Consider the following 230,686-nt stretch of genomic DNA (forward strand, 5'->3'; position numbering starts at 1 on the left):
CTCGACCGGCTTCCGGCCGCGCGGTTCGCCCACTTCGCCACCCACGCGCTCGCCGGTGAGGACGTCCTGCGCATACCGGGAGCGCTGTGTCTGGCTCCGGACACCTCACGGCGTCCGGCCGCGGACCGCGACGGCGCCGTTGCGACCGGCGGAGGTGCGGGCAGTTCCTATCTGAGAGCGGACGACATCCAGCCGCTCGACCTGTCAGGCTGCCGCCTCGTCGTGCTCAGCGCCTGCCAGACCGGCTGGGGGCGGCTCTCGCCGGAAGGGAACCTCGGTCTGGCCCGCACCTTCCTGGCCGCGGGTGTCGACTGCGTGGTGGTGTCGCTGTGGCCGGTCGACGACGAGGCGACGGCCACCCTCATGGTCGCCTTCCACCACGGGCTCGCCGCCGGAGCCACCACCGGGGAGGCACTGCGCCGAGCCGTGCGGGAGACCAGGCTCCGCTGTCCAAGTCCCGGGGACTGGTCGGGATTCACCCTGCTGGGTTCCCCCGATCTGCGATTCGCCCCCGTGACCGGGAGCTGAACTCCGCACCGGAGCACGCCCACGGGGCCGGTGACGGGGATCCGGCCGACCGCCGACGGCCGGCCGGATCCCCGTGCTCACCCCCGTTCCCACAGCCTGCCGGGCGGCGGCCGCACCGTCCCCGCAGCAGTGCGGAATCAGACCGACCGCACCATGCCTGACGGCTCAACTTACCTGTGAGAAAAGGGGTGTTCGTCCATGCTCAGCGGCTATGCTGCCGTACGCCACAAGCGCCGGAGAAGTCCGAGAGCCCGGGGGTGCGGCGATGCCGGAGATACACGGGGAGGGTGCGGTCGGCCGATGGCCGCACGGGACACTGCTCGCGGAGCTGTCCGACTCGTCCGAGGCCGCCAAGAACCTGCTCTCGCTGGGCACCGCACGCGCGTACACGGCCGGCGAGATCCTGCTCGCCGAGGGGCTGCACGAGACGTTCGTCCTGTTGTTGCTGAGCGGGGTCACCAAGGTCACCGCGGTCACGGAGAACGGCGACACGGCACTGCTGGCCGTCCGTCTCGGCGGCGATGTGGTGGGGGAGTTCGCGGCCCTCGACAACCGGCCACGGTCGGCCACGGTCACGGCCGCGGGCGCGGTCGCCGCGCGACGCATCGGGCAACGGGACTTCCTCGGCTGCCTCGATCAGTACCCTGCCGCGGCGCTGGCGGTGAGCCGGATGCTCGTACGGAAGAACCGCTGGTCGGTGCGGCGCAGGGGCGATTTCGGGGGCAGCCCGGTGGCGACCCGGGTCGCGCGGGTGCTCGTCGATCTGCTCGAGGACTACGGACAGCCGCAGGGCGGCGGCGTCCTGATCGGCCCCCGGCTCACCCAGGCGGAGATCGCCGGACTGGTCGGCGCGAAGGAGCGCCGGGTGCACCATGTGCTCGGCGAGCTGGCCGAACAGGGGGTCATCCGGGTCGGCTACAGCCGGGTGACCGTGCTCTCCACGACCGGCCTGCGGCGCGCCGCCCGGCTCCTGGACCCGGCCGACGGGCCGACCGGCCGCACACGCCCCGGGTGACCTTCCCGGCCGGGCGCATACGCACCGGGCGAACACACCCGGACGACCGACAACCACCGCTCATGGCTGACGCACGCCATGTGGGGGGAACCAGGGGGACCAGCGCATGCACCCGACAGGACCGACCCACGGAGACGACACCGGTGCGCCGGCGGGCGGCGAGGCTCCGTACCGCGTCGACGACGCCCACCAGAACGAGGGTGCCGACGGTGACCACGGCGAACGCCATCAGGACGACGAACACCATCAGGAACGAGACCGGGGCCAAGGCGAGCACGACCACGACGATGTGCTCGCCAACCCGGATCTGCTCGCGGTCGACGGCGTGGTCGCCAAAGGCGGACACCTCACCCACGACCGCCTGGGCGGCGCACTTCTGGGCCGCCCCCTCGGCTATGCCCTGCCCGGAGCCGACCTTGACGACCTCCCTCCGGGGCTGCGGCGACTCTGCCTCGCCGTCGACATCGAGAAGTACAGCGCCCGCGACAACGCGGACATGGTCCGGCTGCAGCGCGTACTGCTGCGCACACTGCGGACCGCCTGCACACGGGCCGGCATCGTATGGCCGAACTGCGGCCGGCAGGCCCAGGGCGACGGCTACCTCCTGGTGATGGAGCCCGGCGTCGACGAGGCCAGAGTCGTGCCGCGCCTGCTGGACGGCCTGGCCACGGGGCTCGCGGCAGCCAACGGCCCGGCCGGAGACATCCGGATGCGCGCCAGCCTGCACCAGGGCATCGTCCACGAGGCCGACAGCGGCTACGCCGGATCCGCGGTGGTCGCCCTGTTCCGTGTCCTGGACTCGGCCCCGGTGCGGCGCACCCTCGCCCACACGCCTTCGGCCCATCTGGTGGTGGCGTTCTCCGACCCCCTCTACCGGGATCTGGTCGGGGTCGGCTACGACGGCCTGCAGACGAACGGATTCGAGCGTGTGGAGGTCCGGATCGAGGCGAAGGACTTCACCGAGGTGGCCTGGGTGCGGGCGCTGCCCCGTCCGCAGGCCGGAACGCCGGGCAGCTGAGCGCCGCACACCCATCCGCCCGGCACCGGAAAAATACGGTGGTGCGGTCAAGATCACCGGGCTACGGTGGGGGCATTCGTCCGGCGGCGTCAGGCCGCCGTGTCCGGCTGGGTGCAACAGGAGGTGTGACCGATGGCTGTCATCGCGATGGGCGCTGCCCAGACCCAGAAGTTCATCAATCCCACCTCCGTGGTCACCGGCTGACGGCTCTTCGCTCTGCCCGTCTCCTACTCCCACGCCTGAGTGCGTGTGCCGGGGCCACCCTTGTGAAGGGTCCCCCTTGACTTTCTCCTCTGCACCGTCTTTTCCGTCCACCCCGCACTCTCTCGCGCCCTACGGCTGGGACGAGGGGTGGCAAGCGGAGTTCGCTCCGTACATCGAACAGGGCCTCGTGCCGGGCCGCGTCATCAGGGTCGACCGGGGCCAGTGCGACATCGTCACCCCGGACGGGGTGGTCCGGGCCGACACCGCGTTCGTCACCCCGCACGACCCGCTGCGGGTGATCTGCACCGGGGACTGGGCCGCCGTGGACGCGGACGGCACCCCGCGCTATGTGCGCGCCTATCTGCCTCGGCGTACGGCGTTTGTGCGCTCCACGTCCTCCGAGCGTTCCGAGGGCCAGATCCTGGCCGCCAACGTCGACCACGCGATCATCGCGGTGTCGCTCGCCGCCGAGCTCGACCTCGGCCGGATCGAGCGGTTCCTCGCCCTGGCCTGGGAGAGCGGCGCCCAGCCGCTCGTCGTGCTGACCAAGGCCGATCTCGTGCCGGACGAGACGGTCCGGTCGTATCTCGTCGACGACGTCGAGACGGCCGCACCCGGCGTCCAGGTACTGGCCGTCAGCTCGCTGACCCGCGAGGGCACCGATGTCCTTGCGGCGGTCGCCTGCAGTGGTACGAGTGTGCTGCTCGGGGTCTCCGGCGCGGGCAAGTCCACCCTGGCGAACACGCTGCTCGGCGAAGACGTCATGGCGGTCCAGGCAGCCCGCGATGTCGACGGCAAGGGCCGTCACACCACGACCACCCGCAACCTGCTCGCCCTCCCCGGCGGCGGGGTGCTCATCGACACGCCCGGGCTGCGCGGCGTGGGGCTCTGGGACGCCGGAGTGGGTGTCGGCCAGACGTTCTCGGAGATCGAGGAACTGGCCGGGGACTGCCGCTTCCACGACTGTGCCCATGAGTCGGAGCCGGGATGCGCCGTACTCGCGGCGATCGAGGACGGCGCTGTGCCGCAGCGCCGTTTGGACAGCTACCGCAAGCTGCTGCGGGAGAACCAGCGCATCGTCGCCAAGACCGACGCCCGGCTGCGGGCGGAGATCCGGCGCGACTGGAAGATGAAGGGCGCGCAGGGCCGCGCGGCGATGGAGGCCAAGCGGGGCCGTATCCGCTGAGCCGCCCCGGACCGGGCGGGGCCACGCCGGCCCGCCCGGTCCGAGCTCCACCGGGCCAACTCGGCACGGTCGGCCGCCGAGCCCGCATAGGCCCCTCAGCCGGCGATGACAACGCACACCCACGCCGCCACGACCAGCAGACAGGCGAGAAGCTCCACGAGCACGCTCGTCCCCGCCGCGCGCATCACCGTACGCGTCGAGGTCATCGCCTCGCCGTGCCCGCCGAGCCGCAGCCGCTCGGATCCGTAGAGGCCGCCGACGAAGCCCAGCACCGCGCCCACGACCGGAATCACGACGAAGCCGACCAGGGCCCCCGCGCCCGCGAACACCGCCATCCGGGGCGTGATCCCCACCCCGCGGATCTGCCGCGGCCCCAGCTGCCAGACGACCACCTGGGTGACGAGCAGCAGTGCGGTGGAACCGACCAGCACCCACCAGGCCGACGCCGTACGCTCCTGCGCCGACCACCACAGCAGCCCGGACCAGACGAGCCAACTGCCCGGCACCCCCGGGACCAGCACCCCGAACAGGCCGAGCAGCATCACCATGCCGACCAGGACGAGCTGCCATGCCTCCATCAGCCAAGGGTGCAGGACCGGCAACGCCGCCGCAGATCGTGCGTGCACGGCAGGCGCGGGCCGGTCGCCGCCCCGCGGCTGATCAGGATCCCGCGCCCCGTTCCGTGCCCGGCTCCGGATCACGGGCGACCCAGCCCCGCTCGTACGCGTGCCACCCCAGTTGCAGACGGGTCGTCACGCCCGTGAGCTCCATCAGTCCCTTCACCCGTCGCTGCACCGTGCGCAGCCCCAGATCCAGCTGCTTCGCCACGCTCGCGTCCGTCATTCCGGCCAGCAGCAGCGACAGGATCTCCAGGTCCAGGGCGTCGGGGCCGGGCGGCAGCCCCTCGGCCACCCGTTCGCTCTCACCGAGCCGCAGCGGCAGCGCCTCGCGCCATACCGTCTCGAACAGACCCGTCAGCGATTCCAGCAGCCCGCTCGCGTGCACCACGAGGGCGGCGGGCTCGGCAGTCGGGCCCGTGAGCGGCAGCATCGCCAGCGAGCGGTCCGCGACGACGAGTTCGGTCGGTAACCGCTCCACGACCCGCACCTGTTCCTCGCGGCCGAGTGCCGCGGTCAGTTCGACGAGCCCTGTCGGCCGGGCCAGCACCTCGCGCTCGACCACGACCCGGAAGACGACGCCGCGCCGCGCGGCGTGCTCCTCCGCCTCGCCGGCCAACCCCGCGACCGCGACCGGCCTTCCGGTGACCAGTGCGCACACCTCCTCCGTGGCGCCCAGTTGAAGCTGCAGAAAGCGCTGTGCGACCGCACCCGCGCCCGTCACCACCTCGATCAGGTCGTGCACCGCGGGCTCCGCGGCCTTCGTCCGGTACTCCCGGGCGAGCAGGGTCGCCGCGAGCTCCGCCTGGTCGAGTTCATGGCGCTGCCGGGTGAGCAGTGCCCCCAGCGCGGCAGCGGGCGGCGCCGCCACCCAGCGGTCGGTGCCGGCCGACGACTGCGCCGCCAGACCCTGCCGTTCCAGACGGCGCAGGGTGCCCTCCGTGTCCGCCTCGGGCAGCGCAAGACGGTGCGCCAGATCGGTCACCTCCGCGGCGCCGAGCGCCACGAGTGCGCGGTACGCCTCCTCCTGCCGTGTATCGAGACCTATTGCTCCCAGCACCCAGACCCCTCCCCGGACCTGTTCGTTCCCCTTGCCGGCGGGCACGTCGCTTGGCGGATAGCAGCCACGGCGTAAACCCGCCGCGTACATCATCCCCGGATACGGCCCCCCTCCGCCAAGTTGCGCCGTGGCGGCGGCTACCCGCCGAAAGGGGATCCAACGGGGTTGGCCCCGGAGCGGGTTGTGCGAGGCCCGCGGCGTCGGGCCGTTGCCGATGACCGGACGACGGATGACGGATGACGGACGACGGATGACGGACGACGGACGGGCGAACGCCGAGCGCGGAACCATGTGATCTCCAACGAACGGCCTTCCCAGGACGGTTCGGGCCGCCGAAGGACGCGTGCGTACGCCTATCCGCGGACGAATTCTCCTGTTCTCCCGCCCCCGGCGAGCCCCGGCGGTGGACAATAGGGGCATGAGCCAGCAGGGGGAGAGGCCCGCCACTGCCGACGACTGGTGGCACCGGCTGTACGACGATTCCGTCCCGGACACCGGCCCCGCTCCCTCGGCGGGTGACACGGTCGACGACCGATTCGAGTCGGCGGTGGACACGGTCGGCACAGAGACCGGATCCGCACCGGCGGCGGCCACGCCATCGGGGCCCACCGCCGCTTCCGCGTCCGTTCCCAGGCCCGCGGCCGCTCCGGAGCCTGCCGCTGATCCCGTCCCGCCCTCCCGCGGGCGCCCGCACGCCTGGTGGGACTCCCTACTTCCCGGCGCCCGTTCCCCCTGGGAGTCACCCACCGAGGGTGCTTCCGGCACTCCGGGGCCTGCCCGGGAGGCAGCCGCGCCGGCCGCCGCGGGCGACGGACCGGATGTCTCCCCGCCTACCGCCCCCTCGCGTACCGCTCCCGCGGAGACCTCCCCGGGGCGGTCCGCTGCCACCTCAGCCGGGGCCGCCGGAGCCGGGACCGTGCCCGACCCCCGTCTCGACCCCGCCCCGGCCTCGCCCCCGCGGCCCAAGCTGAGCCATGTGGGGGACCGTCCGCCCACCTACGACGCCGAGCCCACCGCGCTGCCGCCCGCTGACCACCAGAACCTGGGCGAACTCGTCGCGGACACCGTCCTCGACGGCGCTCGGTACGGGACGTACGCCCTGCGCGCCGCATCCGTGCGCGGGGACTCCGCGCGCTTCCGCGGCGAACCCCGGCGCGACGCCCTGCTCACCGCACGCTTCGGCACCGGCGAGGGCGCGCTGGTGCTGGTCGCCGTGGCCACCGGAGCCCGCGCCGGGCGGTGGGCCCATCTCGCCGCCGCGGACCTCACGCGCTGGATCGGCGCCGCCGTCGGCCGCAGCCACGCACGGCTCGCCGACGACATCAGGACCGGCCGCCGGGGCGACCTCAAGTCCGGGCTGCACCGTCTCACCGACCGCTCCTTCGGCAAGCTCCGCGCCCGCGCCGCCGAACTCGACTCGGACCCCGAGGGCTTCACCGCGAGTCTGCGCTGCCTGCTGCTGCCGGCCGATCCCGCCTGCCGCACACGGGTGTTCTTCGGAGTCGGCTCCGGCGGACTCTTCCGGCTCAGGGACGGAGCCTGGCAGGACATCGAGCCGGCCGTACCGAAGGACGCCGGAGGCGAACCCGTCGTCGGCTACGGTTCACCGCCGTCCGAAACCCCCGAGGGCGACCGGCTCACCATGGACCTCGGTGTCACCACGCCCCCCTCGCCGCACATCGACGACCCCGCCCCGCCACCCGCCGAGCCGTTCCGCTTCCGTGCCTCCGTCGCCCGGCCGGGCGACACCCTGCTGCTGTGCAGCGCGGGCCTCGCCGATCCGCTGCGCGGCGAGCCCGCCCTGGCCGACCGGCTCGCCGAGCGCTGGGCCGTCCCCGAGCCCCCGGGCCTCGCCGCCTACCTGGCGGACACCCAGCTCAGGGTGAAGGGTTACGCCGACGACCGTACGGCCTGCGCGGTCTGGGAGGCGTGACGGACCCGGCCGTGGATAGATGGATCCATGGCCAAGCAAAACGTCGCAGAACAGTTCGTCGACATCCTCGTCCGCGCCGGTGTCGAACGGCTGTACGGAGTCGTGGGCGACAGCCTCAATCCCGTCGTCGACGCCATTCGGCGCAATCCCGGCATCGACTGGATCCAGGTCCGCCACGAGGAGACCGCCGCCTTCGCCGCGGGCGCCGAGGCGCAGATCACCGGCCGGCTCGCCGCCTGCGCCGGCTCCTGCGGTCCGGGGAACCTCCATCTCATCAACGGTCTCTACGACGCCCACCGTTCCAGCGCCCCGGTCCTCGCGCTCGCCTCCCACATCCCGTCCTCCGAGATCGGCCTCGGCTATTTCCAGGAGACCCATCCCGACCAGCTGTTCCGCGAGTGCAGCCACTACAGCGAGCTGATCTCCACCCCCAAGCAGATGCCGCGGCTGCTGCAGACGGCGATCCAGCACGCCATCGGCCGCAGCGGAGTGAGCGTCGTCGCACTGCCCGGCGACATCGCCTCCCAGCCGGCTCCGGACAAGCCCGTCGCACAGGCCCTGGTCACGGCCCGCCCGACGGTGCGCCCCGGTGACGCGGAGATCGACGCCCTCGCCCGCATGATCGACGAAGCGGACCGGGTCACCCTCTTCTGCGGTAGGGGAACGGCCGGTGCGCACGCCGAGGTCATGCAGTTCGCGGAGCGCATCAAGTCACCCGTCGGACATGCGCTTCGCGGCAAGGAGTGGATTCAGTACGAGAATCCCTACGACGTCGGTATGAGTGGGCTCCTCGGCTACGGCGCCGCCTACGAGGCCACCCACGAGTGCGATCTGCTCATCCTGCTCGGCACGGACTTCCCCTACAACGCCTTCCTCCCGGACGACGTCAGGATCGCGCAGATCGACGTCCAGCCCGAGCGCCTCGGCCGCCGCTCCCGCCTCGACCTCGCCGTCTGGGGAGATGTGCGGGAGACGCTGCGCTGTCTCACCCCGCGGGTGCGCGCCAAGACGGACCGCCGCTTCCTCGACAAGATGCTGAAGAAACATGCCGACGCGCTGGAAGGCGTCATCAAGGCGTACACCCGCAAGGTCGAAAAGCACGTGCCGATCCATCCCGAGTACGTGGCGTCCGTCCTCGACGAACTCGCATCGGACGACGCCGTGTTCACCGTGGACACCGGCATGTGCAATGTGTGGGCGGCCCGTTACCTCACCCCCAACGGCCGCCGCCGCATCATCGGTTCCTTCAGTCACGGTTCGATGGCCAACGCGTTGCCCCAGGCCATCGGCGCACAGTTCGTCGACCGTCACCGGCAGGTCGTGTCGATGTCCGGGGACGGCGGATTCTCCATGCTGATGGGCGACTTCCTCACCCTCGTCCAGTACGACCTGCCGGTGAAGGTCGTACTGTTCAACAACTCCTCGCTGAGCATGGTCGAGCTGGAGATGCTGGTCGCGGGTCTGCCGTCGTACGGGACGACGAACCGCAACCCCGACTTCGCGGCGATCGCGCGTGCCGCAGGCGTCCACGGTGTGCGGGTCGAGAAGCCCAAGCAGCTCGCCGACGCGCTGAGGGACGCCTTCGCACACAAGGGTCCGGCGCTGGTGGACATCGTCACGGACCCCAACGCCCTGTCCATCCCGCCGAAGATCAGGGCCGAGATGGTCACCGGGTTCGCTCTCTCCGCCAGCAAGATCGTGCTGGAGGGGGGCGTCGGAAAGATGGTCCAGATGGCCCGCTCGAATCTGAGGAACGTCCCCCGGCCCTGAGGGATCTTCCGCGGCCCTGAGGAACCTCCCCCGAACGTGACGAGCGGAGGGTGCCGACTTCATCACGCGGTGTGAAATCCGCATGCGTCGGGCGCTCGGGGGCGGGGCATGCATTCCGGAGTGCCTGTTCGGGCTTCGAGCAGGGTGAGAGCGAAGGGACCGTTCCGACGTGCGGTGGGGGATGATGACGAGACGTCAGGGAAGGTCCGAACCTGCGCAGTTGCGCCGCAGAGTGGGACGTGCCGATCTGCGGGCCGTTCACGAAGTGAGGCGGGCACTGCGGGACTTATTGGGTCACGGTGACTGGGGCGGACCTGGATCGGCCGAGGTGGCGGAGCTGCTGATCAGCGAGCTGGTGACCAACGCGCTGGTGCACACCGACGACGGTGCGGTCGTGACCGCGACCGTGGCACCCGCCCGACTCCGGGTGGAGGTGCGGGACTTCACCTCGGGACCCGAGGAACCGCATCTGCCGGTCCCGGCCGCAACCGACGACAGTACGCACGGCAGAGGACTCCTGCTGGTGCAGAACCTCGCGGATGCCTGGGGAGTGCGGGCGCACGCCCTGGGCAAGGTGGTCTGGTTCGAGCTGGACGGCGAGCGGAAGTGACCAGGCAGCAGGCCGTCCGGCGGTGGGTCTCCGGACTGATGCGGAGGCAGAGGGACGTGGCGTCGGCACGACGGCGGGCCGCCGGGCGGATATCACACCCGGCCCGGTCGGCAGCGTACCGCTGCCGACCGGGCCGGGGAAGAGTCACTCGGCCGAACCTGCTGAGCCGGACGGACCGACCGGTTCAGCCGAACTGCCGTTCCAGATCCTTGAGTTTGCGCTCCAGTGAGTCCAGACGGGGCAGGGCCTGGGTGTCGTCCTCCGCGGTAAGGTCGACGGTGACCGCCGAGGGGGTCTCAGCGCCCCTCACGGCCTGAAGGGAGAGCCGGGAGTGCGATGGCAGCTGTCCTGGCTCGGATAGGGCAGGCTCCGCGGAGGAACCCACGGCGGCCGGAGGGGAGCTCGCCGATCCGCCCAGAGCCGGGAGGTCGACCTGCCGCCCGCCGCGTGCCCGGCCCCAGGCACGGTGCTGCCGGTTGAGCGCCCGCAGCCGAGCCCGGTCCAGCTTGTCCTGCTCACGCCGGCGCAACCGGTTCTGCTCCTTCTCCCGGCGGTCCTCCCGCACCTCGTCGACCGCCTCGTCGAGGGTGCGTACACCCTCGAGGAGCATCAGCGACCAGGCGCCGAAGGTCTCCCGGGGCGCCCGCAGCCACCGTACGACCCGGATCTGCGGCAGCGGACGCGGTACGAGACCCTGCTCGCGGAGCGCCGCCCGGCGTGTCTGCTTCAGGGCGCGGTCGAAGAGGACCGCGGCCGACAGCGACATGCCCGCGAAGAACTGCGGGGCACCGGCATGGTCAAGGCCGCGCGGTGCGTGGACCCAGTTGAACCAGGCGGCGGCGCCCGCGAACATCCACACCAGCAGCCGGGATCCGAGGGCGGCGTCGCCGTGGCTGGCCTCGCGCACCGCGAGTACCGAGCAGAACATGGCGGCGCCGTCGAGCCCGAACGGAACCAGGTACTCCCAGCCGCCGGTGAGGTTGAGGTTCTGCCGGCCGAAGCCGACGAGGCCGTGGAACGAGAGCGCCGCGGCGACCGCGGCACAGCAGAAGAGAAGCACGTAGGAGGCGGTCCCGTAGATGGCTTCCTTGCGCCTGCGGCGCTCCTCGCTGCGCTCCCAGGAGTCTTCTGCCGCCGCACGGCCGCCGGCGAGCCTGCCGCGGACGAACACCGCCACCGCCGCCGCGGCAGCCGCGAGCAGCACGCCGCCCGGAAGCAACCACATCAGCGATATGTCGGTCAGTCTCATGGGGGTCCCTTGCATCCTTGCTACGGCACCGCGGTAGGGCCTTTCGGGCGACATATTGGCCGAAGTCCCGTGGTGGGCAGGGGGTTTCGTGGCAAGAGAACGCCAAGGGGGCCCCAGGGGCGGCGGATAACAGACAAATGGGTGCGATCTTTTCGAACGCATCTCTGGTGGCCAGGGCGTGAGTTCGAGTGCCGCCCGGGCGGCACAGCCCTTGGTCAGCCGCCCGGGCCGTCGCGGAAGTGGGTGGTTCCGTTCCGCGCACGCATCTCCGTCGGCAGCATCCCCCATTGCCTCCGGAACGTCGCGCTGAAGTGCCGGGCATCGGGATAGCCGCAAGAGCGTGCGATCGCTGCGATCGAGGCCGAGTGACGCGTCGGATCGGCCAACCGCTGGGCTGCGATGCCGAGCCGGTAGTCGGTGAGGTACGCCATGATGGTGAGGCCTGAGGTGCGCTGGAACAGGCGGGCCGCATGCCGCTCGCTCAGGTGCACCTGCGCGGCCACGTCGCGCACCCGTACCGGGCGGTCGAAGTTGTCCTCCAGGTAGCGGGCCATGACGGCTGTCTGCATGTCCTCGCGTCCGTCCTGCCGCACCGGGTGCTGTGTGCCGCTCGGCGGCTGGTCGGCAAGGGCGCGGGCGCAGCTGAGAACCAGGGCGGAGCAGAGCATCGTGAGCAGGTCGTCGGCGGCAGGCCCTGGGGACGCCGCTTCCTCGAGGAGCTCCTGCAGCAGCCGGGGCAGTGCCGTCCCGAGGACGGGGGCCACCCGTCGCGAGCCGGTCGCCAGTCCGTTGAGGAGGAGGTCTGTGGTGTTGCCGGAGCCGGACGGAGCCCCGGCCGCCCTGGCCACCGGTCGCTCTGTGCTGCGTTCGGGCACCATGGTCCACGACCAGAACACGATGCCGAGCGGGTCGTCCGGGTCGGCCACGATCTCGTGGACGTCTCCTGGGCGTGCCAGGAACAGATCCCCGGGGCCGATCGAGTGCTCGGACTCCCCTATCCGAAACACTCCGCTGCCCGCGTACGCGTAGCAGAGTTCGAAGAACGAGTGGCTGTGCCAGTAGTTGCGCCAGGGCTCGGGCGGGTAGAACCCCCAGCCGACGAACTCCACCCGTTTCCCGCCCAGGCCGATCTCCAGAGGCACGGAGGAAAGCAGATGGACGGCGGCACCCGCCCGAGCCGGATCGGTCACGCCGGATCAGCCTCCTCCCGACCTGTGGGGTCGATTCCCCGCAGCATCATGCCCTGCCCGAGCGAACCGGTGTGCTGGTCGTCAGCGGGTCGGTCCGCGGGATCGCGGAACTGCACCAGCAAGGTCGTGCGTGCCTCGTCGGAGGTGTTCAGGCCCGAGCCGTGGACGGTGAGATAGCTGAAGAACAACACGTCTCCGGCCTCGGCCGGGCACGGTACGGCTTCGTCCAGCCGCCACGGGTCCGGCGGCAGATGCCAGCTCCCGTCCTCGATGTGAGGCAGCGGCCCGCCGAGGTGACTACCGGGCACCACGCGCACACATCCCTTCTCTTCCGGGGCGTCGTCGAGGTGGAAGATCGCGGCGGCGACGGCATGTCCGTGATGCGGGAAGAAAGGGTGGTCCTGGTGCATCGGGAACGGTGAGCCGGCCTCCGGGGGCTTGATGAACATCTTCGTGTGGTGCAGCTGGACATTCGGACTGTCCAGCACAGCCGCCGCGACGTCGGTGAACCGGGGATCGGTCAGCAACCGTGTGAACGCCGCCGAGTGGAACTGCACGTCATGGCAGTGCCGGAGCTCGACGCGGCCGCCGGGCTCGCCCCCCAGCTCGCGGGCGCTCGCCCAGGTGGGATCGGCACCGCCGCAGACCCGGCCGGCGAGGGCGTGGCACTCCTCGCGCAGCACCTTCGCCTCCTCTTTGCCGAGCAGGCCCTTGACCAGGATGAAGCCGGCCTCGCGGTATGAATGGAGCGCACTCGCGCTGAGCTGTTCGTTCATGTCGTCGACCCTAGAAAGGTGCGACAGCCGGGCGGAGAGAGGAAGCGGACAGCCCGGTGGGCAATCCGGACGTCACCCGAACCAGCCGGCCAGGTCCGGTCCGCGAAGCCGGGCCGGCCTCGACCGCCGGCAACGCCATGGGCGGCGGTGGCATGCGGATTCCGTTTCCCGGCCGGCGGCGACAGCGGGCCCTGAGAGCCTCCCGTGCCTGTCGGTGCCTATAGGTGCCCGTCGGTGGAATCCCACTCCGGTCGGCGGTCCCTCCCGCTGACGGGCACCGGGACACCCATCTCCAACGAGCTCCGGAACCAGGACCGTTCGCTTCCTGAGCAGGGCACAGCCACAGCTCAGGGTTGACGTCAGGTACTCAGTCCCGTTGCTGTGCGCTCAGCCGCCGTACGCGCTCCTCGTCGCAGGTGCGGGGGCAGGTGGCGCAGGTGTCCTCGGGCCGCAGGGTGTAGAAGAAGCAGCAGCTCTCCCGGTCGCGGGTGGCCAGCGGTTCGCCGCGGGGGCCGGTGAGGTCACGGAAGCCCGCCCCGCCGACGTAGGGCTTCGTGGTGCCGGGCAGCAGGGCTTCGAGCTCCGCCATCGCCCGTCGCTCCTCGCCCAGCAGCTGGGCGATGTGCCAGAGGCCCTCGACGGTCTCGTCGGTGGCCATGCCCCACAGGGCCCGCCGGCCGCGCCGCATCCGCGGGCCGAAGCCCTCCAGCACGGGACCGAGGTGCGCGGCGACGGCATCGCGCACCTCGGCGCGCAGCGCGTCCTCGTCGGGGACGACGCGGACCCCGGGCAGGCCGGCGACCGGGTCGCCGGGCAGGCAGGCGACATCGCGCACCCGGACGGACATCCGTCCGAGGGTGCGCTGGAAGGCCACGTCCTCGACGGGCATCCGCGGTACCCGGCGGTGCAGGAACCAGGGGACGGTGATGAGCAGACAGGCCGGCCAGGCGTAGCGGTGCAGTCCGAGACCGGCGATGACGTCGCTGCGGGCTTGCCGGCCGTGGTCGCGGAGCACCTGGGCGTTGTCCCAGGCCAGGAATCCGTCCAGGGCGGCGCCTCCTGCCGCGAGGTCGGCCGCCGCGACCCAGCCGCCGTCCCGCGGGGCCGGCTCGCCGTCCGCCCGTTCCTGGATCCTCAGCCCCGCGTACACCGCGGTCAGTCGCGCATAGGCGGCCGTGACGGGTGAGGCGGGTGAGGAGGCAGGGGCCGGAGTGGGCGGCTGGGGGCCGGGAAGCACGGTGGGGACGGCCATGGGGGACCACCAAATCGCGATCGTGGAAAGGTTAGCCTAACCTTACCCGATTTGATCGCCGGGTGCCCCTCTACACTGGGGGGACCCCGGTCCCGGTGACGGCGTACGTGTGGGCGTGTCCGCCTATCGTGCACAGCGGCTTCCCGCCGCGCGAGCCGGGCTCGCACGATGCCGGAGGAGGACCGGAGTGGAGCAGGGCAGATCCCGTGGGCCGGCAGCGGCGTGGTCTCCGGCGTCCGCGCCCGCGCCCGGCGCACAGCCGGTGGTCCCTGAGCAGGCGCGCGGTGAGCACACCCACAGTGAGCCCCCCGCCCCCGGCCGGTCCCACCTCGCCGCGCCGGCCCGCGCCGCCGCGGCCCCTCCGGTGCGTCCGGTGGCACCCGTCCCCGCCACCGCCGTCCGCCGCCATTCCGTCCGCGGCCAGATCCTCCAGGCACTGCGCACCGCACTGGTCAGCGGCGAGATGATCCCGGGTGAGGTCTACTCCGCTCCGGCACTCGCCGAACGCTTCGGAGTCTCGGCGACACCGGTGCGCGAGGCGATGCAGCGGCTCGCCACCGAAGGCGCCGTCGAAGTCGTGCTCAATCGCGGCTTCCGGGTCGTCGAGCGCGGTGCACGCGAGCTCGCCGAACTCGCCGAGGTCCGCGCCCTCATCGAAGTGCCGGTGATGCTCCGGCTGGCCCGCACCGTGCCCGCGGCACGCTGGGGCGAGCTGCGTCCGCTCGCCGAGGCGACCGCGGCCGCCGCCGCGACCGGCGACCGCGCGGCCTACGCGGAGTCGGACCGCGCCTTCCACCGCGCGGTCCTCTCACTCACCGGAAACGAGCAGCTCGTCGCCGTCGCCGACGATCTGCACCGCCGCTCCCAGTGGCCCCTGACGACGGGACGGGCCACCGCCCCCGATCGCTCGGCGGAGGTGCCCACGCGGGCGCTGCTGATCGCCGACGCCGCCGAACACTCCGCGCTGCTCGACGCGTTGACCGCGCAGGACCTGCCCGTGGTGAACGCGCTGGTGCGCGAGCACTTCGCCGGTTAGGCGGGTCCTTGGCTGACGCGGTCATCCCACTCGCGGGCCGGAGCGTACGGGGCACGGTGTGGGCCCTGGGCAACCATCTCGGCGTGGTGGCACGCACCCCGGCCGAACTGGTCGGCGCCCTGACCGGCGGCGCCCGTCCCGCGCGGCTCGTGCTGCCCGGTCTGCAGGCCGCCCACGAGCCGGAGGGGATCGCCCAACTGGTCGGCGCGCTCAGGGAGCTGAGCAACGTCCGGATCGTCACCGGGGAGCACGCGGACGCCCTGCCCTGCCCGGATTTCCGGCAGCCGGACACCGCCCCGCTCGATCTCGACGATCCCGCCGCCGTGTGCGCCGCGGACCCGTCACGGGTCACGACCGCCTTCGAGCAGGCCTCCGGTGCTCCGGACGGCCACGGTGGACTGCGGGCCGCCTGGTTCAGGGCCGGGCCCTCGCTGATCCGCGACCAGACGGTGCACGAACGGGCCCTGGTGCTGGTCGCCGCGCTCGGCGACGACGCGGATCCGCGGCTGCGTCCCGCCCTCTCCTCGCTCGCCGCCGGTGCACCGTGGCGGATCGCCTGGAGCCGGGTGCGCGGGGACCTCACCCCGCCCTGGCCGGGGCCCGTGGCGGCGCTGGCCCACGGTACGGGCCGCTGGACGGGACATCTGCTGGTGGCGGACCAGCGCGGCACGATCCGCTCGCTGGACCCGGCGGACGCCGTGCACGCGGCCGGCTCCGTTCCCCTGCCCGTGCGGATCACGGTGCTGGTCCCCCTGCCGGACGGCACACTGCTGATGCTGGACGAGCGGGGGCGACTGCACACCTACGGCGGTACCGCCCTGACCGACGCCGTGGTCGCCACCCTGAAGAAGCACCCCGCCACGGCGCTGGCCGCCACCGGCACACACATACTGGTCGGCGACCGCCATGGCTCGCTGCACGCCTTCGGCCTGGACGGGATGCACCAGGCCGCCGCCCACCACGGCCGGGTCACGGCCCTGACGGTGGTGCACCACCCAGGGCCGCTGGTCTGCAGCGCGGGCGCCGACGGCACGGTCCGCGTCTGGTCGCCCGGCCGGGCCCCGAGGCGTACGCCGGTCGTAAGGCGCCGCTGTCCCGTGGTCGCCCTCTCGGGGCACGGGGCCGCGCTCTGTGTCGCCTGGGCGGACGGCCTCGTCGAACTCCATCACCTGGACACCGGCGAAGTACGGCGATTCCGACCCGGTCAGCAGGTCAGGGCGCTCGCGGTCGGCGCCGACCGCTCGGTCGTCATCGGTACGGACGAGGCGCTGGTCCGTCTGGAGCCCCGGTCTTCGGGGTCTTCGGCAGAACCGGACCCGGTCCTCCCCGGTCCGGGTCCTGCTTCTCCCTGAACCGTGTCCGGCAGATCGTTCAGACTGTGCCAGGCAAGTCGTTCCGGCCGTGTCCGGCAGGTCGTTCAGACCGGTTCCCCGGATCGTCCCTCCGCCGGACCCTTGCGCCTGCCGCGCCACGCGGCCAGGGCGGCGAGCCCTCCGGCGGCGACGAGGACGGCCACCTTGGCGCCCAGTTTGAGGGAGACCCAGCCGACGGCGAAGTGGAATCCCCAGCCCTGCCACCACCAGAACCCGAGCAGGGCCAGCGATGTTGCCAGTCCTGCCGCGACGCCCAGGACGGTGGTCGTCCGGGTGCTCTCGTGCTCCCGGTCCCCCGTGTGCTCAGTCATACGCCACAGATTAGGTACGCAGGGAACCCCCTCCCGTCCGACCGCAGGACGACTCCGCATCCACCGCAGGTAGGGGGCCCGGTACGGTGCCGACCGCCCAGGCCCGCAGTGGCCTTGCCGCCCCCGGTCGTGCCTCGGCGGGCACCCGCCTGCCTCAGGCCGCCGGAGCCGGCCGAGTCGGCGACAGCTGGTCGGCGAGCCAGGTCGGTACGCCCCCCAGCAGCCGGAACAGACGCCCGGCCTCGGCCCGCAGGCGCCCCGCCTCCGGCTCCGGCTCGGTGTCGGCGAGCGCGGCCAGGGCGGGGGCCATGCCGATGAGATAGCCCAGTTCCTCACGGATCCGGAGCGACTCCCTGAACCCGTGCCGGGCCTCGGCCAGTTCGCCGTCACGCAGGGCCAGCGCCGCGAGGTGCCGCCAGGTGAAGGACACCAGCAGAGCGTCGTCCTGGGCCACCGCGCTCGCGTGGGCGCGGCGGTATGCCGCTCGGGCCGACTGCGGAGAGTCCGCGAGGTGTTCGGCGACAAGGCCGCGCCGGAAGTCGAGGAGGGCCCGGCCCGGGGCGTCCGGGGCGAGGAGGGCGGCGGCCCGGCCGAGAGCGGCGCTGGCCTCGTCGGTCCGGTCGCGGACCTTCAGCACGGTCGAGGCGTACGCGAGTTGGCCCCGCTCACAAGCCGCCGCGCCGCGCTCGTCGTCGGTCGCAGCCGCGGCCTCCGCCGTACGCAGGGCGTCCTCGGCGTCCTCCCAGCCCGTCCCTGTGAACAGACAGCGCTCGACCAGCAGCGCGGTGCGCTGGAGCGTCAGCGCGGGGGAGGACGGATGCGGGGCGAGCAGGGCGGCAGCATCGGTCCAACAGCCGCGTGATCGCAGCCGCCATACCGCGGTCTGGAGCGGCTCGTCACCTGCGGTGGTTCCGGATCCAGACATGGCGGTATACGCCACATTGCCCTCCCGAGCGCGCCATTGTGCTGTTGGGGACAGACCGAATCTCAGCATGGATAGGCACGCCTGGCCAAGTGGTCTGGTGAATCAGTTCACAATCGCTCGGTTCCGCTCGATCAAGATCACGAAATCGCCGGAACGATCGCAGCACACGGAGCTGCGGTGATCCACGCGGCCTCACGGGCGCGAACGTCCGCGAGGAGTCGATCTACCCCATGCCGATCTGCGGGAGCGCAGAGCGGGCCTGAGCCTGCCTCCTACGACGGTACGGGCGCCCCTCCTTGAGAGGGGCGCCCGTACCTGTCGTTGCCGAATGAGACGTCTCCGTCTACGTCGTCTGAAGCGGGTGCGAGACCCTGTCCGGGAAGATCGCCGACAGACGCGCCATCAGTCCACCAGGTCCGGCCGGACGTTGAAATCGTGGTCGTCGACGACGTCCTCCCCGAGGTCGAGCCGGTCGCCGATGGCGAGGTAGCGCTCGTAGCGGGCCTCGCTGATCGGTACGAAGTACCCCTTCAGGGCCCGGAGCAAGAGCCGGAACCCAAGGTCCGCGTCGACATCCACCGCCTGTTCCAGGGCCGGGACGACACCGTCGAGCGGGCTGTAGGCGTGGTGTGCCGTGGCCTGCTCCAGATCAGGTCCGACCGACCTGATCTCGGCACCGACCGCCTCCTTCGTCACCTCGTCCACACCCGGTGCCGCAGCAGCAGGGGTGAACGAGGGGGCGTCGCGGCGGATCCTGACGGTGCAGATGTCCGCGATCCGGCGCAGCCACACCCGGCCGTCGATCCCGAGGCGTTCCAGGTCGAATTCCCGGAACGTCCCCGCCAGCCACAGGATCTCGATGTCCCGGCTGGACAGAGGTGAGTCCAGGAGCACGAGACAGTCCCGCAGAAGCTGGTGCGCGAACGCCCCGTCGAACCGGTCGGCAACGCTCCCGACGACTTCCAGGCCGGCGGTCTCACTGGTGACCAAGGGGTAGCGGATCCACTTGATCAACCCGGTGAGCCCGATATCGACACCGAGGTGCCGGTGTGGCTGCGCCATGCCCGCTTCTCCTACTTCGGGTAACTGGTGAAGATGACGAAGTTGTCCGGGACGCCCGCAGTCTCGTCCCCGGCGTGCGCCTTTCCTCGCACTGCCTTGATCCTGATGATCACCTTGTTGCCGGCGTCCACCGGTGTCTGGGATCCCGCACGCCAGATCTTGCCGAGCGAGCCCTCGCCGCGCAGCTCCCACTCGATGGGGAAGAGGTCGTAGCGGGGATCGAAGATCTCCGACTTCGGCTTCTTGCGCTGTGCGGTGATCCACTTCGCGAGCTTCTCACCGTTCTTCGGGCTGCGCTGCAACCACTGCTGGAACGCGTCGTTGGTGCAGCGCATCGCGGTGGCCTTATCGGCCCAGACCGACACGACGCCGTCCTTGGCGATCTTTTCTTCCAGCCTCTGCCCGCTGATGTCCACGTGCTGCGTGATGGTGTGTGCACCCTCCCTGCCCTCGTCGGCCACGAGGTTCAGGCAGTTGTGGACGAGCACGTCTTCGGGCCGCTGACCCGACGTGCGCACGAAGAACGTGTGCAGGTCGTCGACCGTGAGGTCGTAGACCGTGCGCGGAGCCAGGCCCGAGCGGTCGCGGAGGGCGGTCACCGGGCGGACGGAGCCGTCCGGGGTGCGGAGGCGGTCACCGGCGCGCAGTTCGGAGACCAGTGTCCACCCACGGCCCACCACATAGAACTTGTGGCCGGCGGTGCTGGACAGTTTCCCTCCACCGGCGACGGTGATGTCCACCAGCCGCTCGGTGCCATGCCGGAAGGTGTCGGTGACCTTACGGGCCCGCAGCTTGCCGGATACCGGGTCAGTGGCCCTGACCAGGTCGCCCACTCCCACCTGGCTGATGGGCCGGTGCGAACCGTCCGCCATCAGCACCTGGGTGGCGCCGGGGAAGCTGTTCGTCCTGCAGGCGGTGAACGCGTCCTCGTAGATGTTCACCTGCTGCGAGATCTTGGCGAGGGTCGCGGGATCCAGGTCCAGGACCTTGAGGGCCTTGAACGCGTCGGCGACGCCGATGCCGGTCTTCATCGCGGCGTCCAGGGCGCGGATCCCTTCGAAGACCTTGGTGAACGCCTTGCCGGGGATGAAGTTGCTCAGGGCCCAGGCGCAGCCGCTGGCGCTGCCGTGGTAGCAGTCGATGAAGTCCTGGACCAGGACCGCCCTGATGATTTTGTAGGTGAGGGTCTGCTCGATCAGGTCCAGCTTGGAGAAGTAGTTGGTGACGTCCTTCTTCAGACCTGGGAATCGCTTGCTTTCGACGAGGAGCGTGTCCTCGGACGGGCAGCCGCCGGCGGTGGCCGTCGCCTCGGGGTTGGCGCAGAGGAAGAAGTCGACCACCGCGCTGAAGGTGACCGTGAAGGTGACCGTGCAGCCTTCGAACCCGATCTTGATCTCGCAGGGGTTGTGCTGCTTGGTGTCGGTGATCTCGATGGTGTCTTCGTTGACGACGTACCAGGTGCCGCCGACTCCGGTACCGGCACCGGTGGAGACCTGCTTGTTCGCGGCGTTGCGGGCCGCTTCGTCCACCGCCTTCTGGGCCTGCTGGGCGTACTTGAGTGCGTCCTTGGCGGCCTGTTCGGCTTCGGTGGCTGCGGCGTCGGCGCGGGTGGCGGCGGCGCGGGCGTCCTTGGCTGCCTGTTCGGCCGCGGCTGCGGCCTCGCGTGCTGCCTGGGCGTCGAGCGCGGCCTGGTCGGCCGAGGCACGGGCGTCCTTGGCGTAGCCCTCGGCGCGTCCGGCTGCCTGGTCGGCGGCGGCTGCGTCGGCTGTGGCCTGGCGGTCGTACTCGACGGTGCGGGCCAGGGACTGAGCGGCCTTCGAGGCGGCTGCCGCGGCGTCGGCCGCGTAGCCCAGGGCCTCCTTGGAGTAGGTGCGTGCCGTTGCGGCGTGTGCGGCGGCGTTGGCCGCGTACTGGTAGGCGATCTTCGCGTCGCCGGTGGCCTGGTCGGCGAGGTTCTTGGCCGCAGCGGCCTCGGCCTGCGCGTTCTTGGCGTGGGCGTCGGCGACGGCCTGCTGCTGGTCGGCGATCGACTTGGACGCCTGGCCGGTCAGCACGACCAGGCTCGCGGCCGCATCGGTCGTCACGTACGGGGAGCCGAGCTGGATCGCGTCGTTGGCGGGCTTGGCGACCTGGGCTGCGGCGTTGCCCGCGTCGACCGCGGCTTGCGCGGTGACATGGGCGAAGCCCGCGGCCTTCGCCGAAGCCACCAGCGCCTTGCCGGCCTCCTTGCTCGCCTCGTCCGCCTCGGACTTGGCGGTCTTGGCCAGCTTCTCCGCCTCTTCCGCCAATTCGACGGCCGTCTTCGCCTCCGAAGAGGCGTGCTCGGAGGCCTTGATGGCATCGGCCACCGCGCTGGTCGCGGTCTTCACCGCCGCGTCGGCGCGCAGCTTGGCGGCCTGGGCGGCGTCCGCGTTCGCACGGGAGCGCTTGGCAGCCGCCTCCGCGCGAGTGGCCGCGGCGTCCGCCTCGGCCGCCGCCTGCGACGCGGCATCCGCCGCCGACCGAGCCCGGCCGGCGGCCGCCTCGGCATCAGTGGCGTACGTGTCGGCCGCGTTGGCTGCCGCCCTGGACTCCTGTGCGCTGTCGTCGGACTCGTGCGCCTGGGCGAATGCCTCCTTGGCGTCGGCCTTGGCCCGGGCCGAGTCGGCCTTCTGCGCGGCGTCCCACGCGTCGTTGTTCAGGTCGCGGGCGTTGTCACGGGCCTTGACCGCGTCGTTCTTCCGCGCGACCGCCGTGGCTTCGGCGGCTTCCGCCTTCTCCTTGGCGTCCTGCGCGTTCGCGGCCTCGGCCTGCGCGGTCTGCTTGTGCTGGTTGGCCTCGGCCTGCTTGGCCGCGGCGGTCTCCTTCTCCGCCTTGGCCGTCTTCTCCTCGGCCTCCGCCGCAAGCCGCTTGGCGTGCGCGTCAGCCGCGGCCGCCTTCGCGTTGGCTTCCGCCTTCAGCGCGACCGCGAGCTTGGCCTCCGCCGTCTCCTTGTCCTTCTTGGCGTTGTCCCGGTGCAGCTTGGCCGCGTCCGCCGCCGCCTTCGCCTGCAACTCCGCCTTGTGCGCGGCCTCCTTACGGAACTCCGCGTTGACCTGCGCGGCCTGCGCCAGGGCGCGCTGCGCGATCGTGTCGCTGTCCCCGGCCGAGGCGCGGGTCGCCGCCTCGGCGGTCTCACCGGCCTTCACCATCGCCGTCAGCGCAGCCACCGCACCCTTGGTGACCTGCGCCTTCTGCTGACCCACGATCAGGCCACGGCCTCGCGGGGCGCCGTTCTTGTCGGCGATCGCATAGGCGGCCTGCTCCGCGGTATCCGACGCGGCGGCTGCCTTCTTCGCGGCCTCCAGCTGGGCCTTGAGCGTGGCGAGGTGCTTCTTCGCCGCCGCCTGGGTGTCGGTGACGCCCTTCTTCGCCTTGTCGAACTGCGCCTTCTCCGGGTACAGGGGGCTGTCGGTGCCCTTGTGGCCGGACGGCTTGATCAGGAACTTCTGCGCACTGGCGTCCTTGCAGTCCCACAGCCGCGCGTCCGTGCTCTTGGTGAAGGCACTCAGATCCAGGCACTTGCCCGTGGAGACACTCTTCAGCGGCGAGGTGGCACGCACATCGCCCTTCCACGACTGCCCCTTGGACTTGTAGCAGTCCGAGATCTGGATCTTCGTGCCGTTCGCCGACGCGTTCCCCGCCACATCAAGGCACTTGAGCGAGTTGACGTTGCGGAGGTGGAGGTCGCCCTCGCTGCCTTCCAGCGTCCACTGCTGGGCGGCGCCGCCGTTGCAGGTATAGATCTGGACCGCGGTGCCATTGGTCTTGCCACCGCCCTGGACGTCCAGGCAGTTGCCCTTCGCGCCGGGCACCTCGATCGTCACATAGCTGTCGCCGATCCAGCCCAGCCCGCCCGCGGACCAGTAGTCCTGCCAGCGGGTGTAGTAGTCCGCGAGCCACGACTGGCCGACGATCTGCCCCAGCGTGAATGTGCCGTCCTGCAGCGTCTTCGTGGCGGTGAGGCCGGCGTCGAGGATCTGCTGACGCTGGGTGGCCTGCGAGGCGATCTCCTGCTGCCACTCGGCGGACGCCTGCGCCACCTCCTTGCCGAGCACCCGGTTCGGGTCGATCGGGTCGTGCCACGCGCATGACCCGAAGCGTGCCTTCAGGTCCTCGACCGCGATGCGGAACTCCGCGGTGTCCGGGGCCGGGGCCGTACGGGGAAATCCACCCGCGGCGAGGAAGATACGGGCGTCATCGGTGAACACGCGGGGAACGAAGAACTGGTTGGGTTCGATCTTCCCGGAGTTCTTCTTCCACAGCGTCCACGCCTCCCGCTCCTTCGGCGTCCCTCCCGTGGTGTACAGCGGGTCGCCGATCGCGAGCGCGGCGGCTTTCGTCTTGTCGTCGGCGGTGGGCGACGGGTCGAAGAACGGGGAGAACACCTCGACGGGATTGAAGTACGACTGGTAGAGCCAGGGGAGCAGCCCGGTCTGGTCGAAGATCTTGCCCGCGTCCCGCGGTGCGTCGGGGTAGGACTCCAGGCCGCTGACGGCGCCGGACCACGCGGACCCCTGCTTGCCGACCTTGTCGACCCACTGGTCGGTGCTGCCTCTGTCCGCGTCGTTGGCCTGGTGCAGCGGGGTCTTGTCGTTGAAGATGTCCCGTTCGAGCTTCTTGTGGAGCTGATCGGGCGGCAGGGTGATGGCCTCCTGCGCGAGGGCGTACATGCTGGGTCCGCCCATGCGCAGGGCTTGGGCGGCCACACACTGATCTTCGCGCAGCTGTTCGGCTGCTTTGGTGTCGTAGCCGTCGTACGAGTCGCTCGCCGGGGCCATGCGCTGTCCGGCGATCCGGCTCAGGGCGTCGGGCTGGACGGCCAGCCCGCCGAGAACGGCGAGGGCGGCGACGGACGTGACGGCTGTGGTGAATGTGGTGGAAGTTCGTGATCTGGGGTTGAACAACCCCGGTCTGAGGCGCAAAGCAGCATCCTTCGTAGCGAACGAGTGCAGGCAGGGGTGACCGCCCGAAGAGGCGGTGGAGATGCGCGGGTCAGCCCGCCGTCCCGATACGGGACCAGGGGCAGCAGACAGCAGCGACCAGGGCTGCGCTCACAACGTTCGCCGTGTTCACGGCAAGCCGGCATCGCGGCATGACGAACCGTCCTTCCCCCGTGGCGGCGCCGATCCCCCCGGCCGCCTTATGACATGCGCGCATCACGACGGGATGGTCAAGATCCCTCGCGTGCGGCGCGCGGCCTCACCTTAGTCACAGGTCAACGCGGCGCGGCAAGGGGCGATTTCGGCGTCGGAAGCCCATGACGGGGCATCACTTGCAGCGGTCCGCTCGGCGCGGCACGCGCGAATGCCGTGGTCGTACCGGGGGTTACTTGTGAGGGGGGTGTAAAGAAGGGGTGCGCGAGTGATTGTTTTCCGCCCGCAAGTTGGCCGGAAGTCATCTGCGAGTCGATGGGCATCGTGGCGCTGTGACGGACTATGGGGCGCCGTCTTCGCCAGTCGGCGGTCGAGTGCCCGCAGGGGTCGGCGACGAGAGCAGCTGCGGTCGGCACCGGACGCGGCCGCCCCGCCCCGTGCCTCAGCTCATCCGCAGCGCCAGGAAGAAGTCCAGCTTGTCCTCCAGCCGGGACAGATCACGCCCCGTCAGCTGCTCGATCCTGCCGACCCGGTACCGCAGCGTGTTCACGTGCAGATGCAGCCGCGTCGCGCAGCGGGTCCAGGAACCGTCGCAGTCCAGGAACGCCTCCAGCGTGGGGATGAGCTCCGCCCGGTGGCGCTGGTCGTAGTCGCGCAGCGGGTCCAGGAGACGGGCCGTGAAGGCGCGGCGTACGTCGTCGGGGACGAAGGGGAGCAGCAGCACGTGCGAGGCCAGCTCGTGGTGTCCGGCTGCGCAGACCCGGCCCGGGCGGGCGGCGGCGACGCGGCGGGCGTGGCGTGCCTCTTCCAGGGCGCCGCGCAGACCTTCGGCCGAATGGACGGCGGCGCTGACGCCCAGGGTGAGCCGGCCGTCGCCGTCGAGCCCGGCGGACAGGGGCTTGCGTACGGCGGCGAGCAGCGCGTCGGCATGCAGCCCCGCGCTGCTGGTGCCGACGTCGGCCGCCGGGCCTTCGACGAGATCGTCGGGTGTCCCGGAATCGGTGGACGGCGCTGTCGCGGCAACCGCCGGCAGTGGCACCAGCGCAATGGCCTCGTCCCCCGTGTGGGCGACAGCGATGCGGTCCGCGGACTCCGGGCCCGTCGTCGCCGGGTCGACCAGGATCTCCTCGAGCAGTGACTGGGCCACTGGACCCGCCTCGACGGGGGCACCCCCCTTCTCGTCCCAGTCCACCCGCGCGACCACGACCTGCCAGTGCGGGGCGGTGCCGAGGCCGGGCAGCAGCACGGGCGCGGCGACCCGCAGCCGGGCGGCGATCTCGGCGGGCGCGGCGCCGGCCTGGACCAGCTCCAGCACCTCCTGGGCGAGCCGGCGGCGCACCGTGCGTGCGGCCTCGCGCCGGTCCCGCTCCACCGCGATCAGCTGGGTGACGCCCTGCAGCAGGTCGAGCCGGGCGGCGGGCCAGTCCGACGCGTCGGCCTCGACGGCGAGCAGCCAGTCGGACAGCACGGTCTCGCGGACGTCGTGCGACGCGGGAGCCGCACCCCGTCCCGTGTTGCGGATCGGGAAGAGCGCGTACGCGGATCCGCCGACGGTCGCCCGGTGCGGGGCGCGGCGGCCGGTACGGGTCGCGGCCAGGTGCTCCCCGGCGAGAACGGTGCTCACGCCGGACGGCAGCGGATCACCGGCGCCGGCGATCTGCCGGCCGGTGGGGGACAGGACCCAGGCGCGAAGGTCCAGGTCGGAACCCAGCAGGTCGAGCACCACCTCGGGGCCGCCGCCCGCAGGGCCCGAGGTCATCATCCGGCGGTGCCGGTCCACGACGGCGGCCAGGTCCCCGGCCCGCTCGCCCGAGACCTGCCGCACCACATGCTCGGTGATCGTTGCGAAGGCAACGGATTCATGGACCGCGAAGAGGGGCATCTTGTGCTGCCGGCACGCCTCGACCAGATCCTCGGGGACGGCCCCGAGCTCCGCCTCCCCGGCAGCGAGACCCGAGACCCCGGCAGTTGCGAGAATGCGTACAAAAGGTTCGGAATCCTCGGGTGAGCGGCGCCATGCGAGCCCGGTGAGGACCAGCTCCCCGCCCGAGAGATAGCGGCTCGGGTCCCGGAGGTCGGTCGTCATCACTCCACGGACGCCGCGGTCCAGCTCGTCGTCGCCGCCGAGCAGCCGCAGTCCCAGCGCATCGGTTTCCAGCAGTGCGCGCAGCCGCATCTCGTCGCCGCCGATCTGTCTCGTTGTTGCCGTTGGAGTGAGCCGAGGAGGGTGCCCGGGATTTCCGGAGGAAAGCCGAGAGGTAAAGGGAACCCGCCTTTCGTTCGAATCTACAAGACGAGGGTGGCGACCAGCCAACTCCTTCATGGTTTCGGTGACTGCACCCGCCGGGCCGGTGCTTGTGTACTGGGGCCACACCGCGTTAACAGGACTTGAACACTCAGTCCAGGGCCGGCCGTCCCCAGCCCCTGTGAACGACCGAATCACGTAGAAGAGAGCCACTCATGGACTTCCTTCGCCCCGCCAGCTGGGAGGAGGCGCTCGCCGCCAAGGCCGAGCACCCCATGGCCGTGCCGATCGCGGGTGGTACGGACGTCATGGTCGAGATCAACTTCGACCACCGGCGCCCGGAGTACCTGATGGACCTGAACCGCATCGCCGAGCTCTCCGAGTGGGAAGTGGGCGAGGAGAGCGTCCGTCTCGGTGCCTCCGTCCCTTACGCACGGATCATGGACCACCTCCGGGCCGAGCTGCCGGGTCTGGCGCTCGCCTCGCACACCGTCGCATCCCCGCAGATTCGCAATCGCGGAGCTGTCGGGGGCAACCTCGGCACCGCCTCTCCGGCCGGCGACGCCCACCCTGCCCTGCTGGCCGCGGGCGCCGAGGTCGAGGTGGCGTCGGTGCGCGGCACCCGGCGGATCCCGATCGACGCGTTCTACACCGGAGTGAAGCGCAACGCGCTCGCCCCGGACGAGCTCATCAGGGCGATCCACATCAAGAAGGCCGACGGCCCCCAGCAGTACTCCAAGGTCGGCACCCGCAACGCGATGGTGATCGCCGTGTGCGCCTTCGGTATCGCCCTGCACCCCGGGACCCGCACCGTGCGCACCGGCATCGGCTCCGCCGCGCCCACCCCGGTGCGCGCCAAGGCCGCCGAGGAGTTCCTGAACGCCGCGCTGGAAGAGGGCGGCTTCTGGGACAACGGCAAGATCATCACCCCCTCGATCGCCAAGCAGTTCGCCGAGCTCGCCTCGGCCGCGTGCAACCCGATCGACGACGTCCGCGGCACCGCCACCTACCGCCGCCACGCGGTCGGCATCATGGCCCGCCGCACTCTCGGCTGGACCTGGGAGCAGTACCGCGGCACCGGCCGCACGCTGGAAGGAGCTGCCTGATCATGCGCGTCAATTTCACGGTCAATGGCCGCCCACAGGAAGCCGACGACGTCTGGGAGGGCGAGAGCCTCCTCTATGTGCTGCGGGAGCGCCTCGGTCTCCCCGGTTCCAAGAACGCCTGTGAGCAGGGCGAATGCGGCTCCTGTACGGTCCGTCTCGACGGCGTGCCGGTCTGTGCCTGCCTGGTGGCCGCCGGCCAGGTCGAGGGCCGCGACGTCGTCACCGTCGAGGGCCTCGCGGACTTCGCCCGGCAGCGTGCCACCTCCTGCGCCACGGGCACCTGCGGTGACGCGGATACGTCCGAAGGCACGGGCACGTCCCTCCAGGACGCCCGGCACTGGACCGCCTCGGGGACCGACTCGCAGACCGGCGAGGGCGTGGAACTCGCCCCGATCCAGCAGGCGTTCATCGACGCCGGCGCCGTGCAGTGCGGCTTCTGCACCCCGGGCCTGCTGGTCGCCGCCGACGAACTGCTGGAGCGCAACGACTCCCCGTCCGACGGGGACATCCGCGAGGCATTGTCCGGCAACCTCTGCCGCTGCACCGGTTACGAGAAGATCCTCGACGCGGTCCGTCTCGCGGCCGCGCGTCAGGGAGAGGCGGTCTGAGCCCCATGGCGCTGAATCCACGAGTCGCCGACGGCCCGGCCGGGGCTCCCGCCAAGGTCACCCAGGGTTCCCCGACCAAGGGCGGCATCGGCGAGTCCACGCTGCGCCCCGACGGCACCCTCAAGGTCACGGGCGAGTTCGCGTACTCCTCGGACATGTGGCACGAGGACATGCTGTGGGGCCAGATCCTGCGCTCCACCGTCGCCCACGCGGAAATCGTCTCCATCGACATCTCCGAGGCGCTCGCCCAGGCCGGCGTCTACGCCGTACTCACCTACGACGACCTGCCGACCGAGGTGAAGAACTACGGTCTGGAGATCCAGGACACCCCGGTCCTCGCCAACGGTGTGGTCCGCCACCACGGCGAGCCGGTCGCCCTGGTCGCCGCCGACCACCCGGAGACGGCCCGCCGCGCCGCCGCGAAGATCAAGGTCGAGTACCGGGAGCTGCCCGTCGTCACCGACGAGGCCTCCGCGACCGCGCCCGACGCGCCGGTGCTGCACCCGAACCGCACCGACCACCACGCGGGCCATGTCGCGCACCCCAACATCGTCCACCGGCAGCCGATCGTCCGCGGCGATGCCGCCGAGGCCGCCGGGCGGGCGGATGTGATCGTCCGGGGCGAGTACGTCTTCGGCATGCAGGACCAGGCATTCCTCGGCCCCGAGTCCGGTCTCGCCGTGCCCGCCGAGGACGGCGGCGTCGATCTGTACGTCGCCACCCAGTGGCTGCACTCGGACCTCCGCCAGATCGCGCCCGTACTCGGCCTGCCCGAGGACAAGGTCCGGATGACGCTCGCCGGCGTCGGCGGCGCCTTCGGCGGCCGTGAGGACCTGTCGATGCAGATCCACGCCTGTCTGCTGGCGCTGCGCACCGGCAAGCCGGTCAAGATCGTCTACAACCGGTTCGAGTCCTTCTTCGGCCATGTCCACCGCCACCCGGCGAAGCTGTACTACGAGCACGGCGCCACCAGGGACGGCAAGCTCACGCACATGAAGTGCCGGATCGTCCTGGACGGCGGCGCCTACGCCTCGGCTTCCCCGGCGGTCGTCGGCAACGCCTCGTCCCTCTCCGTCGGCCCGTACGTCGTCGACGACGTCGACATCGAGGCGATCGCGCTCTACACCAACAACCCGCCCTGCGGCGCCATGCGCGGTTTCGGCGCGGTCCAGGCGTGCTTCGCCTACGAGGCCCAGATGGACAAGGTCGCGGCCGAACTGGGCATGGACCCGGTGGAGTTCCGGCAGATCAACGCCATGAAGCAGGGCACGCTCCTGCCGACAGGGCAGCGGGTCGACTCCCCGGCACCGGTCGCCGAACTGCTGCGCCGCGTCAAGGCCATGCCGCTGCCGCCCGAGCAGCAGTGGGTGACCACCGAGGGCGCCGACGTCCGCGCGCTGCCCGGCGGGCTGTCCAACACCACGCACGGCGAGGGCGTCGTCCGCGGGATCGGCTACGCCGTCGGCATCAAGAACGTCGGTTTCTCCGAGGGCTTCGACGACTACTCCACCGCCAGGGTGCGCATGGAGGTCGTGGGTGGAGCGACCGTCGCGACCGTGCACACCGCGATGGCGGAGGTCGGTCAGGGCGGTGTCACCGTCCACGCCCAGATCGCCCGCACCGAACTGGGCGTCACCCAGGTGACCATCCACCCCGCCGACACCCGGGTCGGCTCCGCCGGATCCACCTCCGCCTCCCGCCAGACCTATGTCACCGGCGGCGCGGTGAAGAACTCCTGTGAGGCCGTACGCGAGAAGGTCCTGGAGATCGGGCGCCGCAAGTTCGGCTCGTACCACCCCGCTTGGGCCACCGCCGAGCTGCTGCTCGAAGGCGGCAAGGTCGTCACCGACGGCGGCGAGGTGCTCGCCGATCTGGTGGACGTGCTGGAGGACGAGGCCGTGGAGGCGGACCTCGAATGGCGGCACCGCCCCACCGAGGCCTTCGACCTGCGCACCGGACAGGGCAACGGCCATGTCCAGTACTCCTTCGCCGCCCATCGCGCGGTCGTCGAGGTGGACACCGAGCTCGGTCTGGTCAAGGTCGTCGAACTGGCCTGTGCCCAGGACGTCGGCAAGGCGCTGAACCCGCTGTCCGTCGTCGGCCAGATCCAGGGCGGCACCACCCAGGGCCTGGGCATGGCGGTGATGGAGGAGATCATCGTCGACCCGAAGACCGCGAAGGTGCGCAACCCCTCCTTCACGGACTATCTGATCCCGACCATCCTCGACACGCCGACCATCCCCGTCGATGTGCTCGAACTCGCCGATGAGCACGCCCCGTACGGGCTGCGCGGCATCGGCGAGGCTCCGACCCTGTCGTCCACCCCGGCCGTCCTCGCGGCGATCCGGAACGCGACCGGACTCGAGCTGAACAGGACACCGGTGCGTCCCGAGCATCTGACCGGTACCTGACCCCATCCGCTCTCCGGACGGTGCGTGCCCACCCGGGAACGTCGCACTCCCCTGTGCGCGCACCGTCCGGAGCGCCCCGCACCGCAACCGCCCGCGGTCGGGGAACCCGCGTCCCATCGCGGCAACCGGTAACACGCAACACCCCTCAGGTCCGGACAGGACCTCGTTCGTCTCGGGCCGTCCCCCGGGTCGTGCAGCCAACGGAATATCCCAAATCCCGCAGGCCGTCAGGCCGTCGAGACCTCCACACGGTCTGCGGGTGCCCCTGTGAACCTTGGGAGTAGGCAAACATGACCCAGTCGTCAGTGAAGTCCAGGACCACGGCGGAGGACGCGGGCCACGGCTCTCGTGTCCCGGCCGGGCGGTCCTGGCTCGACCGGTACTTTCACATCTCCGAACGAGGATCGACGGTCGCGCGCGAGGTGCGCGGCGGCATCACCACCTTCATGGCGATGGCGTACATCCTCCTGCTCAACCCGCTGATCCTGAACGGCGAGGACGCCGCCGGAAACGTCCTCGGCCAGCCGGGTCTCATCACCGCGACCGCGTTCGCCGCCGCCGCGACCACCCTGCTGATGGGCTTCATCGGCAAGGTCCCGCTCGCCCTCGCGGCCGGTCTGAGCGTCTCCGGCGTCATCGCCTCGCAGGTCGTGCCCCAAATGACCTGGCCGCAGGCCATGGCCATGTGCGTGGTGTACGGCGTGGTGATCTGCCTGCTGGTGGTCACCGGTCTGCGCGAGCTGGTCATGAACGCCATCCCGCTGCCCCTGAAGCACGGCATCACCATGGGCATCGGACTGTTCATCGCCCTGATCGGACTCGTCAAGGCCGGCTTCGTCGGCAAGGGCGCGGAGTTCGGCCCGCCCGTCACCCTCGGCACCGGCGGAGAGCTCGCGGGCTGGCCCGTCCTGATCTTCTGCGTCACCCTGCTGCTGATCTTCATGCTCCAGGCCCGTGGTGTACCCGGGGCGATCCTGATCGGCATCGTCGTCGGCACCGTGGTCGCCGTCGTCGTCCACAACACGGCCGGTCTGGACGCCAAGGCCTGGAACATGGCTCCGCCCGAGCTGCACGGCGGCGCGGTCTCCATGCCCGACTTCTCGCTCTTCGGGCAGGTCGACTTCGGCGGCTGGGGCGACGTCGGCGCGATGACCGTCGGTTTCATCGTCTTCACCCTGGTGCTGGCCGGGTTCTTCGACGCCATGGCCACGATCATCGGTGTCGGCACCGAGGCCGAGCTCGCCGACGAGCGGGGCCGGATGCCCGGTCTGTCCAAGGCGCTGTTCATCGACGGCGCCGGCGGCGCGATCGGCGGTGTCGCCGGCGGCTCGGGCCAGACGGTGTTCGTCGAGTCCGCGACGGGTGTCGGCGAGGGGGCCAGGACCGGTCTCGCCTCGGTCGTCACCGGCCTGTTCTTCGCCGCCTGTCTGTTCTTCACCCCGCTCACGGCGATCGTGCCGCCCCAGGTCGCCTCCGCGGCCCTGGTCGTCATCGGCGCCATGATGATGCAGAACGCCCGGCACGTGGACTGGAGCGACCGCTCGGTCGCCATCCCGGTCTTCCTCACGGTGGTGCTGATGCCGTTCACGTACAGCATCACGCCGGGCGTCGCCGCCGGTGTCATCTCCTACGCCGCCATCAAGGCCGCCCAGGGCAGGGCCCGTGAGGTGGGCGCCTTCATGTGGGGACTGGCCGCGATCTTCGTGGTGTTCTTCGCCCTCCATCCCATCGAGGGCTGGCTCGGGGTCCGCTGACCCCGCCGTGCCGTCAACGCCGTTCGCAGACCCGCAAGGAGACCGACATGCTGGACATCGCCGAAGAGCTGCACCGGTGGGTCGGGCGGGGACGTGACTTCGCCGTGGCCACGGTGGTCGCGGTCGGCGGCAGCGCACCCCGCCGGCCCGGTGCCGCGCTCGCCGTCGACAGCGAGGGCACGGCCATCGGTTCGGTCTCCGGCGGATGTGTGGAGGGCGCGGTCTACGAGCTGTGCCGGCAGGCGCTCGAGGACGGCGAGACCGTCCTCGAGCGCTTCGGCTACAGCGACGAGGACGCCTTCGCCGTGGGCCTGACCTGCGGCGGGATCATCGACATCCTGGTGACCCCGGTACGCGCGGGCGACGCTGCCCGCGAGGTCCTCGCGCATGCGCTGGCCGCGACCGCCCGGGGGGAGACGGCGGCCCTCGCCCGGATCACCTCGGGACCGGCCGATCTGCTGGGCCGCGCCCTGGTGGTCCGTGCGGACGGCTCGTACGAGGGCACCCTGGGCGGCCATCCGGAGCTGGACCGCACCGCGGCCGGCGAGGCCCGCGCCCTGCTGGAAGCGGGCCGTACCGGCACCGCCGTCATCGGCGCGGACGGCTCGCGCTGCGGGCACCCGCTGACCTTGCTCGTCGAGTCCAGCGTGCCGCCGCCCCGCATGATCGTCTTCGGTGCCATCGACTTCGCGTCCGCGCTGGTGAGGGCGGGGAAGTTCCTGGGCTACCACGTGACGGTGTGCGACGCCCGCCCCGTCTTCGCGACCCGGCAGCGCTTCCCCGAGGCGGACGAGATCGTCGTGGCATGGCCGCACCGCTATCTGGAATCGACGGACGTCGACGGCCGCACCGCGCTGTGCGTCCTCACCCATGACGCCAAGTTCGACGTGCCGCTGCTGGAACGGGCGCTGAGGCTGCCCGTCGCGTACGTCGGCGCGATGGGTTCGCGCCGCACCCACGAGGACCGCAACCGACGGCTGCGCGAAGCCGGGGTCGGCGAGGCGGCACTGGCCCGGCTGCGCTCGCCGATCGGCCTCGACCTCGGAGCCCGTACGCCCGAGGAGACCGCCCTGTCGATCGCGGCGGAGATCGTCGCCGACCGGCGTGGCGGCAGCGGGGTCTCGCTGACCGGCGCGCACACCCCGATCCACCACGACACACCGCGCACCCCCATCGGTGTCATCGGATCCGTCGCCTGAACGGCGGTACCCATAGCGGGGACTCCCTGGTAGGGCCTTGCGCCGCCGGGCGGACAAACAGGGCAAAAGCTAAAATCGAGGGCATGGCTGAGCGGCCCGCAGCGCCGACCGCGCCCGAGCTGGTCATCGAAACCGACGGGGGCTCCACGCTCATGAGCCCGGACCGGGTGTACCACGTCGGGAGGGATCCTCAGAGCGAGATCGTCATCGACGACGCCCGGGTGTCCTGGCACCACGCCGTCCTGCGGACCGAGTCCGACCACTGGACGCTGGAGGACGAGAACAGCACCAACGGCACCTACACCGAAGGCCGGCGCATCCAGGAATGGGGCGTGGGCCCCGGCAGCGTCATACGGTTCGGCAACCCGCAGGACGGCCCCCGGGCCGTCCTCGTGGACAGGGCGGCGCCCGAACCGCGGCCGCCTTCTCCTCCGTCCGCCGCGAACCGGCACTCCGCCGTCGCCATCACCGCCGCCACCGGCACCTTCCGGCAGCCGACGACCGTGCGCCCGCTGCCCACCCGCACCGTCAGGATCGGCCGCGCGCCCGACAGCGACCTCGTCATCGACGACCTCATCGTCTCGCGCCGGCACGCCGAACTGCGCGCCCTGCCCGGCGGCGGCTTCGAGATCGTCGACCTCGGCAGCCACAACGGCACCTACCTCAACGGCCAGCGCGTCACCCGCGCCCCCGTCTCCGCCCTGGACATCGTCGGGATCGGCCACTCCTCCTTCTGCCTCGTCGGCGACGAGCTGCAGGAGTTCGTCGACTCCGGCGAAGTCTCCCTGGACGTCCAGGACCTCGCCGTCTCCGTGGACGAGGGCAGGAAGGTCCTGCTCGACCACGTCTCCTTCCCCGTCGGCGAGAAGTGCCTGCTCGGCGTCGTGGGGCCGAGCGGCGCCGGAAAGTCCACGCTCCTCAACGCACTCACCGGGCTGCGGCCCGCCAATCACGGCACCGTGCTCTACGACGGCCGCGACCTCTACCGCGACTACGCCGAGTTGCGCCGGCGCATCGGGCTCGTTCCCCAGGACGACATCCTGCACCTCCAGCTCACCGTGCGCCGCGCCCTCTCCTACGCCGCCGAACTGCGTTTTCCCGAGGACACGGCCGAGACCGAACGCGAAGCCAGGGTCGACGAGGTCATCCATGAACTCGGCCTGGAACAGCGCGCGGACCAGCCCATCCACACCCTCTCGGGCGGACAGCGCAAGCGGGTCAGCGTCGCCCTCGAGCTGCTGACGAAGCCGTCGCTGCTGTTCCTCGACGAACCGACGTCCGGGCTCGACCCCGGCATGGACCGTTCGGTCATGCATATGCTGCGCGGCCTCGCCGACGACGGCCGTACGGTCATCGTCGTCACGCACAGCGTGCTCAGCCTGGATGTGTGCGACAAGCTGCTGGTGCTCGCGCCCGGCGGCAGGATCGCCTTCTTCGGGACCCCCGAGGACGCCCTGCCGTTCTTCGGCTTCGAGGACTGGCCGGTCGCCTTCGAGGCGTTCGAGAACGACCGCACCCGTGACTGGGCGGGTCAGTACCGCGCCTCCCCGTACTTCCACCAGTACATCGCCACCGGTGCCCAGCCGCGCTCCGACCAGGACCGGCAGTCCGTCGACGTGGCGCCACCGCCCAAGTCGCAGAGCTGGTTCGCCCAACTGAGCACCCTGATACGGCGCTACGCGTCCGTGCTCAGCGCCGACCGCACCTTCCTGATCATCATGATCGCGCTGCCGTTCGGCATGGGCGCGATGGCCCGGGGCCTGGCCGGCAGCAAGTTCACCCAGGAGACCGCGCTGGACGCCCTGCTCGTGCTGTGCGTCGGCGGAGTCCTCACCGGTGCGGCGAACGCGGTCCGCGAGCTCGTCAAGGAACGGACCATCTACCAGCGGGAGCGCGCGGTCGGGCTGTCGAGATCCGCGTACCTCATGTCCAAGGTGGTCGTCCTGGGCGTGATCACGGTCGCCCAGGCCGTGGTGCTCACCCTGGTCGGTCTCCTCGGCGTCGATCTCAGCACCCCCAAGGGCCTCGGCGTCATGCTGCCCCCGCTCATCGAGATCACCCTGGCCGTGGCGCTGCTGTCGTTCACCTCGATGATGATGGGCCTGGTGATCTCCGCGCTCGTGCCCAAGGAGGAGGTCACCATGCCGCTGCTGGTCCTCCTCACCATGGTCCAGATCGTCTTCTGCGGCGCGCTGCTGAAGCTGAGCGGTGTGCTGGGCATGGAGCAACTGGCCTGGCTGGTCCCGGCCCGGTGGGCCTTCGCCGCCATGGCGGACACCGTGGACATCGCCCGCATCGTGCCGGGACCCGACACCGCCGACCCCCTGTTCGAACACTCCACCGGCCTGTGGCTGCAGAACATGGCCGTGATGGTGGTGTACTGCGTCTTCCTCTGGTTCGTCGTCGCGCGGCTGCTGCGACGCCACGAGCCCGAGGTCATGCGGAAGTAGCCGGCGGTGCCGACGTGACCGAATTCGCCGCCGTCCCCGGCTTCCGGCCCACGCATGTCGTCCCCGGTGACGGACTGTCCACCTGGGAGAGCCCCGACGCCGCCCGGCCCAGCGCACCGCTCGATCCCTTCCTGCCGGTGGAGCTCCTCGACCGGCGCGGCGACTGGGGCCATGTGCTGTGCGCCAACGGCTGGTCCGCCTGGGTGGACGGACGGCTGCTCGTCCCGGTGCCGCAGGCCCCGCCGCCCGCCGGACAGCCGACCGCGCGCACGGCGGACCCCCGGCCGCTGATCACCCGTGCCGGGGAGATGCTGGCCCGCTACCGGCGCGCGGTGGAGGACCTGGCCGAGCACCGCGTCGACGGGGAGACCTTCCGCCGGGACACCCAGGGCATGCGGGTGGGCATGGTCGTGGACGGGGAGGCGATGTGGCTGTACGAGGCGGAGCACGAGCGCTGGGTGTACTGCGACGGCGACCAGCTGGCCGTCTTCGCGACGGGAGACTCCGCGTCCGGTGCCGGCGCCCCCGGCCGCTCCGAGGAGGGGACGGGCTCCGATTCCCGACCGGACACCGGCAACGGGGCGGCCGGCCCACCGGCGCCCCCGGCCGGTCCTTCCACCAGGATCGTCAGCCGGGACGGCACGCTCCCGGGCACGGCGGGCCCCGCCGGGAACTCGGGTGCCGCGGAAAGCCGCAGCGTCTCGGGTGGCTCGGGTGGCTCGGGTGGCTCGGGTGACTCGGGCGGCGGCGGCCGCGGCGGCGACGGCTGAACCCGATCAGGGCGCCGCGGCCCCGCCGTCCCCGCCCCGCCCCTGGTCCTCGGGTCCAGGGCCGTGCGGCCCGGCCTCGCGGCCGGCCGGCACCTCGCCGCGGCGGCGCACCGGAGCCGCGAGGGCCGAACCGATGAACCCGGCGGCCAGCCCCCAGACCAGCCCCAGCCCCACGGCACCCCACCAGTGAGGCTGCAGCGACACCTCCCCGCCCAGGCCGCCGATGTCGCCGATTCCGATGATCGAGAGCCCGTAACGAGCGGTGACACGGACGAGCAGACAGACCACCAGCACGGTCAGGGCCAGCGCGACACCCATATGGACGGCGTGCTCCCAGGGACGGAACCGCGCCGGCGACCGCGCGGCCGACAGAAAGGCGGCGGCGATCACCAGCACCACGGCGATCACCAGCAGCCACCATGCCCGGCCGTCGCGTTCGGACAGAGTGGACAGGTTCAGCGTCGATCCCTCCGGCGTACGCAGCACCTCGTCCAGCAGGCCGGGCACCGGCAGCCCGAACGGCCCCTTCACCGTGCCGTCCCACGACGCCCCCAGCCCGAGGGTGAGCGCCAGCCAGGCCAGGTTCGGCAGCGCGAGGAGGATCACGGCGAACGTGCGGCCGGCGTGTCCCTGTGTCGCGGCGACGACCAGCCCGGCGCAGAGACCGACGACGACATAGGTGAGCAGCAGCGCCACCATCGCGAACGCGGCCGGACGCACGGACTCCTGGAAGCGCACCAGCCGGGCGGGCAGCGGGGCACGCCGTGACACGATCAGTGCCACCGCGATCACCCCGATCAGCCACAGCAGACCGAACACCAGGGTGGGCCCGATGTGTGCGGTGAAGCCCACCTCGGGTGTCGCGTCGAGAACGTCCCCGATATCGCTGAGCAGCGAGTCCTCGCCGAGCCCGATCTCGAAGGTCTGCCGTGCCAGAGCGGTGAGGCCGGCGAGGCCCAGCAGCCAGAAGAGCGCGAGCCGGCCGAAGCGCAGGAGCAGCTCGCCCGTACCCGCGACGGCCCGGTGCCGCAGCGGCCGCAGGAACAGCCAGGCCGTCACCAGGGCGCCCGCGAGGCTGACGGAGAGCGGCAGGACGGTGAGTTCCGCCTGGGACTCGGCGATCACCCCGGCGTCCCCGGCGAGGCCCACGGAGCCGCCCGCCGCCATCACGGTGACGGCGGCGACGACACGCGGCATGGAGTTCTCGGGGAGACCGGTGCCGCCCGCCGCCCACAGCCCGAGAGCAGCGACGACGATCATGGAGACGAGGCCCCCCACGGCCGCGGCCAGCGCGTCGGCCCAGTCCCGGGCGCCGCGTGCGACACCGCCCCGGGAGGCCGATCCCCGCTGGTTCACGCTGCCGGGGTGCTCGCTCACGCTGCCACGTTAAGCAGCGCGGACCGGGTGCGCGCGCCGGGCGGGGCTGATCGCGCGCAGTGGCGGGAACGCCGTGTGTTCCCTGGTCCGGGACCGTCGGGACCGGTGCCGCGGGGCCCCGGATGCCGGTGATGTCGGCTTGCGGGCCATACCGCGCCCGAGCACACAATGAGGTCGAAGGAGAAAGCGCGACAAACAATGCCAAGGGGGAGGGAACGCCCATGGGTCGGAGGGTCGGGGAAGGCCCGGGGGCGGGGGAGGGGGAGGCAGGACCGAAGAGACGTAAGGGGCAGGGGGGGTCAGAAGGGCCTGTGACCGCCCGCGCCCGGAGGAAGAGCCTGTGAGCGACCAGCCGCCGTCATCCCAACCCCAAGGACCTCCCTCCGGCCCCCTCTCGGGTCGGGACACGACATCGCGGCCCTCGCCGTCCGGGCCGCCCGCCGGACCGCCGAGCGGAGGCGGCCCCCGCCCGTCCGGCGGAGGGCAGGGCGGACCGGGAGGGCCCGCGGACGGTGGCGGTGGCGGAGGTGCGCACGGCGGGGGCGGCCCGCGCGGGCACGGAGGCGCGGGAGGCGCTGCGGGTGCGGGCGACGGCGAGCCGTGGTACCGGTCCATACCGAAGATCGCCGCGGTCACGGCCCTGGTCGTCGTCGCCACCGCCCTCGCCATCGTCCTCACCCGCCCCAGCGGCACCCCGGTGGCATCGGGGGAGATCTTCATGCAGCCCGCGAACGCGACGGGCCCCGACCCCTTCACCCCCTCCACCGCCAACGGCACCGCGGACGCCCCGCCCGCCGCCCTGCCGGACACCAACGCCACCGCGACCGCGACGGCGTCCGGCACCTATGTCCGGGGTGTGGACGGAGCGACTCCGGGCCTGTACGGCGGTACGCGCAAGGCCGCCAGCTGTGACGTCGGGAAACAGATCACGTACCTCTCCTCCGAGCCCGAGAAGAACCGGGCCTTCGCCGCGGTCCTGGGCGTCGAGGCGTCCGCCGTCCCCGGCTTCCTCCGCTCGATGACCTCACTGCGGCTGAGGCTGGACACCCGGGTCACCAACCACGGCTACAAGGACGGAAAGGCGACCTCGTACCAGGCCGTCCTGCAGGCCGGCACGGCCGTCCTCGTCGACGCCCGGGGGGTGCCCCGGGTGCGGTGTGCCTGCGGCAACCCGCTCACACCCCCCGTGGAGGTCCAGCGCAGCCTCGAGCGGAAGGGCGAGACATGGGCCGGATTCGACCAGTCGCGTGTCGTGATCGTCGAGCCCGCTCCCCGTAGCCTTGATGCCTTCGTGGTGCTCGACCTCGGCGATCGTTCGTACTTCTCGCGCGACCGGGCCGACACCGGCGCGCGTGACAAGCCGGTATCGCCGCCCGAGAACCCCACCACCCCGACCGAGGTCCCGGCTTCGCCGAAGACCAACGGCTCCATCCGGCCCGGGGACACGCCGAAGTCCGGCCGCGTCACCAGCCCCGGGGACACCTCCCCGGCCGAGAGCTGCGCGCCGGGCGACCGGAACGACGACTGCCCGCCCTCCTCGCCCGCGTCCACGAGCCCGGAGCCCGAAAGCCCCGGGGGGGAAAGCCCCGGGCGGGAGAGCCCTTCCACGGAAGGCCCTTCGACGGAAGGCCCTTCGACCGGTCATCCGCCGGGGGACGTCACGGAGCCGGGCACTTCGCCCGAGATCACACCCCCGGTCGAGCTGCCGCCCGGACTGCCCGATATACCGGGCCGGCAGCCGGACAACCCGCAATCCCGGCCCGTGCCCGATTCCCCGTCCGCCCGTGCCCCCGGGTCAGAAGCCCCCTAGCCGTTCGTCCGGGCCGCCCGGGGAGGGCCCGGACCTATCCGCCTCGCACATCGCCACATCCCCGCCAGCGGAGGAGGTGAGCCGGACGTGACCGACCGGCCCCCGTCCGCTTCGCCGACCCCTGCCGCCCCCGGAGGCGGCGGCAGACAGCCGCTGCTGTCGCTCGCCCTGGCCGGGATGATGGACGAGATCGACGCCATCGCCGGTGCCGTGTACCTGCTGTCCGACGACGGACGGACCCTGGAGATGGCGTTGATGGCCGGGCTGCCGCGGGCGTTCGCGGCGCCCTGGCAGCGGGTCGGCATCACCATGCCGGTGCCGGTGGCCGACGCGGTGCGCGAGCGGCGGCTGGTCTGGGTCGGCAGCGAGGAGGAGATGGCTGCCCGCTATCCGCGTGTCTCCGTCGTGCTTCCGTATCCGTTCGCGCTGGCGGCGGCCCCGGTGGCCACGGCCGGGACGGTCTACGGGGCGGTGTTCGTGACCTGGCCGGGAACCCACCCCGCGGTGCTCTCCGACTGGGAACGGGACCACCTCACCGCGGCCTGCCGCAGGCTCGCCGTACGGCTGGAGCGCGCCGCCGAGCTGGGACGGCCCGTGCACCCCGAGCCCGATGTGCTCGAAGGCCCGGCCCTGGGCGGTGAGTCCAGCGCCGTGGAGGCGGTGCGGATGGTGAGCCGGGTGCCGGACGGGCTGTGCTCGCTCGACCTCAACGGCCGGATCACCTTCGTGAACGACGCCGCCGTCGAGCTCGTCGGGCTCGACCGCACACGTCTGCTCGGCAGCAAGCCGTGGGGCGCACTGCCCTGGCTGAACGACCCGCTGTACGAGGACCGTTACCGCGCTGCCCTGATCAGCCAGCAGCCCACCTCGTTCGTGGCGCAGCGCCCGCCCGGCGACTGGCTCTCCTTCCGGCTCCACCCCAGCACCAGCGGTATCACCATGCGCATCACACCCGCCGGCATGGAGAGCGGCTCCGGCCGGCGGGCCGGCGAGGGGGCGCAGGCCCGGCTCTCGGTCATGTCCCATGTGCTGAGCCTGGCGGGCGGGCTGACGGAGGCGGCCGGTGTCGACGATGTGATCGCCCTGGCCGGGGACGAGTTCCTGCCGGCCGTCGGTGGCCAGGCGCTGGTCGTCCTCGTGGCGGAGGGCGGTCGGCTGAATGTGCTCGGGCACCGTGGGTACGAGCACCAGACCGTGGAGCAGCTCCACGGAATGCCGCTGACCGCGCATGCCCCGGCGGCGCGGGTGCTGGTCACCGGGATACCCGCCTTCTTCGAGTCCCGCGACGAGGTCGAACAGGCGTACCCGGGCCGGGGCTCGACCCGCGACGGCATGTCAGCCTGGGCGTATCTCCCGCTGATCGCCTCCGGCCGCCCGGTCGGCACCGTCGTCCTCGGCTACGCGGAGCCGCACCACTTCTCCACCGACGACCGGGCCGTGCTCACCAGCCTGGGCAGCCTGCTCGCCCAGGCCGTCGAACGGGCCCGTCTGTACGACACCAAGCACCGGCTGGCCCGTGGGCTGCAGGCCGCGCTGATGCCCCACTCCCTGCCCCAACTGCCCGGCCTGGAGCGGGCCGCACGGTATCTGCCCGCCACACAGGGGATGGAGATCGGCGGTGACTTCTACGACCTCGTGGGCGGCGTCGGCCCGGTGACGGCCGCGGTCGTCGGAGACGTCCAGGGCCACAACGTGACCGCGGCCGGGCTGATGGGCCAGGTGCGTACCGCCGTCCGTGCCTTCACGGCGGTGGGTCAGTCGCCGGGCGAGATCATGGCCGGCACCAACCGGCTGCTGTTCGACCTCGACGCCGAGCTCTTCGTCAGCTGTGTGTACGTGCAGATCGATCCGACGGGCGACGTCGCCCGCATCGCCCGCGCCGGTCACCCGCATCCGCTGCTGCGCGAACCGGACGGTTCCGTCCACGTCCTCGACACACCCGGAGGCGCGCTGCTCGGCATCGACCCCGAATGCCCCTATCCGGCAACGGAGTTCCCGCTGTCCCGGGGATCGGTGCTGGCCCTCTACACCGACGGGCTCATCGAGGCGCCGGACGTCGACTTCGACGAGGCCCTGGCCGACCTCGGCGCCCACCTCGCCGCGGTCGGGGACGCCCCCCTGGAGATGCTCGCCGACAGCATGGTCCGGCACACGGCACAACGGCACGAGCGTGCCGACGACGTCGCGTTGCTGCTGTTGCGGAGGAACTGAGCGCGCGCGGCCGGGGCGTGGCGCGGATGCTGATCGAGAAGGTGGCCGATGTGTCGCGGGAGCGGGGGGCCTCGCGCCTTTACTGGACCACCCAGGAGGGCAACACCGCAGCCCGCGCTCTGTACGACAAGGTGGCGGGCTTCAGGGGGTTCATCCGCTACGACTACCCCCCGGAGGCCCGGGCGACCCGACGCGGCTCAGCTCGGGACGCCCTCCATCGTCTGCTCCTCCCCGGTGAGGACCGGACGGCGCGGGCGGATGCGCGCCGCGAGGAGGGCCACATCGTCCTCGGCGTCTTCGGCGCCCAACTCCCTGACCACCAGGTCGGCCAAGTCCTCCACGGGGGTCCGGCACGGCACCCGCACCCGGGTCAGCCGTGCCAGTGACTCGTCGATGTCCTCGCCGCGCCGCTCCACCAGCCCGTCCGTGTACAGCAGCAGCGTGTCGTCGGGTGTGAGCGAGCGGGTGACCGGCTCGTAGCCCCCGAGGCCGGTTCCGAGCGGCGGCCCCGGCGGTACGTCGATCACCTCCGCGGCCCCGTCACGGGTGAACACCACGGGCGGAAGATGACCCGCGCTGGAGAAGGTGGCGAGCTGCCTGGCCGGATCGACCCGGACCAGCAGACAGGTCGCGGGCCGTGCGCTGGTGTCGGCTATCGCGAGGTCGAGCTGCCGCAGTACCCGGTGCGGCGGCAGATCGGCGGCGGCGACGTCGCGCAGCATCGCGCGGTAGGTGTTCATCTCGACGGCCGCCTCGACCCCGTGGCCCATCACATCGCCCATGACGAGCAGGGTCCGTCCGTAGTGCAGGCGTACCGTCTCGAACCAGTCGCCGCCCACCAGACTGCGGCTGCCCACCGGGAGATAGCGGGTGGCGAGATCCAGGTTGGGGTGCGGTTTGCCCGGCTCGGTCAGCAGGGCGCGCTGCAGCTCGACCGTCGTCTCCTGCTCGGCCGCGAACTCCCTGGCGTGTGCGATGGCGACGGCGGCGCGCCGCGCCGCATGGCGGGCGATGAGGATGTCGTTCCGGCTGAACCCGGACTGCGCGCGGGCCAGCAGAACGACACCCGTGACCGTGCCGCCCGCCTCCGCGAGCGGTACGGCGAGCAACGCGGCGCCGGTGGCCACGGTGTGGTCGGTGGCCGGGAGGCCGGACGCGATGGCACGTGCCGCCACCGACTCGGCGGCATCTCCGGCCGCGCCGTCCGGCTTCCCGTCGCCGAACAGGTCGCCGCGCCCCGCGACCGCGGCCCTGCGTATCCGGGCCGGTACGGGCCTTCTGCGCAGGGCACGCTTCGGCGGTGGAGCGGGGACGACGTCGACCGCCGCCGCGTCCGCGATCCCCGGACTGAGGAAGTCCGCCAGCTCCTTGCAGGTGGCCGGTTCGTCGAGGGAAGTCCCGATCCGGTCGACGGATTCGTCCGCGGCCGCGAGCCGGGCACGTGTCAGCTTCAGTTCTTCGTACAGCTCGGGAACGGAGGTCTCGACGACGATGCACAGGACGCCGGCCGTCTCCCCGCGGTCCTCCAGCCGGATACAGGTCGTGTGGCAGTGGCCGCCGGGACCGGTCACCCGGGTGCGGGTGATCCCGTCGTCCCGTACCTGCGCGAGCACGTCCGCGGGACCGAGGTACTGCTCCGCGAGCGCGCTGGGCGAACGGCCCTCGAGCTTGTCGGGCGACTCCTCGGTGATCCGGCAGAAAGCGGAGTTGGCGAAGAGATAGCGCAGGTCCGCGTCGAGGACGGCGAATCCCGCGGTGGTTCCCCGCAGCACGTCCTCGAGAGCCCAGGTGCCGGGGCCTTCGGCCTCGGACGTGCGGAGCCCGCGGCGGTTCTGGAGCCAGTCCCCGCGATCGGCCGCCACACGATCACCTTCTCCCCTCACGGGGCGGTGACCCCAGCTTGCTGCACAGCCTCACCACTCGCCTCATCTGACGGGTACATCCTGCTCGGCCTCCGCCCACCGGGGCGCACCCCGGACGGGTACATGATCCCACTCGGCCCGCACGATGGTCCTATGAGCGCCGGAAGGCCCCGGCGCATGTGACCAGACCGTAATGCGCATCGCGGCACCGGTCCGCGTGCCCGTATCCGTACCGCTCCGCCGTCGGCACCCCCTTCGGCCTCGGGCGCTCCCTCCCAGGTCATGCCGGAGCCCGGTGCCTCTTCGGCGTACCGGCCGGCACACGACCTCAGCTTCCGGGAGATCCCGGGGCGAGGGTCAGGGCGAGGACCGCCTGGTCGTCGTTGTCGGTGTTCACAGCAGCCGACGACCAGCGCTCCGTGTCGGAGCGCAGGAACGCGACGACCGTCTCCGGGTCCGGGTTCCGTGCGCCGCGCACACCGCCGAACTGTTCCTCGAGCCGCTCCTGCACCGGATAGAACGCACTGCGTGCGTCACGCGCCTCACTCACCCCGTCCGTGTGGACGACGATGACCTCACCGGGCCCCAGCCGGTGCACCGTCGTTTCGACCGGCCCGCCCGGACCCAGTCCACCGAGCCCGAGCGGAAGGGCCGGCGCGGTCGCCAGGAGTCGTGCGCCCTGCGGGCCGACGACGACGGGCGCCGGATGGCCGCGGTCCACGATGCGCACCACCCCGTCGGCCCCGGCCGGGAACTCCAGCAGCAGGGCGGTCACGAACATCTCGGGATCCCCTTCGTCACCGGCCGGGCTGTTGCGCGCGATGCTGAGCTCGAGCCGGTCCGCGAGGCTGCTCAGACTCTTCCACTCGTGCGCGGACACCCGGAAGCTGCCCAGCACCGCGGCGACCGTCTGGACCGCGTCCAGTCCCTTCCCGCGCACATCGCCGATGAGTGCCCGCACTCCGTACGGCGTCGCACACACCTCGTACAGATCGCCGCCCACCAGCGTCCCGCCCTCGCCCGCCGAGTAGAAGGCCGCGGCGCGTACGGGGCCCAGCCGTGCCGACACCGGGCGCAGCAGGGTCTCCTGCATCGCCTCGGCCACCGAATGCGCGCGGATCAGATGCCGCCGGGTGCGCTCGCGCTGCCAGGAGAGAGCCGTGCTGGCGGTCCCGATGAGCAGAGTGCCGACGTAAAGGGCCACATGGTGCTGTTCGGCGAAGTGACCAGGCCGCAGGGCGGCCAGCACCATCTGCAGACCGAGGCAGACCGCGGTGGACACCATCGTGCCCCAGGGGCCGCGCGTCGCCGCGGTCAGCGGCGGTACGCCGATGAGCAGGAAACTCACGGGTTCCTGGCCGCGCACGGCGAGCTCGGCGGTCAGATCGAGCAGTACGGCGACGAACGGCAGCCACCAGGCCCACCCGTGGCCCACGACCGTCCGCCACCGCTCGCGGCGCGCATCGCCGGGGGACCTGACACCCATCTCAGGCACCGCCGGGACGGACGCCCCCGCCCGGTCCGGGCGTCCCGCTCCCGCCGGGTCCAGGGTCGCCGTCGCCGGACCCGGGCGCCGTATGGCCGGAGGACTCCTGCCCGTCCCGACCGGCACCGGGGCGCATCGACTCCCGGACCGACGGTTCGATCCTGCCGAGCTGTGCCATCAGGCTGTTCAGCCAGACCTCCAGATCGATCAGCATCGGCAGCGGACGTCCGTCCGCGGGCAGCGGGAGCGGGCCCTGGTCCGGAGCCCTCGGCCGGACGTCGCCGTCGTCGGTGGCCAGTGCGGCGATCCGGTCGCAGGTCGCCTCCAGCCGTGCCGCGGAGTCCCGCGCCCATCCGGCAGGGCCGGACGGGACGGCGACCACGGGCAGGTCGAACCGGGGCAGCCACAGCGCGCCGAGCAGGACGTGGTTCGCGGCCGCGAGCAGGCCGTGCCAGTCGGCGAGGGGCCCCGACGTGGGCATCGGCTCGCTTCGGGCCTGGGAGTACGCGGTCTCCGCGAGCCGCAGCCGGTGCAGCGCGGGCAGGGTGGACGGCGGGGTCTTCGCGCCCGGCGGGGTGGCGAGGAGCACCTCGACCGTGCCGGTGATCAGCGGGCCGAAGGACCGGAGCAGGGCCGCCATGGTCCGGCGCACTTCACGCCGGGCGCCCGCCGGCCAGGCGATGAGCCCGCACAGCAGTCCGATCGCGCTGCCGGTCACGACGGCCACGAGCCGCTGCTCGGCCAGCTGCCACGAGGCCGGCGCGATCTGGGCGAAAGCGCAGGCCACGACCAGGGTGAACAGCCCCTGTGCCCAGGCGATCCCCAGCATCGGCCCCAGTGCGAACCCGGCCAGCATGCCGGGGATGAGGAGGACCGCGTACACCTCGGAGTGCTGCCCGAACCCCGCGAGCAGCGCTCCGGCGGCGACCGCGCCTACGAGGTTCCCCGCGACCGCCTTGCGGATCGCCGACCAGGTCTCCCCGGCAGTGGTCCGCCCCAGCGTCAGTACGACCAGCAGCACCCAGAATCCGTGCGCCAGGTCGAGCGACCCGGCCACCAGCCGTGCCGCGCCCAGCCCCAGTGCCGTGCGCACCGCGTTCTGGAACAGCACCGATTGGAGGGTCATGTTTCCGAACAGCCGCCTGGCCCACAGCGCAGGAGTGCTCGACTCCGCGTACCAGAACAGCTCCCGCGGCGTGATCGGTCCCGTGCGCCGGCCGTCGAGCCCCACCCACACCGAGGTCTCCACGATCCGTGCGGACTCCGCGACGCCCAGTACCAGCGCCTGACGCCGCAGCACCGGGGCGGACGGCACGGCCTCCGCAGGCCCTATCGCCTGCCCGATGCGCAGCGACTGGAAGTCGTCGATCGCCCTCTCCAGGGCACCGGGCCGCACTGGAGGGCGGTCCTCGCGCAGGGCCTCGGCCGTCGTGGTGCACAGCGCGGCGACCCGGCCGAGGAGCGAATCACAGGCGATGTGCGCGAGCTCCGCCCCCCTGCACGCGGCCGCCGAAGCACCCGGCTGCGGCAGCGCGTGCGCCGACTCGGCGAAGCGGGCGAGCTGATCGAGAAGGCGTCGCGTCGCGTTGCCGGCCTGCGACATGCCGCGGTCCCTGCGGCCCGGTCCGGCGGGCAGCTCGGCCGGGGGAAGTTTGGAGAAACGCAGCTCCTGGCCCGTGGCGCGGAGCTGTTCGGGCGGGACGGACGCGGGGGCGCGGGCGGCGCCCGCCGCGAGATCGAGCGCGTCCGCCAGACGGGTCCGGTAGGTCGCGGGCGCCGGAGCGGGAAGCAGGAACACCTCACACGCGGCCAGCAGCAGCACTCCCACGGTGAGGCCGGCCAGCCGGAGGCCGAGCGTGTCGGGGGCGTACGGCGGGAAGCAGGCCAGGATGTAGAAGAGCTGGAGCCCCGGGCCCGCGCCCGCGGGGAGGGGCCCCGCCACCGCCGCGAAGGCCAGGATGAAGCCGACGACGAGCATCCCGAGCACAGCCGCCCAGGTGTGCACCGCAAGCAGTGTCCCCAGCGTCACCAGCAGCAGCGCAACGGGCAGGCACTTCAGCATCACGACCGCCCGCTGGCGCCCGGATCCGGGGATCGGGGACAGCACACCCAGCGCGATGGGTGCGAAGAGCGCGTACAGGGCCAGCTCGGACTGATGCAGGCCGTAGAGGAAGGTGTAGAACCCGATGCTCGTCGCGACCGTCACCCGGATCGCGCGGTGCAGGATCGCCGTCCGCTCCGCCCCGCCGGTCACCGCAGGCCCTCCGGTGCCGTGGCCCCCCGCCCCGCACCGGCACGGGGACCGGCCCCGGCCGCCGCACGGGCGGTGATCGCGCGCGGGTGACCTCGAACGGGCGTCCGGCACCGCCGCATGCACCACCGTGCGACCGTGAGCGCGATGAAATCCCCCGTCCGCGCGGCCGGCGACGACTCAGCGCGCATGGGCACGTTCCTCATCAGTTCGGGGAGTCGGCCATCCGGCAGACTCCTCTCAGCCGACGCCGCGTCCCGGCTCCGTGAGCCGGTCGCGCTTGGCGACCTGATCCCTTTGCGGGACGCCTCCCATTGTGGGACGAGGCCATCCGGTCCGCAGCCCGGCAAGGCCCCGAGCCAGGTGCCGCCCGCTGTACCGGACGGCCCGTCCGGATCGCGGGGACCGCCGGGCCAGGGCCACCATGGCAGCAGGCGTATGCCGAGGCGGGAGGTCGCACGCACATGATCGTCCCCGTGCTGTTCGCGCTCGCCGCCGCGCTCAGCAACGCCGTCGCCACCGTGCTGCAGCGCAAGGCCGCGACGAGCGTGCCGAGTTCCCAGGGCTTTCGCGCCGGGCTCATGCTCGATCTGCTGCGCCGTCCCGTGTGGCTCGCCGGGATCCTGGCCGTCATCACCGCGGGTCTCTGCCAGGCACTGGCCCTGAACACCGGCCCGCTGACGGTCGTTCAACCGCTCTTCGTCCTCGAACTGCCGCTCACACTGATCGTGGCGTCGCTGCTGATGCGCCGCCATCTCGCCCGCACCGGCTGGATCGCCGTGGCCGGTGTGGTGCTGGGCCTGGGCATCGCCCTCGCGGCGCTCGCCCCCACCGGCAATCGCACCCATGTCCCGCTGGACCGCTGGCTGCCCGCCCTCGTCGCCTGTGTCGGAGCGGTGGTCGTGCTCTCCGTCGTGGCGCTGCGACGACCCGAGGGGCGGGTGCGGGCGGCGTGTCTGGGGACGGCCACCGCGATCTGCTTCGCGCTGACGGCGGCGCTGATGAAGGAGGCGACCCACATCCTGGACGACCAGGGCGCCGTGGCCTTCTTCACCGCCTGGCAGACCTACAGCTTCGCCGCGGCGGGAGCGGGGGCGCTCTTCCTGCTGCAGAACGCGATGCAGGCAGGTCCGCTGGTGGCCTCACAGCCCGCGATCACACTGGGTGACGCGATGGTAAGCCTCGCCCTGGGCGTCGCCGTCTACGAGGAGCACATCCGTTCCGGCTGGTGGCTGCTGCCGCAGCTGCTCGGCTTCGCGCTCATCGCGGCGGGTGCCTTCGCCCTCGCCCGGATCCCGCTCACCCAGGACCTGGTCGCTCCCGATGACGCGGCGGAGGACGCACCTGCTCCAGCCGCGCAGCCGCCGCCGTGAGCAGCAGGTCGAGGGCCGTCGGATAGGCGCTGAGATTCATGTCGGCCATCAGGTGCCGTGCCGTGGCGGCGATATTCGGGTGGGTCGTGTCGGGCAGTTCGGCATAGGTCGACCGCCATACCGCATGGTCCGCCTCCTGCGCCGCCGGGGGCAGTGCCATGGCCGCGGAGTCCAGTGCCGCGAACGCCAGGGCCTGGTCGACGAAGGCGTGGTAGATCCGTACCGCCTCGGCGTCCGGGAAGCCGGCGCCCCGCAGCAGCCCGATGATCGTCTCCACCGACTGGATCTCGTGGAGACGGCCGGTCACCCGGCAGGCACTCAGCACCGCGGCCTGCGGATGCGCCAGGTAGTCGGCGTGCATCCGCAGCCCGAGGGTACGCAGGTCCGCCCGCCAGTCGCCGGTCGGCGTCCAGGTGTGCAGCGTACGGCCGATGAGCTCGTCGGCGATGGCGAGCAGCAGATCGTCGGTGTTGCGGAAGTAGCGGTACAGCGCACTGGGGTCGGCGCCGAGGGCGAGCCCGAGCCTGCGCACCGTCAGGGCGTCGGCGCCGTGTTCCCTGAGGAGACGCAGCGCCGTCTCGACGATCAGCTCCTCCGACAGCACGACGCCCTGTTTGGTGGGCCGCCGTCGCTGCCGCGCCTGTGGGGAAACGACACGTTCGCTCATCGGGTCCTCCTCTCCTCGGGCTCCGCACCTTATGACAACGGCATTGACCTGTGAAGTCCACCGACAGTTTCATGTGCGGTCACCGGGGCCCGCCACGGCCCCCCGGGTGAGCGGAGTCGGCCATGACAACGAAAACCTCCTACAGCGCGGACGCTCCCGCGCATGCCTCCCTGCGCAAGTCCCTCGGCGTCGTCGACGGCGTCGCCATCGCCGCCTCGAGCACGGCGGCGACCACCAGCATCGGTATCGGTCTGGGTGTGACCGCCGCCGTGGTCGGGCTCCATCTGCCCGCGATCATGCTGGTCGCCTTTCTGCCCGTACTCGGGATCGCGGGCGCCTTCTCCCGCCTCAACCGGGTCGAACCGAACGCCGGCAACGGCTATGTCTGGGTGGGCCGTTCGCTCAATCCCTGGCTCGGCTTCCTCGTGGGGTGGCTCGCCATCGTCGCCACGATCGTCTTCCTGGCGTACACCACCGCGGTCACCGGATCCGCGATCCTGCAACTGGCCGGGCAGGCCGGGCTGGGTACGGTCGCGGGAGTCGCGCTCGACCCCGACTCCACGGCCCAGTCGACCGCGGTGGGCATCCTGGTCCTCGCGGCCGTCACCTTCACCGCGGTCACCGGAGTGCGCACCGCCGCCAGGTTCCAGGGCTGGCTGCTGGTGTTCGAGTACCTGGTGCTGCTGGGCTTCTGCGGCTACGGCATCGTCACCGGACCGCACGCCTTCAGCCTCGACTGGTTCAACCCCTTCGCCATCCCCTCGCCGGCGGCGCTCGCCCAGGGACTGCTGCTGTCGGTGTTCTGCTACTGGGGTTTCGAGGCGGCCTTCACCGTGAACGAGGAGGTCCGGGACCCCCGTGACGCCTCGCGTGCCGGATTCACCACCCTGTTCACCATGCTGGCGCTGTTCCTGCTCGGCTCGGTGGCCTTCCAGCGGGTGCTGGGCGAAGAGGAGCTCGTGGGCCACGGCGCACAGGGGCTGGCCTTCTTCGGCGAACGGCTCGCCTCCCAGCCGCTGGCCGCGCTGCCGCTGGTGGCGCTGATGTTCTCGGCCGTCGCCTCACTCCAGGCCGGGGTGATCCCGGCCGCGCGGGGCATGTTCGCGATGAGCCGGGACCGCACGGTGGGACCCGTGTGGTCCAGGATCAGCCCGCGGTACGGGACGCCCGCGGCCGGCACGCTCGTCATCGGCGGCCTCGCGGTCTCCGTCGCCGTCCTGGCGCTGGTCATCCCCAAGCTCGCCGATCTGATCCTGGCCGCGGTCAACGCGATCGGCATCGTCGTCGCCCTCTCGTACGCCCTCATCGCCTTCGCCGCGGCCGTGCGCTTCCGGGCGCTGCTGCGCGACGAGCCGTGGCAGGGCGTCCGCGCGGTGGTCCTGCCCACGCTCAGCGCTGTCGCGCTGCTCGCCCTCGGCGCCTACCTCGCCTGGTCCTTCTACGACTCGGCCGACCATTTCGAGGCGAGCGCCGACAACGGCTGGTTCATGCTGCTGGTGCCGGGGCTCATGATCGCTTCCGGGTTCGTCGCCGCCGCCTGGGCCAAGTGGGGCCGCAAGTCCGCGTACTTCGGCACGGGCCGCGGTACCGATGCCGACGACGCCCGGCTGCTCGCCGGCACGTCGACCGCACAGTCCTGACCGGTGCCCGGCCGGCCGGGCACGGGGGGCCGACCGGGCGGACTCCGGGGGACGTCCTGCGACCGCCTGCCTCGGACCGGCACCACCGGCACCACCAGCACCTCCTGACCGATGACCAGTACCTCACTGACCAGAGAAACGGACAACTCTCCATGCACTCCCGTCATGCCGACCTCGTCTTCACCGGAGGCCCCGTCCTCACACCCGGATCGGATCCCGACGAGCGGACATCCGCGGTCGCCGTCACCGGCGACCGGATCACCGCCGTCGGCTCCCACGACGACGTACGGGATCTGATCGGTCCCAGGACCGAGGTCGTCGACCTCGCGGGGCGGCTGCTGATGCCCGGCTTCCAGGACGCCCATGTCCACCCGGTCCCGGCAGGTCTTGAGCTGACCCAGTGCGATCTGACCGAGGCCGGGACGGCGGAAAGCACCCTGGACGCCGTACGCGCCTACGCCGCGGCGCATCCCGACCACGAGTGGATCACCGGTGGCGGCTGGTCCATGGACGCCTTCGACGGCGGCCTGCCGACGAAGGAACTGCTCGACGCCATCGTCCCGGACCGGCCTGTCTACCTGCCCAACCGCGACCACCACGGAGCCTGGGCCAACAGCACCGCCCTGCGGCTCGCCGGAATCACCCGTGACACCCCCGACCCCGCCGACGGCCGGATCGAGCGTGACGCATCCGGGGAGCCCACCGGCATGCTCCAGGAAGGGGCCATGCAACTCGTGGGCCGCCTCACGCCGCCCGCCACCGCCGCCGACCGGCTCGCCGCGCTCCTCCACGCCCAGAGCCATCTGCACGCCCTGGGCATCACGGCCTGGCAGGACGCGCTCATCGGGGACTTCCTCGGCATGGACGATCCGTCGGACACCTATCTGACGGCAGCCCAGGAGGGACTGCTCACCGCCCGGGTCGTCGGTGCGCTGTGGTGGGACCGTGAGCGGGGAGCGGAGCAGATTCCCGAACTGGTCGAACGCAGGCGCGCGTTGACGCACGACCGGTTCCGTGCCACCAGCGTGAAGATCATGCTCGACGGTGTGGCCGAGACCGGTACCGCCGCCCTCCTCGAGCCGTATCTGGACCGCTGCGGCTGTGCCACCGCCAATCGCGGCACCAGTTTCATCGACCCTGCCCGACTGGGCGGCTATGTCACCGCGTTGGACGCGCTGGGCTTCCAGGCACACTTCCACGCGCTCGGCGACCGCGCCGTACGCGACGCCCTGGACGCGGTCGAAGCCACCAGGAAGGTCAACGGCCCCAGCGACACCCGTCCGCATCTGGCACATCTCCAGGTCGTGCACCCCGACGACATCACGCGCTTCCGCCAGCTCGGAGCCACCGCCAACATGCAGTCCCTGTGGGCCGCCCACGAACCGCAGATGGACGAACTGACCATCCCCTTCCTCGGCCCGGGACGCGCCGCGCAGCAGTATCCGTTCGGAGCGCTGCTGCGCGCGGGGGCGACGCTCGCCGCGGGCAGCGACTGGCCGGTCAGCAGCCCCGATCCGATGCAGGGCGTCCATGTCGCCGTCAACCGGGTGCTGCCCGGTGAGTCCGGCCCGGTGTTCCTGCCCGGTGAACGCATCGGCCTGACCGACGCGTTCACCGCGTACACCGCGGGCTCGGCGTATGTGAACCACCTCGACGACACCGGCGCCATACGGACCGGGGCGCTCGCCGACCTGATCGTCCTGGACGGCAATCCTTACGCGGGACCGCCCGAGGCCATCGCCGGGACGACGGTCGCACTGACCTACGTCGGAGGCGAACGGGTCCACGCCGCTCCCGGCGCCTGACACCCATCCGATGCCCCGAGCCCGTGGGTAACCACACAAGCGGGCTCACGGCTTGACGCTCCGTCGGTCCGGAGCAGGGCGTCACACCACGCAGAACTCGTTGCCCTCCGGGTCCTGGAGCACCACGGCGTAGTACTCCATCCCCGGCTCGTCCATGACGCGCAGCACGGTGGCGCCGGCCTTCGTCAGCCGCTCCACCGTGCTCGTCACACGCCGGGTACGGACCGCGAGCGGCACATCCCGGCCGCCGCCCACCTTCAGGTCGAGATGCACCCGGTTCTTGACCGACTTGGGCTCGGGGACGCACTGGAACCACACCCGCGGGCCCCGGCCCCCGGGGTCGACGATCGACTCCGGACTCTCCCCGGCCCCGTCGGTCAGCTCCTCCTCGGGCACCCCCATGCCGGCCCAGTAGTCCCGCCAGGTGGCATACCCGCCGGGCGGCGGCTCGGGCACATAGCCGAGCGCCTCGCACCAGAAGGCCACGAGCCTCGGCGGGTCGGCACAGTCGATCGTCAGCTGCAGCGTCGTCTCCATGCTCGGAGCTTCCCAGAAGGGTCTGACAGTCCCATGCGCACACCCGTTGACCGGGACGGCACAAAAAGCGTTTCATTGCAGGTGAAGGGCCATGCCAGGCTCCCAAAGGAGGCGGCCCACCATGACCACACACCCGAGCATCGAGCAACACCCCGACCTCGCCGAGATGCGCGCCCGCTTCGAACGGGCGACCGCCACGCCACGTGCCCAGGCGATAGAAACCCTGGCCCTGCTCACGGGTCTCTATCTGGCGGCCTCACCGTGGATAGCCGGCTTCAACGGCTTCACCACGCTGGCCGTATCCAATCTCATCACCGGTGTCGCCTACGTCCTGTGCATGAGCGGGCTCGGCTCGGCCTACGAGCGGACCCATGCCATGGCCTGGTGTGCCATCGCCATCGGAGCATGGACGATCATCAGCCCGTGGGTCGTCGCCGGAGACGTCTCCACCATGCGCACGATCGTCAACAACGTCATCGTCGGTGCCCTGGCGCTCTGCCTCGGGCTCGCCATGGCCGCAATGAGCGGCGCGTCGGGGACCGGCGCCCGCTCCCTCCGGTCGTCCGCACGCGGCGGCCGCTCCCGCCTCGGTCCGATGCGCTGAACCGCGCTGATCCGGGGGCGGTCCGGGCCCGTGCCCGCACAGGCCCTGGCCGCCCCCGGCCCCGCGCTTCGGCCCGCTGAGGCGTCAGAAGCCCCCTAGTCGTGGAAGCGGGCGATCAGCAGCGCCACATCGTCCTGGCCGGTCCCGGGGCGCAGCGCCTCGAGCAGCCGGTCACAGGTTTCCTCGAGGCCCGGATGCGGGTCGTCGAGCAGGCTCAGCAGCACGTCCAGGCGGACGTCGATGTCCTCGTCACGGGTTTCGACCAGCCCGTCGGTGTAGAGCACCAGCCGGTCACCCGGGTCGACATCGACGGTGACCGCGCGGAACGGGACCCCGCCCACGCCGAGCGGTGCGCCGGTGGGCAGTTCGAGCAGCCGCGGCGGGCTGCCGGGCCGTACCAGCACCGGCGGCAGATGCCCCGCGGTCGCGATGGTGCACTGCGCCCGGCGGGGGTCGTAGAGCGCGTAGAGACAGGTGGCGATGTACGACTCCAGCCCGATGGTGATGTCGTCGAGATGGCGGAGCACCTGCGCGGGGTCGAGGTCCAGCGAGGACAGGGTCCGGGTGGCCGTGCGCAACTGGCCCATCGCGGTCGCGGCGTTGATCCCGCTGCCCATGACGTCCCCGACCACCAGAGCGGTCCGGTCCCCGCTGAGCGGAAGGATGTCGAACCAGTCGCCGCCGACCTCGTTCGCCGCCCCTGCCGGCTGGTAGCGGGAGGCGACGTCCAGACCGACGACCGGGGGCGGCTGCTGCGGCAGCAGGCTGCGCTGCAGGGTCAGCGCGGTGTTGCGCTGCTGCTGGTACCAGCGTGCGTTGTCGATGCACACGGCCGCACGGGCGGCCAGCTCGGAGGCGAGCAGCACGTCGTCCGCGTCGAAGGGCACCTCGTTGCGGAACCGCTTGAGGTCGAGTGCCCCGAGCACCTCGCCCCGCGCGATCAGCGGCACGGCGAGATAGGAGTGCACCCCCGCCTCGGCGAGCAGTACGGCGGAGTCGGCGTCGCGGGCGATGCTCAGCAGGTCGTCCTCGCCCACCTGGGGGACCACGACCGGCTTTCCCGTCTGCACGCACTTGGTGACCAGTCGGGCGGCGTCGTAGCGGGCGAGTTCCCCGGGGGGATCGGCCGCCTGGAGTGCGGGCGTGGGCTCGGCCGCCGTGACGGCGAGAGCGCGTATGACCGCCCGGCCGCCCGCCGGGATCTCCGCACGGCGGCCCTGGACGGCGGAATCCAGCACGTCGACGGCCGCGATGTCGGCGAGCTCGGGCACGGTGATGTCGGCCAGCTCCCGTGCGGTCTCCCGCAGGTCCAGCGTGGTGCCGACACGTACCGCCGCATCGGCGACGACGGTCAGCCTGCGCCTGGCACGCTCGGCCGCCTTGGCGGCCTGGTGGCGGTCCGTGACGTCCACGACCGATGCGGCCAGTCCGAGGATGCGCCCTCCGGGGTCCTCGAGCCGGTACAGGGACACCGACCAGGCCCGTTCGGTGTCGGGGTCGGCCGGGGTGCGTCCGACGACCTGCCGGTCCAGCACCGGCGTGCCGGTCTCCAGGACCTTGCGCATCGAGACCTCGATGGCGCCGTCGTCCCGGAAGGGCAGGGTCTCGCCCGCCGGACGGCCGATCTGCTGGGCCGCCGGGACGCCGTTGACACGTTCCAGTGCCGGGTTCGCGGCGACGTAGCGGAGCTCGGAGTCGAGCACGGCGAGACCGATGGGGGACTGGTCCACCAGACGTACGGACAGGGCCAGGTCCCGTTCGACGCGCCGCAGCGTGGACTGCTCGGTGGCCAGGCCCAGGGCGTAGAAGCTGCCGTGGACGTCCTGCAGACGCATGTTGCGCATCTCCAGGAACCGGATACCGCCGTCCTTGTGGCGTATCGGGAAGACTCCGGCCCAGCTTTCGCCGCTGCCCATGACCTGGGCGAACAGTTGCAGGACGAGATCGATGTGCTCGTCGGCGACCAGCAGCCGGGCCGCGTACTCGCCCAGCGCCTCCTCGGCCGTGTACCCGAGCAGCTGTTCGGCCTCCGGGCTCCACAGGGAGATCCGGCCCTCGGAGTCGAGGACGATCGCCGCCATTCGCAGGACGTCGAGCAGGCCGCCCGGCGGGGCAGGCCCGAACTCCACCTGTCCGACCGGGGCCGGGCCAGCGGAGAACGCGTCCGTGCCACCCATGCCCAAGCAGCTCCTCCCGCCGTCACGGCGTGTTCCTACTCCCCAGCCCACCCCACCGGACCGCGCGCGTTCCATATTCCCCCCGCGACCTTGGACACGCACCCCCCACGCGCGGATCGGAGCACGGTCGTGATCCTTGGCGGGTTCCCCCGATCGGCGGACGCATGCCCGCCAGGGCGCGGCCGCCGCCCGGCCGGGGCTCCTCCGAGGCCGGTTCCACGAGCGGACGGGGGCGGGCTGCGCGGCTTCGCCCGTCACCCGGCCGTGGCGGTGAGGGGGTGCCGGGCGGTGTCCATATGTCGATCACCTGCTTCCGCTCGGCCCCGGGGCCGAGCCGGGGGCGCTATGTTGAGCACGAATGGGACAAGAAGGAGGCACAGGGTGCCATCAGGGCAGCAGGCGCGCGCACAGGCGTCTGCGATCACGCCGGGACGGCAGACCCCGGACGCGGAACCGTCCCCAGCGGACAAGGTCCGTGCTCTGTTCGGCGGTCACCGCCTGTCTCCGGGGCAGCGGCGCATCGCGCAGTACATCACCGACCACTTGACCGAGGCGGCGTTCCTGTCCATCACGGACTTGGCGGAGCGCGTGGGCGTGAGCCAGCCGTCGGTCACGCGTTTCGCGGCCTCGCTGGGCTTCAGCGGCTACCCGGCGCTGCGCGAGGCCCTGCAGCCGATCGCCCTCAGCGCCGTCGCGGGGGCCCAGGACACGCGGGAGGAAATCCGGCGCAACGAGCTCCAGGCGGCGGTGGACGCCGAGATCGGGAACCTGGAGAGCCTGCGCCGTGTCCTCGCCGACACCGACCAGGTGCTGGCCCTCGGCCGTGAGCTGGCCCAGTCGGTTCCGCTGACCATCCTGGGGCTGCGGATCTCCGCGTCCCTGGCGGAGTACTTCGCCTACGCGGCCCGGCGCATCCACCCGGATGTCCGGCTGGTGTCGCGCGGCGGGAGCGTGGCGTACGACGCCCTTCTCCAGTCGAGGGAGGCCGGCGGGACCTGGGTGCTGGCCTTCGCCATGCCACGGCATGCCAAGGAGACGCTGGCGGCGGTGCGGGCGGCCCGCAGAACGGGCCTGCGCACGGCTCTGATCACCGATCTGACGCTGGGGCCGCTCGTGGACGAGGCCGATGTCGCCCTCACCGCGGCGACCGGATCACGCCTGGTTTTCGACTCGTACGCGGCGCCGGGTGTTCTGTCCGCGGCCATCCTCCAGGCCATGGCCGACGCCGACCCCGAGCGCACCCAGATGCGGCTTGAGCAGTACGAGCAGGCCGCGGAGCAGCACGACTTCTTCCTCGACTACTGACCGTCCGGGCCGGATGGAGCATGGCCGTTTTCAGCCATCGGCTGGAATGAAATTTTTCATACCCTTGCTTACTTGGCAGTATATATATTTACTGGGGTCCTGGCACCCGGACGACACTCCTCCTCGTCGGACCCATGGTGTTCTGTTTGGGCACTCCGCTCCCCTCGGAGTGCCCGACCCGGCGGCCTCGGTCAACCCCTGGGCCGGGGCCGCCGGGCCGTACAGCTCACGCGGCGTACGGATCCGTCCGCCGCACTCCGCAGATCCCGCACCGGCCACCGTCGTGCGCGGCCGCGGTCCTGGGCCTCCTGGGCCCTTCGTACGGCCCCATCCTCGTGTGCCCGGCATCGGCCCCGCTCATGCACCCCGCCCCTTCCGTCCGACGGATGTCCGTAATGCGGGCAGACAAGGTCGCCCTCGCCCTCCGACGATGACACAAGGCGAACGGGGGGACCATGGACTGTCGTGTCGAGACGGGGCCTGCGTGGGAGCTGGCCGGGAGGCTGCCGGACCCACGCCTGCGCCCGGGCGTCATCGGCTACCGCGGATACCGGCTGGCCCTGGACCGGCCGAGAAAACGCCTGGAACTGCCGACCGGTGTGGTGACCCTGGTCCTCGGATTCCACGGCCGGCTGCTGCTCACGGACGTCGTCGAGCCTGTCGCGGGAGCGAGCGCGGCGGTCCGCATGCCGTCGACGCCGCACACCTCGCTGGTCTCCGCGGTGCGCTCCAGGGCCACCGTCGGCGAGCACAGCGGTCGCCTGCACGGCATGGAAGTGGTGTTCGCTCCCTGGGCCGCCTTCACCCTGCTCGGGGTGGCCATGCACGAGTGGGCCGAGAGCATCGTCGATCCGTCGGAGCTCACCGACCGCCGTGTCGAGCACCTGACCGGGGCCCTGGCCGCCCTGCCGACCTGGAGCAACCGCTTCGCTCTCCTCGACGAGACGCTGGGGCGCTGGGCCGCCACGGGCCCCGCCTGTTCGCCGCAGGTGATGTGGGCGTGGCAGGAACTGTGCCGTACGGCAGGCACCGTGCCCATCCGCCGTCTCGCCGAGGAGTCGGGCTGGAGCTGGCGCCAGTTCGAGAACCGTTTCCGGCAGCAGATCGGGACCACCCCGAAGACCACCGCGCGCATCATGCGGCTGCGCCGGACCCTGCGGCTGCTCTCACGGGGTCACGCGGCGGCGGAGACCGCGTGGCACTGCGGCTTCTCGGACCAGGCGCACCTGGCACGCGAGGTGCGCAGGATGACGGGGCGTACGACCTCGCAGCTGATGACCGCGCGTACGACGGCTCGGACCCGTACGCGCACGGGCCTGCCGGCCCAGGACCGAGTGGACGGGCAGATCACCAGCGTGCTGCTCCCCGACGGGCCGGTCGCTTCGAGGGGTGGCTGAAAGCGATTCCGTGGCTTTCGCACTGCGATTTTGTTCAAGACGGTGCACCGCCGTGGTGGCGAGGATGCCGCTGTCCGAGCAGCCCTCGAAGGGAGACCAGACCACCATGCGCATCGCTACGGCCGCCCGCGCCCTCGCCCTGTCCGGCGCACTCGCCGGACTCGGACTCGCCGGCACCGCCCAGGCCGCCGAGAACGGCGGCACCGGTGCACTCGCCTGTTCCACGAAGAAGATCAGTACAAGGACCGCCCAGGGGTGGTGCTCCGCGGGCTCCGCGTGGCGGGTCGGCGTGAAGTGCACCGACGGCAGGCACTACTACAGCGGCTGGGAGACCGACGCCCGCTACCAGTACGCCACCTGCGGCTCCGGAAAGATCACGCACTACTGGATCGACCGCTGACCACCGGGCGACACAGGGGGAGACGCGGCAGCGGGCCCGCACACGTACGGGCCCGCTGCCGCGCTCGTCGCTCCGGAGCCGTGTGGCTGGTGGGGGCCTCCTGGCGCCGTGCGCGCCTTGCGTAGGCTCGGCCCATGGACTTGAGCGGCAGGAACTGGGGCGCCACGCGCCTGGAACACCAGGCGCACTACCCGTGCGACCGTCTCGTGGACGGCCCGGTCGACGGCTGGACACGCGCGGTCGACGTGGCCGCGCCGCCCCGCCTGATGTTCCGCTGGCTGCGTCAGCTGACCATCGCGCCGTACAGCTACGACTGGATCGACTTCAGGGGACACAAGAGCCCTCGCGAACTCACGGCCGGTCTACCCGATCTGACCATCGGTCAGCCCTTTATCGTCTTCGAGATCGTGGAATTCGAGACCGACGCGCACATCACCGGCGTACTGCCCGCCGCGCTCGCCGAGCGGCACGGGCAGATGGCCGTCAGCTACAACGTGAGCCCGCGCGGGGACGGCTGCCGCCTGCTGGTCAAGGTCGCCGGCGAAGCCGGCGGGCCGCCGGCCCGCAGACTGCGCCGCCGGATGCTGGCGTGGGGCGATCTCGTCATGATGCGCAAGCAGCTGCTGACGCTCAAGGAACTGGCCGAGCGCGACGCCCGCGCGTAGGGGGCTTTTGGCGGGTCTCCGCGGCGTCGCGACACGGAGAAGCCCCTGGCTCAGCGCCGTAGCGCCCACTTCTGCACGGACTCCAGCGGACCGTGGGAGAACCGCCGCAGCCACAGCGTGGAACCTGCCATCAGGACGCAGCACACCGCTGCCCACAGCCCGATCACCCACCACGGCCGGGCCGTGTCGCCGAGCCGGTCGGCGAGACCGAGGCCGATGCCGTACGAGGCGAGCGCGCACAGCAGGTTCTGGAGCACGTATCCCGACAGGGCCGTCCGCCCGACGGAGGTGAGCCCGTTCGTCAACGGGCCCGGCCGCCGCAGCCGGTCGACGACGGTGCCGATCAGACCGATGTAGCCGAGCGCCACCAGCGGGGCGGCGCCGTACCGGCTCAGCAGGAAGAAGTCCGGCCCGGCGAGGGCTGTGACGGCGGTGAGCGGTACCCCGAGGCCCAGGCCCCAGCCCAGCATCCGGGCGCGGATCCGCCGGCCCGTCTCGTCGCAGCCGAAGGCCCCGGCCCGGAACAGCCGGACGCCGAGCAGGAAGAGGAAGACGAGGAGCCCGAACGAGATCAACGGTTCCATACGCAGGGCGAAGGCGTTCTCCAGCCGGAAGGCGATCTGGTCCGCGTAGCTGCCGTTCGCGTAGAGGTCGACGACCTCGGGCGCGACGCCACCGCCGCTGCCACCGCCGTCTCCGGCCTTCTCGCCGTTGACCGCGATCAGGGCTGCGGTCAGTCCGCCCATCACGAGGAGGTGGCAGCCGCCCGCCCACCACATCACGCGGCGTCGGGCCCGGTCCGAGCGCGTCAGCAGCCAGGCGACGAGCAGTGCGGTGACCGCGTACCCCATGAGGACGTCCCAGGCGAAGACGAGGACGAAGTGGAGCGTCCCTTCGGCGAAGAGGAAAAGAGCCCGCCATCGGTATCTGCCGGGCCACGGCTGTCCGCGCCGCGCCGCCGAATCGAACTGGATTGCGAGGCCCACGCCGAACAGGATCGTCAGCATCGACAGGAACTTGCCGTCCGCGAGCAGACGGAAGAGGCTTTCGGCGGCGTCCGGCAAGGATCCCCACCGGATCCCACCGCTGCCGCCCTCCAGGATGCCCCACTCCGCACCAGGGCCGGTGAAGACCCACACATTGGTCATCAGCGTGCCCAGGATGGCGGTCCCCCGCAGCACGTCCAGCAGGGGGAGCCGGCTGCCCGGGGCGCTCGTCGGTGCGGCGGGCGGGGCGGGCATGGTGTCGGTCATGTACTCATCGTCGGCGGCGTTGCTCCGCCATTCCTCGCCGCCGAAGACGAAAGCCCGCTGCATCGAAGGATGTAGACGGCCCCGGCCCGGTTCCTCCGCAGGCCTGACAGGCCTGCCCGGCAAGCTCCGAAGGACACCTTTACGGCTCTTCCTCCCGCCCGGGCAACGACGACCCGGCGAGGGCGTCGACGAGCCAGCAGTGCACGATCCCCAGATTGGGACGCAGGTCCGGCTTGAGCAGGGCGACATGCTGCCAGTAGCGGCTGAACAGGGGGATGGTGCTGCGTAACTGCGCGCCCATGAAGGCCCGGAAGCCGGGAGTGTCGTCTTCGCCCCGGGAACGTGCGCAGGCAGCCGAGAAGTGGTCGAGTGCCTCACCCGGCTGCGGCGGCAGACCGGCCTCGACGAGGGAGTCCGCCAGTTCCGATGCGTCGAGCAGCTCCGCGTAAAGCGAAGCCTTGTCCCGTACGTTCGGGCATGCCCAGTACAGGGGGAAATCCGGGCGGGCGGTCAGTGCGTGCAGTTCGGCGTAGGCGAGGACGGCATGCGCCGACGGGTCGTCGGGCGGGTCCGGAACGGCCTGTTCGGTGATGGCGTCGACGAGCCGCACGGGTATGGAAGCGGGGATCGTACGGCGCCAGGAGCGGGCCAGGTCCTCATGCGCCTCGGGCAGGTGCTGTACCCGCGACAGTACCTCCAGACGGCGCAGACGCTCCGGTCCCGAACAGTCGTCCAGAGCCCGCAGGGTCGCCTCGCGCCAGCGCAGCTCCGTCAACCGCTTCTGCACCAGGGCGAGTTCGTCGGTCACCAGATCGGCGAGGCTGCGCTCACCCGTGGCCACCCGGGCGACCGTGGCGATCGGGGTGCCCAGGGCGCGCAGCCGCTGTATCAGCCGCAGCTGCTCCAAAGCCTCCGGCCCGTATCGGCGATGGCCGCCGGTACTTCGCTCGGCCACGGACAGCAGGCCGATGTCCGAGTAGTACCTGATGGTCTTCACCGGCAGGCCACTGCGAGCCGCGAGATCCCCGATCGTCCATGTGACCTGCTTCATAATCCCTTGAACCTCCAGTGCACGGGAGCTTTTAGCGTACGAAGCGTCGGTTGCGGAGGTGCGGGGAGCCGGGAACGGTTCGGCTGCCCGGCACCTCACGGGAGCGACCGACCCACGACCGGGCCGCGATCTTCGCGGTCCTGTGGACGCCCGGCTGACCACGGGGGTACGACCCAGCCGGGTGCACGGGGGACGGGGTGGCTCGGGCCCGCCACGCAAGTGGCGCCCGAGCCACCCCCATGGCGGCTGCTCGGGCCACGGGCGCGAGGTACGTTGGCGCCAGGAGGTGACACCCATGGCACCTGGGATTCCCGCGACGATGAGGGCGTGGGTGGTCCCTGCTCCGGGCCGCCTCGAGCGCGTGGAGCTGCCCGTGCCGGCGCCCGCGCCCGACGAACTGCTCGTCCGCGTCCGCACCTGCGGGGTGTGCCGCACCGATCTGCATGTACGCGACGGCGATCTGCCGCCGCACCGGACACCCGTCGTCCCCGGACACGAGGTGGTCGGGGACGTCGTGGCGTCCGGCGCGCGATCAGACGGCTGGACCATCGGTACGCGTGTCGGCGTCCCGTGGCTGCGGCGTACATGCGGCCGGTGCCCGTACTGCGTCCGGGGACGGGAGAACCTCTGTCCCTTCTCGCAGTACACGGGCTGGGACGCCGACGGGGGATACGCCGACTACGTCACCGTCCCGGCCGCGTACGCCTATGAACTGCCGCCGGGATACGACGACGCGGAGCTCGCCCCCCTGCTGTGCGCGGGGATCATCGGCTACCGGGCGCTGCGCCGCGCCGAACTCCCGCCCGGGGGGCGGCTCGGCATCTACGGGTTCGGGGGCTCCGCCCATCTGACGGTCCAGGTCGCCATCGGCGAGGGTGCGGTGGTGCACGTCCTGACCCGGTCGGAGGCCGCCCGCTCCCTCGCGAGGGAACTCGGGGCGGCCTCGGCGGGCGACGCGTACGATCGCCCGCCGGAGCCCCTGGACGCGGCCGTCCTCTTCGCACCCGTGGGGGATCTGGTGCCGGTGGCGCTCGAGGCGCTCGACGCGGGTGGGACGTTGAGCATCGCGGGCATCTATCTCACCGACATCCCGTCACTCGGCTATGAGCGCCACCTCTTCCGGGAGCGGACCGTGCGCAGCGTGACCGCCAACACCAGGGAGGACGGACGCCGGTTCCTGGCGGCGGCGGGCGAGCACCGTCTGCACGCGACGGTGACCCGCTACCCCTTCGAGGAGGCGGACAGGGCGCTGGACGATCTGGCGGGGGACCGGGTCAACGGTGTCGCGGTCCTGGACATGGCCTTGTGACGCCGGTCAGCAGCCCATGGCCCAGACATGGGAGTCGCCGCGGTCGTTGGCGGTCGCGTTGAAGCCGACCTCGTCGCCGGGACGCAGACAGATCGTCATGTCGCCGCCGGTGGAGGGGAATTGGATGGCATCCTCGTAGACCTTGACGTGGTCCTTGACGCCCGGACCGGAGATGCCGTGGTTCGCCCAGGAGGAGTCCTGGTCGGCGATCCAGCTCTCCCACCATTCGTCGTCACCCGAGGCGTTCATGCGCTGCCCGCCGAAGTTGGCCTCGGTCCAGACACAGAAGTTGCCGCTCGGACAGTTCGCGGCCGACGCGGGGGTGGCGGTGACCAGACATGCTCCGGCGGTGAGCAGGGCGGCGGCCAGCAGGGTCAGGGGGTGCTTCATATCGGGTGCCTTTCGTCGGTGCGGAGGATGCACGGATCACGGATCACGGATTCGGGTGTGGCCGGTCGGCCGTGGTGCTGTTCGCCCCGGACTGCTCGGCGGTCAGTACCGCTCTCGCTTCGGTGAGCGCGTGGGCGCGCAGTTCGCGGTAGGTGGCGCGATCGGCGGGCGGAGCCTTGGCGCCGAGGTTGTTGACGTGGGTGACGGCCCGGAACCAGCGGCGCTGGTCTCCGTAGAGCCGGCGCTCGGCGGCTGCCAGGCAGCCGTCGGTGTGGTGGCCGATGACGTGCCCGCTGGGGAGTGCGAGGGTGAGCTCGGTCGGGCCGGTGCCGAACAGCGCGTGTTCGACACGGCGGGCGTCGGCCTTGTCCGCGGGCGGGTGTCCGGGGCGTGGCGGGGGGAGCCCCTGGCCGATGAGGCAGCGGTCGGTGAGTACGAGCTGGGCGGCCTTGACCGTGTCGTCCGGGCTGAGCGAGACAGCCGGCCCGTGTGGCGTGGCGCAGGCACTCAGGCCGGCCGCCAGCGCGGCCGGCAGCAGCAGCGCGATCAGCGCCGGCGCACGTCCGCGTTTCCTCGTGCTCACCCGGGCTCGCAGTCGGCGTGGGGCGAGGTGTCGACGGCGTCGAGCTTGTCCCACCACTCCCAGTTCTCGGAGTAGTCGCCGCCGTAGATCGTGCGTTGCAGACAGGGGCCCTTGCCGGGGAAGTGCAGGGCGTACACGGTCCTGTCGACCTGTGAGGCGAAGGATCTGGCATGCCGGTGCACATGGTCGGCGGGCACGGCGAAGCCGCCGGGCGACGGGTTGTAGCACCAGCCGCCTCCCGGGCCGGTTTCCCCCGGCTCGGGCCAGAAGCAGACGTGCCCGGGCAACGCGGAGGCGGAGGGGGTGAGTGGGGGCGCCGTGGTCAGGGCGAGGGCGGCGAGGACGCCGGCAAGGGCGAGGACGGAGCGTTTCAATTCGGCTTCCCGTAAGGAGGTCAACGGTCACGCGCTGACTTCCCATGCCCTGCCGCAGATACGCACGGTGACGGGCTTCGTCACCCGGAGTAGCGAGTAGTCATATCGCTGCTGTCCCGGCAGCCCCAGCGGCCACGTGGGGGGCGCGGTGTGCGAGTCCGCGCCCGACTCCCGTGTCTTCCGCGTCCGATTGTGGGACCGGCGCAGAGCCCCTTCAGGCGCTGCGGTGCGAAACGAACTGCTCAGTCATGAGCTGTGATCGGGTAGCCGGAGCCCATCGCTGAGCCCCGGCCCCTGCTGCGGCGCCGTTCGGCCCGATGGGCCGCCGGAGCGGAGCCGTCCGGGGGCGCCGCGATACGGGGTGCCTGCGCAGGTCGGCAGAACTGATACAGGGCACCCCAGACCCGCGTAGACGTAATCCGACTGTCAACTGTCCATTCCTTCTACTGCAGTTGGCCGTTGTAGTCCGGAAGCTTGAAGGTGCGCTCGGCGTGCCCGCCTTCCAGGTCGGTGCTCCGGTTGCCGATGTTCGCGACAATCGTGTGGCCGTCGTTCTCGATGGAGCGACGGCAGTCGGTCTTCACGGACTCCTTGGACGCGTCGTCGCCGGACTTCCGCATGCACAGGCCGTCGACCGGGAACCCGGCGTCCTCCAGCTGCGCGGCTGTCCTCTCGCGCCCCGACTCCTTCCGGTTGGTGACAAACATGACAAGGGCCCCCTTGTCCTTTGCGAACCTCGCCAGGTCGAGGGTGGCCTTGATCGGCTTCTGGTCGTCGAAATCGGTTGCCAGTGAGGTGTTGTCGATGTCCAGCACGATCGCGACATCCTCACCACCGCCCCGCAGGCGCTCGGCAAGGAAGTCCTGGGCGGGCGCGAGGGCTTCGGAGGCATCGCTCAGCCACTGTTCCTTGTTGGGCAGGGAGGTGTCGTCGTCCACCACCTCCTGCCGGTCGTCGGACCGTGCCCCGGGTGACTCACCGGCGAACGCCCCCGACACCACCGTGCCTGCGACGACCAGACCGCCGATGGCGGCGAACATCCCTATGCGGCCCAGTTCCTCTTCTTGACATGACTCATTCAAACCTCCGGAATCGCGTAACTCCGTTTGCTCCCAAGGCTGTTCCTGCGGGAGTGGCTGCCACGCAATACGCAGGGCCGGGTCCGGATGTTCAGCGGAGAACGGGCACGGAGGTGCGCCTCTCCGTCCGGTGCTTCCGTACGTACGGGACGATGGCAATGATCCTCATCCGACTCCCGCGCCCCCATGGGGCAGCTCCGCTATTCCCGCCCTTCCGGTGATCACCGGTTCAGTGGCGGCGTTCGCTCACGGAACGTCAGATCCCTGCGCAGAGAAAAGTGTTACGCGTACGACGTTTGCGGATGCCGCACCATTTCTGGTCCGTAGTTTCCGAATTCACGGTTACGTCCTCCCTTTCGCGCGCTTGACGCTGCCGTGCTCCGGCCCTTGAGTGGGGCCCGACCTGCTGTCAGCTGGGGGGATCGAGCATGTCCGCACCGCGATTTCGTGTGTCGATCAATGGTTTCTGGTGCCGTAATGAAACCTGGGACGACGCTTTCAACTGGGACGGAAAACACGACGAGGTGTTCATCGATGTCAATACGAAGGTGGTCGACGCACAGGGTGCGGTGATCCAGAACTTCGACAGTGAAAGCGAGTTGATGGGCGACACCTACCGTCTGCCCAATCGTGTTCAGGCGGGCTCCGCATCGGACCGCGGGGGGATCGTCACCGGCGACCGGTTCCCGCCGACGGCCACACCCTGGCTGCGCTCCGGCCCGCTCAACGCACAGCGGGTCCCCCCGTACAGCATCTGGGAAGGCGATCTGCGCCCCGGCCAGGACATGGTGCTGCTGACGCCGACGGTCTGGGAGTGGGATCCGGGCGCGGGTTTCTGGGACGGCTGGCTCGCCTGGCAGGTCCAGGTCGACGACCGGTACGGCAAGCGGGCCAAGGACATCTTCGGAAAGATCTGGCCCGTCTCGTCGCCCGTGTTCGACGCGGTGTCGCTCGGCATCCAGACGGTCGGCTCGATGGCCGGGATGTGGTCACCGTTCGGAAAGTCGATGCGCCGGCCGGTCGGTATGCACCGCAACCCGGACGACCCCGACGGAGTGCTGTTCAACCCGGTCACGATCGCGCTCGACAGCGAGACGGCCGAGTACCTCGTCAGCCACAACCTGCAGGGATACGGCGACGGGATCGTCGAGGTGAGGTATGTGGACGACCCGTACCTCCGGGGCGTCTACTCCCTCTTCGTCCAAGTGGAGAAGATCCGCGACGCGAGCGACGAGTGGGCGGACGTCGGCCACGCCAACGGCGTCGTCTCGATGGCCGCGGCCGACGGCCGTCTGTTCGCCGTCACCGCCGACAACGGGCTGTGGATCCGTGACGCGGTGCTCCACGACATCGACTGGACGCAGACGGGCAAGGCGCCAGGAGCGTCCGGTCTCGCCGCCACGGGCGGGCGCCTGTTCTGCGCGACCGCCGAGAACAAGCTCTGGACCCGTGAGGCGCTCCCGTCCGACATGCAGTGGACCCACGTGGGCCATGCCAACGGAGTCGTCGGCATGGCCGCCATCGACGGCTCGCTGTTCTGTGCGACGGGGAACGACCGGCTCTGGTCACGGCCGCCGCTGCTCACGGACACGCACTGGACGGACGTCGGCCACGCGAACGGCGTCAAGGCGATGGCCGCGGCGGCAGGCAGCCTCTACTGCGTCACCGGCGACGACCGGCTCTGGTGCCGGCCGCCGAGCCCGACCGATGTGCCCTGGACCCCCGTTGGTACGGCAGCGAAGGCCACCGCCCTCGCGGGAACCAGCCAGGGCCTGTTCATGGCCACATCGGGGAACCGGCTCCGGTACCGGTCCCTCGCCCTGGGGTAGCACGCGCGGACCGACCGGATCACCAGAGCCTGTCGGTCTCGCCCGGGTAGAGCTCGATGCGGCCGTGAGGGAACGAACTCACGCCTGTCCGGTGGGGGTGGAGGCCCTCACGTCTGTCCGGTGGGGGTGAAGGTGACGGGCAGACGCTCCGGGCCGCGCAGGCCCCCGGGCCTCCACCGCACCTCGCCGGGCGGCACCGCAAGGGCGAGGCCCGGAAGCCGGCGCAGCACCGTGCCGATGGCGACCTGGCCCTCGAGCCGGGCGAGCGGCGCCCCCAGGCAGTAGTGGATCCCGTGCCCGAAGGCCAGGTGGGCGTTGTCGCCCCGGGTGATGTCCAGGCGGTCGGGATCGGCGAAGCGCTCCGGGTCGCGATCGGCGATGGCCGAGGCGACCACGACCGTCGCACCACGCGGGACGGCCACGCCCCCGATGGTGACGTCCTCGCGCGCGAACCGGGCGACGCCGGGGCTGACCGGCCCGTCGTAGCGCAGGAACTCCTCGATCGCGCCCGGCAGCAGCTCGGGGTCCTTCCGCAGCAGCGCCAGCTGGTCGGGGTTGGCGAGCAGTGCCGCGACGCCGCTGCCGATCAGGTTCACCGTGGTGATGTATCCGGCCGCCAGCAGCAGGAACGCCATGGCGATCAGCTCGTCCTCGTCCAGGCGCTGTTCCTCGTCCCGGGCGGTGATCAGCGCGCTCAGCAGATCGTCCCCCGGCCGGGCCCGCTTGGTCTCCAGGAGCTTGGTCAGATAGGCGCGCATCTGCTGCCAGGCCGCGTCCACCACGGCCGGATCGGGCATCTCGGCCCTGCGCAGGATCATGTCGTCGGTCCAGCGCTGGAAGTCGTGCCGGTCCGTGACGGGCACCCCGAGAAGCTCGCTGATCACCGTGACCGGGAGGGGCAGGGCGAAGTCCGCCACCAGATCGGCCCGGCCGGCCGGTGCGAAGTCGTCGATCAGCCGGTCGGTGATCTCCTGGACACGCGGCCGCATCTCGGCCACCCGCCGTGCGGTGAAGGCCTTGGACACCAGCCGGCGGAGCCGGGTGTGGTCGGGCGGGTCGGTACGGAGCATGTTGCTCAGCATCGACTCGCGTTCGGTGGACGGCAGCTGCTGCATCAGCCGCGGGTCCGACGCATCGCGGACGTCGCTGCTCAGCCTCGGGTCCGAGAGGGCCGCCAGCCCGTCCTCGTACCGCGTGACCAGCCAGGCCTCCACACCGCCTGCGACGACGGCGCGGCGCACCGGGCCGTCCTCGCGCAGCTGCCGGTAGAGCGGGAAGGGGTCGGCGACGAAGGCCGGATCGGCGTAGGGCAGAAGGACGGGCTGCTGGCTCATCGGTGCCTCCCGGAGTGCCTTGCGGCGCGATCGCGGCCGACGGGAGCGGGGCCCGCTCGATCCTGAACGATGACGCCAACCACTACTGATGGTGACTGTTCGGGTCGATTCTGAGGGTATATGTGCCAGTGTGGCGGAACCCGGGATGGGCCGAAGGGAGCGGTGGCCATGGAACGTGCCAGGAAAAGCGCCACGGAAGCGGCCAGGGACAAGGCCACCGAGCGGACGACGTGCTGTGTCGTGGGCGGCGGCCCTGCCGGAATGGTGCTCGCCCTGCTGCTGGCCAGGGCGGGAGTGAAGGTCACGGTCCTGGAGAAGCACGGCGACTTCCTGCGTGACTTCCGCGGCGACACCGTGCACCCCTCCACGCTGGCTCTGCTGGAGGATCTGGGATTGGCCGAAAGGTTCGCCCGTCTGCCGCAACGCAGGGTGTCGTCGGTCCAGCTGCCGCTCGGACCGGACCGTTCGCTCGTCACCGTCGGCGACATCGGTGCACTGCCGGGCAAATACAACTACATCGCCATGGTGCCGCAGTGGGACCTGCTCGATCTGCTCGTCGACGAGGCACGCCGCGAGCCGTCCTTCTCCGTACGGATGAACACCGAGGCGACCGCCTTCCTGATGGAGCGGGGCCGGGTCACGGGGGTGCGCTACCGCACCTCTGACGGCGGCACCGGCGAACTGCGGGCCACCCTGACCGTCGCCTGCGACGGCCGGGGCTCACTGGCCCGCTCGCTGCCCGAGCTGGGACTGCGGCAGTTCACCTGTCCGATGGACGCCTGGTGGTTCCGGCTGCCCCGGCGCGAGGACGATCCGCACGGGCTCGTAGGGGGCGCGGGCGACCGGTTCCTCAGCGCCATGATCGACCGCGGGGACTACTGGCAGTGCGCCGCGCTCATCCCCAAGGGCACCGACTGCCCGCGGCGCGCCGTCGGCCTCGAGCGCTTCATGGCCGAGTTCACCACGGCCGTGCCCTGGCTCGCGGACCGGGTGGGCACACTGTCGTCCTGGGACGAGGTCAAGCTGCTCGACGTACGGCTCGACCGCCTCCGGCGCTGGCACCGGCCGGGACTGCTGTGTATCGGTGACGCGGCGCATGCGATGTCGCCGGTCTTCGGCATCGGCATCAACCTCGCCGTCGAGGACGCCGTGGCCGCCGCCCGCCATCTCGTCGGGCCGCTGCGCACCGGTACGGTCGGCCTCCGGGACGTGCGTGGGGTCCAGCGCCGCCGCTGGCCGACGACGGCCCTGACCCAGGCGCTCCAGCGGGTCGCTCACGGGTGGGTGATCGAGCCGGTGCTGGCGGGCCGCCCGCCCTTCAAGGACGCCGGACGCGCCCGGCGCATGACGGAGCTGATCACCACGTCGCGGTGGCTCAACCGGGTGCCGGCGTACTTCCTCGCCTACGGTGCGCTGCGTGAGCGCCCGCCGGCCGTATCGGTGCGCTGACCCGCTGCGGCTCGCCCGGTCACCGCCGTGCCTCGCTCAGTTCGAGCAGGTGGCCGTCCGGGTCGCGGAAGAAGCAGCGGATCTCCACGCCATGGTCCACCGGCGGTGTCAGGAACTGCGCTCCCCGAGCGCGCAGCGTCTCGTACGCGGACCGGCAGTCGGGCACCCGGAAGGTCATCTCGTGACTCACCCGGTCCGGGTCACCGGGCGCGGCGAACGTCACTCCGGGCTTGTCGGCGGTGGGACCGCCGCCGGTGACGAGCAGCAGCCAGGTCCCGCACAGCCGCATCACCGCGCTGGTGCCGCCGTACTCCCGTACGAGCTCGGCACCGACGACATCGCGGTAGAAGTCGCGGGCCCGGGCGGCGTCGGCGACCACCAGCAGATGGGTCAGCTCTGTTCCCTCGGGGAATCCGGCGGTCATCTCCCCTCCTTCGGTGGGTCGGGTTTGGGATCGTGGTCGGGTTCGGGTTCGGGTTCGGGTTCGGGTTCGGGTTCGGGTTCGTGGTCGGGTTCGGGTTCGGTATGGCGGTCCGGGGTCAGGCCTCGGCGCGCTGGGTGACCTCGGCGCTGCTGCGGTCGCCGAGGAACTCGTACCAGCGGTGCTGCAGGCACGGGTACTGGACGTCCGCCTCGACCAGGCCCAGGAACGAGTCCACGGTGGCCGCGAGACGCTCCTGCAGCCCGCCGTCGGTCAGATCGCCGCTCTCCGTGAAGGCCTGGTGGGCGGCGGCGAGACTGAACATGCTCGGGTAGACGCGGGCCCCGAGATGCTCCAGCGGTACGCGCAGGGCCCACAGACCCCGGTTGCCGCCGACCATGGACGGCGACGCCGAGACCAGCAGCGTCTGCTTGTCCTTGAACGGCTGCGGCCGGAAGCGGGAGACCCAGTCCACGGCGTTCTTCACTGTGCCCGGCACCGAGGCGTTGTACTCGGGGGAGGAGATGACGAGCGCGTGGGCCGCCTCGATGCGCTCGCGCAGGGCGGTGGATCCCGGGGGCGGTCCCTCCGCCTCCTCGGCGTCCCCGTCGTACGGAGGGACGCCGAAGTCCCGCAGACCCGCGAGGTCGACCGTGGCGCCGGTCTGTCCGACGAGCCGGGCGACGAGCGTGGCCAGACGCTCGTTGAGGGAGTCGGTCCGGGAAGACCCGGAGAGGACGAACACCCGCAGGGCCGTGCGGCCGACGGGTGGGGACGGCACTGCCGAGCCGTCCGGGGCAGGGTGGGAATCGGTCATGATCGCGCCTTTCTGATCACCGGATCGAGCTCATCACCGGTCGAGGGCGTGGGCTCCTTCCCTCCCCGTGTCGATCATGACGCCGACGTCCTCCTCGTGCACCCGTGCACGAGGGATACGGGGAGGGGAAGCCGTTGTCGTCGCGCCGGCGTCGGCGTCGGCCGGTCCCGGCGGTCACTTCGCCACCTGCCGGAACCGGCCGGACCTGGGCACTGCGCAGCGGTCAGGGGCGTACCGCGAACGGCCCGAGGACGCCGTAGTCGATCCTCAGCGACTCGAGCATCGCGAAGGCGTTGTCGACGGTGAAGACGTCCGCCGCGCCCAGACGGTCCACCCAGGCCGGCACCACAGCGTCACCAGCCCGCCCTGCGACCGTGTCGAGGTAGGTCTTGAACACCGCCCAGGGGTTGTCGGGGTACTGGGCGAACATCGGCGTCGGGTCCACCGAGGCGATCGCGTCCCGGGTGTGGCGCTCGAGATCGTGCATGTAGGCACGCTGGAGCCGCACGTCCTCCCGTGTGCCGAGCCTGGTGAGATGCCCGCCGACGTAGGTGTGGAACGGGAATTCCAGCGCCTGGTCGTGGGCCTCGATCCATGCCGGGATGTCCGTGGACATGGCGAGGTTCTTGAACGGCACCCAGCCCGGGAACACGACGTCGACGAGCATCAGCACCCGCTGCCTCGGCGCGTACACGAAGATGTTGTCCGGACTGTGGTTGGGGCCCTTGTACACCAGCTTCAGGACTTGGTTGCCGACCTCGAGCCGCAGCTTGTCGGAGAAGACACGCGTCGGCAGCGGACGGTTCGGGTCCCGTGCATCGGACAGCAGCCGGCGGGTCTGCTCGTGCGCGATCCGGACCGCCTTGGCCGGGTAGATCCCGGCCGCGCCGATGTGGTCGGCGTGATGGTGCGAATAGACCACGTGGGTGATCGGCTGGGTCGTCACCTCGGCGATCGCCCGGAGGATGTTGTGGCCGAGCGTCGGCGGTGCGTCCACCACCACGACGCCCGCGCCCGTCACCAGGAAGATCATCTGGTAGCTGCCGTCGGTGAGCCAGTACAGCCCGTCCTGGATCTCCTCGACGAGGTAGCCCTTCTTCGGGATCAGCGGACCTCGCGCGTTCGCCGGGATGGGGGCGTAGCCGGCCGCCGTCTGCCCGGCGGCGTGTGCGGTCCCGGCCGGCAGCAGCGGATCGAGCAGGGCTGCCGCGGCCGGTACCGAGGCGGCGAGGGCGGAGTACCGGAGAATCGACCGCCGGTCGGGCTGGGGTGTGGGTTCGGGCTGCTCGCTGAACGGCCCGTTCGTCGTCGGCATGGCTTCGTCTCCTTACGACGCCTGCGTCCTGAGGTTGACACGTCAACTTTTGGTTGATGTGTCAACCTGCCTGTCGCCATCAATGTAACTCCAGATGGTTGAAGTGTCAACCAAATGCTCTCGGGGGTGTGCGGGGGCGGCCGTCGTCGGCGTCCTACGGGGCTTCGGCGCCCCCGCGCAGCCGGCGCGTCACGGCCCCGGAGATCTCGGCGAGCTCCTTCAACTGCTCACGGGAGAGTGCCTCGACGAAGACTCGGCGCACATTGGCGGCATGCAGCGGAGCCGCCGTACGGATCGCCTCCAGCCCCTCGGGGGTGAGCACGGCGAAGGCGCCGCGTGCGTCGGTGGGGCACTCCTCGCGCCTGAGCAGCCCCCGCTGCTCCATCCGGCGGACCTGGTGCGACAGCCGGCTCTTCTCCCACCGCGCCTGTGCCGCGAGATCCTGCATACGCAGCCGGTGGCCTTCGGCCCCGGACAGCGGGGCCAGTACGCGGTAGTCCGCCATGGACAGCCCGCCGGCTTGGCGTAGCCCCCGGTTGACCTGCTCTTCCAGCAGCTGGCTCATGGCCACGAAGCCCTGCCAGGCCCGTTGCTCCACATCGTCAAGCCATCGGGGTTCGGTCACCGGCTGAGCCTAGCCCTGCGCTGGTTGACGCATCAACCCGGTGCTTTCCCCGGACGGCCCGATCCGGCCCTGGAATCCGGGCGGCCGTCCCGGTCGGGCTCACCAGGGGCCCTGTTCGGGCCTCGCCTCATCAGGGTCCTCCGGCCACGGCGGCACCGTCGCCGCCACCACCCGCAGGCCGTCGGGGCCGCCCCGGAACTGGAACGCGGTCCCGAGCGGAATGGTCAGACAGACACCCGGGACGAGTGGGGTGACCTCCTCGTGCCCGTCCTGCCGACGCCACATGTCTCCACCACCGGAGACGACGTACCAGATCTCCTCCACGGTGGCATGCGAGACCGCCTGCGTCACCTGCCCCGGCGCCAGCTCGAACTGCGCGAAACTCGAGGCACCCGGCAGCACGCAGAGCGGCCGCACGGCCGCACCGTCCGGAGCGGTGACCTCTGGTGCCTCGTCAACTCTCGTCGTCAGAAAACGCGTCATCGTGATCCTTCGTCCGTGGTCCGCGGTCCAGGGGGTGTCGCCCGCCACACCATGCTGCAGGACTTCTTCCCGGCCCGGGCGTCATCGCGCCATGCCGACGCGGACTGCACCGCGCATCATGGGCGTAGGCGCAGTGGCGACCGTGGAGGCTGACATGAGCGACTACCCGGGCTCGATCGTGCCGGTCGACCACGTGGAACCGGTGCCCCGGCGCATCCGCGCACAGCTCGCCGGCGAGACCGTCATGGACACCGTCCGCGCACGATATGTGTGGGAGTGGAGCCACTACCCCCAGTACCACATCCCCATCGACGACATCCGGCCCGATCTGCTCATCGGCGAAGGGCGTACGCAGCACAGCAGCCGGGGGACCGCGGAGGTGCACGGACTGCGCCTCGGCGGGCTTCACCGGCCGTCCGCGGCGAAGGTGTTCCGGGACTCTCCGGTGGCGGGGCTCGCCGGGACCGTCCGGTTCACCTGGGACGCGCTGGACGCCTGGTTCGAGGAAGACGAGCAGGTCTTCGTCCACCCGCGCAATCCGTATGTGCGGGTCGACGCGCTGCGCTCGACGCAGCCGGTGCGGGTCGAGCTCGAGGGTGTGGTCCTCGCCGAGTCCGCCTCCTCGGTGACGGTCTTCGAGACGGGGTTGCCGACCCGGTACTACCTGGACCGGAACCAGGTCGACTTCGCACACCTCATCGCCACCGACATCGTCACCTCCTGCCCCTACAAGGGCACCACCAGCGGGTACTGGTCCGCCCGGATCGGTGACCAGGTGCACAACGATCTCGCCTGGACGTACGACTTCCCGACCCGCCAGCTGCTGCCCATTGCGGGGCTCGTCGCCTTCTACAACGAGCGCGTCGACCTCTTCGTCGGCGGGAGGGCTCTGGAACGCCCGTCGACCCCCTTCTCCCGGTAGCAGCACCGATGGGGTCCTGTCCGGCCGATCTCGCCGGGCCCGCGTCACTCCGTGATCGTGCGCGTTCGGCAGCACCCCGCCTCGGCCCCTTCGTCTTGGGGTGCCCGGCCCGGTGCTGCCGGACACGCGGTGGGACGCTCGCCTCGCGGGCCGGGTGACGTGCCCGGATCAGATGGGGGCCGCGCCCGTCCCGAGCGCGGCCCCGAAACCCACCGCTACCTGACGGAGTTGTAGGGGCGTTGTCCGGCGACCTGCTTGCGCAGGTCGGGGAGCATCTCGAAGAGCTTGCCGCCCGGGCAGGCCGTCACATTGACATCCCTGTGGCTGGAGATGACGTTCACATCGAGCACCGCGTCCTTCGGGTGCGGGTTGGTGCCGCCGCCTCCGGCCGAGACAAGCTGTGTCGAGCCTTCGGGATCGAGCTGGTACTGACCGAGCTTCCATGCCAGCAGGTCCGCCAGGCCCTTGACCATGGCCTCGCTGGGCCTGGGGTCGGGGCCGGTGTCCTCGCCGCCTTCGCTGTTGTTGGGCTCGAAGTTGCCCAGCATCGCCACACCGAGGGTGTTGGTGTTGAAGCCTTGTGCGTGGCCGCCGAGGATGCCCGGGATCGCACTTCCCGGCTTCATTTCGGTGGAACCCTTGCGACCTTCCCAGATGCCGCCGAAACGGTCGACGATGAAGTTGTAGGGGAAGTCGCCGTAACCGAGGTTCTTGATGTGGTGGATATAGATGCCGTTGATGATCTGTGGCACCTGCTCCTGGGTGTAGGCGTTTCCTGACACGGTGTGGTGGACGAGGGCGGCCTTGACGGAAGGCTGCAGCTTGTACCCGGGGTCGGCCAGAGACTCGTCGGCGCCCCAGTCCGTGCGGGACTTGACGGTCGGGGCTTCTGCCGCGGCCTGCGGCCGGCGGCGCAAGGAAGACGCAGTCGTCGTCTTGGACGCATTGATGTAGGACAGCCGCAGATCCTGCGGCAGGGTGCCCTTCGGCGACACGAAGCGGACCTCGACGCCGTCCGCGCCGCCCACGTAGAAGGCCGGGGCTCCCGCCCTCCTGGCCTCTTCGGCGACGCCTTCCTCCAACTCCAGCGGAATCTGACGCCACGATTCCCACGCGCCGTTGCGGTGGACCCGCGCCCGCGCGGTCAGCCCGCCGTCGACCACGGCGTTCTTCTTCCAGCTCAGTCCGATCGACGAGAAGCGTTTCCCGGTGATCTTCCCCGTGGTGAAGACCTTCTCGCTCCGCGCTCCGGCCTGCGTAGCCATGGCGTCAGATATCTTGCCCTTTGAGTCGGTGAGGGTCGTGTTCACCACCTGCGGCGCAACCCCCTCCTGGGCTGCCTCGACCGCGGTCACCGTGGAACCGGTACCCGCCGCCGCGACGGCAGGAACCGTCAGCGACAGCACTCCGAGAGCGACGGCGAAGGCTGTCTTGCGATATTTCATCGATTTCCTTAGAAGTAGTTCCCTCGGCGATGACGAGGCAGGACCGCGGAGCAAGTTCCGCCGGCTGCCGTAGGCATGGGCAGCACCGGCTTGTCCGCCGCAGCACCGGTGGGCTCTCGGTGCGCTCGATGCGCCTGTCGGGACAGTCGCGCCGAAAGTGCGTGCCGACCCGCTGGCTGCTGCACAGCCGTCGTCGCACTCTGGTCAAACGTCGCCACTGGTCCCGGCTTTCGGTTCGACGGGTACAGCGGGACAGCCCTGATGCCTTGTCCGGGACGTCAGGTGTGGTATCGGTGCTCAGGCACGGGATGCCGGGCAGTGGCGGGGGACTCACGGCCCGCACCCGGTTCCTACGCATCGTCGGGGCAAGCGGTTCACCCGTTCCGGGGTGGCACCGGAGCCGGCCTGGATGGCCCCGTTCACTGGGCTGAGCCCGGGGCAGTTCGGCAAGCTGGTACCGACGGCTTGGAAAGAGGAGCACAACACGGCGTTCACGCCGACATGCTCGGCACCGTCCCGCTGCACAACCTCGCCCTTGCGGGGTAACTCCTGCCCCCTACAAGACCGGAGAGGCCCAGGGAAGGTGGCGCCCCACCCTCCCGGCCCGGGGAATGGTCAGTCGATACAGAACTCGTTGCCCTCGATGTCCAGCATCGGGATGCACGACTCGTTTTCCTCATCGGCATACAGCGTTCGCACGTGGGTGGCGCCGAGTGCGACCAGTCGTGCGCACTCGGCTTCGAGTGTGGCGAGGCGCTCGTCCCCCACGAGACCGGTGCCGACCCGGACATCGAGATGCACCCGATTCTTGACGACCTTTCCTTCGGGGACGCGCTGGAAGAGCAGGCGCGGACCCACGCCTGAGGGATCACTGCAGGCGAACCATGATCCCCGCTTCTCAGGAGGCAGGGTGCGGTTGAAATCGTCCCAGGTGGCGAACCCCTCCGGTGGCGGCGGCATCACGTACCCCAACACTTCACACCAGAAACGAGCTAGGCGCTCAGGTTCTGCGCAGTCGAAGGTGACTTGGAACTTCTTGATCGCTGACATCGGCGCACCGTACCGCGTACCAACGGGGTCCAGCCGCCCATTTCCCCAGACGGATCCGCCCGTCACCCGTCGCATCCTGGGCCGCCTTGGACGCCAAGTGATCAAACCGGATCCCTTGGGGCCTGGCCGGCGGATGCCTCGGGGGAACTGTCGGTGGCGGGTGGCAGGATCGTCGACATGGCTTTCGTACGCACGACTCCGCCGCGGCGGTTCGATGTCACCGCGGTGTTTCCTGAGCTGGCTCCGTTGGCGCGAGCCGCAATACGGCTGCACCCGCGTGCCGGGTCGCCTTCGGTGCGGGACAGCTCGGTCGGGGGGCCGTTGCTGTGGCCCGCGGAAGAGTCGTGGCCGCACTGCGAGAGCGCACAACACCAGGACAGCGGCTTCCGCGAGTACCCGGCGGCAGTTCGACTCGAAAGACACAGGCTGGCCCGGCTGCACCGTGATCCCGAAGGCCCTGAGTACACGCCTGAGGAGTTGGCGGTCAAGGAGCGCAACGACGCGGTGCTCAGGGAGCGACTCGACCCGGCCCTCCGTCTGCGGAGTGCCCGGTACCCATGCTGCCCGTGGCTCAGCTGTATGTGCGTGATGTACCCCTGTTGCGGCCGCCCGGACAGGCTGACGTGCTCCAGGTGTTGTGGTGCCCTCACGACCACGAACCGGATGCCAAGCCTTCGACCGCACTGTTCTGGCGGTGCGCCGCGGAGGTGGGCGATGTCCTCGCCGTGCCGCCGGAACCGTATGAGGCGGAATGGGGAGGCTGCTATGTGCCGGAGCCGTGCCTGCTGGCACCGGAACAGATCACCGAGTACCCCAACTCCTTCGATCTGAGCGCGGAGTTGGGGCAACTGGTCGGGGACTGGAGCAGATGGCAGGCAGCTGACGTCGGCGTGGACAGTTCGTACGCGGACTATCCGCAGGAGTTCTACGACGCAGAGCTGGCTGACGCTCCCGGCTGGAAGGTCGGCGGCTGGCCCCCATGGGGCCGCACCGACTCGTATCCCCGCTTCTGCGCGACCTGCGACACCCGGATGGTCCCACTACTGACCATCGCCTCCTTCGAATGGGACGGCGGTTCTGGCAGCTGGGTACCGTACGAGGACCAAGCCGCAGCGTCCGCCGGTCGCGTCGCCGGCCAGAGCCCCGACCAGCCGACCGCGGTCCAAGTCGGTAGCACCGACAACATGCAGCTCTATGTCTGCCCGGCATCTCCGGAGCATCCGCACACCGACCTGATCCAGTGAGCTGTCGCCGAGCCGGCCCTTAGGTCCTGTCCGGGCCAGGGGGTTTCTGATGGATCTCCGTGGAGGAAGGAGCGGCGACCGGTGCGGTGAGAGTGAGTGCCGGGCGTCGCGACGCCGCGGAGATCCGTCAGAAGCTCCCTAGTGCTGTGACCGGATAGGTTCACCGGCTCGCGGCGCCCTGCACGGCGTCTCGCTGCGTTGTCGAATCACCCGAGTACATCCAGTACAAGGCCGATCCTCCGCCTTGCGATACACCGCACCGGACGCCGCGAGCTTCCCGGCAAACCTATCCGGCCACAGCACTAGACCGCCACCACGCAGTTGTCATAGCTGTGTGTGCCGTGGACGGTGACGACGCCCGCGCTGCCGTCGCCGAAGAAACGGGCGAGGATGCCCGCCGGGCGTCCGCCGAACAGCAGCGGCCCGAGTACGGGGGCGACATCGGCGTCGTACGTCTCGGCCGAGCCGTCCGCGGCCATCGCCAGCCGGCAGGTACGGGGGGCCACGAACTCCTGGACGATGCCGGTGCCGCCGGCGGCGGCACCGGCCACCGCTGCCTCCCACCGTGCCTGGTCCGTCTCACGTCCGATGACAACCTGCTTGCCGCTCATCCCGATGCTTTCCTTGAGCACCAGCGACTCCCGGTTGTCCACGGCGTACCGGACGAGGTCGACCTTCCGGTTACCCCGGTGCGTCCAGCGGTCGGACACCACCCGCGTCCACGGCAGATAGGTCTCGACCAGTGCCTTCTCGGCCGAGCTCATCCACGGCCGGCCCTCCGACAGCATGCCCAGGGTGAGTTTGCTGGACAGGAACGTGGAAGTCTGGGTGCCCACGAGCAGACAGCCGTGGTCCAGGGCGTCCTGCACCGGGGCGGTGCCGATGCCGAGCTCGGCCCAGTCCGGAATGGTGAAGTCCCGCAGTCCGACCCGGTAGCGCAGCTGCGGCGGGCAGTCCCAGGCCTGGTGCAGATCCTCGGGTTCGAAGAAACGCGCCGTCAGGCCACGGCTGTTGAAGTAGTCGGTCTGCATGTCGAAGTACCGGGTCAGTCCGCCCTGGTCGCGGGCGCTGCCGAGGATCGCCACCCGGGGTGGCGCCCCCAGTTCCGCGCACAGGTCGCGGAACATCCCGGTGCGGACGACGAAGGGGTCCTCGCTGTGGAACGGGACGCTGCCCCGGTCATCGGCGTAGAGCTTGCGCCACACCTCCAGGCGGGAACGCACCTCCACCGGCCCGCCGAGGGCCCCGCTGACGTTGAACTCCAGGAACTGCGGGCCGTTCGGGCCGATCACCACGTCCGGCCGCGTCACACAGTCCGCGTACCGCTCCTCGGCGAACCGGTCCGCCATGAACAGCTGATGCTCGCTCTCCGGCATGCGGTACGCCGCCAGTCTGCCCTCCGTGGTGGATGCCGCCTCCAGGGCGGTACGGCGCACCAGATCGAGCAGAGCCACGGTGACCCGGAACAGCTCCGCGTACGACGTCCGGGGAAGTACGAAGGGCGCCGCGGGCAGCAGCCGCTGGTACGGCCATCCGGTGTCGCGTATCTCGTGGTCCAGCATCCGGCGGATCGTGTCGGCGGGCACCTCCGGCGGGGCGATGCGGTGCCCGCCGAACCACGGGTGGCCCGTCGCCCCCTGATGACCGATTTCCACCAGCGCGCTCATACATTCCCCCTGACCTCTCCGGCCCGTTTGGGACCCCCCAACACGGTGCGGTTCGGCCTTTGTCCCGGGTCGGACCGGCCCGCGAGGTGAATAGCGTACGGTCTGACCGCATACCAACTGCCGTTCCGGACAGGGGAGTACCACATATGACATTGCGTCATGTGCAGGGGAACGAGTACGCCGAGGAACACGGTGGGGACTACGAGGACTTCGAGCCGGGCATGGTGATCCGGCACTGGCCGGGCCGCACCATCACCGAGACCGACAACACCTGGCTGACGCTCCTGACGATGAACCAGCACCCCCTGCACTTCGACCGCGCCTACGGGGAGGGCGCCGAGTACGGACGGGTGCTGGTCAACAGCGGGATCACACTGTGTCTGGTCGGCGGCATGACCGTACAGGCGCTGTCGGCACGGGCGGTGGCCAATCTGGGCTGGGACAAAGTGCGTCTGAAGGACCCGGTGTACGTCGGCGACACGCTGTACGCGACGAGCCGGATCCTGCACAAGCGGCTGTCCGCGTCCCGCCCCGGGCAGGGGATCATCACCGTGGAGACGACCGGAGCCAAGTCGACCGGCGAGCCGGTCATCGTGTTCGAACGCTCCTTCATGGTCCGCTGCCGCGAGGCGGGGCATCAGACGCCGCAGGACCCCACCGCCTCGTAGAGCGCAGCGGCGGCGGCCGTGTCCTCGACGGCCATGCCGACGCCGCGGAACACCGACGTACGGCCGCCCCTGCGGACCGCACCGTCCACCAGGGCCCCCAGCTCGTGGAGGTGGTGCTCGCCGATCAGCCCGGCGGCGAGCGCGGCACGGACCTCGGCCGCCTCCGCGACCGCGGCGGCCCGCTGCTCCACCAGGACGAACGCGTCCGCCAGCAGGGCGGGTTCGACCTCGACCGCGTCCTCGTGGGTCCCGCCGATCACGTTGACATGTGCCCCGGGGGCTATCCAGTCGGCCGCAACCAGCGGTGCGCTGTCGCTGGTCGAGGTCGTCGTACAGACGATCTCGGCGCCCACCACGGCTTCCCGGGCCGTACCGCACACCGTGACCCTCACCCCGCCGCCCGTGGTCTCCCGCACCCACGCGGCGAAGGCGTCCGTACGGGCCCGGGTGCGGGAGAACACCCGCACCGAGCGGACCGGGCGAACCGCCGACACCGCCCTCACCAGCGCCCGTGCCTGCACTCCGGCCCCGACCACGGCGAGGTCCCCGGCGTCCTCCGGGGTGCACAGACGCGTCGCGAGGGCCGCGACCGCTCCGGTGCGGACGGCGGTCAGCTCGGCGCCGTCCAGCAGCGCCGTGACCCGGCCGGTCTCCAGATCGGTCAGCACGACCACACCGTGGATCAACGGGAGGCCGCGGTCCGGGTTGTCCGGGGTCAGCGTGGTGATTTTGACACTGCCCACCCCGCGCCGCTCCCAGACGGCCGTCCCGGCGAGCAGCTCCCGCTGCGGACCGTGCCGGACGACGGTCCGGGACGGCGAGGCCGTCCGGCCCGCGGAGAGATCGGCGAACACCTCGGCCAGCGCGTCGACCACACGCACCAGACGGTCCTCGCCCGCCATGTCCGCCGCGGTGATCGTCACCGGTACCGTCATCCGGGCCTGCCTTCCGCGCGGGCGCAGAGGTCCGCCACCACGTCCACGATCAGGTCCTCCTGGCCGGCGATCGCCTGGCGCCTGCCCAGCTCGAAGAACACGTCCCTCGGGTCGACCCCGGCGCGTTCCGCGCGGTCGAGGACCTGGTGCCTGAACCCCGAGAACACCCCGGCCAGACCGCTGACGATGCTCAGCGGGCCGGTCAGCGGTGGCGCGGGCATGAGCTCGCGCTCCGCGAACCCGGCGGCGTCCAGCAGCGCGTACAGGTCGATGCCCGTCCGGAACCCGCTGCGCTCCAGGACGGGGACGAGCACCTCCAGCCGGGTGTTGCCCGCCCCGGCACCGAAACCGCGTGCACAGCCGTCGATGATCGTGGCACCCGCCTCGGCGGCGGCCAGGGAGTTGGCGACCGCCAGGTCGAGGTTGTTGTGCCCGTGGAAGATCACGGGTACGTCGACGGCGCCCGCGATCGCACCGATCCGCTCGGTGACGTCCCGGGGCAGGAAGTGCCCGGCGGAGTCCATGATGCCGACCGCCCGCGCCCCGTACTCCACGGCGTTCGCGGCGTGTTCGGCCAGCTCGGCGGCCGTCGCCATATGACTCATCATCAGCACGCAGTGCACGTCGGCGCCTTCGTCCCGCAGGAACCCGAGGTGGCGCTCGGCCAGTGAGGTCTCGGTGCAGTGCACGCCGATACGGAAGACGTCGGCGCCGTGTGCCACCGCCTTGCGCAGATCGGCCGAGGTACCCCAGCCCGGCAGCATGAAGACGCCCATCCTGCTGGTGCGCAGGGCCTCCCGCACGGTCGACAGCATCTCGTCGTCGCTGACGGCCGCTTCACCGACCTGGATCGATGAGGCGCCAAGGCCGTTGCCGTGGCCCACCTCCACCACCGGGATCCCCGCCGCGTCGGCGGCTTCCGCGTAGCCGCGCAGCGCGGCGACGCCGAGCCGGTGCCGTACCGCGTGCTGCCCGTCGCGCAGGGTCGGGTCGTGGATCACCACCTCGCTCATCCGCCGACCCCCGCCCGGGTGAGCCGGGAGAGCCGTACCGCGTGCTGCTCGGCGACCATGACGGCGGCCGAGTTGATGATGTCCAGGTTCCCCGCGTACGGCGGCAGTACGTCGCTGTGCGCGATGACCTCGAGCGACACCACGATCCGGTCGCCGTGCACCGCGCAGGCCACGACCTCGTAGCCGGGCTGGAACGCGCGTACCCGTTCGGCCGCTTCGGCGACCACCGTACGTACCGCCCCGGCGTCGGCTCCCTTGACGACCGCGTGGACGGCAGTCCGGAACGTCGCAGGCGGTACGGCGGGGCTGATGTTCAGGATCGCCTTGGTGTCGCGCACGCCGGAGAACGCGGTCAGGGCGTGCTGGGTGGTCGCGACGTACTCGTCGAGGTTGAGCCGGGTCGCCCGCCCGGCGATGGTGGAGGCCACGGTGGAGACGACCTCGACGTACTCCACGTCGAACCGGCCGGCGAGCGCGTGCGCGACGGGAACCGACGCCTGCCCGCCGCAGCTGATCAGATTGACGTTGCGCACGGCCGGGGGCTGCATCCCCGTCACCGTCGGCACCACCATCTGCCCGACCTTGCTGGGGGTCAGGTCGACGAGCAGTGTGCCGAGCGGTTCGAGCAGCCGCCAGTGCTCCGCGTGCGACATGGCGTTGGTGGCGTCGAAGACCACGTCGAATGCCCGCGGGGCGGCGAGTACCGCGTCGATCCCGTCCGCCGTGGTCGGACAGCCGAGCCCGGCGGCGTGCCTGAGGCCCGCGGAGCCGGGGCTGCGACCGGCCACCAGGTGGCACTCCAGGACGTCGGAGCGGTGCACCTTGCTCACGAGGTCCTGCCCGATGACCCCGGTGCCGATGACGGCGACCGAGAGGGGACGCACGGTCCCCGGGCGCACGCCTGTGATGCCCCCGTCGGCCGCCGTGATGTCCTCAATGATGGTCATGGACTACCTCCTCGGCCGTGCGGTGCGGGTGGTCGGCGCCGAGTGAGGCGTCGGCGGGGCCGAACCGCCGCGTCCACGCGTCCCCGAGCGCCACCGTCGTACGCGCCAGACGGGCGAAGGGCGGGCCGATCATGTTCCCGTCCAGGACCGCGATTCCGCCGTGCGCCGCCTGGACGGCCTCGGTGACACGCCGGGCCTGGCGCAGCCCTTCCGGGGCGGGCCGCAGGGCACGGTTGATCACGTCGAGCTCGCCCGGGTGCACGGTCGCCTTGCCCTGGAATCCGAGTTCGCGGATACGGTCGATCTCCTCGCCCAGCACGGCGGGTTCGGCGAGCCGGTAGTTGGCGGTGTCGATACACGCCGTGCCGTAGCGGGCGCAGGCCATGGCCATCGCCTGCCGGGCCGCGAGCATGCCCGCCCAGGTGATCTCGACGCCCAGGGTGGCGGCCAGGTCGGCCGAGCCGAACACCAGGCCGTCGGCGGCTGCCGCGATCGCGTCGACGTCCGCGACGGCCCCGGGGGTCTCCAGGGTCACGTAGAACTGCGGACGCGCTCCCGCCGATGCGAGGATGCCGCGCATCAGCGTGACCTCGACCGCGGATTCCACCATGGTCATCACGATGAAGCCGGGTGTGACCGGGCACCCGGAGAGCATCGTGAGGTCGCGTACCGCCTCGATGCTGCCCAGCTGGTTGACGCGCACCGCGATGTTCGCCGGTGTGGGCGCCTTCTCCAGGGCAGCCCGGCATGTCTTCCGCGCCCCGGCCTTCTCCTGCGGCGGGACCGCGTCCTCGAGGTCGATGAGGTGCACGTCCGCGTCGTACGACCAGGCCTTGACGACCTGGTCGAGGGAGAGCGCGGGCGTGTACAGGATGCTGCGCGGGATCGCGCGGGCGGTGGCGTTCACCGGCCCGCCCCGTCCGCGGCCGGGCCCGCGGGCCGGGCACCCACCTCGGCCAGCACCTTGCACAGGTCGCGGATCTGCTGTTCGGTCTGCCCCGCGCGCATCATGACGCGCAGCCCCGCCGTGCCGCGCGCGACGATCGGGAAGAACACCGGCGAGACGTAGAACCCGGCTTCGATCACACGGCGGCCCGACTCGATGACAAGTGCGTCGCTCATCGGGACAAGCCGGATCGGGAAGGTGCTGCCGCCCTGCTCGGTGTGGATCAGTGAGTCGAAGAGCTCGATATGGGTGTAGAGACGTTTCTGCAGTGCGGTCAGTTCAGGGGTCCGGTGGATCTCCGCCGATGCGAGTCCGGCGCCGACGGACGCGGTGTTCAGCAACTGCGAGTAGTTCAGTGCGCCGCCGAAACGCTCGATGATGCGCAGTGCCTCCTTCGACTGCCCGTCGAGCACGATCGCCGCGCCGCTGGTTCCGAACGCCTTGTTGAGCGTGACCACCGTGATGGTGCGCGCGTCCCGGACCGGGTTGTGCGTGCGGACGTAGCCGATGCCGCGCTCGCCGTACGCCGAGAGCGAGTGCGAGTCGTCGTAGTAGACCAGCAGGCCGTATCTGTCCTGGAGTTCGGCGAGTTCCTTGACCGGTGCATAGCCGCCCAGGCTGTCGCTGCCGTCGCAGACGTAGGCGACCCGGGCGTACTTCCTGCACATGTCCTCGATGAAGTCGAGGTCGTGGTGGCGGGAGGTGACGACCTCGGTCTCGTCGGCACAGACCGGCTTGACGTTGGCCATTGACACGTGTGCGTTCTTGTCGAAGACCATCAACGGCCGGGTGCCGTCCCCCAGATGGCCGGAAGCGATCAGGGGGAGCAGACCGAAGGTCGCGGTGCTGGCGGCGATGGAGCAGACGACCTGGGAGTCGAACAGCTCGCCCAGCGACGTCTCCAGTTCCCGCATGGCGGGGATCTGCACCCGGCTGCGTGCGATGCAGTGGTCGAGCACGCCGTAGCGGCGCATCGCGTCGATGCCGCCCTCGATCACCCGGGGATGGGAGTCGAGATCCAGGTACGAGCAGCAGCTGAAGTTGACGAACTCGTGGCCCGCGGGGATGAACTCATGGCCTTCGGCGGTGCGCAGGACACCTGACTCGGTGTCGAAGTCGGCGACGATTCCGGCCAGGCCGCTCCGTTCCGACATGTCCCAGAACGCGTTGCCGACACCGATCAGCTTGTCGTTGTTGCGGTAGCGGTGGGCGGGGGTGATCGTCTCGCGCTCGGTCATGAGGCAGCCCCCACCGGTTCGTAGTTGTAGACGCCCCTGAGCTTCCGGTACACCGCGGTGTAGACCGCTACGCCGAGGACGTAGGGCCGACGGAAGATCTTGGCGTCCCGGAGCCAGAAGTTCATGTTGATGTTCAGGTCGTCCAGTGATTCGGCCTGATGCCACCAGCCGAGCGGGAGGTAGAGCATCTGGCCGGGCTCCAGGACCAGTTCGCGCCGCTGGGTGAGCTTCGCAGCGAGCTTCGGGTAGCGCGCCCGGTCCACCTCGTCGAAGTCGAAGACCCGGGACTTGTCGCCGAACCCGTGCCGCAGGGACCTCGGGTAGTACTCCCGGAACCCGGGAGGCGCCAGGACGAACCGCTTGCGGCCCTCCAGGCATATGTTGAAGTTCTCGAGCTCGTCGAAGTGGCTCTGGGTGAACACGCCCTTGTGGCTGATCCACAGGTTGGCGGCGTTCATCGGGCCCCGGTAGTCGAAGAGCCGCCCGGCGTCGAAGCCGAGGATCGCGTTGACGTCGGCAGGGCTGTTGCGGAAGTTCGAGACGATACGGTTCCAGGTACCGGGATCGGCCATGTACCGCTCGTCCTCGAAGAACTCACGAAGCCTGATCTCCCTCGTGGTCCACCGCCGGGAGTTCTGCTTGTTGCTCGGCTCGGTGAACAGGGTGACCATCATGTCGCCGAGGCGCTCGGCCACACCGTCGCGGCCCAGTCCCTCGGTGCCCTGGGGCAGTGTGATGATCACCGGGACGTCGGCCCTGATCAGGGCCTGGCGCCCGAACGCCATGAACTCGTCGAACGAGATCCGGGGAACCGGTAGGCCCCTGAGGCCGTCCCGTCCGGACACAGGATGTGCTGTACTCACAACTCTGTCCTCGTCGTTCACTTGTCTGCTGCTGCCATTTCCGATTCCGACGCCGGCTCCCGCGCCGGCTCACTCCTCCTGAACGCCGGCTGTCCGGCGAGACTCAGTGCCAGGGCGAGGCATCCGCCGACGGTTCCCGCCCAGGCCGCGTGTGCGGACGTGCCGGACTCGGCCAGATATCCACCGGCGGCCGTACCCGACGCGATGCCGAGTGCACCGCAGCTGTTGAGCCAGGAGAACGCCTCCGACAGGGCGCCCTTCGGTGCGACCGACTCGAGAAGGGTGCTGCCCGCGATCAGCGCCGGGGAGATCGCGACCCCGGCCACCACGGCGAGGAAGGCCATCGGCACGAACGAGTCCGCGAGGGCCAGCGGGACCGCGCTGAGCGTCAGCACACAGGTGGTGACCACGAGCAACCTGGCCTGGGAGAGACGCCAGTTGATGGCTCCGTAGACTCCGCCGGCGACGAGGCTGCCCACCGCGATCAGCGCCAGCAGCACACCACCGAGGCCCGACTCCGAACGTTCCTGGGCGAACGCGATCATCGTGACGTCGACGGCGCCGAACAGGAAGCCCATCCCCGCGTACGTGATCATCAGTACCCAGACGCCGGGTACGGTGATCGCCCGGCGGGGTGTGCCGCCACGTGCCGGCGCGTTCGCCGGCTCGGACTTGCGGTGCGTCGCCACCACGACCGAGCCGGTCACGGTCAGCGCGACACAGGCGATCAGACCCGCGGACGGGTGAACCGACGAGGCCAGCGCCGTGACAAGCAGCGGCCCGAGCAGGAAGATCGTGTCGTCCAGCATGGACTCCATGGCATAGGCCGTGCGCAGCACCCCCTGGTCCACGAACGCCGCCCAGCGCGCCCGCATGAACCCGGTGAACGAGACCGAGGTGCACCCGGTGACCACCGCCGCGGCGACCATCGCGCCCAGCGGGGCCTCGAGCCCGACCGACATCAGCAACAGGGTCATTCCCACGGCGTGCCCCAGGCACGTGGTGAGCAGCACTCTGCGCTGGCTGTGCCGGTCTGCCAGGCGTCCGAGGAAAGGGGCGGCGATTCCCTGGGAGATGAGCATCGCGGCGGCCACCGTGCCCGCGTCGCCCAGTGATCCGGTGACGGCCGAGACGAGCATGAGGCAGCCGATGGAGCGCATGGCGATCGGAAATCGGCCGATCATCCCCCAGAAGGCCAGGGCACCGGCACCGGGCGATCTCAGCAACCGTAAGTAGGACCCGAGTCCAGAATTCAACCCCGGCGCACTCTCGGACACATTTCCCCCGTCGGTGAAAAATGGGCAGCTCGAAAGGTCCCGAAGATCTCGGGCACAAAATCTGGTCGTGCTTCACGTTAATGGAGCCGGCCGACTTCTGTCGGCTGCACGATCCCCCCGTGCCCCTGCCCTATGTGGCGGCTCGTCATGCTAGGCGGGCGATCATCGGGTGTCAATACCTTGAATACACCTCAGAAAAGGGCTGACCAGGGACTTCGCAACGCGACACCCATCTTGGAATCAGCTTGGTGTGGCCTGCCCACAGGGGCCTCGACGGTCATCGAATTCGTTTCACCTGACGCGAGGTGAGTGTTTTGTATGTGGCCTCTTGTGCACTCCGAATGACCCTGATCGGCCATGGTGAGGGTGGCGCATGGTCATCGCGCCGTTCGAGTGATGCGCCGGTCGTACTCGATCTGTTTCCCTCATCCGGCAGCGCGGTGCGGAAGTACACGGTGGGGACGCGGCGCCGCCGAAGGTCTAATTTCAGCCAACCTGCCGACCCCTGACATCCCTTCGATGAGGGTCGATTTGCAGCCGTCGTGTCTCATCGGCTGAAACTCCCCCCTGCTGCGGGCGCCCCTACGATGGCGACCGACCGCATATGTTCCAGTGGTGGTCGTGGTCGATTTTCAGGAGGCAGTGATGACCGAGGGGACGTCCATGAGCCAGGGGAAGGACCAGGAACTCCAGGTGCCGGAGAACCCCGAGGGCGACGACGCCGAGGCCATAGAGCAGCGGAAGAACCGCCTCGAGAGAGGGGTGAGCGACGAACTCGCGGAGAACATGCGGCAGGGCTGGGCCGACACCGAGCGGCACGACCTCACCCCCATCCCCCAGGCAGCGCACACCGCACGCCGTCGCGCCGACCTCTCGGCCCGCTTCCCCGGCGAGCGCTTGGTGATCCCGGCGGGCGGCCTGAAGATCCGCGCCAATGACACGGACTACCGCTTCCGCCCCTCCTCCGACTACACGTATCTGACCGGCGATCAGACCGAGGACGCCGTACTGGTCCTGGAACCCGGCAAGTCCGGCGGACACGAGGCCACCGCCTATCTGCTGCCCCGGTCCGACCGGGAGAACGGCGAGTTCTGGCTCTCCGGCCGGGGCGAGCTGTGGGACGGCCGCCGCAACAGCCTCACCGAGAACGAGCGGCTCCTCGGCCTGCCCTGCAAGGACGTCCGTACCCTCGCCGACACCCTCAGGGAAGCCACCGGCCCGGTCCGCCTGCTGCGCGGCTACGACGCCGGCATCGAGGAGGCCCTGACCGACAAGGTCACCGCCGAGCGCGACGAGGAGTTCCGCGTCTTCCTCTCCGAAATGCGCCGGATCAAGGACGACTTCGAGATCGCCGACCTGCGCTTCGCCTGCGAGGCCACGGCGCGCGGCTTCGAGGACGTCGTCCGCTCCCTCGACAAGGCCAGGGCCACATCGGAGCGCTACATCGAGGGCACGTTCTTCCTGCGTGCCCGCGTCGAGGGCAACGACGTCGGCTACGGCACGATCGCCGCCGCCGGCCCGCACGCCACCACCATCCACTGGGTACGCAACGACGGCAAGGTGCGCGACGGCGAACTGCTTCTGCTCGACGCGGGCGTGGAGACCCGCAACCTCTACACCGCGGACGTCACCCGCACGCTGCCCGTCAACGGCCGCTTCACACCCGTGCAGCGCAGGATCTACGACGCCGTGTACGAAGCCCAGCAAGCCGGTATCGAGGCCGTGAAACCGGGCGCCGACTACCGCGACTTCCACAAGGCCGCGCAGCGCGTACTCGCCACCAGGCTGGTCGAATGGGGCCTGCTCGGCGACATGGACGTGGAGAAGGTCCTGGAACTGGGACTCCAGCGGCGCTGGACCATGCACGGCACCGGCCACATGCTGGGCATGGACGTCCACGACTGCGCCGCCGCCCGCACCGAGATGTACGTCGAGGGCACCCTGGAGCCGGGCATGTGCCTGACCGTGGAGCCCGGCCTCTACTTCCAGGAGGACGACCTCACGGTGCCCGAGGAGTACCGGGGCATCGGCGTGCGCATCGAGGACGACATCCTCGTCACCGAGGACGGCAACGAGAACCTGTCCGCGGCACTGCCCCGCCGGTCGGACGAGGTCGAGGCATGGATGGCCGGCCTCCTCGGCTAGGGGGTTTCTGATGGATCTCCGTGGAGGAAGGAGCGGCGTCCGGTGCGTGCTCTCGGGGTGCCGGCTGGAAGCCCTCGTACGGGACGTACTTGGGCTTTCGGCCGGTGCGGCGAGAGTGAGTGCCGGGCGTCGCGACGCCGCGGAGATCCATCAGAAGCCCCCTAGTGCTGTGGCCGGCAAACCCATCCGGCCACAGCACCAGGTTCTTTACAGAACACCCGGTCCTTCCGGGACGGAAACCCGTCGAGGGAGGACACACGGAACACGGCGTGTGCCCTCCCCGGGGTGTCAGACCGCCGTCCGGCGCCTCCTGACGAGTCCCACCGCGATGTCGACGAGCAGGAAGCCCAGCAGCGACACCCCCAGCACCGGCAGCGCCCAGCCGAGCGCGGCCACGGCGGGGACACCGACGACGAGCACCGGCAGGGGCAGTTGCCTCCAGACGCCGCGGGCGGGCGCCTTGCCGAACCGTGCCCTGCGGTCCGTACGCGTGGGGCGCCGCTGCCACCACATGCGGTAGCCCCAGAAGACCACCAGCATCAGCCCGATCGCCACCGCGGCGAGCAGGATCTGGTTGACGATCCCGAACAGGACGCCCATGTGCCCCTGGACGCCCAGCTTGCTGAGCTTCGCGAGCAGGGGGTAGTCGGCCCACCGGGAGTGCGCGGTGACCTCGCTCTTCCCGACATCGACCGCGACCTGGTCGTAGTGGACCGGCCAGGTGTCGTCGTCCTGCGCCACGACCCAGGCGCTGGACGCGTCCGCCGGCGGTGTGATCTCCACGGTCCCGCCGAGACCTGCGTCGCGGGCCACCTTGAGCGCGGCGTCGAAGGCGGCCGGATCGGCGTCGGCCTCCTTGCCGTCGGCCGCCGCGCCCTCGTGTCCTTCGTGGCCGGCGTGCTCGTCCTCCGCCGGCGGTGTGGCGCCCGGCAGCACGGTGTCGAGCTCGGGGGCATGGCCCTTGGCCGCGTCGAGAAGCTGTCCGAACCGCTCGCCCGCGTACGCGGACCAGGTCAGGCCCGTGGCACTGAGGAAGAACAGACCGAGGGCGAGCCACACCCCGGTCGCCGCGTGCCGGCTGCGGGTGCGACGCACGCCGCGCGCGGTCCGGTCGGGAAGGAGCACACCGCGGATCGACTTCGCCCGCAGGCCCCGGCTGCGGCCCAGCCACAGGACGAGCCCGCCGGCGACGACCACCCACAGCCAGCTGGCCGCGGCCTCCGAGTACAGCCGGCCGGTCTCCCCGAGATGGAGATTGCGGTGCAGATCGTCGAGCCACGTGGTGAGCGGGGTCGAGCCGAACCAGGTGGTCAGGTCACCCCGCACCTCGGCGGTGTAGGGGTCGACGAACACGGTCCGCTGGTTGTCGCCGAGCTCGGGCAGCGACAGCACCACCCGGGTGGTGTCCTGCGGTCCCGGCGGGGTGACCACCGAGGCGAGCGATCCCCCGGGGTACTTCGCCCGGGCGGCCACGATCTGCTCGGCGAGCGGTCGCGGCGCCTCGCCGACCTGAGCGACGGTCAGCTTGTCGCCGTAGACCAGCTGGTCGAGCTGCGGCGTGAAGGTGTACAGAAGCCCGGTCAGGGCGGCGACGAAGAGGAACGGGGCGACGAACACCCCGGCGTAGAAGTGCATCCGGACGAGCACGGCGCGCACGCCCTGCCAGGAACGCCCGGTGGCGGCCGGCTGCGGTGCGTCGACCGGTGGGTCGTCGTCCTGCGGCTGTCTGTCGATGGTCGAAGTCATGTGTGGGATCCCCAAGTGCTGGGCGCCGTAAGGCGGCGCGTCCGGCGGTGAGCGGAAAGGCCGGTAACCCGCCCGGGGGCGGGGGCCGTGACCGCCGGTGACGAAGGCGGTCAGGCCGGGACCAGCAGGGGAGGGCCGCGCCGGGGACGGCAGCGGGTGAGCAGCACCGCGATGAGGCTGTGCGTGTCCGTCGCCGGCACCGGTCGGCGGCGGCGGTGGGAAGGCAGCGGCAGGACCCCGGGGGAGAGACGGCACAGGCCCGATCGCAGCAGGGCCGAGAGCCGCCGCAGCAAACGCTCTCCGAACACCAGGCACACGGCGGTCCCGACGGTCGCCAGCGCATGTCCGGCGGTCATGGCGGTGGTCATGGAGTGCCCTGTGGCACCGGCGGCGGCCTCGCCGCCGGACACCGTGTGCGCGCCCATGCCCTGCATCGGTGTCCCGGAAGGGTGGCTGCTGTGCACCGACCCGTATCCCGCAGGGACGGGACCGCCGGTGTGCAGGTGCGGGGAGTGCCCGGCGGACAGCAGGCGGAAGGCCGTGTGCAGTGCCAGCTGGAGCCCGGCGAGCGCCAGCACCGTGAGGTCGAACCTGCGCCGCCGCGCCCCGAACAGTGCGGTCCCGAGGACCGTCAGAACACCGAGGACGAGCAGCAGAGCGCCCGCGCCCGGCAGTCGGCCGCCGGCGGCCGAGTGTCCCGCCGCACTCAGCAGAAGGGAGGCACAGGCGCAGAGCAGACCGCCCCCGGTCCGCCTCGGCCAGCTCCCCGGTTCGCGCACCGGCACAAGGTACCCGCGCCGTGCGGGGGTCCGGAATGGGGGCGTGCGGCCCTCCGGTGGTGCTGTCGGCCCAACTCCGGTCCAGTTGACGGTGGTTGGAGACCACCGCGGTCCAGGGTACGCGTACGGGAAACCGGAACCGGCGATGAGGGTGAGGGGGATCACAGGCCGGGCATGTCCGGACCGGCCCAGGCGGCCGGAGGACGGGCCGGAAGCCGGGGCGGGCGGTGCGCCCCGGCTCCCGGTGGGTGAAGGCCCTCGGCCGTCAGACAGGGGCGATCCCGTCGAGCTTCCCGCTCTTGGCGTCGTCGACGAGCGAGGAGAACTGGTCGGCGCTCATCTGTACGCGTTGTCCGAAGTCGTCGGTCAGGACGATCCGGCGTTCCGCGGGTGCGCCCGGGTCGACGAACAACTGCGGGCAGCCGCAGTCGCACTTCCCGCAGAACGTGGCCACGGGCTGCAGTCCGCTGATGTCGGTCATGCTTTCCACCTCCTGGGTGCGGGCAACCGCCGGATTCCCGGCCGGAAGCCGCAGGGACTGCCCCCGGAATACCCCCTGCGCTGCCCGGCGACGCGTACCGACACGAGTCACAGGGTCACGACATACGGCCGGTGTGCGCCCGTGCCCCTGCTGTCGATGCCATTGCTTCGGCTCCGCGCGGAAAGCCGGGAACTCGCAGCGGCCGAAGGCCGACTTGTAGGAGGGAGGCGCGGCGCCATGCCCTCACCCCAGAATGACCGTTGCCTGTGACGTGCGTCACAATCCCGGCTCGGAACCTTACCCCCCATGGGTACGACATCTGGAGCGTACGGCGAGCCCTGCCGACGCCGTACACAGGCGTTCAGGCCATCCGCACGCGATCAGAGAGACCCCCGGTGATGGACGATTCCCGACGAGCCGTGCCAGGCGCCGCACCGGTGCTCCGCAAGGCGGTGCCGCCATCCGCGCTGTGCGGCTTCCTCCTGCTGCTGGCCGTGGTCTTCACGGCCTCCTACGCCGTCGGGGCCGCCGTCGGTCCCGTGGCGCCCGGTATGCACGCCACACCCTCCGGCGGTGCGGCGGACGACGGAGGGGCGAACGACGGCACCGGCCACGGCCACGGAGGACGCGACTGATGACCACCGGAGCGGAGACCCTCGTCACCACCGATCTGACCGTGGGCGGTATGACCTGTGCGGCCTGTGTACGGCGGGTTGAGAAACGCCTCGGCAAGCTGGACGGTGTCACGGCGGCCGTCAATCTGGCCACCGGCACCGCCCGGGTGAGCCATCCGCCGCGCATCGCACCGGCCGAGCTCGTCGCGGCGGTGGAGGGCGCCGGCTACACGGCCGCACTCCCGGAGCCGCCCAGGAGACAGGAGCGGCAGGAACAACGGGAGCAGCGGGAGGGGCAGGGATCTCGGGGCGGCGACGAAGCCGAGGACATCCGCCGGGACCGCGACCGGCTGCTGGTCACCGCGCTGCTCGCGACGCCTGTGCTCGTGCTGTCGATGGTGCCGGCCTGGCAGTTCCGCAACTGGCAGTGGCTCTGCTTCGCGCTCACCGCGCCGGTGGCCGTGTGGGGGGCTTGGCCGTTTCACGTACGGGCGGTGCGTGGGCTGCGGCACTCTGCCGCCACCATGGACACCTTGGTGTCGCTCGGCGTGGCGGCGTCCTTCTCGTGGTCGGTGTACGCGCTCTTCCTGGGAGGCGCGGGCGAGCCGGGAATGACGATGCCGTTCAGTCTGCTGCCCGCAGCCTCGGACGGCGTCGCGCATGTGTACCTCGAAGCAGTCGTGGGGGTGCCGCTCTTCGTCATGGCGGGCCGGTTCCTCGAGGGGCGGGCCCGGCGCGGAACGGGGGAGGCGCTGCGCTCGCTGGCCCGGATCGCCGCCAAGGAGGTGTCGGTCCGTGACGGCGCCGGCGAACGGCTCGTCCCCATCGAGGAGTTGCGGGTCGGCCAGGTCTTCGTGGTGCGTCCCGGAGAGCGGGTCGCCGCGGACGGCGAGGTGGTCGAGGGCGGCTCCGCCGTGGACCTGTCCCTGATCACGGGGGAGAGTGAACCGACGGAGGTCGCACCGGGATCGCCTGTGGTCGACGGCGCGGTCAACGCCGGCGGCCTGCTGCTGGTGCGCGCCACCGCGGTCGGCACCGACACCCGGCTCGCCCGGATCACCCGACTGGTGACCGACGCCCAGGCCGGGAAGGCCAGGGCGCAGCGGCTGGCCGACTCGGTCTCCGGGGTGTTCGTGCCGGTCGTGCTCGCCCTGGCCGCCACGGCCCTCGGATTCTGGCTCGGCGCGGGCGCCGACCCGCAGGCGGCGATCACCGCGAGTGTGGCCGTCCTGGTCGTGGCCTGTCCCTGCGCACTGGGTCTGGCGACCCCGACCGCACTGATGGCGGCCACCGGCCGAGGGGCCCAGCTGGGCGTCCTCGTGAGCGGCCCTCAGGCGCTGGAGGGGCTGCGGCACGTCGACACCGTCGTGCTGGACAAGACCGGCACGCTCACCACCGGGCACATGACCGTCGCCCGGGTCACGGCCGTCCCGGACGGACTGGGGCGCGCCGCGGTACTGCGGCTGGCGGGCGCGGTCGAGCACGGCTCGGAGCACCCGCTGGGCCGGGCCGTCGTCTCGTACGCCCGCAGGGCGGTGCCCGGACAACCGCTGCCGGACATGACCGGCTTCACCGCCACCGCGGGACGGGGAGTACAGGGGCATGTCGAGGGTCGACTCGTCGAAGTGACCGCGCCCGACGGCGACTTGCCCGAGCCGCTCGCGGACGCGCTGCTGACGGCGGAGACCGCCGCACGGACCCCGGTGCTGGTCCGTGTGAACGGCGTGCCCGAAGCTCTGATCGAGGTCGGCGACGCCATGCGGCCCGGCAGCTACCGGGCGGTGCGGACGCTGCGACGCCTGGGCATCGAGCCGGTGCTGGCCACGGGCGACCGGGAGGCACCCGCGCGGAGCGTCGCCTCGGAACTGGGCATCACCCAGGTGCACGCCCGGTGCGCTCCCGAGGACAAGGCGGCGCTCGTACGGCGGCTGCAGGAGGACGGCCGGCGGGTCGCCGTCGTCGGCGACGGCATCAACGACGCCGCCGCACTGGCCGGCGCCGACCTCGGTATCGCCATGGGCAGCGGCAGCGACGTGGCCATCGGGGCGGCCGATGTGACCCTGGTACGCGGTGACATCGAAGCCCTGGCGGACGCGGTCCGGCTCGCGGGACGCACCCTGGCGACGATCCGGGTCAACCTCGTCTGGGCCTTCGGCTACAACGCCGTGACCGTGCCACTGGCACTGGTGGGGCTGCTCGATCCGATGCTCGCCGCGGTGGCGATGTCGGTGAGTTCCCTCCTGGTGGTGGGCAACAGCCTGCGGCTGCGCGCCTGGCAGCCCGCCCGCGGAGGGAGCGGCCGGCGATGAAATCACGACTGCCCCGCCGGTTCACCGACGCACTGCCGGCCGTACTCGCCCCCCTCGCCGCCTGCGGCATCGCCCTGGGCGGCCTGACCACCTGGGTGGGAACGGGAAACGCGGGCACACCGGCCCGGATCGACGTCGTCACGGGCACGGTGTACCTGCCGTTCGCGGACGACAGGGACACCGCCGCCTACTTCGAGATCGCCAACTCCGGTGGCTCGACGGACCGGTTGACCGGTGCCGTCTCACCGGCTGCCGACGGCGAGATCGCGGTGACCCGCCATCGCACCACCGAAGCGGGCGCCGCGTACCGGGACACGGTGGATGCGGCGACCGTCCCCGCCGGGGGCGCCCTGTCCATGTCGCCCCACGGCGTGAGCCTCACCTTCCGTCCGGGCACGCGGTGGCGGCCCGGTGACCACGTGCCGTTCATACTGCACTTCGAACACGGCGGATCGATCAGGACGGTCGCCGTCGTGGTCACAGCGGGCGCGCCGGGGCGGTGAGACTGGTGCTCCGGTAGTTCATGGCGAACTGCAATCGGAGCACAGACCCACGAGCTCCGGTCCGAGTGGGGTGTAGCGGCCGGAATTGCTGTGCCCGCGGCCAGCGCCCCAGGTCGTCCTGCTGGACGTTTGCTCTGGTGGCCAGTCGCATGTGGCGCCGTTTCCCTGGTTGTGGGCCCATGTCTGAGGTGACACGGCACTGCCATCTGCACACCTTGCTGCGTCCGTCGGCCGCGCTCGCGCGTCCCGTTGCCCTCCGGTAAACGCCGGCATGCAACGTCGTCGTACCGGCATCGGTGACAGACAGGCGCCGATCGGCTGGACCAATGGCCGTGCCCTGGTATCTGGTTGCTGTTGGTGATCGCGGGCACTCCGGTCAGGGCGGACTGGCGTAGCACACCGTGGAACACCCTCTGGAGGCTTCTTGGGTGGCGCCGGGCCACGAGTCTCAGTCAGCCGAGTGCGCCATACATGTCCACTGCAGAGCAAGCGAGTTGACAGGATGTCACCTCAAATCGTGATCATCCTCACATAGAGTGTGAAGAAGTTGCGTTTGATGTGAAGAAATTGTTTAGTTTGCCTCCTCTTGATCAATACTGTGGGGGGCTGGTTCGTGCGCGCCGCGCGTCCTGTTGTCGTAGCCATGGCCTTCGTTGTGGCCACAATCGCCGGAACGGAGTCGGCGGCCCAAGCCGCGGCGACCTGGTCGAGCCGTTCGAGCGTCTCCGAGGCGGGTGAACGGCCCGGTCAACGCCGGGGGTCGGCCGAAGGGCGCAGCCACTCGGCACTACCGGGGCGCACCGACGCTGCGACCTCCGGCGGTCGGGACAGAGCCCTCAGTGCCCCTGGACAGTTGCCAACAGAGCAGGGCACGGCCCGTAGTGTTGACCTCGGAAAGCCGAAGCCGCCCGTCATGGGCAACGCGGAGTCGGTGCCCGCTCCTACGACCCCGAAGCCCAGACCGGGCTTCGACGAGAAGACCAGCAAGGAAGTCCAGACTCAGCGCACAGAGAGCGCCCGCACCTTCCTCAACCAGGACGGTACGTTCACAACCAGGTTCTACAACGAACCTGTGAACTTCCGGCACCCCAAGGGTGACTGGGAGAAGATCGACACGACCCTCGTCAAGCCTGCTGGGCCACGCACCATGAGCCTGGCCGACGGCGGGTGGGAGCCCCGTTCGACCCAGTCGGACATCACGTTTGGTGAGTACGCCGACGCGGCCCCGGTGGCCAGCGTGCAGGTCGGAGAAGGGCTGAGCGTCGGCTATTCGGTTGGCGACGCCACCCACAGCCGGGGGCAGGTTCGGGACAGTGCCCTCACCTTTCCTGGTATTCGCCCCTTCGCAGACCTCGAACTGCGTGCGGGCAACAGCGCGGTGAAGGAAATCTTGGTCCTGAAGGACAAGACTGCACCCGCCGAGTGGCGCTTCCCCCTGATCCTCCAAGGCTTGACCGCGGCGCTGGACAGCGAGGGCGCGGTGGTGTTCACAGACGCCGCAGGCGTGGCACGGGCCCATATGCCGCGCGGTTGGATGGTCGACTCAAAGCTCATTCCGAACGCCAACGAGGCAGCGGTCTCCGACAAGATCACCTATGGCCTTGCCACGGAGAACGGGCGTCAGGTCCTGACCGTGTCCCTGGACAAGCAGTGGCTTGCCGACCCGGAACGGGTCTTCCCCGTGAGGGTCGATCCCTCGGTGACCAGAGTCGGTGCCACCGCCGCCACCTACGTCCAGTCTCCCTACAACACCAACTTCTCCACTGACACAGTGCTGAAGACCGGCACCTACGATGGCGGAAGCCACAAGGCTGCTTCCTTTCTCTACTTCGGTGGCGTCGAATCGTCACTGAAGAACGCATGGGTGCTCAGCGCCAATCTGGCGCTCTACAACACATGGTCCTACTCGTGCAAGGCGCGACCTGTGACAGTGCATCCGATCACGTCGAGCTGGTCGCAGAGTACCCACACCAAATACCCCGGTCCGGCCACCGGTTCTGCGCTTGCCTCCAAGAGCTTCGCGCACGGCTGGCGTCCGCCGAACACCACGGACTGGGCCTGCGGGGCAGCGTGGGAGACGATCGGCCTCGGGTCTCCCGGGCGCCAACTCGTCGATGACTGGACGCATGGCCGAAAGAAGAATTACGGCCTCGCCGTCAAGGCATCCGTCACCGACACGAACGCGTGGAAGCAGTTCGGCTCCGACGACTATCCGAACGGTAAGCCCAGCCTGGACATCACCTGGACCAAGTACGGCGCTACATACGGGCTCGGCACCTTCCTCAGCCCCGTGACGGCCACAACCGAAGGTGCAATGCGGGTCAACGTCACCAACCAAGGACAGCAGACCTGGCCGAAGGGCGGGAACTTCAAGCTTCGATACAACCTCTTCGGTGCGGACGGCAAGGAGATCACCGACTCGTCGAAGATCCGTTGGACGCCAATGCCGGTTGACATCCTCCCCGGACGCAGCGTCAGCCTTGACGCGAAGGTCGCCCCCATGGTGCCGGGGAGCTACACCCTGCAGTGGACCATGGACGACGTCGGGAAATCCCGCTTCACCAGCGAAGGCGTGCCCGGTCCCGCAGTGAGGTTCTCCGCAGTCAACATCCCACCGCAGTTGACCGGCGAATCCCCGGCCAGCGGCGTTGTGCAGAACACACTCACCCCGACCCTGTGGGCCAGCGGGGCAGACCAGGACCGCTATCCGGGCGCGCTGCAATACCAGTTCGAGGTTTGCGAGGTCGAGGGCAAGGACGCCCGTAAGAACTGTCGTACCAACACACGGAGTACAGGTCAGCAGTGGGCCATCCCCGAGGGTTGGCTGAGCTGGGGCAAGACGTACGCGTGGTACTCCTACGTTTACGACGGGGCGGCAACGTCGACCAGGCCAGGACCGGCGCTGTTCACGACCCAGGTGCCGCAGCCGGGGATCTCCAGCCACCTCGGCGGCTCGGATTCCGGTCGTGAATTCGGCGCTCGCGCAGGCAACTACAACACTGCCGCCACAGACGCCGCAATCAGCACGGTCGGCCCGGAACTCGCGGTGACGCGTACCTACAACTCACTTGACACGCGGACCGACGGTGCGTTCGGCGCCGGCTGGACCACCCGCTTGGACATGCGACTCATCCAGGAGCCGCAGACGCGGACCGTCCTGATCACCGGCGCGGATGGATCGCAGGCCCGTTACGGAGAAGATCAGGGCGGCACCTACACCGGTCCGCTCGGGTCCACCGGCCGTCTCGCCCGTGAGGGCAGTGGCTGGGCTCTCAAGGATCGCGCGGGAAACGCTTACCACTTCGGGGCGGGTGGCTACTTGTCCCACATCACTGACGGGGCCGGGCGGCGCCAGACGCTGCGCCGCGCGAATGAGGACGGCAGTGGCCCCCTGGTCAAGGTCGTCGACGACCTGTCGGGTCGCAGCATCTCCTTCACCTGGAAGGACGGCCACATCGCGTCCGCCGCGACGAGCGCGGTCGACGCGGACACATCCGGTCTCACCTGGAACTATCACTACAGTGGCGACCGGCTGGCCAAGGTCTGCCCGCCGTCCTCCACCACGCAGTGCACCAACTACAGCTACCAGGACGGTTCTCCGTACAGGGCGGCTGTGCTGGACTCCAACCCGCTGTCGTACTGGCGTCTGGGCGAGACCGAGGGAGCCGTCGCGCACAGCGAGGCTCCTTCACGCACAGGCTTGAACGAAGCGCTCTATCGCGACGTCACCTTGGGCTCCGATCCCGCCATGGCGGGTACGACCGACGGCTCGGCGACGTTCGAGCGTCCGGAGTCGCTGATCGAACTCCCGGACAGCACGTTGAAGACGTCGACGTTCGTGTCGGTCGAAATGTGGTTCAAGACCACCAAGCCCGGTGTACTCGCATCCCTGCAGGACGCCGAAGCGGGCCAGGAACCCGATCGTTACAGTCCCTACCTGAATGTCGACAGCGCGGGAAAACTGCGTGGCCAGTTCTTCACCACCGAGCACAAGGGCAGCAAGCCCATCGTCTCGACTAAGCCGGTCAACGATGACGCCTGGCACCACGTCGTGCTTACCAGCGCGGCCACCACGCAGACCCTCTACCTCGACGGCGAGAAGGTCGGCAGCCTCACCGGAACAGTCCAGGCTCGCGACAACCAGTCTGCCTACCTCGGTACCGGCTGGGGCAATGAGGGATGGATGGGCGTCTCCGGCGGCACCTACCCTTTCAAGGGCGCGATCGACGACGTAGCCGTCTACGGCCAGGCCCTGGACGCGCACACCGTGGCCGAGCACTACGCCGCACGCCGCGCCACCAGCCTGATGGCCAAGGTCGCCCTGCCCTCGGGCCGCATCCATGCCACGGTTGACTACGATTCGAGGTCGGCCCGCCTGACCCGCACCACCGACGAGAACGGCGGAGTGTGGAACGTCTCCGGTGAGACGTACAGCAGCGGATCGACCAGCTACGCCGACGCGGTACGCGCCTCCGGGCCCGCCGGCTACTGGCGGCTGGGTGAGCGTAGCGGCGGTGTCGCCCGCAGCCAGACCGGAGAGGACACCGACGGCTCGTATACCGGAGGAGTCGATCTGGGACTGCCGGGCGCCTTCGCCGACGGAGACGACACCTCCGCCGGATTCGGCCAGGGAAACTATGCCGAGATCCCCGCAGAGGTCATGCACCAGAGCACCAACCTGGCGGTCGAACTGTGGTTCCGCACCAGCAAACCGGGCGTGCTCATCGGCGATCAGGAAGCGGAGTTGGAAGGAACCACCGCGCCGTCCGGCAGTCGGACGCCCGTGCTGTACGTCGGTTCCGACAACAAATTGCACGGCAAGTTCTATGCGACATCCTCCGTGACGGCTACCTCCCTGGCTTCCACTGAGACGGTTACTGACAACGAGTGGCATCACGCAGTGGTGTCGGCCTCTGGAAGCACCCAGATCCTCTACCTGGATGGCGTCAAGCAGGGAACGCTGAACGGCGTGGTGAACCACCAGGCGAACAAGTACACCTATATCGGAGGCGGGTTCGCCGACGGCCCTTGGCCCGCCTCGCCGGGCGCCGTGAGCTACTTCCCTGGCCAGATCGACGAGGTGGCTGTCTACCCCAAGCCGCTCGACGCCGCCTCGGTGATGAGCCACTACCGCTCGCGCACCGGCCAGATCAGCGGTGACGGAGCACAGTACCGGGGCTCCGTCACCAGCGACAGGCCCGCGGCCTACTGGCGATTCGACGACGCAGCCGGCAGCGCCACTGCCCGCAGTGTGATCGCCGGTGGGGCGAACAACGGCACCTACAGCAAGGTATCGCTGGGCGGAACGGGGGTCTTCGGCACCGGGGACAACCCCGCCGCGACCTTCACATATCCCAGCAGCGTTCGCGTGCCTTATGGTGCCTTGGACGGCGACAGCAGCGTGGCAGTCGAACTGTGGTTCCGCACCACCTCGACCGGGGGCGCCCTGGCAAGCCTGCAGGACGCTGAAATCGGTCAGCAGCCCGCCCAGTTCAGCCCTTACCTGAGCATCGACGGCGCGGGAAAGCTGCGCGGCCAGTTCTTCACGACCGAGTACAAGGGCAGCAAGCCCATCGTGTCCTCCCAGGCCGTCAACGACAACGCCTGGCACCACGCGGCGCTCAGCACCGACGGAAAGACACAGACTCTCTACCTCGACGGGATACCCGTCGGCAGTCTCACCGGCACCGTCCAGATGCGCCCCAATCAGTACGCCTACCTCGGCGCGGGCTGGGGCAGCGATATCTGGATGGGCGTTACCGACCGCCACGCCTACTACCAGGGCGACATGGACGAAGCCGCCTTCTACGATCACCCCCTGACCGCCGAACAGGTCGCCGCGCACTACAGCGCCCGCGAACACAGCACCACTTCGGCACTTACCTCCACCGTCACCGTCACCGACCCGACCGGGGCGGCGTCCAGCACCACCTACGATGCCCTGCGCGGCAAGCGCCGCTTGCGCACCACTGACGCGGAAGGCGGCATCACCACCTACACCTACGACACCGGCGGATTCCCCCACACTGTCACTGACCCCAATGGTCACGCCGTCATCACCGGATACGACACCACGGGCAATCCCGTCTCGCGAACCACATGCCGTGACGCCGACTCGTGCTGGACGTCCTTCGCCACCTACTTCCAGAACGCAGCCGACCCCCTCGACCCGCGGAACGGCAAGGAGCTCACCCAGTCCGACGCCCGCTCCACCAGCAGCAGCGACGAGCGCTACCGCACTACCCACACGTACAACCAACTGGGCCTGCGCACCTCGACCAGGCTCGCGGACGGCCGCACTGCCAGCACCACCCATACGAGCGGCAGCGAACCCGCCATCGACGGCGGGACAGCACCTCCCGGACTCGTTGCCACCCAGACCTCACCCGGCGGTGCCAAAACGGTATACGCCTACTACAGGAACGGGGACCTGGCCCGAATCACGTCACCCTCAGGGCTGATCACTGCTTACGCCTACGACGGGCTGGGTCGCAAGGTGTCCGAGACCCAGGTCTCCGACACTTTCCCCGACGGAGTCACCAACACCTACGCGTACAACGCTCAGTCGAAGGTGACCACCGAGTCCGCCGCGGGCGTCAAGAACGAGATCACCGGCACCACCCACACCGCGCGGATCAGCCGTACCTACGGCGCCGACGGCGAGCTCCTCACCGAGACAGCGGAGGACACCACCGGCGGCGACACCGCGCGCACCACCGTCCACCACTACGACGAGCACGGCCGGCAGGACCGCGTCACCGACGCGGAGGGCCACAGCACTTCCTTCGGATTCGACGGTCACGGCCGGGTGGTCAGCGAGACGGACGCGGCCGGCACCACGAAGGTCCACCGCTACACCTCGCGCGGGCAGCTCGCCGAGACGGTGCTCAAGGACTGGGCCGGTGACCCGTCGGGCGAAAAGCGGGACCTCACCCTGCTCTCCCACGCGTACGACCCGGCCGGCCGCCTCGCCTCCACCACCGACGCGATGGGAGCCACCACTGCGTTCGCCTACTACGACGACGGACTGAAGGCCAACACGACCGCCAGACAGGTCACCCAGGCGGACGGTTCGCGCCGTGACATCGTCGTCGAGGCGGACACCTACGACGGGGCCGGAAACCTGATCCGACAGGTGACCGGCGGCGGCAAGACCGTCACCACGCTCACCGTCGACGCGACCGGACGCCCGACCAGCCGCGTACTCGACCCGGACGGCCTCGCACGCACCGTCGACGTCGTCTACGACGCCGACAACAGGGTCCTCGAGCAGAGGACCGCCGTCGACGGCAGCGGCCGCAAGCTGACCGCCACCGCCGAGTACGACGCCGCCGGAAACCAGGTGCGCGGCACCCTCACCGACGCCGCCGGGACCCCGCGGGTGACGACCAGCACCTACGACAGACGGGGGCTGATGCTCACATCCGTGAGCGCCCGCGGCACCACATCCGGAGCTGATGCGTCCGCTCACACCACCACCTACCGCTACGACGCCCTCGGCCGCCTGGTCGAGACGCAGGCCCCGCCGGTCCAGGCGGAGGAGAACGGCGATCCGGCGAAGTCCGTCCGGCCCACCACCCTCACCGGCTACAACGCCAACGGTGAGGCCAACGCCACCCGCGATCCACGCGGGCAGGTCGTCCGGACCGAGACGGACCGGCTCGGACGCGCCGTCGCGGTGACGCTCCCGGACTACACGCCTCCGGGAGCCGCGAAACCGGTCGAAGCAGTCACCCGCACCGCGTACGACGGTCTGGGCCGCACCACGGCCACGACCGATCCGCTCGGCCGGACCACCCGCTACGGCTACGACCAGTTCGGCAACCTGACGCAGCGCACCGACCCCGCCGCCGGCACCTCCCCGGGCCTTCAGCCCGAGAACCCGCTCAGCCCCCCGGCCACGGACCTGAGCGGAGCCGGTGTCACCCGGTACTCCTGGTCCCCCACCGGGCTGCGGCTGTCGGAGACGGATCCCACCGGTGCGCGCACCGAGTCGACTTATGACGAGCTGGGACGGAAGCTGACCGACACGACGGTCGAGCGGCATCCGCAGCTCCGGAACCTGACGACCCGCTACACCTGGGACGACGCGAACAACCAGACCGTGTCCACCACTCCGGCCGGACGTACCACCACCGCCGCCTACAACCCGGCCGGTGAGCCGCTGACGGTCACCGACCCGGCGGGCGCCGTCACCCGCTTCGGCTACGACGGCCTCGGCCGCCGGACCGAGTCGACCGACGCCACGGGACGCAAGACCACCGTCGCGTACGACGCGCTGGGCAAGCCGACCCGGACTGCCGACTACGGAACGGCCTCCACCCCGCTGCGGTCTCGGAAGAGCGAGTACGACGCGGACGGCAACATGACGGCATCGGAGACGGCCACCGGCGCGCGGACGACCTACACGTTCGACGCCCTGGGCCGGATGACCCGCCTGACCGAACCGGTCAAGGACGGCGTGTCGATCACCACGACCTTCGGCTACGACGTGGCGGGAAACCGCAGCCGTCTCACCGACGGACGCGGCAACACCACCACCTACACCTTCAACACCTGGGGGCTTCCGGAGTCCACCGTCGAGCCGGCGACCACCGCCCACCCCGCGGCGGCCGACCGCACCTGGACCACCGTGTACGACGCCGCGGGCCAGGAGGTCACCGAGCTGCTGCCCGGCGGCGTGAAGCGACAGCGTGCGTATGACGGGCTTGGCCGCCTCGTCAAGGAGACCGGTACGGGAGCCGAGGCCGAAACCCGGAACCGTGTCCTGGAGTACGACCTGGCCGGGCGCCTTACAGCAGCCGACACGGACAACGTCCTCAGCCGGAACACCTACCAGTACAACGACCGCGGTGCTCTGCTGGAGAGCGACGGACCGGCCGGCAAGTCGGCCTACGCGTATGACGACGATGGCAACATGACCTCGCGGTCGGATGCAGCAGGTACCACCTCCTACGGATATGACAGCACGGGCCGCCTCGACTGGACCAATGACCCCGTCACCGGCACCCAGACCTGGACCGACTTCGACGCGGCCGGCCGCATCCGTCAGGAGCAGCACGCCCGCCAGTCCGCAGACGGCCAGAAGTGGTCGGTCGAGGCGAAGCGCATCTACTTCTACGACGCCCTCGGTCGCATAGCCGACGACAAGACCACGAGCGGAGACGAGACGAGGACGCTCACACAGCTGACTTACGGCTACAACGATGACGACCTCCTCACCAGGAAGGAGACCCGAGGCACGGCCGGCGCCGGTGTCCAGGCATACACCTACGACCGTGCAGGCCGCCTGACCTCGTCCTCCGACGGCTCCGTCACCACGCCGTACGAATGGGACGCCGCAGGCAACCGCACCAAGGCGGGCGGCCTTTCGGCCGCCTTCGACGAACGGAACCGCCTGCTGACCCAGGGCTCCGATCGCTACCGCTACTCGGCCCGCGGCACGCTCGCGTCCGTTCACAACGAAGGAACGCCGGACCGAACGCTGGCCTTTGACGCTTTCGAGAGGAAGGCCAAGGACGGTTCTGTCATCTACGCCTATGACTCCCTCGACCGGGTGCTGCGGCGCGGTGATCGCACCTTTAGCTACGACGGTGGCTCGAACGACCTCGTGGGCGACGGAACGTCGCAATACAGCCGTAACCCGGGCGGCTCACTGATCGCCGGAGCCACCGGCGCGCAGAAGCAGCGCCTCATCACCGACCAGCACACCGACGTCGTGGCCGGTATCGCCGGCGACGGCAGCCAGGTCACGGGCTCAACCGCCTACGACCCCTTCGGCCGACCCACCGCTCGGACCGGCATCACACCGTCCCTCGGGTACCAGTCCGGCTACACCGACCCCGCCAGCGGTGACGTCAACATGGCGGCCCGCTGGTACGAGCCGAGCGGCGGGGGCTTCTCGTCGCGGGACACCTGGCTGCTCGACCCGGGCCCCTCGTCCCGCGGCAACCGCTACCTCTACGGCGGCGGCAGCCCACTCATTTGGACCGATCGGACCGGTCACGATTGGGACTTCTGGCACACCGTCCTGACCTTGGCGCACCCGACTCCGGCAAATGTGTTCTGGACCGTCTTCTGGGGCGGTAGCGACAGCATCGGCGACGGCACCTGCACCGGCAGATACGGCATGGACTGTTTCACCTACAACCAGAGGCAAAAGAACAAGAATCCGTGCGTCGGTGTCTCGTACTGCTACACCAGTGGTGGCGGCAGCTCCTCCGGCTACCGCCCCTCCCCGCCGGGCAGACGACCCGTCCAGACCTGGCACGGAGGCGGTGGTGGCCGTGGCAACCGCTGCGCGGAGAGTTGCAACGTGAAGCCGAACAGGCCTCCGAGGCCGCCGATTGACCAGAACCCGAACAACGGACTCAATCCCCTTCCTGCTCCGACGCGGCCGCCAGCAATTGCCGAGTGGGCGTCAGGCGCGTGGACGGTGGCCACGGGCGTCACAGCGACCATCACTGCTCAAGCCATGCTGGACTTGGTGGCGATCTCCGTCTTCGTGCCGCAAGTGCTCGAGGACCCTTTCCTGAACGAGGCGCGCGATAGCGGCGGTGATTCACGGGATCCGGAGAATTGCGACGATCAAGCCGGTGAGAACGGGGTCGGCAACATTGTCTACCTCCCCCGGGAGCGGTTCAGGCCCGGTAGAGAAGGCTGCCGTGCCACCGGAATCGTCGCTGACTTCGCGAGTCCAGATGACATGCTGGACGGCACCAAGACTGCCTGGAAGGCCGACTGCGAGAGTGGTCAGGTGACCCCGCCGGACTACTGGACACTACCCGAAGGTCGAGGGCGGGCCCGAGGACACCTTGCAGGCTGCCAGTTCGGTGGGTCCGGTACCGACTTGCGGAATCTCGTACCCTTGCATCGTGCGGCGAACAGTCCTGCCATGAGTACGATTGAGAACAGGATCGCCGGACAGATCCGACAGGGTCAGTCGGTTCATTACGAGGTCACTCCCGTGTATCCGGGCAGACCGACCGGGGTTCCTAGCGTGATTCACATCACCGCTGTCGGAAACAAGGGTATGGATGTGGACTGTCACATCGAGAATAAGGCGACCGCAGAGTCGGCCATTTGCTCCTCCGAAACCTACGAGAGGTGAGGCGCGTGTCCGCTGAGTTTTCGAAGGCCCTCGGTGGTCGGCAGCGTTTTAGACCAGCTAGTGCAGAGTCATGGGTCTCTGTGGAGGAATGGGTGGGATGTTCGCTACCGGAGGATTACAAGGAGCTCGTCAACGGGTACGGTGATGCCGTCCTCTTGGGGCATCTGTTCATACCTCACCCCGAAGGGAACGATCCGCTTCTGCGATTCATGGAGGAAGAGCGCCGAGACTTCCACGCCGCTTTCGAGGAGCTGCGAAAGGAGTCGGCAACCGTGGACGCGGCCTGGGGCAGAGTGCTTCCGTGGGCCTATCACGACTGGAATGGTGATGTATGCCTGTTGGTCCCGGCTCCTGCCGGAGACGAGTGGTTGGTCGGTGTTGCGTTTCGGCAGTGTCCGGAGATTCGACTGTACGACTGTGGTGTGGCCCTCTTCGTAGAGCGTCTTTTCAGTGACGGGGGACTCCCCCGAGGCTGGCCGAGGCGGTCACCGGCGTGGCGGTCCATCGAAGGAAGCCCGCTCATCTGACGCTGTCGTCCGATCACTCCAAGGTCAGCTTGGCCCAAGTGGACCAGGGACCCTTGCAATACGTGGTATGTGATCAAGCGAGAAGGTTATGCAGGCGCTCGCCCGGAGTCCCCGGCCGAGTGTTCTGCATTATCGGCCGTTGGGCTTGGCTGCGGCGTCCAGGTGTTCTCGGATGTGTCAGGTCGTTGCTTCAAGGCATGTGCTGCCCAGCTCGCCGCTCGCGGTCTCGTTCTGTTGGGAGTACGAGGTGAGGGGACAATGCGATGGAGGGGAAGCGGTAGCCACGCTGCGGCGGTTGCTTCTCCCTGACGATGGCGCGGACGAGGGTGTCGACTGGGGCAACCTGTCCGCTGAGTGACGAGACGTTGTGGAACGCGGGCGGCGGGTGGTTCCTGCACTGGCGTGCGGAAGAACGCCTTCTGGACGAAGGCATCGACCTGTGGACGGGCGAGGCCGATCCGTACGCGGGTGTGCGGTTCGACGACTGATGGCCAGCCTGCACGCTCCGTTCCCGACCGGGCCCTGGTCGGAGGGCGGAGCTGTTGCTCTCCGTCAGGGAGTCGACCGTGCCCCGTTCGGTGCTGCACACGTATGTTCCCGGCACGGCGGTCTGCCCAGGAGCCGGTTCCCCGTGGTACTTGTCGCAGTGGACGCTCCGCCAGTTCCCGTCCCCCTGCCGTGGTTTGGATCACATGGCACGGCTTGAGTGGGTGGCCGGGGCCGGTCACGTACCCATGTAAGACGACGATCGTCAGGATGCGAGGATGAGGCACCATGACTGCTGGGTGGTGTTCTCGCACGGTACGTGCCGCGGTGTTCGCGGCCGTGTGCGTGACGCTCGCCGCCCTGGGGCACGTCATGATGTCGGGGCAGTCCGTGCCGTGGTGGACGCTCGCCGCCGGACTCGGTGCGACCGGCGGGCTGGGCTGGTGTCTGGCAGGCCGTGAGCGGGGACGGACCGCGGTCGTGGGCGTGGTGGTCGCCGCTCAGACGGCACTGCACTCGGCGTTCTCCCTCGCACAGTCCGGGTCGTCATCGGCCGCCGGCCCGGCACCGTTCACGATGAGGCCAGCCGACGAGGGGCAGCACCACGTGGTCTCCGCCGGCACGAGCCCGGTGCACGCGCACGCGCACGCCGTGGACGGTGTGCCGGTGGGGCACATGCACATCGGGCAGCCGGGCGCGGGCCATCTGGACTCCGTGGACCACATGAGTGCCATGGGCCACACGGACATCACGGCCGGCGACTCGGCGTCACTGGGAATGCTCGCCGCCCACCTGCTGGCAGCGCTGCTCACCGGCCTCTGGCTCGCCTACGGCGAGCGCGCCGCGTTCCGTATCCTCCGGGCGGTCGCAAGTCGGCTGACCGCCCCGCTCAGGCTCCTGCTCGCCCTGCCGGCACCGCCGCACCGTCCGCGTCTGCGCGGCCGGCGCCGCACGTCCCATAGGGCGCGGCCCCTTCCTCTGGTCTACGCGATCGTCTCCCGCGGTCCGCCTGTGGGGTCCGCTGTCGCCTGACGACAGCCGGAATCCCGAGGCGGCCCAAGTGCCCCTCGGGCAACGGCCGTACGCCCGCACCCGGGGAACTACACCCGTGCGGCGCCGTGCGGCCGGACCCCCACACACCGGGCGCGGACCGTACGGCCCCGGCCGAGGTCCCGGTCCCGGACGACCCGAGAGGGACACCAGGTGATCTCTACTGCCCTGTCCGCATCATGGGACTCGACGGAGACGGTGACGCCGGCCGACGAGTCGATCACCTCCTGGGCGCTCGCCGCCCGTGGCGGTGACGCCGATGCCGTGGAGCGCTTCGTGCGTGCTCTGCACCGCGACGTCCTGCGCTATGTCGCCCATCTGTGCGGCGACCCCCAGTCCGCCGACGACCTCGCTCAGGACACGTTCCTGCGTGCGCTCGGCAGTCTGCACCGTTTCGAGGGACGCTCGTCGGCCCGCGCGTGGCTCCTGTCCATCGCCCGCCGTGCGGTGATCGACAGCTATCGGTACGCGGCCAGCAGGCCCAGGCTGCACGACGTACCGGACTGGCAGCTGGCCGTCGAACTCGCTCAGCCGTGCGACCTGCCCGGCTTCGACGAGGGCGTCGCGCTGCTCGAACTGCTCGCCGCCCTGCCCCGGGAGCGCAAGGAGGCGTTCGTCCTCACCCAGATGCTGGGGCTGCCCTACGCGGAGGCGGCCGAGCTGAGCGACTGCCCGATCGGCACGGTGCGCTCCCGAGTGGCCCGCGCCCGGGCGACGCTGATGGAGTTGCTCACCGAGGCTGAGGAGCCCGCCGCGCCGGCGCCCGCGCTCGCGGCCTGACGCGGCCGGGTGCCGGTGCGTACCGCGTGCACGCGCCGGCACCCGGCCGCCAACTTTGGTCCGGGCGCGCGGTACCGGGTTCCGGGAACTCACCTGGCATCCGGCCCGACCAGTGCTGTGACCGGGTGACGACGTCTTGTCCCCATGCCAAGGATCTGGAGAGTTTCATGCGTTCTCGTGTGTGGTGCGGTACGGCGGCCGCGTTGCTCGGCCTCCTCGCGGCGGGCTGCGGCGGCGGGAAGGGCACCGAGGACAAGGGTTCGGACACGTCCGCCGCCGGTGGTTCCCTGGTGACCGTCACCGACTGCATGGGCGCCGAGACCACCTTCGCCGCCGCTCCGAAGAAGATCGTCACCAGCAATGCCTCCAGCTTGGAACTCCTGCTCCGGCTGGGAGCGGGGGACAAGGTGATCGGCACCGGCTTCCCGCCCGGCAAGGGGGCACTGCCCGGGGAACTGGACGCGCAGGCGCAGAAGGTACCGGTGCTCGGCAAGACCGTCATACCCAAGGAGAAGCTCCTCGGCTCCGGCGCCGACCTGTACATCGACACCTTCGCCGCCATGGGGAACATGGGCGGCGGGATGGGCGACGCGCCGACCGAGGAGGAGTTCGAGGCGGCCGGAATCAAGCACATCTTCCTCAAGTCCACGGCGTGCGCGTCGAAGGGCAAGGGACCGCTGACGGACCTGTCGGCGGTCGAGGGTGACATCACCGCCCTCGGGGCCGTCACCGGTACGAGCGCGAAGGCGAAGGAGCTCGTCGCCGGTATGAAGCAGAAGGTGGACGGCGTGCGCAAGGCGGTCGGGGGAACGCCGGAATCGGCCCGCCCTACGTACTTCTTCTTCGACTTCGACGCGGGTACCAAGCAGCCCGTCGCCGTGTGCAACCGCCAGATCGCCCACGCGGTGATCACCCTGGCCGGAGCCCGCAACGCGTTCGCGGACTGCGACGGTGACTTCAAGCCGGTGAGCTGGGAGGACGTGGTGTCCAAGAACCCGGACTGGATCCAGCTCGGGGTGCGCAACCGGGGCGGTGACGCCGCCGACGAGAAGGCGTTCGACGAGGCCCGGCGGTGGCTGCAGGACAACCCCGCCACCAAGGGCCTCAAGGCCGTGAAGGAGGGCCGGTTCCTGCGCATCGGCTCCGAGCGCACCACCATCGCGGGCGTCGAGAACGCCGCCGTGGTCGAGGAGATCGCCAGGACCGTCCACCCCGGGAAGGTCAAGTAGCCGTGCCGGCCACGCTGTCCACGTCCCGCCGCGAGACCGCCGGCGCCCCGGACGAGGCAAGGAGTGTGCCCGCCGGGGTACTCGCGATCGTTCTCGGCGTTGCGCTGGTCGCGGCGTTGACGGCGGCGGTCTCCTGGGGTTCCACGGCCATCCCGCCCGCCGAAGTGTGGAGTGTTGTGGGCAGACGCCTGACCGGTGAGGCACCGAGGCCCGGCACGAACGACCTGATCGTCTGGCAGCTGAGGGTGCCCCGGGCCCTGCTCGCCGCGCTCGTCGGTGCGGGCCTCGGACTCGTGGGGACCGCGGTGCAGGCCCTCGTCCGCAACCCGCTGGCCGACCCCTATCTGCTGGGCATCTCCAACGGGGCTTCGCTCGGCGCCGTCACCGCGATCGTGCTCGGCGCCGGTGCGGGCGGTGCGCTCGGGCTCGGGCTGTCGGGCGCCGCGTTTCTCGGCGCGCTGGGCACCTTCGCGCTGGTGTGGGCGGTGGCGAGGCGGGGAGGTGGGTTCGCGCCGCTGAGGCTGGTCCTCGCGGGGGTGGCGATCGGACAGTTCCTGTCCGGTTTCACCAGCTACCTGGTGCTCCAGGCAGGTGACGAGCAGCAGACCCACAGCGTGCTGTTCTGGCTCATGGGCAGCCTGAACGGGGCGAGTTGGCCGGTGCTCGCGGTGCCCGCCGTCGCCGTCCCCGCAGCCCTGCTGTGGCTCCAGGCGCGCGGCCGCGGCCTCAACGCGCTGCTGATGGGGGACGAGACAGCGGCCGGACTCGGCGTCGACGTCACCCGGCTGCGCCGCGAGCTGTTCACGGTGACCAGTGTGCTGACCGGCGTACTCGTCGCCGTCTCCGGCGCGATCGCCTTCGTCGCCCTGATGGTGCCGCACGTCTGCCGGCTGGTCGTCGGCGGTGACCACCGGCGTCTGCTGCCGGTCTCGGCACTGTTCGGCGCGCTGCTGATGGTGGTGGTGGACATCGTGTGCCGGACGGCGATGGACACCCAGGAACTGCCGGTGGGCGTGGTCACCTCGCTGATCGGGGCGCCTGCCCTGCTGTATCTGCTGGACCGACGCCTGGGGAGCGGCAGTTGAGGATCGACATCGAGGATCTGCATGTCGCGTACGCGGGCCGTACGGTGGTCTCCGGAGCCCGTCTGATCGCCGCGGAGGGCGAGATCACCGGCCTGGTCGGTCCGAACGGCAGTGGCAAGTCCACGCTCCTGCGCACCGTCTACCGGCATCTGCGTCCCGTCGCGGGCAGGGTGCTGCTCGCCGGCACGGACATCCGGGAGCTGAGCCCCGCCCGTTCGGCCCGTCATGTCGCGGCGCTGCCGCAGGAGCGGGGCAGCGACTTCGAGCTGACGGTGCGGGAGGTGGTGGCCATGGGACGCACCCCGTACAAGCGGGCGTTCGCCGGGGACGACGCAGCGGACCGGGACATCGTGGCACGGGCCCTGGCGGATGTCGGGATGGACGCGGCAGCCGGACGGCGCTTCACGGCACTGTCGGGGGGTGAGCGCCAACGGGTGCTGCTGGCCCGTGCGTTCGCCCAGAACCCGGACGTACTGGTGCTGGACGAGCCCACCAACCATCTGGACGTACGGCACCAGGTGGAGCTGCTCGCCCTGCTCCGGGCGCAGCGCCGGACGACCCTGGTGTCGCTGCACGATCTCAACGCGGCCGCCTCCGTGTGTGACCGGTTGCACGTCCTGCACGCCGGAACGGTGGTCGCCTCCGGGCCGCCGCGTGAGGTGATCACACCCGATCTGATGGCGGACGTGTTCGGTGTCCGCGCGGCCGTGGTCGAGCACCCCCTCACCGGTGATCCGCTGATCGCCTTCGACCACCGGGCTCCCGCAGACGGTCTGCCTGCCCCGGCACTGGAGACGAACCCCGCGGGCTGACGACAGCGGACGACGGGGGAGGGGCGGGACGTTCCACCGTTCTGCCCCACCCCCGTCAGGGGATCCGGCCCTGCTGTGCCGTGGGGGCGGCCGAGGGGATCAGGCGGGCACCGGATCGGTGACGCCGTAGCCGGCCTCGACGATCGCGGCGCGCAGCTCCGCGTCGTCGAGGTCCGTACCGTGGACGGTCACGGTGCCGGAGGCGAGGACGACCACGACCTGGCTCACACCGGCCACTTCGCGGACCTCCTCGGTGATGCTCGCCACGCAGTGTCCGCAGCTCATACCGGTGACGTTGTAGTGCTTCTCGAAGGTTTCGGAGTTCTCAGAGTCCTCCGAGTGCTCAGAGTTCTCGGGGATCTCGGGGTTCTCGGAGTAGGGCTTCTCGGTCATGGGACCACTCCTCGCTGCTCTTCGGCGGTGCACGCTCGCACCGGCGTACGCGTGGACGGGGGCGGATGTTCAGGTGGCTCCGCTGGGGAGCGAAGCCACGGCGACGCAGTCGCACCATCCGCACCGTCCGAGTGCTGGTGTCACTTCAGCCGTCGGACGACGGGGCGCCGGAGTTCCCGCGACCACGTGTGACGCGTGATCGCGTGTGATGCGCGACCACGTGTGACGCGTGAAATTGCACTGTCGCATCGCAACCTCCCCTCGCCTGGCCCCAGTTCCCGGAACCGGCCGGGAACTCATCCCGTGGCGCCGCCGACATGTGGGACGAGGCTGCCGTCCGGCAGCCGTCCGACGGCGAAGGGCGGAAAGGTGACCCACCACAGCCAGGGATCGGCGGAGCCCGGTCACATACCCGCCGGCGGGGACCGCTGGCTCCTCGTGGCCGTGGCGGGACTGCTGTCGTTCGTGGCGATGCTCGACATGAACATCGTCAACGTCGCACTGGCCGGGATCTCCCGGGACCTTCATGTGTCCGCCGCCACGATCCAGTGGGTCGTGCTCGGCTATCAGCTTCCCGTTGTGGCCCTGCTGCTGCCCGTGGGCCGATGGCTGGACGGGGCGGGACCGCGGTCCGCGGTGCTCGCGGCGACCGCCGGCTTCGCCCTGTGCAGCGCCCTCGCCGCGGCCGCGCCCTGGGCGGGCCTGCTCATCGCCGCCCGGCTGGCCCAGGGGGTCTTCGGGGCGGTGCTGTTCGTCCTCATGCCCGTACTGGCCATCGGCGCGGTGCGGCCGCAGTTGCGGGGCCGGGCGATGAGCGTGCCCGCCACCCTGGGGCCGCTCGGAGCGGTGACCGGCCCCGCGGTCGGCGGCCTGCTGCTGGACCAGTTCGGCTGGCGGGCGGTCTTCCTGGTCAAGATTCCCTTCTGTCTCCTCGCGCTGCTCGTGGCGTGGAAGGCGATGCCGGGCGACCGCGGGCTCCGGCTGCCCGGTGTGAGAGCGCTGCGCGACGCCTCGCTGGTCGCCGCAGGCGTAACGGTTCTGCTTGTGGCGCTCACCCTCGCGGCCGGCGACTCCGTATGGCTGGCGCTGGGCCTGGCGGCCGTACTGCCGCTGTGGCTCTGGCTCCGGGGGCAGGGCGGCGGCCCCGTGACCGCGGTGCTGCGTGTACCGGGACTGCCGGGGGCGCACGGTGCCGTACTGGCCCTGGCGACGGGCTTCGCCGCGATGCACTACATCGTCGCCCTCACCCTGCAGCGCGACAACGGTGTGAGCGCCACGGCCACCGGACTGACCGTGCTCGCCTTCCCGCTCGGCATGGGCCTCGCCGGACCGCTCGGTGGACGACTCGCCGACCGGTACGGAGCCCGGCGCGTCGCGGCCACCGGCGCTTTCATCACCTCTGCGGGCCTGCTTCTGCTGATCCCGCTCGCGGGCGGCTGGTCGCCCGGAGACACGGCCTGGCGCCTGGCGCTCGCCGGCGTCGGCATGGGTCTGGGCGGCGGCCCCACCCAGGCCCTGGTGATGGGGGCGGCCCCAGCGGACCGGACCGCGACCGTCGGTTCGACGGTCCAGCTCGCCCGCAGTCTCGGCTTCACGCTCGGCCCCGCCCTCGCCACCGCCGTCTGGGGCCTGGCCGGACCCGCTCACGGCGCACGGGCGGGGCTGGTACTGGCAGCCACCGCCGCCTGTCTCGCCGTACCCCTGCTGGCTCTGCCCCCGCGTCGCACGGCCGAAGTGCCCGCGACGACGACCGACGCGGCCCCGGCCGCCCCACACTGACCGAGGAGCTTGCCCATGTGCGGAATCACCGGCTGGGCGTCCTTCCACGACGACGCCCGCACCAAGGCCCCCGTCATCGAGGCCATGACAGCCACCCTCACCCCGCGAGGCCCCGACGCCGGCGGCGTCTGGCTGGGTGAGCACGCGGCGATCGGCCACCGCCGGCTGGCGGTCATCGACCTGGCCGGCGGAGTGCAACCGATGACCGACCGGCCCGACGACCCGGCCGTCGTCCTCAGCTACAGCGGCGAGGTCTACAACCACCACGAACTGCGCACCGAACTCAGGGGCCTCGGCCATGTCTTCCGCACCCGCAGTGACACCGAGGTCGTGCTGCGCGCCTACGCGCAGTGGGGCGAGGACGTCGCGGAGCACCTCGACGGCATGTTCGCCTTCGCCGTGTGGGACGAGCGCGCCCAGCGCCTGCTCCTGGTCCGCGACCGGCTCGGCGTCAAGCCGCTCTTCTGGGCCGCGATCGACGGCGGGCTCGCCTTCGGCTCCGAGCCCAAGGCCCTCTTCGCCCACCCCGAGATCCGGCCACGCGTCGACGCGGACGGACTGCGGGAGGCGTACAGCCTGCTCTTCAACACCGGACCCACCGTCTGGTCGGGCGTACGCGAGGTCGAGCCGGGCGGCGTCCTCGTCCTGGACCGCGGCGGCATCCGCGAACGCCGCTACTGGCAGCTGGAGGCCAGGCCCCACCACGACGACCGGGACCCCACCGTCGAACGGGTCCGGCATCTGGTCGCCTCAGCGGCGCACAGCCAGCTGGAAGCCGATGTCCCGCTGTGCAGTCTCCTCTCGGGCGGCATCGACTCCACCGTGCTGACCGCACTGCTCGCCGCTGAACTGCGCCGGCGCGAGGGACCGGACGCGCGCATCCGCTCGTACGCCGTCGACTACAGCGACCAGGCAGCGCAGTTCACCGGCGATGTGCTGCGCACCGGCCACGACACCCCGTACGCCATCGAGGCCGGGGCGTACATCGGAACCGACCACAGCACCGTGGTCCTCGACCCGCGTTCCCTGCTCGACCCCGAGCACCGCAAGGCCGTCGTCGTGGCGCGGGACTCGCCGATCGGCGTCGGCGACATGGACACCTCGCTCTATCTGCTCTTCGGCGAGATACGCGAGCACTCCACCGTCGCACTGTCCGGCGAGGCCGCCGACGAGGTCTTCGGCGGCTACCCCTGGTTCCACAATCCCAACGCACTCGCCGCGCAAACCTTCCCCTGGCTGCTGGTCACCGGTGACGAGGCCGCCATGCCACTCAATCCCGAACTCGACCTGCGTATCGGCGAGTTCCGCGACGACACCTACCGCGACGCACTGGCCGCCGTACCGCACACCGAGGGCGAGACGACCACCGAGCACCGGCAGCGCGAGATGCAGCACCTTTCGCTGACCCGCTGGCTGCGCCAGCTCCTGCACCGCAAGGACCGCCTCAGCATGGCTCAGGGACTGGAGGTCCGTGTCCCCTACTGCGACCACAAGCTGGTCGAGTACGCCTTCAACACGCCCTGGGAATCGAAGAGTTACGACGGCCGGGAGAAGAGCCTGCTGCGCGCCGCGGGCACCGGCCTCGCCCCCGGATCCGTACTGCACCGGCCCAAGAACCACTACCCGGCCACCCACCACCCCGACTACAACCGCGGACTCCAGGACATGGCCCGGGACGCACTCGCCATGCCCCAGGTCCGCTCCCTGGCCGACGAAACCCTCGTCAAGCCCTGTCTCGACACCCCGCCCGACCGGCTGCAGTGGGGGCACCGCCTCCGCCTCGAACGCGTCGTCGACCTCGCCCTGTGGCTGGACCACCACCGGCCGGAACTCGCCCTCTGAGGAGCGCCCCATGAACCGACAGGTACAGCCGCCCGCCATGGACGACGCCGAACCCCTCCCCGAACCGGTGCCCCTCATGGGCTGCCCGTACAAGAGCAACCCCTATCCGCTGTACGAGCGCATGCGCGACGCCGGACCCGTGCACCGGGTGCTCTTCCCCAGCGGGGTGCGGGCCTGGCTCGTCACCGGCTACGAGGCCGCCCACGCCGCCCTGAACGACGACCGCCTCGGCAAGAACCACGACCGGGGCAACGACCGCTGGCGGGCCCGCGCATCGATCATGCCCGAACCGCAGCACTCCCAGCTCCAGGTGCACCTGCTCCACCAGGACCCGCCCAAGCACACACACATGCGGCGCTTCGTCACCGACGCGTTCACCCCCCGCCGTATCGACGCGCTGCTTCCGCGCTTCCAGGAACGCGCCGACACTCTCGTCGACGCGCTGCCCGATGCCGGACCCGCGGACCTGGTCGCCGGCTTCGCCGCGCACTTCCCCTTCCGGGTACTCGCCGAGGTCATCGGCCTACCGCCCGAGTGGGCGGCACGTTTCGACCGGGACTGGGGCAAGGTGGTCCAGCCGGTCGGGCCCACCGACCCGGGCCGGCCGCTGTACGAGGCCCGGCTGCACGGTCTGCAGAGCTATATCGCCGACGTCGTCGCCCACAAGCGCGCGCACGGGGGCGACGACCTGCTCGGCCGCCTCGTCGTCGCCCGCGATCACGGTGAACTCTCCCAGGAGGAGCTGGACTCCATGATCTTCCAGCTGCTCGTGGCGGGCCAGGAACCGGTCACCAACCAGATCACCACCGCGCTCATCGCCCTCTTCCGCCACCCGGACAAGCTCGAGCGGCTGCGGGACGACCCCGGACTGCTGCCCCGCGCGGTCGAGGAACTCCTGCGCTTCGACAGCGCCTTCGAACTCACCACATGGCGCTTCTTCGCCGAGGACAGCGACCTGCACGGCACCGGGATCCCGGCGGGAGACTCCGTGATCGTCTCCCTGTGCGCCGCCAACCGCGACCCTCGGCGCTTCGAGAAGCCCGACGTACTCGACCTCGACCGCAGTCCCAACCCGCACCTGGCCTTCGGACACGGCGCCCACTTCTGCCCCGGTGCCGCTCTCGCCCGCGCGGAGCTCCGCATCGCGCTCGGCACCCTCCTCGCCAGGCTGCCCGGACTGCGCCTCGCCGTCCCCGACGAGGACATCGAGTGGATACCGGCCGTCCTGGGCCGCGGTACCAACCACCTGCCCGTCCGCTACGACCGGCGCATCTGACGGCCTGGACGGAACCACACGGCCGGCCCGGCCAGTGCCCTCACGCACCCGCGGGACCGGCCCGGCCGGCTCTCACACCACCTGACCCGCCCGGCCTGACCACGGTCACCCGGACCATCGCGCCCGGCCACCCGCGCCGAGGCGCCATGCCGCCATGCCCGCACCCCCTCGGAGGCCCCCATGCAGCTGACGACCACGACGGACACGCGTTCCGTGTACGAGGTCAGCACAACGGTCCTGAACCTGCTCCTCCCTCACCACCGCACGACCGGCGACGGTCCCGCGCCCGCCGAAGCCTTCCCCCACCAACTGCGCCAGATCGGGGACTTCGTACGCCAGGGCGAGACCATCGTCTTCGCCCTGCCCGGCTTCCCCTGCAAATCCCCCAACCGCTCCAAGGTCCTCGGCCACCTCCCCGACCAGGGCGAACGGCTCTCCCTCGGCTTCCTGAACACCCTGTGCTCCAGGGTCGCGGAGGTCCATCGCCCAGGGGCCCGCGTGATCATCTGCTCCGACGGCCATGTCTTCGGCGACCTCATCCGTGTCCCCGACCACCACATCGACGCCTACGCCGACGAACTGCGCCGGCTGATCTCCGTACTCGGCCTGGACCACCTGTCCGTATTCGATCTCAGGGACGTTCTCGGCGACCTGCCCCACTCGGTGAAACGTGCCTACGTCCACGACCGCTACGCCCCCGGCCTGGATGCCCTGCGGGCCGAGGTCCGTGCCGGCGGCCACACCCTCGCCCTCTACCGCGGCATCACCCGCTTCCTCGTCGACGACACCGCCGACTTCACCGGCACCCGCTCCGCCCTCCAGCGCGAATGCCGGCGTCGCGCCTACGGCGTCATCCAGCGCAGCCGTGCCTGGGGCGACCTGATCGCCGAACACCACCCCCGGTCCGTACGCCTTTCCATCCATCCGCAGCCGGCCGGAGCGGCCAAGTTCGGCATACGCCTCCTCGACGCACCCGACGCCTGGACCACGCCCTGGCACTCCGCCGCCCTGCGCCGGTCGGACGGCAGCTGGCGCCTCCTGCCCCGGGCCGAGGCCGAGCGGATCGGCCGGCTGGTGCACCGGGACGGCAGACCGAGCCACTTCACGTAGGCCCACCGAAGCACCACCGCGCTATGCCCGCCAGCGGGCGCGGTCTGCGCCGTCGCAGCGTCAGCCGGCAGTGCAGTGGCGCTTGAACACGATCCCGCCGTTGCAGCCCGCAGCCGTGCCACTGGCGCCCTCTCCTCCGTAACGGCCGCCGGACCCCCCGCCACGGCGAACTCCCCGAAGAACGCGTGGCTGTCGCCACTGAAGAGCCGGTGAAGCCGGTCCCTCCAGTATTCGCTGTGTCGGAGAGGGCGGATCGGGTCAGCGCTTGGGCAAGGTATTGATGTGGTTGATGTTCGCGGCGTAGAAGCCGTCCACGGTCTTCTTGACTTCCACCGGTGATTCGGCCCGATCAGCCCGGTAGTAGATCCAGTTGACCTTCATGTCCCAGGTGCGCGCTCCGGCAAAGGGCAGGTCGACGAGCCACGCGCTGAAGTGGATGCCCATTTTCTCGCGCGGGAAGTACTTGCTCTTGCTAGTGAACAGCGTGCGGCCGTCGATGGAGTAGGTGACCTTCTCGTTCACAGCGGTGATCATCACGGTGTGCCAACCTTTGAGGGACTCGTTCAGGGCGCTGGTGACCCGGTCTCCCTTGCGGCTATTGCGCCAGCTCGTGGTGTCGAGTCGGGGACCCGCCGCACCCCATCCGCCGTTCGGCATGTATTCGTAGTCGAGTTCGCTGTACTTCGGCGACTTGTCCGAGGGCGAGATGGTGAAGAAGGACTCGTTGATGTGGTCGCCGTCACGACCCTTCGTGGGCTCGTCCGTGAAGTAGACCCTGGCGGCGACCGTCCCCTGGAAGACAACGGGTTGGGTGGTGTTCAACTCGGCTTGCGAGGTGCCCTGCTTGGTTCCGTCACTGTTGACCCTCAACTGGAGCACCTGGCTCCCTTGTGCGGTCGCATCGGACGGGAAGCTGATGCCTGAGGCCGACCAGGTGTCGCGGATCCCCGGGCCGCCCTTCCCGACGCGGGCCTGCCAGCCGTTGGTGGCGAGTGCACGGTCGTCGGGGCCGCTGTAGTGGAAGTTGTCGAACAACATCCCCGCCGGTGGCGAGGCCGCCAGCGGTACCGTGGAGGGCGAGTCCAGCCCCGGTGCGGGGGCGGTGCCACCGCTCTTCTCCTCCCCCCAGACGAGTGCACCACGGATGTACGCGGTGACCAGTTGCGACGGCGCGTAGTGGGTGCTCTTGCCGTTGAACGAGTGGTCGTTCGCCTGGTTCAGCTCCTTGTGGTCCAGGCGATAGAGCTGGAGCCCGATCCCCTCGCTGGTTTCACCGGGCGCAAGACTGCCCGCAGCCGCGGTGAAACCGATCTGGAGGTAGCGACCCGTGCCAGGATCGGTCAATGTGCCGATCTTCGTGGTGACGTTCGAGCAGCCGAGGCTCGTCTGGACGCAATTGGAGCCGTGCTTGGTGGTGTCTTCCGCGGTGAAGTAGTAGCGCAGGGTCACGTCGCTCAGTGCCACGGTCTTCTTGGAAGTGTTGATGACTTCCAGCCAGGGATTGGCCACGGTGGCGGTGGCCGCAGGGTCGGTCCGATATCGGACCGTGAGGTCCATGGTTCCCGGACTGGCGGTCTGCCACGAGTTATAAAGCGCGATGCCGCCGGCCGTGAGTGCAGCCACGGTGAACAGTGATATGACCACGGTCCACCCGCGACGAGGAGCGGTACGGCGGGAACGGCTCATGGAAACTCCTCTGGTGAAACATACGAGGCGGTACTTGGTACACGCCTTGTTTCTCATATATTGCGGCTGGTCGATTCTGCTTAATCGGTGCGGTCGAATGCTGTGAGTCGTTGCCGACGGTGAGCTCGTGCTGTCGCGAGGACGGGTGTGCCGCCGGTTGACAGGCCAGGCTCCGGCGTTGTGGTCGCGGGCGTGCTGGGGTGCACCGACGGGTGACGAACCGAGCCGGGGCACCGGCCGGAGCAACCCCCGGCCGTTCGTCCCGACGAGACCCGCCGGCGGGAACGTCGACGAGTTCGCCACCCTCCGCCAAAGAGACCCGACTCAGGCCCTAAGGCTCGTCGGCACCATGCTGATCTGTCAGTGATTCCTACTCGCCGGCAACACGGTGATCTCTCTGGCGTCTTCTTATGGATGCCAGGTACGTGACCAGTGATACGGCGATGACCGCGAGACTGACGCCCAGAATAAGCTGGTCGATGTTTTCTACTCTGGTCAGCGCATAAGCGATGCCCGCGATGACCGCGCAGACCCCAAATCCCTTGAGGGGGTTCATCGTTCTCCTTGATTCATTTCCACGTGGATACGCGAGTCACGTAGGACTTCACGATGGACGACACAAGCCAGTAGGTTCGGACCACAGTGAATACCAGCTCTGGAATCAGCACTGCCTCAACGAGCATGGCTTTCCAGCCGAGACTCCGTACCCGGATTGCGGGATAGACGATCCAGAAACTGAAGAGCACCCAGAAGATCGGCTGTTGGGAGAAGCCGTGCTTGGCGGCCATCACGAGTTGCGTCGAGCCCCAGCCCAGAACGTATGCGGCGGCGAGGAGTCCAAGCATCAGGGTGCTGATGGAGTGCCAGGTGAACTTCGTCCAGCCGCGGGCGCGCAGGGTGTCCACGGTGCCGCGGCTCCACCGTTCCCTCTGCTGGATCAGCTCACGCAACGTGGGCATGAGGTCGGTGTACGCGATGCAGAGTTGATTGGCCGTGATCTTCCAGCCGGACTCCTTGAGCGCCAGTGTGGTCTCGTAGTCCTCGACCAGATTGGCATGGTCTTCCCAGAAGACCTCGCCCCGCCAGTCGAGCAGGCTCTGCAGGGCCTCGGCCCGGTAGAACGAGCCGGCTCCGGACATGGTGTGGATGTCCCTGCGGTATCGGGCGTCGGCGGCCCGCCCGTACTCGATGATCTGCATGCCGAGGAGGTACCGCTGCCAGGGATTGCGCCACAGGCCGGTGCGGCCGAAGCAGGTGGCGCTGACACCGCCGAGTTCCGGATCGGACGCGAGGACGTTGCAGGCCCGTTCGATGAACCTCGGATGCAGCTCGGTGTCGGCGTCCATGACGAGGACATGCCGGACCTGGCGGGTCAGACGCCCACCGACAGCCTCCCTGAGCCAGCGGAGCCCATAGTTGAGAGCGCCGGCCTTCTTGTGCGGGTTGTCGGGGAAGTTCAGAACGACCGTCTGTGGCCTGCCCTCGTCGTCCGCGAACTGGCGCGCGTAGTCCTCGGTGCGGTCTGTCGAGTTGTTGACGACCACGATGATGAGGTCAGGACGTCGGCTCTGGCTGTCCAGCGACCGCAGTGAGGTGTAGATCCCGACCTCTTCGTTCCGCGCGGGGACCAGAACGACGGTCTCGTAAAGGGCGGCACCAGCCACCTCACCTGGGGATACGCGGCCTCTGCGGTGCCGACTCCGCGACATCTGCGGTGTTTTTCCCTGCGCGCGCCCGCGACGAGCCTTGCGGGTGGTGGCGCCTTGCATGTTTCTCCCTGGGGCAGGCTTACAGGATCGACACGGCGTGCTGATCCTGTGAAAGCGGAACGAAAGGTTCTGGAGCATGATCATGAGCCCCAAGTACCGTTCGCACGTGGGTTTCTGACGGGGCATATATGGGAATAATAAACGCTCTCTTGATCAATTAAATGTAACAAGTTGGACACTCTGCCGCTGCGCGGTAGTCAAGTGGTGAGCAGATGCAGCGCTGGGCCTCCTGAGCGAAGACGGTCATGGCTGCTGGTGCAGGCCAGGTTGAACAGCAGGGCGCGTGCTGAGGGCGTCAAACCTTCACAACTGGGCCATTGTGTGCATGGCGCGGCAACGGAGTTGGCACGGGCGCCGTTCGGCGATGTGACGACCTGGAGCCGGCCGCGACCGAGCCGCGGAGCTCGCACGCCCGCCACCGGCTCGACCTCATCGCCCACTGGGCCGTCACCGAGGCCGGAGCCGACGAGCACGTCGAGGAAACTGACCGAGCTCATCGGCGACGACGGAACCGGTGAGCTCAGCCCCGGCCGACTTCGACAGTTGGACCGATGCTGTCGACATACACGGCGTCCACGTCCACGTCTTCGCCTGCATGCTCTTCCTGGCGAATCGGGGTCATCACCTCGTACATCCGGCTTCGCTGGGCCAGCAGCGCGCGTACTTTACGTGCCGTCGTCCACTCGGGCGGCGCCGGTTCGGCCAGTGCCTGCCACCGCTCTGTCTGTCGCCCGGCGGCCGCGGTGTGCAGCGCCTCGGGATCGGCGAAGTATGGCACGGTGGTGACAGGGGACGATCCGGTCCGGCATGTCCTGCCGATCCGTTTACAAGGCACCGACGAACCGTCATATTGCTTCAGTCTCACTGCAGTTCGCCGCCAAGGTCGGCGGCGAACCGGCACCGCCTGCTCGCACGCTCAACCGTCTCGACAGAAGGGCTTGATGTGTCCGGGCAACGAAGACCACACAATGCCGCGCTCATCGTCGGCCTCGTCACCGCTGCCACCGCGATGGCGACGGTGCCGGCGGCGCACGCCGACGGCTCGACCCAGGCGACGAGCGGCACCTTCAGCGTCCTCTCCTACAACGTGGCCGGCCTTCCCGAACCGCTCTCCGGCAGCAAGCCGGCCACCAACACGAAGATCATCTCCAAGCGGATCAACGCCTACGACATCGTCAACGTCCAGGAGGATTTCGCCTACCACGCGGATCTCACCAAGTTCGACGAGCACCCCTACCGGACGACGCCGTCCGTTCCGGACTGGGTGCCCGGAGTCCCCTTCTCCGACGGCCTCAACACACTGTCCGGCTTCAAGCTCGGGAATCTCGACCGGAACGCCTGGGACAAGTGCACCGGCACCAACTGCCTGACCCCCAAGGGCTTCAGCTACGTCCGACTGGAACTCCCCGGTGGTGCCTCACTCGACCTCTACAACGTCCATATGAACGCCGGCTCCGGTTCGGAGAAGGAGCTGCGCGCGCGCCGGTCGAACACCCGGGAGCTGTCGGAATACATCCAGAAGCACTCCGCCGGGCGCGCGGTCGTCGTGATGGGTGACACCAACAGCCGCTACACCCGCTCCGGCGACATCATCCGCGATCTGCGGGACGACAACGGGCTGACCGACGCCTGGGTTCAACTGATCAACGGCGGAAAGACCCCGGACATCCAGGACGGCGCGCCCACCTGCAAGGACGTCAATCCCTGCGAGGTCATCGACAAGATCCTCTACCGCAGCGGGCCGGGCCTCCGGCTGGACGCGACGTACTACAACAACGAGCACGACAAGTTCCTCGACTCGAAGGGCAAGACGCTGTCCGACCACAACCCCACGACCGTCCGGTTCTCCTACACCGTTGAGTAGCCGAGCAGGTGTTCCTGAATGCCGGCCGTTAGTGCTGTGGCCGGATAGGTTTGCCGGGAAGCCCGCGGCGTCCGGCCGAGTGCGACGGCGTGCTCCCGACAGCGCGAGGACCCGTTTCCGCCACCGGAGCCGGCTGCGGAAACGGGTCCCGTTCGAGGGGGAGGCGGACCACCGTGTCACCCGGGCGCCGGAGTCGTCGACCTGGTCACCCCTGGTGGCCGGCCACCCGTCAGCTACGGCGGTGCAGCAGGACATATCCGTAGGTGTCGGCCACGGTGGCATAGCCCTGGGCGCGTGCCGCGGCGAGGGCGTCCCGTTCCTGGATATGGGACTGCGGCCACCGGCGCTCGGGCGGCACGAAGGTGTCCACCATGATCCACTGCGGCTTGGGCCGGCTGGCGGCCCACCCGAAGAGGCTCACACTCGTACGGTTGGCGAGTTGTGGCACGAGGAAGGTGGACGCCTGGACCGTGGCGCCGTCGGGAATGATGCCCATCACGGAGCGGGCCGCAGCGAGCCGGGGGTCACCGTGCCAGGTGGCCGGTTGCGCCAGTTGCCACAGCGGGAACTGCGGCAGGAGAAGCAGCGCCACCCCCGCGGTGCCCGCCAGATAACGACGCAGGCTGGACCGCTGCGGGCGGCGGCGGGCGAGTACATCGATGAACGCCGCGAAGACGACGACCATCACCACCAGGGAGTAGTGGTACCGCGTCCCCCAGTTCGACGAGTAGTCGGAGGCGAACCGCCACAGAAAGGTCGGCACCGCGACCAGGATCATCGGTGATCGCAGTGCCAGGAACAGCGTCGGTGCCAGCGAGAACAGAAGGGTCGACGCCTTCTCCCTGGGCGTGATCAGGTCGAGGGGACTGAGGTCCAGCAGCGCCCCCAGGCTGCCGCCTCCTCCCGCGACGTTCTCCAGCCCCGACCAGTGGGTGTAGGACCCGGTGGGGCTGAACGCGGGCAGGACCACGAACACCGCCAGCAGAGCCGCGGCCACACCGACCCCCGTCGTGACCAGGCCGGTCCTGCGATCACCCCTTCGGGCGATCAGCAGGCCGATGACGCATACGGCGAGGCCCAGATCCTCTTTGACCAGCAGCAGTGGCACAGCCCAGCACGCCGCCGCGCGCAGCCGTCCCTGGCCGAGAGCGGACAGGGAGAAGGCCAGAAGAGGGGCCGCGAAGGCCACTTCGTGGAAATCGAAGCCGACCGCGCTCGCGACGCCCCAGGACAGGCCGTACGCCGCGCCGATGGCCAGGCCGGCTGTCTGCCCCAGCGTCCGGCGGGCCCACAGCGCCAGCGGGATGACGCTCACCGCGACGAGCCCGGCCTGGGCCACCAGCAGGGTCTTGACCGAGGGCCACAGCCAGTAGAACGGAGCCAGCAGGGCGAGGACGGGCGAGAAGTGGTCGCCCAGCACGGGGTAGTCCGGGCCCTTGACCTCCGAGACGGGAAGGCTGCCGTGTGCGTACGAGCGGACGACCTGCTCGAAGATCGCCAGGTCGAAACTGTTCGACAGCATCCGCTCATGGATACGCAGCGACAGCAGCATGTACATGAAGAACAGTGCGGCCGTCAGGCTCCAGATCCGCCATCCGATGCCGGCCGTCCCGTCATGCGGGGTGTCCGCTGACTTCCGCTGGGGGAGCACGGTCCACCGTGCTGGCCGCAGGGTGTCGGAGGAGATCGCGTTCATGGTCATGCCTGCTCTCTGGTGACTGGTCCGGGGCGGGCCTCGCTCGGATTCGGCCGCGTCGGCGGCGACCGTTCCGCGTCAAGTCCCCACCACCGCCTACTGGCCGGCCGGACGCCGGGCGGCGTTGATCTTCTCGACGGCGAACGCCCGGTTCTTTTCGACCTGTTCGCGAATGGACTCGGGAAGGTCGGGCATGGACAGCAATTCGTCGCAGGCGTCGATCGACCGGTCGTAGGCCCTCACCCAGTAGGCGTTGATCGAGTATTCGAAGAGGAGTCCCCACCGGTACACCCAGGGCTGGGTGAACAGGATGTCCTCCGTGGGCATCGGCTTGCGGAGCGCATCGACCAGCAGGGCGTGCGCGGTGTGATAGCGCCCCATCTTCCGGAGCCGTGAGGCCAGTTCGTAGCAGGCTTCGAGGCGTTGTGGTCGTGTTTCCCACGCCTTGACGAAGGATTCCATGGCGAGGGGCCAGTCCCCGAGGGCCACGGTGAGGACACCGACCTGGAGCTGGGAGAAGTACACCTCCTCCTCCCATCCGCCCATGGCGGCGCGGCGCTCGTACAGATCGATCGCCTCCGCGGTCCTGCCCAGGTCCCGCATGGTCTGGGCCAGGTAGAACACGGTGCGCGGATTGTCCGGTTCGCGCTGCAGCTCAAGGCTCAGCAGTCGCGCGTCGCGCTCGAACTTGTCGTGCTTGGACCCGCCGTCGCCGTGGTCGCGGATCACCAGGGCGTCCAGGTTCTCCCGGCGCACGTCACGGTCGCAGGTGAGGTACTCGTGAGTGACGCCCTCGTACCGCCACGGCAGGTCGCCGCGGACCAGCCGGGGGATGCGGTACGAGGTATCGCAGTCGTGCCGGAGCAAATACGCGTCGGCGGACAGCGCGGGGATGTCGGCGTCACGGCGCACTTCGAGATCCGCGTCCACCAGCAGGAGGTAGTCGGCCTTGCCGAGGGCGTGCCGGATGTTCAGGGTGCGGTTGTGGCCGAAGTCGACCCAGGGCTCTTCGTGCAGTTCGCCCGGAATCCCCTCGAGTGCCAGGCGAATCATGTCCTGGGTTCCGTCGGTGGAGCCGGTGTCGCTGATGACCCATGTGTCGATCACCTCCTTCGCCGCGGTCAGACAGCGCTCGATGATCTTCGACTCGTTCTTGACGATCATGCACAGACAGATGGTCGGCTTCATGGGACCTCCTTGAGGGTGCTCTCGCCCGCCGGGGACGACTGACGCACGTTCACCGCTTCGATGATCACGGGCGTCCTGGGCCTGCCGTCGGAGGTCCCGTTCCGGGCCTCGTCGCTTCCGATCTCCCTGAGGACGTCGAGGCCGTCGACAACGGTGCCGAACGGGGTCCACGCCTCCGGCATCCGGATCTGGGGGTCGGCGTAACTGATGAAGAACTGAGCGCCGTTGCGGCCGGGGACCAGCTTGGACATCGCCACGGTGCCGGCCTTGTACGTCGCACCCCGCAGATCCTCGTCCGCGAAGTAGTACCCGGGGTCGGCGGCTGCCTGCCCGGCGGGCGCTCCGCACTCCACGATGAAGAGGTTCCGGGTGGACACGCGCGGACAGGTGCTGTCGCGGTAGAAGCCCTTGCGCGCGAGGTGTACGAAGGAGTTCGTGGCACAGGGTGCGCTGCCGCCGAGGGTCTTGAAGGTGACGGTGCCCCTGTTGGTCTTCAGTTCCACGGTGTACGGACGGTCGGCCGCCGAAGCGGCGGTGGGAGGCAGGGGTACCGGCTTGCCGGGGTCGCTGAGGGTGTAGGCGCACGATCTCACCGTCTGCGACACGGACTTCATCGTGGTGCGTTCCCGGGTGAGAGCGAGCGCGCTCCATGTCAGCCCCGCGCATCCCACCGTGACGGCGAGCACCGTCGTGGCGAGCCGGACTCCCCTTCCTGCCCGGTGAACTGTGCCCGGGTTCTCCTGTCGTCGCCTGGCGGTGTGCGGTTCCGGCTGCACTTCTCCGTCTGACATCTGCACCTTGCTCCGTTGGGTGACGATGTGTCATACGCCCGGCCCGGCAAGGTATCCACCGCGCGGCCCGGGCAGCGCCCGAAACGCCGTTCCCCTCATCAGAGGTCAGGCGTACGGGGGTGCGTCCGGCCCGTTCCGCGTGCGGACTTCGCGCCATGTGGTTGAGCCCTTGCGGGCGCCCGCAAGGCACCGGATCCGCGCGGACGGAGCCGCACACCCGACCCACAGGTTCGTCCTCGAAGCTCCCGGCATGCGCCACGCCATGGGTGTGCCCCCCGAACGGAGCAGACCGTGCCACCCGAACGGCACAACGCGTCACCCTTGTCGTGTCTCGAACCGACTGTCAGGGCCTGGTGTGCCGACCGCGGGGCGGGGCGAGCCCGACTCGCCCTCTGTGCAAGGGCCGTGCCGATCAACTCCGGGGTCTGTGCGGTGTGCCTGGGCGAGGTGTCCGGATGACCGGCCGTCACCTGGTCGGCGGCACTGACGCGCCGCTCGGAGGGCGCGTTTCTCTCCGGAGAGTGACGATGTGATCACCGCTCCTCACCTGGAGCGGGTTCCCCACTTCGTAGAGGCGAGGCGATGAGCACACGATCCAGAGAGTCTTACAACCGGGCACGCCGGCGGCGCCTGTGGGGCCTGGCGGGAGGCGCGATGATAGCGCCCGCCGCCCTGTCCATACCCATGTTCACCGGTGTGGCGAGCGCGAACGCTCCCGCGGTGGTTCAGAGTGCGTGCGCCAGCCCGGATTCCGGTTTTGTTCCGGACGGACCCATGGGTTGCTCCGACCGTTCCGCACCCGTAGCGGGAGATCGTGGCCCGACCGGGCACAACGGCCACGGACGGCCCCACCGGCCCGACCACGAGGGATCCGACAAGCTCGTCGGCCCGACCGGGCCTACCGGTCCCACCGGCCCCACCGGCGCGACTGGTGAATCGGGAGTCGACGGTGTGACCGGTGCGACCGGAGCAACGGGCGACACAGGTCCCACGGGCGCTACTGGTGACACAGGTCCCACGGGCGCTACTGGTGACACGGGTGCCACGGGCGCTACTGGTGACACCGGTGCTACTGGTGCCACGGGCGCGACCGGCTCCACCGGTGCGACCGGTCCCACTGGCTCGGCGGAGGTGAGCAGCACACAGCGGACCGGCACCGCGGTCATCCTCCAGGCCGGACAGTCGGGGACGTCCAGCGCGACGTGCAACACAGGTGAGATCGCCGTCGCCGGTGGCTACACCTTGTCCACTACCAACCTGTTCGTCACGAGCAGCATCAAGGACAGCACGGCAGAGGAATGGGACGTGACCGCCACCAACAACGACGACGCCGCGGCCACGCTCACGGCCTACGTGATCTGCGTACCGTCCTCGTGAGGCCGAAGGCGGCGCGTCGCATCCGGTTCTCGCACAGCCACCACGGCACACGTGCCGTTCGGTGAGCGAGCACTGCGTACCGGTGCGCCGCCTTCTCCCGGGCCCGGATTTCCCCGGCCGCCGACTGACGGTCGACGACGCCGGGCGCCGGGTGAGTCTCATGGCGGGTGACGGTGCTTGAAGAAGTCCGTCAGACCTGAACGGGCCGTTCTGAACGGCCCGTTCAGGTCTGTGCCGTGCCGGGGCAGCGGCGGTTGGCTGCCCCGAGGCGCACCCCCGGATCTCGGTGCCCGGGTCTCAGGCGGTCGTCTTCTGGGTCAGGTCGTACAGGGTCGTACCACCGACGGTGACCTTCGTGAAGTTCGCGGTGACCCAGGAAGTGATCTCGGAGCTGCTGCCGGTGCCGGAGTTGCCGCCGCCTCCGAACCCCCTGCCACCGGCGATGAAGTAGTGGATCTCGCCCTGGGACACCAGCGTCTTGAAGCGGGCGAGTGTCGGGGACGGGTCCGTTCCGTTGAATCCGCCGACGGCCATCACCGGTCTCCCGGTGGCGAGCTGGTAGACATCGGTGGTGTGGGAGCTGACTCCTGCGGCGACCCAGGTGTAGCGGTCCGCGTCCTGCTCCAGCAGCTTCCGGACCTCGCTGCCGACGCTCTGGGTGCCGGCCGCACCGCCACCGCCGGGCGCGCCCGCACCGCCACCGCCTGGCATGCCCTGGCCCTGCCCCATTCCGGGCATGCCCTGGGCCGAATTCCGGCCCTGGGCCGGGCCCTGGCCTGTACCGGACGGCGGTTGGCCCATGCCGGGGCCACGCCCGCCCTGGCTTGTTCCGGACGGCGGCCGGCCCATGCCGTCCGTCGGCCTCCCGGACACACTCGCCGAGGCGGGTCCTGCCGTCGGCATGCCGCCCGTGTGGACGGTGCCGAGTGTGGTCAGTGTGTAGGCCAACGGGCCCGCGAGTGATGCGGCGAGAGCCAGCCCGGCGACCCCGAGAGCCGCTCGGTGGCCCAGCCGTGTGCCGAACTGCAGTCCCAGGGCCGCGGCAAGACCACCGATGAGCACCAGCCACTTCAGCGGACCGTACTCACTGGTGCGGCCCAGCAGTACGCACCCCCACACCGCCGTTGTGGCGACCGCGGCGCCGAGCACCGGTGTGGCCCACTTCGTGGAGCGCTCCTGCCACAACACGACCGCCCCCATGCCGGCGAGTGCGGCGATGTACGGGGCGAGTGCGACGGCGTAGTACGCGTGGAAGATGCCGGACATGAAGCTGAAGACCAATGCGGTCGTCAGCAGAGTGCCGCCCCAGGCCAGGAACGCCGAGCGGGTCGCGTCGGTCCTTCCGGCCCTGCGGGTGAGGACGAGTGCGGCGACGAGCAGGATCAGCGCGGCGGGCAGCAGCCAGGAGATCTGGCCGCCGAGGCCGTCGCCGAACAGTCTGAGGATTCCCGTCTCGTCCGTGCCGCCAGGACCGCCCCCACCAGGGCCGCCGCCGCTGTTGCCGCTGACCCGGCTCAGCCCGTTGTAGCCGAACGTCAGCTCCAGGAACGAGTTGTTCGTCGAACCGCCTATGTACGGGCGGGACGACTCGGGCCACAGCTCGACCAGGGCGACCCACCAGCCACCCGCGACGATCACCGCGAGCCCGGACAGCAGCAGCTGCCACAGCCGCCTGCGCAGCCTCACCGGGGCGCACACCGCGTACACCAGCGCCAGCGGCGGCAGGACCAGGAACGCCTGAAGCTGTTTGGTCAGGAAGCCGAAGCCGATCGCGACACCCGCCCACACCAGCCACTTGGTACGACCGTCCTCCAGCGCCCGCTGCACGAGGTACACGCTGAGCGTGAGCAGCAGTGCGAGCAGCGCGTCGGGGTTGTCGAACCGGAACATGAGCGCGGCGACCGGAGTCAGCGCGAGGAACACCCCGGCGAGCAGCCCGGCCGCCGGGCCGAAGCGGCGCTTGACGGCCGCGTAGAGCACAGCCACGGTCGCGACGCCGGTCAGCACCTCGGGGACGAGGATCGACCACGAGCTCAGCCCGAACAGTCGCACGGACAGACCCATCGGCCACAGCGAGGCCGGGGCTTTGTCGACCGTGATCGAGTTCGCGCCGTCCAGCGAGCCGAACAGGAACGCCTTCCAGCTGACGCTTCCGGCCTGGGCAGCGGCGGCGTAGAAGGAGTTCGCGTACCCGGAGGCGCTGAGGTTCCACAGGTAGAGCAGACCCGTGACCAGCATCAGCACCAGCAGCGCGGGGCGCGCCCAGCGGGGGTCCTCGGGCCTGCCCTGCCACAGCCGGGCCATGCGGGAGCCGCCGTGGGGGTGCCGGCGGGGATTCACTGCCCCGTCCGGTGCCGGCCGGGGCGGTGAGCCGGTCACGGCGTTGTGGTGGTTGTCCGTGTGCATGGTCAGACGTTCTCGGAGTCTGCTGTCACACCCGTGTGCTGAACCTGTGCCGCGGCTGTGAGTCCGTTCGCCCGGGGTGGCCCGGCCGCGGGGAGCCGCCGGGTCCGCACGGGGCCCGTCGGGACAGCCCGTGGGCAGCCCGGAGCCGTTTCAGAGGACCACTGTGGTCGCCTCGGTGGCCTTGACACTGGTCCAGACGGAAGTGCCGTCGGTGAGGCCGAGTTCGGCGAGCGCCTGCGGGGTGATCTCCGCGACGAGGTCCGGGGCTTGGTCCGAGGTGATCAGGATGCGCAGTCTGCTACCGCTGCCGGTGATCTCTCGTACCGTGCCCGGCCAGACGTTGCGGGGACTGCCGGCGGGCCTGTCGCGGTGTACGGCGACGGCTTCCGGGGCGATGATCGCGAGGGCGTTCGTCCCGGGCGGGAGAGGTTCGGCGACGACGAGCGTGCCGCCGCCGGTGAGCCGGATGCCGTCGGCGGTGGCGGTGCCGGGCCAGGCGTTGCGGCCGAGCATGCGGGCGACCCAGGGCGAACGGGGATGCCGGGTGACCTCGGTGGGAGGGGCGTCCTGCAGGGCACGTCCGTCGTCGAGGACGAGTACCCGGTCGGCGAGCGCGACGGCTTCGACCGGGTCGTGGGTGACGATCAGGCACACACCGCCGAAGCCGTCGAGATGGCGGCGCAGGGTGTGCCGTACATGGGCACGGGTGGTCTGGTCGAGCGCGGCGAGCGGTTCGTCGAGCAGCAGCAGTCTGGGTCGGGCGGCCAGCGCCCGGGCAAGCGCGACGCGCTGGGCCTGACCGCCGGAGACCTGGGCCGGTTTGCGGTGGGCGAGGTGCCCGACGCCGAGCCTGTCCAGCCACTCCTGGGCGCTGCGCCGGGCCTCGGCGCGCGGGACTCCGTGCGCACGCAGTCCGTACGCGGTGTTGGCCAGGGCGTTCATATGGGGGAAGAGAGCGCCGTCCTGGGGGACCCATGCGACGTGGCGGTGATGCGGGGGGAGGTCGGTGACGTCGGTGCCGCCGAGCCGGAGTGTGGCGTGTGCGCGGGGGGTGAGGCCGAGGAGTGCGCGCAGCAGTGTGGTCTTGCCCGAGCCGTTCGGGCCGACGACGGCGATGGTGGTGCCCGGTTCGGCGTCCAGTGTGAGCCGGTTGAAACCGGTGACGTCGGCGTGCAGGGACCAGCGTTCCTGCGGCTCGGCATCCTGTGTGCCGACAGGCTGTGCGCCGGAGGTCTCGAGGGCGGGTGGCGTTGCCGGCTCCGGCTCGTCCACCGGGCGTGTGGCCACCTGCGTTCGGGCGGCGGGCGTGCCCGTCCAGCGGCCGCGCAGCGCGATGAGGACGAGCATCGCGGTGGCGAGCAGCAGGAGGGACACCGAGGTGGCCGCCTCGGGCGTGTCCTGGAGGAGCAGATAGACCTGCAGGGGCAGCGTCTGGGTGGTGCCGGGGAGATTGCCGGCGAAGGTGATGGTGGCTCCGAACTCGCCCAGGGCACGGGCCCAGGTGAGCGCGGCGCCGGCGATGAGACCGGGGGCGACCATGGGCAGGGTGACGGTGAAGAAGACCCGCACCGGAGAGGCGCCGAGAGACGCGGCGGTCTCCTCGTAGCGGGGGCGCAGTCCGCCCAGTGCGCCTTCGAGGCTGATGACGAGGAACGGCATGGCGACGAAGGTCGCGGCCACGACGGCGCCGGAGGTGTGGAACGGCAGGGTGATCCCGAAGGAGTCCTCGAGCCATGGGCCGAGGAGCCCGCGCCTGCCGAAGGCGAGCAGCAGCGCCACGCCGCCGACCGTGGGCGGCAGGACCATGGGCAGCAGGACGAGGGACCGGACGAACGCCTTGCCGGGGAAGGGGACCCGGGCCAGCAGCCACGCGAGCGGCACGCCGAGGAGCAGCGACAGGCCGAGTGCCCAGAGCGAGACCAGCAGCGAGAGCCGCAGCGCCTCGATCGTTGCGGGGGTCGTGAGATGGTCCGCGAGTTCGCCCCATGGCGTCCGTACGAGGATCCCGATCAGTGGCAGCAGCAGGAACGCCACCGCGAGCAGTGCGGGGATCGCCAGGGCGACCGGAGTACGGGGACCCCGTGTGCGGCGGCGGACTCGTTTCATCGGGGATCCCTGGAGGGCGGGGTGACGGACGGGACGGGGGCCGCCCGTTCCCGGAACGGACCCGGGTACGGACAACCCCTCGGACAGCCGCCGGGACTACGGCTTCTGGAAGCCCGCGTCCTGGAGGATCTTCTGTCCCTGGGGTGAGGACAGCCATGCGACGAACGCGGCGGCGGCTTCGGCGTTCTTGGACTGCTTGAGCGCGGCGGCCGGGTATGCGGCGACGGCGTTCTGCGCGTCCGGGATCGCGACCGCGTCGACCTTGTCCGCGGCGCTGTCCGCGTCGGTCTTGTAGACGAGGCCGGCGTCCGCCTCGCCGAGTTCGACCTTGCTGAGCACCGCCCGGACGTTCGGCTCCTGGGAGACCGGCTTCACCGTGATCTTCTGGGCGTCGAGGATCTTCTTGCTGTACTTGCCGGCCGGCACCTCGGGGGCCGCGAGGACGACCTTCAGCTTCGTGTCCGCCAGGTCCTTCAGCTCGTCGACCTTGTGCGGATTGCCCTTGGTGGTAGCGATGACGAGACGGTTCCTGGCGATGACGGCCGGGGTGCCGGTTTCCGCCTTCACGCTGTCCATGCTCTTGGTGTCGGCGGTGACCAGCGCATCCGCCGGGGCGCCCTGCTTGACCTGGGCGACCAGTTCCTGCGACCCGGCGAAGGAGAACGTGATCTTCGTACCCGGGTGCTCCTTCTCGTACGCGGCGCCGGCGGTCTTGAAGACATCGGTCAGCGAAGAGGCCGCCAGCACCGTCAGCTCGGCCTTGGGGTCTTCCGCGCCGGACTTGGCGGTCTTCGTGTCACCACCGTCCTTCTGGGACCCGCCGTCGCTGCAGGCGGCGAGCGGGACGAGGAGGGCGGCGGTCAGTACGGCAGCGGCGGTGCGGCGTCTGGTGAAGGTGTGCGACATGAGGGTGGAACTCCCTGGGGACTTGGCCGGCTTGGTGCCGTGCGAGCGGGACGGTGACGAGCCGCGCCGGTGCGGGCGACGCCGCTTGGTGGTGCACGAGGTCCGGGTCGGGCCGCAGTCAGGTGCGGTCGATGTGCACGTTGGTCGACTTCACGCGGGCTGTGGCCTGCATGCCGACTTCGAGGCCGAGTTCCTCCACTGCCTCCCTGGTCAGCAGGGAGACGAGCCGGTGCGGGCCCGCCTGGATCTCGACCTGGGCTGCGACGTCGCCGAGCTTGACCGCGGTGACGATGCCGGGGAAGGCATTGCGCGCGGAGGTGTAGGAGAGGTCGTCCTCGCCGCTGCCTGACTGCGCGACCTCGATGGAGAAGGCGGCCAGGTCCCGGCCGTCGATGAGGCGGCGGCCGTTGTCGTCGCGATGGGTCGCGACCCGGCCGGCGTCCGCCCAGCGGCGCGCTGTGTCGGGGCTGACGCCCAGCAGCCGTGCCGCCTGTCCGATGGTGTAGGACTGCATGTGCGCCACGGTAGGACCATTGATCTGGTATTTGCAACTCTACATGTGATTATCCACCGCAGATGCCGGTTGCTTGGGAGGAAGGTCCATGGCTGCGTTCCGTGCCCCCCGATGTGCTCAGGCCTTCCGGAAGGCGGCGTCCTGGAGGAGCGCGGGTGTGAAACGCGGGTGTGGAACAAGGGCGCGGCCCGGCGGACAGCCGGGCCGCGCCCTGCGGGTTCGATGTTGCGGCGGGCGGAGTCAGGAACAGGCGTGCAGGAATGCGATGAGCGCCGCGTTCACCTCGGCCGGGCGTTCCTGCTGGGTCCAGTGTCCGCAGCCCGAGAGCTTCAGCGGTGTGCGCTGCAGATTGGGCATGAGGGCGGGGAGGTGCTCGATGAGCTCGGGCATGCCGGGGAACGCGGGAACGAGGTCGCGGTCGCCGTAGACGTAGAGAGCGGGCGGTGTGACGAGGGCGCCCTGCCACGGCGCGGTCAGTTCCCAGTTGCGGTCGAGGTTGCGGTACCAGTTGAGAGCTCCGGTGAAGCCTTTGGAGAAGCTCGCGGTGAGTGCGTCGAGGTCGTCCTCGGTGAGCCACTCCGGCAGTACCTCGGGGTCGGTCATGGTCGCGAGCCAGCCCCGCTCCGGGTCGACCAGCGGCTGCATGACGCTGCCGGGAGCGTCGCCGGATGCCGCGTAGAGGAACTTCCGCAACGTGGTGCGCGTGTCCTTCGCGAACTCCGCGTCGGCGACGCCCGGTCGGTTGAAGTAGTTCCAGTAGAAGCGGCCGTCGAACAGCTTCTCCATGGTGGCCAGCGGTGGCTCCGGCCCCCGGAACGGGGGCGGCACGCTGAGACCGGCCACCCCGCGAACCACGTCCGGCCGCAGCAGTGCGGTGTACCAGGCGACCGGGGCGCCCCAGTCGTGCCCGACGACGTACGCCTTCTCCTCTCCCAGAGCCCGGATCAGCCCGACGACGTCGCCGACCAGGTGGAAGATGGTGTACGCGTCCACGTCGACGGGATGATCGCTGCGCCCGTAGCCCCGCTGGTCCGGGGCGACCACGCGGAAGCCCGTGTCCGCCAGCGGACCCAACTGGTGGCGCCAGGAGTGCCAGGACTCGGGGAAACCATGCAGGAGCACCACCAGAGGGCCTTCACCCTGCTCGGCGATGTGCAGCCGGATCCCGTTCACGTCGACCATGCGATGCTCAACCATGATCGTGAGCGTACGCGTGGTGATCCTCTGGCGTGTGCGTACACAACGTGGACGTGTCGCTCCGCCATGGACAAATTCCTGACGCAGCCGGTGTCTTCGTACCCGCTTCCGTCCCTGCGCCTTCAGAGTCGTTCCCCGAGGGTCTGGTCCGACGGTTGCGGACAGGCGGCGTTGCGGTAGTCCCTCGGTGGGATGCCGTAGGCGGTTCGGAAGGCGCGGGTGAAGTCGGCTGCGCGGGGGAATCCGCAGCGGGTCGCGATGGCATGGATGGGGGTGGCGCCCCAGCTGGGGTCGGCGAGTGCGCGGCGAGCGCGTTCGAGACGTTCCCGGCGGATCCAGGCCGCGACGCTGGTCTCTTCGTGGAGAAAGAGGCGGTGGAGGTAGCTGGTGGAGATGTGGTGGGCCGCTGCGATCATCGGGGGCCGCAGGTCCGGGTCGGCCAGGTGCCGTCGGATGAAGTCCTTGATGCGCAGGGTGAGAGCGCGTTGCCGGGTTTCGGGTGCCACCTGGTCGTCGGCTTCCAGATGATGGGCGAGGGTGGCGGTGAACAGGTCCACGGCCACCGTGCCCAGCCGCGCGGCATCCGCGGGCCCGTGGGGCGTCGTGTCGGTGGCCAGGCGCGTGAGGAACTGCGCGAGCAGTGCACCGATCCCCTCCCGCCCGGGTAAGGGGCGGGCGAGGAGCCGGTCGACACTGCTGGGGGCCAGTGGCAGCAGTTGCTTGGGTACCCCGAGTCCCACCGACTCCACTGAGCCTGCGACGGTCTCCCAGGGCTGTGAGGTGTCGACGACATACATCTGCTGTGCACCGTGCACGGCTTCCTGGCCGGCGTGCCGGATTCTCAGCGTTCCGCGCAGGAGGAGGGCGAGGGTGTAGCACTCGGGGTCGGACTGCCGTACCAACTTGGCCGTTCGCAGCCCCGTGACCGGCTGAACCTTCGTCGGCACGACCGATACCGGCCCCAACCGGATACGGCGCAGCTCTCCGTCGAAGTCACCGGAGTGTTCACTGAAGGTGTCCATGGGGCAGATCGTCCTGGCCAGGTGCTCGCGCCAGATATCGAAGCGGTCGGGCTTCGGTACGTCGCTGCTCCGGAAGACCATCTCCAGCGTCATCGCTCTTCCCCTTGTGCGCGGTTGCGTTCCTCGAATCACGCGGTGACCTGCCGCCGTCGGTGCTCCGTGACGGTCGAACACGGAGCGGGTTCGCCCAGGGTCCCCGGGGGACTCGAAATGACTTCACAGTGTAGTTCGCTGCTGCGAAGTCGTTGAGTTCTTCCGGGGGTTGCGGTGTGAAGGCCGGGGCAGTGGCTCCGGGACGCGGTGTGGCGAGACGCTGTGTGGCGGGGTGCGGTGATCGGTCTGGCGCGGTCGGTGAGGCGGCGGCCGGCCGGTCACGGGGCTCATCCGTGACCGGCCGGCGTGGGGGACGGGCGCGTGCGGGTTGCGCTTTGACCGCAGCCTCAGGGCGCCGGCGGCGGCGTCCAGTCGGCGGGCAGACCGGACTGGGCCAGGACGGTGGCGAGGCTGTAGTGGTCCTCGTCGGAGGCGATCCGGCAGCTGTTCTTGTCGAGGTCGAGGACGGTGATCATCGGCACGGCGAAGGACTTGGGTGCGCCCTTGAGGTGACCGGAGTAGACGGCCTTGACGGTGATGCGGTTGGCGACGCGCTCGGTGGCGCGCACGGTGACGTGGACGTTGTCGATGAGGCTGTCGGCGCGGGCCTTCCAGCCGGAGATCTCCTTGCGGCCGCGGAAGGTCACGCCCACGGCCTTGTCCGTGTAGGTGCCGTTGGCGATGAACACGGCACCGAGTGCCTGGGGGTTGGTGCCGTTCCATGCACGGGCCCACTCGGTGACGATATGCGGCGTGCGCCGTCCGGAATCCTGCGCGGCGTAGGCCGTGGTGGTGGTGGCGGCGGTGGCGGCGAAGAGGGCCGCGGCGGCGATCAGCACGGTCATGCCACGGGGAGGGCGGGACATCATGGTCTTGCTCCTTCGGTTGTCGACGGCCCCGGTGAGCGGCAGGGCCGCTCCCTGCCGGGGGGATCGGTGCGCTGCCCGGTCCGTTTGAGGGGGTGCAACGTTCATGGCAGACACACTCGTGTCAGGCGGTGTCCACTTTCCAGGCCCGGCAAGGCCCGAGGCCTGTCCAGCGCTGTCCGCAGATGTCCACCCGGTCCTGCCGAAGGCGTCCCACGCCGTTGTGGAACGGCTCGGGAAGCGGGAAATGGTGTGGTGCCGTCCCGCCCGATCGCCGTCCTGGCAAGATGGCGGCATGGAACGTGTGCTTGGAATCGGTGGCTACTTCATGCGGGCCGCCGACCCGGTGGCCCTGAGCGCGTGGTACCGCGACTGCCTGGGACTGGACGCCGATGAGAACGGCCTGTGGCGTCAGGGAGCCGGGCCGACGGTCTTCGCTACGTTCGAGTCCGACACCGACTACTTCGGCTCCCGCGCCCAGCAGAACATGCTCAACTTCCGGGTCCGCGACCTGGATGCGATGCTCGCGCAACTGCGCGCCAAGGGTGCGGACGTGGCCGAAGAAACCCAGGACATGGAGGGCGTCGGCCGGTTCGGCTGGGTCACCGACCCTGAGGGCAACCGGGTCGAGCTGTGGCAGCCCGCCTGACCAGTCCTTGCGAGGGGTGATGCGCTCGCATCCCCGCCGAGCCCGCGTCTGACGCGTCTCACGCACGCTGCTGTGCCAGGAACTGTTATCCCCGTCGTCCTCACGAGTCTCCCTTGCGCCGGACCGACCGGCAGTCTCGACGAAAGCGGAGCACTCCACATGTACGAGCACGACCATGCGCCGATCGGGAACGTTGCCCCGGGGCCGGATGACACGGCTTCCCGCATGGACCGGCGCCGGGCCAAGTCCCGTGCGACGGGCGGCCGGCGCGGACGCCGGAAAAGCGACGGAAAGCGTGTGGGCATGGTGGTGTCCGGCGCTGTGCTGGTCACCGCAGTGGCTGCGGGCGCTTTCGCACTGAACGACTGGGGCGGTGCGTCCAGCGGCACGGACGCCGCGGCCGCCGCGCCGTCTGCGGCTCCGCCCGACGAGGCAGGCACCACGCAGCCCGGTGCGCGCACGGCCTCCGGCGTGCCCCGCTCGGCATCTCCTTCGGCCTCCCAGTCCTCGCCGCCGGTCTCCGCGTCGCCCTCGGCCTCCTCCCCGCGGGCCCGTGCGCACGCTCCCACCGCCGGCACCTCCAAGCCGTCGAAGGCGCCCCGCCCTGCCTCGCCCACGAAGGAGCGCGGTGCCGGTCCGGTCGGCCCGGACCCGAAGGTCCCCGGTCCCCGGCTGTCCACTCAGGCCGTCAGGGATGCCGAGGCCATGTCGCTGAAGCTCCTCAATGCGGAACGGGCCACCGTGGGCCTGCCGCCCCTGCGGCTCAGGGCCGACCTGAGCGACTTCGCCCGCAAGTGGTCCGAGCACATGCGCACATCCGGTTTCGGTCACTCGGGCAACGACGACACCGGATATCTGGTGACAGGATCGCGCACCTGGATAGGCGAGAACATCGTGTGGTGGAGCGACAAGTCGATGACCGCCCAGCAGGCGGCGGAGAAGTTCCAGTCCATGTGGCGCCACAGCCCCGGGCACTACAAGGCACAGACCAACCGGACCTTCACCGAGGTGGGCGTGGGTCTGTACCACGATGCCTCCGGCTGGTGGGGCGTGCACAACTTCTCAGACGGCCGGTAGAGCTGCGACCCGTCACCACCGGAACCTTCCGCTGGACGCGGCCCCAGGGCTCGTGCGACTCCCGCCCCCGCAGTCACCGGGCCGGACGGGCGCGAAAGCCGGGACTTTCGTAAATTGGCAGAAAGCACCCGTGAGCAGCAGAAGGCCGGCGCACGTCGTGACGCAGATCGACTACCAGGCGTTGTTCGCAGGCACACCCAGCCCCTACCTGATACTCGGTGCCGACTTCATGATCGTCGATGCCAACGACGCGTATCTGAAGGCGACCGGCAGAAGCAGGCAGGAGCTGGTCGGAAAGCACGTGTTCGCTGCCTTCCCCGACAATCCGGCGGACCCGGACGCGGACGGGGTGAGGAACCTGAACGCCTCGCTGCAGCGAGTCCTGCGATCGAAAGAACCGGACACGATGGCGGTGCAGAAGTACGACATTCCCATCGTGTCCCCGCGCGGAGCGTTCGAGGAGCGGTGGTGGTCCCCGATCAACACTCCCGTGCTCGGGCCGGACGGCCAGGTGGTGTGGATCATCCACCGTGTCGAGGACGTGACCGCGTTCGTCCTCTCACGCCCCGTGGTCGGGGTTCTGGGCGGGCGTGAGGCGATGGAGGCCGAGCTGTACGCGCGGGCGCGGGAGCTGCAGCGGCTTAACGAGGAACTGCGTCAGGCGCACGCCCGCGAACGCCAGGTCGCCGTCACCCTGCAGGAAGCCATGCTGCACTCGCCCGACTTGGACCGGCATCCGAACGTGGCCGTGCGTTACCTGCCCGCGGTCGGGTCGCTGAACGTGTGCGGCGACTGGTACGACGTGGTCGACCTGCCCGGGGAGTGCTTCAGTGTCGCGGTGGGCGACGTCGTGGGCCACGGCCTCAAGGCCGCCACTGTCATGGGCATGCTCCGCAGCGCACTGAGTGCCGCTGTCCGTGCCCTCCACGAACCTGCCAGGTCGCTGGAGGTCCTCGGTCTGTACGCCCGCTCGGTGGAAGGAGCAGTGGCCACCACTGCCGTCAAGGCCGTGATCGACGCCAGCAGGCGCCGGATCACCTACAGCAGCGCCGGCCACCCCCCGCCGGTGCTGCTGCACCACGACGGCAGCAGCACCATGCTGGATCAGGCCACTGATCCGCCTCTGGGTGCCCGGCCCGAGCATGTCTCCCGCCCCCAGGCCGTCCTGCCCTACTCCCCGGGCGACACCCTGGTGCTCTACACGGACGGGCTCGTCGAGCGCCGCGGCGAAGACATCGACACCAGTCTGGACCGACTCACTGACGTCCTGGCCGGCTACGCCCACCTGGCCCCCGACCGCCTCGCCGACACGCTGCTGACCCGCCTCGGCGTGACCGGCGGCTCCCGCGACGACATCGCCTTGATCGTCGTGCGCCTGTGACCCCCGCCGCGACCAGCAGGGCGGCATGAGAGCCGGCGGTCCGGCTGACCGCCGGTAACCGACCGTGCTTCTGCGGCGCGGTTACCGGCGGTGCGGTACGGGTGGCGCGATCCGGCTTCGGCAGCGAAGGAAACCCAATGGTCAGCGCCTGAGCGGATGCGGTGAAGCCGAGTGCTGATCCTGGTCGGCTTTCTCGCGGGATACGAGGAAGTGGACCTCGCGGGGCCTGATCTCCAGATCGCTCAGGCCGTCGGGTGTCGCGCCCATCTCACGGCCGATCTCGGCCGCCGCCAGGAAGGCACCCTCGGACTCGAACGCGCCGGTGGTGACGACGGCGTCGCCGTCCGGGGTGATCCAGACCCCGACGGACAGGAAGCCAGGCCGGCGCCGCGTCGCGTCGGCGACCTGGTGGCACTCGAGAACGAATGCGTCGAGGTGCTCGGGGGCGGGGTAGTGGAAGGCGACGAAACCGAATGACATGAGGTGTCCCCTCTCGCGTTATACGATGCCGTACAACGTGAGGCTAGTGCCGTTATACGGTTCCGTACAACAGGTCTGACAGGGTGAGGTGGGCCACGGATGGGCGCATTGCGTACACCGCGGGAGAAGTGGGTCGAGGCGGGGCTGCAGGCGCTGGCCGCAGGCGGGGTGGACACGGTGCGGGTCGAGGTGCTCGCCAAGGCGCTGAAGGTGACCAAGGGCGGCTTCTACGGGTACTTCGCCGACCGCGAGGCACTGCTGGCCGAGATGCTCGACACCTGGGAGCGCGAGAGTGTCGACGACATCATCGAGCGGGTCGAGCGGGAGGGCGGCGACGCGCGGGACAAGGTCCGCCTGGCCGGGCAGCTCACCTTTTCCAGCGACCGTCTGCTCCCCATCGACCTGGCCATCCGCGAATGGGCACGCCGCGACCACGCCGTCGCCGACCGCCTGCGCCGAGTGGACAACAAGCGCATGCAATTGGTGCGAGACGCGATCGGTACCTTCTGCGCCGACCCCGACGAGGTCGAGGCCCGTGCCCTGCTCGCCTTCTGCACGGCCATCGGCAGCCACTTCCTCGCCGCCGACCACCCCGGCCAGACCCGGGCCCCGGTCATCGCCCGCGCCGCCGACATCATCCTCGACGTCCCGCGTGACAACCCCGCGGGATGACACCTCGGCGGGCAGCGGCACCCTCTTTCGAACGACCCAGGTTCTCGAAGGGCTTTCGAGGGCCTTGCGAATCCGGTCGGCCGGCCCGCAGGGCAATCGTCAGAAAACAACGTCCCTCGAAGCACACAACGCCGTTGTGACACTGCGACCGGTTGATGATCGGCCATGCGCGCGGCTCCCTCCGCGTGGCGGTGGGATCACCGGCCCGGAGACGTGACGGCCGTGACCTTGGTGCCGTCAGCCCGGGGGCGGCCGCCGGCGTTTCGGCATCCGGCCTCGCGATGCTCCAGGACCCTCCTGGGTACGGCTACTCATGCGTCGCGTCATGCCGACGCCTACCGTCACATGCATGTTCAAGAGCCGTCCGAGTAGAGTCCCGGCCTCCGGGAGGTCCGTCTGGTATGCCGTCACAGGGCTCGTGATGGTGGCGCTGCTGGTCGCTGCCGTGGTGGCGGGGGACGCCGTGTGGAACGGCACGCCGTATCCTTCGGCCGACCCCAACGCGGTCGCGCAACGGCTCAAGTCCCGGTCCGACCAGGTGTATGAGGGCTTCGCGCTTCCCGAAAAGTACGCCGCGGAGTCGGGCAGGGTCGATACCGGCGCCTGCTACTACCGGGGGCTGAGGAGCATCGCCCACATTGACGAGGCACGAAGCGACGTCCGCAGCTTCGGTCTCGATTGGAGCGTGCCCGACGTCCCCGAAGCCACCGCCCGGGAGGCGCAGCGGCGCGTGCGCCGGCAGTTGGTGCAGCAAGGTTGGAAACTCACACACGAAGGCGACCGTGCAGGCGCAGCCTCCCGCCAACTGGGCTTCCGATTCGAAGACCCGGAAGGCGGCGACCAGGTTGACGTGCGGTGGAACGACTCGACGACGACTCTGTTCGTCAGCGTCTACGCCTCCTGCGCGCAGGTTCCCGGCGAGTTCGTGGAGTCCGACTGGTCTGAGGCGGACTGGCACCCGAAAGATCAATCGGCCGGGCTGTTGGGGGAGCCCTCCCGCCCCTGAGGAAATGGCTGGGCATGGTCACCGAAGGTTGGTGACCGCTGGCTTTCCCTCACCGACTCCTCATGCTCGTGGCCGAGTCTGCGTGATCAGCGCAGCCCGAAGCGCCCGGCCCAGGCCGTCACATCGGCGGTCGTCGCGTTGCCGCCGCAGACCACCAGGCCGAGCCTGGCATCCTCGCCGACGCGCTCCAGCACCCGGCGTGCCGCGGGCAGCAGACATCCGGCGGCGGGCTCGGCCCAGACCTTGGCGTGGTCGGCCAGGTCGAGGGTGCCCTGCACGGCTTCGGCGTCGGTCACCGTGAGCACATCGGTGACCAGCGCCGAGACATGCTCGTAGGTGAGCTGTGAGGCGCTGGGGGCGCTCAGGGTCGAGACGATCGAGGACAGTTCGACCGGCACCGGCCCGCCGGAGGCCAGGGCCGCCGACATGGCTCGCGCGCCTTCGGTCTCCACGCCCCAGATCCGTACACCGGGACGGCGCGCGTGCAGCGCGGTGGCGACCCCGGAGATCAGCGCCCCGCCGCCGATGCTGACGAGTACGTCGGTGAGCTCCCCGGCATCTTCCGCCAACTCCAGGCCGACCGTGCCCTGGGCGGCGATGACGACGGGGTCGTCGAAAGGATGGACCAGGGTGAGCCCCTTGGTCCGGAGTTCGTCGACGAGGGTGAACGCGCCGTCCATGGTGTCGGCGAGGATGACGTTCGCCCCGGCGGCCTCGGCGATGTCCACGGCGCGGCCGGGAGCGGACCGTGGCATGACGACGGTCGCCTTGATGTCCAGTGCGCCGGCCATGACCGCGACCCCGATGCCGTGGTTGCCGCCGCTCACCGCCACGACCCCGGCGGCGCGTTCGGCTTCACTGAGCGTGAGCAGCTTCGCCGTAGCGCCGCGTGCCTTGAAGGAGCCGGTGCGCTGCAGTAGTTCCAGTTTCGCGGTGACATGCGCGCCCAGGAACGCGGACAGCCCGGGGCTCAGCACCGTCGGGGTCCGTACGACATGCCCGGTGATCCGCTCGGCCGCGGCTTCCACGTCCGCGACATCGATCAGCACATTCGCCTCCGTCACATGAGCCGAGCCGCGGTGACCGGGATCCGTGTCATCCACGGCACAGGGGCGGCGACCATCCGGGCGCCGCTCCCGCGCACGGTGATCAACCGGGCGGCAGTCCGACCACCCTACGCCGCCGGTGCCCTGGCCGGCGCGGGCCGTGAGCCTGCCCGTCCCGGTCGGTCAGGCCGTCTTGCCCCTGCCTCCGGCGGAGTTGTCCGGGATGGCCAGTTCGGCCCAGATCGTCTTCCCGGCGGAGGTGTACCGCGTGCCCCAGCGCTGGGACATGTGGGCGACGAGGAACAGGCCGCGGCCGCCCTCGTCGTCCCGGTGCGCTCGCCGCAGGTGCGGTGCGGTGTGCGCGCTGTCGGAGACCTCGCACAGCAGGCAGCGATCCCGGATCAACCTCAGCATGACCGGTCCGGAGGCGTACCGGATGCCGTTGGTGAGCAGTTCGCTCACCACGAGTTCGGCGGTGAACGAGAGCTCGGACAGGCCCCAGGTCCCCAGTTGGCGTTCGGTGAGCGTACGGGCGTGGGCCACCATGGCCGGGTCGGACGGCAGCTCCAGGTCCGCCACCCGCTCGGCTTCGAGCCGCCGGGTGCGGACGAGCAGCAGCGTGGCGTCGTCCACCTGCGGCCCGGGCGGCAGGGCCGACAGCGCCCGGTCGCACAGTTCCTCCAGTGGGCATCGTTGCCAGGTGAGCACCTCGGCCAGGCGGTCGATTCCGCTGTCGATGTCCTGGCCCCGGTCCTCCACGACGCCGTCGGTGAAGAAGGCCAGCACGCTGCCGTCGGACAGATCCAGCTCGACGTTCTCGTACGGCAGGCCGCCCAGCCCCAGGGGCGGTCCCGGAGTCAGCGCGGACATGGCCACCGAGCCGCTCGCGTCGGCCACTATCGGCGGGGGATGGCCCGCGCTGGCCCAGACGCACCGGCCGCTGATCGGGTCGTAGATCGCATACAGGCAGGTCACCACCATCGCTTCACAGCTCAGCCCGTCATCCGCGTCGGGCTCCGATTCCTGCGCGACCAGGTCGTCCAGCCGTGTGAGCAGCTCGGCCGGGTCCAAGTCCAGCAGCGCAAGGGTGCGTACGGTGGCGCGCAGCCGGCCCATGGTCGCGGCGGCGTGCATACCGTGACCCACCACGTCGCCCACGGTCAGTCCCACTCTGGCCCCGGACAACGGGATCACGTCGAACCAGTCGCCGCCCACGCCCACGCGGCTGTCGGCAGGCAGGTAGCGGTACGCGACGTCGACCGCGCTCTGTTGGGGCAGGTGCCGCGGCAGCAGGCTTCGCTGCAGTACCAGGGCTGCCGCATGCTGGCTGGTGTACTGGCGGGCGTTGTCGATGCCGACGGCGGCCCGCTCGGCCAGCTCCACGGCGAGTGTCTGTTCCTCGGGGCCGAAGGGATCGGGGTTGCTGTTGCGCCGGAAGGTGGCGAGGCCCAGGACGGCCTCGCGGGTGAGCAGGGGGACGAACAGGCAGGAGTGCGAGTCGGTCGACCCCGCCCCGCCCGGTGCCTCGGGAGGGGAGGCGTCGACGACGCAGCGGCCTGTGGCGAGGCTCAGAGCCTGCCGTGACGAGGGTGGGTAGGAGACGGGACTGGTACGGAACGCCTCCGGAGTCCGGCCGTGCATCCGCAGCAGTCCGTGTCCCGGCGCCGAGCGCGTCGGCGGCTGCCGTCCCTCGATGACCGCCGGATGCAGATCCACCAGCACTTCGTCGGCCAGCTGCGGTACCGCCACGTCGGCGAGTTCCGCGGCCGTACGGCGCACGTCCAGCGAGGCGCCGACGCGCTTTCCCGCCCGCACGAGGAGCGACAGCCGCTCCTGGGCGCGGTAGCGGGCGGTGATGTCGAGGGACTCCTCGAAAAGCCCGAGCGGCTCGCCCCGGGCGTCCAGCAGCCGGTGGTACGAGCAGGACCAGACGTGCTCGCGCACCGGGTCGGCGGGGGCGCGTCCGCGGTAGTGCATGCCGACGATCGGTTCCCCGGTCGTCAGGACGTGATGCATCACCTGGTCCTCGTCCGGGGGGTGGTGGCGGGAGATGAATTCGCCCTCCGGAAAGAGATCCGATGCCGGCCGGCCTGTGTACTGGGCGATCCCCCCGAGCTCCAGATCGGTGGAGACGTTCCCCCACACGACGCGCATGTCGGTATCGAAGATCGTCAAGCCCACGGGAGACTCGGTCGCCAGACCCTGCAGCATCGCCAACTGCGCCTCCCAGCTGCGGAGCGCCTCCAGTTCGGCGGCGATCACCACGGCCGCGGCGCCGCTCCGGTGCGACAGCGGGCTGAACGTCACGGCCGCGCGCACCGTACGTCCGTCCCGGTGGCAGAGGTCCAAGACGACGTTGCGGGACTGGTGCGCCTTGCAGAGGGTGGACAGGCGCCGGCCGGAGGCCGTCGCCAGCAGCCACTCGGCCGGCCGGCCGAGTGCCTCCTCGGGAGAATGTCCGAGGAGGCGCTGGGCGGAGGATCCCCACCCGACAATGCGGCCTTGGTCGTCCAGCACCGCGGTGGCGGCCTTTGAGGGGTCCAGGGGACTGTGGAAGTCGACGTTGGCCGCAACCGGAAAACGATCCATGACACCGCTTCCCTTCGTGCTCCCCCAGGATCCCGTGCCGCAAGACGGACGACAACCGCACGGCGCGATCTCCACCCTGATCACATAGGGTGATCGGTGAGCACCTCCCGGATGCGAGGCTTGTCGCACGATGCTCTGGGGAACGGTCACGAACCGGCCCGCGGCGGGTGTGCGAGCGCGGAGAGCCCAGCTGTGTGGGATCCGTCGACAGTGGGATCCCACGACCGCATTGCCGGCTAAGGGCTGTCCCTTAGCAAAGTGGGGCCCGCAGGAGCCTGCGGGGCTTGCCCAGTGTACGAGGGGCCGTTTGCACCAACGCCCTCGGCAGCACAGCCCCACGGCCGGCTCTCACACCTTGATCCACCCCACGATCACACCTGCCCAGCCCACCTCAGCGCATTCAGCACAGCAGGGCGCCGTCGCTCGCGGCGGGTGGCGCGGTGCCCTCGGCCGGTGTGGACAGTGGTGGACCGTGGTGGACAGTGCCGGGCCCGGAATGGTCTGGGAAGCGGACAGCCATCGCTCCCAGACTCTGAGCCATGGAAGACACCAACCGACCAGAAGCCAGACGAGGCGGCCAGCTCACCAGGGCCCAGTCGCCGACGGCCGGTACCTGCTGACAGTCATATCCGACCTGTAACAGGACACATCCAAACCGCTGATCCTGGACGCCTCCGGGCTGGAACAGATCGCAGCGGTCCACCTGCCGCGCAGAGTCACCGGCGGCATCCGCGGCTCCTGGATCCCAGACTCCGCGTTGGGCCTGTCCGAAAAGAGCTGACACAGCGCGACAGGCGCCGCGACAGCCTCTCGGTTTCACCCGGACTTCCGGGTCCTCATATCGATCTCACTCGAAGGAATGCATCATGCGCGCTTTCAACGCCATCCCGCTCGCCGCCCTGTCCGGAGTCCTGGTCCTCGCCGCCCCCGGTATGGCCTTCGGCCACTCCAACAACCACTCGAACGATCGCCATCTGGGTTCCGCCGCCTCCAGCCAGTCGCTGACCTGCGCCGGCGTGCACCCCGACGAGACCGCTCCGGTGATCACCCGCAAGGCCGTCGTGATCAAAGCACCCCTGAGCACGGTCTGGAAGGTGCAGACGGACGTGGAGAACTGGCCCGCCTGGCAGCCCAACGTCACCTCGCTGGTCAAGGACACCCCTGGTGCGCTGCGGTCCGGCTCGGTGTTCCGCTGGGCCACCGAGGGCCTGGACATCACATCCACCGTCAAGAAGGTCAAACACAACAGGTGCCTGGCCTGGGGCGGCCCGGCCCAGGGCATCAACGCGATCCACGTGTGGACCTTCACCCCCGTCAAGGGCGGCGTGCTCGTGCGCACCGAGGAGTCCTGGACCGGCGCCCCGGTCGTGGCCAACACCGCCGCCCTGCAGGCAGCCCTGGACAACTCGCTCCAGAACTGGGTGAACAACCTCAAGCACCAGAGCGAGAGCCACTGCCACTCCTGACCAACCGGTCGCCCACCGCCATCAAGCTCCACGGGGTCGGCCATCGGTATTGCTCTTTGCATGCCGTCCCTGTCTGGGCCCGGCCGCTGCTGGCCGGCGCCCGTGCCCACCACCGTCTGACGGCCCAACCGCCCGGGGACGGCATACTCGCCCCCGTGATGTCCGCCGAAGCCCGATATCTGCGCGCGCATGCCGTGCGGGTGGGTGCGGTGGAGTGGAACGAGTGGAGGCGTCGCGTTTCTCCTTGACCTGGGCTGAGGTCAAGGAGAAATGCGGCGGGTGCGCACCGGGTGGATGCACGGCATCGTCCCCGGCGATGTCGTCCACTCCACTGAGTGGGCTCCACTCAGGGGAGTGGGTGTCGAGCACGGTGTCCTCCACTCCGGCCGGTGGGCTCCACTCGGTGGAGTGGAGCCCACCGCATCGTCGGTGCGCACCACGGCACCGGGCGCGCGGCATCGGGTCCACTCAGTGGCCGGCCTCCCGGCCGCGGTGCGGTCCGGGCTCCTGCGGTCGGTGCGCCCGCTGGTCATCCTGGCGCACCGGGTGCGCTCCATCGGCGTCGCCCTGGTCGGTGTAGCGGTCCGCGCGGACGCGGGTCGTACAGGGCGCGGACGCCGGCACCGAACTGCCCGAGCTCGGTCATCAGCGCGACGCCGGTCTGGATCTCGTCCGCTGTCCAGCCGGTGATGTCGAGCAGCAGCCCATCAAGCGGGCCGCCGACCAGTTCGGCATAGACCCGGTTCGGCAGCGGGCCTGGGTGGTCGTGGTCGGTGCCGTAGACCCGGCCGCGCAGCAACTCCTCTTCCCTGTCCATGCGTCCCAGCCTCCCAGCCACCACCGACAACGCGGGCTTGCCCAGGGTCGCCTTGGGCTTGCCCACACGGTCGGCGGGAGGCTTGCCCGGGTCAGGCACGGCGCGAGAACCAGCGGCCGGCCTTCTGCGCGGGCAGGGCCTGACCCTGCTCTTGACGCGGGTACTCGTCCGGCCAGGCTTCCTGTACGTCGGTGACGAACCGCCGGTCGCAGTCCCCGCACAGAGACGGACGGGGCTCGGGGGAAGCACCCCAGCCGACGCGCTCGATGGCCTTCCACCGTTCGTCGGTGAACTTCGCCCCGCAGTCGGTGCAGACAGGACGGCGGGCCTCACGCCGGAAGTCCTGCCCCCATACCCCGCCACGCACCGGCTCCTGGTGCTCCTGCTTACCAGCAGCTTGGCCTCCACCGGCGGCGACGGCCCTGTGCTTGCAGGCGTCGCACAGGTGTGGGTGGGAGTCCTTCGGGGTGCCCCAGTCCGTCTCCTGCGCTGCCGCCCACCGTTCGTCGGTGAACTTCGCCCCGCAGCTGGTGCAGACGGGACGACGCGCCCCACGCTCGGCTGCTTTCCTCGCCGCCTGCTCCTGCGCCGCGCGCTGCACCTGTGCCTTGTACTCCAGCTGACGGGCCCTGGCCTCGTCTTGCTCGCGGGCGTCGGGCAGCCTCGCGGCGCGGGTTGCCGATCGCCTCCGGGAGCGGCTGCGGGTGATCGCGGCCGAAGCGGACGAACACGGCGCCGGCCGGTCCGTGCTCCCGGAGATTGCGCAGTCCGACCGCGACGATCGGGATCTTCCTGTCGTAGAGGTGGTGGCCGCCGCGCTGCCGCTCCCCCTGCCACAGGTGTCGGGTGAGCTCTTGCAGGCGCGGGATCGTGCGCTGGGGGTTGCGTTCGCCGATGTGGTTGAACACCAGCAGCACGGGCGGATGCGGCAGGTCCGCGATCCGGCCCGCGGGTGCCGTCCAGCGGTGCGCCACATCGGGCGCTCCTTGCCGTCGGGGTCCTTCACCTTCCGCCGGAAGAACCGGGCGTACTTCTCCAGCTTGGCGGCCAGCTCCTCAGCCGTCTCGTGACAGTTGTCGACCTCGATGAACAGCAACGGCACCTGGTCCTGCGGTGCCGTGAGAACCAGGTCTGCCTGGGCGCCGCCCTTGCCGGGCGCGTTCCAGGTGCCGGTGGCAGGCAGCGGGACCTCGGTCCAGAACGAGGCGATCGTGCCGATCCCGTCCGGTGAGTCGACGGCGGCCTGGGCGGCGGCCCGGACTTCGGCCGGGTCGTCGGCGAGCTTGGCCATGTTCGGCTTCGGGCGCAGCATCGCGATCACGGTCTCGTTGACGGCCATCGGGTGGGAGGCCCCGCTGGAGCCCGCACCGCGCGCGGTGGAGCCCATCCTCCCCCGCCGGGCGCCGCAGCTCGTAGGAGGCGGCCTCCAGACCCTTGAGGGTCAGGTTCCGCAGGGAGTCCCCCGTCTCGGTGGAGCCGCCGTTCTCGGACAGGCCGTGCTTGCGCATGTCGGAGAGCGCCCCGGTGTGCGAGGCGGTGCGGGCCTGCTTCTGCTTCGACGGGGTCTCCTTGTCGGCGTGCCGGAAGGTCAGGTGCGGAGCGCCGATCCGCTGGATCTGATCAGCCGTGGCCACCTTCAGCGCCCCGAGCACGCGCAGCACGTCGCCGCGGAAACTGTTCGTCGACCCCGCCGGGTTGGTCTTCCGCTTCCCCGCCATCAGCTCTGCTCCCTCGTTGCTCGCGACCGGTCACCGGCTGGCTGCCGACTGCGCCCGGCATGGAGGAGGGCGTCCGGGCCCCCGGAACCCGATGATCTCCTCCACTACTGACATCAGGAGTAGAGAAGAGGGGAGTGACGGTGAGAATTTCACGCCGACTACCCGCCTGACCAGGGGATTTTCCCAGGCCCGGGGTGTCGGGCACCAAAGGGGGTTCCCAAGGGGCCTCCAAAGTACTGCAACCGCATGTGGGGGTCGTGGCCTCGGCGTTGGTAGTGGCAGCGGCGGGCGCGGGCTTGGCTGCGACGCCGGAAGTGTGACCAGTGCAGACGGTGCTCGTTGGCATGGCAGCGGGGCGTGACAGTGAGGTGCCCGATCATCCGGCGGATCTCCGGGACGCTGAGGGGTATCAGGTCGTGCTCGCCGCATCCGCTGCCCCTTTTACGGCTTCTTGGGCGCGGACGGCGGTGAGGTAGGCGAGGGCGGCCATGGCCAGGGTGATGTGCCGGTACCAGGCCCGGTAGAGCCGCACCTGGTAGTGATCGAGCCCGCACTCGCCCTTCGCGGTCTGGAAGCATTCCTCCACCTGCCAGCGGGCGCCGGCCGTCCTGACCAGGTCTTTCAGCCGGGAGGTGACGGGGCCGTAGCAGACGTGGTAGGAGATCTCGGTCGGGTCGGCCAGGCTGCGGCGGGCCAGTACCCAGTGCCCGTACCCGTCCGCCCAGGACGGCCGGATCGCCACGCGGGCCCAGTGGTAGATCCGCTGGCCGTGGGCGCCGGCTCCGGCCGAGATCCGCTTCCATGCCTGCTTCGGCAACGCGGCGATCAACTCGTCGACGCGGGCGTCGTGACTGTCGGTGGTGGTGACGGTGTCATTGACCTTGGTGGCCAGCACGTGCGCCACCTTGCGTTCCTCCAGCCACACGCGGAAGTGTTTGACCTGCCCGTATGCCTCGTCCGTGGTGACCCAGGCGAAGGGCACGGCCGCGTCGATGGCGCGCTGCAGCATCCACTTGAGGTGCTCGATCTTGGTGGCGAACGGCACCGCGTCGTCGATCCCGGCCGCCCGGCACCGCTCGCGGTCATCGGTCCAGGAGACGGGCAGGTATAACTCCCGGTCGATCAACGCCCGTCCCTTGGGGGAGGCGTAGGCGAGGAAGGTGCCGATCTGGCAGTTCTCGGTGCGGCCGGCGGTCCCGGAGTACTGCCGCTGGACACCGGCTGACTTCACACCCTTCTTGAGGAAGCCGGTGTCGTCCCCGACGAGCACGCCGTCTTTGGTGCCGATGGTCTCCATGACGAAGTCGCGGACATCGTCGCGGACCGCGTCCTCGTCCCACTCGGAGTGGTTGAGCAGACGCTGCACACCATCCGGGCGGAGCTGGCCGACCTGCTCGGCCAGCGTCCAGCCGTTCTTCTTCTCCAACGGCGCCAGCAGGCCCCTCATATAGTCCAGAGCCCGATCACGCGGCTCCGACCTGCCAAAACGTCCCGCGAACCGGGCATGCAACCCGGCTACACCCTCGGACCACGACTCGACCTGCTCAACCGTCAGCGACTGATCACACAGTCACACCAACGACCAACAACGCCGACAGTCACGCCACATGCGGTTGCAGTATTAGGCTGGCAACCAGGGACTGATTCCCATGCCTTGGCCAGGCTGATGGACAGGCCGGCGATCGGGGCTTCAGCCGTGGGAAGCCCGTACATCTGACGGTCCCGGCCATGCCGGCGGGCGGCAGCGGGCAGTTCTCGGGGGGAACATCATCTACCGATCACGGCAGGACACCGCAGGTCGACCCGGCCGCGCTGGGCATGTGACCGGCCGGTCGGCGCTCGCGGTGCTGCCCCCGTCGCTGCGCGTATGGCTCGGGCTGATCGCGGCCCTCGCCGCGTTGGTTGTCGTCGTGCTCGGGGTCCTGTACGCCGGTCACAGCGAGCCCGGCGGAGTGGACAGGCGGATCATCCAGCCGACGGCGGACAGCGTGCGGCCGCCGTGGCGGGACATCGCCCTGGCCGTGGACTTCTTGGGGGAGCCCGCCGGAGCCGCGATGCTGGTCGCGTCCATTGTGACCGGCTGCCTGCTGCTTCGGCGTCCTCGCGCGGCGGTGCTCGTCGTCGCCGGCGCCGGCATGGCCGTGGGGACGTCGACGCTGCTCAAGTCCCTGGTGGGACGCACCATCCACGGTGACGACAACCTGTCCTACCCGAGCGGGCACACCGCCTTCCTCACCGCGCTCGCCCTCGTGGTGGCGCTGTTCGCGACCGGCCGGCTCGGCCTCGGCAGGACGGCCGGCACGTCACTCGTGCTCGCCGCGGCGCTGGTTGCGGGCGCCGCCATGGGCTGGGCGCAGGTCGCCCTGGGCGCGCACTACCCGACCGACGTGCTCGGCGGCTGGTGCACCGCGCTGGTGGTGATACCGGCGACCGCATGGCTGGTCGACCGGGTGGCTGACCGGCTTGTCGACCGGACGGCCGACGCCGGTCGGCGGGAGGGTCGCTGACGCTACGTCACATTGCATCACGTCACGTCACATCGCATCACGTCATGCCAAGCGGCGGAACACGGGCTTCACCGGTCGTCCGGCCAGCCACGGGGTGGGATCGGCGGCGTCCAGTGCCTTCCGGTACACCGCACATGCCTGCGCCACCACGTCGACGGTGTGATCGATGTCGGCGTCGTCGAGCGCGCTGCTCACCACGAACGACGGGGCCAGCACCCCGCCCGCGAGGAGCCGGCGCAGGAACAGGGTGCGGTACTGCTGCGACGGCTGAAGGTTCTCGTCGAGGGTGGCGAAGACCAGGTTGCTGGCCCGGCCACGGACGACGATGTGGTCGCCGACACCCATGCCGGCCGCGGCGTCGCGGACACCGGCGGCCAATCGCTCACCCAGGGCGTGCAGTTGGGCGGTGATGCCCTCCTCGGCGTACATGGTCTGCACGGCCATCGCGGCTGCCAGGGAGTGTGTTTCCGCGCCGTGCGTGGTGGACAGCAGGAACACCCGGTCGCCGGAGTGCCGCAGCCCGCCCCGCTCCATCAGATCGCTGCGCCCGGCCAGCGCGGAGACGGCGAATCCGTTGCCCAGCGCCTTGCCGAACGTGGAGAGGTCGGGGACGACGCCGTACAGCCCCTGGGCGCCCGCCTCGGACCAGCGGAAGCCGGTGATCATCTCGTCGAAGATCAGTACGCAGCCGTGCCGGTCGGCCAGTTCGCGCAGCCCAGTGAGGTAGCCCGGCGGAGGCTCGGTGTGGGTGGCGGGTTCGAGGATCAGGCAGGCGACCTCGTCCTGGTACCGGGTGAGCAGCTCCTCCGTGGCGGCCAGGTCCCCGTAAGGGAACGCCAGGGTGAGCTCGTTGGTCGCTGCCGGAACACCGGCGGACATCGGCGTGGTGCCGATGAACCAGTCGTCGGTGGAGAAGAACGGATGGTCGGCACAGATGGCCACCCGCGGGCGTCCGGTGGCGGCGCGGGCGAGGCGCACCGCCGCGGTGGTGGCGTCGGAGCCGTTCTTCGCGAACTTCACCATCTCGGCGGTCGGCACCGTGGCCAGGAAGCGTTCCGCGGCCTCGACCTCCACGATGGACGGCCGGACGAAGTTGCTGCCGCGGTCGAGCTCCCGCCGCACCGCCTCGATCACACGTGGGTGGGCGTGGCCGAGGCTGACCGACCGCAGGCCGGAGCCGTACTCGACGTAGCGGTTGCCGTCGACGTCCCACACATGGGCACCGCGGCCGTGGCTGATGACCGGGGCCAGGTTCTCGGGGTACTGGTCGTCGCCCTTGGCGTAGGTGTGCGCGCCTCCGGGGACCATGGCGTGCAGCCGCTCGTTCGCCGCCTGCGACCGGGGCAGGAAGAACTCCTCAGTGTCCACGCTGACTTCAGCTCTCTCTCTGCTTCAGGGCCTCGGCGAGGCTCGGCGCCTCCCGGTCCCGCCGGGACATCGATGTGACCGGCAGCGGCCAGGGAATGGCGAGCTCCGGGTCGTCGAAGGCGATCGTCACGTCCTCGGCAGGATCGTGCGGGCGGTCGATCCGGTACGAGGTGTCGGCGGTTTCGGTCAGCGCCTGGAAGCCGTGCGCGCACCCCGCCGGGATGTACAGGGCCACCTGCGTCTCTCCGGACAGCTCGAAGAAGGCCACGTTGCGGTAGGTAGGTGAGTCCGCCCGCAGGTCCACGACGACGTCGAAGACCTTCCCGTACGAGCACCGCACCAGCTTGGCCTCGCCGGCGCCGGAGCGCAGGTGCAGGCCGCGCAGCACGCCCCGGACCGAGCGGGACAGGCTGTCCTGGACGAAGGCGTCCGGGTCGAGGCCCACCGAGCGGACCACGTCGGCGTCGAAGGTGCGGCAGAAGAAGCCGCGCTCGTCGGCGTACGGCGTCGGCTCGAACAGGTACGCGCCGGTGATCTCCGGGACTTCGGTCGCCTTCATGGAGCCTTCCGCGAGGTGTGGGCGTGGTCGGCCGCGGGGAACAGGGCCGCGGTCAAGGAGGTGAACTGGTGCGCGAGTTGCCGGGCGGCGGCCAGGTTCCGCTCGGTGAGGATCAGCCGCAGCTCGTCCGAACGCTTCTCCAGCGCACGGAACTGCTCGAGCAGTCGGTCGGGGTCGACCTCGCGCGCCGGGTGGCAGTACGCGTCCAGCCCCATCCGAGCCATGAGCGCGTCGCTCTTCGCCGCATAGCTGAGTGCGAGCGTCGGCGTGCCGACCTTCAGCGCGCAGATCAGGTTGTGGTAGCGGGTCGCCACCACGGTGCCGGCAGCCGCCGTCTCCTTCATCAGGTCGGCCAGCGAGGCCGCTTCGGCCGCGGTGACCAGCGGCGAGTCCACCGCGTCGAGGATCGCGGCGACCACCGGCGCATCGCACTCGTCGCCGGTGAGCAGCCGGACCGGCCTGCCCTCCTCGACCAGCGCGCGGACGAAGCGGGTCGTCCCGTCGAGGTAGCGCCGGTGGATCTCCTCGGCCCGGGCACGGTCGTCGTCGCCGCCGTGGAAGTCCATGACGCCGACGCAGACTTGGCCCGGCGGGCTCGGCACAGGCGCTGAGAGCACGCCCGTCCGCGGCGTCGGCAGGGCGAACGCGAGGTCCGGGTAGACCTCGTCGCGCGCGGTGTCCACGCCCATCGCCCGCATCGCGTCGCGGGACTGCGCGTCCCGGTACGACCGGTAGGCGGCCAGCCGCGCCGACCAGCGCACCAGGGTTCGGGTCGGCCGGTTGCCGATCGGGGCGGCACCGACACCGACCAGCGCGACCCGGGTGCCGAGCAGCCGGCCGCTCGCGCAGAGCAGGAACAGCGCGTACGGGAAGCCCCAAGGCCGCAGCGGCAGTGTGGCCTCCAGGACGCCCATGCCCGGCACGATCACCACGTCGTGCCGGCGCACCCAGGCGGCGGTGCGGACGGCGTCGACGAGTTTGCCCAGACCCTTCGCCGCGATCGCGCCCGCACGTGACGCGGTCCGGTACTCCCCGAGGTACCAGTGCAGCCGTGTCGCGGGGATCCCGTACCGGGCCGTGACGACCTCGGGTCCGCCGCACAGCGCGTCCACGACCGCCTCCGGATGCTCGGTGCGGAGGTAGCCGAGCACGGCCTCGAGCGACCCGTCGTTGCCGAGGTTGCCCGAGCCGAGCAGGCCGAACACCCCGACCCGCACCGGGGTTTGGTCCGCGGTCGTCACGCCTGCCTCCCCTCACGACCTTCGCGACCGGCCTCACGACCTTCGCGACCGGCGACGAGGGCGTCGACCGAGACCGTGAGCCGGCTCGGGTCGACCGGGGCGCGGTCCTCGACCCGCTCGCCGGCGCCCGGCCGGGCCCGGCTCGTCATCCACTCGCCCAGGTGGCGGTAGCAGGCGCGTCGGTCGGTCGCGGACAACGGCGCCCGCCGGATCGCCGAGACGAAGCCCAGGACGTACTCGGCGAGCAACCGGGGCGTCGGGTGCAGCGGGCCTGCCCGGCGCGGGTCCAGATTGACGCACCGGGAACGCTTGCTCGGGTTCGCCCGCTCGGCGCGGGTGGGGTGGTCGCGGCGGAAGTACAGCAGCTCCGGCACCTGATGGAAGGGCCCCTGGAGGACGATCTGGGCGACGAACGTGCGGTCCGCGTGGTGGTAGCTGTCGTGCGGCCGCACCCGGCGCAGCATGTCGGCGCGCATCACCCCGTAGAAGTCGTCGCCACCGGGCTCGAACAGGAAACTGCGGAAGCGTTCCGGAGCGTTGGGCGAGGCGGTGGCGAGCCCGTACTCGTAGGGGACCTTCACCTGTCCGTCGCCGTCGATGACCGCCTGGTCGGAATGCGCGAGGACGATCTCCGGCCGCTCGTCCAGCGCCTCCACACAGCGGCGCAGCAGGTCCCGGGCGTAAAGGTCGTCGTGCGATGCCCACTTGAACAACTCGCCGCGGCACTGGGTGAACACGTAGTTGTGGTTCGGCGCGGCGCCGATGTTCCGGGGCAGCCGGAGACAGCGGATGCGCGAGTCCTGCGCGACGTACTTGCGGCAGATCTCCTCGGTCCCGTCGGTCGAGGCGTTGTCGGAGATGACCAGCTCGAAGTCCTCGTAGGTCTGGCCGAGGAGGGCGTCGAGCGACTCGGCGAGGTACTCCTCGCCGTTGTACACGGGCAGGCCGATGCTCAGCCTGGGTCGGGCGGTCATGGCGTCCTCACTTCGGGAATGGATTCCTGGTGGTGCTCGCGCAGGGCGGAGCGCAGCTGGAGCCACCACACGGCGGAGGCGGCGAGGGTCGCGGCGGCGACGCCCCAGGCCGAGCCGACCGTGCCGGCCAGGGCCGCCCCGCCGAGCCCGCCGCCGACGTAGCAGGCGGAGGCGAACAGCTGGCAGCGCAGGCTGCGCCGGGCCGCGGCGAGCGCGCGCAGCCCGGCCGCCGCGCCGGTGCCGAGGCCGGCGCCCGCGACGCCGAGCGTGGCCGGCACGATGAGTTGCGATGCGGAGTGCCAGACGCCGCCGAGCACCAGCTCGCCGGCCCGGTCCGGCACCAGCAGCAGCGCCGCGCCCCACAGCAGTGCGGCGGCAGCCTGCCCGCCTCCCAGCAGGAGGCAGAACCTGCCCAGGCGGTGTGGTGCCCGCCGCAGCACCCGTGCCGCCTCCGCGACGGTGACCAGCGAGAGGCCCATCAGCACGGCGAGGAACGGGCCGAGCAGCAGCTCGGCGCCCCGGACCGCGCCCACCGCGCCGACGCCGACGATCGCGCCGAGTCCGTACGCACGCAGCTGGCTCGCGCCGCTGAGGCTGACGTTCTCGACGAGATACCGGTAGCCGAGATCGCGCTGCTCGCGAAGCCACCCGCGCGCCCCCGTCATCCGGGGCCGGATACCGGCCTGGAGGCAGCCGTACACCGCGGCCACCGCGGCGGACGCGCCCCAGGCGAGCACGAAGGCGGCCACGCTGCCCACGCGGGCCGCCACCACCAAGGCCGGGACGAGCGCGACGCCCCACACGAGGTCGTTGACGAACGCCTTCTTCCCGGTGCCCGCGGCGAAGAACGCGAACCGCCAGGCGTCCTGGAGCAGCAGCCCCGGCAGCATGACGCCGAGACAGGCGAACGCGGGCCCCACCTGGCCGCCGAGGGCGAGGCCGACCACCACACACACCGCACCGATCGCGGCACCGACGCCGAGGGCGGCACCCGACGACCGGGCCGCCGCCGCGCGCCAGGCCGTGTCCGGCACACCGCTGAAGCGCACCACGAGCGGGTCGGTGGCCAGCCCGCGGGAGACGTTGAGCACGACGCCGTAGGTCAGCCAGGCGAGGCTGAACACGCCGAACGCGGTCACCCCCAGGGAGCGGGCCACATAGATCCCCACCGCGAAGTTGCTGATGCTGGAGGCCGCCTGGTCGGCCAGCCCCCAGGACAGCCGGCCGGCGAAGGCCCGCCGGGTGGATCCCGCCGGTGCCGTCGCCTTCGCCCCCTCGGTGGCCATCCGCGTCATGCCTTGATCAGCCCGGCACCGTGCAGGGCACCGGCCGCGGCGGCGACGGTGTCGAACGGCAGCCGGGACCGCTCGGCGACGTCCAGCAGACTGTGCTCGCCGTCGGAGAGGCTGAGCACCCAGAGCATGGCCATCTGGGCCTGCTTGGCGTCGCTGCGGCCGCCGAGCGAGTCGTACAACCCACGTCGGCCCAGCTGGGGTTCGCCGTAGGGGCTGAGGTTGACGTACCGCCGGTTGCGGTCCAGCACGGCGAATGCCTCGCGGCAGACGGCGAGCGTGTCCGCCATCGCCTCCGGGGAGACGAAGTCCAGGTTGTCCGCCGAGGTGTGGTACTCGGGGTAGCCGGCGTACGGGGTCCGGCTGAGCGAGCCCACGCCGAGATCGAACCCGGGCGAGCAGAACTGCCGCTCGTCATAGCCGTACGGAGTGAACTCGGTGATGTGGTGCGGGCGTTCGGAGGCGCGGAGCACATGCCCCATCACCCGGTCGATCTCCGCGTCGCCGCGCCTGCTCCGCTTGTACGTCAGCGAGCCCGAGTCGCCGGCGCAGGCCAGCACCAGCCCGTGCTTGACATGATCCACCCGCTCCGCGTTGCGGGCGAGCCAGGTGATCGCCCCGATGGTGCCGGGCGCGTAGATGAACCGGTAGGTGTAATACGGCGTCTCCTGCGCCAGTGCCCGGGCCAGGAAGGTCGCCACCGCGATGCCGGCCAGGTTGTCGTTGGCCAGCGACGGGTGGCAGACGTGGCAGGAGATGATCACCTCGTCGGCGACCTGCCCGGGGACCACGTGCTCGGCGTAGGTGAGATGGCCGTCGGCGAGCGTGGAGTCGATGCGCACCTCGTATTCGCCGTCCGGCATCGCGTCCAGGGTGTCCTGGGCCAGGCAGAACCCCCACTCCGGCTTGTAGTAGCTGGTGCGGTACGGCACCCAGGACGGGTGGTCCGGCAGGGTGTGCAGGTGTTCGCGCAGCTCGGACAGCGGCATGGTCGCCGACACCGGCACGCTGTAGCCGAGCACATGCAGGCTGGACGCGGCGAAGTCGACGACCCGGTTGCCGGCGCTGTCGGCGATGTACGCGTCCCGGATGTTCCACTCCTGCGGCACTGTCCAGTCGAGCACCTGGGTCCCGGTCGGCACCTCGTGCATCCGCAGCGGGATGTACTCGCCGACGATCTCCAGGGTGGCGCGCACACCGTCGCCGGTGATGCTCCGGCACAGCGGGTACAACCGCTCCACCAGTTCGTACATCTCCTCGCCGGCCGCGGTCATCGGCGCCACCGCAGGGTGTCGTCGACGGCGCCGGCGTCGGACGCCGAGCGCAGTACGGCGAGCCGGGTGAAGCGCTGCTCGAAGTCCTCCCGGGTGAGGCCGTGTTTCCGGTACGCGTCGGCGAGTTCGAGCGCACCCTGTTTCACCGTCCACTCGCATGCGAAGCCGGGTATCGCCGCGCGGAACCGGGAGAAGTCCACGCGGTAGGACCGCGGATCGGCGCCGGTCTCCCCGGTGATCCGCACCTTGGAACCGGACACCGCCTCGGCGACCTGCTCGGCGATCTCGGCGACGGTGACGTTGTTGATCTCGCTGCCGATGTTGAACGCCCGGTCGTGCACCGCTTCCCGTGGCGCGGTGAGCGCGGCCGTGAAGGCCCGTGCGATGTCGGCGGCGTGCACCAGGGGACGCCAGGGGGTGCCGTCGGACAGCACCAGGACCTCGCCGGACAGGAGCGCGTGGCCCACGAGGTTGTTCAGCACGATGTCGGCGCGCAGCCTGGGGGAGTAGCCGAAGGCGGTGGCGTTGCGCATGTACACCGGGCTGAAGTCGCCGTCGGACAGGGCGTGCAGATCGTCCTCCACCCGCACCTTGGACTCCGCGTAAGGCGTCACCGGGCGCAGCGGGGCGTCCTCGGCCACCAGGTCGTCTCCGCCGGCGGCGCCGTACACCGAGCACGTCGACGCGTACAGGAAGCGCCGCACTCCGGCGTCGCGGGCGAGCCGGGCCAGTGTCACGGACGCGTGGTGGTTGATGTCGTAGGTGAGCTCCGGCGCCAGCGATCCCAACGGGTCGTTGGAGAGGGCGGCCAGGTGGATCACGGCGTCGATCCCGGCCACGTGCTCGGCCGTGATGTCGCGCAGGTCCACCCGGTGCCCCGTGGGGGCACCGCCCACAGGCGCGCCGGCGCCGACTGGGGTGGGGGCACCACCCACAGGCGCGCCAGCGCCGACTGGGGGAGGGTCGACGGGTGCCGGGCCCAGCACGCAGTCGGCGAACAGTCCGGCGTCCAGGCCGACGACTTCGTGCCCTGCGGCCGCGAGGACGGGGGCCATGACGGTGCCCAGGTAGCCCTGGTGTCCGGTGAGCAGTACGCGCAAGGTTCATTCCCCCAGAGTGAAAGTGCCGAGATTGAGCGTGAGTTTGGTGACGGCGAACGCCTCGGCGTAGCGCGCGTTGCTTTCGATGCCGCGGATGCGGGCCAGTCCGAGGAAGGCCTCGCGGTCGTACCAGGGCCGGTGCCGCTGCGAGGGGTAGTGCTCCTGCAGCAGGCTCACCTTGCGTTCGGCGGTCTCCTGCGACAGCGGCTGGTACACCGCCGGACGGCCGAGGTCGCCGTCCCACTTGACGATCTCGTAGCCGAGCACGAGGTGGTCGCGGAACGCGGTGGTCATCAGCTTCGCCAGGCCGCGGTGGTCCTGGTGCGCGTCGTCGGTGCGCGGGGCCAGGACGAGGTCCGGCTCGGTCTGCCCGCGCAACTCCTCGACCGTGCCCTTGGCCTCGTCCCAGTGCGCGGGCAGCCGACCGTCGGGCAGTTTGTGCACGGTGAGGCGCAGGTCGGCGCCCGGGCAGAAGGCGGCGAGCGCGGCCCGCTCCTCCTGCTCCCGCTCGCTGCCGCCGCCGGACAGCACCAGCGCGTCGACGCGCAGACCCGGCCGTGCGAGGCACATCGTCAGGAGTGTGCCGCCGGCGCCGATGGCGATGTCGTCGCAGTGTGCGCCCACCGCGACGATCCGGTCCAGGCGCTCTGCGCCGAGCCGGATCACGCCCGGGCTCCGCCGGTCGTGCCCACCTTCGCGCCGTCCCGTTCCCACACGGCCCACGGGCGGTCGCCCCGGGCGTAGGCGTCGTCGAGCGCGGCGCGCTCCTTCACGGTGTCGGTCGGCTTCCAGAAGCCGCGGTGCTGGTGCGCCACCAGCCGTCCACGCTTGGCCAGTTGGGCACATCCGTCGGCGACCAGGTCCCCGTTCTCCGGGATGTGGTCGAAGACCTCCTGGCGGAGCACGAAGTAGCCGCCGTTCTCCCACAGTGGCATGTCACTCACCGCGGTGATGCCCCCCACCAGGCCGTCATCGCCCAGGTCCACGCAGTGGAAGGACGACTGCGGCGGCACCACCATCATCGACGCACCGGCGTCGCGCCGGGCGAACCGGTCGATCATCTCCGGCAGCGGGGCATCGGTGAGCACGTCGGCGTAGTTGGCGAGGAACATCTCGTCGCCGTCCAGATGGTGCCGCACCCGGCGCAGCCGCTCCCCGATCGGTGACTCGATGCCCGTCTGCGCGAACGTGATCGTCCAGTCCGAGATATCGGTGGACAGCAGCTCGGTCCGCCCGCCCCGCAGCACGAAGTCGTTGGACGTCGTCTCCTCGTAACTGAGGAAGAACTCCTTGATGTGGTGAGCGCCGTACCCGAGACACAGGATGAACTCCGTGTGCCCGAAGTGCGCGTAGTAGCGCATGACGTGCCAGATCAGCGGCCTGGGGCCGACCATCGCCATCGGCTTGGGGACGTCGTCTGCGGCACCGCTCCGCATCCGCATCCCGTAACCGCCGCAGAACAGGACGACCTTCATCGCTTGACCTCGACAATGCTCAGTTCCGGGATGGGAAAGACCAGTCGGCCGCCCCAGTCGTGCACGAAGGACAACTGCTCGACCAGCTCGGCCCGCAGGTTCCATGGCAGGACGAGGACGTAGTCCGGCTTGTCGGCGGCTATCTGCTCGGGCGGCAGGATCGGGATGCGGGTGCCCGGGGTGTACCTGCCGTGCTTGTAGGGGTTGCGGTCGACCGTGTACGGGAGCAGGTCGGGCCGGATGCCGCAGTGGTTGAGCAGGGTGTTGCCCTTGCCCGGGGCGCCGTAGCCGACGACCGTCTCGCCGCGCTCGGCCGCCTCGATGAGGAACCGCAGCAGGTCCCGGCGCACCTTGGCCACCCGGGCGGAGAACTCGGTGTACCCGGACAACTCCTGGAGCCCTGCGGCCTTCTCCCTGGCCAGGACGTCCGCCACCTGCTGCGTCGGCTCGCCGGCCACCTCTGCCGGCCGGGCCCACAGCCGGATGGAACCGCCGTGCGTGGGCAGCAACTCGACGTCCACGAGCGTGAGTCCGCCGCTCGCCAGCGCCCGGATCGCGGAGGCGACCGTGTAGTACTGGAAGTGCTCGTGGTAGATCGTGTCGTACTGGTTGTCCTCGATCAGGGTCAGCAGGTGCTGCACCTCGATGGAGACCCAGCCGTCGTCGGCGACCAGGGCGCGCAGCCCCTGGGTGAACCCGACCACGTCGGGGATGTGCGCGTACACGTTGTTGGCCACGACCAGGTCCGCCGGGCCGTGCTCGGCGCGGACGGCCGAGCCGGTGTCGGGGGACAGGAACTCCGTGCGCGTGGGCACACCCGCGTCCCGTGCCGCGGCGCCGACGTTCACCGAGGGCTCGATGCCCAGGCAGCGGATCCCGCGGTCCACCACGTGCTTCAGCAGGTACCCGTCGTTGCTCGCGACCTCGACCACGAAGGAGTCGGTGCCGAGGCCCAGCCGCCGCACGGCGTCGGCGACGTACGTGCGCGCGTGCTCCACCCAGGAGGTCGAGAAGGAGGAGAAGTACGCGTACTCGCTGAACGTCTCTTCCGGCGTGATCAGCGGAGGTATCTGTGCCAGCCAGCAGTCGGTGCAGACCCGCAGGTGCAGCGGGTACGCAGGCTCAGGCTCGTCCAGTTGGTCCGCGGCGAGAAAGCTCTCACACGGTGGCGTCGCGCCGAGGTCGACGACGCTCGCCATCGCTTCCGAGCCGCAGAGTCGGCATCGTGTCATCTACTGTCCCCATCCCCCTTGTTCGCGCGGGTGTCCCCGCCGCGAGCCAGTGCTGACCGTCCCGCGATCGCGGTGCGGTACTCCTCCACCAGGCGTTCGAGGCCGACGGCCGGGCTGAACCCCTGCTCGTAACGGCGCCGGGCCGCCTGGCCCATCTCCCGGTTGCGGTCCTGTCCGGCCGCGATCCGGCGTATGCAGGACGCGAGCGAGCCGGGCTCGCCCGGCCGGTGCAGCAGCCCGGTCACACCGTCCTCGACGAGTTCGACGAAAGCCCCGTGACCGGCGGCGACAACCGGGACCCCCGCCGCCATCGCCTCGACGACCACGAGACCGAACGCCTCCAGCCACGTCGAGGGAGCCACCACGGCGACCGACCGCGCGATGGCCTTCCGGCACTCCTCCGTGTCGTACAGGCCGACGTATCGCACGTCGTCCCGGCCCGCCGCCCACGTGGTCACCTCCTGCTCCAGCGGTCCCGTACCGGCGATCACGAGCGGCACGCCCACCCCGCCGTCCGCGGCCAGCTCCTCCCACGCGGTCATGAGCAGCCGCACGCCCTTGGCCTCCGCGAGCCGGCCGAGATAGAGCACGTGCTCGCCGGTGCCCGAGCGGCGGGCATCCGGGTCGGGCACGAAGTTGTGCTTCACCGCCAGCCGTTCGGCCGGCATACCGGCCCGCACCAGGACGTCGCGCTGCGCCGCGGAGATGCAGAAGAACCGCTCCACGCCGGACCACCACCGCCGCCGGTTGACCGACATGCTGACCGCGAGTGGCACCGTCGCCAGCCGGGAGCCGCGGTAGCAGCCGTGCCGGACGGCGGGCAGCGGCGCGGACCCGACGCACTCGGTGCACGGCCGGCCGTCCCGCTGCAGCGTGCCGGGCGGGCAGACCTGGGTGTAGTTGTGCAGCGTGGCGACGGCGGGCACACCGGCGTCGGCGCAGGCGGCCAGCACGGCCGGCGACAGGAGCGGGAAGACGTTGTGGATGTGCACCACGTCCGGCCGCTCGGCCCGGAGCCGGGTGGCGAGCTCGGAGCGGACCGCCGGGTTCCACGGCACCAGCAGCGGTATCGCGGCCTTGCCCAGCAGGTTCCGGGCGGCGATGTCGTCGCTGCGCCGCTCGAACCGCTCGACCCGGTGGCCGGCCCCGCGCAGCAGTGCCACCTCCTGGTCGACGACCTTGTTCTCCCCGCTCGGCTGCGCCGAGGCGTAGTGGTTGTGCACCACGAGGATGTGCATGCTCAGGTCACCTCCGATCCACGGGCCCATCGCGGGATGCGTCGTAGCGGGACTTCGGGCGCCGGGAGGGGAGCGGCTTCGACAGGTGCCGTCAGCAGTGAGGCGGCCACGGCCAGATGCAGCAGATACGGCGACGCGTCGCCCAGCCCGGCCTCGGTGTACGACGCGATCGCGCAGTAGCTGATCAGGAAGATCGCGCAGGCCCTCGACAGCGACGGTGGCCGCAGCAGCGCGACGCCGCCCAGCACGATGATGATCGCCGCCACCAGGGCGACGCCGGCCAGACCCTGCTCGTGGTACACGGCCAGCCAGCTGTTGTCGATCGGCAGCCCGCCGAACGACTTGTCGCCCAGTCCCGCGCCGAGCAACTGCTCCGAGGTCGTCCGGGGGGCTGCCAGCAGTGCGTCCCAGACCTTGGCCCGACCGGTGAGGCTGGTGAGGTTCTCCTGGCTCTGTCCGCGCAGGAACCAGGCCTGCAGCGCGGAGCTGAACGCCACCGCGGCCACGGTGGCGCACAGCACCGCCCAGGCGAAGAACCGGCGGGCGGGGGCGCTGGTCAGGACGAGCGAGCCGATCGCCAGCGCCAGACCGATGAGCAGGCCGAGCGTGGCCGTCCGGGTATGGGTCAGCGCGAGCAGGACGAGTGCCGGCACGATGACCAACGCCGCGCTGCCCCTGTCGGTCCGGCGGCCCAGAACGAGCAGCACGGCGAGCCCGCTGATCACCGCGGCGTACTGTCCGATCTGCGGCGGGGTGAGCGGCCACAACGCGCCGACCAGCCGCCCGCCGTAGAGCTCGGGCATGGCGGCGCCCGGTGAGATGACCGCGCCGGCGGCCACCGACCCGAGGACCGCGAAGTACATCCGGATGTGGTGCCGGACGAACGTCAGGCTGCCGTCCCACCAGCGGCTGAGCAGCCACAGCGTGCCGACGAAGAGAGCCAGCCGGGCGCAGCGGAACAGCGCGCCGAACCCGGACTCCAGGTTCGCGCTGGAGATCACGCTCGGCACCAGCAGCAGGGTGAGCAGGAGCACGAAGGCGCTGGCCCGGATGCGCAGCCGGGGATTGACCGCCAGCGCCAGCGCGAACGCGGCGACCAGCGCGCCCATGGTGACCATCTGGATGAGGGAGCGGGGCAGCGGGACGATGGTCTTCGCCCCGGCGGAGCCGAGCGTGTTGAGGACCAGCAGCCCCCAGACCGTCCCGACGATCTTCGACGTGTGGGATGTGCGGGACGTGTGGTCGGTGCTCATCTCAACCACCGTCCCGTGCGCGGAAGGTGCTGCCCGCGTCCTGTTGGTACGGCCTGCCTTGCCACTGCCCGGAGTCGAGTATCCGGCTCGGGTCGTAGGCGACGAACTTCCATGGTCCGATGTAGACGTTGCCGTGCCAGCGGTTGTGCTGCTTGCGGGTGATCGCCTCGGCCACCTGCTCGCCCTGGTACGGCGACCAGTCCGGATAGGTGCCGTAGTTGGCCAGCACCGCCATCCGGTCACATTTCACCGTGCACTCGACGACGGACGTGTCCAGCACGAAGCGGTTGCCGTGGATGTCCACCCGCTGGGTCTTCCAGCGGCAGTCGGCGTAGAGCGGTGCGGTGGCGATCGCCGGCTGTGCGCAGTGGCCGGTGTCCTTCACCAGCAACGTGCAGTCACCGGAGGAGGTGTTGGCCGGGCTGTTGCAGAACCGGTCGGCGTTTTCCCACAGGGTGATCCCGGACCAGTTGTTCTCCAGCACGTTCCGGTAGATCTCGATCTTGTCCGTGCGGGCTCGGATCCGTGGCTCGCCACCGGACTCGGACAGGTAGATGGTCGCGAAGGGGAAGTTGTCGCCGCGGTCGGCGTGCCTGCGGCCGTCGACCCAGTTGTTCCGCCGGATCGTGTTCTTCCGGATGACCGCGTTGTAGCTCGTCTCGTAGATCAGTGCGGCACCGTCGTTGGCATCGATCACGTTGTCCTCGATGCGGAAGTCGTTGTTGTTGGTGTCCGCCCACAACCCGGCTCCGCGGTTGTCGTGCACCCAGTTGCCGCGTACGTCGGCGCCGTCGACGGCCCAGAACTTGACACCCCCGGTGCAGCCGCAGCCCGGCTGCCGCCGCTCCCAGTCGTCCCTGTTGTTACCGACGATCTCGTTGCCCTCGACCACCAGTCCGCTGATGCGGCCGTTGGTCTTGTACGCGTTCATGCCGTACTGACCGTTGCCGCGCAGGCAGTTGGCGCGGACCCGCTGGCGGGCACCGGCCATCAGCCCGGCGCCGGAGTTGTTCTGGATCGTCGCGTGCTCGATCACCCACCCGTCGGCCGAGTCGTGGTTGACCACGCCCTCGTTGTGCGGCGCGACGAAACCCTGCACGGTCAGGTGGCGGATGCTGACGTTGCGGGCGGTGCCGCCGAACGCGTACTGGTTGGTCTTCCGGCCGTCGAGTACCGCGCCCGGCGCGCCGAGATAGCTGTTGCCCTCCTTGGGGATGACCTGGGCGTAGCGGTCCGGCTCGAGCCTGTGCGTGCCCGGTCGAAGCCAGAACGTGGTGTTCGGGGGGCTGCTCTTGGTCTTCGCAGCCAGGTCACCGGCCACCGCGGGGTCGACCGTCACCGCGCCCGCCGGCGCTTGCGCCGGCCCGGCCGCGGGCTCGGCGCACACCCGGGCCACGGACGTGGATGGCGCAGCGGTCGGCTTTGGTTGCGCGCCCGGCTCTGGCCGCGCGCCCGGCGTGCTCTCACAGCCGGTCGCCGCCAGCAGGGCCAGGGCCAGCGGTGCCGCCGGCAACGCCCAGTGCCGCCACTTGATCCCCACGCGTCAAGCCCCCTGACCGCGGAACCTGAGTACGGTGGTGAGTTCCCCCAACAGCGCGGTGCCGTCGGCGAAGCCGGTGCCGACCAGCGTTGTGGCGGGTTCCTTGCGCCCGAAGCCGGGGGAGTACCAGCCCAGCGGTGGGTCACTCTCGCCGCGATGCGCCCGCCAGGACAGCTGCCCGGGCAGGTCGAGCGCCGCGGAGCGGTCCTCGCCGTCACGGGTCCAGGTGAGCACGGCCCGGTTCCCCACCAGGTCCGCGGTGATCGCCGGGCCGAGGTGGAACGCAAGGCGCACGGCCCGGTGCGGGCCGCGCACCTCGTCAACCACCCTCAACTCCTGGCTCGAGGCCGTCAGTTCCACCCGGCGGCGGTGCACGGAGTGCTGGTAGCCGTCGTGCTCGGCGCACCAGCGGGCCACCCCGTCCTCGGACGTGTCCGCGACCAGGACGCGGCTGCGGGCATGCCGGGTCCACAGGAACGGGCCGCCGGAGACGGACTGGTCACCGCCGTCCAGTTGCAGGGTGTTGTGGCCGAGGGTCGACCGGAAGTACTGCCGCCACTCGGGCTGCCCGTGATAGCAGTACGTCCCCGGGTCGGCGAGCACGTCGACCCCGTCGTGCCTGACCTCCACCGACAGCGCGTCCGCGTGAGCATGCGCGGCGATGGACAGGAATCCGTGCGGACCGCCGTCGCAGCGGCACCAGATCTCCTCCGGACCACGCAGGATGGTCATGCCCGCGTCGGCGAAATGGCCCGGTCGGCTTGCCGGGCGGGACACGGCCGGTGCGGTTCCGTCTTTCGCGTACGGCCGGATCAACGCGGCCAGCAGCGGGGTGCGTACATCGGTGCCGGTCACCGCCGGCCACCAGTCGAGCCGGCCGAACACGGCGTCCCCGGTGGCCAGCAGCGAGGCCCAGCGGTGTGTGCCCGCGCCGTCCACGACCAGACCGTGCCCGTCGTCCGCGTCCCCCTGGCGTGGCGGCCGTAACCGGTTGTCCACGATGGCCGCGAGCGCGTCGGTCATCCGCAGCAGCACCAGCCTGATCGGCGCGGGGACCCGCACACCGGCGGCATCCGCCTCGGCCACCGCCGCCAGGCCGAGCTCCAGCACCAGCCCGTGGTACTCGGTGGCCAGCTCGCGGTTGAGTCCGGAGCCGAAGGTGTTGGTGCGCAGCTGCCGCTCCAGCGACCGCAGCGCGTCGGCTCGCCAACCGGCCGAGGAGGGAAACCACCCGAACGCACAGGCCGCGGCGAACTGCCCGGCGGTCTCGGCGATGATGTGGTTGTTGGCCGAAGAACCCCGGCTGGGGAAGGCGGCCAGCCAGCGCTGGTGGTGCCAGATCTGGTTCAGCGCCACCGGGTTGTCCTCGAACAGCCCGGCCGCGCCCGGCCAGCCGTCGAGCAGCCGGCGGATCCACACCCAGGACAGCAGCCGGATCCCCAGCTCGATGCCGCTGGTCCAGTGCACTCCGCGCAGCGGCGTGTTGGCCGCCCACCACGACCGCAGATGCTCGGCCACGCGCTCGGCGTACCGTTCGTCCCCGGTGATCGCATACGCGGCGGCGAGCTGGGTGAGGTGCTGGTGCCGGGACGGCTCCCAGATCTGCTTGATGTCCCCGACCGCGTCCTCGTTGCGGTACGGCACGTCGAAGGCATAGCCCCACGGAGCCCGGCGCCCGGTCTTCGGGTCGTACCACCAGTCCGGGTCGGCCAGGTCGTCGCGGTCCACACCGAAATACTCGGCGTGCCCTGCCATCAGCCGGTCCGCCTCGGCGATGAGCCGTTTCGCGGCGTCCGGTGGCACCGCGGCGATCGTCCCTGCGGGCAGTACCGCGGTGAACCGGGCACCGGTCACGCTCGGGCAGTGCGGCCGCGCCGACCGCCACCGCCGCCTGCGCACCGCGTCGCCAACCCGGCCGCCGACCTCCCGCGGTCCCATCCGGGACAGCCTGCGCAGGTACCAGCCCGCGCTCATGCTCACAGGGCCCTCGCCAAGGTCACCGGCGCGCCGGCGGCCAGGCTGGCCTGCACGGCGAGAGTGGCCGCCGTGGTGGCGACCAGCGACTGAAGCGGCACCGGCATCGGCCCGCCGGTCCGCACGGCCTTGACGAACGCGGCCAGTTCGGTGTTCTGTCCCTTGTCCCGGGCCTTGGGCAGCCGCGAACTGATCCATCGCTTGCGGCTGTAGACCGAGGCGCGGACGAAGTCGTCGAGCCCGAGCACCTTGCCGTCGGCGACCAGGTCGAGCGTCTCCTTGGGGAAGCCGGGCGCACCGGTGGTGACGTAGCTGATGGTGGCGGTGGACCCGTCCGGGTAGCGCAGGACGACCTGCAGATCCTCGTTGCCGGGCGTGGTGACCGCGTACACCGAGACCGGATCGGCCTCGAGCAGCCAGCTCGCCGTGTCGATGAAGTGCCCGCCCTCGCCGGCGAACCGCGAGCCCTCGGTGCCTTGTCGGAGGTACCAGCTGCCGTGCTCCAGTCGGCCCGCATTGACCAGGTAGCGCAGACTCGCCGGCCCGGTCCGGGCGCCGAACCGCTTCCTGGCCTCCTGCAGCAGCGGCGCGAACCGGCGGTTGAAGCCCACCTGCAGCCGGTCGTTGCCGGATTCCTCCACCGCCGCGAGCACGCCGGCCAGCTCGTCCCCGGTCAGCGCCAACGGCTTTTCCACGAACACCGCCTTGCCGGCCAGCAGCGCCCTTCGGGTCAGTTCGGCGTGCGAGCTGTGGCGGGTGACCACGAACACCGCGTCGATTGACTTGTCGTCGAGCACGGCGTCGAGATCGGTGGTCGCCTGGGCGAAGCCGAACTTCCGCTGCGCGTTGGCCGCGGACAGCGCCGTCGTGGTGACGACCGTGGACAGCTCGACGCCGTCGCGCTGTGCCAGGTGCGGCAGCAGCATCGACGTCGCGTAGTTTCCCGCGCCGACGAACGCCAGGCGCACCGGCGTCCTGGCGGCCCGCGCCGGACTCGGCTTCACCTTCACCGCGGGCACGGCCACCGCCGGAGCCTCCGCCTCGGCAGCCCGGCCGGGATGGCCGGGGTACCGGAACAGCACGGCAACCGCCTTCAGGTCGCCGTCCTTGAGGCTTTGGTACGTCTCCACGGCGTCGTCGAAGTCGGCGATGTGGGAGACCAAGGGCTCCACGTCGACGCGACCCCGGGCGACGAGGTCCAGGAAGCACGCCAGGTTGCGGCGCTCGGTCCAGCGCACATAGCCGATCGGGTAGTCCCGCCCCTCGAGCTCGTACTCCGGGTCGTAGCGGCCGGGGCCGTACGAGCGGGAGAACCGGACGTCGAGCTCCTTCTCGTAGTACGCGTTCCACGGCAGGTCCAGGCTGCACTTGCCGATGTCGACGACCCGGCCGCGGTCCCGGCTCATCCGGGCGGCGAGCTCGACGGGCTGGTTGCTGCCGCCGCCGGCGGCCAGGTACACCTGGTCCACGCCGTGCCCGCCGGTCAGTTCGGCGACGGAGTTCTCCACGGCCGCGGAGGCGGGATCGCCGCAGGCCGCCGCGCCCAGGCGCTCGGCGAGCTCGCAGCGCACCGGGTCGGGGTCGGCCCCGATGACGCGGACTCCCGAGGCGGCCAGCAGCTGCACCACCAGCTGCCCGATCAGCCCGAGGCCGATGACCAGCGCCACTTCGCCGAGCTGTGGCCCGCCCTGGCGCACGCCCTGCAACGCGATCGACCCGACGGTGCCGAAGGCCGCGTGCCGCGGCGCGAGGCCGTCCGGCACCGGGGTGTAGAGGTTCTTCGGCACCCAGTTCAGCTCGGCGTGCAGCGCGTGCTCGTTTCCGGCACACGCCACGAGGTCGCCGACCTTCACGTCGTCGATCCCGGCGCCGACCTGCTCGACCACCCCGCACAGCGAGTAGCCCAGCGGCGTGTAGGAGTCCAGCTTGCCCATCACCTTGCGGTAGGTGGCGGGCACCCCGTTGGTGGCCACGCTCTGCACGACCTTGGCCACCTGGTCCGGCCGGGAGCGGGCCTTGCCCAGCATCGACATGCCGGCCTCGGACACCTTCATGAGCTCGGTACCGGTGGATATCAGCGAGTAGGCGCTCCGGACCAGCACACCGTCCGGCTTGCACCCCGGCACCGGCACGTCGAGCAGTGCCAGCTCGCCGCTCTTGTAGTTCTGTACAACCTGCTTCACCCGAACTCCTCTGAATTCCTAAGCCGTTAACCGAGTGCTCTGGCAGGACCCAGAGGTCGCGTCGCGATACCAGTACTCGAGGGTCAGCACATGCCACAGGTGCTTGGAGAAGTCCCGCTGCCCGGCGGCGTCCTCTGCGGCCATGCGCGCCAGCGCGTCCCGGCGCAGAAGCCCGGAGCTGACGAGCTCGCCGTCGTGGATCACCTCGCGCACCAGCGGTGCCAGATCCCGGCTCATCCAGGCCCGCAGCGGCGCGCTGAACAGGCCCTTGGGCCGGTACACGATCTCCCGGGGCAGGACCGAGGTGGCCGCCTCCTTGAGGACCGCCTTGCCCTGCCGTCCGGCGATCTTGCGATCGCCGGGCACGGCGAACGCCGCCTTGACCACCTCGACGTCCACGTACGGCACCCGCACCTCGGTCGACGCGGCCATGCTGGAACGGTCCGTATAAGCGAGGTTCAGGCCCGGCAGGAACATCCGGGCGTCGCCCAGGCACATGCGGTTGACGAAGTCGTCGAGGTCGTTGTCCTGGTAGACGTCCGCGTGCTCGGTCAGCACGTCCTCGACCGTCCCGGCGAGGTCCGGATCGACCAGGGCGAGCAGCTCGTCCTGGTCGTACATGGTGTAGCTGCGCCGGAAGGCGGTCTCCTCGGGCAGATCGGCGAAGGAGAGGAACCGCTTCGCGAAGCGCACCGACCGGTACCCCCGGCGGCTCGTTGCGACCGGCAGCCGGTCCACGGCCCTGGACAGTCCGCGCCGCAGGGGCCTCGGGACGCGCTGGTAGCGCAGCGCGATCAGGTTGGCCAGATGCTTGCGGTATCCGGCGAACAGCTCGTCGGCACCCATACCCGAGAGCATCACCTTGACCCCGGCCTCCCGGGCGGCCGAGCAGATCAGGTACGTGTTGATCGCGGCGGGGTCGCCGATCGGCTCGTCCAGGTGGTACGTCATCCGCGGCAGCAGGTCGAGCACGTTCGGTGCGATCTCGATCTCGTGCAGGTCGACACCGAACCGCTCCGCGACCTGCCGGGCGTAGCGCAGGTCGTCCGGCATCGCCTCGAACTTGGCGTCCTCGGCGCGGAATCCGATCGTGTAGGCGGAGATCCCCGGCTGATGGCGGGCCGCCAGGGCGGTCAGATAGCTGGAGTCGAGACCGCCGGAGAGGAACGTGGCCACGGGTACGTCGGAGAGCAGGTGGCGTCGGGTCGACTCCTCGACGATGGCGGCCAGGTCCGGCTGCTCGCCGGCCCGGGCCCGCTCCCGGCCCTCGGCGGCGACGTCCTTCAGGTTCCAGAACGTGCCGCGTTCCACCCGGCCGTCGGGCCGGCACCGCAGCCAGCTCCCCGGCGGCAGCTTCTCCGCCTCGCGGAACGCGCACCGTGAATCCGGCACCCAGTAGTACAGCAGCGAGGCGACCAGCGCCGCATGGTCCACCTCCAGCGGTCCGCCGCTCGCGGCGGCGAGCGCCTTGAGCTCGGAGGCGAACACCAGGCCCTCGCCCCGCCGCAGCAGGAACAGCGGCTTGATACCCAACTGGTCGCGGGCAAGCACCAGTTCACCGGTGCGCTCGTCGAAGATCCCGAACGCGAACATGCCGCGCAGCCGGGGCAGGCAGTCCGTGCCCCAGCGCCGCCAGGCCTCCAGCAGCACCTCGGTGTCGGAGGTACCGCGGAAGCGCACCCCGGCGGCTGCCAGTTCGGCGCGCAGCTCGGGCGCGTTGTACAGCTCGCCGTTGTACGTCAGGACGAGGCCGCCCGAGACCATCGGCTGGGCGCCGGTCTCGGACAGGTCGATGATGGCCAGCCGGCGGTGCCCGAGGTGCACCTCGCCGTCACCGGCGGGGTGGCTGTACCGGCCCGCCCCGTCCGGACCGCGGTGGGTGAGGATCTCGGTGAGCCGGTCGGCCACGGCCTTCCCGTCCGGCCATCGGTACGTGCCTGCGATGCCACACATGTCCTACCGTGCCTCCTGGTCGCTGTCCGGGACCCGCGTGGCCCACATCGGCAGCCGCTCCGTCCACCGCCGGCCCTCCCCCACTGCCTGAACGGCGTGGGAGGTACCCCCACCGGTCTGCCGGGCCAGGCGCTCGTTCTGGCCGCGCAGCGCGGTGTGCGGCCCGTCCCACAGCGTGCCGTCGGTCCGGTCACGCGGATCGGGGTCGATCAGCACCACACCGATCACCGGAATGCGCTGGTCCGCGAGCTGCCGCGCCACGGTGTGCAGCCACGCGGCGCTGCCGTGCCCGGCACGCACGACGAGCACGGTCCGAGTGCCGAGGTACTGGAGGTCGGTCCACGCCGCTCCGGGCGCCACCGAGCCGACGCCGATCCGGCGCTCCGGTTGCGACACGGCCGCGGCACGCTCGCCGCTGACCACGGTCGGGTCTCCCGGCTTCGGGCGGCGGCCCGCGAGCTGCGGGCCGGGCAGCGCATCGATGATGACCACCGGCCCCTCCGCCGCCAGTGCCCGGGCGAGGTCCAGGGCGATCACGCTCGTGCTGCGCGCACAGCCCAGTTCCAGCAGCGACACCGGTTCCGCGGAGCCGCGCACGGTGCGGGCCAGGGACGTGGTGAGCCGTTCGCGTGCCGCCCGGATCCGCCGGCGCCGCCACGGCCTGCCCGACCGGCCAGGCAGCTCCGCGATGACCGAGGCGCCGAGGTTCGCCGCGATCTCCCGGCGCAGCACGGGGCGGTCCGCCACCACCGCGCCGACCGCGGCCACCGCGAGCCCGAGGACGAGTCCGAGAACGAGCCCGATCGCGGCGTTGGTGGCAGCGGTCCTGGGCACGGAGTGCCGCACCGCGCGCGGTGCGTCCACGATCTGTGTGCCGGCGATGAGCTGGGGCGTGCCGATGCGCGCCTCCGCGGCACGCTGGCCGAAATCGGTGATCCGCGAGGTCAGTTCGGCCCGGCGGGCGAACAGCGACTCCAGGTTCGCCGACGCCTTCGGCCCGCTCTCCGACGATCCTTCTCCGATCGCCTTGTTGACCTGGGCGAGTTCGCCCCGCATCCGGTCACGCTGGTCGAGCAGGGTCTTGGCCTCGGCGTTCGCGGCTTCCTGTATCCGCCTCACATGGTCCGCGACGAAAGCATCGGCCAGCGCCTTGGCGCGGGCCACCGCTTCCGCGTCGCTGTCACCTGCCACATTGATCTGCAGCAGGTTGTTGGTCAAGCCGATGCCCCCGTAGTCCTGCATGAAGTCCTCCGGTTTTTCCGGGGACTCGAGGGACTGCAGGGCCTTGGCGGCGATCCGCGTGGTCTGCAGCAGCGCGACGTCGGTGCGGATCAGCGTTCCGGGGTCGTTCGGCTGGTCCTCCTGATGCGCGACCAGCACCTTGGTCACCGCGGTCGGCGGCGGCGGAAGCAAGACCGCCACCGCCGCGCCGACAAGCAGCCCAAGCAGCGCCACGGAACACCAGAATCGGCGCCGCCTCCGCACCGCCACCACCAGCGCCTGCAGGTCCAGCAGCGGAGCGGCTGCCGACGGCTCCGAAGTCGTACTCGTCGTCACCCTGAACCTCCCGTCGCGTCGTCGCGGGCCGCGAGCACCGGCGCGGCGGCATGCCGAGGACGGCCCGCAGACCGCGTCGGACGGGCCTGGACCGTGCCGGCGATGACGACGCCGACGACCTCGTGCCCGGCGTCCGCGCACGCCTCGGCGATGCCGGCGAGCTCCCCCGCGGTCCAGCTGCCCGCGCTGAGCACGACCAGGGCACCGGATTCGTTGTCGCGGTCCGGCACCATCGGCTGGGACACCGAAACCTCCACCATCCGCAGCATGGGGTGTTCCGTGCTCGAAGGCTCTGGGGAAGGACCGCTCCCGGCCTCGGCGACGAGGTGCCCGGCGGCCCGGCGGGCGATGTCGTCACCGTCCGGGACGACAACCAGCAGCCGCCGGGGGGCGGCCGGTTGCTCCCGGAGGCGGGCCCACACCCGCCGGTAGCGGAGCTGTCTGTCGGCCTCGTCGCCGGACGTCCGCGGGGTCGGTAGGTCCCACCGGGTGTCGACGCCCAGCAGCCGGCGGATCCGGGCCCGCGGGCCACGGCCTTCCGGCCGGTGCGCGGGCCGTTCACCAGGTACCTCGACGGTACCCAGCAGCGCCGAGCCCAGCGCCGCGGCGATCTCGGGTTCGGTGCGCAGCCGGCGACTCATCCTCGCGGCGGCGAGATGGCCGATGACCGCGAGCAGAAAGAACACCAGCGCCCCGGCGACGATCAGCTGGATCCTCGTCGGCGGTGCCTCGCCGGCCGGCCGGGCCGCCGGCCCCATGACGACCATGTTGGCCTTGTTGACCGGCGGGTCCGCCTGCTCCAGCTTGTTGATGGCCTCCTGCAGCGCGGTGCGCAGTTTCGCGAGCTCGGTGCGGGTCTGCACGCTCTCCACGGTCCGCCCAGGATCGGCCGCATCGGCCAGCTCGGTGATGCGGCGGCTGGTCTGCACCACCAACTGCCGTAGTGCCTCGGGCCGCGCCGCCGCATCGGGGTCGGTGTTGTCGTCTCCGATCCGTGCGGCGAAGGTGACGAACTGCTGGGCCACCTGGTCGGAGAGCTGCTGTGCGCGCTCCGGGGTGTCCGCCGTGCCCGAGATCTTGATGATGTTCCCGTCGGCGGCCTTGGCGCTCACCCGGTCCCGCAACTCTCTGCCGCCGACCCCGGGCCAGCCGAGCGTGGCGGCCGTGCGGTCGACCACCACCGAACTGGTGGCGATCTCCGCCTGGGTCAGCAGTTCGCGCTCCTCCCACGCCCCCGGCAGCAGTACCGATGCCGACGTCGTGTAGCGCGGCGGGAACAGCAAAGAGGTGCCGTAGCCGACGAGCGCACCCACCATCGCGAGGATGGTGAGAAGCCGCCGGCGCCGACGGATAATCCGCCCGATCGTGACCAGGCGTATCGTGTCATCGCTCAACGGCGCGGCCTTCTCCCTGCCCGGTCCGGGTTGCCCTCCGCACCGGAGCGCGGTCACGGCAGGCAGCGGCGTAGGCGGCGAGCAGCGACGCTTGAGAGTTCCGCCAGGAGAGCGGCCCGCTGATCCGCTCCCGGCCGATCTTGCCCATCAGGGCCCGCTTCTCCGGATCGTCCAGCAGCAGCGCGATGAGCCCGGCGAACTCGGCCTCGTCGTTGGCGGGCGCGTAGACGGCGGCGTCACCGGCGGAGACTCTCGCCTCCCGGAGGTCGAACGAGACGACCGGCCGGCCCATCACCATGTACTCCAGGACCTTGTTCATGGTCGACACGTCGTTGAGCGGATTGTGCGGGTCGGGGGAGAGGCACACGTCCGCGGTGGACAGGTAGCGCACCAGGTCGGCGTCCGGAATGCGCCCGGTGAACTGCACCTGCTCCGAGAGCCCGAGCCGCCGGGCCAGCTCCACCATCGCGTCGAAGGTGTCGCCGGCGCCGACGAACACCGCATGCCAGTCGGTCCGCCCGAGCTCGTCGCGCAGCTTCGCGAGGGCCCGCAGGGCGTAGTCGACGCCGTCCTGCGGGCCCATGACGCCGAGATAGCACAGCAGATGAGGCTTGCCGCGCTTCAGCTCCGGCTCGGGCGGCACCGGCTGGAACCGGTCGATCTGGGGCGCGCTGCGCACCACGAAGACGTCCTCGGGGCGTCGACCGCCCCGGCGTATCGCGACGTCCCGGTAGCTCTCGTTCGTGGCGAGCACGACGTCCGCGGCCCGGTAGGTCCGCCGTTCCAGCGCGCACACGGCGCGGTAGAGCAGATCCTCGCCGCGGCCGAACCGGGACAGGTACAGCTCGGGCACCAGGTCGTGCTGGTCGAAGACGAACCGCGCGCCGCGCCGCCTGAGCCACCGTGCCGCCAGGAAGAGCAGATCGGGCGGGTTGCAGGCGTGGACCACGTGGACCGGGCCGACCTTGCGGGCCAGCCGGGCCGTGTGCCACAGGGCCGATCCGTACTCCCACAGGTAGCCGGCCGGCCCTCCGGTGGCCGCGCGCAACGGGTAACGGTGGATCCGCACCCCGTCGATCAACGCCTCCGGCTCCGTGTCCCGCTTCTCCCCTCGGGGGCAGATGACGTGCACCTCCCAGCCCGCGTCGCGCAGCGTCGTGCACTCCTGCCACACCCGCCGGTCGAACGGCACCGACAGGTTCTCCACCAGGATCAGCGCGCGCCGGCCCGGCCGGTCGCCGCCGGCCGTGTCATTGAGTCCGGCCGTGTCATTGAACGAAGTGTCACCAAGCAAGGCCCATGTACCCCGGTTCGGCCCGGCGCGCCTCGGCGTCGGGAAGGCGGACGAGGTCGACGATCACCGGGCCGTCGCCATGGGGCAGCGCCGACAGCACGTCCGGATCCCTGGTCCCGACCAGGCACACCTCGGCGTGCTCGAGCACCTCGTCGACGGAATCCGCGAGCAACTGCGCGAGGTGCGGCAGCCGGGTCTCGATGTACTCGCGGTTCGCGCCGAGCAGCCGGGAGAGGCTCACGTTGGCATCGTGGATCCGCAGGTCGTAACCCTTGCCGAAGAGCTTCTCCGCCAGCTCGACGAGCGGGCTCTCGCGGAGGTCGTCGGTGCCGGGTTTGAAGGACAACCCGAACAGGCCCACCCGGCGCTTGCCGGTGCGCTCGACCAGCTCCACCGCGCGCTGCAGATGGTCGGAGTTGGAGGGCAGCACATGGGCGAGGATGGGCACCGAGACGTCGGCCCGCTGCGCCGCGTGGACCAGGCTGCGCAGGTCCTTGGGCAGGCAGGAGCCACCGAAGGCGAAACCGGGACGCAGGTAGGCGGGGCTGATGTTCAGCTTGCGGTCGGCCAGGAACACGTCCATCACCTGGTGCGAGTCCACCCCGAGTGCCTGGCACACCGCGCCCAGCTCGTTCGCGAAGCCGATCTTGAGGCCGTGGAAGGCGTTGTCCGCGTACTTGATCGCCTCGGCCGTCGGGATCGGCACCCGGAACACCTCACCGGGCAAGCCGTCGTAAAGCGCCGTCACCGCATCGCCGCTTGCCGCGTCGAGCTCGCCGATGACGGTCTTGGGCGGGTCGAAGAAGTCCCGCACGCTCGTGCCCTCGCGCAGGAACTCCGGGTTGACCGCGACCCCGATGTCCACACCGGCCGTGCCGCCGACGTACTTCTCCAGGATCGGCACCAGCAGGTTCAGGCAGGTGCCCGGGAGCATGGTGCTGCGGAACACAACGGTGTGCCGGCCCTGCTTGCCCCCCTCGGCCAGCGCCGCGCCGATCTGCTCGGTGACCCGCTCCAAATACGTGGTGCACAGGCTGCCGTTGGGCTCCGACGGCGTGCCCACGCAGACCAGCGACACCTCGCTGTCCATGATCGCCTCGCGGACGTCTCCGGTGGCGCGTAACGCCCCGGTCCGTACGACCTCGGCGATGAGCTCGCCGATCCGCTCCTCGACCACCGGGGCCTTGCCGTCGTTGACCAGGTCGACCTTCACCTGGTTCACGTCCACCCCGACGACCTCGTGACCCATGCTGGCCAGGCACGCGGCCGACACGCAGCCCACGTAGCCGAGCCCGAAAACGCTGACTCTCATGACTCGTTCCTCCCCCCAGGCAGGCCTTCCCGGCCTGCGGTCGGCGCTCCGGCGGGACCGTCCAGTTGCAGTCCCCAGCGCATCAGTAGGCCCCCTGCCCGTAGAGCACCGCACGCAGCGTCTTCCACAAGATCACTGTGTCCAGGGCGAGCGACCAGTCCTCCACGTACCGCAGGTCCAGCCGGACCGCCTCCTCCCACGACAGGTCGCTGCGTCCGCTGATCTGCCACAGGCCGGTGAGCCCGGGCTTGACCAGCAGCCGCCGCCGGATGTCCGGACCGTACGCAGCGGACTCCTCCGGTAACGGAGGCCGCGGACCGACGAGCGACATCGATCCGGTGAGCACGTTGAAAAGCTGCGGGAGCTCGTCGATCGAGTACCGGCGCAGCACTGCTCCCACCCGGGTCACCCGCGGATCCCTGCGGAGCTTGAACAGCAGGCCGGCGCCCTCGTTGCGGTCGGCCAGCTCGGCACGTGCCCGGTGGGCCCCGGCGACCATGGTGCGGAACTTGAGAATGGTGAACTCGCGGCCGTCCTTGCCGACTCTGCGCTGTCGGTAGAACGCCCCACCCCGACTGTCCATCAGCACGAGCAGCCCGACGAACACCATCAGCGGCGCGAACAGCACCAGCAGGATCGCCGCGCCCATCCGGTCGACGACCCCTTTGACCGCGCGGCGGCCACCGGTGAAGGTCGGCATGCTGACCCGCAGCAGCGGGATCCCGAGCACCGCGTCGACGTGCAGCCGCGGGCCGGCCACCTCCATCAGCACGGGGGCCACGACCATCTCGGCGTCGCTGCCTTCGAGGTTCCAGGCCAGCCGCTGCAGCCGGTCCGGTGACCAGTGCGGGTCCGGTGTGACCGCGACGACACGGTAGCCGCCGCGGCGGACGTGGCCCGCGACGTCCGCCAGTGGGCCGACGACCGGCACTCCGTCCAGTTGGTCACCGTCGAGCCCGAGACCGTCCGTCGTGCACACCGCGTCCACCCGCCAGCCGAGGTGCGGGAACTTGCGGGTTCGGACGATCAGGTCGCGCACGGTGGCCGGACTTCCGGCAGCGAGCACCGGTCGCAGGCATCGTCCTTGCTTACGCTGTTTGTGCAGCCCGAGGCGCAGCAGATACCGCGCGGTCATGGTGACGAGCGCGATCGCGGGGATCGCGACGAAGATCCAGAGCTTGATGTTGCGCGAGGTGAGGGCGATCCCGCCGAGCGCCAGCACGACGGTCGCCGTGAACAGTGAGCGTCCGAGCCGGCGGAATTCCTCGGCGCCCTGGCCGAGCACGGCCGGAGCCCACGCCCGGCTCACCACGAGCGCCCCCAGCACCAGCAGCTCGGTGCCGAATGCGAGGATTCCCCACTTCTCGTGCCAGTTGGCCGCGTCCCGCGCCCCGAAGAAGTTGCCGATCGCCGCCACCACGAAGGCGGTGGCCACGGTGTCGCTGGTGATCACGGTACGGCGGTACCGCTGCTCCCAGTCGATCGCGGGCTGGCTGATCGCCCCGTCCGCCAGACGCCCGCGCGCTGACGGAAACGGGCTGACTAATCCCCCTTGCCGCACAGAACCCCCCAGGTTCCCAGTGGTTCGACGTGCTCGCCTAACACTGTTCCTCCCCCCGGGAGGCCCCCGCCCCCCGTACTGTTCCTCCCCTCGGGAGGCCCCCGCCCCCCGCGCCGCGCTGTTCCTCCCCGCGGGAAGCTCGTCCCGCGCATGACATCCCGGCTAGTGCAGAGCTACGTGAACGACCCACTCCGGCGGCAGCGGACGCGCATGTCCTGCCAGACTCTCGAGGTGCGCGGGAACCCGTCGAAACCCCGGATGCTCCCCGCACCCAAGGCCCGTCTCGGGCGCCAAGAATTGATCACCCCCACGTCTGGCGCCGGGGATGCGACTGCTGGCATTCCGTAGCGCCGGACAAATAGATCATTATTGGTCGCCTCGTTCGAACAGCCGAAGCACGATCAATCTAGACCATCAGGGGCCGGTATGAAGAGAGGATGTAGGTAATTTGTGCTTAGCTTTGAGACTCGCTCCACCGGCCGGTGATGGCCCCCGGGTGCCCTGACACCACCACGCGCTCCAGCAGCCCGTCCGGCCCCCGTGCGCGGCCTGTGCGGTGGTGACGGGCGAGCCGCAACGGGCCCTCTGCAGAGGCCAGTTCGGCTGGACTCGCCCTGAGCGGAAAGTGGCCGGCGGGCAACGCGTACTCGCGAAAGGCCGTACGGCGCTCCTCAAGTGCCGCTCATTCTCCTGCTATCCGTATTCTCTCCAGGGCGGGAGCGGGCCAGAAATGATCATTTGTGTTCGGGAAGTGATCTTTGCCCGGCGGCTCGTTGCTACAGCCAGTCGCGCTTCTTGAAGACGAAGTACAGGCTCACACAGACGAGCCCCATCAGGCCGATCGCCAGGGGGGACCCGAACCCCCAGTGCTGCTCTGGCACGTTCTGGAAGTTCATGCCGTAGAGGGTTCCCACGAGTGTGGGTGCAAAGAGGTTGGTCCGGAGCTGCCGCTGCTGGTACTCGACGTGCCCTGCTGCACTCCGATCTCAGCGAACAGGTCTTCCACAGCCCGCAACGGTTGATCGGCCAGTTGGTGATGGAGGTCGTTGAAGCGGGCGAGCTGCCGCGGTACCGGACGGACCCGGCGGAGGTCCGGAAAGCTTACGTTGACCACGACAGCGTCCCCGGTGAGCGACCCTTCCCGCTCACGCACGACGGAGCCGGCGTGAGAGCCCGTCAGTAGAAGTGGACAATTCGGTTGTGAGCGTCTGGGCCTGTCGGTCAGGGTGTCGGGGTTGATCAGCTCCGATCAACACCTACATGAGAGGCTCAAGGTGTTAAAACGTGCGCTCGTTTTCGGAGTCGTCGCCGGGATGCTCGCCCTCGGCGCGCCGTCGGCTCCGGCCGTCGGTATCTACGCCCCGGGCCCAGGGCCCCTCAACGTTTCCGCACATCAGAAGGAAGCCCAGCCTGAAGGTGCTTCGCGTGAGGCGGGCTGGAGTAACTGCGATGAGGCGAAGGCCAAGAGCGAGGCCGCAGTCCGACGCGGGCCCTACGGCTGTGTGACGCGGCTCGCGCCGCCGAACCGCCAGGTCGCTGTGCGTACCACCGGCAGTGGCGTTGCGGCCGTTCCACTGCCGACCAATGAGTGCACCGGCGATGAGGACGGCAAGTGGCACGCGCTGCGAACGATGCAGTGCCAAATTGACCCCAACGTGAAGTTCACCTACCGCGACGGCAAAGGAAAGGAGCTCGGGACCGCTCTGTTCGCCATCGGACAGCAGATGGACCTCGACACCAGGAACCTGGCGTGGAGCGAGACAGACCAAATTGTGCTGCTGAAGACGACCGGCACGCTCCCTCCCCTGAGCTTCACATGGACCACCACCTGCGCGCCGACCTGCAACCCGGGTAGCACCACCGTGTGGAACAGGCAGACGGCAGTGATGGGACAGCTCCTGAAACAGAGCTACAAGATTGCCGACAAGCCAGTGATCAACCCTGCCACCGGCCGAGGGACGAAGTACGACTACCTTGACGTCGGCTACAAGCTGGACATCGTTGCGGCCGGGGCCATCCCGACCACCCCGCCCATCAGCTGGGACGCAGAAGTGCGCTGCGACGAGAAACTCTCCGTCGTGGACAGCGCTGGCTGCGTCGTTCCCTGGTTCGCCCCGACTCTGTTCGTCAGCCGTGCCGAGTACGGGTCGTCTGCCGACATGATCGACTGGGCGCAGAAACACCTCTCCGGACACTGGGGACTCCGAGGCATGGGGCAGCCACTCCACCGTCTTCAGAAGGACAGCGATCAAGCGGCCAACCGCAGGGCAATCTGCGGTACGACAAAATTCACCGCGGACCCGGCCGTGACCGACGACTCTTGTGACGAATTTCCCTTCGCTGGGACCTATGAGAGTGGTGCCTTGAGCGGCATATCACACGGCAAGGACTGTGCCCAAGTGACTGCGGCCAAGAAGGCCACCACTGGCGAACTCGCCAAGGACTGGCCCACCGTGACCCCGACCGGCTCCCCGACAGGCCAGGAGAAATGCGTGCGGGGGCACATACCCCGCAAGCTCAATACCGACCTCGGCGGCTCCTACGGTGTCTTCGTCAAGAACACCCGACTTGCTGACAACGATGGATTCTGGCTGAAGGTCATCAGCTAAGGGCCGTCCCGCAATACCCGCCGGGCGCACGACGACAGCTACGGCGCTCCCCCAGCTACCGCTGGGAGCTACCCCCCACGCTGCGTTGTCGAAGCACCCGAATACGCCCAGTATGAGCGTGCCTCTCCGCCTTGCGATGCTTCCCACGGCCCGTTGGGCCTGGGGAGGCCCCATGCATCTGACGCCGCGCGCTGGTCCGCCCGGTATTGCGGACAGCCCTTAGCGATAACCGGGACCGCTGCCGATGGTCAGTCCGCAACCACGTGCACGACGACCGTCGGCAGCGGCCCCGCAACGGCCTCCGTGTCCACCGCCAAACCGAAACCATCTTCCAGCGCTGTGAGGGCCAGCTCCGGTGAATAGGGATGCTTCTCCTCACTCTCTTCCTCGTCTTCATCGCCTTCGTCGAAGAAGCCCACCTGCTCCAGTGCTGTGTCAAGCTGCTCCGGGGCCACGCCGTGTGCTCGCTCATACATCCACGCGTCACACGCTGCGAGGATCTCCCCGTCGCGAGCATGCGCGATGCGCGTCGTTCCGGCTAGCAGGCTGTAGGCGGACAGCGCTTCGGTTCCCAGCGAGAGCCGCTTCAGCACCGCGCTCCGATGGGTTACTCCCATCTGTGGAGCCACGTCGAAAAGGTACAACCAATCCGTCTCCGGGTGGTCGTAGATCCGCACCGCCCAACTGTCCATCCCTAAATGCTCAATGGCATTGTCGATGCGGTACTCAGGCAGCGTCCCCATGTCCTCGGCGCCCAAGCGACGCAACACCTCCGCCTGCCCCACCCCGCGAACCGCGGTCACACAGAACCACTCGTCGCCCAGAGCACCAAACAACGTGGAAGCCATCAGCCACTCCATCACTTCAACCAACTCAAGCAGTCAATCGCAGGTCACAGTACCGGTGCCCATCACAACGTGGCGCGTATCCAAGCGACGTCACGCGGGCGAGCTGTCCCGCACGACGCCTACCGTGTTTCGGGTTCCCACGAGTGTGGGTGCAAACAGGATGGCCGCCCACGCAGAAATCCTCTTGAAGTCCTCGCCCTCACGCCGTTGAACTGCGGAAATCGGCTGGATAGGCACTCTGGCCTGAGGAGGTCGGTCTTTCCGGCCCTCTCGTCGTGCTTCCCGCCTATGCGGCCGATCCTTACCCAGCCGCTCCCCAACGGAGCTTCATTCTCCCCGGCTTCTCCCCGGAGAAGGCTGGCCCTGACGCAAGTTCGCTGCTGGTCGGGACCGTGATCCGTGACGATGACAGGCGACGCCACGTAGTGGCAGCGGGGCAGGGGAGGACGTTCCGCTGTTTGCTCGGCTGTGGAGAGTGAGCCCGCGTGGGCGTCATTCTGTGGAAGGCCGGATCATGGGTGATCAGCGTCGCGGTCCTGCTTGCGCGCGAATCGGACCGGTGCGTGGAAGCGGGCTTTGCGGGCTGCGCGTCGGAAAGTTGTCAGGACGGCTGGTCCGGCGAGGCAGATGCAGACGAAGTTGGTGACGGCACGGCCGGTGTCCCATCCGAGGGAGGTGGCGAGGTCGAAGGCGACGTACCGTTGCCACTGCTCGGTGAAGGGCAGCCCCGGCAGGTAGGCGATGGAGCTGCCGGGATCTACCGCGAAAGGCCAGAAGGACAGATTGAGCAGGAAGCCGAAGAGGTAGCCGGAGAGGGAGCCGTAAATGGCGAGCATCAGGACTTCGCGGCGTCCGGTGGCTTTGGGGAGGAGTCCGGCGAGCATGCCGACGAAGGCGCAGCCGAACATCTGGTAGGGCATCCAGGGGCCGACGCCGCCGGTGATGAGCGCGGAGGCGAAGAGTGAGGTGCATCCGAGGGTGAAGCCGAAGCCGGGGCCGTAGACCCTCCCGGCGAGTACGAGGATGAAGAAGACGGTCTCGATACCGGCGGTGCCCGCTCCGAGCGGGCGGAGCGCGGCGTTCACGGCGGAGAGCACGCCGAGCATCGCCAGTGCCTTGGAGTTGATGCCTCCTTCGGAGATCTCCGAGACGACCACGCACAGGACGAGGATGAGCAGCGCGCCGAAGATCAGTGGAGGTGCGTAGTTGGATCCGAACGTGCCCGGCGCCACGACGAACGGCCAGAAGAACGCGACGACTCCGAGGAACGCGGCCAGGGTGATGACGACTCCGGCGCGTGGTGTGAGGCGGATGGCGGCGGTGCGAGGCGGAGGGGCGAGGTCCGTCATGAGGCGTCCTCGCCTTCCGTCAGCGCGGTGTCGACCTGGACGGGTGTGAGGTAGGGCAGCGGCGCGAGAACCTTCGCCACCTGGGGCGCGAAGACCGGTGACGCGACGATGACTTCGGCGGTCGGACCGTCCGCGACGATGTCGCCCTCGGCCATGACGACGACGCGATCGGCGGCTTGGGCGACGAACTCCACGTCGTGGGTGGAGACCACCACGGTGCGGCCTTCGGCGGCGAGTTCGTCGATGATGCGAATGAGCTGGGACTTGGCTCGGTAATCGAGTCCTCGAGTGGGTTCGTCCAGCAGGAGGACCCCGGGCGCCGCCGACAGCTGGATGGCGAGGACGAGTGCGAGCTTCTGTCCCTCGGAGAGGTCACGTGGGTGGGTGGCGTCGTCTATGCCCGGAGCCAGACGATCGAGTATCTGCCGTGCGGTAGGGACCGTGCCCGTGTCGGTGGCGGATTCCGTGTCGGCCTGGGCCAGCTCCTGCTTGACGCTCTCCAGAAAGAGCAGGTCGGTCGGGGTCTGCGGGACGAGCCCGACGAGGCGCCTGGCGCCTGCCGCGGTGGCCTTGCGCGGGTCCGCCGACTCACCGCCCCCGAAGGGGGTGACCTGTACCTTGCCGGCCTGACGCGGGCCCGAGCCTTGGAGGGCCCACAGCAGAGAGGACTTGCCCGATCCGTTGCGTCCCATCAGCGCGGTGACCTCCCCTGCCCGCAGGCGCACGTCGACCCCGCGTACCGCGGGCACGCCCTGGTACGACACGGTGACCCCGCCCGCGGTGAGAAGTCCGGGCCGGGAGCCCGTGACCGGTCGGCGGACGGCGGGCACCCGTGCATCCGCGAGCCGGGAGCGCAGCGGTGCTGCCGCTCGTCGCGCGTCGCGGATCGACAGGGGGAGGGGCTCCCATCGGGCGGTGCGGCCCAGCTCGACGATGGGCGGGGCGATGGAGGAGGTGCGGAAGATCTCGGCGGGCGGTCCGGATACGACCCGGCCGTCACCGGGGAGGTGGATGATGCGGTCGGCGTACTGGACGACGCGCTCCAGGCGGTGCTCGGCGAGCAGTACCGTGACGCCGAGGTCGTGTACGAGTCTGGTGACCGCGGCCAGGACTTCCTCGGCGGCGGTGGGGTCCAGGGCGGACGTGGGTTCGTCGAGGACGAGGACGCGGGGGTGGGCGGTCAGGACCGAGCCGATGGCGACGCGCTGCTGCTGTCCGCCGGACAGTTCGTGCAGGGCTCGATGGCGCAGATCGGCGAGCCCGAGCAGGTCGAGGGTCTCCTCGACGCGTTTGCGCATCACGGCCGGGGGCACGGCCAACTGCTCCATGGCGTAGGCGAGTTCCTCCTCCACCGTGTCGGTGACGAACCCGTCCAGCGGGTCCTGGCCCACCACTCCGACCACGTCCGCGAGTTCGCGGGGCGGATGGTCCGCGGTGTCGCGGCCGTCGACGGTCACCCGTCCGTAGAGCGTTCCGCCGGTGAAGTGCGGTACGAGGCCGTTCACCGCTCCCAGCAGGGTCGATTTGCCGACGCCTGTGTGACCGACGACGAGGGCGAGTTCGCCTTCCTCGATGGTCAGGTCCACGTTGCGCAGTACGGGTGCGTCGGCCCCGTCATAGACCACGCTGACCTGGTCGAAGGTGATCACTTTGGTTCCTGGGTGGGCAGTGCGGACAGGGCGTGAGGTGTCGGTGGTGGCGCCAGGAACCCGGCGCTGCCGGCCAGCAGGATCGCGGCTGCCGGTACCAGGGGCAGGGTCGGCCAGCTCAGCGGATAGATCGAGGGATTGAGTTCCGCCGCGTTGAAGCCGGTTCCGCCGAACAGGACGACCGCGGACAGGAGTCCGCATCCGGCCACGGCCCACTCGGCGAAGAGCCAGGGGTCCGGCCGGTACGAGGTCCGGGTGACCCGCCGCCCTCCGAGACGGAGTCCGGCCACGCACAGGGCGGAACCGGCCAGCAGTGCGGGGAATCCCAGGAACCGGGGCGCGGTCGCGTCGAGCAGACCGTACGCCCCGGCACACAGCCCGCACATGCCCGACAGCATGAGGGCTCCGGTGAGCCGGCGGGACCGCGGGGTGGCCGATCCGGCTCGACCGTAGCCCCGGGAGTCCATGGCCGCTGCCAGCCGCAGCGACCGTTCCAGCGCGTCTTCGAGCACGGGGACGACGATCCCGCGCAGGGCACGCAGACCCTTGGTGCGCCCTGCGCGCAGCCGTCGCGCCCGATGTACGCGCTGCACGCTCTGCACCAGTTGGGGCGCGACGCTGAGCGACACCGTGACCGCGACGCCGAGTTCGTACAAGGCGCCGGGTAGGACCCGCAGGGCGCGTTTGGGGTTGGCGAGGGTGTTGGCAGCGCCGATGCAGCACAGCATGCAGGCGAGCCGAAGTCCGTCCGTGGCGGCCGAGAGCAGTGCTTCCAGGGAGATGGGTCCGCCGATCTGTATGCCGGCGTACCAGTCGGGGGTGGGTATGCGGGGGAGTGAGAAGAGGAAGTGGTCGTTCGGGGTGATGCCGGTGGCGAAGACCGCGCGGAAGACGACGCGGATCGCGACGACGGTGAGGGCGAGGTAGAGGTAGTACTTGAAGCCGCGTGCCCAGGGCGCCTCGGTGCGGCGCATGGTGATGACGTAGCCGAGTACGGCGAGGACGAGGAACAGCAGCAACGGGTTGTTGGTGCGGCTGACGGCGGTCGCGAGGGCGAGGGCCCATATCCACCAGGCCAGCGGGTGCAGCGAGCGGGGCAGGCGCCGCCCTCGCGGGTCGGGAATGGCGGGTTCCGCAGCCTGGGGCCGCGCGTCCGTGGTGGTACGGGGCACCCGGCTACTCCGCACCGCGACGGCGGCGTTTCGCGGCGAGGCCCGCCGCCCCCAGGATCAGCAGCACCAGGGCGGTGGTGCCGACGACTGGCAGCACCGAGCCGGTGTTGTGTTCCGTGTCCGCGGCGGGCCCCGCGTCCACGACCTTCGGGCCGCCGCCCGGAGCAGCGACGGCGGATGGTGATGCCGGTGAAGCGGAGGGTGCGGCGGAGGTGGAGGCAGACGCCGAGGCTGACGGGCTCGGCGACGCGCTCGCGGAGGCCGTCGCCTGAGGGGTGGTACGCGGCGGGGTGGCAGGTGGCCGGTCGGCGGGGGTCTCCGGGCGGTTCCCGGAACCGTTCCCACCCGGCTTGGTGCCGGAACTGCTCCCGGTCGGGCGGGTGTTGTGCGCGCGGAGCTGGTCGGGGGTGACCTTGGGACGCCCGCTGGTGCCCTCGACATTCGTCCCGCCGAAGATCCACAGATCGACGCTGCCGGGCTTGGGTTTGTAGCTCATCGCGCCCAGCTGACTGTACTTCCAGTCGTTCTCCCCCGCGTCGGCGTGCCAGTACGACCAGTACGCGGAGGCGGGCGGGGTGAGGACGCAGTCGTCCTGCTGGGCGGTCGGATACTGCTTGCCGCCTTGGTGGCCGCTGTAGCCGATGCGGCAGATGAATGCCGGGCCGTCGTGCCCGGTGCCGGTGGTGCGCCACCCGCCCTGGTTGAGCAGTTCGTAGCCGGTGGTCGGGGTCGTTCCGCAGGAGCGGTAGACCGGGCCGCCCCAGTGGCTGAAGTCCACCGCCAGCACCACCCCCGATGACGTGGTGCACCTGCCGATGGGCTGGGATGCGGCGACGGCGAGCCCCGGTGTTCCGTACGCGGATGCCGCCGCCAGTCCCAGAGCTGTGGCCGCCCGCGCCGCGCTGCGTATCGCCCGCCGCGTCACCTTCCACCTCCGGCCGTGCGACGGCTCCTGGCCGCCGCGACGAGACGCCACCCGGCGAGGGCCAGTACGACGGCTGCCGCGGTGAGTGCCCCCACCTGTACACCGGTCGACGCCAGGGCGCCGCCGCCACCGGAACCGGGGGCGCCGTCCGTGCCGGCGGCCCCGCCGGTGGAGTCACCAGGGGTGACGATGGCGGGGACGGAGCCCGAGGGGGCGGGAACCGGCTGCGGGGCGGTTCCGGCGAGGCTCCGTTCGAGGCGGGCGAACGAGATGCCCGTGGCGCCGCCCACCGCCTGGGCGGAGGCACGCACATCCGACCCCGGCTGCCCGCCCTTGGTGACGTTGAAGCCGCCGTCCGTGTTCTGCTGGGAGGCCAGGAACTTCCGGGCCTTCGCGATCTGGGCCTGGTACGTCTTCGCGTCGAGGAACAGCCCCTGGACCGCGAGTGCCGCTGAGTTCACCGAGTTGCCGGAGGCTCCCGGGAAGCCACCGTCCTTGAGCTGCTTCCCCGCGATCCAGGTGAGTGCCTTGTCGACGGCCTCGTCCGCCTCGTCCCCTCCGACCAGTTCAAGGGCCATGGCGGCCATCGCGGTGGAGTCGACGTCGGAGTCCTTGGCCGAGGGGATCAGGCTCGGCCATGCTCCGGACGGCTGCTGGAGGCTCATGAGGTAGGCGATGGGCTCCTGGGCGGCGTCCTTCTCGCCGGCCCGCACCTGTGCCATCACTCCCAGGACCTGGTCGAAGACGGAGTCCGCGTAGCGGTAGTTGCCTTTCGCCGCGCATGAGCGGTCACCCGGCTTGCCCGGGGCCCGGCACACGGCCCTGGTGAGTGCCGCGATGAGGTCCTGCCCGCCGAAGTTCCGGGGGTCTCGTCCGACGGCCTCGGCGAGCAGCGCGGTCTTGCCGATCGAACCGCTGTCTGCGTGCGCGGTTCCCGCACCGGTCCAGGCGTGCACACCGCGGCCCGTGCCGTCTTTGCCGCCCTTGTCGAGGAAGTCCACGATGTTGCGGAGCGCCGCGTTGTCATGGCCGGTGGCCGCGAGGGCGTAGGCAGCGTCGATCGTCAGGCCGTAGTCGGCGAACGCGCTGCCCGGGGCGTTCTCGTACCAGCGGCCCTGCTTGAGCCGGGCGGGGGCCGTCAGGTACTTCACACCCTTCTTGAGGTCGGGCCCGTCTCCGGGTGGGGAGGCCGGGGGAGGGGTGGACGGATCCGGGGAGGGCTTCGGTGGCTCGGGCTTCTTGACGGTCAGCGTCACCAAGTCGGTGCCGGAGCCGGCGAGCACGGCGGGGGTGGTGGCGTAGAGGAAGGAGTCCGTGGCGCCTTCGTCGAAGCCGAATCCGCCGTCCTTGATCTGCCGGCCGGCGAGCCACGCGACGGCCGCGTCCGAGCGGGAGGTTTCACCGAGGGCGCGCAGGGCCTGGGCGGCGAGGGCGGTGGCTGGAACGCTGCCGGTGGTGGAACCGGTGTAGCCGGGGTAGGAGCCGTTGCCGAGCTGCGCCTTCCGCAGGAAGTCGCGGGCACCGGCCACGGCGTCGGTGTGTCCGCCGGCCTTGTGAAGGACGAGGGTGACCAGACCGGTGGACGCCGGTTCGCTGTCGCAGTTCTCACCTGGCCGGATCAGGATGCTGGTGAAACCGCCGTCCTCGCACTGGAGCTGCGTCAGCCGGGTCACGGTCTCGACCGGCGGCTGAACGCCGCCGCGCAGCAGAGCCAGCACGGCGAGCGCCTGGCCGTCGCCGTAACCGGCGTTCAGGAAGTCGCCCTTCGCGGTGCAGCCGGGCTTGGGGCCGCTCTCCGGACCCGAGTCGCACACGTGCGCCGTGATGTCGGCCAGAAGGTCGTGGCCGCCGAACGCGCGTGGGTCGCCTTCGGTGATCACGGCGAGCAGGGCGAGCCGGGCGGCGGCCGCCGGGTCCGGAGCCTGGTCCGCTCCGTTGGGGTAGGCGTAGGCGCCACTCTGCCCGGCGAGGAACGCCGTCACCTTGTCCAGTGCCGCGCTCTTGCCGTTGGCCGCGGCGAGCGCGTAGGCCGCTTCGGTGGTGAGGACGTAGTTGGGGGTGTCCGCGCCCTCGTCGACGACCCGTTCGCCGTCGGTGAGTCTGCCGGTGATCCAGCGCGCGGCGGCGGGAAGGTCGATGTCGGCGCTGGGCACAGTCGGGCCGCCGGGGTCCGGGGTGCCGCCACCGGCTGCGCGTACGTCGTCCGGCGAGAAGGCGGGCCGGCCGGTGCTGCCGTCGACCTCGGTGCCGCCGAACACCCAGGCGTCGACGTCACCGGCCTTCGGCATACGGCTCATGGCACCGAGCGGGCTGTAGGTCCAGCTGTTCTGGCCGGGCGAGGCGATCCAGTAGGACCAGTACGCCGTGGCCTGAGGGGTGAGCCGGCAGTCCTCCTTGTCCGGGGTGGGGTACTGCTTGCCCGAGTCGAACGGGCCGTAGCCGATCCGGCAGATGAACCCGGGGCCGTCGTGCTCGGTGCCCGTGGTGGTGAAGCCGCCTTCGTGGAGCAGGTCGTACCCCGTCGTGGGAGTGGTGTCGCAGCCGCGTTCGAGCTTGCCGCCGAACGGTCCGAAGTCGACGGCGATGATCGCACCCTTGGTGGCCGTACAGCCCTGGATCGGGTCGGCGACCGCGGGCGTCGACCCCATGACGAAGGACACGCCTGCCAGGAGGGTCAGCACGAGAGCCGACATCAAGGAGATCGCTCTCGCGCTCTTCGCCCTGCGCTCTGCTGCTCTTCCAGTCCTCACCGCGGGCCCCTCGTGTCGGCCGGGCGGACCTGCGCGTGGCTGGAGGCCCCGCACGGGGAACACCGTCGGGGCTGGTCGAACCACGCCGTAGACCGCGACGGCGCTTGTCGCTGAAGTGCTGCCCAGCCCAGGCATTCCGGCTCACACGCGGATGGCGTGCCTACGGTTGCGGGTCAGCGCCGGAGTTCGACCGGCTTCCCCTGGTACTGAGTGTGTATCAGCCGGATTGCAACACGCTTGTGGGCGCATCGTCAAGGTCTCGTGAACCAGTCTGGCCACGCCCACCCCGGGTCAAGTACGCGGCACTGGCAGTCTGTTGAGCTCTCGGGTAGCGTCATGTGCTGCCACATGGGGGAACCTGGTGAGAATCCGGGGCTGACGCGCAGCGGTGTGGTATCGGCGAGGAGCCGGTACCGAGCCCGAATGCCCAGGCGGCGAACACCACAGGAAGCTGTTACCACGCGTTCGGACGGCGGCCACCACTCCTCCGCCGTGCGTCCTTCCGGCGAGACCGAGGCGCGGGCCGGCGTCCCCCTACTCTCAGGAGCAGGCCATGGGCCGAACCCGCATGATCCGCCGCACCTCGCTGACAGCCCCCCTGACGATCGGGGCACTCGTCCTCACGGTCTCACCGGCATCCGCCACCGCCACACCCGCGCAGATCACCACCTCCAAGACGAACGGCATCGCGTACCTCAAGACCCTGCAGGCCGCAGACGGTTCCTACACGGGACTGAGTGAGTGGGCGTACACGGCCTTCGCCGCGGCCGGCACCGCCGCGGCGGACGTCACCCCAGGCGGCGACGCCACGAAGAACGCGCGCAAGGTCTACAGATCGAAGCTGTCGGCAGCGGGCTGGCCGTCGGGCTCGCCCGTCGTCACGGACTACGAGCGTGCCACGGTCAACGCCTACGCCGCGGGCATCGACCCCGCCCGCGTCGCCGCACACCGGAATCTGATCGCCGACATCTACGGTTACTGGCAGACAGCCGAAGCCGGCTACTTCGGACCCTCGGCGTACTACAACGGCACCGTCTTCGCGGCCCTCGCCCTCGGCGGAGCGAAGACCCAGGCAGGCGACCAGCGGGTGCCGCAGGCCCTGCTGGACAAGGTGGTCACCCGGATCCGCGCCAACCAACACAACGACGGCGGCTGGAACTTCAGCAAGGCCGAAGGCAATCCCTCGCAGCTCGCCGCGGCCGGCGACATCGACATGACCGGTGCTTCCATGGCCGCGCTGTGCGTGTCGGGCGTCCCTGCGACCGACCCCGACATCGTCCAGGCGAAGGCGTTCCTCAAGAGCAAGCTCGTCGTCGGATCGGGCGCCTTCAATGCCATGTTCGGTGTGAACACCAACTCCAATGGATGGGCGGTATCCGGGCTGAACGCCTGCGGAATCAACCCCCAGACCGGTGACTTCCTCACCGCCGCAGGCAAGACTCCGCTGGACTTCCTCATCGGGCAGCAGTTCAAGCCGGGCGGCGGCTTCAAGTACCTGCCGGGCGACACCGTGCCCAACGCCTATGCCTCGGTCGACGGCCTGCGCGCGGTCGCGGGCGGCGGTTTCACCTCCGCGCCGCCGACTCCGGTGAGCGCGGGCGAGAGCAAGTGGGTCGCGCAGGGCGGCTTCACCGCCGGGACCGCGGCCAAGCTGGCGCTCACGGTCGACGACGGCACGGGCAACCTGAAGGTCTGCGCGGTGTCCTTCACCCCGACCGGTACCACCACCACCCTGGGCGACGTGCTCACCGCCGCCATCGCGGGCTCGGCCCCCTCCGGATGCGTCACGAGCGTGACGCCGTCCTCCGGTACGGACACCATCACGGCCGTGAACGGCAAGGCCAACAGCGGCGAGTCGACGTGGAAGGTCAGCGTCGATGGCTCCGCGTTCGCATCGGCCGCCCGTAACAAGGTGATCAGCGTGGGCGACACCATCGCCTTGAAGTACGGCAGCTGACCGGGGGAGGCCCGGGTGCTCGCGGTGTACTTCCCACCGCGGGCCCCCGGCGCCGCACATGTGTGGCGAAGGGTCAGAAGGCGGTCCAGGTGAACGCCACCTGGTCGCCGGCCTTCAGCGTGAACTGGCATCCGCCGACCGGTGTCGGCGTGCCGTTGACGGAGATGCTCCAGTAGGCGGAACCGCCGCCACTCACCTTCTTGATGGTGTCGACGGAGAAGTCGTCGAACGAGTCGTACCAGGTGCCGTCCCACGTGAAGTGTCTCTTGCGCGCGGCATCGTCAAGAGCGGCCGTCGGAGTGGGCACCTTGGAAGGGTTGGCTCCGCCGTTCGTGCCATCGCACTTGTGGGTACCGCCCGTGGCCGTGGTGACGTCGTGCCCCCTGGTCTTGATCCTGCCCTTGAACAGCAGCCCGTCGGGACCCTGCACGGTGAGGGACACCTTGATCGGAGCATTGGTGCGGGGCGCGGGCTTGGCGTGGGCGACCGCCGGAGCGGCTCCCAGAAGGAGGCTGACTGCCGCGGTGGTGACGACCGTGCGGCGGCCGAGGGACTGGCGCATGGAGTGCCTTTCTGAAGGATCCCGGTCTGCTGACCGCGGCTCCCTTCCCTCCCGCGCGCGCCCACCCGACCGGCACCCAAGGGGCGCGGACAGAGGCCCGCGGACCGGGGCTCCGGGCTTCGCGCTGCAGACCATGGCAGTGGGAAGCGTGCTGCTCGCACACCGGGCGCTCCGACTCGCGGCACAGCGGTGCCGCACACGGTTGCAGGTCAGCGCCGGATTCCCACCGGCTTCCCCCAGCTGTGCATGCAATTCGGTTGTGTGCCCGGGTGTTGGTGCCCGAGCAAGAGAATCCTAGAGCGCCTCAGACGTGACGTACCACCACTTCTCCGCATCGTCTGACGGTTCCCTTCACGATCTCCCCTGGCAGTGTCCGCGCGTTCCCACCGGTGCCCGGAGCCTTCCCCCGCACGCTTCGGCGGCACTGGAGACCCCGGGCACCACGGGTACACCCTCAGCCGCCGTCCGAGGGGCCTCTCAGAGAACGGGCGAGGGCGAGGTCGTCGTCCAGGGCGCTGAGACGGACGGGATCGCGCGCGTCGTCCAGGACGACGGCACGGATCACCGTTCCGACGACCGCCGCGGAGTCGCCGTCCAGCCGGCGCGGATCCTTGGCGTTGTCGATGAAGCCCGGTGTTCCGTCCGGCAACTCGACGTCCAGCCCCCAGGGCCGGACCGATACGACACGGGCGTCGTATTCCTGATGGAGCATCGAAGACATCCCACGCATCCTCTCGCGAGTTGGGTAGAGCGGTGTGACGCCGTACAGCCTCTCCGGAGGCGGCAGGGGCCACCTCCCCGCACGGAGCGCAGCGCCCCCGCACGGAGTGCAGCACCTGTGCCAGGACCTCCGATCTCCGTACCGCGCGCGGGCCGGGACGCTTGCGGCGTCCCGGCCCATCGGTTGCGCGGTCAGGAGGCGGGCAGCTCACCCCGGACGGTACGGGCGGCGGCGACCAGGTTTTCCAGGGACGCGCGCGTCTCGGGCCAGCCGCGGGTCTTCAGGCCGCAGTCGGGGTTGACCCAGAGCCGTTCGGCGGGGATGGCCCTGAGGCCGGTGCGCAGCAGTCCTGCGGCCTCCTCGGTGCTGGGGACGCGCGGGGAGTGGATGTCGTAGACGCCGGGTCCGGCCTCGCGCGGGTAGCCGTGCGAGGCGAGTTCGCGGGCGACCTGCATGTGCGAGCGTGCGGCTTCCAGGCTGATGACGTCGGCATCGAGGTCGTCGATGGCCTGCACGATGTCACCGAACTCCGCGTAGCACATGTGCGTGTGGATCTGGGTGCCCGGCCGCACTCCGGCGGTGGTGAGCCGGAACGCCTCGGTCGCCCACGCCAGGTACGCCTCGCGGTCGGCGCGCCGCAGCGGCAGAGTCTCACGCAGCGCGGGCTCGTCCACCTGGATCACCGAGGTCCCGGCCGCCTCGAGATCGTGCACCTCGTCGCGCAGGGCGAGGGCGACCTGGCGGGCAGTGTCTCCCAGCGGCTGGTCGTCGCGGACGAAGGACCAGGCGAGCATGGTGACCGGGCCGGTGAGCATGCCCTTGACGGGGCGGTCGCTCAGCGACTGGGCGTAGGACGTCCAGCGGACCGTCATCGGCTGGGGCCGGGAGATGTCGCCGGCCAGGATCGGCGGCCGGACGTACCGGGTGCCGTAGGACTGGACCCAGCCGTGCTGCGTGGCCAGGTAGCCGGTGAGCTGCTCGGCGAAGTACTGCACCATGTCGTTGCGTTCGGCCTCGCCATGGACGAGGACGTCGATGCCGGTCTTCTCCTGGAAGGAGATGACCTCCTGGATCTCCGCCTTGATGCGTTCCTCGTAACCGGCTGTGTCCATGCGTCCCGCGCGCAGGGCGGCGCGTGCGGTGCGCAGTTCGTCGGTCTGCGGAAAGGAGCCGATGGTCGTGGTGGGCAGCAGCGGCAGCCGGAGGTGGGCGCGCTGGGCGGCGGCACGCTCGGCGTACGGCTGGGAGCGGCGCGCGTCAGCGTCCGTCACGGCCGCGGAGCGGGCTCGCACGGCCGGGTCCCGGGTGATCGGAGATCCCGCGCGGGAAGCGAGATCGGCGCGATTGGCGGCAAGTTCGGCCGTGATGGTGTCGGTGCCCTGGGCGAGGCCCTTGGCGAGGGTGACGATCTCGGCGGTCTTCTGCTTGGCGAAGGCCAACCAGCGCCTGATCTGCGGCTCGATGTCCTGCTCGGCGGCGGCGTCCAGCGGGACGTGCAGAAGAGAGCAGGAGGCGGCCACGTCGACCCGGTCGGCGAGTCCGAGGAGGGTGCCGAGCGTGGACAGCGACTTCTGCAGGTCGTTGATCCAGATGTTGCGGCCGTTGACGACACCGGCGACCAGGCGCTTGCCGGGCAGTCCGCCGACGGCGGCCAGGGCGTCCAGATTCGCGGCAGCCGCTTCGGTGAAGTCCAGCGCGACGCCATCGACCGGTGCCTTGGCCAGGACGGGAAGCGCGTCGCCGAGGCGGTCGAAGTAGGAGGCGACGAGCAGCTTGGGCCGGTCGGTCAGCGCGCCGAGGTCGCGGTAGGCACGCTCGGCAGCGTTCAGCTCGGCCGGGGTGCGGTCCTGCACGAGCGCGGGCTCGTCCAGCTGCACCCACTCGGCTCCGGCCGCACGCAGGTCGGCGAGGACCTCGGCGTAGACGGGAAGCAGCCGGTCGAGAAGGGTCAGCGGCTCGAAGCCCACGGGTGCATGTGGGGCGGGCTTGGCGAGCAGAAGGTAGGTGACGGGGCCGACCAGCACGGGCCGTGCGGCGAGTCCCTGGGCGAGGGCTTCCTTCAGCTCGGCGACCTGCTTGGTGGAGTCGGCCGTGAAGACGGTGTCGGGGCCCAGTTCGGGGACCAGGTAGTGGTAGTTGGTGTCGAACCACTTGGTCATCTCCAGCGGAGCGACCTCCTGTGTGCCGCGGGCCATGGCGAAGTAGCCGTCCGTCGCGTCGGTGCGGACGGCGGCGCGGTGCCGCTCGGGGATCGCGCCGACCATGACGGTGGTGTCGAGGACGTGGTCGTAGTACGAGAAGTCACCAGTGGGCACCTCGTGGATGCCGGCGTCGGCGAGCTGTCGCCAGTTGCTCCGCCGGAGCTCGGCGGCGGTGGCGTGGAGGGCTTCGGCGGTGACGTGGCCCTTCCAGTAGCCCTCGATCGCCTTCTTCAGTTCCCGGTTCGGGCCCTGGCGGGGGTAGCCGTACACGATGGCACGTGCTGCCGCGGCTGCGGACTTCGCTGTCACGGAGATCTCCTTCGCGAGATGAATCCCTGAGATCCCGGAGACGGGACGAGGGCGCGAAGGGAATGACGAACCGGACGGCCACGACCCCGCGAGGCAAAGGCACGGTCGTTCCGTCTGGTGTGTACGCCGACCCGCCCTCGAGGTCACCGGGATGTCCACGTACGGAACGGTCCGCACGCGGGCAGTTGGCAGGTCTTCGGACTCATGGGCACGCCCCCTCTCCGGAGGACACCTACTGGCCGTCGCTTCCCAGACCCGGTACCTCGGACCCAGTGCGTATGACGGCGGTCGTTCCCACTCACCGCTGCGGGGCAGTCCCGGATTCCCACCGGGTTCCCTCTTACGACACCCCGCCTGGCGGACGGGGCGAACCAGCTGCTCCGGTCAGCCTACGGGGTGGCGTAGCAAAGGGAAGAGGGCCGTCCAGCATCCGGAAGGTGAGAGGGGAGCACGCCGGAGGCGGAACGCGGAGGGGCGGGAAGCGCCGCACCTGTGCTTCCCGCCCCTTTCCCAGTCGCGCCGCGCGGGACCCTCACCCCTGCGGCGGTACGGGCCCCTCAGCCCGCGTCGTACCAGGCCCTCAGCCCTGGTCGTACATGTGGAACCCCCGGCCGGTCTTCCGGCCGAGCATCCCCGCCTGCACCATGCGCTGGAGCAGAGGCGGCGGGGCGTACAGGGGTTCGCGGAACTCGTCGTAGAGGGACTCCGCGATGGAGGCGACGGTGTCCAGGCCGATCAGGTCGGCGAGCTTGAGCGGACCCATGGGGTGGGCGCAGCCCAGTTCCATCCCGGTGTCGATGTCCGCGGCGGTGGCGAAGCCGGATTCAGCCATTCGGACGGCGGAGAGGAGGTAGGGAACGAGCAGGGCGTTGACGACGAAGCCGGCCCGGTCCTGGGAGCGGATGACCGTCTTGCCGAGCGCGCGTGCCGCGAAGTCCTCGACCACGGCCGTTGTTTCGGCCGAGGTGTGCAGCGAAGTCACCACCTCGACCAGTGGAAGTACGGGGACAGGGTTGAAGAAGTGCAGGCCCACGACCCGGTCCGCGCGGGATGTCGCCATGCCCAGCCGCATGATCGGCAGGGAAGAGGTATTGGAGGCGAGCACGGCCGCCGGATCTTCAATGATCTTGTCGAGGGCGGCGAAGACCTCGGTCTTGGCGTCCGGGTTCTCGATGACGGCCTCGATGACGAGCTGCCGGTCGGCGAGGTCGTCCAGGCTGCCGGTGAACGCTATCCGGGCGAGCGCGTCCTGCGCTGCCGTCCGCTCCAGCTTCCCGCGCCGCACCGCCCGGTCCAGCGAGGCTGCGACCCGGTCGCGGGCGGTGCGGGCGGCGACCGCGTCCGCCTCGCAGACCACGGTGTCCAGCCCGGCCCGCGCGCACACCTCGGCGATACCGGCCCCCATCTGTCCACCGCCGACCACGCCGACGCGTGCGATGCCCGCGCTCACGCCTGTACCTCCGGCCTGCGCACGAGGTGACGGGTGTAGGCGTCCGGCGTGAAGAACAGCGGCAACTCGCGGCTCAGCGCGATCCGTTCGAAGAGCGAACGGATGTCGTCGACAGGCGCCCACGGGTACTCGGCGCCGACCGCAGCGATCTCGTCGTCGACGATCTTCTCGACGGTCTCCCGGTCGATCACCCGGTGCCGCAGCCACTGCCAGATCTGCACCCGGGCGATCTCGGCGGTGGCCGCGTCCTCCATCAGCCCGTCGATGGCGACCGCGCCCTGGCCACTCAGCCACGCGGCGTAGTACCGCAGTGCGACGGAGATGTTGGTACGCACACCGTCCGGGGTGGGCGGGCCGCTGATCCGTCGCACCGACAGCAGGTCGGCCGCAGTCACGTCCACGTCGTCGCGGGTGCGGTCGAGCTGGTGGGGGTGGTCGCCGAGAACACCGTCGAACACGTCGCGGCAGACGGGGACGAGTGCCGGATGGGCGACCCATGAGCCGTCGAAGCCGTCCTCGGCCTCCCGCTCCTTGTCCAGGCGGACCTTGGCGAATGCCGCTTCGTTCGCGGCCGGGCCCTTGCCGGGGACCTGTGCGGCCATGCCGCCGATGGCGTGGGCGCCGCGCTTGTGGCAGGTGCGGACGAGGAGTTCGGTGTATGCCCGCATGAAGGGCGCGGTCATCGTCACCTTCGCGCGGTCGGGAAGAAGGAAGTCGGTGCGGTGCCCGAAGGTCTTGATCAGACTGAACAGGTAGTCCCAGCGGCCCGCGTTCAGTCCGGCGCTGTGCTCGCGCAGCTCGTAGAGGATCTCCTCCATCTCGAACGCGGCGCTGATCGTCTCGATGAGGACGGTGGCGCGAACGGTGCCCTGGGGTATGCCGAGGAGGTCTTGGGCGAGGACGAACACGTCGTCCCACAGCCGGGCCTCGTAGCGGTTTTCCAGCTTGGGCAGGTAGAAGTACGGGCCGTTGCCGGCGTCGATCTGCCGCTGGGCGCAGTGGAAGAAGTACAGGCCGAAGTCGACGAGCGCGGCGGGCACCGGGCTGCCGCCGTATTCCAGGTGCTCCTCGTCCAGGTGCCAGCCGCGCGGGCGGACCATGATGGTCGCGAGCCGGTCACCAAGCCGGTACTCCTTGCCCTCGGGCGAGGTGAAGTCGATCCGGCGCTCGATGGCGTCCAGCAGGGTGAGCTGCCCGCCGACGACGTTGTCCCACAGGGGCGCGGTGGCGTCCTCGAAGTCCGCCATCCACACCTTGGCACCGGAGTTGAGCGCGTTGACGGCCATCCGGAGCTCAGGCGGACCGGTGATCTCCACGCGGCGGTCGGTCAGTCCGGGCGCGGGCGGCGCCACCCGCCAGGTCGGATCGGCGCGCACGGCTGAGGTGACCAGCGGGAAGTCGAGCGGGGAGCCCGTCGAGAGGCGGATGGCCTGCCGGCGCCGCTCCTTCAGGAGTTCCAGCCGGCGCTCGCCGAAGGCAGCCACCAGGCTGCTCACGAAGTCGAGGGCGGCGGGGGTGAGGATCTCGTCGTGCCGGTGACCGGGCGCGGCGAGGACACGAAGCTGCTGGGTGAGTGCGGTGGTGGTCATCTGGCTCTCCTGAGGGGTGGGAGCGGAGGGGGACGGAGACGGTTCGTCCCCCTCCGCTGGCCGGGGTCGGCCGGACGCGGGGCATCGGCTCAGTGGCCTAGTGGAACTGCTCTTCCTCCGTGGACCCGGCCAGGGCGGTGGTGGAGGAGGCGGGGTTGACGGCGGTGGAGACCAGGTCGAAGTAGCCGGTGCCGACCTCGCGCTGGTGCTTGACGGCGGTGAAGCCGTGGGCCTGCGCGGCGAACTCCTTCTCCTGGAGATCGACGTAGGCGGTCATCCCGTGCTCGGCATAGCCACGGGCGAGGTCGAACATGCCGTGGTTGAGGGAGTGGAAGCCGGCCAGCGTGATGAACTGGAACTTGTAGCCCATCGCGCCCAGCTCGCGCTGGAACTTGGCGATCTGGTCGTCGTCCAGCGCGGCCTTCCAGTTGAACGAGGGCGAGCAGTTGTAGGCCAGCATCTGGTCCGGGTACTGCGCGTGGATGGCCTCGGCGAACTCCCGGGCCTGCTCCAGGTCGGGGGTGCCGGTCTCGACCCAGATGAGATCGGCGTACGGCGCGTAGGCCAGACCGCGGGCGATGACCGGGGCCATGCCGTTGCGGACCCGGTAGAAACCCTCGGCGGTGCGCTCCCCGGTGACGAACTCGGCGTCGCGGTCGTCGACGTCCGTAGTGAGCAGGTTGGCGGCCAGCGCGTCCGTGCGGGCGATGATCACGGTCGGCACGTCGGCGATGTCGGCGGCGAGCCGGGCCGCGTTCAGGGTGCGGATGTGCTGCGAGGTCGGCACCAGGACCTTGCCGCCGAGGTGGCCGCACTTCTTCTCGGAGGCGAGCTGGTCCTCGTAGTGGATGCCCGCGGCACCGGCGGCGATCATCGCCTTGGTCAGCTCGAAGGCGTTCAGCGGGCCACCGAAGCCGGCTTCCGCGTCGGCGACGATCGGCGCGAGCCAGTCCGTGGTGTCGCCGGCGTTCTCGGCGGTCGCGATCTGGTCGGCGCGCAGCAGCGCGTTGTTGATCCGCCGCACCACCTGCGGCACCGAGTTGGCAGGGTAGAGGCTTTGGTCGGGGTAGGTGTGGCCGGCCTGGTTGGCATCGGCGGCGACCTGCCAGCCGGAGAGGTAGATGGCCTGGAGTCCGGCCTTGACCTGCTGTACCGCCTGGCCGCCGGTCAGCGCGCCCAGCGCGTGGATGTAGTCCTGCTCGTGCAGCTGACGCCACAGCCGCTCCGCACCGCGCCGGGCGAGGGTGTGCTCCTCACGGAGGCTCCCGGACAGCCGGACGACGTCCTCGGAGCTGTAGGTGCGCTCGATGCCCTGCCAGCGCGGGTCGGTGGCCCAGCGCCGCGCAAGGTCCTTGGACGCCTGCGTCCTCGCTTCTGCCATGACTGTCTCCGTCTCCTCGGTCTGTAACTGACTGCCAATCCCGCCGTCCGGATGAACAGAGGTGGCACTGCGTGTCGATTCGCTGAGATGCGGCCCGCCGTCACCCGGAGGTGAAGCTGAGCAATGTTGCCGTTGCGGGTCGCTGTCGCTGCCGGGGTCTCCGATATCAGGGCAGAACTCGTGAATTCGTGCCCCGGTTCCGAGCCTCGCCCGCCGGTTCCGGCGGGCCGCCCTACGACTCTGGCATTGGCACTGAGTGCCATCAAGCGGGGATGCGTGCCAATCTTTGCGAATCTTCACGCCCGTTTTTGCCAATCTTGCGAAGGCTCCGAACGCGGGATGCTCCCGTACGCTGACCGAGGTCAGGTCCCCGGCGCGGAGGAACGGTTCGGTGAGCAAGACGTACGCGGGTGCGCGGCTACGGCGACTGCGCGAAGAGCGCCGGATGAGCCAGGCGGATCTCGCCCGCGTGCTGGGAATCTCTCCGAGCTACCTGAACCAGATGGAGCACGACTCCCGGCCGCTCACAGTGCCCGTCCTGCTCCGGCTGACCGAGGCATTCGGCGTGGACCCCGGGTTCTTCTCGGAACGGGACACGACGCGCCTGATGGCCGACCTCCGCGAGGCGCTCGCCGGCGAGATCGCCGAATCGCAGGTGTCCGCCACCGACCTCGGCGAGCTTGCCGCCCGGCTCCCCGGCGTCGCCAAGGTCCTCCTCGAACTCGGCCGCCGCAACCAGCAACTGTCCGAGCGCCTCGCCGGGGCGGCCGACAGCCGGGACCGCGAGCGGCGAACCACCTCCACGCCCCACGAGGAGATCCGCGACTTCTTCTACCGCCACCAGAACTACCTCCACAACACCGACCTCGCGGCCGAACGCCTCGCCGGCGAGATCGGCGTCCGGCCGGGAGAGGTGATCGGGGCACTCACCACGAGACTCGCCGAACAACACGGCGTCCGACTGGCCGCCGAACCCGGCGCACGGCTGCACCGCTACGACGAGAGAAGCCGCACGTTCCACCTTTCCCAGCGGCTGCGGCCCGGCCAGCGCGCGTTCCGCATGGCGACCCAACTGGCCCTGTTGGAACACGCCGAGGAACTTGACCGACTGGCGACGGAGGACTTCCCGCCCGGATCATCCACCCACGCGCTGGCCCGAATCGGCATCGCCAACTACTTCGCCGCCGCCCTGATCCTGCCCTACACCGCCTTTCACACGGCGGCCGAAGAAGCCCGCTACGACATCGAGCGTCTCACCGACCACTTCGGCCTCGGCTACGAGACCGTCTGCCATCGGCTGAGCACCCTTCAACGGCCACGGCTGCGCGGCGTCCCGTTCTCGTTCGTCCGTGTCGACCGGGCCGGCAACCTGTCCAAACGCCAGTCGGCCTCCGGCTTTCACTTCTCCCGAGCCGGCGGCACCTGCCCTCTGTGGAACGTCTACGAGGCATTCGCCGCGCCCGGACGCATCCACGTCCAGATCGCCGAAATGCCTGACGGGCAGCGGTACTTGTGGACGGCCCGCGCCATCACCCGCCACCGCGGTGGCTGGGGTGAACCCGGCAAGACCTACGCCATCGGCCTCGGTTGCGAGATCCGCCACGCCCACCGCCTCGTCTACTCCGATGGACTCGACCTCACCAACGCCTCCGCCGCCACCCCCATTGGCATGGGCTGCCGCGTCTGCGAGCGCCTCGACTGCTCCCAACGGGCTGCACCACCACTGGGCCGTCCGCTGCTCATCGACCAGAACAGCAGCACCTTCGTGCCCTACCCGGTCGAAAGCGATCGGGCTGCCGGCTGACCTCGACCGGGGCCTGTCGGCAGGCATGCCACCGAACCCATCGAGAACCTGACGCCTCGACCAGCCTCAACACGGCTGCGGCACACGCCGCGTCGTCGGTGGCTCCGACCGCGTGCACCCGCAGGGCCGAGACACCCTCAGCGGCGGCGATCGCCGAGACCGCCGCGTCCCGCGCACACGGCGGGCGACGTTCCCCCGTGGCTCTCCTGGAGTTTCACACCACGACACGACACCACCCGGCCTCTGCGGACCATTCGGGCTTGAGGGGCCTTCCCGCAATGTTCGTAGATGCGAAGTGGATCTATGGTTCCGGCAGCCCTTAGAGCCAGTCACGCCGCTTGAAGACGAAGTACAGGCTCACACAGACGAGCCCCATCAGGCCGATCGCCAGCGGATAGCCGAACCCCCAGTGCAGCTCCGGCATGTTCTGGAAGTTCATCCCGTAGATCGTTCCCACGAGTGTGGGTGCAAACAGGATGGCCGCCCACGCAGAGATCTTCTTGATCTCCTCGTTCTGCTCGAAGCCCGCCTCGGCCAGGGCCCGCATCTCCGCGTTCTGCTGCTGTGTCACGAGCGTGGTGTTGACCGCCAGGATGTCCGCAAGAGCCTGGCGAAAGCCGTCCACGCGCTCGCTGGTGTGGGTGACGTGGTCGGCCACGTCCCGTAGGTAGCGCTGGAGTTCCTCGTCCGTGCCGTATTTGGCGAAGCCCGCCATCAGGCCGTGCAGCATGCCGACCAGTGGGCGGGTGGCGCGCTGGAACTCGACCATTTCGCGGGAGAGTTCGTAGATGCGCCGGGACACCGCCGGGTCGCCGCTGAAAACCTCGGTCTCGATCTCGTCGATGTCGTTCTGCACGCCCGCGACGACCGGGACGTACCCGTCGACCACCGCGTCCAGGATCGCGTACAGCACGGCCTCGGGGCCGAGGGCCAGGAGTTCGGGCGTGTCCTCCATACGGCGGCGGACCGCCGACAGGTCCGGGGCCGCACCGTGGCGGACCGTGATCAAGAAGTCGCGGCCGACGAAGACGTGGAGCTCGCCGAAGTCGACCTCCTCCGGGGCGTCGAGGTAGCGGGCGGCGCGGAGCACGACGAAGAGGGTGTCGCCGTAGCGTTCGAGCTTGGGCCGCTGGTGGGCCTCCATCGCGTCCTCGACGGCGAGTTCGTGGAGGTCGAACTCCTCGGCCAGTGAGAGCAGTTCGGACTCGGACGGCCGGTGCAGCCCGATCCAGGCCATGCCGGCGGGCTCCTCGCGCAGCTCGCGGAAGGTTTCGGCGAGCGACTCGGGTGCCGAGACACGGCTGCCGTCGCGGTAGAGCGCGGCCTGGACGATGCTGCCCTGGTCCTTCTGTACCGGAGCCGAGGGCCCCGACGCGCGCGCGGAGGAGTCGGCGGGCGGGGACGGCGGCGGAGTGAAGCGGCGGCGCCAGGAGTGCTTCTTGGGGAGCGGAGCGGGGCGGGCCCGTCGGTCGGACATCCTGGTCACCTCCCGTGTACGTATCTGCACCGAGGTCGCTGCCGGCGGCCTCGGTGCAGGATATACGCGCTGTATGACACGGGCACGGCAGCACCGGTGAGCCCCGGCACGGAATCGCCATTGCGGACAGAAACCGTCCGCAATGCTGCGTAGCGTGCCCGTCATGGTGACCACGACGACACCTCGCAGCCTCCCCGTGCTGGGGCCCCGCGCCCTCAACCGGGCCACCCTGCACCGTCAGCTTCTGCTGCACCGCACACCGGAGCACCGGATGCCCGTGCAGGCCGCGGTCGAGCACCTGGTGGGCCTCCAGGCGCAGAACGTGAAGCCGCCCTACTACGCCCTCGCCGCCCGTCTGTACGATTTCCGTCCGCAGGAGCTCTCCGGGCTGATGGCGTGGCGTGCGGTCGGGCGCATCGTGACCCTGCGCTCCACCATCCACACCCACACCGCGGCCGACTGTCTCGCGCTGCGCCCGTTCGCCCAGGCCGGCGGGCCGGATCGGGAACTGAAAATGTTCATGAAGCGCCTCGGCGGCGTCGACCCGGACCGGCTCGCCGCGTTCGGCCGAGAGCTCCTGGAAGAGCGGCCCCGACCGGTCAAGGAGCTCAGGGAGGCTCTGCTCACGCGGTGGCCCGACGTGGATCCGCTCGCCCTGACCACTGCGGTGCGCTGCATGGTGCCGCTGGTGCAGACGACACCCCGCGGACTCTGGGGAAGCAGCGGGCAGGTCACGCTGACGACCGCGGAAGCGTGGTTCGGCCGGTCCATGGAGCCGGCACCCGCTCCCGAGGTGCTCGTACGGCGCTATCTCGCCGCCTTCGGGCCCGCTTCGGTGAAGGACATGCAGACCTGGTGCGGGCTGACCAGGCTGCGCGGGGCCTTCGAGCGGCTGCGGCCCGAGTTGCTCACCTTCCGGGACCGGAACGGCACGGAGCTGTTCGACCTCCCGGACGCACCCCGGCCCGACCCCGAGACACCTGCTCCGCCACGCTTCCTCCCCGAGTTCGACAACCTGCTGCTGTCGCACGCCGACCGGAGCCGGGTCGTGCCCGAAGCGTTCAAGTCGCGTACGTGGAAGGGGAACCAGGCATACCGGGTGTTCCTCGTGGACGGTTTCCTCGCCGGTGTGTGGACGCTGGAAGAGACCGCGGACGCGGCGACGATCACCGTCCAGCCCTTCGCGGCACTGACGCGGTCGCAGCGGGGCGAAGTGGCCGAGGAAGGCCGTCGGCTGCTGGACCTCATGACCTCGTCATCCGAAGGCGAGGTGCGGTTCGGGGTTTTCGCCGACTGACCACTGCACGAGCGGGTGCCGGCGCGGTGCTCCGAACGGGTGCGGCGCACAGGTCGTGAACTGCGGGTCCACGCTGACCACGGTCACGCCGAGAGGCTCGGAGAGGGCCCGCAGCATGGGTTCCGCGAGCCTGATCCAGGACTGGGCCGCATCGAAAACCGCCTTGAGCCCCTCCTCGCTCGTGAAGCCGACGGCGGTGCGTACGCCGAGTGGTGTGCGCATGAAGCGCAGCTGGTAGATCCCGGCAGAGCCGAACCGTACGGGTACGAACAGCGGCTCTGCCGGGCGATGTTCGCCGGGATCCGCTTCCGCGATCAAGGGGTTGTCCATGACGCCCTCCTGGGCAGAAGATCCGAGCGCCGCGCGTGGCCGCGGCGGCACCTTCAAGCATGGCCCGCAGCACTCCGGGGACGGAACGCGGCAGCGGATTCATGACGCGCCGCTGATCGGAAGGAGGTATTACTTGACGCTTCCCTGATGGGCGGGCGGCGCCCGGCAAGGCGCGGCACCCGTCAGGGGTAGGCAGGACGTGCGCCTCCACCCGCACCCGACTGCAGGCCCAAGACTGTTCGCACAAGGCCACCCGCGTACCGCCACTTGCGTACGGCCGCCACGCACGTCGGCACGACGCCCGAGCCCCGACCCTCACTCACGACGTACTGCGCGTACGAGTACAGGAGAGATAGCCATGCGGATTCCCATGACCGTCGCCGACTTCCTCGACCGGGCCGAGCTGGGCTTCTCCTCCAGCCCCGGGGTGGTGGACGAGCCCGACCAGCCGGCGCCGCCGGTGCCCGAGTCGACGTACGGACGGCTCGGTGCCCGTGTACGGGCCTGGCAGGCGGGGTTCGACGCGATCGGTGTCGGCGAGGGTGAGCGGGTGGCGGTGGTCAGCCACAACTCCGCGCGGCTGCTGGAGCTGCTGTTCGCGGTGCCGATGAGCGGCCGGATCTGTGTGCCCGTCAACTTCCGCCTCAAGCCCGAGGAGGTGGAGTACGTGGTGCAGCAGAGCGGGGCGACCGTCCTGCTGGTCGACCCGGAGCTGGACGAGGCGCTGTCGAGTGTCAAGGCGCGCCACCGGTTCGTCCTCGGTGGCCAGACCGAGACCGGGCTGATGCAGTTCGGTGTGGAGCCGCGCCCGTGGTCGCGCCCGGACGAGGACGCCACCGCGACGATCAATTACACCTCGGGCACCACCGCCCGCCCCAAGGGCGTGCGGCTGACGCACCGCAACATCTGGGTCAACGGGCTCACCTTCGGGCTGCACACCCGTGCCTGGGAGCGCGACGTCTATATGCACACGCTGCCGATGTTCCACTGCAACGGCTGGGGGATGCCGTTCGTGATGGCCGGGCTCGGCGTCAAGCAGGTCGTGCTGCGCAAGATCGACGGCGCCGAGATCCTGCGCCGGGTGGACGAGCACGGTGTCACGCTGATGTGCGGTGCGCCCGCCGTGTGGGGCGCGGTGCTGGATGCGGCGGCGACCTGGGAGGGCGAGATCCCGGGCCGTGACCGGGTACGCATCGTCTGCGCGGGTGCCCCTCCGCCGACCAGGCTGATCCAGCGGGTCGGCGATGAGCTGGGCTGGGAGTTCACCCAGATCTACGGACTGACGGAGACGTCACCGCTGCTCACCTTCAACCGGATCCGGCCCGCCGACGCGCAACTGCCGGCCGAGGAGCGTGCGCAGAAGCTGTCCCGTGCGGGACTGCCCGCCCTCGGGGTCAGGCTCAAGGTCTCCGGCACGGGCGAAGTCCTGGCACGGTCGAACGTCGTGCTCGACGGTTACTGGGACAAGCCGGAGGAGACCGAAGCCGCTCTCGAGGGCGACTGGTTCCACACCGGCGACGGCGGCACGATCGACGACGCCGACGGTCATCTGACGATCTCCGACAGAAAGAAGGACGTGATCATCACCGGCGGCGAGAACGTGTCGTCGATCGAGGTCGAGGACACCATCTTCAGCCACCCGGCCGTCGCCGAGGTCGCGGTCATCGGTGTGCCCGACGAGAAGTGGGGCGAGACCATCAAGGCCCTGGTGGTCCTCGCCGAGGGAGCCTCCGCGCTGGAGGCCGACATCATCGCCCACTGCAAGCAGCGGATGGCGGGCTACAAGGCGCCGACGACCGTCGAGTTCCGCGATGCCATCCCGCGCACGGCCACGGGCAAGATCCAGAAGTTCAAACTGCGCGAGCCGTACTGGTCGGGCGCGGACCGGCAGGTGAACTGACGGCCTGGCGCCGGTAAGGAACCGATGGGCTGACGGCCGGGCTACGGCACGGAACCGATGGGCTGACCGGGCTACGGCTACGGAGCCGGTGGGCTCACGGCCGAGCCCCGGTACCGAGCCGGTGAACCGCCTGGCCTTCTCCTCCGTAGGGCCGGTGCGGGCACGGGGGCCCTGCACGCCTGCCGTGGTCCCGGCTGCCCCGCTGTTCCTGCTCCGTGATCTGCCTGGAGAACCACGTGCGGTTGATGTTCACCGTGGTCGACGATGTCGGCGACGCCTTTGACGTACACCTCGAAGCCGACCCCGACACACCGATGCGCGCCCTCGCGCAGGCGCTCGCGGAGGTGGGCGGAGCCGCGCTGCCGATGGCGGGGTCCGGGCTGCACGTCGAGGGCGCCGTCCTCCCCGAGGACATGCCCCTGAGGGACTCGCCGCTGCGGGACGCCGCCATCGTCGGCCTGGGCAGGTCCGTGGGCTCCGCGGCGGCCGAGCCGCGCGGCCTGGTGGAGGTGCGTACGGTCGGCGGTCCGGGCGCCGGTGTCGTCCACCGCCTGGACATCGGTGACTACCGGGTCGGCCTCGCCGCCGACGGTACGCCGCAGATCGGCCGGGGCATCCCCGGCCGGCAGTACGCCGAACTCCGCGTCGGCCCCGGAGGACGCTGCGTCCTCACCCCGGAGAAGGACGCCTCCCTGCAACTGGACCGCACCGACGTCGACGGCGAGCAGCCCTGGCCGCTCGGTGCCCAGCTCCTGCTCGGCGACTGCCTGCTGGAACTCGTCCTGCCGGAAGATCCCGACGCGGCCGTGCAGCCGTCCGAGGACGGCACCGGCTGGGACTACAACCGTCCGCCGAGGCTGCTGCCGCCGAAGCCCGAAACACGGTTCACCCTGCCGTCCCCGCCGTCCCCGCCGGCCAAGCGCCCCCTGCCCTACTTCGCGGCGATCGTCCCGCTGATCCTGGCCGGAGCCGGTGTCCTGATCTTCGGCAGGCTCTACATGCTGCTGTTCGGTCTGCTGACGCCGGTCGCGATCGTCGGCAACCACATCCTCAACCGCCGCTCCGGCAAGGAGACCTACGCCGAATCGCTCGCGAAGTACAAGGAGAAGAAGGCCCGGATCGAAGCCGACGCCGAAGAGGCCCTGGTCGCCGAGCGCACCACCCGGCGGATGGGCTTCCCCGACCCGGCCACCGTGCTGCTCACGGCCGTCGGCCCCCGCCGCAGGCTCTGGGAGCGCCGTACCTCGGACGGCGACTTCCTGGAACTCCGCGTGGGTACGGCCGACCAGCCGTCCGACGTGGTGCTGCAGGACCCCACCCAGGACGAGCACCGGCGCAAGGTGTCACCGGACGCGTTCGACGTGCCCGTCACCGTGCCGCTGCGCGAACACAAGGTGCTGGGCATCGCCGGGCGGAAGCCTGCGGCCCTTGCCGTGGCGCGCTGGGCCCTCGCCCAGGCCGCCGTTCTGCACAGCCCCAAGGACCTGGTGATCCACGTCCTCACCACCGGTGAATCCGGCGAGGACGCCTGGACCTGGACACGGTGGCTGCCCCACGTAAGGCAGCGATCCGGGGACACGCTGACCACCATCGGCACGGACACCGAGACATCGGCCCGCCGTGTCGCCGAGCTGACGGCACTGATAGCCGCCCGTGCCGGAGCGCCACGCGACCGGCGCCCCGCCCGGCAGCCGGACGTGCTCGTCGTCCTGGACGGTGCGCGACGGCTGCGCTCGCTGCCCGGCGTGGTGCAGATCCTGCGCGACGGCCCGGCGGTCGGTGTGCACGCCCTGTGCCTGGACGCCGAGGAACGTCTGCTGCCGGAGGAGTGCCAGGCCGTCGTCGTCGAGGAACCGGGCGGCACCCTGCGGGTCGGGCGGTCCCGGTCCGACACCCGCACCGGAGTCCGGGCCGACTCCGTGTCCGCCGACTGGTGCCGTTCCGTCGCCCGCACGCTCGGCCCGCTGCGGGACACCGGCGGGGTGGAGGAGGACGGCTCGGTGCTTCCCTCATCGGCCCGGCTGCTGGACGTCCTCGCGCTGGATCCGCCGACGGCGGACCAGATCGCCGGCCGCTGGAAGACGGGCGGGCGTTCGACATCGGCCGTCGTAGGAGTCTCGCTGGACGGCCCGTTCGCCGTGGATCTGCGGCGCGACGGCCCGCACGGTCTGATCGCCGGCACCACCGGCTCCGGAAAGTCGGAACTCCTCCAGACCCTCGTCGCCTCGCTCGCGGTGGCCAACCGGCCCGACGCCATGACCTTCGTCCTCGTGGACTACAAGGGTGGCTCCGCGTTCAAGGACTGCGTGTCCCTGCCGCACACGGTCGGCATGGTCACCGACCTCGACGCCCACCTCGTCGAGCGCGCGCTGACCTCCCTGTCGGCCGAGCTGAAGAGGCGCGAGCACATCCTGGCCGACGCCGGAGCCAAGGACATCGAGGACTACGTGGACCTGCTGCGGCGCGAGCCCGGCCGTGCACCGATGCCCCGACTGCTCATCGTCATCGACGAGTTCGCCTCGATGGTCCGCGACCTTCCCGACTTCGTGAAGGGCCTGGTCAACATCGCCCAGCGGGGCCGCTCCCTCGGCATCCACCTCATCCTGGCGACCCAGCGGCCCGGCGGCGTCGTCTCCCCGGAGATTCGGGCCAACACCAATCTGCGGATCGCCCTGCGCGTGACCGACTCGTCCGAGAGCCAGGACGTGCTGACCTCACCCGAGGCCGCCGCCATCTCCAAGAGCACCCCCGGCCGGGCCCTCGTACGGCTCGGCCAGACCTCGCTCGTACCGTTCCAGACCGGGCGCGTCGGCGGCCGGAGGCCGGGTGCGTCCTCGAGGTCCGTCCCCGCGCCCTGGGTCGTGCCCCTCGGCTGGGACCGGCTCGGACATCCGCTGCCCGCGCGCCCCCGCGCCGCACAGCAGCAGCCGGACGCCGAGATCACCGATCTCGCGGACCTCGTTGAGGCGATCCGGGGCGCAGCGGATGACCTGAACGTCCCGCCGCAGCCCAGCCCTTGGCTGCCCCCGCTGCCCAGGACCCTGGTCACGGAGGAGCTGCCGCCGGTAGAGCCCGTCGTTGCGGCACCCGGCGCGTACGACCTCGGGCCCGTTCCGTACGGCCTCGTGGATCTGCCCGCCGAGCAGCGGCAGGTGCCGGTGGTCCTGGACCTGGCGACGCTCGGCCATCTGCATATCGTCGGCTCGTCCCGGGCCGGACGCTCGCAGACCCTGCGCACCATCGCCGGGGTGCTCGCCCGCGCCCACTCCAGCGCGGACGTCCATTTCTACGGCATCGACTGCGGCAACGGCGCCCTGCTCTCCCTCGAAGCCCTTCCGCACACCGGGGCCGTCGTCCAGCGCACCCAGCCGGACCGGCTGGCGCGACTGCTGAACCGGCTGGGCGCCGAAGTCGCCCGCCGCCAGGACCTGCTGGCCTCCCGGGGAGCGGCCGATCTGCCCGAACTGCGCCGGTCGCTGCCGGAAGAGGAACGCCCCGCGCACATCGTCGTCCTCCTCGACCGCTGGGAGGTGTTCGACAAGACCCTCGTCGACTACGACTCGGGCGCACTCCTGAACGGCGTACTCACCCTGCTGCGCGAGGGCGCGAGCGTCGGCGTGCACGTCGTGCTCGCCGGGGACCGGATGCTGTTCTCCACCCGTCTCAGCTCGACGACCGAGGACAAGCTGGTGCTGCGGATGAACGACAAGGCCGAGTACTCCATGATCGGGGTCTCGCAGCGCTCGGTACCGGACGACATCCCCTCGGGACGCGCGCTGCGCGCCGCCGACAAGGCCGAGGTACAGATCGCACTCCTGGACCACGACCCCAGCGGCCAGGCCCAGGCGGCCGCGCTCCAGGCCATCGGTGCCCAGCGCACCGGCCTCGACGCCGAGGTGCCGCGTGAACGCCGCCCCTTCCGCATCGACATGCTCCCGGACCGGCTCACCGCGGAGCAGGCCGCGGTGTATGTGCCGGCGGTGCAGCACCGCCCGGGCCCGATGTGGGCGATGGTCGGCGTCGGTGGGGACGAACTCGGCGCGCAGGGAGCAGACTTGTCCCTCACCCCGTCCTTCCTCGTGGGAGGCCCGCAGCGCTCCGGACGCAGCACGGTGCTGCTCACGATGGCCCTGTCGCTGCTGGAGGCCGGGACTTCCCTGGTCGTCGTGGCACCGCGCCGCTCCCCGCTGCGTGATCTCGCCGGACGGCCTGGTGTCCTCGCGGTGTTCGAGGGCGCGGACGTCCCCAAGGCCGAGCTGGAGCAAACGCTCGCGGAGGCGACCACTCCCGTCGTGGTGATGGTCGACGATGCGGACCTGCTGCAACAGACCGCCGCCGAGCCCGTGTTCAGCCAGATCTGCCGCACCGGCGGCGAGTCCGGCAGGGCTCTCGTCCTCGCGGGCCAGACCGAGCGGCTGGCGAGTGGCTTCTCCGGCTGGTTCGCGGAGGCCCGGCGCAATCGCCAGGGTGTTCTGCTCAGCCCGCAGTCGGTGGGCGACGGCGAACTCATCGGCGGCAAGATCCCGCGCAGCAGGCTAGGCGCGGGGCGGCCGGGACGGGTGTTCTTCAGCGCGGGTGACGGAAAGCTGCGGATGCTCCAGGTCCCGGAGACGACCCTCTGAGGTCCGGAGCCGGCACGGCGGGGCACGCCTGTGAGCAGGCGTGCCCCGCCGGCCGACCTGCGAGCACCAGATGCCCTGCGCGCACCACACGCGCTGCGCGCCCAGTGAAAAGGCGATCGCCCTCCCTTCCCCCGTGATGCGGGTGGAAGGGAGGGCGATCGCCTGTGCGCGGTGCGGAAGGCCCTGTGCGGAAGGAGGCGGTACGGCACGTCAGGCCATCTCGGCGTCCCTCTTCAGCTTCTTCTGCTCATTGATCAGGCCGACGTTGCTCAGGCTGGTCGCGGCGGCTCCCACGCCGACGCTGAGGAGGTCGGCGCCCAGCACGACCTTGTCCAGTCCGGAGAGTCCGGAGTTCTGCGTGGCGGACGTCGATGCCGTCGTCTGCTGTGCCGCAGCGGGGGCCGGAGAAGGCTGCGTCGGACCGGTCGTTGGGGTCGGTTGGCCGGTCGGCTGACCCGTCGGTGACGTTGGGGTCGGTTGGCCGGTCGGCTGACCCGTCGGTGACGTTGGGGTCGGTTGGCCGGTCGGCTGACCCGTCGGTGACGTTGGGGTCGGTTGGCCGGTCGGCTGACCCGTCGGTGACGTTGGGGTCGGTTGGCCGGTCGGCTGACCCGTCGGCGATGTTGAGGTCGGCGTCGGGCGTGTGGGGGCGGCCTGGGGAGTGGTGCCCTGGGTACCGCTGGCCCTCGTCCCTCCGGTGGCGCCCGAACCGCCCGTTCCTGCCGTACCGCCCGTGCCAGTGGAACCGGTGCCACCCGAGCCGCTCGATCCCGTGCCACCCGTTCCGCCGGAGGCGTTGGGCTTGGGCCGGATGAGGTTCTTGCTGTACTTTCCGAAGTTCTTCAGCGCGTCGGCCACCTTGGGGATCTTCGCCGCGGCGGAGAATGCGCCGAGGCCCAGGCCGAGGAAACCCAGCACCAGCCCGGGGATGTCCCACTCACCCGTCTCGACTCCCTTGGCGATTGTGATGCCGATGCCTGCCACGCCCGTCACGACACCGATGCCGATGAGGATGCCGATGGCGACCACATTGACACCGGGGATGAACAGCGTGACCACGGCCGCGATGACGCCCACGATGCCGAGGACGAGACCCGTGATCTCGTCCCACAGGCCGTCCCAGAAACTCTTCTTTTTCACTGCGTCGGACTGCGCCGTATGCAGTTCAGTCGCCGCGGCTTTCGCGTCGGACTCGCGCAGGGCTTGCGCGTCGGCGGCCAGCCGCTGTGCCGCTGCCAGGTCGGCCTGGGCGGAGTCCACGTTGCCCTGGGCGGTGTTCTTCTCCGACTCCGCCTTGCCGATGGCGTCCCGGGCCGCGTCGCGGGCCGTCTGGTCGTCCATCGACGGCTCGGGAGCGTTCTGCAGCGAGGACAGGTGCGCTCCCGCCGCGTCCAGGACGGCCATGGCGGCATCGAGACGCTGACGTGCTTCCCTGCCCTTTTCCAGAGCACGGTCTGCCTGGTCTTGGTGCGCTTCCAGTTGCGGCACGTAGTTCTTGACGGCGTCCGAAGCGCGCCGGTAGGAGTCCCGGAGCTGGCCGATCTGTTTGGGCAGTTCGTCCAGTATCCCACGGAGCTTCTCCATGGACTTGCCCTCGCCCAGGTCGCCGCTCTGGACCCGGTTGATGAAGGTGAAGCAACTCTCTGCGTCGTCGGCGATCGCGTCGTACTCGCCTGCGAGTTTGCGCAGGACTTCGGGGTCGCCGGGGGTGGGGTCCGCGGGCAGATCGAGGACGTCCCAGTCGGCCGCCGCTGGCCGTGCCATGTCAGATGTCTCGCTTTCTCGGGGCGTGCGTCCGGCTCACGCGGATCACGCGTCGAACGTGAGGGTGCCGGAGATGGCGTCGAACACGTCGAAGAACTGGTCCACCAGCGTCAGATTGGGCGTCGTGCAGGCGATGACCAGGAGCGAGTCGGTGCCGGGCACCTGGACGATGGTCTGCATGATCGCCACGCGGACGAAGCCGCGCCCGTAGAAGTCGATGTCCTCCACCGAAGTGACCCGGCCGGCCGGGCCCACGTTGGGGAGTTCGATGATCTCGGTCTGCCGGGCGCGGGTCCCCTTGCCCAGGGGATTCTTGGCGCCGTGGATGCCGTAGGCGAGCATCAGCTCCACCAGGTCGGGGCTTGCCCCCTCCGGCATGTCGAAACGCAGCACCATGGCGTTCCCGATGAGGACGGAGCCGTCCTCCAGGACGTCGAACATCCCGGCGAGCTGGAGTGCGCCGCGCTCGTGCGCCTCGCGGGCGCTGCGGCGGGCCGCACGGACCAGCGAGTCGAGCCCCTTGCGTGCATCGGCGGGGAAGTCCTCGCCGATGTCGGCCGTGATGCGGCGGCGGATCGAGGCGTCCCGGGTGCTCGGGTCCAGATCGAGGTACCACCAGGTCTCGGGCAGCCGCAGCCCGCAGGTGGTGGGTACGCGCGTGGCGGACGCCTTACCGCTCATGTCGGGTTCTCCTGTCCCTTGGTCAGCTCCTGTCCCAACTGCTCATCAGTCTTGCGGAAGTTGTCGACGATGCCCTGGGCAGCCTGCGTGAACGTGTCGACGTTCTCCTGCACACGTTCGTGGCCCCCGCTCCACGCGCTGTCGAAGCTGCCGATGGCGGAGCTCAGGGTCTTGTCCCCGACGTCGTCCTCCGAACCGACGGAGCTGAGGCTGGCGGTCTTGGAGATCGCGGTACGTATCTCTTCGAGCATCTTGATCACCTCCTCGAGCTCTTCTTCCGGAATGCGAATGCGGTCCCCCACGTGGATACCTCCGTACTCCCGTGATCTGTCCTTGACGCCGGCTCCCGATCCGCACGTGTGCGGCGGGAACCAACGGGTGCGGCCGGGCCCGGACGCGAGGCGCACGGTCGCCACGCGTCCGGTACCCGGCCGGGCAGTTGTCAGCCGATGGACCCGGCCGTCTGGTCGTCGGTGCTCACGAAGGCCTCGGCCACGGCGGCGAGGAACGCGCTGACGCCCTCCAGGCCCTCGATGGCGTTCCTCGTACCGGTGTTGTACTCCTCCCAGTACGGCTTGAACTTCGTCTCGGAACCCGGCGTGCTGTAGGCCGCGGCGACGACGTCGCCCATCTTCGAGTCGGCCTCCTGGAGGCTCTGCTGCATGAGCTCCTTCTGACTACGGAGCCACGCCGCCGCTTCCTCGATCTCCGCCGGGTCGATGTTGATCTGGCCACCAGCCATGGTGATTCCTTTCATTGATACCTGTCGCGACAGGCGTCGCCGCCCGCCGCACGCGGCTCTACGGAGGTCCCCGTCAAACGGTTCACAGCAGGACGGAAGGTGCCGTCGGTACACAACGGACCGACGCAGCGGCTGGCTCAGCTGCTCACGGCGGGACTACAGCGCGGCTCATTACGTCAGCCGCAAGGACGCCGGCTTCGCATCCGACCGGGCCAATCTGCGGCAACGATGAGGAGGCCGACTCAGTTGGTGCAGCGGCGGTAGCAGTTGAGGGCGCCGGCGATGCCGACGAGGGCGAGGAAGTGCTCGGCTTTGCGCCTTTGGGGCCTGTGAGGGCAAGGGCAGCCATTGAGCCAGGACAGTGGGCCCGATGGACTCAGTGGAGGCAGAGGCAGAACGGATGGCCGGCCGGGTCCGCGTAGATCCGCCAGTTGGCCGCCGGGCGGAGCTGGTCCGTCCGCTCCAGCACGGTCGCACCGAGGGCGAGCGCCCGCTCCTCCTCTCCGTCGAGATCGTCCACGTCGAAGTCCAGGTGGAGCTGCTGCGGGCGCTCCTGGCCGGGCCATTCGGGCGGTCGATAGCCGTCCACCCGCTGGCAGGCCAGCGGCGTCCCCTCGAACCCGTGAACCTCGACCCAGTCGGGATCTTCCGGGTCCGCGACCACCCGGCCACCGAGCAGATCCGCGTAGAACTCCGCAAGCCGTACCGGATCAGCGCAGTCCAGCGCGACCGCCTGCAGCTTTCGAATCACTTCCGACACCCCTCGCTCTCCGGCCGCTTCCGCGACGCCCCCGTACGGGAGGGGTCGTACCCGCCGCCGCGGCGGGCATGCGCTGCGGCACGCCGGACCGCCGCCGGGCTTCACCCAGAAGGGAGGCGGCATGGTCCAGCTCACGAGTCTGCTCGCGCCCGGCGACCGTGACTGCTGAGAGGCGTTGCCTGATCCTTCTCGGTGGCAACGGCGGAGGCGGAGAGGAGCGTCGCTGCGGCGAGGCTGCCCCAGAGGGCCGCCGGGCCATGAGGAGCGAGGGCGGTGATGGCCGCGGGGGAGACGGCGAGGCCGAAGCCCGTGGAGAGTTCGAAGCGGGCGAGGGTGCGTCCCAGGACATGGGCCGGGGCGAGGGCGGTGACGAGCGCGGTGGCGCTGCCGGCATAGATGATCTCGCCGATGGTGCAGAGCACGGACACCGCGGCGACGGCCGGGGCACCCCAGCCGTGCCCCAGCGAGGTGGCCGCGAGGAAGCCGAGGTAGGACACGGCGAGTACCACGCCGGCGAGAGCCAGCACGGTCCGCCGGGAATAGCGGGACATCAGGACGGTGACCGGGACCTGCAGGGTGACCACCAGCACCGTGTTGGCCACGAAGATGGCGGCCGACCACACCGGGGATGCGTGCAGCTGTGTCACCAGTACGAGTGGCAGCGCGATTTCGGGGACGTTGAGGCAGAACACGTAGATCACGTTGGCGGCCATCAGCGCGCGCATCCGGGGCGCGGGCTCCCCGTCCCCGTCCTTGGCCGGGGCAGCGGCCGGATGTGCGCGCAGGTGGACCGACCACGCCAGGGCCGCCGCCGCGAGATAGGCCAGCCCGGTGACGGCTGCCAGCGCCTGCAACGCGGTGGTGCCGCCCGCCAGACATGCGGTGGCGACGAGGGCGCCCACGCCCAGGCCGGCGTTGCGCAGGGCGCGGCCGCCCGCGAGAGCGGCGTCGCGTTCCCGGCCGTGGGCGACCGTGGCCACGAGAGCCGCGTGGGCGGCAGGCCATGCCTGGTTGCCGATGCCGAGGAACAGCGCCGCCGTCGTGAACAGCCAGACGTGGCCTGCAGGTGCGGCCAGCAGCAGGGCCACGCCCAGCACCCGCACCAGCATCGACGCTGCCACGACCGTGCTGCGTGCACCCCGGTCCAGCCATCGGCCCACGGCGGGCATGCACACCAGCCCCATGACGACGCCCACCGTCATGGCGATGCCGGTGACCGGCGCGGACAGCCTCAGCACCATCACCCCGTAGAGCAGCAGGAAGGGGCGCAGCAGGCCGGTGCCGAGCGCGTCCACGGCCAGGGCGACGGCATAGCGTGGGCCCCCGGAGGCATGGACGAGGGCGCGGGGCTGGATCTTGAAGGTGGTTGCCATGGCGTCAAACGGTGCGTCGGGCCGCCGGGCTGGACCCGTGGGTTGACGGACACCGTCAACCGACGCGGTCGCCGGCCATCCGCGCCGGTGATGATGAGGGGATGACGTTGAGGATCGACATCAGCGGTCTGCCGTCCGAGCGACTGCGGTTCGCCGCATCCCCGCTGGCCGAACTGACCGCGATGCTGCACGTGCTGGCCGAACCCGGGCATCACCCGCAGCGCGCCGGCTGGGCCGCGGACGTCTGGGCCGGGTTTGAGCCCGGGCTGGCCGAGCGCTTGCGGGAGGCGGAGTTCCTCTGGCGTTCCTCACAAGCCGACTTCCTGCTCCCCGCCCGGCCCCGGCCGACCCTCGCCGAGGAGTTGGACGACGTGGACCGGATCGACGACGAAACGTATGTGACCGCAGCGCTCGTCACCACGTGCGGCGGCAGCCGGGTTCACTTCGCCGCTGCGTCGCCGCTCACCGACGCGACCGCGCGCGAGCGGGCCCTGGACCTCGCCCAGGCCCGCGGACCGCGGCAAGAGGCCTTCGCGGAACGGCTGCTCGCGGACCCGGCCGCTGTGCGGGCACGGGTAGGCCACACCCTCGAACTGTGCGCCGAGGCCTTCTTCGACACCGCCTGGGCCGGCGTCGCCGTGCAACTCGCCACCGACCTGCGCCTGAAGAACGACCTGCTGAAGCGCCAGGGCATCGGCCCGGCACTCGCATCGGTCTCCGGCGCGGTCACCCTGGCACCGGACGGAGGCTGCATCGTCGTGGACAAGCTGCAGGACAAGGCGACCGCCGCCCACGGCACCGGGGTCACCTTCATCCCCAGTGTCTTCGGCAGCCCGCACCTCGTGGTGGTCCACGCGCCCGGCTGGCAGCCGGTGGTGCAGTACCCCGTGGCCGCCGAACCGGGTGCATCGCGCCCCGTATCGCTGGAAACGGTCACACGACGGCTGGAGGCACTCTCACATCCGGTACGACTGCGGTTGCTGCGCACCCTGGCCCGCGGCCCGCACACCACCGCCGAGCTGGCCCACATCTGGCAGCTCTCACCCCCGGAGGTGTCCCGCCACCTCGCCGTCCTGCGCAGGACGGGTCTGCTCACGGCCCGGCGGCACGGCCGGTACGTCCGTTACGCCCTCGATCTGCCCGAGCTGACGGCGCTGGGTGCCGACCTGCTGGCGGCCGTACTGCGCTGAGTGGCTTGGGTCGGTCCGGCTTACCGGAACGCGAGAGTCCGCCGCCATATCGACACCGTCCGACTCGGCGGGCCGCCGGGCAGTACCAGGTGTGAACGCCGACTGCACCCGGGGCGGCCGGGCAGTGCCCCGACTGTCCTCGATGTGCCCAACAGGCCAATAAAGAGCCTCAGTTGACGCTCCGTCAAAGCTGATCCCGTGTGACGACAAACTCTTTGATTCATGTGTTCGAGACCCTTACTGTGTGCCTCAGGCGCTTACTTGCGCCTCAGTGTGCACGCGTGATCACGTGCACACCCGCGTGCCACAGCGGTTGTCGGGGGACTCCGTGCAACCACCGTGGGCACTCTCTTCAATGGGGGATTGATGAGGATCAGATCTGTCGTGCTGCCTGTCCTGGCAGCGGCCGGAATGCTCGTCCCGGCGGCGATACCTGCGATGGCAACGCAGGCGCCCGCCTCGCCCGGTACCGCCGGCCTGACGCTGGCGCAGGTCGACCAACAGGTCATCGCCGACTCTCTGCGGCTGCGCGGTGAGTTCGGCTTCGAGGCCAGTCAAAGCAAGCTGGCCTCCATTCTGAAGAACAGCGCGGCTTCCGTCGCCTCCAAGGACGCGGGGGCGCCGTCGCTCGTCAACGAATGGGGCTTCATCGGAACGGCCGCCGAGGCGGCGGAGATGAAGCGCCGTGACACGCTGACATCCGCGGTCGAACCTATGGTTCGGCAGCTCGCCGCACAGAGCAACTTCGCCGGCCAGTTCATCGACACCAAGCACGGTGGGCGCCTGGTCGTGCAGTTCGCCAGGGCTCTGCCGGCGGAGAAGACCCAGGACGCACTGAAGGCGAAGGCCGTCGCATCGGGCAGCTCGACCGACGACATCGAGTTTCGCGTCGTCCGGCGTTCGTCCGCGGAGCTCACCAACGCGATGAACGCGGTGTGGAAGTGGTCCGACAGCGCACGTGGCGAAGCGGCGTCGGTGGTCTCCGTCGAGGAGGACGTGACCACCAACCGGCTGAAGGTGGCCCTGCGGCCCGGCGCCGGCCCCGTCGGCGTGCGAGGTGTCCTCGAGAAGCTGGACGTTCCCGCGGATGTCGCCGAGGGCGAGGGGGCGGAACTGGCCTGTAGTTCCCGCAACAAGTGTGACTCGCCGCGGCGTGGCGGAGTGGGAATCGAACTGCCCAGTGGGTATTGCACCGTCGGATGGGTCGTGAAAAAGGGCAGCACCCTGGGAGCCGTGACCGCAGGGCATTGCGAATGGGGCCGAAACAGCGGCGCGGTCAAGTCAGGGGGTCGCTCCTACGGTTCACTGACGAGCAACAATGCTCTGAAGAACGGTACGCACGCGGACATGCGTTACATCAAGATCTCCGGTAACGCGAAGGCCTGGCTGTACCAGAACAACTCGAACAAGGCCCGAGTCGTCAAGAAGGAATCGCTGGGAACGGTCGGCGCCACCTCCTGCCTCTTCGGCCGAAACGCTGCGAGTCCTCGCTGCGGGAGGATCACGTCCACCAACGCCAGCCACAGGAGCAGCACCTGCCGCTGTGTGGTGTACGGACAGTCCGCCGCCACGTTCTCGGCAGCACCCGGTGACAGTGGTGGTGCCGTCGCCAGCAGCACTACCGGAAGCACGGCCCGTGGAATCCTCTCCGGCACCTTCGGGGGTGTGATGCACTACAGTTCCATCGGCTACGCGTCGACGTACAGCATGGGGAAGCTCGCCACTGGGTGATCCACCAGGAGCGTGAACGCCTGCCCTGCCGCCCGCTGTTCGGCGGGCGGCAGGGCTCGACAATGGAAGCAGGAAGGCGTCCATGAAAGCCCGACTCTCCCTGGCCTTGGTTCTTTTGGCCGGCCTGACGGCATGCTCCTCGGCAGCTGCCGGGGACGGACCGGACGACTGTGGGGACTGGCCCGTCTACGCCACTCCCAAAGAGGCGCTGGGAAAGGCCGCCTTGGTCATTACCGCCGACGTCCGTGAGGCGGCCGGAAACGAGACGGTCTACGGCAGCGCGGCTCACGTCTATTCCGTCAGAACACTCGGTCTCCCCCTGTACAAGGGGGACACGGTGGGCCACGAGAGTCTGAAGATCGTCTCGACGCCTCGGAAATGCTCTGCCAAGGATCCGTACCCCGATGGAGACCCTCTCCAGGGCCAGAAGCGAGTCATCCTCTTCCTCACGCGCGAGGGCACAGAAGGTGGCCAATGGCGGACCCTTACTCCCACCCAAGGGGTGATTCCGGCGGCCGGGGGCACCAGCCTTCCCGATAAATGGCCCGCCACGCACACGGGGCACAAGTAGGGCACCTTGGCGTAGCTGTCGTTCGCGCGCCTGGCGGGTATTGCGGGACAGCCCTTGGCTCTGCATGGTGTGAACAGTCGGCCCTTCACGGCTCATCCGTCATCGGCACGGGTGCGTGAGGGGCCGACTTTTCTGTATTACCGGTTGTGTTCTCCACCAGCCAGGTTCTCCAACTGCCAGTGCTCCAAACGCCGGAGACCGGCGGCGAGCGGTGTGGCCGCCGTGATGTTCGCCGTGTGGCGACCGTCGTCACACCCCTCACCGAGCTGATGGGCGTCACCATCCGCGGTGACGACGTGTCCTCCACGTACCCGGGCCAGGCCGGAGGCTGGGAAGCCGCCTGGTTCTACCTCTGCTACGCGCCGCTGATCCTGTGGGGGCCGCTGCTGGCCGTGCTGACCGTCGCCTACGCGAGGCGCCGTCGCGCGGCGGTCCGGGACAACGTCGCGCGACGGCATGCTTGCCGAGAGCAGCGGCGCCCTCAAGTGAGGCAACGTGCGGGCGCGCCGAGCACTTGAGCTGCCGATCGGTCTCGGGAAAGATCGCCGGAGCGAGCCGCGCGAGCACAGCACCGCGCAGGGCTCCACGGTCGAGCACGACGAAGGGATCTGCGATGACGGAGTCCGGGGCGACGACGGCGCTCTCGTACACCCATGGCACGGGCACCGTCCCGTTGCTCGGCGACACGATCGGACGCAACCTCGATCGGGCGATCACGGCGTTCCCGGAACGGGACGCGCTCGTCGACGTGCCGTCCGGGCGCCGCTGGACGTACGCCGAGTTCGGAGCCGACGTGGACGAGCTCGCCCGGGCGCTGCTCGCACGCGGCGTCGCCAAGGGTGACAGGGTCGGCATCTGGTCGGTGAACTGCCCCGAGTGGGTCCTCGTGCAATACGCCACCGCCCGCATCGGCGCGATCATGGTGAACATCAACCCGGCTTACCGGGCCCATGAGCTCGCCTATGTCCTCAACCAGGCCGGGATCAGCCTCCTCATCGCATCCCTCGCCCACAAGACGAGTGACTACCGGGCGCTGGTCGAGCAGGTCCGCGGCGACTGCCCGGAGCTGCGCTCCGTTCACTACATCGGCGACGACAGCTGGGCCGAGCTCGTCTCATCCGCGGGAGCTGTAGCACCGGACGAACTCGCCGCGCGGGAAGCACAGTTGTCATGCGACGATCCCGTCAACATCCAGTACACATCCGGCACCACCGGATTCCCCAAGGGTGCGACCCTCTCCCACCACAACATCCTCAACAACGGCTATTTCGTCGGCGAGATGATCGGCTACACCGAGCAGGACCGGGTCTGTCTGCCGGTGCCGTTCTACCACTGCTTCGGCATGGTCATGGGAAACCTCGGCGCCACCTCGCACGGAGCCTGCATCGTCATCCCGGCCCCCTCCTTCGAACCGGCCGCCACGCTCCAGGCCGTCCAGCAGGAGCGCTGCACCTCTCTCTACGGCGTACCGACCATGTTCATCGCCGAGCTGAACCTCCCCGACTTCGCGACGTACGACCTGAGTTCGCTGCGCACCGGCATCATGGCGGGCTCGCCCTGCCCGGTGGAGGTGATGAAGCGGGTCGTCGCGGAGATGAACATGGCCGAGGTGTCGATCTGTTACGGCATGACGGAGACCTCACCCGTCTCCACCCAGACCCGGCACGACGACGACCTGGAGCGCCGCACCGGCACGGTGGGCCGGGCGCTCCCACACGTCGAGGTCAAGGTCGTCGACCCGGTCAGCGGTGTCACACTGCCCCGCGGCGAGGCGGGCGAGCTGTGCACCCGCGGCTACAGTGTGATGCTCGGCTACTGGAACGAACCGGAGAAGACCGCCGAGGCGATCGACGCGGGCCGCTGGATGCACACGGGCGACCTCGCCGTGATCCGCGAGGACGGCTACGCCCAGATCGTCGGCCGGATCAAGGACATGATCATCCGTGGCGGCGAGAACGTGTACCCGCGCGAGATCGAGGAGTTCCTGTACGCCCATCCGAAGGTCGCCGATGTCCAGGTGGTCGGCGTACCGGACGAGAAGTACGGCGAGGAGATCCTCGCCTGCGTCATCGCCCGCGACCCGGCCGATCCGCCGATGCTGGACGAGATCGTCGCCTTCTGCCGCGAGAAGCTCGCCCACTACAAGATCCCCCGGCGGCTGGAGGTCATCGATGCCTTCCCGATGACGGTCAGCGGCAAGGTGCGCAAGGTGGAGCTGCGGGAGCGCTACGGCCCGGACGGGAAGTAGGAGGGCAGCCGCAATGCGCCGGGAGCGTGCCGTAAGCCGTCTGCGGTGGTGACCTGAAGTTCGCTGGCCCCTCGACCTGCGGCCCGCCGAGCGCGACATGGCCGCCCGCCGCCGAACCTGATGACGGCGGGCTACGGCACAGTCCGATGTGCACCAACTGTGCCCGCGGGGTCAGTCGCTGTGGGCCGCGAGGTGTTCCAGGATGGGCGGAATCACCAGCTCGGGAACCTCCTCGGGTAGCCAGTGGCTGGCACCCTCAAGGCTGACGAAGCGGTATTCCGCGTCGATGAAGTCCTTGGTGCTGTCTGCTGCCTCACGGCCCAGGGCGCCGTCCTCGCTGCCCCAGATGTACAAGGTGGGGACGGTGATGCGGCCGGCGGGAACGGTGAACTCGTCGTCGACGGCGCGGTACCAGTTCAGGGTGGAGGTGAGCACCCCGGGTTCGGACAGCCGACGGACGTTGCTCTCCACCAGTTCCTCCGGAATGCGACCACCGTAGGCGCTACGCAGCCTGGCCGCACCGTCGGCCAGAAGAGCCGCTTCGGCGACATGACCGGGCTGGCGGAAGAAACGTACGTAGTCGAGTCGGTGGTACTGCCCCGGGTCGACTGCGGCAGCTCCGTTCAGCGCGCGGGGATGGGGGGTGGCAAGCACGGACAGGGACTTCAGCCGCTCAGGGTGGGCGGAGGCCAGAGCCCAGGCGACCATGCCGCCCCAGTCATGCGCGACGAGGTGGAACCGGCCCGCGCCCTGCGAGTCGGCGAACGCGAGTGCGTCGGCCACCAGATGCTCCACGGCGTAGTCGGAGATCTCTGACGGGCGGGCGCCGGGGGAATAGCCGCGTTGGTCGACGGCGACGGCCCGGTACCCGGCGTCGGCCAGGGCGTGCAGTTCCTCGGTCCAGGAGCTGGCGAACTCGGGCCAGCCGTGCAGGAGCAGGACGAATTCATTGTTTTGTGAGCCGGCGGCGAGGGCGTCGTATCGGTGCGCGCCGTGCTCGATCGTCAACTCTTCCAGGCTGTGCTGGGGGGTGGCCATGGGGGATCCTCCGGTTCAGCGGCATCGGGGGTTGGGTCGAAGCTACCTTATTGATCTCTGTTCCTGCCGAAGAAGATCACCAACTGTCCACCGACACAACGGTGTTATGCCGAAGCCTTGGCCTCAGCCACGCTGAACCACTCTGGCCGTTACCTCGACCAGCGGGGGCTTCATCGACTCCACCACCTCCGTCGAGCAGCACTCTGAAACGATCAGTTGGGCTGCCCCGAGACCGAGGGCCGGGCACTATGCGGATGGCCGCGCCGGAGGGTGCGTGGCAGTCGGCGGGAGGGCGAGGAGGACAAGGAGCCCGAAGGCGATCGCGGCGGTCAGGGTGCGGGCGTCATTGAACAGTTCCCAGCGGCGCAGGACTTCCGCGTGGCCGGGCGGCGGCGCGGTTGCGGCCCACTGCTTGATGCGGCCGTTGATGGGGACGTTCCCGAACCGTGTGATCAGGAACGATGAGACCGCCAGTACCCCCGCCGTGCCGGCGAGGACGCGCGCCCGGCCGCGCTCCGCTGCGGCGAGGGCGAGGGAACTGAGGGCCGAGACCGCCATCGTGCCTTGCATCGTGATGCCGTTCATCGCCATCAGAGCCGTGTGGAAGTCGAGCCTCATGTCGATCGGCACGGCGTGGAACGTCGGAACGAGGTTGGCGGCGCCGTAGCCGAAGGCACCGGCCAGCAGGCCGGTGGAAAACAGCGAGAGTGCCCGGAGGAGTCGGATGCGCATGGCTGTCACCGGACGGTGAAGCGGCTGATCGGCTCGCCGCGGAGGCGGCCCTGAGGGAGCCTGCGGCCGAAGGCGAGCAGGAGCAGGTCCTGACCGGCGCCGTACACCGGGGCCCCGGCGCCGTACGACCAGTCCATGTCCTCGGCGCACAGCCGCACTCCGCGGAGGTCGACGCCGAAGAACTTCAGGCCGCGGGGCTTGATGTCGTCAAGCAGGATGCGCAGCCGGTCCTCGGGGACGCGCCGGTCGAGTCCGAGGGCGACGGTGACGTCCAGCCCGTGGACCACGTCGTGGCCGAACGCCGCCACGAACCCCCCGACCGGCGGCGTCCAGGGGTGGTGGGCGTTGTCCCGCAGGAAGGCGCTGAGCTCGCCGACGGAATGGGCGGCCGCGTCCCTGCGGGCGACCCGGTCGGTCATGCGGTGCAGATTCCCGCGCGCCTTGACCAGTTCGCCCAGTGTGGCAGGCAGGGAGAGCCGGAATCCCATCGACATGTGGGCGACGACCTCGCGGACCGTCCATCCCGCACACAGGCTGGGCGCGTTCCACTCATCGGCCCGCAGGGCCTCGAAGAGATCGGCCAACTCCTGGCGTTCCGCCGCGATGGCGGCCCTGACCTCCGCCTCGACACCGGCCCGCGGGTTCGTGCTCCCCGTTACGTTCTCCATTGAACAAGCGTGCGGGCGGCTGATCCATATTTCCAATAGATAGTTGTGCTGCCATCTAGCATGAGTACGTATGGAACTTCGTCAGCTGCGCTACTTCGTCACGGTCGTCGAAGAGGGCGGTTTCACCCGCGCAGCGGCCCGTCTGCACCTGGCCCAGCCTGGCCTGAGCGCTCAGATCCGCCAGCTGGAACGGGAGCTCGGACAGCCGTTGCTCGACCGCTCCCACCGGTCGGTGACGCCGACCGAGACGGGCCGGGCCGTCCTGCCGTACGCCCGAGCCGCGCTGGCCGCCGCGGATGCGGTGCGGCAGACGGTCGATGCGTACACGGGGCTGCTGCGCGGCCGGGTCTCGCTCGGCCTGGTCTCGGGGGCCACCGGCCACGCGTTCGACATCGCCTCGTTCCTCGCGGACTTCCACGACGCGCACCCCGACCTGGAGATCGCACTCACCGAAGACACCTCGGAGCGGATGCAGGCCGCACTCCTGGCAGGTGAGCTCGACATCGCCCTTCTCGGACCGACCGACGAGGTGCCCCCGCCCGGCCTGTCCCTCCAGACGGTCATCGACGCCCCGCTGGCCGTCGTCGCCGCGCCCGGAGACCCGATCCTCTCCCCGGCCGGCCGTACGAGCGTCCCGCTGGCCGAACTGCGCGACCGAGCTCTGATCTGCCTGCCGCGTGGCACCGGAGTGCGTGCCGCGT

The 230,686-nt window shown here is 70.3% G+C and carries 176 protein-coding genes, 3 pseudogenes and 3 riboswitches (2 of these 182 only partly in view); of the genes and pseudogenes, 69 read left to right on the forward strand and 110 right to left on the reverse strand.

The window, feature by feature from the left end; genetic code table 11:
- The 4 genes from ACTWOL_RS29245 to rsgA all read left to right on the forward strand — a co-directional run.
- Nucleotides 1–528: the end of a CHAT domain-containing protein gene (locus ACTWOL_RS29245; RefSeq protein ID WP_474299818.1), read on the forward strand. The gene continues 2,283 nt to the left of window position 1, outside the view; only the last 528 of its 2,811 coding nucleotides appear in the window; its start codon lies beyond the left edge, outside the window; the stop codon is at nucleotides 526–528.
- Between the two features lie 265 nt (nucleotides 529–793).
- Complete coding sequence (locus ACTWOL_RS29250) at nucleotides 794–1,543, forward strand: Crp/Fnr family transcriptional regulator (RefSeq protein ID WP_474299819.1); 750 nt, start codon at nucleotides 794–796, stop codon at nucleotides 1,541–1,543.
- 106 nt (nucleotides 1,544–1,649) lie between these two features.
- The gene (locus ACTWOL_RS29255; protein WP_474299820.1) at nucleotides 1,650–2,561 is read left to right on the forward strand and encodes a hypothetical protein; all 912 of its coding nucleotides are present in this window, start codon (nucleotides 1,650–1,652) and stop codon (nucleotides 2,559–2,561) included.
- A gap of 280 nt (nucleotides 2,562–2,841) precedes the next feature.
- Nucleotides 2,842–3,951 carry a ribosome small subunit-dependent GTPase A gene (gene rsgA, locus ACTWOL_RS29260; protein ID WP_474299821.1) on the forward strand — a complete coding sequence of 370 codons (1,110 nt, stop codon included), beginning with the start codon at nucleotides 2,842–2,844 and terminating at the stop codon, nucleotides 3,949–3,951.
- 95 nt (nucleotides 3,952–4,046) lie between these two features.
- On the opposite strand, the gene ACTWOL_RS29265 is transcribed toward rsgA, so the two are convergent.
- Both ACTWOL_RS29265 and ACTWOL_RS29270 read right to left on the reverse strand, forming a co-directional pair.
- Nucleotides 4,047–4,529, reverse strand: a complete 483-nt coding sequence (locus ACTWOL_RS29265) for a DUF456 domain-containing protein (RefSeq protein ID WP_474299822.1) — start codon at nucleotides 4,527–4,529, stop codon at nucleotides 4,047–4,049.
- A gap of 82 nt (nucleotides 4,530–4,611) precedes the next feature.
- Nucleotides 4,612–5,628, reverse strand: a complete 1,017-nt coding sequence (locus ACTWOL_RS29270) for a helix-turn-helix domain-containing protein (protein WP_474299823.1) — start codon at nucleotides 5,626–5,628, stop codon at nucleotides 4,612–4,614.
- Between the two features lie 418 nt (nucleotides 5,629–6,046).
- On the opposite strand from ACTWOL_RS29270, the gene ACTWOL_RS29275 reads away from it, so the two are divergent.
- The 3 genes from ACTWOL_RS29275 to ACTWOL_RS29285 all read left to right on the forward strand — a co-directional run bounded on the left by ACTWOL_RS29275 (nucleotide 6,047) and on the right by ACTWOL_RS29285 (nucleotide 9,941).
- Nucleotides 6,047–7,561 carry a protein phosphatase 2C domain-containing protein gene (locus tag ACTWOL_RS29275; protein ID WP_474299824.1) on the forward strand — a complete coding sequence of 505 codons (1,515 nt, stop codon included), beginning with the start codon at nucleotides 6,047–6,049 and terminating at the stop codon, nucleotides 7,559–7,561.
- Between the two features lie 27 nt (nucleotides 7,562–7,588).
- A complete protein-coding gene (locus ACTWOL_RS29280) occupies nucleotides 7,589–9,331 on the forward strand; it encodes a pyruvate dehydrogenase (RefSeq protein WP_474299825.1) in 1,743 nt (580 codons plus the stop codon).
- A 184-nt stretch (nucleotides 9,332–9,515) separates the two neighbouring features.
- On the forward strand, nucleotides 9,516–9,941 hold the full coding sequence (locus tag ACTWOL_RS29285; RefSeq protein ID WP_474299827.1) for an ATP-binding protein: 426 nt from the start codon (nucleotides 9,516–9,518) through the stop codon (nucleotides 9,939–9,941).
- Between the two features lie 184 nt (nucleotides 9,942–10,125).
- Here the strand turns inward: ACTWOL_RS29285 and ACTWOL_RS29290 are convergent, their stop codons facing one another.
- The 4 genes from ACTWOL_RS29290 to ACTWOL_RS29305 form a co-directional block, all read right to left on the reverse strand.
- Nucleotides 10,126–11,190 (reverse strand): DUF2637 domain-containing protein, encoded by a 1,065-nt coding sequence (locus ACTWOL_RS29290; RefSeq protein ID WP_474299828.1) that lies wholly within the window; start codon nucleotides 11,188–11,190, stop codon nucleotides 10,126–10,128.
- A 215-nt stretch (nucleotides 11,191–11,405) separates the two neighbouring features.
- Nucleotides 11,406–12,380 carry an AraC family transcriptional regulator gene (locus tag ACTWOL_RS29295; RefSeq protein ID WP_474299829.1) on the reverse strand — a complete coding sequence of 325 codons (975 nt, stop codon included), beginning with the start codon at nucleotides 12,378–12,380 and terminating at the stop codon, nucleotides 11,406–11,408.
- Nucleotides 12,377–13,156: a phytanoyl-CoA dioxygenase family protein gene (locus ACTWOL_RS29300; protein WP_474299830.1), complete on the reverse strand. Its 780-nt coding sequence runs from the start codon at nucleotides 13,154–13,156 to the stop codon at nucleotides 12,377–12,379. Before ACTWOL_RS29300 ends, ACTWOL_RS29295 begins: the two co-directional genes overlap by 4 nt.
- Before the next feature lie 367 nt (nucleotides 13,157–13,523).
- On the reverse strand, nucleotides 13,524–14,408 hold the full coding sequence (locus ACTWOL_RS29305) for a (2Fe-2S)-binding protein (protein WP_474299831.1): 885 nt from the start codon (nucleotides 14,406–14,408) through the stop codon (nucleotides 13,524–13,526).
- A 373-nt stretch (nucleotides 14,409–14,781) separates the two neighbouring features.
- Between ACTWOL_RS29305 and ACTWOL_RS29310 the strand changes: the two genes are divergently transcribed.
- Together ACTWOL_RS29310 and ACTWOL_RS29315 are read left to right on the forward strand one after the other, a co-directional pair.
- Entirely contained in the window at nucleotides 14,782–15,444 is a 663-nt protein-coding gene (locus ACTWOL_RS29310; protein WP_474299833.1) for a GntR family transcriptional regulator, read from the forward strand.
- Between the two features lie 8 nt (nucleotides 15,445–15,452).
- On the forward strand, nucleotides 15,453–16,796 hold the full coding sequence (locus ACTWOL_RS29315; protein WP_474299834.1) for a WD40 repeat domain-containing protein: 1,344 nt from the start codon (nucleotides 15,453–15,455) through the stop codon (nucleotides 16,794–16,796).
- Nucleotides 16,797–16,861: 65 nt separating this feature from the next.
- Here ACTWOL_RS29315 and ACTWOL_RS29320 read toward each other — a convergent pair whose 3' ends face one another.
- The 5 genes from ACTWOL_RS29320 to ACTWOL_RS29340 form a co-directional block, all read right to left on the reverse strand.
- Nucleotides 16,862–17,128, reverse strand: coding sequence for a hypothetical protein (locus ACTWOL_RS29320; RefSeq protein ID WP_474299835.1), 267 nt, complete (start codon nucleotides 17,126–17,128; stop codon nucleotides 16,862–16,864).
- Nucleotides 17,129–17,282: 154 nt separating this feature from the next.
- On the reverse strand, nucleotides 17,283–18,053 hold the full coding sequence (locus ACTWOL_RS29325) for a hypothetical protein (RefSeq protein WP_474299836.1): 771 nt from the start codon (nucleotides 18,051–18,053) through the stop codon (nucleotides 17,283–17,285).
- A gap of 402 nt (nucleotides 18,054–18,455) precedes the next feature.
- Entirely contained in the window at nucleotides 18,456–19,115 is a 660-nt protein-coding gene (locus tag ACTWOL_RS29330; RefSeq protein WP_474299837.1) for a hypothetical protein, read from the reverse strand.
- A gap of 11 nt (nucleotides 19,116–19,126) precedes the next feature.
- Complete coding sequence (locus ACTWOL_RS29335) at nucleotides 19,127–24,058, reverse strand: ricin-type beta-trefoil lectin domain protein (RefSeq protein WP_474299838.1); 4,932 nt, start codon at nucleotides 24,056–24,058, stop codon at nucleotides 19,127–19,129.
- A 613-nt stretch (nucleotides 24,059–24,671) separates the two neighbouring features.
- A complete protein-coding gene (locus tag ACTWOL_RS29340) occupies nucleotides 24,672–26,405 on the reverse strand; it encodes a PucR family transcriptional regulator (RefSeq protein WP_474299839.1) in 1,734 nt (577 codons plus the stop codon).
- 284 nt (nucleotides 26,406–26,689) lie between these two features.
- Between ACTWOL_RS29340 and ACTWOL_RS29345 the strand changes: the two genes are divergently transcribed.
- From ACTWOL_RS29345 to ACTWOL_RS29375, 7 genes are all read left to right on the forward strand, one after another.
- Nucleotides 26,690–27,580, forward strand: coding sequence for an FAD binding domain-containing protein (locus tag ACTWOL_RS29345; protein ID WP_474299840.1), 891 nt, complete (start codon nucleotides 26,690–26,692; stop codon nucleotides 27,578–27,580).
- A 2-nt stretch (nucleotides 27,581–27,582) separates the two neighbouring features.
- Nucleotides 27,583–28,188 carry a (2Fe-2S)-binding protein gene (locus ACTWOL_RS29350; protein WP_474299841.1) on the forward strand — a complete coding sequence of 202 codons (606 nt, stop codon included), beginning with the start codon at nucleotides 27,583–27,585 and terminating at the stop codon, nucleotides 28,186–28,188.
- Between the two features lie 5 nt (nucleotides 28,189–28,193).
- Nucleotides 28,194–30,599 (forward strand): xanthine dehydrogenase family protein molybdopterin-binding subunit, encoded by a 2,406-nt coding sequence (locus ACTWOL_RS29355; protein ID WP_474299842.1) that lies wholly within the window; start codon nucleotides 28,194–28,196, stop codon nucleotides 30,597–30,599.
- 290 nt (nucleotides 30,600–30,889) lie between these two features.
- On the forward strand, nucleotides 30,890–32,353 hold the full coding sequence (locus ACTWOL_RS29360; RefSeq protein ID WP_474299843.1) for an NCS2 family permease: 1,464 nt from the start codon (nucleotides 30,890–30,892) through the stop codon (nucleotides 32,351–32,353).
- 47 nt (nucleotides 32,354–32,400) lie between these two features.
- A complete protein-coding gene (locus ACTWOL_RS29365) occupies nucleotides 32,401–33,552 on the forward strand; it encodes an XdhC family protein (RefSeq protein ID WP_474299844.1) in 1,152 nt (383 codons plus the stop codon).
- Between the two features lie 83 nt (nucleotides 33,553–33,635).
- Nucleotides 33,636–36,002, forward strand: a complete 2,367-nt coding sequence (locus tag ACTWOL_RS29370) for an FHA domain-containing protein (protein WP_474299845.1) — start codon at nucleotides 33,636–33,638, stop codon at nucleotides 36,000–36,002.
- A 14-nt stretch (nucleotides 36,003–36,016) separates the two neighbouring features.
- The gene (locus tag ACTWOL_RS29375; protein WP_474299846.1) at nucleotides 36,017–36,772 is read left to right on the forward strand and encodes a hypothetical protein; all 756 of its coding nucleotides are present in this window, start codon (nucleotides 36,017–36,019) and stop codon (nucleotides 36,770–36,772) included.
- Nucleotides 36,773–36,778: 6 nt separating this feature from the next.
- On the opposite strand, the gene ACTWOL_RS29380 is transcribed toward ACTWOL_RS29375, so the two are convergent.
- Complete coding sequence (locus tag ACTWOL_RS29380) at nucleotides 36,779–38,149, reverse strand: streptophobe family protein (protein ID WP_474299847.1); 1,371 nt, start codon at nucleotides 38,147–38,149, stop codon at nucleotides 36,779–36,781.
- Between the two features lie 340 nt (nucleotides 38,150–38,489).
- Between ACTWOL_RS29380 and ACTWOL_RS29385 the strand changes: the two genes are divergently transcribed.
- The 3 genes and pseudogenes from ACTWOL_RS29385 to ACTWOL_RS29395 form a co-directional block, all read left to right on the forward strand.
- Nucleotides 38,490–39,959: a DUF6777 domain-containing protein gene (locus ACTWOL_RS29385; RefSeq protein ID WP_474299848.1), complete on the forward strand. Its 1,470-nt coding sequence runs from the start codon at nucleotides 38,490–38,492 to the stop codon at nucleotides 39,957–39,959.
- A gap of 87 nt (nucleotides 39,960–40,046) precedes the next feature.
- Nucleotides 40,047–42,170, forward strand: coding sequence for a SpoIIE family protein phosphatase (locus ACTWOL_RS29390; RefSeq protein ID WP_474299849.1), 2,124 nt, complete (start codon nucleotides 40,047–40,049; stop codon nucleotides 42,168–42,170).
- A pseudogene (locus ACTWOL_RS29395) lies at nucleotides 42,167–42,301 on the forward strand (GNAT family N-acetyltransferase); the annotation flags it as partial. The gene ACTWOL_RS29390 and the pseudogene ACTWOL_RS29395, both read left to right, overlap by 4 nt.
- A gap of 66 nt (nucleotides 42,302–42,367) precedes the next feature.
- Here the strand turns inward: ACTWOL_RS29395 and ACTWOL_RS29400 are convergent.
- The 3 genes from ACTWOL_RS29400 to ACTWOL_RS29410 all read right to left on the reverse strand — a co-directional run bounded on the left by ACTWOL_RS29400 (nucleotide 42,368) and on the right by ACTWOL_RS29410 (nucleotide 47,772).
- Complete coding sequence (locus ACTWOL_RS29400) at nucleotides 42,368–44,032, reverse strand: PP2C family protein-serine/threonine phosphatase (protein WP_474299850.1); 1,665 nt, start codon at nucleotides 44,030–44,032, stop codon at nucleotides 42,368–42,370.
- 328 nt (nucleotides 44,033–44,360) lie between these two features.
- Nucleotides 44,361–45,518 (reverse strand): PP2C family protein-serine/threonine phosphatase, encoded by a 1,158-nt coding sequence (locus ACTWOL_RS29405; protein ID WP_474299851.1) that lies wholly within the window; start codon nucleotides 45,516–45,518, stop codon nucleotides 44,361–44,363.
- Nucleotide 45,519: 1 nt separating this feature from the next.
- Nucleotides 45,520–47,772 (reverse strand): FUSC family protein, encoded by a 2,253-nt coding sequence (locus tag ACTWOL_RS29410; protein ID WP_474299852.1) that lies wholly within the window; start codon nucleotides 47,770–47,772, stop codon nucleotides 45,520–45,522.
- A 461-nt stretch (nucleotides 47,773–48,233) separates the two neighbouring features.
- Here ACTWOL_RS29410 and ACTWOL_RS29415 point away from each other — a divergent pair, with 461 nt between their 5' ends.
- Entirely contained in the window at nucleotides 48,234–49,142 is a 909-nt protein-coding gene (locus ACTWOL_RS29415; protein ID WP_474299853.1) for a DMT family transporter, read from the forward strand.
- On the opposite strand, the gene ACTWOL_RS29420 is transcribed toward ACTWOL_RS29415, so the two are convergent.
- Nucleotides 49,069–49,809, reverse strand: coding sequence for a TetR/AcrR family transcriptional regulator (locus ACTWOL_RS29420; protein ID WP_474299854.1), 741 nt, complete (start codon nucleotides 49,807–49,809; stop codon nucleotides 49,069–49,071). The two genes, ACTWOL_RS29415 and ACTWOL_RS29420, sit on opposite strands and share 74 nt — an antisense overlap.
- Before the next feature lie 122 nt (nucleotides 49,810–49,931).
- Between ACTWOL_RS29420 and ACTWOL_RS29425 the strand changes: the two genes are divergently transcribed.
- Together ACTWOL_RS29425 and ACTWOL_RS29430 are read left to right on the forward strand one after the other, a co-directional pair.
- A complete protein-coding gene (locus tag ACTWOL_RS29425) occupies nucleotides 49,932–51,449 on the forward strand; it encodes an APC family permease (protein WP_474299855.1) in 1,518 nt (505 codons plus the stop codon).
- A 152-nt stretch (nucleotides 51,450–51,601) separates the two neighbouring features.
- Nucleotides 51,602–53,254 (forward strand): amidohydrolase, encoded by a 1,653-nt coding sequence (locus ACTWOL_RS29430; protein WP_474299856.1) that lies wholly within the window; start codon nucleotides 51,602–51,604, stop codon nucleotides 53,252–53,254.
- A gap of 81 nt (nucleotides 53,255–53,335) precedes the next feature.
- On the opposite strand, the gene ACTWOL_RS29435 is transcribed toward ACTWOL_RS29430, so the two are convergent.
- Complete coding sequence (locus tag ACTWOL_RS29435) at nucleotides 53,336–53,791, reverse strand: VOC family protein (protein WP_474299857.1); 456 nt, start codon at nucleotides 53,789–53,791, stop codon at nucleotides 53,336–53,338.
- A gap of 121 nt (nucleotides 53,792–53,912) precedes the next feature.
- On the opposite strand from ACTWOL_RS29435, the gene ACTWOL_RS29440 reads away from it, so the two are divergent.
- Entirely contained in the window at nucleotides 53,913–54,395 is a 483-nt protein-coding gene (locus tag ACTWOL_RS29440) for an SPW repeat protein (RefSeq protein WP_474299858.1), read from the forward strand.
- 95 nt (nucleotides 54,396–54,490) lie between these two features.
- Here ACTWOL_RS29440 and ACTWOL_RS29445 read toward each other — a convergent pair whose 3' ends face one another.
- Nucleotides 54,491–56,572: a SpoIIE family protein phosphatase gene (locus tag ACTWOL_RS29445; RefSeq protein ID WP_474299859.1), complete on the reverse strand. Its 2,082-nt coding sequence runs from the start codon at nucleotides 56,570–56,572 to the stop codon at nucleotides 54,491–54,493.
- Between the two features lie 381 nt (nucleotides 56,573–56,953).
- Between ACTWOL_RS29445 and ACTWOL_RS29450 the strand changes: the two genes are divergently transcribed.
- The 4 genes from ACTWOL_RS29450 to ACTWOL_RS29465 all read left to right on the forward strand — a co-directional run bounded on the left by ACTWOL_RS29450 (nucleotide 56,954) and on the right by ACTWOL_RS29465 (nucleotide 60,339).
- On the forward strand, nucleotides 56,954–57,877 hold the full coding sequence (locus tag ACTWOL_RS29450) for a MurR/RpiR family transcriptional regulator (RefSeq protein ID WP_474299860.1): 924 nt from the start codon (nucleotides 56,954–56,956) through the stop codon (nucleotides 57,875–57,877).
- 455 nt (nucleotides 57,878–58,332) lie between these two features.
- Nucleotides 58,333–59,274, forward strand: coding sequence for an AraC family transcriptional regulator (locus ACTWOL_RS29455; protein ID WP_474299861.1), 942 nt, complete (start codon nucleotides 58,333–58,335; stop codon nucleotides 59,272–59,274).
- 106 nt (nucleotides 59,275–59,380) lie between these two features.
- Nucleotides 59,381–59,674, forward strand: a complete 294-nt coding sequence (locus ACTWOL_RS29460; protein ID WP_474299862.1) for a hypothetical protein — start codon at nucleotides 59,381–59,383, stop codon at nucleotides 59,672–59,674.
- Between the two features lie 134 nt (nucleotides 59,675–59,808).
- Nucleotides 59,809–60,339: a hypothetical protein gene (locus ACTWOL_RS29465; protein WP_474299863.1), complete on the forward strand. Its 531-nt coding sequence runs from the start codon at nucleotides 59,809–59,811 to the stop codon at nucleotides 60,337–60,339.
- Between the two features lie 50 nt (nucleotides 60,340–60,389).
- On the opposite strand, the gene ACTWOL_RS29470 is transcribed toward ACTWOL_RS29465, so the two are convergent.
- Both ACTWOL_RS29470 and ACTWOL_RS29475 read right to left on the reverse strand, forming a co-directional pair.
- Nucleotides 60,390–61,655: a DUF418 domain-containing protein gene (locus ACTWOL_RS29470; RefSeq protein ID WP_474299864.1), complete on the reverse strand. Its 1,266-nt coding sequence runs from the start codon at nucleotides 61,653–61,655 to the stop codon at nucleotides 60,390–60,392.
- A gap of 76 nt (nucleotides 61,656–61,731) precedes the next feature.
- Nucleotides 61,732–62,643, reverse strand: coding sequence for a helix-turn-helix domain-containing protein (locus ACTWOL_RS29475; protein WP_474299865.1), 912 nt, complete (start codon nucleotides 62,641–62,643; stop codon nucleotides 61,732–61,734).
- 295 nt (nucleotides 62,644–62,938) lie between these two features.
- On the opposite strand from ACTWOL_RS29475, the gene ACTWOL_RS29480 reads away from it, so the two are divergent.
- Nucleotides 62,939–63,952, forward strand: coding sequence for a zinc-dependent alcohol dehydrogenase family protein (locus tag ACTWOL_RS29480; protein WP_474299866.1), 1,014 nt, complete (start codon nucleotides 62,939–62,941; stop codon nucleotides 63,950–63,952).
- A 6-nt stretch (nucleotides 63,953–63,958) separates the two neighbouring features.
- Here the strand turns inward: ACTWOL_RS29480 and ACTWOL_RS29485 are convergent, their stop codons facing one another.
- The 4 genes from ACTWOL_RS29485 to ACTWOL_RS29500 form a co-directional block, all read right to left on the reverse strand.
- A complete protein-coding gene (locus ACTWOL_RS29485) occupies nucleotides 63,959–64,342 on the reverse strand; it encodes a peptidase inhibitor family I36 protein (RefSeq protein ID WP_474299867.1) in 384 nt (127 codons plus the stop codon).
- A gap of 43 nt (nucleotides 64,343–64,385) precedes the next feature.
- Nucleotides 64,386–64,925 (reverse strand): hypothetical protein, encoded by a 540-nt coding sequence (locus ACTWOL_RS29490; RefSeq protein ID WP_474299868.1) that lies wholly within the window; start codon nucleotides 64,923–64,925, stop codon nucleotides 64,386–64,388.
- On the reverse strand, nucleotides 64,922–65,299 hold the full coding sequence (locus tag ACTWOL_RS29495; RefSeq protein ID WP_474299869.1) for a hypothetical protein: 378 nt from the start codon (nucleotides 65,297–65,299) through the stop codon (nucleotides 64,922–64,924). Before ACTWOL_RS29495 ends, ACTWOL_RS29490 begins: the two co-directional genes overlap by 4 nt.
- A 443-nt stretch (nucleotides 65,300–65,742) precedes the next feature.
- Complete coding sequence (locus ACTWOL_RS29500; protein ID WP_474299870.1) at nucleotides 65,743–66,381, reverse strand: HAD family acid phosphatase; 639 nt, start codon at nucleotides 66,379–66,381, stop codon at nucleotides 65,743–65,745.
- A 425-nt stretch (nucleotides 66,382–66,806) separates the two neighbouring features.
- Between ACTWOL_RS29500 and ACTWOL_RS29505 the strand changes: the two genes are divergently transcribed.
- Nucleotides 66,807–68,207, forward strand: coding sequence for a PQQ-binding-like beta-propeller repeat protein (locus ACTWOL_RS29505; protein WP_474299871.1), 1,401 nt, complete (start codon nucleotides 66,807–66,809; stop codon nucleotides 68,205–68,207).
- Between the two features lie 107 nt (nucleotides 68,208–68,314).
- Here the strand turns inward: ACTWOL_RS29505 and ACTWOL_RS29510 are convergent, their stop codons facing one another.
- Complete coding sequence (locus ACTWOL_RS29510) at nucleotides 68,315–69,541, reverse strand: cytochrome P450 family protein (protein ID WP_474299872.1); 1,227 nt, start codon at nucleotides 69,539–69,541, stop codon at nucleotides 68,315–68,317.
- A 168-nt stretch (nucleotides 69,542–69,709) separates the two neighbouring features.
- Between ACTWOL_RS29510 and ACTWOL_RS29515 the strand changes: the two genes are divergently transcribed.
- Complete coding sequence (locus ACTWOL_RS29515) at nucleotides 69,710–70,990, forward strand: FAD-dependent oxidoreductase (RefSeq protein ID WP_474299873.1); 1,281 nt, start codon at nucleotides 69,710–69,712, stop codon at nucleotides 70,988–70,990.
- A 19-nt stretch (nucleotides 70,991–71,009) separates the two neighbouring features.
- Here the strand turns inward: ACTWOL_RS29515 and ACTWOL_RS29520 are convergent, their stop codons facing one another.
- The 5 genes from ACTWOL_RS29520 to ACTWOL_RS29540 all read right to left on the reverse strand — a co-directional run bounded on the left by ACTWOL_RS29520 (nucleotide 71,010) and on the right by ACTWOL_RS29540 (nucleotide 74,651).
- Nucleotides 71,010–71,414, reverse strand: a complete 405-nt coding sequence (locus ACTWOL_RS29520; protein WP_474299874.1) for a VOC family protein — start codon at nucleotides 71,412–71,414, stop codon at nucleotides 71,010–71,012.
- Nucleotides 71,415–71,529: 115 nt separating this feature from the next.
- Nucleotides 71,530–72,228: an NADPH-dependent FMN reductase gene (locus ACTWOL_RS29525; RefSeq protein WP_474299875.1), complete on the reverse strand. Its 699-nt coding sequence runs from the start codon at nucleotides 72,226–72,228 to the stop codon at nucleotides 71,530–71,532.
- Nucleotides 72,229–72,451: 223 nt separating this feature from the next.
- On the reverse strand, nucleotides 72,452–73,543 hold the full coding sequence (locus tag ACTWOL_RS29530; RefSeq protein ID WP_474299876.1) for an MBL fold metallo-hydrolase: 1,092 nt from the start codon (nucleotides 73,541–73,543) through the stop codon (nucleotides 72,452–72,454).
- A 154-nt stretch (nucleotides 73,544–73,697) separates the two neighbouring features.
- On the reverse strand, nucleotides 73,698–74,168 hold the full coding sequence (locus tag ACTWOL_RS29535; RefSeq protein WP_474299877.1) for a MarR family winged helix-turn-helix transcriptional regulator: 471 nt from the start codon (nucleotides 74,166–74,168) through the stop codon (nucleotides 73,698–73,700).
- Nucleotides 74,169–74,267: 99 nt separating this feature from the next.
- Nucleotides 74,268–74,651 carry a cupin domain-containing protein gene (locus ACTWOL_RS29540; RefSeq protein ID WP_474299879.1) on the reverse strand — a complete coding sequence of 128 codons (384 nt, stop codon included), beginning with the start codon at nucleotides 74,649–74,651 and terminating at the stop codon, nucleotides 74,268–74,270.
- A gap of 154 nt (nucleotides 74,652–74,805) precedes the next feature.
- On the opposite strand from ACTWOL_RS29540, the gene ACTWOL_RS29545 reads away from it, so the two are divergent.
- Nucleotides 74,806–75,573, forward strand: a complete 768-nt coding sequence (locus ACTWOL_RS29545) for a DUF427 domain-containing protein (protein WP_474299880.1) — start codon at nucleotides 74,806–74,808, stop codon at nucleotides 75,571–75,573.
- Nucleotides 75,574–75,788: 215 nt separating this feature from the next.
- On the opposite strand, the gene ACTWOL_RS29550 is transcribed toward ACTWOL_RS29545, so the two are convergent.
- A complete protein-coding gene (locus ACTWOL_RS29550) occupies nucleotides 75,789–77,018 on the reverse strand; it encodes an N-acetylmuramoyl-L-alanine amidase (RefSeq protein WP_474299881.1) in 1,230 nt (409 codons plus the stop codon).
- Between the two features lie 615 nt (nucleotides 77,019–77,633).
- A complete protein-coding gene (locus tag ACTWOL_RS29555; RefSeq protein ID WP_474299882.1) occupies nucleotides 77,634–78,068 on the reverse strand; it encodes a VOC family protein in 435 nt (144 codons plus the stop codon).
- A 566-nt stretch (nucleotides 78,069–78,634) separates the two neighbouring features.
- Here ACTWOL_RS29555 and ACTWOL_RS29560 point away from each other — a divergent pair.
- Entirely contained in the window at nucleotides 78,635–79,312 is a 678-nt protein-coding gene (locus tag ACTWOL_RS29560) for a hypothetical protein (protein WP_474299883.1), read from the forward strand.
- A gap of 302 nt (nucleotides 79,313–79,614) precedes the next feature.
- On the opposite strand, the gene ACTWOL_RS29565 is transcribed toward ACTWOL_RS29560, so the two are convergent.
- A complete protein-coding gene (locus ACTWOL_RS29565) occupies nucleotides 79,615–80,979 on the reverse strand; it encodes a hypothetical protein (protein ID WP_474299884.1) in 1,365 nt (454 codons plus the stop codon).
- Nucleotides 80,980–81,125: 146 nt separating this feature from the next.
- Here ACTWOL_RS29565 and ACTWOL_RS29570 point away from each other — a divergent pair, with 146 nt between their 5' ends.
- Nucleotides 81,126–81,647: a MaoC family dehydratase gene (locus ACTWOL_RS29570; RefSeq protein ID WP_474299885.1), complete on the forward strand. Its 522-nt coding sequence runs from the start codon at nucleotides 81,126–81,128 to the stop codon at nucleotides 81,645–81,647.
- Here the strand turns inward: ACTWOL_RS29570 and ACTWOL_RS29575 are convergent.
- The 7 genes from ACTWOL_RS29575 to ACTWOL_RS29605 form a co-directional block, all read right to left on the reverse strand.
- Entirely contained in the window at nucleotides 81,617–82,582 is a 966-nt protein-coding gene (locus ACTWOL_RS29575; protein WP_474299886.1) for an ornithine cyclodeaminase family protein, read from the reverse strand. The two genes, ACTWOL_RS29570 and ACTWOL_RS29575, sit on opposite strands and share 31 nt — an antisense overlap.
- A complete protein-coding gene (gene dmpG, locus ACTWOL_RS29580) occupies nucleotides 82,579–83,595 on the reverse strand; it encodes a 4-hydroxy-2-oxovalerate aldolase (RefSeq protein ID WP_474299888.1) in 1,017 nt (338 codons plus the stop codon). Before dmpG ends, ACTWOL_RS29575 begins: the two co-directional genes overlap by 4 nt.
- Nucleotides 83,592–84,542: an acetaldehyde dehydrogenase (acetylating) gene (locus ACTWOL_RS29585; RefSeq protein WP_474299889.1), complete on the reverse strand. Its 951-nt coding sequence runs from the start codon at nucleotides 84,540–84,542 to the stop codon at nucleotides 83,592–83,594. The genes dmpG and ACTWOL_RS29585 overlap by 4 nt, the downstream gene beginning before the upstream one ends.
- The gene (locus tag ACTWOL_RS29590; protein ID WP_474299890.1) at nucleotides 84,529–85,449 is read right to left on the reverse strand and encodes an HpcH/HpaI aldolase/citrate lyase family protein; all 921 of its coding nucleotides are present in this window, start codon (nucleotides 85,447–85,449) and stop codon (nucleotides 84,529–84,531) included. The genes ACTWOL_RS29585 and ACTWOL_RS29590 overlap by 14 nt, the downstream gene beginning before the upstream one ends.
- On the reverse strand, nucleotides 85,446–86,726 hold the full coding sequence (locus ACTWOL_RS29595; protein ID WP_474299891.1) for an 8-amino-7-oxononanoate synthase family protein: 1,281 nt from the start codon (nucleotides 86,724–86,726) through the stop codon (nucleotides 85,446–85,448). The genes ACTWOL_RS29590 and ACTWOL_RS29595 overlap by 4 nt, the downstream gene beginning before the upstream one ends.
- Entirely contained in the window at nucleotides 86,723–87,529 is an 807-nt protein-coding gene (locus ACTWOL_RS29600; protein ID WP_474301283.1) for a cupin-like domain-containing protein, read from the reverse strand. The genes ACTWOL_RS29595 and ACTWOL_RS29600 overlap by 4 nt, the downstream gene beginning before the upstream one ends.
- Nucleotides 87,530–87,606: 77 nt before the next feature.
- Nucleotides 87,607–88,773 carry an MFS transporter gene (locus ACTWOL_RS29605; protein WP_474299892.1) on the reverse strand — a complete coding sequence of 389 codons (1,167 nt, stop codon included), beginning with the start codon at nucleotides 88,771–88,773 and terminating at the stop codon, nucleotides 87,607–87,609.
- Between the two features lie 738 nt (nucleotides 88,774–89,511).
- Here ACTWOL_RS29605 and ACTWOL_RS29610 point away from each other — a divergent pair.
- The gene (locus ACTWOL_RS29610; RefSeq protein ID WP_474299893.1) at nucleotides 89,512–91,011 is read left to right on the forward strand and encodes an aminopeptidase P family protein; all 1,500 of its coding nucleotides are present in this window, start codon (nucleotides 89,512–89,514) and stop codon (nucleotides 91,009–91,011) included.
- A 288-nt stretch (nucleotides 91,012–91,299) separates the two neighbouring features.
- Here the strand turns inward: ACTWOL_RS29610 and ACTWOL_RS29615 are convergent, their stop codons facing one another.
- The 3 genes from ACTWOL_RS29615 to ACTWOL_RS29625 form a co-directional block, all read right to left on the reverse strand.
- Nucleotides 91,300–92,757, reverse strand: a complete 1,458-nt coding sequence (locus ACTWOL_RS29615; protein WP_474299895.1) for a PepSY-associated TM helix domain-containing protein — start codon at nucleotides 92,755–92,757, stop codon at nucleotides 91,300–91,302.
- 110 nt (nucleotides 92,758–92,867) lie between these two features.
- The gene (locus ACTWOL_RS29620; RefSeq protein WP_474299896.1) at nucleotides 92,868–93,536 is read right to left on the reverse strand and encodes a hypothetical protein; all 669 of its coding nucleotides are present in this window, start codon (nucleotides 93,534–93,536) and stop codon (nucleotides 92,868–92,870) included.
- A 265-nt stretch (nucleotides 93,537–93,801) separates the two neighbouring features.
- Nucleotides 93,802–94,017: a hypothetical protein gene (locus ACTWOL_RS29625; RefSeq protein WP_474299897.1), complete on the reverse strand. Its 216-nt coding sequence runs from the start codon at nucleotides 94,015–94,017 to the stop codon at nucleotides 93,802–93,804.
- 419 nt (nucleotides 94,018–94,436) lie between these two features.
- Between ACTWOL_RS29625 and ACTWOL_RS29630 the strand changes: the two genes are divergently transcribed.
- The 11 genes from ACTWOL_RS29630 (at nucleotide 94,437) to ACTWOL_RS29680 (ending at nucleotide 114,522) form a co-directional block, all read left to right on the forward strand.
- On the forward strand, nucleotides 94,437–94,652 hold the full coding sequence (locus tag ACTWOL_RS29630; RefSeq protein WP_474299898.1) for a hypothetical protein: 216 nt from the start codon (nucleotides 94,437–94,439) through the stop codon (nucleotides 94,650–94,652).
- Nucleotides 94,652–96,940, forward strand: a complete 2,289-nt coding sequence (locus ACTWOL_RS29635; protein WP_474299899.1) for a heavy metal translocating P-type ATPase — start codon at nucleotides 94,652–94,654, stop codon at nucleotides 96,938–96,940. The genes ACTWOL_RS29630 and ACTWOL_RS29635 overlap by 1 nt, the downstream gene beginning before the upstream one ends.
- Nucleotides 96,937–97,443, forward strand: coding sequence for a copper chaperone PCu(A)C (locus ACTWOL_RS29640; RefSeq protein ID WP_474299900.1), 507 nt, complete (start codon nucleotides 96,937–96,939; stop codon nucleotides 97,441–97,443). Before ACTWOL_RS29635 ends, ACTWOL_RS29640 begins: the two co-directional genes overlap by 4 nt.
- Nucleotides 97,444–98,356: 913 nt before the next feature.
- Nucleotides 98,357–108,553, forward strand: coding sequence for a LamG-like jellyroll fold domain-containing protein (locus ACTWOL_RS29645; RefSeq protein WP_474299901.1), 10,197 nt, complete (start codon nucleotides 98,357–98,359; stop codon nucleotides 108,551–108,553).
- A gap of 5 nt (nucleotides 108,554–108,558) precedes the next feature.
- The gene (locus ACTWOL_RS29650) at nucleotides 108,559–109,080 is read left to right on the forward strand and encodes an SMI1/KNR4 family protein (RefSeq protein ID WP_474299902.1); all 522 of its coding nucleotides are present in this window, start codon (nucleotides 108,559–108,561) and stop codon (nucleotides 109,078–109,080) included.
- Between the two features lie 326 nt (nucleotides 109,081–109,406).
- Complete coding sequence (locus ACTWOL_RS29655; RefSeq protein WP_474299903.1) at nucleotides 109,407–109,568, forward strand: hypothetical protein; 162 nt, start codon at nucleotides 109,407–109,409, stop codon at nucleotides 109,566–109,568.
- Nucleotides 109,569–109,854: 286 nt separating this feature from the next.
- Nucleotides 109,855–110,598, forward strand: coding sequence for a hypothetical protein (locus ACTWOL_RS29660; RefSeq protein ID WP_474299904.1), 744 nt, complete (start codon nucleotides 109,855–109,857; stop codon nucleotides 110,596–110,598).
- Between the two features lie 171 nt (nucleotides 110,599–110,769).
- Entirely contained in the window at nucleotides 110,770–111,396 is a 627-nt protein-coding gene (locus tag ACTWOL_RS29665) for a sigma-70 family RNA polymerase sigma factor (protein WP_474299906.1), read from the forward strand.
- Between the two features lie 167 nt (nucleotides 111,397–111,563).
- Nucleotides 111,564–112,625 carry an ABC transporter substrate-binding protein gene (locus ACTWOL_RS29670; RefSeq protein WP_474299907.1) on the forward strand — a complete coding sequence of 354 codons (1,062 nt, stop codon included), beginning with the start codon at nucleotides 111,564–111,566 and terminating at the stop codon, nucleotides 112,623–112,625.
- Nucleotides 112,626–112,627: 2 nt separating this feature from the next.
- The gene (locus tag ACTWOL_RS29675; RefSeq protein ID WP_474299908.1) at nucleotides 112,628–113,710 is read left to right on the forward strand and encodes a FecCD family ABC transporter permease; all 1,083 of its coding nucleotides are present in this window, start codon (nucleotides 112,628–112,630) and stop codon (nucleotides 113,708–113,710) included.
- On the forward strand, nucleotides 113,707–114,522 hold the full coding sequence (locus ACTWOL_RS29680; RefSeq protein ID WP_474299910.1) for an ABC transporter ATP-binding protein: 816 nt from the start codon (nucleotides 113,707–113,709) through the stop codon (nucleotides 114,520–114,522). Before ACTWOL_RS29675 ends, ACTWOL_RS29680 begins: the two co-directional genes overlap by 4 nt.
- Nucleotides 114,523–114,621: 99 nt before the next feature.
- Here ACTWOL_RS29680 and ACTWOL_RS29685 read toward each other — a convergent pair whose 3' ends face one another.
- Nucleotides 114,622–114,915 carry a heavy-metal-associated domain-containing protein gene (locus ACTWOL_RS29685; protein ID WP_474299912.1) on the reverse strand — a complete coding sequence of 98 codons (294 nt, stop codon included), beginning with the start codon at nucleotides 114,913–114,915 and terminating at the stop codon, nucleotides 114,622–114,624.
- 369 nt (nucleotides 114,916–115,284) lie between these two features.
- On the opposite strand from ACTWOL_RS29685, the gene ACTWOL_RS29690 reads away from it, so the two are divergent.
- The 4 genes from ACTWOL_RS29690 (at nucleotide 115,285) to ACTWOL_RS29705 (ending at nucleotide 120,922) form a co-directional block, all read left to right on the forward strand.
- On the forward strand, nucleotides 115,285–116,694 hold the full coding sequence (locus ACTWOL_RS29690; protein ID WP_474299914.1) for an MFS transporter: 1,410 nt from the start codon (nucleotides 115,285–115,287) through the stop codon (nucleotides 116,692–116,694).
- Between the two features lie 15 nt (nucleotides 116,695–116,709).
- The gene (asnB, locus tag ACTWOL_RS29695) at nucleotides 116,710–118,536 is read left to right on the forward strand and encodes an asparagine synthase (glutamine-hydrolyzing) (RefSeq protein WP_474299916.1); all 1,827 of its coding nucleotides are present in this window, start codon (nucleotides 116,710–116,712) and stop codon (nucleotides 118,534–118,536) included.
- Nucleotides 118,537–118,546: 10 nt separating this feature from the next.
- A complete protein-coding gene (locus tag ACTWOL_RS29700; RefSeq protein WP_474299918.1) occupies nucleotides 118,547–119,812 on the forward strand; it encodes a cytochrome P450 family protein in 1,266 nt (421 codons plus the stop codon).
- 180 nt (nucleotides 119,813–119,992) lie between these two features.
- Complete coding sequence (locus tag ACTWOL_RS29705; RefSeq protein WP_474299919.1) at nucleotides 119,993–120,922, forward strand: L-tyrosine/L-tryptophan isonitrile synthase family protein; 930 nt, start codon at nucleotides 119,993–119,995, stop codon at nucleotides 120,920–120,922.
- A 258-nt stretch (nucleotides 120,923–121,180) separates the two neighbouring features.
- Here the strand turns inward: ACTWOL_RS29705 and ACTWOL_RS29710 are convergent, their stop codons facing one another.
- The 4 genes from ACTWOL_RS29710 to ACTWOL_RS29725 form a co-directional block, all read right to left on the reverse strand.
- Nucleotides 121,181–122,608 carry a cellulose binding domain-containing protein gene (locus ACTWOL_RS29710; protein ID WP_474299921.1) on the reverse strand — a complete coding sequence of 476 codons (1,428 nt, stop codon included), beginning with the start codon at nucleotides 122,606–122,608 and terminating at the stop codon, nucleotides 121,181–121,183.
- A 370-nt stretch (nucleotides 122,609–122,978) separates the two neighbouring features.
- A complete protein-coding gene (locus ACTWOL_RS29715) occupies nucleotides 122,979–123,164 on the reverse strand; it encodes a hypothetical protein (RefSeq protein ID WP_474299922.1) in 186 nt (61 codons plus the stop codon).
- Between the two features lie 13 nt (nucleotides 123,165–123,177).
- Nucleotides 123,178–124,272 carry a glycosyltransferase family 2 protein gene (locus tag ACTWOL_RS29720; protein ID WP_474299923.1) on the reverse strand — a complete coding sequence of 365 codons (1,095 nt, stop codon included), beginning with the start codon at nucleotides 124,270–124,272 and terminating at the stop codon, nucleotides 123,178–123,180.
- A 625-nt stretch (nucleotides 124,273–124,897) separates the two neighbouring features.
- Nucleotides 124,898–125,242, reverse strand: coding sequence for a hypothetical protein (locus tag ACTWOL_RS29725; RefSeq protein WP_474299924.1), 345 nt, complete (start codon nucleotides 125,240–125,242; stop codon nucleotides 124,898–124,900).
- A 78-nt stretch (nucleotides 125,243–125,320) separates the two neighbouring features.
- On the opposite strand from ACTWOL_RS29725, the gene ACTWOL_RS29730 reads away from it, so the two are divergent.
- Entirely contained in the window at nucleotides 125,321–126,241 is a 921-nt protein-coding gene (locus ACTWOL_RS29730; protein ID WP_474299925.1) for an endonuclease/exonuclease/phosphatase family protein, read from the forward strand.
- 229 nt (nucleotides 126,242–126,470) lie between these two features.
- Here ACTWOL_RS29730 and ACTWOL_RS29735 read toward each other — a convergent pair whose 3' ends face one another.
- The 3 genes from ACTWOL_RS29735 to ACTWOL_RS29745 all read right to left on the reverse strand — a co-directional run bounded on the left by ACTWOL_RS29735 (nucleotide 126,471) and on the right by ACTWOL_RS29745 (nucleotide 129,916).
- Nucleotides 126,471–127,943: a DUF2079 domain-containing protein gene (locus ACTWOL_RS29735; protein ID WP_474299926.1), complete on the reverse strand. Its 1,473-nt coding sequence runs from the start codon at nucleotides 127,941–127,943 to the stop codon at nucleotides 126,471–126,473.
- A 90-nt stretch (nucleotides 127,944–128,033) separates the two neighbouring features.
- Nucleotides 128,034–129,125, reverse strand: a complete 1,092-nt coding sequence (locus ACTWOL_RS29740; protein WP_474299927.1) for a glycosyltransferase — start codon at nucleotides 129,123–129,125, stop codon at nucleotides 128,034–128,036.
- Nucleotides 129,122–129,916, reverse strand: a complete 795-nt coding sequence (locus ACTWOL_RS29745; RefSeq protein ID WP_474299928.1) for a peptidylprolyl isomerase — start codon at nucleotides 129,914–129,916, stop codon at nucleotides 129,122–129,124. The genes ACTWOL_RS29740 and ACTWOL_RS29745 overlap by 4 nt, the downstream gene beginning before the upstream one ends.
- A 1,131-nt stretch (nucleotides 129,917–131,047) precedes the next feature.
- Here ACTWOL_RS29745 and ACTWOL_RS29750 point away from each other — a divergent pair.
- On the forward strand, nucleotides 131,048–131,293 hold the full coding sequence (locus tag ACTWOL_RS29750; protein ID WP_474299929.1) for a hypothetical protein: 246 nt from the start codon (nucleotides 131,048–131,050) through the stop codon (nucleotides 131,291–131,293).
- Nucleotides 131,294–131,590: 297 nt separating this feature from the next.
- Here ACTWOL_RS29750 and ACTWOL_RS29755 read toward each other — a convergent pair whose 3' ends face one another.
- The 8 genes and pseudogenes from ACTWOL_RS29755 to ACTWOL_RS29790 all read right to left on the reverse strand — a co-directional run bounded on the left by ACTWOL_RS29755 (nucleotide 131,591) and on the right by ACTWOL_RS29790 (nucleotide 140,406).
- A complete protein-coding gene (locus ACTWOL_RS29755; RefSeq protein ID WP_474299930.1) occupies nucleotides 131,591–133,699 on the reverse strand; it encodes a glycosyltransferase family 39 protein in 2,109 nt (702 codons plus the stop codon).
- 150 nt (nucleotides 133,700–133,849) lie between these two features.
- The gene (locus ACTWOL_RS29760) at nucleotides 133,850–134,986 is read right to left on the reverse strand and encodes an ABC transporter ATP-binding protein (RefSeq protein ID WP_474301284.1); all 1,137 of its coding nucleotides are present in this window, start codon (nucleotides 134,984–134,986) and stop codon (nucleotides 133,850–133,852) included.
- Between the two features lie 15 nt (nucleotides 134,987–135,001).
- Nucleotides 135,002–135,805, reverse strand: a pseudogene (locus ACTWOL_RS29765) (ABC transporter permease); the annotation flags it as partial.
- A 96-nt stretch (nucleotides 135,806–135,901) separates the two neighbouring features.
- A complete protein-coding gene (gene modA, locus ACTWOL_RS29770; RefSeq protein ID WP_474299931.1) occupies nucleotides 135,902–136,711 on the reverse strand; it encodes a molybdate ABC transporter substrate-binding protein in 810 nt (269 codons plus the stop codon).
- Between the two features lie 118 nt (nucleotides 136,712–136,829).
- On the reverse strand, nucleotides 136,830–137,225 hold the full coding sequence (locus ACTWOL_RS29775) for a TOBE domain-containing protein (protein WP_474299932.1): 396 nt from the start codon (nucleotides 137,223–137,225) through the stop codon (nucleotides 136,830–136,832).
- A 240-nt stretch (nucleotides 137,226–137,465) separates the two neighbouring features.
- On the reverse strand, nucleotides 137,466–138,422 hold the full coding sequence (locus tag ACTWOL_RS29780) for an alpha/beta fold hydrolase (protein ID WP_474299933.1): 957 nt from the start codon (nucleotides 138,420–138,422) through the stop codon (nucleotides 137,466–137,468).
- 122 nt (nucleotides 138,423–138,544) lie between these two features.
- Nucleotides 138,545–139,537, reverse strand: coding sequence for an AraC family transcriptional regulator (locus ACTWOL_RS29785; protein WP_474299934.1), 993 nt, complete (start codon nucleotides 139,535–139,537; stop codon nucleotides 138,545–138,547).
- A gap of 347 nt (nucleotides 139,538–139,884) precedes the next feature.
- A complete protein-coding gene (locus tag ACTWOL_RS29790) occupies nucleotides 139,885–140,406 on the reverse strand; it encodes a nuclear transport factor 2 family protein (protein WP_474299935.1) in 522 nt (173 codons plus the stop codon).
- Nucleotides 140,407–140,698: 292 nt separating this feature from the next.
- On the opposite strand from ACTWOL_RS29790, the gene ACTWOL_RS29795 reads away from it, so the two are divergent.
- The 3 genes from ACTWOL_RS29795 (at nucleotide 140,699) to ACTWOL_RS29805 (ending at nucleotide 143,510) form a co-directional block, all read left to right on the forward strand.
- Nucleotides 140,699–141,052 carry a VOC family protein gene (locus ACTWOL_RS29795; protein WP_474299936.1) on the forward strand — a complete coding sequence of 118 codons (354 nt, stop codon included), beginning with the start codon at nucleotides 140,699–140,701 and terminating at the stop codon, nucleotides 141,050–141,052.
- Between the two features lie 303 nt (nucleotides 141,053–141,355).
- Nucleotides 141,356–142,129 carry a CAP domain-containing protein gene (locus ACTWOL_RS29800; protein WP_474299937.1) on the forward strand — a complete coding sequence of 258 codons (774 nt, stop codon included), beginning with the start codon at nucleotides 141,356–141,358 and terminating at the stop codon, nucleotides 142,127–142,129.
- Nucleotides 142,130–142,259: 130 nt separating this feature from the next.
- Entirely contained in the window at nucleotides 142,260–143,510 is a 1,251-nt protein-coding gene (locus ACTWOL_RS29805) for a PP2C family protein-serine/threonine phosphatase (protein ID WP_474299938.1), read from the forward strand.
- A 141-nt stretch (nucleotides 143,511–143,651) separates the two neighbouring features.
- Here the strand turns inward: ACTWOL_RS29805 and ACTWOL_RS29810 are convergent, their stop codons facing one another.
- Complete coding sequence (locus tag ACTWOL_RS29810) at nucleotides 143,652–143,990, reverse strand: antibiotic biosynthesis monooxygenase (RefSeq protein ID WP_474299939.1); 339 nt, start codon at nucleotides 143,988–143,990, stop codon at nucleotides 143,652–143,654.
- Between the two features lie 99 nt (nucleotides 143,991–144,089).
- On the opposite strand from ACTWOL_RS29810, the gene ACTWOL_RS29815 reads away from it, so the two are divergent.
- Both ACTWOL_RS29815 and ACTWOL_RS29820 read left to right on the forward strand, forming a co-directional pair.
- Complete coding sequence (locus ACTWOL_RS29815; protein ID WP_474299940.1) at nucleotides 144,090–144,662, forward strand: TetR/AcrR family transcriptional regulator; 573 nt, start codon at nucleotides 144,090–144,092, stop codon at nucleotides 144,660–144,662.
- 349 nt (nucleotides 144,663–145,011) lie between these two features.
- Nucleotides 145,012–145,668, forward strand: a complete 657-nt coding sequence (locus ACTWOL_RS29820; protein WP_474299941.1) for a VOC family protein — start codon at nucleotides 145,012–145,014, stop codon at nucleotides 145,666–145,668.
- A gap of 86 nt (nucleotides 145,669–145,754) precedes the next feature.
- Here the strand turns inward: ACTWOL_RS29820 and ACTWOL_RS29825 are convergent, their stop codons facing one another.
- Both ACTWOL_RS29825 and ACTWOL_RS29830 read right to left on the reverse strand, forming a co-directional pair.
- Nucleotides 145,755–146,717, reverse strand: a complete 963-nt coding sequence (locus ACTWOL_RS29825; protein ID WP_474299942.1) for a threonine/serine dehydratase — start codon at nucleotides 146,715–146,717, stop codon at nucleotides 145,755–145,757.
- A gap of 180 nt (nucleotides 146,718–146,897) precedes the next feature.
- Nucleotides 146,898–149,303 carry a SpoIIE family protein phosphatase gene (locus tag ACTWOL_RS29830; RefSeq protein ID WP_474299943.1) on the reverse strand — a complete coding sequence of 802 codons (2,406 nt, stop codon included), beginning with the start codon at nucleotides 149,301–149,303 and terminating at the stop codon, nucleotides 146,898–146,900.
- A gap of 866 nt (nucleotides 149,304–150,169) precedes the next feature.
- Between ACTWOL_RS29830 and ACTWOL_RS29835 the strand changes: the two genes are divergently transcribed.
- Nucleotides 150,170–150,769 (forward strand): SRPBCC family protein, encoded by a 600-nt coding sequence (locus tag ACTWOL_RS29835; protein ID WP_474299944.1) that lies wholly within the window; start codon nucleotides 150,170–150,172, stop codon nucleotides 150,767–150,769.
- Between the two features lie 529 nt (nucleotides 150,770–151,298).
- Here ACTWOL_RS29835 and ACTWOL_RS29840 read toward each other — a convergent pair.
- The 3 genes from ACTWOL_RS29840 to ACTWOL_RS29850 all read right to left on the reverse strand — a co-directional run bounded on the left by ACTWOL_RS29840 (nucleotide 151,299) and on the right by ACTWOL_RS29850 (nucleotide 154,859).
- Nucleotides 151,299–151,685, reverse strand: a complete 387-nt coding sequence (locus ACTWOL_RS29840; protein ID WP_474299945.1) for a hypothetical protein — start codon at nucleotides 151,683–151,685, stop codon at nucleotides 151,299–151,301.
- Nucleotides 151,678–152,973, reverse strand: a complete 1,296-nt coding sequence (locus tag ACTWOL_RS29845) for a replication-relaxation family protein (protein WP_474299946.1) — start codon at nucleotides 152,971–152,973, stop codon at nucleotides 151,678–151,680. Before ACTWOL_RS29845 ends, ACTWOL_RS29840 begins: the two co-directional genes overlap by 8 nt.
- 740 nt (nucleotides 152,974–153,713) lie before the next feature.
- Entirely contained in the window at nucleotides 153,714–154,859 is a 1,146-nt protein-coding gene (locus ACTWOL_RS29850; RefSeq protein ID WP_474301285.1) for an IS701 family transposase, read from the reverse strand.
- A 265-nt stretch (nucleotides 154,860–155,124) separates the two neighbouring features.
- Between ACTWOL_RS29850 and ACTWOL_RS29855 the strand changes: the two genes are divergently transcribed.
- Nucleotides 155,125–155,811, forward strand: coding sequence for a phosphatase PAP2 family protein (locus ACTWOL_RS29855; RefSeq protein WP_474299947.1), 687 nt, complete (start codon nucleotides 155,125–155,127; stop codon nucleotides 155,809–155,811).
- 42 nt (nucleotides 155,812–155,853) lie between these two features.
- Here the strand turns inward: ACTWOL_RS29855 and ACTWOL_RS29860 are convergent, their stop codons facing one another.
- From ACTWOL_RS29860 to ACTWOL_RS29965, 22 genes and pseudogenes are all read right to left on the reverse strand, one after another.
- The gene (locus ACTWOL_RS29860) at nucleotides 155,854–157,179 is read right to left on the reverse strand and encodes a glutamate-1-semialdehyde 2,1-aminomutase (protein WP_474299948.1); all 1,326 of its coding nucleotides are present in this window, start codon (nucleotides 157,177–157,179) and stop codon (nucleotides 155,854–155,856) included.
- Between the two features lie 7 nt (nucleotides 157,180–157,186).
- Entirely contained in the window at nucleotides 157,187–157,738 is a 552-nt protein-coding gene (rfbC, locus tag ACTWOL_RS29865; RefSeq protein ID WP_474299949.1) for a dTDP-4-dehydrorhamnose 3,5-epimerase, read from the reverse strand.
- Nucleotides 157,735–158,979, reverse strand: a complete 1,245-nt coding sequence (locus tag ACTWOL_RS29870) for a polysaccharide pyruvyl transferase family protein (RefSeq protein WP_474299950.1) — start codon at nucleotides 158,977–158,979, stop codon at nucleotides 157,735–157,737. Before ACTWOL_RS29870 ends, rfbC begins: the two co-directional genes overlap by 4 nt.
- Nucleotides 158,976–159,953 carry a glycosyltransferase family 2 protein gene (locus tag ACTWOL_RS29875; RefSeq protein ID WP_474299951.1) on the reverse strand — a complete coding sequence of 326 codons (978 nt, stop codon included), beginning with the start codon at nucleotides 159,951–159,953 and terminating at the stop codon, nucleotides 158,976–158,978. The genes ACTWOL_RS29870 and ACTWOL_RS29875 overlap by 4 nt, the downstream gene beginning before the upstream one ends.
- A complete protein-coding gene (locus ACTWOL_RS29880; RefSeq protein ID WP_474299952.1) occupies nucleotides 159,950–161,248 on the reverse strand; it encodes a hypothetical protein in 1,299 nt (432 codons plus the stop codon). Before ACTWOL_RS29880 ends, ACTWOL_RS29875 begins: the two co-directional genes overlap by 4 nt.
- Complete coding sequence (locus ACTWOL_RS29885) at nucleotides 161,245–162,519, reverse strand: DUF4910 domain-containing protein (RefSeq protein WP_474299953.1); 1,275 nt, start codon at nucleotides 162,517–162,519, stop codon at nucleotides 161,245–161,247. Before ACTWOL_RS29885 ends, ACTWOL_RS29880 begins: the two co-directional genes overlap by 4 nt.
- On the reverse strand, nucleotides 162,516–163,619 hold the full coding sequence (locus ACTWOL_RS29890) for an NAD-dependent epimerase/dehydratase family protein (RefSeq protein WP_474299954.1): 1,104 nt from the start codon (nucleotides 163,617–163,619) through the stop codon (nucleotides 162,516–162,518). Before ACTWOL_RS29890 ends, ACTWOL_RS29885 begins: the two co-directional genes overlap by 4 nt.
- A 3-nt stretch (nucleotides 163,620–163,622) precedes the next feature.
- Nucleotides 163,623–164,285 (reverse strand): PIG-L deacetylase family protein, encoded by a 663-nt coding sequence (locus ACTWOL_RS29895; RefSeq protein ID WP_474299955.1) that lies wholly within the window; start codon nucleotides 164,283–164,285, stop codon nucleotides 163,623–163,625.
- Nucleotides 164,282–165,094, reverse strand: a complete 813-nt coding sequence (locus ACTWOL_RS29900) for a glycosyltransferase family protein (RefSeq protein ID WP_474299956.1) — start codon at nucleotides 165,092–165,094, stop codon at nucleotides 164,282–164,284. The genes ACTWOL_RS29895 and ACTWOL_RS29900 overlap by 4 nt, the downstream gene beginning before the upstream one ends.
- Entirely contained in the window at nucleotides 165,091–166,326 is a 1,236-nt protein-coding gene (locus ACTWOL_RS29905) for a methyltransferase domain-containing protein (protein WP_474299957.1), read from the reverse strand. Before ACTWOL_RS29905 ends, ACTWOL_RS29900 begins: the two co-directional genes overlap by 4 nt.
- Nucleotides 166,323–167,564 carry a glycosyltransferase gene (locus ACTWOL_RS29910; RefSeq protein ID WP_474299958.1) on the reverse strand — a complete coding sequence of 414 codons (1,242 nt, stop codon included), beginning with the start codon at nucleotides 167,562–167,564 and terminating at the stop codon, nucleotides 166,323–166,325. The genes ACTWOL_RS29905 and ACTWOL_RS29910 overlap by 4 nt, the downstream gene beginning before the upstream one ends.
- A 2-nt stretch (nucleotides 167,565–167,566) precedes the next feature.
- Nucleotides 167,567–168,817: a hypothetical protein gene (locus ACTWOL_RS29915; protein WP_474299959.1), complete on the reverse strand. Its 1,251-nt coding sequence runs from the start codon at nucleotides 168,815–168,817 to the stop codon at nucleotides 167,567–167,569.
- Between the two features lies 1 nt (nucleotide 168,818).
- Nucleotides 168,819–170,357, reverse strand: a complete 1,539-nt coding sequence (locus ACTWOL_RS29920) for a right-handed parallel beta-helix repeat-containing protein (protein WP_474299960.1) — start codon at nucleotides 170,355–170,357, stop codon at nucleotides 168,819–168,821.
- A gap of 3 nt (nucleotides 170,358–170,360) precedes the next feature.
- Nucleotides 170,361–172,331 (reverse strand): heparinase II/III family protein, encoded by a 1,971-nt coding sequence (locus ACTWOL_RS29925; protein ID WP_474299961.1) that lies wholly within the window; start codon nucleotides 172,329–172,331, stop codon nucleotides 170,361–170,363.
- A gap of 2 nt (nucleotides 172,332–172,333) precedes the next feature.
- Complete coding sequence (locus ACTWOL_RS29930; protein WP_474299962.1) at nucleotides 172,334–174,514, reverse strand: bi-domain-containing oxidoreductase; 2,181 nt, start codon at nucleotides 174,512–174,514, stop codon at nucleotides 172,334–172,336.
- An 18-nt stretch (nucleotides 174,515–174,532) separates the two neighbouring features.
- Nucleotides 174,533–176,467, reverse strand: a complete 1,935-nt coding sequence (gene asnB / locus ACTWOL_RS29935) for an asparagine synthase (glutamine-hydrolyzing) (protein WP_474299963.1) — start codon at nucleotides 176,465–176,467, stop codon at nucleotides 174,533–174,535.
- 3 nt (nucleotides 176,468–176,470) lie between these two features.
- Complete coding sequence (locus ACTWOL_RS29940; protein ID WP_474299964.1) at nucleotides 176,471–178,024, reverse strand: Wzz/FepE/Etk N-terminal domain-containing protein; 1,554 nt, start codon at nucleotides 178,022–178,024, stop codon at nucleotides 176,471–176,473.
- On the reverse strand, nucleotides 178,021–179,418 hold the full coding sequence (locus tag ACTWOL_RS29945) for a Wzz/FepE/Etk N-terminal domain-containing protein (RefSeq protein WP_474299965.1): 1,398 nt from the start codon (nucleotides 179,416–179,418) through the stop codon (nucleotides 178,021–178,023). Before ACTWOL_RS29945 ends, ACTWOL_RS29940 begins: the two co-directional genes overlap by 4 nt.
- Nucleotides 179,408–180,712, reverse strand: a complete 1,305-nt coding sequence (locus ACTWOL_RS29950) for a glycosyltransferase family 4 protein (protein ID WP_474299966.1) — start codon at nucleotides 180,710–180,712, stop codon at nucleotides 179,408–179,410. The genes ACTWOL_RS29945 and ACTWOL_RS29950 overlap by 11 nt, the downstream gene beginning before the upstream one ends.
- The gene (locus ACTWOL_RS29955) at nucleotides 180,702–182,024 is read right to left on the reverse strand and encodes a nucleotide sugar dehydrogenase (RefSeq protein WP_474299967.1); all 1,323 of its coding nucleotides are present in this window, start codon (nucleotides 182,022–182,024) and stop codon (nucleotides 180,702–180,704) included. The genes ACTWOL_RS29950 and ACTWOL_RS29955 overlap by 11 nt, the downstream gene beginning before the upstream one ends.
- 82 nt (nucleotides 182,025–182,106) lie before the next feature.
- Complete coding sequence (locus ACTWOL_RS29960; RefSeq protein WP_474299968.1) at nucleotides 182,107–183,477, reverse strand: sugar transferase; 1,371 nt, start codon at nucleotides 183,475–183,477, stop codon at nucleotides 182,107–182,109.
- 884 nt (nucleotides 183,478–184,361) lie between these two features.
- A pseudogene (locus ACTWOL_RS29965) lies at nucleotides 184,362–184,508 on the reverse strand (CorA family divalent cation transporter); the annotation flags it as partial.
- Nucleotides 184,509–184,820: 312 nt separating this feature from the next.
- On the opposite strand from ACTWOL_RS29965, the gene ACTWOL_RS29970 reads away from it, so the two are divergent.
- Nucleotides 184,821–186,194, forward strand: coding sequence for a hypothetical protein (locus ACTWOL_RS29970; RefSeq protein ID WP_474299969.1), 1,374 nt, complete (start codon nucleotides 184,821–184,823; stop codon nucleotides 186,192–186,194).
- Between the two features lie 248 nt (nucleotides 186,195–186,442).
- Here ACTWOL_RS29970 and ACTWOL_RS29975 read toward each other — a convergent pair whose 3' ends face one another.
- The 6 genes from ACTWOL_RS29975 to ACTWOL_RS30000 form a co-directional block, all read right to left on the reverse strand.
- Complete coding sequence (locus tag ACTWOL_RS29975; RefSeq protein WP_474299970.1) at nucleotides 186,443–187,042, reverse strand: DUF6461 domain-containing protein; 600 nt, start codon at nucleotides 187,040–187,042, stop codon at nucleotides 186,443–186,445.
- Between the two features lie 512 nt (nucleotides 187,043–187,554).
- A complete protein-coding gene (locus tag ACTWOL_RS29980; RefSeq protein WP_474299971.1) occupies nucleotides 187,555–188,391 on the reverse strand; it encodes an ECF transporter S component in 837 nt (278 codons plus the stop codon).
- Nucleotides 188,388–190,040, reverse strand: coding sequence for an ABC transporter ATP-binding protein (locus tag ACTWOL_RS29985; protein ID WP_474299972.1), 1,653 nt, complete (start codon nucleotides 190,038–190,040; stop codon nucleotides 188,388–188,390). Before ACTWOL_RS29985 ends, ACTWOL_RS29980 begins: the two co-directional genes overlap by 4 nt.
- A complete protein-coding gene (locus ACTWOL_RS29990; protein WP_474299973.1) occupies nucleotides 190,037–191,212 on the reverse strand; it encodes an energy-coupling factor transporter transmembrane component T in 1,176 nt (391 codons plus the stop codon). Before ACTWOL_RS29990 ends, ACTWOL_RS29985 begins: the two co-directional genes overlap by 4 nt.
- A gap of 4 nt (nucleotides 191,213–191,216) precedes the next feature.
- On the reverse strand, nucleotides 191,217–192,137 hold the full coding sequence (locus tag ACTWOL_RS29995; protein ID WP_474299974.1) for a hypothetical protein: 921 nt from the start codon (nucleotides 192,135–192,137) through the stop codon (nucleotides 191,217–191,219).
- Nucleotides 192,134–194,830 (reverse strand): prenyltransferase/squalene oxidase repeat-containing protein, encoded by a 2,697-nt coding sequence (locus ACTWOL_RS30000; RefSeq protein ID WP_474299975.1) that lies wholly within the window; start codon nucleotides 194,828–194,830, stop codon nucleotides 192,134–192,136. Before ACTWOL_RS30000 ends, ACTWOL_RS29995 begins: the two co-directional genes overlap by 4 nt.
- A 369-nt stretch (nucleotides 194,831–195,199) precedes the next feature.
- Nucleotides 195,200–195,330, forward strand: a riboswitch (cobalamin riboswitch).
- A gap of 110 nt (nucleotides 195,331–195,440) precedes the next feature.
- Here ACTWOL_RS30000 and ACTWOL_RS30005 point away from each other — a divergent pair.
- On the forward strand, nucleotides 195,441–196,844 hold the full coding sequence (locus ACTWOL_RS30005) for a hypothetical protein (protein WP_474299976.1): 1,404 nt from the start codon (nucleotides 195,441–195,443) through the stop codon (nucleotides 196,842–196,844).
- Between the two features lie 73 nt (nucleotides 196,845–196,917).
- Here the strand turns inward: ACTWOL_RS30005 and ACTWOL_RS30010 are convergent, their stop codons facing one another.
- The 6 genes from ACTWOL_RS30010 to aceA all read right to left on the reverse strand — a co-directional run bounded on the left by ACTWOL_RS30010 (nucleotide 196,918) and on the right by aceA (nucleotide 205,057).
- Nucleotides 196,918–197,406, reverse strand: coding sequence for a DUF4430 domain-containing protein (locus ACTWOL_RS30010; RefSeq protein ID WP_474299977.1), 489 nt, complete (start codon nucleotides 197,404–197,406; stop codon nucleotides 196,918–196,920).
- 144 nt (nucleotides 197,407–197,550) lie between these two features.
- A riboswitch (cobalamin riboswitch) is annotated at nucleotides 197,551–197,666 on the reverse strand.
- Nucleotides 197,667–197,860: 194 nt separating this feature from the next.
- Complete coding sequence (locus ACTWOL_RS30015) at nucleotides 197,861–198,127, reverse strand: hypothetical protein (RefSeq protein WP_474299978.1); 267 nt, start codon at nucleotides 198,125–198,127, stop codon at nucleotides 197,861–197,863.
- 191 nt (nucleotides 198,128–198,318) lie between these two features.
- Nucleotides 198,319–200,637, reverse strand: coding sequence for a 5-methyltetrahydropteroyltriglutamate--homocysteine S-methyltransferase (gene metE, locus ACTWOL_RS30020; protein ID WP_474299979.1), 2,319 nt, complete (start codon nucleotides 200,635–200,637; stop codon nucleotides 198,319–198,321).
- 170 nt (nucleotides 200,638–200,807) lie between these two features.
- Nucleotides 200,808–201,028, reverse strand: a riboswitch (cobalamin riboswitch).
- Between the two features lie 189 nt (nucleotides 201,029–201,217).
- Nucleotides 201,218–202,087, reverse strand: coding sequence for a 3-hydroxybutyryl-CoA dehydrogenase (locus ACTWOL_RS30025; RefSeq protein ID WP_474299980.1), 870 nt, complete (start codon nucleotides 202,085–202,087; stop codon nucleotides 201,218–201,220).
- A complete protein-coding gene (gene aceB / locus ACTWOL_RS30030) occupies nucleotides 202,084–203,676 on the reverse strand; it encodes a malate synthase A (RefSeq protein WP_474299981.1) in 1,593 nt (530 codons plus the stop codon). Before aceB ends, ACTWOL_RS30025 begins: the two co-directional genes overlap by 4 nt.
- A gap of 97 nt (nucleotides 203,677–203,773) precedes the next feature.
- Nucleotides 203,774–205,057 (reverse strand): isocitrate lyase, encoded by a 1,284-nt coding sequence (gene aceA, locus ACTWOL_RS30035; RefSeq protein ID WP_474299982.1) that lies wholly within the window; start codon nucleotides 205,055–205,057, stop codon nucleotides 203,774–203,776.
- Between the two features lie 391 nt (nucleotides 205,058–205,448).
- Between aceA and ACTWOL_RS30040 the strand changes: the two genes are divergently transcribed.
- Nucleotides 205,449–206,861, forward strand: coding sequence for a short-chain fatty acyl-CoA regulator family protein (locus ACTWOL_RS30040; RefSeq protein ID WP_474299983.1), 1,413 nt, complete (start codon nucleotides 205,449–205,451; stop codon nucleotides 206,859–206,861).
- A gap of 319 nt (nucleotides 206,862–207,180) precedes the next feature.
- Here ACTWOL_RS30040 and ACTWOL_RS30045 read toward each other — a convergent pair whose 3' ends face one another.
- Nucleotides 207,181–208,338: a magnesium and cobalt transport protein CorA gene (locus ACTWOL_RS30045; protein WP_474299984.1), complete on the reverse strand. Its 1,158-nt coding sequence runs from the start codon at nucleotides 208,336–208,338 to the stop codon at nucleotides 207,181–207,183.
- Nucleotides 208,339–208,501: 163 nt separating this feature from the next.
- Between ACTWOL_RS30045 and ACTWOL_RS30050 the strand changes: the two genes are divergently transcribed.
- Entirely contained in the window at nucleotides 208,502–209,635 is a 1,134-nt protein-coding gene (locus tag ACTWOL_RS30050) for a winged helix DNA-binding domain-containing protein (RefSeq protein WP_474299985.1), read from the forward strand.
- On the opposite strand, the gene ACTWOL_RS30055 is transcribed toward ACTWOL_RS30050, so the two are convergent.
- Nucleotides 209,594–209,965, reverse strand: coding sequence for an SAV_915 family protein (locus ACTWOL_RS30055; protein WP_474299986.1), 372 nt, complete (start codon nucleotides 209,963–209,965; stop codon nucleotides 209,594–209,596). The genes ACTWOL_RS30050 and ACTWOL_RS30055 overlap by 42 nt on opposite strands.
- Before the next feature lie 358 nt (nucleotides 209,966–210,323).
- Here ACTWOL_RS30055 and ACTWOL_RS30060 point away from each other — a divergent pair, with 358 nt between their 5' ends.
- Both ACTWOL_RS30060 and ACTWOL_RS30065 read left to right on the forward strand, forming a co-directional pair.
- Complete coding sequence (locus ACTWOL_RS30060) at nucleotides 210,324–211,865, forward strand: AMP-binding protein (RefSeq protein WP_474299987.1); 1,542 nt, start codon at nucleotides 210,324–210,326, stop codon at nucleotides 211,863–211,865.
- Nucleotides 211,866–212,110: 245 nt separating this feature from the next.
- Nucleotides 212,111–216,487 (forward strand): FtsK/SpoIIIE domain-containing protein, encoded by a 4,377-nt coding sequence (locus ACTWOL_RS30065; protein WP_474301286.1) that lies wholly within the window; start codon nucleotides 212,111–212,113, stop codon nucleotides 216,485–216,487.
- Between the two features lie 210 nt (nucleotides 216,488–216,697).
- Here ACTWOL_RS30065 and ACTWOL_RS30070 read toward each other — a convergent pair whose 3' ends face one another.
- The 6 genes from ACTWOL_RS30070 to ACTWOL_RS30095 form a co-directional block, all read right to left on the reverse strand.
- Nucleotides 216,698–218,251, reverse strand: coding sequence for a hypothetical protein (locus ACTWOL_RS30070; RefSeq protein WP_474299988.1), 1,554 nt, complete (start codon nucleotides 218,249–218,251; stop codon nucleotides 216,698–216,700).
- Nucleotides 218,252–218,296: 45 nt separating this feature from the next.
- Nucleotides 218,297–218,932 carry a hypothetical protein gene (locus ACTWOL_RS30075; protein ID WP_474299989.1) on the reverse strand — a complete coding sequence of 212 codons (636 nt, stop codon included), beginning with the start codon at nucleotides 218,930–218,932 and terminating at the stop codon, nucleotides 218,297–218,299.
- The gene (locus tag ACTWOL_RS30080) at nucleotides 218,929–219,234 is read right to left on the reverse strand and encodes a hypothetical protein (protein ID WP_474299990.1); all 306 of its coding nucleotides are present in this window, start codon (nucleotides 219,232–219,234) and stop codon (nucleotides 218,929–218,931) included. Before ACTWOL_RS30080 ends, ACTWOL_RS30075 begins: the two co-directional genes overlap by 4 nt.
- Nucleotides 219,235–219,374: 140 nt before the next feature.
- Nucleotides 219,375–219,674 carry a WXG100 family type VII secretion target gene (locus tag ACTWOL_RS30085; protein WP_474299991.1) on the reverse strand — a complete coding sequence of 100 codons (300 nt, stop codon included), beginning with the start codon at nucleotides 219,672–219,674 and terminating at the stop codon, nucleotides 219,375–219,377.
- A gap of 376 nt (nucleotides 219,675–220,050) precedes the next feature.
- On the reverse strand, nucleotides 220,051–220,425 hold the full coding sequence (locus ACTWOL_RS30090) for a VOC family protein (protein ID WP_474299992.1): 375 nt from the start codon (nucleotides 220,423–220,425) through the stop codon (nucleotides 220,051–220,053).
- 140 nt (nucleotides 220,426–220,565) lie between these two features.
- On the reverse strand, nucleotides 220,566–221,807 hold the full coding sequence (locus ACTWOL_RS30095) for an MFS transporter (RefSeq protein WP_474299993.1): 1,242 nt from the start codon (nucleotides 221,805–221,807) through the stop codon (nucleotides 220,566–220,568).
- A 101-nt stretch (nucleotides 221,808–221,908) separates the two neighbouring features.
- Here ACTWOL_RS30095 and ACTWOL_RS30100 point away from each other — a divergent pair, with 101 nt between their 5' ends.
- The 4 genes from ACTWOL_RS30100 to ACTWOL_RS30115 all read left to right on the forward strand — a co-directional run bounded on the left by ACTWOL_RS30100 (nucleotide 221,909) and on the right by ACTWOL_RS30115 (nucleotide 227,547).
- The gene (locus tag ACTWOL_RS30100; protein ID WP_474299994.1) at nucleotides 221,909–222,997 is read left to right on the forward strand and encodes a DUF5937 family protein; all 1,089 of its coding nucleotides are present in this window, start codon (nucleotides 221,909–221,911) and stop codon (nucleotides 222,995–222,997) included.
- 366 nt (nucleotides 222,998–223,363) lie between these two features.
- Nucleotides 223,364–224,728, forward strand: a complete 1,365-nt coding sequence (locus ACTWOL_RS30105; RefSeq protein WP_474299995.1) for a chymotrypsin family serine protease — start codon at nucleotides 223,364–223,366, stop codon at nucleotides 224,726–224,728.
- 807 nt (nucleotides 224,729–225,535) lie between these two features.
- On the forward strand, nucleotides 225,536–225,817 hold the full coding sequence (locus ACTWOL_RS30110; protein ID WP_474299996.1) for a hypothetical protein: 282 nt from the start codon (nucleotides 225,536–225,538) through the stop codon (nucleotides 225,815–225,817).
- Between the two features lie 95 nt (nucleotides 225,818–225,912).
- Nucleotides 225,913–227,547, forward strand: a complete 1,635-nt coding sequence (locus ACTWOL_RS30115) for an AMP-binding protein (RefSeq protein WP_474299997.1) — start codon at nucleotides 225,913–225,915, stop codon at nucleotides 227,545–227,547.
- Between the two features lie 171 nt (nucleotides 227,548–227,718).
- Here ACTWOL_RS30115 and ACTWOL_RS30120 read toward each other — a convergent pair whose 3' ends face one another.
- From ACTWOL_RS30120 to ACTWOL_RS30130, 3 genes are all read right to left on the reverse strand, one after another.
- Entirely contained in the window at nucleotides 227,719–228,585 is an 867-nt protein-coding gene (locus tag ACTWOL_RS30120) for an alpha/beta fold hydrolase (protein ID WP_474299998.1), read from the reverse strand.
- Between the two features lie 246 nt (nucleotides 228,586–228,831).
- Nucleotides 228,832–229,317, reverse strand: coding sequence for an anthrone oxygenase family protein (locus ACTWOL_RS30125; protein WP_474299999.1), 486 nt, complete (start codon nucleotides 229,315–229,317; stop codon nucleotides 228,832–228,834).
- A gap of 5 nt (nucleotides 229,318–229,322) precedes the next feature.
- Complete coding sequence (locus ACTWOL_RS30130) at nucleotides 229,323–229,985, reverse strand: maleylpyruvate isomerase family mycothiol-dependent enzyme (protein ID WP_474300000.1); 663 nt, start codon at nucleotides 229,983–229,985, stop codon at nucleotides 229,323–229,325.
- A 70-nt stretch (nucleotides 229,986–230,055) separates the two neighbouring features.
- On the opposite strand from ACTWOL_RS30130, the gene ACTWOL_RS30135 reads away from it, so the two are divergent.
- Nucleotides 230,056–230,686 carry the 5' portion of a LysR family transcriptional regulator gene (locus ACTWOL_RS30135; protein ID WP_474300001.1) on the forward strand. The gene runs 287 nt beyond the window's last position, so only the first 631 of its 918 coding nucleotides appear in the window; its start codon is at nucleotides 230,056–230,058; its stop codon lies beyond the right edge, outside the window.

This window comes from Micromonospora sp. IBHARD003 (genome assembly GCF_056106285.1).

What these genes read in the sequence shown, in the direction of transcription:
- aceA (WP_474299982.1), bottom strand. Translation starts at nt 205,057, where the DNA reads ATGGCAGAAGCGAGGACGCAGGCGTCCAAGGACCTTGCGCGGCGCTGG.
- ACTWOL_RS29585 (WP_474299889.1), bottom strand. Translation starts at nt 84,542, where the DNA reads ATGACCATCATTGAGGACATCACGGCGGCCGACGGGGGCATCACAGGC.
- ACTWOL_RS29710 (WP_474299921.1), bottom strand. Translation starts at nt 122,608, where the DNA reads ATGAGCCGTTCCCGCCGTACCGCTCCTCGTCGCGGGTGGACCGTGGTC.
- ACTWOL_RS29405 (WP_474299851.1), bottom strand. Translation starts at nt 45,518, where the DNA reads ATGGGTGTCAGGTCCCCCGGCGATGCGCGCCGCGAGCGGTGGCGGACG.
- ACTWOL_RS30060 (WP_474299987.1), top strand. Translation starts at nt 210,324, where the DNA reads ATGCGGATTCCCATGACCGTCGCCGACTTCCTCGACCGGGCCGAGCTG.
- ACTWOL_RS29250 (WP_474299819.1), top strand. Translation starts at nt 794, where the DNA reads ATGCCGGAGATACACGGGGAGGGTGCGGTCGGCCGATGGCCGCACGGG.
- ACTWOL_RS29820 (WP_474299941.1), top strand. Translation starts at nt 145,012, where the DNA reads ATGTTCAAGAGCCGTCCGAGTAGAGTCCCGGCCTCCGGGAGGTCCGTC.
- ACTWOL_RS30055 (WP_474299986.1), bottom strand. Translation starts at nt 209,965, where the DNA reads ATGGACAACCCCTTGATCGCGGAAGCGGATCCCGGCGAACATCGCCCG.
- ACTWOL_RS29555 (WP_474299882.1), bottom strand. Translation starts at nt 78,068, where the DNA reads ATGTCAGCGATCAAGAAGTTCCAAGTCACCTTCGACTGCGCAGAACCT.
- ACTWOL_RS29615 (WP_474299895.1), bottom strand. Translation starts at nt 92,757, where the DNA reads ATGACTTCGACCATCGACAGACAGCCGCAGGACGACGACCCACCGGTC.
- ACTWOL_RS29360 (WP_474299843.1), top strand. Translation starts at nt 30,890, where the DNA reads ATGACCCAGTCGTCAGTGAAGTCCAGGACCACGGCGGAGGACGCGGGC.
- ACTWOL_RS29740 (WP_474299927.1), bottom strand. Translation starts at nt 129,125, where the DNA reads ATGAAGCCGACCATCTGTCTGTGCATGATCGTCAAGAACGAGTCGAAG.
- ACTWOL_RS30005 (WP_474299976.1), top strand. Translation starts at nt 195,441, where the DNA reads ATGGGCCGAACCCGCATGATCCGCCGCACCTCGCTGACAGCCCCCCTG.
- ACTWOL_RS30125 (WP_474299999.1), bottom strand. Translation starts at nt 229,317, where the DNA reads ATGCGCATCCGACTCCTCCGGGCACTCTCGCTGTTTTCCACCGGCCTG.
- ACTWOL_RS29540 (WP_474299879.1), bottom strand. Translation starts at nt 74,651, where the DNA reads ATGACGCGTTTTCTGACGACGAGAGTTGACGAGGCACCAGAGGTCACC.
- ACTWOL_RS29425 (WP_474299855.1), top strand. Translation starts at nt 49,932, where the DNA reads ATGACAACGAAAACCTCCTACAGCGCGGACGCTCCCGCGCATGCCTCC.
- ACTWOL_RS29705 (WP_474299919.1), top strand. Translation starts at nt 119,993, where the DNA reads ATGCAGCTGACGACCACGACGGACACGCGTTCCGTGTACGAGGTCAGC.
- ACTWOL_RS29905 (WP_474299957.1), bottom strand. Translation starts at nt 166,326, where the DNA reads ATGACACGATGCCGACTCTGCGGCTCGGAAGCGATGGCGAGCGTCGTC.
- ACTWOL_RS30050 (WP_474299985.1), top strand. Translation starts at nt 208,502, where the DNA reads ATGGTGACCACGACGACACCTCGCAGCCTCCCCGTGCTGGGGCCCCGC.
- ACTWOL_RS29780 (WP_474299933.1), bottom strand. Translation starts at nt 138,422, where the DNA reads ATGGTTGAGCATCGCATGGTCGACGTGAACGGGATCCGGCTGCACATC.
- ACTWOL_RS29370 (WP_474299845.1), top strand. Translation starts at nt 33,636, where the DNA reads ATGGCTGAGCGGCCCGCAGCGCCGACCGCGCCCGAGCTGGTCATCGAA.
- ACTWOL_RS29350 (WP_474299841.1), top strand. Translation starts at nt 27,583, where the DNA reads ATGCGCGTCAATTTCACGGTCAATGGCCGCCCACAGGAAGCCGACGAC.
- ACTWOL_RS29285 (WP_474299827.1), top strand. Translation starts at nt 9,516, where the DNA reads ATGACGAGACGTCAGGGAAGGTCCGAACCTGCGCAGTTGCGCCGCAGA.
- ACTWOL_RS30065 (WP_474301286.1), top strand. Translation starts at nt 212,111, where the DNA reads ATGTTCACCGTGGTCGACGATGTCGGCGACGCCTTTGACGTACACCTC.
- ACTWOL_RS30085 (WP_474299991.1), bottom strand. Translation starts at nt 219,674, where the DNA reads ATGGCTGGTGGCCAGATCAACATCGACCCGGCGGAGATCGAGGAAGCG.
- ACTWOL_RS29955 (WP_474299967.1), bottom strand. Translation starts at nt 182,024, where the DNA reads ATGAGAGTCAGCGTTTTCGGGCTCGGCTACGTGGGCTGCGTGTCGGCC.
- ACTWOL_RS29445 (WP_474299859.1), bottom strand. Translation starts at nt 56,572, where the DNA reads ATGGGTGGCACGGACGCGTTCTCCGCTGGCCCGGCCCCGGTCGGACAG.
- ACTWOL_RS30075 (WP_474299989.1), bottom strand. Translation starts at nt 218,932, where the DNA reads ATGAGCGGTAAGGCGTCCGCCACGCGCGTACCCACCACCTGCGGGCTG.
- ACTWOL_RS29595 (WP_474299891.1), bottom strand. Translation starts at nt 86,726, where the DNA reads ATGACCGAGCGCGAGACGATCACCCCCGCCCACCGCTACCGCAACAAC.
- ACTWOL_RS29475 (WP_474299865.1), bottom strand. Translation starts at nt 62,643, where the DNA reads ATGAAGCAGGTCACATGGACGATCGGGGATCTCGCGGCTCGCAGTGGC.
- ACTWOL_RS29510 (WP_474299872.1), bottom strand. Translation starts at nt 69,541, where the DNA reads ATGAGCCAGCAGCCCGTCCTTCTGCCCTACGCCGATCCGGCCTTCGTC.
- ACTWOL_RS29485 (WP_474299867.1), bottom strand. Translation starts at nt 64,342, where the DNA reads ATGAAGCACCCCCTGACCCTGCTGGCCGCCGCCCTGCTCACCGCCGGA.
- ACTWOL_RS29470 (WP_474299864.1), bottom strand. Translation starts at nt 61,655, where the DNA reads ATGCAGCGGGCTTTCGTCTTCGGCGGCGAGGAATGGCGGAGCAACGCC.
- ACTWOL_RS29885 (WP_474299953.1), bottom strand. Translation starts at nt 162,519, where the DNA reads ATGACCGCGGCCGGCGAGGAGATGTACGAACTGGTGGAGCGGTTGTAC.
- asnB (WP_474299963.1), bottom strand. Translation starts at nt 176,467, where the DNA reads ATGTGTGGCATCGCAGGCACGTACCGATGGCCGGACGGGAAGGCCGTG.
- ACTWOL_RS29925 (WP_474299961.1), bottom strand. Translation starts at nt 172,331, where the DNA reads ATGAGCGCGGGCTGGTACCTGCGCAGGCTGTCCCGGATGGGACCGCGG.
- ACTWOL_RS29975 (WP_474299970.1), bottom strand. Translation starts at nt 187,042, where the DNA reads ATGGCTTCCACGTTGTTTGGTGCTCTGGGCGACGAGTGGTTCTGTGTG.
- ACTWOL_RS30105 (WP_474299995.1), top strand. Translation starts at nt 223,364, where the DNA reads ATGAGGATCAGATCTGTCGTGCTGCCTGTCCTGGCAGCGGCCGGAATG.
- ACTWOL_RS29670 (WP_474299907.1), top strand. Translation starts at nt 111,564, where the DNA reads ATGCGTTCTCGTGTGTGGTGCGGTACGGCGGCCGCGTTGCTCGGCCTC.
- ACTWOL_RS30070 (WP_474299988.1), bottom strand. Translation starts at nt 218,251, where the DNA reads ATGGCACGGCCAGCGGCGGCCGACTGGGACGTCCTCGATCTGCCCGCG.
- ACTWOL_RS29900 (WP_474299956.1), bottom strand. Translation starts at nt 165,094, where the DNA reads ATGAAGGTCGTCCTGTTCTGCGGCGGTTACGGGATGCGGATGCGGAGC.
- ACTWOL_RS29330 (WP_474299837.1), bottom strand. Translation starts at nt 19,115, where the DNA reads ATGGCGCAGCCACACCGGCACCTCGGTGTCGATATCGGGCTCACCGGG.
- ACTWOL_RS29255 (WP_474299820.1), top strand. Translation starts at nt 1,650, where the DNA reads ATGCACCCGACAGGACCGACCCACGGAGACGACACCGGTGCGCCGGCG.
- ACTWOL_RS29515 (WP_474299873.1), top strand. Translation starts at nt 69,710, where the DNA reads ATGGAACGTGCCAGGAAAAGCGCCACGGAAGCGGCCAGGGACAAGGCC.
- ACTWOL_RS29785 (WP_474299934.1), bottom strand. Translation starts at nt 139,537, where the DNA reads ATGACGCTGGAGATGGTCTTCCGGAGCAGCGACGTACCGAAGCCCGAC.
- ACTWOL_RS29525 (WP_474299875.1), bottom strand. Translation starts at nt 72,228, where the DNA reads ATGACCGATTCCCACCCTGCCCCGGACGGCTCGGCAGTGCCGTCCCCA.
- ACTWOL_RS29795 (WP_474299936.1), top strand. Translation starts at nt 140,699, where the DNA reads ATGGAACGTGTGCTTGGAATCGGTGGCTACTTCATGCGGGCCGCCGAC.
- ACTWOL_RS29640 (WP_474299900.1), top strand. Translation starts at nt 96,937, where the DNA reads ATGAAATCACGACTGCCCCGCCGGTTCACCGACGCACTGCCGGCCGTA.
- ACTWOL_RS29745 (WP_474299928.1), bottom strand. Translation starts at nt 129,916, where the DNA reads ATGTCAGACGGAGAAGTGCAGCCGGAACCGCACACCGCCAGGCGACGA.
- ACTWOL_RS30120 (WP_474299998.1), bottom strand. Translation starts at nt 228,585, where the DNA reads ATGGCCACCCCCCAGCACAGCCTGGAAGAGTTGACGATCGAGCACGGC.
- ACTWOL_RS29880 (WP_474299952.1), bottom strand. Translation starts at nt 161,248, where the DNA reads ATGACGCGGATGGCCACCGAGGGGGCGAAGGCGACGGCACCGGCGGGA.
- ACTWOL_RS29420 (WP_474299854.1), bottom strand. Translation starts at nt 49,809, where the DNA reads ATGAGCGAACGTGTCGTTTCCCCACAGGCGCGGCAGCGACGGCGGCCC.
- ACTWOL_RS30100 (WP_474299994.1), top strand. Translation starts at nt 221,909, where the DNA reads ATGACGTTGAGGATCGACATCAGCGGTCTGCCGTCCGAGCGACTGCGG.
- ACTWOL_RS29645 (WP_474299901.1), top strand. Translation starts at nt 98,357, where the DNA reads ATGGGCAACGCGGAGTCGGTGCCCGCTCCTACGACCCCGAAGCCCAGA.
- ACTWOL_RS29575 (WP_474299886.1), bottom strand. Translation starts at nt 82,582, where the DNA reads ATGACGGTACCGGTGACGATCACCGCGGCGGACATGGCGGGCGAGGAC.
- ACTWOL_RS30000 (WP_474299975.1), bottom strand. Translation starts at nt 194,830, where the DNA reads ATGTCGGCTCTCGTGCTGACCCTCCTGGCAGGCGTGTCCTTCGTCATG.
- ACTWOL_RS29520 (WP_474299874.1), bottom strand. Translation starts at nt 71,414, where the DNA reads ATGACCGCCGGATTCCCCGAGGGAACAGAGCTGACCCATCTGCTGGTG.
- ACTWOL_RS29755 (WP_474299930.1), bottom strand. Translation starts at nt 133,699, where the DNA reads ATGCACACGGACAACCACCACAACGCCGTGACCGGCTCACCGCCCCGG.
- ACTWOL_RS29345 (WP_474299840.1), top strand. Translation starts at nt 26,690, where the DNA reads ATGGACTTCCTTCGCCCCGCCAGCTGGGAGGAGGCGCTCGCCGCCAAG.
- ACTWOL_RS29550 (WP_474299881.1), bottom strand. Translation starts at nt 77,018, where the DNA reads ATGAAATATCGCAAGACAGCCTTCGCCGTCGCTCTCGGAGTGCTGTCG.
- ACTWOL_RS29610 (WP_474299893.1), top strand. Translation starts at nt 89,512, where the DNA reads ATGACCGAGGGGACGTCCATGAGCCAGGGGAAGGACCAGGAACTCCAG.
- ACTWOL_RS29290 (WP_474299828.1), bottom strand. Translation starts at nt 11,190, where the DNA reads ATGAGACTGACCGACATATCGCTGATGTGGTTGCTTCCGGGCGGCGTG.
- ACTWOL_RS29430 (WP_474299856.1), top strand. Translation starts at nt 51,602, where the DNA reads ATGCACTCCCGTCATGCCGACCTCGTCTTCACCGGAGGCCCCGTCCTC.
- ACTWOL_RS29875 (WP_474299951.1), bottom strand. Translation starts at nt 159,953, where the DNA reads ATGACCGCCCGACCCAGGCTGAGCATCGGCCTGCCCGTGTACAACGGC.
- rfbC (WP_474299949.1), bottom strand. Translation starts at nt 157,738, where the DNA reads ATGAAGGCGACCGAAGTCCCGGAGATCACCGGCGCGTACCTGTTCGAG.
- ACTWOL_RS29700 (WP_474299918.1), top strand. Translation starts at nt 118,547, where the DNA reads ATGAACCGACAGGTACAGCCGCCCGCCATGGACGACGCCGAACCCCTC.
- ACTWOL_RS29810 (WP_474299939.1), bottom strand. Translation starts at nt 143,990, where the DNA reads ATGTCATTCGGTTTCGTCGCCTTCCACTACCCCGCCCCCGAGCACCTC.
- ACTWOL_RS29340 (WP_474299839.1), bottom strand. Translation starts at nt 26,405, where the DNA reads ATGCGGCTGCGCGCACTGCTGGAAACCGATGCGCTGGGACTGCGGCTG.
- ACTWOL_RS29790 (WP_474299935.1), bottom strand. Translation starts at nt 140,406, where the DNA reads ATGATGTCCCGCCCTCCCCGTGGCATGACCGTGCTGATCGCCGCCGCG.
- dmpG (WP_474299888.1), bottom strand. Translation starts at nt 83,595, where the DNA reads ATGAGCGAGGTGGTGATCCACGACCCGACCCTGCGCGACGGGCAGCAC.
- ACTWOL_RS29800 (WP_474299937.1), top strand. Translation starts at nt 141,356, where the DNA reads ATGGTGGTGTCCGGCGCTGTGCTGGTCACCGCAGTGGCTGCGGGCGCT.
- ACTWOL_RS29460 (WP_474299862.1), top strand. Translation starts at nt 59,381, where the DNA reads ATGCGCATCGCTACGGCCGCCCGCGCCCTCGCCCTGTCCGGCGCACTC.
- ACTWOL_RS29625 (WP_474299897.1), bottom strand. Translation starts at nt 94,017, where the DNA reads ATGACCGACATCAGCGGACTGCAGCCCGTGGCCACGTTCTGCGGGAAG.
- ACTWOL_RS29505 (WP_474299871.1), top strand. Translation starts at nt 66,807, where the DNA reads ATGTCCGCACCGCGATTTCGTGTGTCGATCAATGGTTTCTGGTGCCGT.
- ACTWOL_RS29365 (WP_474299844.1), top strand. Translation starts at nt 32,401, where the DNA reads ATGCTGGACATCGCCGAAGAGCTGCACCGGTGGGTCGGGCGGGGACGT.
- ACTWOL_RS29275 (WP_474299824.1), top strand. Translation starts at nt 6,047, where the DNA reads ATGAGCCAGCAGGGGGAGAGGCCCGCCACTGCCGACGACTGGTGGCAC.
- ACTWOL_RS29455 (WP_474299861.1), top strand. Translation starts at nt 58,333, where the DNA reads ATGGACTGTCGTGTCGAGACGGGGCCTGCGTGGGAGCTGGCCGGGAGG.
- ACTWOL_RS29435 (WP_474299857.1), bottom strand. Translation starts at nt 53,791, where the DNA reads ATGGAGACGACGCTGCAGCTGACGATCGACTGTGCCGACCCGCCGAGG.
- ACTWOL_RS29910 (WP_474299958.1), bottom strand. Translation starts at nt 167,564, where the DNA reads ATGCACATCCTCGTGGTGCACAACCACTACGCCTCGGCGCAGCCGAGC.
- ACTWOL_RS30130 (WP_474300000.1), bottom strand. Translation starts at nt 229,985, where the DNA reads ATGGAGAACGTAACGGGGAGCACGAACCCGCGGGCCGGTGTCGAGGCG.
- ACTWOL_RS29480 (WP_474299866.1), top strand. Translation starts at nt 62,939, where the DNA reads ATGGCACCTGGGATTCCCGCGACGATGAGGGCGTGGGTGGTCCCTGCT.
- modA (WP_474299931.1), bottom strand. Translation starts at nt 136,711, where the DNA reads ATGTCGCACACCTTCACCAGACGCCGCACCGCCGCTGCCGTACTGACC.
- ACTWOL_RS29605 (WP_474299892.1), bottom strand. Translation starts at nt 88,773, where the DNA reads ATGATCGGCCGATTTCCGATCGCCATGCGCTCCATCGGCTGCCTCATG.
- ACTWOL_RS29265 (WP_474299822.1), bottom strand. Translation starts at nt 4,529, where the DNA reads ATGGAGGCATGGCAGCTCGTCCTGGTCGGCATGGTGATGCTGCTCGGC.
- ACTWOL_RS29815 (WP_474299940.1), top strand. Translation starts at nt 144,090, where the DNA reads ATGGGCGCATTGCGTACACCGCGGGAGAAGTGGGTCGAGGCGGGGCTG.
- ACTWOL_RS30045 (WP_474299984.1), bottom strand. Translation starts at nt 208,338, where the DNA reads ATGTCCGACCGACGGGCCCGCCCCGCTCCGCTCCCCAAGAAGCACTCC.
- ACTWOL_RS29300 (WP_474299830.1), bottom strand. Translation starts at nt 13,156, where the DNA reads ATGAACGAACAGCTCAGCGCGAGTGCGCTCCATTCATACCGCGAGGCC.
- ACTWOL_RS29735 (WP_474299926.1), bottom strand. Translation starts at nt 127,943, where the DNA reads ATGACCATGAACGCGATCTCCTCCGACACCCTGCGGCCAGCACGGTGG.
- ACTWOL_RS29320 (WP_474299835.1), bottom strand. Translation starts at nt 17,128, where the DNA reads ATGACTGAGCACACGGGGGACCGGGAGCACGAGAGCACCCGGACGACC.
- ACTWOL_RS29660 (WP_474299904.1), top strand. Translation starts at nt 109,855, where the DNA reads ATGACTGCTGGGTGGTGTTCTCGCACGGTACGTGCCGCGGTGTTCGCG.
- ACTWOL_RS29355 (WP_474299842.1), top strand. Translation starts at nt 28,194, where the DNA reads ATGGCGCTGAATCCACGAGTCGCCGACGGCCCGGCCGGGGCTCCCGCC.
- ACTWOL_RS29980 (WP_474299971.1), bottom strand. Translation starts at nt 188,391, where the DNA reads ATGACGGACCTCGCCCCTCCGCCTCGCACCGCCGCCATCCGCCTCACA.
- ACTWOL_RS29775 (WP_474299932.1), bottom strand. Translation starts at nt 137,225, where the DNA reads ATGCAGTCCTACACCATCGGACAGGCGGCACGGCTGCTGGGCGTCAGC.
- ACTWOL_RS30115 (WP_474299997.1), top strand. Translation starts at nt 225,913, where the DNA reads ATGACGGAGTCCGGGGCGACGACGGCGCTCTCGTACACCCATGGCACG.
- ACTWOL_RS30015 (WP_474299978.1), bottom strand. Translation starts at nt 198,127, where the DNA reads ATGTCTTCGATGCTCCATCAGGAATACGACGCCCGTGTCGTATCGGTC.
- ACTWOL_RS29715 (WP_474299922.1), bottom strand. Translation starts at nt 123,164, where the DNA reads ATGAACCCCCTCAAGGGATTTGGGGTCTGCGCGGTCATCGCGGGCATC.
- ACTWOL_RS29305 (WP_474299831.1), bottom strand. Translation starts at nt 14,408, where the DNA reads ATGGCCGTCCCCACCGTGCTTCCCGGCCCCCAGCCGCCCACTCCGGCC.
- ACTWOL_RS29915 (WP_474299959.1), bottom strand. Translation starts at nt 168,817, where the DNA reads ATGAGCACCGACCACACGTCCCGCACATCCCACACGTCGAAGATCGTC.
- aceB (WP_474299981.1), bottom strand. Translation starts at nt 203,676, where the DNA reads ATGACCACCACCGCACTCACCCAGCAGCTTCGTGTCCTCGCCGCGCCC.
- ACTWOL_RS29635 (WP_474299899.1), top strand. Translation starts at nt 94,652, where the DNA reads ATGACCACCGGAGCGGAGACCCTCGTCACCACCGATCTGACCGTGGGC.
- ACTWOL_RS29530 (WP_474299876.1), bottom strand. Translation starts at nt 73,543, where the DNA reads ATGCCGACGACGAACGGGCCGTTCAGCGAGCAGCCCGAACCCACACCC.
- asnB (WP_474299916.1), top strand. Translation starts at nt 116,710, where the DNA reads ATGTGCGGAATCACCGGCTGGGCGTCCTTCCACGACGACGCCCGCACC.
- ACTWOL_RS29415 (WP_474299853.1), top strand. Translation starts at nt 48,234, where the DNA reads ATGATCGTCCCCGTGCTGTTCGCGCTCGCCGCCGCGCTCAGCAACGCC.
- ACTWOL_RS29570 (WP_474299885.1), top strand. Translation starts at nt 81,126, where the DNA reads ATGACATTGCGTCATGTGCAGGGGAACGAGTACGCCGAGGAACACGGT.
- ACTWOL_RS29325 (WP_474299836.1), bottom strand. Translation starts at nt 18,053, where the DNA reads ATGTCTGGATCCGGAACCACCGCAGGTGACGAGCCGCTCCAGACCGCG.
- ACTWOL_RS29685 (WP_474299912.1), bottom strand. Translation starts at nt 114,915, where the DNA reads ATGACCGAGAAGCCCTACTCCGAGAACCCCGAGATCCCCGAGAACTCT.
- ACTWOL_RS29280 (WP_474299825.1), top strand. Translation starts at nt 7,589, where the DNA reads ATGGCCAAGCAAAACGTCGCAGAACAGTTCGTCGACATCCTCGTCCGC.
- ACTWOL_RS29830 (WP_474299943.1), bottom strand. Translation starts at nt 149,303, where the DNA reads ATGGATCGTTTTCCGGTTGCGGCCAACGTCGACTTCCACAGTCCCCTG.
- ACTWOL_RS29845 (WP_474299946.1), bottom strand. Translation starts at nt 152,973, where the DNA reads ATGGGCTCCACCGCGCGCGGTGCGGGCTCCAGCGGGGCCTCCCACCCG.
- ACTWOL_RS30010 (WP_474299977.1), bottom strand. Translation starts at nt 197,406, where the DNA reads ATGCGCCAGTCCCTCGGCCGCCGCACGGTCGTCACCACCGCGGCAGTC.
- ACTWOL_RS30095 (WP_474299993.1), bottom strand. Translation starts at nt 221,807, where the DNA reads ATGGCAACCACCTTCAAGATCCAGCCCCGCGCCCTCGTCCATGCCTCC.
- ACTWOL_RS29440 (WP_474299858.1), top strand. Translation starts at nt 53,913, where the DNA reads ATGACCACACACCCGAGCATCGAGCAACACCCCGACCTCGCCGAGATG.
- ACTWOL_RS29565 (WP_474299884.1), bottom strand. Translation starts at nt 80,979, where the DNA reads ATGAGCGCGCTGGTGGAAATCGGTCATCAGGGGGCGACGGGCCACCCG.
- ACTWOL_RS29465 (WP_474299863.1), top strand. Translation starts at nt 59,809, where the DNA reads ATGGACTTGAGCGGCAGGAACTGGGGCGCCACGCGCCTGGAACACCAG.
- ACTWOL_RS29545 (WP_474299880.1), top strand. Translation starts at nt 74,806, where the DNA reads ATGAGCGACTACCCGGGCTCGATCGTGCCGGTCGACCACGTGGAACCG.
- ACTWOL_RS29835 (WP_474299944.1), top strand. Translation starts at nt 150,170, where the DNA reads ATGCGCGCTTTCAACGCCATCCCGCTCGCCGCCCTGTCCGGAGTCCTG.